General features: G+C 60.3%; 227 protein-coding genes, 3 tRNA genes, 1 other RNA gene and 1 pseudogene (2 of these 232 cut by a window edge). 103 read left to right on the top strand and 129 right to left on the bottom strand.

The annotated features are described in order from the left end of the window. Together AC1DM5_RS15850 and AC1DM5_RS15845 are read left to right on the top strand one after the other, a co-directional pair. Positions 1–220: the final stretch of a phosphotransferase gene (locus AC1DM5_RS15850; RefSeq protein ID WP_477820766.1), read on the top strand. The gene continues 656 nt to the left of window position 1, outside the view; the window shows 220 of its 876 coding nt (coding positions 657–876); its start codon lies beyond the left edge, outside the window; the stop codon is at positions 218–220. Then, the gene (locus AC1DM5_RS15845; RefSeq protein WP_477975226.1) at positions 221–2,671 is read left to right on the top strand and encodes a GcvT family protein; all 2,451 of its coding nucleotides are present in this window, start codon (positions 221–223) and stop codon (positions 2,669–2,671) included. A gap of 83 nt (positions 2,672–2,754) precedes the next feature. Here AC1DM5_RS15845 and AC1DM5_RS15840 read toward each other — a convergent pair whose 3' ends face one another. Both AC1DM5_RS15840 and uxaC read right to left on the bottom strand, forming a co-directional pair. Further along, positions 2,755–4,212, bottom strand: coding sequence for a mannitol dehydrogenase family protein (locus AC1DM5_RS15840; RefSeq protein WP_477820768.1), 1,458 nt, complete (start codon positions 4,210–4,212; stop codon positions 2,755–2,757). Continuing rightward, positions 4,209–5,624 carry a glucuronate isomerase gene (gene uxaC / locus AC1DM5_RS15835; protein WP_477820769.1) on the bottom strand — a complete coding sequence of 472 codons (1,416 nt, stop codon included), beginning with the start codon at positions 5,622–5,624 and terminating at the stop codon, positions 4,209–4,211. The genes AC1DM5_RS15840 and uxaC overlap by 4 nt, the downstream gene beginning before the upstream one ends. A gap of 170 nt (positions 5,625–5,794) precedes the next feature. On the opposite strand from uxaC, the gene AC1DM5_RS15830 reads away from it, so the two are divergent. From AC1DM5_RS15830 to AC1DM5_RS15820, 3 genes are all read left to right on the top strand, one after another. After that, positions 5,795–6,004 carry a SlyX family protein gene (locus AC1DM5_RS15830; protein ID WP_007814119.1) on the top strand — a complete coding sequence of 70 codons (210 nt, stop codon included), beginning with the start codon at positions 5,795–5,797 and terminating at the stop codon, positions 6,002–6,004. 123 nt (positions 6,005–6,127) lie between these two features. Beyond that, positions 6,128–6,754: a ribonuclease D gene (locus AC1DM5_RS15825; RefSeq protein WP_037100369.1), complete on the top strand. Its 627-nt coding sequence runs from the start codon at positions 6,128–6,130 to the stop codon at positions 6,752–6,754. Between the two features lie 226 nt (positions 6,755–6,980). Continuing rightward, positions 6,981–8,507: a hypothetical protein gene (locus tag AC1DM5_RS15820; RefSeq protein ID WP_477820770.1), complete on the top strand. Its 1,527-nt coding sequence runs from the start codon at positions 6,981–6,983 to the stop codon at positions 8,505–8,507. 141 nt (positions 8,508–8,648) lie between these two features. Here AC1DM5_RS15820 and rpsA read toward each other — a convergent pair whose 3' ends face one another. The 4 genes from rpsA to aroA all read right to left on the bottom strand — a co-directional run bounded on the left by rpsA (position 8,649) and on the right by aroA (position 13,174). Then, positions 8,649–10,352, bottom strand: coding sequence for a 30S ribosomal protein S1 (rpsA, locus tag AC1DM5_RS15815; RefSeq protein ID WP_477975224.1), 1,704 nt, complete (start codon positions 10,350–10,352; stop codon positions 8,649–8,651). Positions 10,353–10,529: 177 nt separating this feature from the next. Then, positions 10,530–11,174 carry a (d)CMP kinase gene (cmk, locus tag AC1DM5_RS15810; protein WP_477820772.1) on the bottom strand — a complete coding sequence of 215 codons (645 nt, stop codon included), beginning with the start codon at positions 11,172–11,174 and terminating at the stop codon, positions 10,530–10,532. 4 nt (positions 11,175–11,178) lie between these two features. After that, a complete protein-coding gene (locus tag AC1DM5_RS15805; RefSeq protein WP_477820773.1) occupies positions 11,179–11,820 on the bottom strand; it encodes an FMN-binding negative transcriptional regulator in 642 nt (213 codons plus the stop codon). A gap of 1 nt (position 11,821) precedes the next feature. After that, positions 11,822–13,174 (bottom strand): 3-phosphoshikimate 1-carboxyvinyltransferase, encoded by a 1,353-nt coding sequence (gene aroA, locus AC1DM5_RS15800; protein ID WP_477820774.1) that lies wholly within the window; start codon positions 13,172–13,174, stop codon positions 11,822–11,824. Positions 13,175–13,449: 275 nt separating this feature from the next. Here aroA and AC1DM5_RS15795 point away from each other — a divergent pair, with 275 nt between their 5' ends. The 3 genes from AC1DM5_RS15795 (at position 13,450) to AC1DM5_RS15785 (ending at position 14,930) form a co-directional block, all read left to right on the top strand. Continuing rightward, a complete protein-coding gene (locus AC1DM5_RS15795) occupies positions 13,450–13,830 on the top strand; it encodes a TIGR02300 family protein (protein ID WP_477820775.1) in 381 nt (126 codons plus the stop codon). Positions 13,831–13,978: 148 nt separating this feature from the next. Next, positions 13,979–14,054: transfer RNA gene (locus tag AC1DM5_RS15790), tRNA-Ala, on the top strand. Between the two features lie 153 nt (positions 14,055–14,207). Next, positions 14,208–14,930: a YoaK family protein gene (locus AC1DM5_RS15785; protein ID WP_477820776.1), complete on the top strand. Its 723-nt coding sequence runs from the start codon at positions 14,208–14,210 to the stop codon at positions 14,928–14,930. Positions 14,931–15,052: 122 nt separating this feature from the next. On the opposite strand, the gene AC1DM5_RS15780 is transcribed toward AC1DM5_RS15785, so the two are convergent. Beyond that, positions 15,053–15,562 (bottom strand): hypothetical protein, encoded by a 510-nt coding sequence (locus tag AC1DM5_RS15780; protein WP_051942168.1) that lies wholly within the window; start codon positions 15,560–15,562, stop codon positions 15,053–15,055. Positions 15,563–15,669: 107 nt separating this feature from the next. On the opposite strand from AC1DM5_RS15780, the gene AC1DM5_RS15775 reads away from it, so the two are divergent. Then, positions 15,670–16,272 carry a trimeric intracellular cation channel family protein gene (locus AC1DM5_RS15775; protein WP_477975244.1) on the top strand — a complete coding sequence of 201 codons (603 nt, stop codon included), beginning with the start codon at positions 15,670–15,672 and terminating at the stop codon, positions 16,270–16,272. A 3-nt stretch (positions 16,273–16,275) separates the two neighbouring features. Here AC1DM5_RS15775 and irrA read toward each other — a convergent pair whose 3' ends face one another. Then, positions 16,276–16,695 (bottom strand): iron response transcriptional regulator IrrA, encoded by a 420-nt coding sequence (gene irrA, locus AC1DM5_RS15770; RefSeq protein ID WP_477820777.1) that lies wholly within the window; start codon positions 16,693–16,695, stop codon positions 16,276–16,278. A gap of 303 nt (positions 16,696–16,998) precedes the next feature. On the opposite strand from irrA, the gene fabA reads away from it, so the two are divergent. From fabA to fabI, 3 genes are read left to right on the top strand one after another with little or no spacing between them, the layout of a single operon-like run. After that, positions 16,999–17,514, top strand: coding sequence for a 3-hydroxyacyl-[acyl-carrier-protein] dehydratase FabA (gene fabA / locus AC1DM5_RS15765; protein ID WP_007814145.1), 516 nt, complete (start codon positions 16,999–17,001; stop codon positions 17,512–17,514). Between the two features lie 46 nt (positions 17,515–17,560). After that, positions 17,561–18,793 carry a beta-ketoacyl-ACP synthase I gene (gene fabB, locus AC1DM5_RS15760; RefSeq protein ID WP_477820778.1) on the top strand — a complete coding sequence of 411 codons (1,233 nt, stop codon included), beginning with the start codon at positions 17,561–17,563 and terminating at the stop codon, positions 18,791–18,793. A gap of 5 nt (positions 18,794–18,798) precedes the next feature. Next, positions 18,799–19,605, top strand: a complete 807-nt coding sequence (gene fabI, locus AC1DM5_RS15755) for an enoyl-ACP reductase FabI (RefSeq protein ID WP_477975222.1) — start codon at positions 18,799–18,801, stop codon at positions 19,603–19,605. 47 nt (positions 19,606–19,652) lie between these two features. Here fabI and AC1DM5_RS15750 read toward each other — a convergent pair whose 3' ends face one another. From AC1DM5_RS15750 to rimP, 10 genes are all read right to left on the bottom strand, one after another. Continuing rightward, positions 19,653–20,669 (bottom strand): class I SAM-dependent methyltransferase, encoded by a 1,017-nt coding sequence (locus AC1DM5_RS15750; RefSeq protein WP_477820779.1) that lies wholly within the window; start codon positions 20,667–20,669, stop codon positions 19,653–19,655. Between the two features lie 131 nt (positions 20,670–20,800). Further along, the gene (gene pnp, locus AC1DM5_RS15745; RefSeq protein WP_113320483.1) at positions 20,801–22,951 is read right to left on the bottom strand and encodes a polyribonucleotide nucleotidyltransferase; all 2,151 of its coding nucleotides are present in this window, start codon (positions 22,949–22,951) and stop codon (positions 20,801–20,803) included. 333 nt (positions 22,952–23,284) lie between these two features. Then, entirely contained in the window at positions 23,285–23,554 is a 270-nt protein-coding gene (gene rpsO, locus AC1DM5_RS15740) for a 30S ribosomal protein S15 (protein ID WP_007817719.1), read from the bottom strand. Positions 23,555–23,704: 150 nt separating this feature from the next. Continuing rightward, the gene (locus tag AC1DM5_RS15735) at positions 23,705–24,556 is read right to left on the bottom strand and encodes an alpha/beta fold hydrolase (protein WP_477820780.1); all 852 of its coding nucleotides are present in this window, start codon (positions 24,554–24,556) and stop codon (positions 23,705–23,707) included. Positions 24,557–24,653: 97 nt separating this feature from the next. Further along, complete coding sequence (truB, locus tag AC1DM5_RS15730; RefSeq protein ID WP_477820781.1) at positions 24,654–25,586, bottom strand: tRNA pseudouridine(55) synthase TruB; 933 nt, start codon at positions 25,584–25,586, stop codon at positions 24,654–24,656. 12 nt (positions 25,587–25,598) lie between these two features. Continuing rightward, entirely contained in the window at positions 25,599–26,000 is a 402-nt protein-coding gene (gene rbfA / locus AC1DM5_RS15725; protein ID WP_477820782.1) for a 30S ribosome-binding factor RbfA, read from the bottom strand. Positions 26,001–26,075: 75 nt separating this feature from the next. Beyond that, positions 26,076–28,844, bottom strand: coding sequence for a translation initiation factor IF-2 (infB, locus tag AC1DM5_RS15720; RefSeq protein WP_477820783.1), 2,769 nt, complete (start codon positions 28,842–28,844; stop codon positions 26,076–26,078). Between the two features lie 102 nt (positions 28,845–28,946). Beyond that, entirely contained in the window at positions 28,947–29,633 is a 687-nt protein-coding gene (locus AC1DM5_RS15715; RefSeq protein ID WP_477820784.1) for an RNA-binding protein, read from the bottom strand. Beyond that, a complete protein-coding gene (nusA, locus tag AC1DM5_RS15710; protein WP_037100404.1) occupies positions 29,633–31,237 on the bottom strand; it encodes a transcription termination factor NusA in 1,605 nt (534 codons plus the stop codon). The genes AC1DM5_RS15715 and nusA overlap by 1 nt, the downstream gene beginning before the upstream one ends. Before the next feature lie 60 nt (positions 31,238–31,297). Continuing rightward, complete coding sequence (gene rimP / locus AC1DM5_RS15705) at positions 31,298–31,903, bottom strand: ribosome maturation factor RimP (protein WP_477820785.1); 606 nt, start codon at positions 31,901–31,903, stop codon at positions 31,298–31,300. A 245-nt stretch (positions 31,904–32,148) separates the two neighbouring features. Here rimP and AC1DM5_RS15700 point away from each other — a divergent pair, with 245 nt between their 5' ends. Next, entirely contained in the window at positions 32,149–33,780 is a 1,632-nt protein-coding gene (locus tag AC1DM5_RS15700; RefSeq protein ID WP_477820786.1) for an MFS transporter, read from the top strand. Between the two features lie 8 nt (positions 33,781–33,788). Then, positions 33,789–34,244 (top strand): N-acetyltransferase family protein, encoded by a 456-nt coding sequence (locus AC1DM5_RS15695; protein WP_477820787.1) that lies wholly within the window; start codon positions 33,789–33,791, stop codon positions 34,242–34,244. Positions 34,245–34,269: 25 nt separating this feature from the next. Here AC1DM5_RS15695 and AC1DM5_RS15690 read toward each other — a convergent pair whose 3' ends face one another. Continuing rightward, complete coding sequence (locus tag AC1DM5_RS15690) at positions 34,270–35,520, bottom strand: lytic murein transglycosylase (protein ID WP_477820788.1); 1,251 nt, start codon at positions 35,518–35,520, stop codon at positions 34,270–34,272. A gap of 8 nt (positions 35,521–35,528) precedes the next feature. Next, entirely contained in the window at positions 35,529–36,134 is a 606-nt protein-coding gene (recR, locus tag AC1DM5_RS15685) for a recombination mediator RecR (protein WP_007813850.1), read from the bottom strand. Between the two features lie 57 nt (positions 36,135–36,191). Here recR and AC1DM5_RS15680 point away from each other — a divergent pair, with 57 nt between their 5' ends. Beyond that, positions 36,192–36,809 carry an MOSC domain-containing protein gene (locus tag AC1DM5_RS15680; RefSeq protein WP_477820789.1) on the top strand — a complete coding sequence of 206 codons (618 nt, stop codon included), beginning with the start codon at positions 36,192–36,194 and terminating at the stop codon, positions 36,807–36,809. A 1-nt stretch (position 36,810) separates the two neighbouring features. Here the strand turns inward: AC1DM5_RS15680 and AC1DM5_RS15675 are convergent, their stop codons facing one another. The 4 genes from AC1DM5_RS15675 to ffs all read right to left on the bottom strand — a co-directional run bounded on the left by AC1DM5_RS15675 (position 36,811) and on the right by ffs (position 39,826). Continuing rightward, positions 36,811–37,422, bottom strand: a complete 612-nt coding sequence (locus AC1DM5_RS15675; RefSeq protein WP_477820856.1) for a LysE family translocator — start codon at positions 37,420–37,422, stop codon at positions 36,811–36,813. A gap of 52 nt (positions 37,423–37,474) precedes the next feature. Further along, a complete protein-coding gene (locus tag AC1DM5_RS15670; RefSeq protein WP_007813855.1) occupies positions 37,475–37,798 on the bottom strand; it encodes a YbaB/EbfC family nucleoid-associated protein in 324 nt (107 codons plus the stop codon). A gap of 19 nt (positions 37,799–37,817) precedes the next feature. After that, complete coding sequence (locus tag AC1DM5_RS15665) at positions 37,818–39,686, bottom strand: DNA polymerase III subunit gamma/tau (RefSeq protein ID WP_477975220.1); 1,869 nt, start codon at positions 39,684–39,686, stop codon at positions 37,818–37,820. Between the two features lie 43 nt (positions 39,687–39,729). Beyond that, an RNA gene (gene ffs, locus AC1DM5_RS15660) (signal recognition particle sRNA small type) lies at positions 39,730–39,826 on the bottom strand. Positions 39,827–39,915: 89 nt separating this feature from the next. Between ffs and AC1DM5_RS15655 the strand changes: the two genes are divergently transcribed. The 5 genes from AC1DM5_RS15655 to AC1DM5_RS15635 all read left to right on the top strand — a co-directional run bounded on the left by AC1DM5_RS15655 (position 39,916) and on the right by AC1DM5_RS15635 (position 42,834). Beyond that, on the top strand, positions 39,916–40,320 hold the full coding sequence (locus AC1DM5_RS15655) for an HIT domain-containing protein (protein WP_477820792.1): 405 nt from the start codon (positions 39,916–39,918) through the stop codon (positions 40,318–40,320). Between the two features lie 2 nt (positions 40,321–40,322). After that, on the top strand, positions 40,323–41,282 hold the full coding sequence (gene nudC, locus AC1DM5_RS15650; protein WP_477975218.1) for an NAD(+) diphosphatase: 960 nt from the start codon (positions 40,323–40,325) through the stop codon (positions 41,280–41,282). A 61-nt stretch (positions 41,283–41,343) separates the two neighbouring features. Next, positions 41,344–42,039 carry a helix-turn-helix transcriptional regulator gene (locus AC1DM5_RS15645; protein ID WP_477820857.1) on the top strand — a complete coding sequence of 232 codons (696 nt, stop codon included), beginning with the start codon at positions 41,344–41,346 and terminating at the stop codon, positions 42,037–42,039. Positions 42,040–42,109: 70 nt separating this feature from the next. Next, on the top strand, positions 42,110–42,331 hold the full coding sequence (locus AC1DM5_RS15640) for a hypothetical protein (protein WP_113320497.1): 222 nt from the start codon (positions 42,110–42,112) through the stop codon (positions 42,329–42,331). A gap of 134 nt (positions 42,332–42,465) precedes the next feature. Continuing rightward, entirely contained in the window at positions 42,466–42,834 is a 369-nt protein-coding gene (locus AC1DM5_RS15635; RefSeq protein ID WP_025669404.1) for a VOC family protein, read from the top strand. 56 nt (positions 42,835–42,890) lie between these two features. On the opposite strand, the gene AC1DM5_RS15630 is transcribed toward AC1DM5_RS15635, so the two are convergent. Both AC1DM5_RS15630 and AC1DM5_RS15625 read right to left on the bottom strand, forming a co-directional pair. After that, positions 42,891–43,745: a prephenate dehydratase gene (locus tag AC1DM5_RS15630; protein ID WP_310379885.1), complete on the bottom strand. Its 855-nt coding sequence runs from the start codon at positions 43,743–43,745 to the stop codon at positions 42,891–42,893. 12 nt (positions 43,746–43,757) lie between these two features. After that, the gene (locus AC1DM5_RS15625) at positions 43,758–44,513 is read right to left on the bottom strand and encodes a 3-deoxy-manno-octulosonate cytidylyltransferase (protein WP_477820794.1); all 756 of its coding nucleotides are present in this window, start codon (positions 44,511–44,513) and stop codon (positions 43,758–43,760) included. Positions 44,514–44,667: 154 nt separating this feature from the next. Between AC1DM5_RS15625 and AC1DM5_RS15620 the strand changes: the two genes are divergently transcribed. Continuing rightward, positions 44,668–45,240, top strand: a complete 573-nt coding sequence (locus tag AC1DM5_RS15620; RefSeq protein WP_439016999.1) for a c-type cytochrome — start codon at positions 44,668–44,670, stop codon at positions 45,238–45,240. A gap of 56 nt (positions 45,241–45,296) precedes the next feature. Here the strand turns inward: AC1DM5_RS15620 and AC1DM5_RS15615 are convergent, their stop codons facing one another. Then, positions 45,297–46,244: an AEC family transporter gene (locus AC1DM5_RS15615; protein ID WP_477820795.1), complete on the bottom strand. Its 948-nt coding sequence runs from the start codon at positions 46,242–46,244 to the stop codon at positions 45,297–45,299. Between the two features lie 404 nt (positions 46,245–46,648). Between AC1DM5_RS15615 and AC1DM5_RS15610 the strand changes: the two genes are divergently transcribed. Beyond that, the gene (locus tag AC1DM5_RS15610) at positions 46,649–47,641 is read left to right on the top strand and encodes an adenosine kinase (protein WP_477975216.1); all 993 of its coding nucleotides are present in this window, start codon (positions 46,649–46,651) and stop codon (positions 47,639–47,641) included. On the opposite strand, the gene AC1DM5_RS15605 is transcribed toward AC1DM5_RS15610, so the two are convergent. Further along, positions 47,634–48,173, bottom strand: coding sequence for an SH3 domain-containing protein (locus AC1DM5_RS15605; RefSeq protein ID WP_477820797.1), 540 nt, complete (start codon positions 48,171–48,173; stop codon positions 47,634–47,636). The two genes, AC1DM5_RS15610 and AC1DM5_RS15605, sit on opposite strands and share 8 nt — an antisense overlap. Before the next feature lie 177 nt (positions 48,174–48,350). On the opposite strand from AC1DM5_RS15605, the gene AC1DM5_RS15600 reads away from it, so the two are divergent. Continuing rightward, positions 48,351–49,352, top strand: a complete 1,002-nt coding sequence (locus tag AC1DM5_RS15600; RefSeq protein ID WP_477820798.1) for a 2-hydroxyacid dehydrogenase — start codon at positions 48,351–48,353, stop codon at positions 49,350–49,352. Between the two features lie 33 nt (positions 49,353–49,385). Here AC1DM5_RS15600 and AC1DM5_RS15595 read toward each other — a convergent pair whose 3' ends face one another. The 4 genes from AC1DM5_RS15595 to AC1DM5_RS15580 all read right to left on the bottom strand — a co-directional run bounded on the left by AC1DM5_RS15595 (position 49,386) and on the right by AC1DM5_RS15580 (position 52,125). Next, a complete protein-coding gene (locus tag AC1DM5_RS15595) occupies positions 49,386–49,859 on the bottom strand; it encodes a GNAT family N-acetyltransferase (RefSeq protein WP_477820799.1) in 474 nt (157 codons plus the stop codon). Beyond that, entirely contained in the window at positions 49,856–50,680 is an 825-nt protein-coding gene (locus AC1DM5_RS15590; protein WP_477820800.1) for a molybdopterin-synthase adenylyltransferase MoeB, read from the bottom strand. Before AC1DM5_RS15590 ends, AC1DM5_RS15595 begins: the two co-directional genes overlap by 4 nt. Continuing rightward, positions 50,677–51,801, bottom strand: a complete 1,125-nt coding sequence (recF, locus tag AC1DM5_RS15585; protein WP_477820801.1) for a DNA replication/repair protein RecF — start codon at positions 51,799–51,801, stop codon at positions 50,677–50,679. Before recF ends, AC1DM5_RS15590 begins: the two co-directional genes overlap by 4 nt. A 123-nt stretch (positions 51,802–51,924) precedes the next feature. Beyond that, the gene (locus tag AC1DM5_RS15580; RefSeq protein WP_477820802.1) at positions 51,925–52,125 is read right to left on the bottom strand and encodes a hypothetical protein; all 201 of its coding nucleotides are present in this window, start codon (positions 52,123–52,125) and stop codon (positions 51,925–51,927) included. A 277-nt stretch (positions 52,126–52,402) separates the two neighbouring features. On the opposite strand from AC1DM5_RS15580, the gene AC1DM5_RS15575 reads away from it, so the two are divergent. Then, entirely contained in the window at positions 52,403–52,768 is a 366-nt protein-coding gene (locus AC1DM5_RS15575) for a helix-turn-helix domain-containing protein (RefSeq protein ID WP_007813894.1), read from the top strand. 33 nt (positions 52,769–52,801) lie between these two features. Here the strand turns inward: AC1DM5_RS15575 and AC1DM5_RS15570 are convergent, their stop codons facing one another. The 4 genes from AC1DM5_RS15570 to AC1DM5_RS15555 all read right to left on the bottom strand — a co-directional run bounded on the left by AC1DM5_RS15570 (position 52,802) and on the right by AC1DM5_RS15555 (position 58,971). Then, on the bottom strand, positions 52,802–53,008 hold the full coding sequence (locus AC1DM5_RS15570) for a hypothetical protein (RefSeq protein WP_007813896.1): 207 nt from the start codon (positions 53,006–53,008) through the stop codon (positions 52,802–52,804). A 207-nt stretch (positions 53,009–53,215) separates the two neighbouring features. Further along, entirely contained in the window at positions 53,216–54,358 is a 1,143-nt protein-coding gene (gene dnaJ, locus AC1DM5_RS15565; RefSeq protein ID WP_477820803.1) for a molecular chaperone DnaJ, read from the bottom strand. Positions 54,359–54,439: 81 nt separating this feature from the next. Beyond that, on the bottom strand, positions 54,440–56,350 hold the full coding sequence (dnaK, locus tag AC1DM5_RS15560; RefSeq protein WP_477820804.1) for a molecular chaperone DnaK: 1,911 nt from the start codon (positions 56,348–56,350) through the stop codon (positions 54,440–54,442). Between the two features lie 314 nt (positions 56,351–56,664). After that, complete coding sequence (locus tag AC1DM5_RS15555) at positions 56,665–58,971, bottom strand: transglycosylase domain-containing protein (RefSeq protein ID WP_477820805.1); 2,307 nt, start codon at positions 58,969–58,971, stop codon at positions 56,665–56,667. Positions 58,972–59,228: 257 nt separating this feature from the next. Here AC1DM5_RS15555 and AC1DM5_RS15550 point away from each other — a divergent pair, with 257 nt between their 5' ends. Next, on the top strand, positions 59,229–59,411 hold the full coding sequence (locus AC1DM5_RS15550) for a hypothetical protein (protein WP_477820806.1): 183 nt from the start codon (positions 59,229–59,231) through the stop codon (positions 59,409–59,411). Positions 59,412–59,550: 139 nt separating this feature from the next. Here the strand turns inward: AC1DM5_RS15550 and AC1DM5_RS15545 are convergent, their stop codons facing one another. Continuing rightward, positions 59,551–59,850, bottom strand: a complete 300-nt coding sequence (locus AC1DM5_RS15545; RefSeq protein WP_477820807.1) for a hypothetical protein — start codon at positions 59,848–59,850, stop codon at positions 59,551–59,553. 135 nt (positions 59,851–59,985) lie between these two features. Continuing rightward, positions 59,986–61,374 (bottom strand): dipeptidase, encoded by a 1,389-nt coding sequence (locus tag AC1DM5_RS15540; RefSeq protein WP_477820808.1) that lies wholly within the window; start codon positions 61,372–61,374, stop codon positions 59,986–59,988. Positions 61,375–61,560: 186 nt separating this feature from the next. Between AC1DM5_RS15540 and AC1DM5_RS15535 the strand changes: the two are divergent. After that, positions 61,561–62,628 (top strand): annotated as a pseudogene (locus tag AC1DM5_RS15535) (MHYT domain-containing protein); the annotation flags it as partial. A 102-nt stretch (positions 62,629–62,730) separates the two neighbouring features. Here AC1DM5_RS15535 and AC1DM5_RS15530 read toward each other — a convergent pair. After that, positions 62,731–63,147: a MarR family winged helix-turn-helix transcriptional regulator gene (locus AC1DM5_RS15530; protein WP_007813909.1), complete on the bottom strand. Its 417-nt coding sequence runs from the start codon at positions 63,145–63,147 to the stop codon at positions 62,731–62,733. 424 nt (positions 63,148–63,571) lie between these two features. On the opposite strand from AC1DM5_RS15530, the gene polA reads away from it, so the two are divergent. Continuing rightward, complete coding sequence (gene polA, locus AC1DM5_RS15525) at positions 63,572–66,571, top strand: DNA polymerase I (RefSeq protein ID WP_477975214.1); 3,000 nt, start codon at positions 63,572–63,574, stop codon at positions 66,569–66,571. 274 nt (positions 66,572–66,845) lie between these two features. Then, on the top strand, positions 66,846–69,296 hold the full coding sequence (locus AC1DM5_RS15520; protein ID WP_477820810.1) for a DNA translocase FtsK: 2,451 nt from the start codon (positions 66,846–66,848) through the stop codon (positions 69,294–69,296). A 15-nt stretch (positions 69,297–69,311) separates the two neighbouring features. On the opposite strand, the gene AC1DM5_RS15515 is transcribed toward AC1DM5_RS15520, so the two are convergent. The 15 genes from AC1DM5_RS15515 to phnG form a co-directional block, all read right to left on the bottom strand. Then, the gene (locus tag AC1DM5_RS15515; protein ID WP_477820811.1) at positions 69,312–69,818 is read right to left on the bottom strand and encodes a GrpB family protein; all 507 of its coding nucleotides are present in this window, start codon (positions 69,816–69,818) and stop codon (positions 69,312–69,314) included. 18 nt (positions 69,819–69,836) lie between these two features. Beyond that, entirely contained in the window at positions 69,837–70,430 is a 594-nt protein-coding gene (gene phnN / locus AC1DM5_RS15510) for a phosphonate metabolism protein/1,5-bisphosphokinase (PRPP-forming) PhnN (protein ID WP_477820858.1), read from the bottom strand. A 2-nt stretch (positions 70,431–70,432) separates the two neighbouring features. Continuing rightward, positions 70,433–71,572, bottom strand: coding sequence for an alpha-D-ribose 1-methylphosphonate 5-triphosphate diphosphatase (locus AC1DM5_RS15505; RefSeq protein ID WP_477820812.1), 1,140 nt, complete (start codon positions 71,570–71,572; stop codon positions 70,433–70,435). A 13-nt stretch (positions 71,573–71,585) separates the two neighbouring features. Beyond that, on the bottom strand, positions 71,586–72,281 hold the full coding sequence (locus AC1DM5_RS15500; protein ID WP_477820813.1) for a DUF1045 domain-containing protein: 696 nt from the start codon (positions 72,279–72,281) through the stop codon (positions 71,586–71,588). A gap of 139 nt (positions 72,282–72,420) precedes the next feature. Beyond that, positions 72,421–73,767 (bottom strand): phosphonate ABC transporter, permease protein PhnE, encoded by a 1,347-nt coding sequence (gene phnE, locus AC1DM5_RS15495; RefSeq protein ID WP_477820814.1) that lies wholly within the window; start codon positions 73,765–73,767, stop codon positions 72,421–72,423. 7 nt (positions 73,768–73,774) lie between these two features. Further along, positions 73,775–74,740, bottom strand: a complete 966-nt coding sequence (gene phnE / locus AC1DM5_RS15490; protein WP_113320518.1) for a phosphonate ABC transporter, permease protein PhnE — start codon at positions 74,738–74,740, stop codon at positions 73,775–73,777. A gap of 67 nt (positions 74,741–74,807) precedes the next feature. Beyond that, complete coding sequence (gene phnD / locus AC1DM5_RS15485) at positions 74,808–75,716, bottom strand: phosphonate ABC transporter substrate-binding protein (RefSeq protein ID WP_477975212.1); 909 nt, start codon at positions 75,714–75,716, stop codon at positions 74,808–74,810. Between the two features lie 87 nt (positions 75,717–75,803). Further along, complete coding sequence (gene phnC, locus AC1DM5_RS15480) at positions 75,804–76,649, bottom strand: phosphonate ABC transporter ATP-binding protein (RefSeq protein ID WP_477820817.1); 846 nt, start codon at positions 76,647–76,649, stop codon at positions 75,804–75,806. 118 nt (positions 76,650–76,767) lie between these two features. After that, positions 76,768–77,385, bottom strand: a complete 618-nt coding sequence (locus AC1DM5_RS15475; RefSeq protein ID WP_477820818.1) for a DapH/DapD/GlmU-related protein — start codon at positions 77,383–77,385, stop codon at positions 76,768–76,770. Then, entirely contained in the window at positions 77,382–78,092 is a 711-nt protein-coding gene (gene phnL, locus AC1DM5_RS15470) for a phosphonate C-P lyase system protein PhnL (RefSeq protein WP_477820819.1), read from the bottom strand. Before phnL ends, AC1DM5_RS15475 begins: the two co-directional genes overlap by 4 nt. Positions 78,093–78,095: 3 nt before the next feature. Beyond that, positions 78,096–78,872, bottom strand: coding sequence for a phosphonate C-P lyase system protein PhnK (gene phnK, locus AC1DM5_RS15465; protein ID WP_477820820.1), 777 nt, complete (start codon positions 78,870–78,872; stop codon positions 78,096–78,098). Then, entirely contained in the window at positions 78,869–79,744 is an 876-nt protein-coding gene (locus AC1DM5_RS15460; RefSeq protein ID WP_477975210.1) for an alpha-D-ribose 1-methylphosphonate 5-phosphate C-P-lyase PhnJ, read from the bottom strand. Before AC1DM5_RS15460 ends, phnK begins: the two co-directional genes overlap by 4 nt. Further along, positions 79,741–80,847: a carbon-phosphorus lyase complex subunit gene (locus AC1DM5_RS15455; protein WP_477820822.1), complete on the bottom strand. Its 1,107-nt coding sequence runs from the start codon at positions 80,845–80,847 to the stop codon at positions 79,741–79,743. Before AC1DM5_RS15455 ends, AC1DM5_RS15460 begins: the two co-directional genes overlap by 4 nt. Positions 80,848–80,851: 4 nt before the next feature. Further along, positions 80,852–81,460, bottom strand: a complete 609-nt coding sequence (gene phnH, locus AC1DM5_RS15450) for a phosphonate C-P lyase system protein PhnH (protein ID WP_477820823.1) — start codon at positions 81,458–81,460, stop codon at positions 80,852–80,854. Further along, positions 81,460–81,936, bottom strand: coding sequence for a phosphonate C-P lyase system protein PhnG (phnG, locus tag AC1DM5_RS15445; RefSeq protein ID WP_477820824.1), 477 nt, complete (start codon positions 81,934–81,936; stop codon positions 81,460–81,462). Before phnG ends, phnH begins: the two co-directional genes overlap by 1 nt. A gap of 152 nt (positions 81,937–82,088) precedes the next feature. On the opposite strand from phnG, the gene phnF reads away from it, so the two are divergent. Next, the gene (gene phnF / locus AC1DM5_RS15440) at positions 82,089–82,826 is read left to right on the top strand and encodes a phosphonate metabolism transcriptional regulator PhnF (protein WP_477820825.1); all 738 of its coding nucleotides are present in this window, start codon (positions 82,089–82,091) and stop codon (positions 82,824–82,826) included. A gap of 57 nt (positions 82,827–82,883) precedes the next feature. Here the strand turns inward: phnF and AC1DM5_RS15435 are convergent, their stop codons facing one another. The 7 genes from AC1DM5_RS15435 to AC1DM5_RS15405 form a co-directional block, all read right to left on the bottom strand. After that, positions 82,884–83,519 (bottom strand): 2,3-bisphosphoglycerate-dependent phosphoglycerate mutase, encoded by a 636-nt coding sequence (locus AC1DM5_RS15435; protein ID WP_007813953.1) that lies wholly within the window; start codon positions 83,517–83,519, stop codon positions 82,884–82,886. Positions 83,520–83,541: 22 nt separating this feature from the next. Then, a complete protein-coding gene (gene dapB / locus AC1DM5_RS15430) occupies positions 83,542–84,366 on the bottom strand; it encodes a 4-hydroxy-tetrahydrodipicolinate reductase (protein ID WP_477820826.1) in 825 nt (274 codons plus the stop codon). An 18-nt stretch (positions 84,367–84,384) separates the two neighbouring features. After that, positions 84,385–86,172 (bottom strand): ABC transporter ATP-binding protein, encoded by a 1,788-nt coding sequence (locus AC1DM5_RS15425; protein ID WP_477820827.1) that lies wholly within the window; start codon positions 86,170–86,172, stop codon positions 84,385–84,387. A gap of 94 nt (positions 86,173–86,266) precedes the next feature. Beyond that, complete coding sequence (locus AC1DM5_RS15420; protein ID WP_477820828.1) at positions 86,267–87,283, bottom strand: glucokinase; 1,017 nt, start codon at positions 87,281–87,283, stop codon at positions 86,267–86,269. A gap of 29 nt (positions 87,284–87,312) precedes the next feature. Further along, the gene (locus tag AC1DM5_RS15415; RefSeq protein ID WP_037100501.1) at positions 87,313–87,693 is read right to left on the bottom strand and encodes a methylglyoxal synthase; all 381 of its coding nucleotides are present in this window, start codon (positions 87,691–87,693) and stop codon (positions 87,313–87,315) included. A 95-nt stretch (positions 87,694–87,788) separates the two neighbouring features. Further along, positions 87,789–88,856, bottom strand: a complete 1,068-nt coding sequence (mepA, locus tag AC1DM5_RS15410) for a penicillin-insensitive murein endopeptidase (protein ID WP_477820829.1) — start codon at positions 88,854–88,856, stop codon at positions 87,789–87,791. Between the two features lie 107 nt (positions 88,857–88,963). Beyond that, on the bottom strand, positions 88,964–89,536 hold the full coding sequence (locus AC1DM5_RS15405; protein WP_477820830.1) for a hydrolase: 573 nt from the start codon (positions 89,534–89,536) through the stop codon (positions 88,964–88,966). 41 nt (positions 89,537–89,577) lie between these two features. Between AC1DM5_RS15405 and AC1DM5_RS15400 the strand changes: the two genes are divergently transcribed. The 6 genes from AC1DM5_RS15400 (at position 89,578) to AC1DM5_RS15375 (ending at position 97,146) form a co-directional block, all read left to right on the top strand. Beyond that, complete coding sequence (locus tag AC1DM5_RS15400) at positions 89,578–90,207, top strand: TetR/AcrR family transcriptional regulator (RefSeq protein ID WP_477820831.1); 630 nt, start codon at positions 89,578–89,580, stop codon at positions 90,205–90,207. Positions 90,208–90,318: 111 nt separating this feature from the next. After that, the gene (locus AC1DM5_RS15395; protein WP_477820859.1) at positions 90,319–92,151 is read left to right on the top strand and encodes an extracellular solute-binding protein; all 1,833 of its coding nucleotides are present in this window, start codon (positions 90,319–90,321) and stop codon (positions 92,149–92,151) included. Positions 92,152–92,299: 148 nt separating this feature from the next. After that, the gene (locus AC1DM5_RS15390; protein ID WP_477975208.1) at positions 92,300–93,388 is read left to right on the top strand and encodes a microcin C ABC transporter permease YejB; all 1,089 of its coding nucleotides are present in this window, start codon (positions 92,300–92,302) and stop codon (positions 93,386–93,388) included. Further along, the gene (locus tag AC1DM5_RS15385) at positions 93,388–94,536 is read left to right on the top strand and encodes an ABC transporter permease (RefSeq protein ID WP_477820833.1); all 1,149 of its coding nucleotides are present in this window, start codon (positions 93,388–93,390) and stop codon (positions 94,534–94,536) included. Before AC1DM5_RS15390 ends, AC1DM5_RS15385 begins: the two co-directional genes overlap by 1 nt. Continuing rightward, on the top strand, positions 94,533–96,161 hold the full coding sequence (locus AC1DM5_RS15380) for an ABC transporter ATP-binding protein (protein ID WP_477820834.1): 1,629 nt from the start codon (positions 94,533–94,535) through the stop codon (positions 96,159–96,161). The genes AC1DM5_RS15385 and AC1DM5_RS15380 overlap by 4 nt, the downstream gene beginning before the upstream one ends. Before the next feature lie 25 nt (positions 96,162–96,186). Next, positions 96,187–97,146: a 2-hydroxyacid dehydrogenase gene (locus tag AC1DM5_RS15375; protein ID WP_477975206.1), complete on the top strand. Its 960-nt coding sequence runs from the start codon at positions 96,187–96,189 to the stop codon at positions 97,144–97,146. Positions 97,147–97,406: 260 nt separating this feature from the next. Here AC1DM5_RS15375 and AC1DM5_RS15370 read toward each other — a convergent pair whose 3' ends face one another. After that, entirely contained in the window at positions 97,407–98,288 is an 882-nt protein-coding gene (locus tag AC1DM5_RS15370; RefSeq protein ID WP_477820836.1) for an MBL fold metallo-hydrolase, read from the bottom strand. Positions 98,289–98,441: 153 nt separating this feature from the next. Beyond that, complete coding sequence (locus tag AC1DM5_RS15365) at positions 98,442–98,690, bottom strand: hypothetical protein (protein ID WP_477820837.1); 249 nt, start codon at positions 98,688–98,690, stop codon at positions 98,442–98,444. A gap of 188 nt (positions 98,691–98,878) precedes the next feature. On the opposite strand from AC1DM5_RS15365, the gene AC1DM5_RS15360 reads away from it, so the two are divergent. Beyond that, on the top strand, positions 98,879–99,166 hold the full coding sequence (locus AC1DM5_RS15360; protein ID WP_477820838.1) for a hypothetical protein: 288 nt from the start codon (positions 98,879–98,881) through the stop codon (positions 99,164–99,166). Between the two features lie 143 nt (positions 99,167–99,309). Beyond that, complete coding sequence (gene pncB / locus AC1DM5_RS15355) at positions 99,310–100,614, top strand: nicotinate phosphoribosyltransferase (protein WP_477820839.1); 1,305 nt, start codon at positions 99,310–99,312, stop codon at positions 100,612–100,614. Positions 100,615–100,914: 300 nt separating this feature from the next. Here the strand turns inward: pncB and AC1DM5_RS15350 are convergent, their stop codons facing one another. Next, positions 100,915–101,229, bottom strand: a complete 315-nt coding sequence (locus AC1DM5_RS15350) for an EthD family reductase (RefSeq protein ID WP_477820840.1) — start codon at positions 101,227–101,229, stop codon at positions 100,915–100,917. Positions 101,230–101,582: 353 nt separating this feature from the next. Further along, positions 101,583–102,074 (bottom strand): histidine kinase, encoded by a 492-nt coding sequence (locus AC1DM5_RS15345; RefSeq protein ID WP_477820841.1) that lies wholly within the window; start codon positions 102,072–102,074, stop codon positions 101,583–101,585. A 134-nt stretch (positions 102,075–102,208) separates the two neighbouring features. Here AC1DM5_RS15345 and AC1DM5_RS15340 point away from each other — a divergent pair, with 134 nt between their 5' ends. The 3 genes from AC1DM5_RS15340 (at position 102,209) to AC1DM5_RS15330 (ending at position 106,182) form a co-directional block, all read left to right on the top strand. Then, positions 102,209–102,637 carry a helix-turn-helix domain-containing protein gene (locus tag AC1DM5_RS15340; protein ID WP_477820842.1) on the top strand — a complete coding sequence of 143 codons (429 nt, stop codon included), beginning with the start codon at positions 102,209–102,211 and terminating at the stop codon, positions 102,635–102,637. Positions 102,638–102,651: 14 nt separating this feature from the next. Then, positions 102,652–105,351, top strand: a complete 2,700-nt coding sequence (locus tag AC1DM5_RS15335) for a CHC2 zinc finger domain-containing protein (protein ID WP_477975204.1) — start codon at positions 102,652–102,654, stop codon at positions 105,349–105,351. An 81-nt stretch (positions 105,352–105,432) separates the two neighbouring features. Beyond that, on the top strand, positions 105,433–106,182 hold the full coding sequence (locus AC1DM5_RS15330) for a DUF5131 family protein (protein WP_477820844.1): 750 nt from the start codon (positions 105,433–105,435) through the stop codon (positions 106,180–106,182). On the opposite strand, the gene tcmP is transcribed toward AC1DM5_RS15330, so the two are convergent. Both tcmP and AC1DM5_RS15320 read right to left on the bottom strand, forming a co-directional pair. Next, positions 106,179–107,327, bottom strand: a complete 1,149-nt coding sequence (gene tcmP / locus AC1DM5_RS15325) for a three-Cys-motif partner protein TcmP (RefSeq protein ID WP_477820845.1) — start codon at positions 107,325–107,327, stop codon at positions 106,179–106,181. The two genes, AC1DM5_RS15330 and tcmP, sit on opposite strands and share 4 nt — an antisense overlap. Positions 107,328–107,636: 309 nt before the next feature. Then, positions 107,637–107,843 (bottom strand): hypothetical protein, encoded by a 207-nt coding sequence (locus AC1DM5_RS15320; protein ID WP_477820846.1) that lies wholly within the window; start codon positions 107,841–107,843, stop codon positions 107,637–107,639. Between the two features lie 66 nt (positions 107,844–107,909). On the opposite strand from AC1DM5_RS15320, the gene AC1DM5_RS15315 reads away from it, so the two are divergent. Further along, the gene (locus AC1DM5_RS15315; RefSeq protein ID WP_477820847.1) at positions 107,910–108,242 is read left to right on the top strand and encodes a hypothetical protein; all 333 of its coding nucleotides are present in this window, start codon (positions 107,910–107,912) and stop codon (positions 108,240–108,242) included. A gap of 371 nt (positions 108,243–108,613) precedes the next feature. Here the strand turns inward: AC1DM5_RS15315 and AC1DM5_RS15310 are convergent, their stop codons facing one another. Continuing rightward, on the bottom strand, positions 108,614–110,659 hold the full coding sequence (locus tag AC1DM5_RS15310) for an acyltransferase family protein (protein WP_477820848.1): 2,046 nt from the start codon (positions 110,657–110,659) through the stop codon (positions 108,614–108,616). A gap of 40 nt (positions 110,660–110,699) precedes the next feature. Beyond that, a complete protein-coding gene (locus AC1DM5_RS15305; protein ID WP_477820849.1) occupies positions 110,700–111,095 on the bottom strand; it encodes a YkvA family protein in 396 nt (131 codons plus the stop codon). A gap of 409 nt (positions 111,096–111,504) precedes the next feature. Between AC1DM5_RS15305 and AC1DM5_RS15300 the strand changes: the two genes are divergently transcribed. Further along, positions 111,505–111,714 (top strand): hypothetical protein, encoded by a 210-nt coding sequence (locus tag AC1DM5_RS15300; RefSeq protein WP_477820850.1) that lies wholly within the window; start codon positions 111,505–111,507, stop codon positions 111,712–111,714. Positions 111,715–111,720: 6 nt separating this feature from the next. Here the strand turns inward: AC1DM5_RS15300 and AC1DM5_RS15295 are convergent. Beyond that, positions 111,721–111,810 (bottom strand) — tRNA-Ser (locus AC1DM5_RS15295). Positions 111,811–112,037: 227 nt separating this feature from the next. On the opposite strand from AC1DM5_RS15295, the gene AC1DM5_RS15290 reads away from it, so the two are divergent. The 9 genes from AC1DM5_RS15290 (at position 112,038) to deoA (ending at position 120,635) form a co-directional block, all read left to right on the top strand. Next, positions 112,038–112,355, top strand: coding sequence for a hypothetical protein (locus AC1DM5_RS15290; RefSeq protein ID WP_477820851.1), 318 nt, complete (start codon positions 112,038–112,040; stop codon positions 112,353–112,355). Positions 112,356–112,676: 321 nt separating this feature from the next. Further along, positions 112,677–113,669: a BMP family lipoprotein gene (locus AC1DM5_RS15285; RefSeq protein WP_477820852.1), complete on the top strand. Its 993-nt coding sequence runs from the start codon at positions 112,677–112,679 to the stop codon at positions 113,667–113,669. Positions 113,670–113,741: 72 nt separating this feature from the next. Beyond that, entirely contained in the window at positions 113,742–115,253 is a 1,512-nt protein-coding gene (locus AC1DM5_RS15280) for an ABC transporter ATP-binding protein (protein WP_477820853.1), read from the top strand. A gap of 7 nt (positions 115,254–115,260) precedes the next feature. Then, positions 115,261–116,364, top strand: a complete 1,104-nt coding sequence (locus AC1DM5_RS15275; protein ID WP_477820854.1) for an ABC transporter permease — start codon at positions 115,261–115,263, stop codon at positions 116,362–116,364. A gap of 10 nt (positions 116,365–116,374) precedes the next feature. Next, positions 116,375–117,346 carry an ABC transporter permease gene (locus tag AC1DM5_RS15270; RefSeq protein ID WP_477975202.1) on the top strand — a complete coding sequence of 324 codons (972 nt, stop codon included), beginning with the start codon at positions 116,375–116,377 and terminating at the stop codon, positions 117,344–117,346. 1 nt (position 117,347) lies between these two features. Then, positions 117,348–117,737, top strand: a complete 390-nt coding sequence (locus tag AC1DM5_RS15265; RefSeq protein WP_113181347.1) for a cytidine deaminase — start codon at positions 117,348–117,350, stop codon at positions 117,735–117,737. Beyond that, positions 117,734–118,528 (top strand): purine-nucleoside phosphorylase, encoded by a 795-nt coding sequence (locus tag AC1DM5_RS15260; protein ID WP_477821556.1) that lies wholly within the window; start codon positions 117,734–117,736, stop codon positions 118,526–118,528. The genes AC1DM5_RS15265 and AC1DM5_RS15260 overlap by 4 nt, the downstream gene beginning before the upstream one ends. Positions 118,529–118,549: 21 nt before the next feature. After that, positions 118,550–119,326, top strand: a complete 777-nt coding sequence (gene deoC / locus AC1DM5_RS15255; protein ID WP_477821557.1) for a deoxyribose-phosphate aldolase — start codon at positions 118,550–118,552, stop codon at positions 119,324–119,326. Between the two features lies 1 nt (position 119,327). Further along, the gene (deoA, locus tag AC1DM5_RS15250; RefSeq protein WP_477975200.1) at positions 119,328–120,635 is read left to right on the top strand and encodes a thymidine phosphorylase; all 1,308 of its coding nucleotides are present in this window, start codon (positions 119,328–119,330) and stop codon (positions 120,633–120,635) included. A 6-nt stretch (positions 120,636–120,641) separates the two neighbouring features. Here deoA and AC1DM5_RS15245 read toward each other — a convergent pair whose 3' ends face one another. The 7 genes from AC1DM5_RS15245 to AC1DM5_RS15215 form a co-directional block, all read right to left on the bottom strand. Beyond that, positions 120,642–121,208 (bottom strand): TIGR02281 family clan AA aspartic protease, encoded by a 567-nt coding sequence (locus AC1DM5_RS15245; protein ID WP_477975198.1) that lies wholly within the window; start codon positions 121,206–121,208, stop codon positions 120,642–120,644. A gap of 124 nt (positions 121,209–121,332) precedes the next feature. Beyond that, positions 121,333–121,962 (bottom strand): uracil phosphoribosyltransferase, encoded by a 630-nt coding sequence (gene upp / locus AC1DM5_RS15240; protein WP_183887651.1) that lies wholly within the window; start codon positions 121,960–121,962, stop codon positions 121,333–121,335. A gap of 108 nt (positions 121,963–122,070) precedes the next feature. Then, complete coding sequence (locus AC1DM5_RS15235; protein WP_477821560.1) at positions 122,071–123,039, bottom strand: adenosine deaminase; 969 nt, start codon at positions 123,037–123,039, stop codon at positions 122,071–122,073. Continuing rightward, a complete protein-coding gene (locus AC1DM5_RS15230; RefSeq protein WP_477821561.1) occupies positions 123,036–124,256 on the bottom strand; it encodes a phosphopentomutase in 1,221 nt (406 codons plus the stop codon). The genes AC1DM5_RS15235 and AC1DM5_RS15230 overlap by 4 nt, the downstream gene beginning before the upstream one ends. A gap of 200 nt (positions 124,257–124,456) precedes the next feature. Next, positions 124,457–125,041 carry a TadE/TadG family type IV pilus assembly protein gene (locus AC1DM5_RS15225; RefSeq protein WP_477821562.1) on the bottom strand — a complete coding sequence of 195 codons (585 nt, stop codon included), beginning with the start codon at positions 125,039–125,041 and terminating at the stop codon, positions 124,457–124,459. After that, positions 125,038–125,667, bottom strand: a complete 630-nt coding sequence (locus AC1DM5_RS15220) for a TadE/TadG family type IV pilus assembly protein (protein WP_477821563.1) — start codon at positions 125,665–125,667, stop codon at positions 125,038–125,040. Before AC1DM5_RS15220 ends, AC1DM5_RS15225 begins: the two co-directional genes overlap by 4 nt. Positions 125,668–125,780: 113 nt before the next feature. Then, positions 125,781–126,182, bottom strand: a complete 402-nt coding sequence (locus AC1DM5_RS15215) for a pilus assembly protein N-terminal domain-containing protein (RefSeq protein ID WP_477821564.1) — start codon at positions 126,180–126,182, stop codon at positions 125,781–125,783. A gap of 392 nt (positions 126,183–126,574) precedes the next feature. On the opposite strand from AC1DM5_RS15215, the gene AC1DM5_RS15210 reads away from it, so the two are divergent. The 11 genes from AC1DM5_RS15210 (at position 126,575) to AC1DM5_RS15160 (ending at position 136,436) form a co-directional block, all read left to right on the top strand. Then, positions 126,575–126,763 (top strand): Flp family type IVb pilin, encoded by a 189-nt coding sequence (locus tag AC1DM5_RS15210; RefSeq protein ID WP_113320563.1) that lies wholly within the window; start codon positions 126,575–126,577, stop codon positions 126,761–126,763. A 51-nt stretch (positions 126,764–126,814) separates the two neighbouring features. Next, the gene (locus tag AC1DM5_RS15205) at positions 126,815–127,003 is read left to right on the top strand and encodes a Flp family type IVb pilin (protein WP_007827289.1); all 189 of its coding nucleotides are present in this window, start codon (positions 126,815–126,817) and stop codon (positions 127,001–127,003) included. Positions 127,004–127,103: 100 nt separating this feature from the next. Then, positions 127,104–127,616 carry an A24 family peptidase gene (locus tag AC1DM5_RS15200; protein WP_477821565.1) on the top strand — a complete coding sequence of 171 codons (513 nt, stop codon included), beginning with the start codon at positions 127,104–127,106 and terminating at the stop codon, positions 127,614–127,616. A gap of 110 nt (positions 127,617–127,726) precedes the next feature. Next, on the top strand, positions 127,727–128,542 hold the full coding sequence (gene cpaB / locus AC1DM5_RS15195; RefSeq protein WP_477975196.1) for a Flp pilus assembly protein CpaB: 816 nt from the start codon (positions 127,727–127,729) through the stop codon (positions 128,540–128,542). 5 nt (positions 128,543–128,547) lie between these two features. After that, positions 128,548–130,059, top strand: a complete 1,512-nt coding sequence (locus tag AC1DM5_RS15190; RefSeq protein WP_477821567.1) for a type II and III secretion system protein family protein — start codon at positions 128,548–128,550, stop codon at positions 130,057–130,059. Next, positions 130,056–130,808 carry a CpaD family pilus assembly protein gene (locus AC1DM5_RS15185; protein WP_477821568.1) on the top strand — a complete coding sequence of 251 codons (753 nt, stop codon included), beginning with the start codon at positions 130,056–130,058 and terminating at the stop codon, positions 130,806–130,808. Before AC1DM5_RS15190 ends, AC1DM5_RS15185 begins: the two co-directional genes overlap by 4 nt. 17 nt (positions 130,809–130,825) lie before the next feature. After that, complete coding sequence (locus AC1DM5_RS15180; protein WP_477975194.1) at positions 130,826–132,103, top strand: CpaE/TadZ family protein; 1,278 nt, start codon at positions 130,826–130,828, stop codon at positions 132,101–132,103. A 23-nt stretch (positions 132,104–132,126) separates the two neighbouring features. Then, positions 132,127–133,611, top strand: coding sequence for a CpaF family protein (locus tag AC1DM5_RS15175; protein WP_477821570.1), 1,485 nt, complete (start codon positions 132,127–132,129; stop codon positions 133,609–133,611). 1 nt (position 133,612) lies between these two features. After that, positions 133,613–134,620 (top strand): type II secretion system F family protein, encoded by a 1,008-nt coding sequence (locus tag AC1DM5_RS15170; protein WP_477821571.1) that lies wholly within the window; start codon positions 133,613–133,615, stop codon positions 134,618–134,620. Positions 134,621–134,635: 15 nt separating this feature from the next. Then, a complete protein-coding gene (locus tag AC1DM5_RS15165) occupies positions 134,636–135,619 on the top strand; it encodes a type II secretion system F family protein (protein ID WP_477821572.1) in 984 nt (327 codons plus the stop codon). Between the two features lie 184 nt (positions 135,620–135,803). Continuing rightward, positions 135,804–136,436, top strand: coding sequence for a LysE family translocator (locus AC1DM5_RS15160; protein ID WP_037100579.1), 633 nt, complete (start codon positions 135,804–135,806; stop codon positions 136,434–136,436). Position 136,437: 1 nt separating this feature from the next. On the opposite strand, the gene AC1DM5_RS15155 is transcribed toward AC1DM5_RS15160, so the two are convergent. Next, a complete protein-coding gene (locus AC1DM5_RS15155) occupies positions 136,438–137,271 on the bottom strand; it encodes a tetratricopeptide repeat protein (RefSeq protein ID WP_477821573.1) in 834 nt (277 codons plus the stop codon). Positions 137,272–137,409: 138 nt separating this feature from the next. Here AC1DM5_RS15155 and AC1DM5_RS15150 point away from each other — a divergent pair, with 138 nt between their 5' ends. The 3 genes from AC1DM5_RS15150 (at position 137,410) to AC1DM5_RS15140 (ending at position 140,178) form a co-directional block, all read left to right on the top strand. Beyond that, positions 137,410–138,801 carry a leucyl aminopeptidase family protein gene (locus AC1DM5_RS15150; protein ID WP_310379737.1) on the top strand — a complete coding sequence of 464 codons (1,392 nt, stop codon included), beginning with the start codon at positions 137,410–137,412 and terminating at the stop codon, positions 138,799–138,801. Positions 138,802–138,934: 133 nt separating this feature from the next. Then, entirely contained in the window at positions 138,935–139,285 is a 351-nt protein-coding gene (locus tag AC1DM5_RS15145) for a MarR family transcriptional regulator (RefSeq protein WP_037100586.1), read from the top strand. Positions 139,286–139,323: 38 nt separating this feature from the next. Next, on the top strand, positions 139,324–140,178 hold the full coding sequence (locus tag AC1DM5_RS15140; protein ID WP_477821575.1) for a C40 family peptidase: 855 nt from the start codon (positions 139,324–139,326) through the stop codon (positions 140,176–140,178). Positions 140,179–140,193: 15 nt separating this feature from the next. On the opposite strand, the gene AC1DM5_RS15135 is transcribed toward AC1DM5_RS15140, so the two are convergent. From AC1DM5_RS15135 to AC1DM5_RS15080, 12 genes are all read right to left on the bottom strand, one after another. Beyond that, positions 140,194–141,582, bottom strand: a complete 1,389-nt coding sequence (locus tag AC1DM5_RS15135; RefSeq protein WP_477821641.1) for an amidase — start codon at positions 141,580–141,582, stop codon at positions 140,194–140,196. A 35-nt stretch (positions 141,583–141,617) separates the two neighbouring features. Continuing rightward, positions 141,618–142,481 (bottom strand): ABC transporter permease, encoded by an 864-nt coding sequence (locus AC1DM5_RS15130; protein WP_477821642.1) that lies wholly within the window; start codon positions 142,479–142,481, stop codon positions 141,618–141,620. Next, the gene (locus AC1DM5_RS15125; protein WP_477821576.1) at positions 142,481–143,428 is read right to left on the bottom strand and encodes an ABC transporter permease; all 948 of its coding nucleotides are present in this window, start codon (positions 143,426–143,428) and stop codon (positions 142,481–142,483) included. Before AC1DM5_RS15125 ends, AC1DM5_RS15130 begins: the two co-directional genes overlap by 1 nt. A 42-nt stretch (positions 143,429–143,470) precedes the next feature. Continuing rightward, positions 143,471–145,000 (bottom strand): ABC transporter substrate-binding protein, encoded by a 1,530-nt coding sequence (locus AC1DM5_RS15120; RefSeq protein WP_477975191.1) that lies wholly within the window; start codon positions 144,998–145,000, stop codon positions 143,471–143,473. 169 nt (positions 145,001–145,169) lie between these two features. Continuing rightward, the gene (locus AC1DM5_RS15115) at positions 145,170–146,090 is read right to left on the bottom strand and encodes a LysR family transcriptional regulator (RefSeq protein ID WP_477821578.1); all 921 of its coding nucleotides are present in this window, start codon (positions 146,088–146,090) and stop codon (positions 145,170–145,172) included. A gap of 43 nt (positions 146,091–146,133) precedes the next feature. Then, a complete protein-coding gene (locus tag AC1DM5_RS15110) occupies positions 146,134–147,129 on the bottom strand; it encodes a P1 family peptidase (protein ID WP_477821579.1) in 996 nt (331 codons plus the stop codon). A gap of 138 nt (positions 147,130–147,267) precedes the next feature. Continuing rightward, complete coding sequence (locus AC1DM5_RS15105) at positions 147,268–147,462, bottom strand: hypothetical protein (protein WP_025669973.1); 195 nt, start codon at positions 147,460–147,462, stop codon at positions 147,268–147,270. Between the two features lie 518 nt (positions 147,463–147,980). Next, on the bottom strand, positions 147,981–150,908 hold the full coding sequence (locus AC1DM5_RS15100) for an aminotransferase (protein ID WP_477821580.1): 2,928 nt from the start codon (positions 150,906–150,908) through the stop codon (positions 147,981–147,983). A 114-nt stretch (positions 150,909–151,022) separates the two neighbouring features. Continuing rightward, positions 151,023–151,907, bottom strand: coding sequence for a formyltetrahydrofolate deformylase (gene purU, locus AC1DM5_RS15095; RefSeq protein WP_477821581.1), 885 nt, complete (start codon positions 151,905–151,907; stop codon positions 151,023–151,025). A 214-nt stretch (positions 151,908–152,121) separates the two neighbouring features. Further along, positions 152,122–153,138 carry an acyltransferase family protein gene (locus tag AC1DM5_RS15090; protein ID WP_477821582.1) on the bottom strand — a complete coding sequence of 339 codons (1,017 nt, stop codon included), beginning with the start codon at positions 153,136–153,138 and terminating at the stop codon, positions 152,122–152,124. Between the two features lie 54 nt (positions 153,139–153,192). Beyond that, positions 153,193–154,464, bottom strand: coding sequence for a hypothetical protein (locus AC1DM5_RS15085; RefSeq protein ID WP_477975189.1), 1,272 nt, complete (start codon positions 154,462–154,464; stop codon positions 153,193–153,195). Position 154,465: 1 nt separating this feature from the next. Further along, the gene (locus tag AC1DM5_RS15080) at positions 154,466–155,521 is read right to left on the bottom strand and encodes a glycoside hydrolase family 5 protein (RefSeq protein WP_477821584.1); all 1,056 of its coding nucleotides are present in this window, start codon (positions 155,519–155,521) and stop codon (positions 154,466–154,468) included. Positions 155,522–155,651: 130 nt separating this feature from the next. Here AC1DM5_RS15080 and AC1DM5_RS15075 point away from each other — a divergent pair, with 130 nt between their 5' ends. Next, positions 155,652–157,274, top strand: a complete 1,623-nt coding sequence (locus AC1DM5_RS15075; RefSeq protein WP_477821585.1) for a GumC family protein — start codon at positions 155,652–155,654, stop codon at positions 157,272–157,274. A 70-nt stretch (positions 157,275–157,344) separates the two neighbouring features. Then, positions 157,345–157,671, top strand: a complete 327-nt coding sequence (locus tag AC1DM5_RS15070; protein ID WP_477821643.1) for a hypothetical protein — start codon at positions 157,345–157,347, stop codon at positions 157,669–157,671. A 121-nt stretch (positions 157,672–157,792) separates the two neighbouring features. Here the strand turns inward: AC1DM5_RS15070 and AC1DM5_RS15065 are convergent, their stop codons facing one another. Then, positions 157,793–158,617, bottom strand: coding sequence for a glycosyltransferase family 2 protein (locus tag AC1DM5_RS15065; RefSeq protein WP_477975187.1), 825 nt, complete (start codon positions 158,615–158,617; stop codon positions 157,793–157,795). A 285-nt stretch (positions 158,618–158,902) separates the two neighbouring features. Between AC1DM5_RS15065 and AC1DM5_RS15060 the strand changes: the two genes are divergently transcribed. The 9 genes from AC1DM5_RS15060 to AC1DM5_RS15020 all read left to right on the top strand — a co-directional run bounded on the left by AC1DM5_RS15060 (position 158,903) and on the right by AC1DM5_RS15020 (position 167,969). After that, complete coding sequence (locus AC1DM5_RS15060) at positions 158,903–159,694, top strand: NAD-dependent epimerase/dehydratase family protein (protein ID WP_477821587.1); 792 nt, start codon at positions 158,903–158,905, stop codon at positions 159,692–159,694. Beyond that, the gene (locus tag AC1DM5_RS15055) at positions 159,687–160,466 is read left to right on the top strand and encodes a glycosyltransferase family 2 protein (protein ID WP_310379704.1); all 780 of its coding nucleotides are present in this window, start codon (positions 159,687–159,689) and stop codon (positions 160,464–160,466) included. The genes AC1DM5_RS15060 and AC1DM5_RS15055 overlap by 8 nt, the downstream gene beginning before the upstream one ends. Continuing rightward, a complete protein-coding gene (locus AC1DM5_RS15050; RefSeq protein ID WP_477821588.1) occupies positions 160,466–161,659 on the top strand; it encodes a DegT/DnrJ/EryC1/StrS family aminotransferase in 1,194 nt (397 codons plus the stop codon). Before AC1DM5_RS15055 ends, AC1DM5_RS15050 begins: the two co-directional genes overlap by 1 nt. Positions 161,660–161,671: 12 nt before the next feature. Continuing rightward, the gene (gene gmd, locus AC1DM5_RS15045) at positions 161,672–162,748 is read left to right on the top strand and encodes a GDP-mannose 4,6-dehydratase (protein ID WP_477821589.1); all 1,077 of its coding nucleotides are present in this window, start codon (positions 161,672–161,674) and stop codon (positions 162,746–162,748) included. A gap of 3 nt (positions 162,749–162,751) precedes the next feature. Further along, positions 162,752–163,696 (top strand): GDP-L-fucose synthase family protein, encoded by a 945-nt coding sequence (locus AC1DM5_RS15040; protein WP_477821590.1) that lies wholly within the window; start codon positions 162,752–162,754, stop codon positions 163,694–163,696. Between the two features lie 204 nt (positions 163,697–163,900). Beyond that, positions 163,901–164,680, top strand: a complete 780-nt coding sequence (locus tag AC1DM5_RS15035; protein ID WP_477821591.1) for a hypothetical protein — start codon at positions 163,901–163,903, stop codon at positions 164,678–164,680. Positions 164,681–164,805: 125 nt separating this feature from the next. Continuing rightward, the gene (locus AC1DM5_RS15030) at positions 164,806–165,996 is read left to right on the top strand and encodes a class I SAM-dependent methyltransferase (protein ID WP_477821592.1); all 1,191 of its coding nucleotides are present in this window, start codon (positions 164,806–164,808) and stop codon (positions 165,994–165,996) included. A gap of 20 nt (positions 165,997–166,016) precedes the next feature. Further along, complete coding sequence (locus AC1DM5_RS15025; protein WP_477821593.1) at positions 166,017–167,102, top strand: NAD-dependent epimerase/dehydratase family protein; 1,086 nt, start codon at positions 166,017–166,019, stop codon at positions 167,100–167,102. 6 nt (positions 167,103–167,108) lie between these two features. Next, a complete protein-coding gene (locus tag AC1DM5_RS15020; protein ID WP_477821594.1) occupies positions 167,109–167,969 on the top strand; it encodes a Gfo/Idh/MocA family protein in 861 nt (286 codons plus the stop codon). Here the strand turns inward: AC1DM5_RS15020 and AC1DM5_RS15015 are convergent. Beyond that, positions 167,953–168,888 (bottom strand): hypothetical protein, encoded by a 936-nt coding sequence (locus AC1DM5_RS15015; protein WP_477975242.1) that lies wholly within the window; start codon positions 168,886–168,888, stop codon positions 167,953–167,955. The two genes, AC1DM5_RS15020 and AC1DM5_RS15015, sit on opposite strands and share 17 nt — an antisense overlap. A 707-nt stretch (positions 168,889–169,595) precedes the next feature. Here AC1DM5_RS15015 and AC1DM5_RS15010 point away from each other — a divergent pair. Further along, on the top strand, positions 169,596–169,730 hold the full coding sequence (locus AC1DM5_RS15010) for a hypothetical protein (RefSeq protein ID WP_477821596.1): 135 nt from the start codon (positions 169,596–169,598) through the stop codon (positions 169,728–169,730). A 42-nt stretch (positions 169,731–169,772) separates the two neighbouring features. Next, complete coding sequence (locus tag AC1DM5_RS15005; protein ID WP_477821597.1) at positions 169,773–170,024, top strand: hypothetical protein; 252 nt, start codon at positions 169,773–169,775, stop codon at positions 170,022–170,024. Positions 170,025–170,070: 46 nt separating this feature from the next. Here the strand turns inward: AC1DM5_RS15005 and AC1DM5_RS15000 are convergent. After that, positions 170,071–170,157 (bottom strand) — tRNA-Leu (locus AC1DM5_RS15000). A gap of 169 nt (positions 170,158–170,326) precedes the next feature. Here AC1DM5_RS15000 and AC1DM5_RS14995 point away from each other — a divergent pair. Next, on the top strand, positions 170,327–170,734 hold the full coding sequence (locus tag AC1DM5_RS14995) for a BA14K family protein (RefSeq protein ID WP_477821598.1): 408 nt from the start codon (positions 170,327–170,329) through the stop codon (positions 170,732–170,734). 3 nt (positions 170,735–170,737) lie between these two features. On the opposite strand, the gene AC1DM5_RS14990 is transcribed toward AC1DM5_RS14995, so the two are convergent. Beyond that, positions 170,738–171,031, bottom strand: coding sequence for an Rdx family protein (locus AC1DM5_RS14990; protein ID WP_007813273.1), 294 nt, complete (start codon positions 171,029–171,031; stop codon positions 170,738–170,740). A gap of 185 nt (positions 171,032–171,216) precedes the next feature. Between AC1DM5_RS14990 and AC1DM5_RS14985 the strand changes: the two genes are divergently transcribed. Then, the gene (locus tag AC1DM5_RS14985; protein ID WP_477821644.1) at positions 171,217–172,275 is read left to right on the top strand and encodes a glycoside hydrolase family 25 protein; all 1,059 of its coding nucleotides are present in this window, start codon (positions 171,217–171,219) and stop codon (positions 172,273–172,275) included. 67 nt (positions 172,276–172,342) lie between these two features. Here AC1DM5_RS14985 and lepA read toward each other — a convergent pair whose 3' ends face one another. Continuing rightward, on the bottom strand, positions 172,343–174,175 hold the full coding sequence (gene lepA / locus AC1DM5_RS14980) for a translation elongation factor 4 (protein ID WP_037100640.1): 1,833 nt from the start codon (positions 174,173–174,175) through the stop codon (positions 172,343–172,345). Positions 174,176–174,251: 76 nt separating this feature from the next. Continuing rightward, positions 174,252–174,950, bottom strand: coding sequence for a thiaminase II (tenA, locus tag AC1DM5_RS14975; RefSeq protein ID WP_477821599.1), 699 nt, complete (start codon positions 174,948–174,950; stop codon positions 174,252–174,254). 129 nt (positions 174,951–175,079) lie between these two features. On the opposite strand from tenA, the gene AC1DM5_RS14970 reads away from it, so the two are divergent. Beyond that, complete coding sequence (locus tag AC1DM5_RS14970) at positions 175,080–175,649, top strand: helix-turn-helix domain-containing protein (RefSeq protein WP_477821600.1); 570 nt, start codon at positions 175,080–175,082, stop codon at positions 175,647–175,649. A 29-nt stretch (positions 175,650–175,678) separates the two neighbouring features. After that, positions 175,679–176,197, top strand: a complete 519-nt coding sequence (locus AC1DM5_RS14965) for a GNAT family N-acetyltransferase (protein WP_477975185.1) — start codon at positions 175,679–175,681, stop codon at positions 176,195–176,197. Here the strand turns inward: AC1DM5_RS14965 and AC1DM5_RS14960 are convergent. Next, complete coding sequence (locus tag AC1DM5_RS14960) at positions 176,179–176,805, bottom strand: HAD-IA family hydrolase (protein ID WP_477821602.1); 627 nt, start codon at positions 176,803–176,805, stop codon at positions 176,179–176,181. The two genes, AC1DM5_RS14965 and AC1DM5_RS14960, sit on opposite strands and share 19 nt — an antisense overlap. Before the next feature lie 153 nt (positions 176,806–176,958). On the opposite strand from AC1DM5_RS14960, the gene AC1DM5_RS14955 reads away from it, so the two are divergent. From AC1DM5_RS14955 to AC1DM5_RS14945, 3 genes are all read left to right on the top strand, one after another. Then, positions 176,959–177,984 carry a histone deacetylase family protein gene (locus tag AC1DM5_RS14955; protein WP_477975183.1) on the top strand — a complete coding sequence of 342 codons (1,026 nt, stop codon included), beginning with the start codon at positions 176,959–176,961 and terminating at the stop codon, positions 177,982–177,984. 10 nt (positions 177,985–177,994) lie between these two features. Continuing rightward, positions 177,995–178,546 (top strand): recombination regulator RecX, encoded by a 552-nt coding sequence (recX, locus tag AC1DM5_RS14950; protein ID WP_477821604.1) that lies wholly within the window; start codon positions 177,995–177,997, stop codon positions 178,544–178,546. 93 nt (positions 178,547–178,639) lie between these two features. After that, the gene (locus AC1DM5_RS14945; protein WP_477821605.1) at positions 178,640–179,533 is read left to right on the top strand and encodes an EamA family transporter; all 894 of its coding nucleotides are present in this window, start codon (positions 178,640–178,642) and stop codon (positions 179,531–179,533) included. A gap of 4 nt (positions 179,534–179,537) precedes the next feature. On the opposite strand, the gene AC1DM5_RS14940 is transcribed toward AC1DM5_RS14945, so the two are convergent. After that, positions 179,538–180,005 (bottom strand): group III truncated hemoglobin, encoded by a 468-nt coding sequence (locus AC1DM5_RS14940; RefSeq protein WP_477821606.1) that lies wholly within the window; start codon positions 180,003–180,005, stop codon positions 179,538–179,540. A 172-nt stretch (positions 180,006–180,177) separates the two neighbouring features. Between AC1DM5_RS14940 and mbfA the strand changes: the two genes are divergently transcribed. Continuing rightward, positions 180,178–181,161, top strand: coding sequence for an iron exporter MbfA (gene mbfA / locus AC1DM5_RS14935; protein ID WP_113325689.1), 984 nt, complete (start codon positions 180,178–180,180; stop codon positions 181,159–181,161). Positions 181,162–181,243: 82 nt separating this feature from the next. On the opposite strand, the gene AC1DM5_RS14930 is transcribed toward mbfA, so the two are convergent. Both AC1DM5_RS14930 and AC1DM5_RS14925 read right to left on the bottom strand, forming a co-directional pair. After that, a complete protein-coding gene (locus AC1DM5_RS14930; RefSeq protein WP_477821607.1) occupies positions 181,244–181,843 on the bottom strand; it encodes a transglutaminase-like cysteine peptidase in 600 nt (199 codons plus the stop codon). A gap of 210 nt (positions 181,844–182,053) precedes the next feature. Next, positions 182,054–182,851 carry an alpha/beta hydrolase gene (locus AC1DM5_RS14925; protein ID WP_477821608.1) on the bottom strand — a complete coding sequence of 266 codons (798 nt, stop codon included), beginning with the start codon at positions 182,849–182,851 and terminating at the stop codon, positions 182,054–182,056. A gap of 180 nt (positions 182,852–183,031) precedes the next feature. On the opposite strand from AC1DM5_RS14925, the gene infC reads away from it, so the two are divergent. The 5 genes from infC to pheT all read left to right on the top strand — a co-directional run bounded on the left by infC (position 183,032) and on the right by pheT (position 188,184). Continuing rightward, positions 183,032–183,568: a translation initiation factor IF-3 gene (gene infC, locus AC1DM5_RS14920; RefSeq protein WP_113325702.1), complete on the top strand. Its 537-nt coding sequence runs from the start codon at positions 183,032–183,034 to the stop codon at positions 183,566–183,568. A gap of 298 nt (positions 183,569–183,866) precedes the next feature. Then, positions 183,867–184,070 carry a 50S ribosomal protein L35 gene (rpmI, locus tag AC1DM5_RS14915; RefSeq protein WP_007529267.1) on the top strand — a complete coding sequence of 68 codons (204 nt, stop codon included), beginning with the start codon at positions 183,867–183,869 and terminating at the stop codon, positions 184,068–184,070. A 39-nt stretch (positions 184,071–184,109) separates the two neighbouring features. Beyond that, the gene (gene rplT / locus AC1DM5_RS14910) at positions 184,110–184,514 is read left to right on the top strand and encodes a 50S ribosomal protein L20 (protein WP_007813309.1); all 405 of its coding nucleotides are present in this window, start codon (positions 184,110–184,112) and stop codon (positions 184,512–184,514) included. 148 nt (positions 184,515–184,662) lie between these two features. Next, a complete protein-coding gene (pheS, locus tag AC1DM5_RS14905; RefSeq protein ID WP_477821609.1) occupies positions 184,663–185,745 on the top strand; it encodes a phenylalanine--tRNA ligase subunit alpha in 1,083 nt (360 codons plus the stop codon). Positions 185,746–185,760: 15 nt separating this feature from the next. Then, on the top strand, positions 185,761–188,184 hold the full coding sequence (pheT, locus tag AC1DM5_RS14900) for a phenylalanine--tRNA ligase subunit beta (RefSeq protein WP_477821610.1): 2,424 nt from the start codon (positions 185,761–185,763) through the stop codon (positions 188,182–188,184). Positions 188,185–188,235: 51 nt separating this feature from the next. Here pheT and AC1DM5_RS14895 read toward each other — a convergent pair whose 3' ends face one another. Beyond that, positions 188,236–188,595 carry a nuclear transport factor 2 family protein gene (locus AC1DM5_RS14895; protein WP_477821611.1) on the bottom strand — a complete coding sequence of 120 codons (360 nt, stop codon included), beginning with the start codon at positions 188,593–188,595 and terminating at the stop codon, positions 188,236–188,238. 118 nt (positions 188,596–188,713) lie between these two features. Next, entirely contained in the window at positions 188,714–189,214 is a 501-nt protein-coding gene (locus tag AC1DM5_RS14890; RefSeq protein WP_477821612.1) for a YciE/YciF ferroxidase family protein, read from the bottom strand. A gap of 145 nt (positions 189,215–189,359) precedes the next feature. Here AC1DM5_RS14890 and AC1DM5_RS14885 point away from each other — a divergent pair, with 145 nt between their 5' ends. After that, positions 189,360–189,977 carry a hypothetical protein gene (locus tag AC1DM5_RS14885; RefSeq protein WP_477821613.1) on the top strand — a complete coding sequence of 206 codons (618 nt, stop codon included), beginning with the start codon at positions 189,360–189,362 and terminating at the stop codon, positions 189,975–189,977. Here AC1DM5_RS14885 and AC1DM5_RS14880 read toward each other — a convergent pair. Next, positions 189,967–190,410 (bottom strand): N-acetyltransferase family protein, encoded by a 444-nt coding sequence (locus tag AC1DM5_RS14880; RefSeq protein ID WP_477821614.1) that lies wholly within the window; start codon positions 190,408–190,410, stop codon positions 189,967–189,969. The two genes, AC1DM5_RS14885 and AC1DM5_RS14880, sit on opposite strands and share 11 nt — an antisense overlap. A gap of 14 nt (positions 190,411–190,424) precedes the next feature. Further along, entirely contained in the window at positions 190,425–191,372 is a 948-nt protein-coding gene (locus tag AC1DM5_RS14875; protein WP_477821615.1) for an aldo/keto reductase, read from the bottom strand. Between the two features lie 179 nt (positions 191,373–191,551). Here AC1DM5_RS14875 and AC1DM5_RS14870 point away from each other — a divergent pair, with 179 nt between their 5' ends. Beyond that, positions 191,552–192,538, top strand: coding sequence for a Gfo/Idh/MocA family protein (locus AC1DM5_RS14870; protein WP_477821616.1), 987 nt, complete (start codon positions 191,552–191,554; stop codon positions 192,536–192,538). Positions 192,539–192,540: 2 nt separating this feature from the next. Here AC1DM5_RS14870 and AC1DM5_RS14865 read toward each other — a convergent pair whose 3' ends face one another. After that, entirely contained in the window at positions 192,541–192,924 is a 384-nt protein-coding gene (locus tag AC1DM5_RS14865; protein ID WP_477821617.1) for a GtrA family protein, read from the bottom strand. Next, positions 192,921–193,916, bottom strand: coding sequence for a glycosyltransferase (locus AC1DM5_RS14860; RefSeq protein ID WP_477821618.1), 996 nt, complete (start codon positions 193,914–193,916; stop codon positions 192,921–192,923). Before AC1DM5_RS14860 ends, AC1DM5_RS14865 begins: the two co-directional genes overlap by 4 nt. A gap of 155 nt (positions 193,917–194,071) precedes the next feature. On the opposite strand from AC1DM5_RS14860, the gene AC1DM5_RS14855 reads away from it, so the two are divergent. Next, positions 194,072–195,919, top strand: a complete 1,848-nt coding sequence (locus AC1DM5_RS14855) for a hypothetical protein (protein WP_477821645.1) — start codon at positions 194,072–194,074, stop codon at positions 195,917–195,919. Positions 195,920–195,929: 10 nt separating this feature from the next. Here the strand turns inward: AC1DM5_RS14855 and AC1DM5_RS14850 are convergent, their stop codons facing one another. Then, positions 195,930–196,172, bottom strand: a complete 243-nt coding sequence (locus AC1DM5_RS14850) for a hypothetical protein (RefSeq protein WP_477821619.1) — start codon at positions 196,170–196,172, stop codon at positions 195,930–195,932. Positions 196,173–196,346: 174 nt separating this feature from the next. Further along, complete coding sequence (locus tag AC1DM5_RS14845; protein ID WP_477821620.1) at positions 196,347–196,604, bottom strand: hypothetical protein; 258 nt, start codon at positions 196,602–196,604, stop codon at positions 196,347–196,349. A gap of 145 nt (positions 196,605–196,749) precedes the next feature. On the opposite strand from AC1DM5_RS14845, the gene xseA reads away from it, so the two are divergent. Then, positions 196,750–198,330 carry an exodeoxyribonuclease VII large subunit gene (xseA, locus tag AC1DM5_RS14840; RefSeq protein WP_477821621.1) on the top strand — a complete coding sequence of 527 codons (1,581 nt, stop codon included), beginning with the start codon at positions 196,750–196,752 and terminating at the stop codon, positions 198,328–198,330. 2 nt (positions 198,331–198,332) lie between these two features. After that, entirely contained in the window at positions 198,333–198,923 is a 591-nt protein-coding gene (locus AC1DM5_RS14835; protein WP_477821622.1) for an NAD(P)H-dependent oxidoreductase, read from the top strand. Here the strand turns inward: AC1DM5_RS14835 and AC1DM5_RS14830 are convergent, their stop codons facing one another. Beyond that, positions 198,924–199,421 (bottom strand): MarR family winged helix-turn-helix transcriptional regulator, encoded by a 498-nt coding sequence (locus AC1DM5_RS14830; protein ID WP_477821623.1) that lies wholly within the window; start codon positions 199,419–199,421, stop codon positions 198,924–198,926. It abuts the gene before it with no gap. A gap of 81 nt (positions 199,422–199,502) precedes the next feature. Here AC1DM5_RS14830 and AC1DM5_RS14825 point away from each other — a divergent pair, with 81 nt between their 5' ends. After that, positions 199,503–200,426 carry an EamA family transporter gene (locus AC1DM5_RS14825; protein ID WP_477821624.1) on the top strand — a complete coding sequence of 308 codons (924 nt, stop codon included), beginning with the start codon at positions 199,503–199,505 and terminating at the stop codon, positions 200,424–200,426. On the opposite strand, the gene AC1DM5_RS14820 is transcribed toward AC1DM5_RS14825, so the two are convergent. Together AC1DM5_RS14820 and AC1DM5_RS14815 are read right to left on the bottom strand one after the other, a co-directional pair. Next, on the bottom strand, positions 200,374–201,627 hold the full coding sequence (locus AC1DM5_RS14820) for an aminopeptidase (RefSeq protein ID WP_477821625.1): 1,254 nt from the start codon (positions 201,625–201,627) through the stop codon (positions 200,374–200,376). The two genes, AC1DM5_RS14825 and AC1DM5_RS14820, sit on opposite strands and share 53 nt — an antisense overlap. Before the next feature lie 128 nt (positions 201,628–201,755). After that, a complete protein-coding gene (locus tag AC1DM5_RS14815; protein WP_477821626.1) occupies positions 201,756–202,439 on the bottom strand; it encodes a glutathione S-transferase family protein in 684 nt (227 codons plus the stop codon). 98 nt (positions 202,440–202,537) lie between these two features. Here AC1DM5_RS14815 and AC1DM5_RS14810 point away from each other — a divergent pair, with 98 nt between their 5' ends. After that, a complete protein-coding gene (locus AC1DM5_RS14810) occupies positions 202,538–202,981 on the top strand; it encodes a MarR family winged helix-turn-helix transcriptional regulator (RefSeq protein WP_477821627.1) in 444 nt (147 codons plus the stop codon). On the opposite strand, the gene ybaK is transcribed toward AC1DM5_RS14810, so the two are convergent. From ybaK to AC1DM5_RS14755, 11 genes are all read right to left on the bottom strand, one after another. Next, positions 202,982–203,455: a Cys-tRNA(Pro) deacylase gene (ybaK, locus tag AC1DM5_RS14805; RefSeq protein ID WP_477821628.1), complete on the bottom strand. Its 474-nt coding sequence runs from the start codon at positions 203,453–203,455 to the stop codon at positions 202,982–202,984. It lies immediately after the preceding gene. Positions 203,456–203,458: 3 nt separating this feature from the next. After that, positions 203,459–203,809: an ArsC family reductase gene (locus AC1DM5_RS14800; protein WP_477821629.1), complete on the bottom strand. Its 351-nt coding sequence runs from the start codon at positions 203,807–203,809 to the stop codon at positions 203,459–203,461. Between the two features lie 70 nt (positions 203,810–203,879). Further along, complete coding sequence (phnX, locus tag AC1DM5_RS14795) at positions 203,880–204,659, bottom strand: phosphonoacetaldehyde hydrolase (RefSeq protein ID WP_477821630.1); 780 nt, start codon at positions 204,657–204,659, stop codon at positions 203,880–203,882. Beyond that, on the bottom strand, positions 204,656–205,786 hold the full coding sequence (locus AC1DM5_RS14790) for a TIGR03364 family FAD-dependent oxidoreductase (protein WP_477821631.1): 1,131 nt from the start codon (positions 205,784–205,786) through the stop codon (positions 204,656–204,658). Before AC1DM5_RS14790 ends, phnX begins: the two co-directional genes overlap by 4 nt. Before the next feature lie 104 nt (positions 205,787–205,890). Then, complete coding sequence (locus AC1DM5_RS14785) at positions 205,891–206,952, bottom strand: succinylglutamate desuccinylase/aspartoacylase family protein (RefSeq protein ID WP_477821632.1); 1,062 nt, start codon at positions 206,950–206,952, stop codon at positions 205,891–205,893. Positions 206,953–207,022: 70 nt separating this feature from the next. Further along, positions 207,023–207,631 (bottom strand): 2'-5' RNA ligase family protein, encoded by a 609-nt coding sequence (locus AC1DM5_RS14780; RefSeq protein ID WP_477821633.1) that lies wholly within the window; start codon positions 207,629–207,631, stop codon positions 207,023–207,025. Positions 207,632–207,806: 175 nt separating this feature from the next. Further along, positions 207,807–208,526: an AAA family ATPase gene (locus AC1DM5_RS14775; protein ID WP_477975181.1), complete on the bottom strand. Its 720-nt coding sequence runs from the start codon at positions 208,524–208,526 to the stop codon at positions 207,807–207,809. A gap of 380 nt (positions 208,527–208,906) precedes the next feature. Further along, positions 208,907–210,469, bottom strand: coding sequence for a glutamine-hydrolyzing GMP synthase (gene guaA / locus AC1DM5_RS14770; protein ID WP_113182211.1), 1,563 nt, complete (start codon positions 210,467–210,469; stop codon positions 208,907–208,909). 193 nt (positions 210,470–210,662) lie between these two features. Continuing rightward, entirely contained in the window at positions 210,663–211,301 is a 639-nt protein-coding gene (locus AC1DM5_RS14765) for a 5'-methylthioadenosine/S-adenosylhomocysteine nucleosidase (protein WP_007813385.1), read from the bottom strand. Continuing rightward, positions 211,298–211,747, bottom strand: a complete 450-nt coding sequence (locus AC1DM5_RS14760) for a PaaI family thioesterase (protein WP_477821646.1) — start codon at positions 211,745–211,747, stop codon at positions 211,298–211,300. Before AC1DM5_RS14760 ends, AC1DM5_RS14765 begins: the two co-directional genes overlap by 4 nt. Before the next feature lie 153 nt (positions 211,748–211,900). Beyond that, positions 211,901–212,809, bottom strand: coding sequence for a LysR family transcriptional regulator (locus tag AC1DM5_RS14755; RefSeq protein ID WP_477821635.1), 909 nt, complete (start codon positions 212,807–212,809; stop codon positions 211,901–211,903). A gap of 116 nt (positions 212,810–212,925) precedes the next feature. Between AC1DM5_RS14755 and AC1DM5_RS14750 the strand changes: the two genes are divergently transcribed. From AC1DM5_RS14750 to AC1DM5_RS14735, 4 genes are all read left to right on the top strand, one after another. Continuing rightward, positions 212,926–213,726, top strand: a complete 801-nt coding sequence (locus AC1DM5_RS14750) for a type 1 glutamine amidotransferase domain-containing protein (RefSeq protein ID WP_477975179.1) — start codon at positions 212,926–212,928, stop codon at positions 213,724–213,726. Positions 213,727–213,797: 71 nt separating this feature from the next. Then, entirely contained in the window at positions 213,798–214,094 is a 297-nt protein-coding gene (locus tag AC1DM5_RS14745) for a putative quinol monooxygenase (protein ID WP_477821637.1), read from the top strand. Positions 214,095–214,134: 40 nt separating this feature from the next. Then, positions 214,135–215,142, top strand: coding sequence for an aldo/keto reductase (locus tag AC1DM5_RS14740; RefSeq protein WP_477821638.1), 1,008 nt, complete (start codon positions 214,135–214,137; stop codon positions 215,140–215,142). A 126-nt stretch (positions 215,143–215,268) separates the two neighbouring features. Further along, positions 215,269–216,351 (top strand): DUF2252 family protein, encoded by a 1,083-nt coding sequence (locus AC1DM5_RS14735; RefSeq protein WP_477821639.1) that lies wholly within the window; start codon positions 215,269–215,271, stop codon positions 216,349–216,351. On the opposite strand, the gene AC1DM5_RS14730 is transcribed toward AC1DM5_RS14735, so the two are convergent. The 4 genes from AC1DM5_RS14730 to AC1DM5_RS14715 are packed head-to-tail and all read right to left on the bottom strand — an operon-like array spanning position 216,330 to position 221,401. Beyond that, positions 216,330–217,430 (bottom strand): DUF1513 domain-containing protein, encoded by a 1,101-nt coding sequence (locus tag AC1DM5_RS14730; protein ID WP_477975177.1) that lies wholly within the window; start codon positions 217,428–217,430, stop codon positions 216,330–216,332. The two genes, AC1DM5_RS14735 and AC1DM5_RS14730, sit on opposite strands and share 22 nt — an antisense overlap. Positions 217,431–217,434: 4 nt before the next feature. Then, on the bottom strand, positions 217,435–218,538 hold the full coding sequence (locus AC1DM5_RS14725) for an imelysin family protein (protein ID WP_477819159.1): 1,104 nt from the start codon (positions 218,536–218,538) through the stop codon (positions 217,435–217,437). Then, positions 218,538–220,076 (bottom strand): di-heme oxidoreductase family protein, encoded by a 1,539-nt coding sequence (locus AC1DM5_RS14720; protein ID WP_477819158.1) that lies wholly within the window; start codon positions 220,074–220,076, stop codon positions 218,538–218,540. The genes AC1DM5_RS14725 and AC1DM5_RS14720 overlap by 1 nt, the downstream gene beginning before the upstream one ends. A 47-nt stretch (positions 220,077–220,123) precedes the next feature. Then, positions 220,124–221,401 (bottom strand): imelysin family protein, encoded by a 1,278-nt coding sequence (locus tag AC1DM5_RS14715; RefSeq protein WP_477819157.1) that lies wholly within the window; start codon positions 221,399–221,401, stop codon positions 220,124–220,126. A gap of 231 nt (positions 221,402–221,632) precedes the next feature. Here AC1DM5_RS14715 and AC1DM5_RS14710 point away from each other — a divergent pair, with 231 nt between their 5' ends. Then, a complete protein-coding gene (locus AC1DM5_RS14710; RefSeq protein ID WP_477975175.1) occupies positions 221,633–222,142 on the top strand; it encodes an HPP family protein in 510 nt (169 codons plus the stop codon). Positions 222,143–222,145: 3 nt separating this feature from the next. On the opposite strand, the gene AC1DM5_RS14705 is transcribed toward AC1DM5_RS14710, so the two are convergent. From AC1DM5_RS14705 to AC1DM5_RS14695, 3 genes are all read right to left on the bottom strand, one after another. Further along, positions 222,146–223,435: an RsmB/NOP family class I SAM-dependent RNA methyltransferase gene (locus tag AC1DM5_RS14705; protein ID WP_477975173.1), complete on the bottom strand. Its 1,290-nt coding sequence runs from the start codon at positions 223,433–223,435 to the stop codon at positions 222,146–222,148. Positions 223,436–223,602: 167 nt separating this feature from the next. Further along, on the bottom strand, positions 223,603–223,965 hold the full coding sequence (locus tag AC1DM5_RS14700; RefSeq protein WP_037070615.1) for a septal ring lytic transglycosylase RlpA family protein: 363 nt from the start codon (positions 223,963–223,965) through the stop codon (positions 223,603–223,605). Between the two features lie 409 nt (positions 223,966–224,374). After that, on the bottom strand, positions 224,375–224,432 hold the end of the coding sequence (locus AC1DM5_RS14695; RefSeq protein WP_477819155.1) for an SDR family oxidoreductase. Its footprint extends 812 nt past the window's final position; the window shows 58 of its 870 coding nt (coding positions 813–870); its start codon lies off the right edge, out of view — the gene reads right to left on this strand; its stop codon occupies positions 224,375–224,377.

Genomic DNA, 224,432 nt, shown 5'->3' with positions numbered 1-224,432 from the left:
GGCGGAGCGCCTCATGTTGGAAGCTTATTTCGACCGGCCGCTGACTGATGATCTCAACCGCCGCTACCGTGCCATGAAATGCGCCTCGCTGCTGCGCGAGACGCTCTGGAGCATGATCTCCGAAATCCATTCGACCATCGATTTCGACTACGCTGCCTATACCGCCGAAAATCTCGCCCGCTTCGAGCGCGCCTATTGGGCATTTGAACAGGATCATTGAATGACGAAGGAATTACCGAAGACGGCAAAGGCCGTGGTCATCGGCGGCGGCATCATCGGCTGCTCGACCGCCTATCATCTGGCCAAGCTCGGCTGGACCGATACGGTGCTCCTAGAGCGCAAGAAGCTGACGTCAGGCACGACATTCCACGCCGCCGGCCTCGTCGGCCAATTGCGCACCAGCGCCAACATCACCCAGCTTCTGGGATATTCCGTCGATCTCTACAAGAAGCTCGAAGCCGAGACAGGTCTCGGCACCGGCTGGAAGATGAATGGCGGCCTGCGGCTTGCCTGTAACGAGGAGCGCTGGACGGAGGTCAAGCGTCAGGCGACGACAGCCCAGTCCTTCGGCCTCGAAATGCATCTCCTGAACCCGCAGGAAGCTTTCGATCTCTGGCCGCTGATGACGACAGACGATCTCGTCGGCGCCGCCTATCTGCCGACGGATGGTCAGGCCAATCCCTCCGACATCACCCAGGCGCTGGCAAAAGGCGCCCGCATGGCCGGCGTCTCGATCTTCGAGGACACCGAAGTTCTCGATCTCGAAATCGACAGGGGCAGGATCCGCGCCGTCATCACCGGACAAGGCCGCATCGAATGTGAGCGGGTCGTGATCTGCGCCGGCCAATGGACCCGCAGTTTCGCCGCCCGCTTCGGCGTCAATGTCCCGCTCGTCTCCGTCGAGCATCAATATATCATCACCGAATCCTTCGGCGTGCCCTCCAATCTTCCGACCCTGCGCGATCCCGATCGCCTCACCTATTACAAGGAGGAGGTCGGTGGCATGGTCATGGGCGGCTACGAGCCGAACCCCATCGGCTGGGCTCTGGACGGCATTCCTGATGGTTTCCACTACACGCTGCTCGACAGCAATTTCGATCATTTCGAGCAGATCATGGAGCAGGCGCTCGGCCGTGTCCCGGCGCTGCAGAATGCCGGCATCAAACAGCTTCTGAACGGGCCGGAGAGTTTTACCCCCGATGGCAACTTCATTCTCGGTGAAGCGCCTGAGCTGAAGAATTTCTTCGTCGGCGCTGGCTTCAATGCCTTTGGTATTGCCTCTGCCGGCGGCGCCGGCATGGCGCTTGCCGAATGGGTGACGAAGGGTGAGCCGCCCTACGATCTCTGGCCGGTCGATATCCGCCGCTTCGGCCGCCCGCATTTCGATACGGACTGGGTCCGCACGAGAACGCTGGAGGCCTATGGCAAACACTACACGCTGGCCTTCCCCTTCGAGGAATACTCGAGCGGCCGCCCTTGCCGAAAGTCGCCGCTCTATGAACGGTTGAAGGCGCAGGGCGCGTGCTTCGGCGAAAAGCTCGGCTGGGAACGGCCGAACTGGTTTGCCGATCTCTTCGCCAATGAAGAGCCGAAGGATGTCTATACCTATGGCCGCCAGAACTGGTTTGATGCCGTTGGCCGCGAGCACAAGGCCGTGCGCGAGGCAGCGGTCATCTTCGATCAGACTTCTTTCGCCAAATTCGTGCTGAAGGGCAGGGATGCTGAGGCAGCATTGTCATGGATTGCCGCCAACGATGTGGCAAAGCCCGTCGGATCGCTGATTTACACGCAGATGCTGAATGACAAGGGCGGCATTGAATGCGACGTCACCTGCGCCCGCATCGCCGAAAACGAATATTACATCGTCACCGGCACCGGCTTTGCCACGCATGATTTCGACTGGATCTCGCGCAACATTCCGGATGGCCTTCACGCTGAGCTCGTCGATGTCACCTCCGCCTACACCGTGCTCTCGCTGATGGGGCCGAACTCCCGTGTCATCCTGGAAAAGGTCACGACCAGCGATGTCTCCAACGCTGCCTTCCCCTTCGGTCGCGTCAAGACCATCGGCATTGCCGGCTGCCCCGTGCGGGCTCTGCGTATCACCTATGTCGGCGAACTCGGCTATGAACTGCATGTGCCGATTGAATATGCGACGACCGTCTATGACGCGCTGATGGCGGCGGACGGGCAGTTCGGCCTCGTCAATGCCGGTTACCGCGCCATTGAAAGCTGCCGCCTGGAAAAGGGCTACCGCGCCTGGGGCTCCGATATCGGCCCCGACCACACGCCAGTTGAAGCCGGTCTCGGCTGGGCTGTGAAGATGCGGAAGAACACGCCCTTCAAGGGGCGCGAGGCGATTGAGCGCCAGCTCGAAGGCGGTGTGAAGAAGATGCTCGCCTGCTTCGTGCCTGACGATCCCGATATCGTTCTGCTCGGCCGCGAAACCATCTATCGTGACGGCAAGCGTGTCGGCTGGCTTTCCAGCGGCGGATACGGCTACACCATCGGCAGGCCGATCGGTTACGGCTATGTCCGTAACCCTGATGGTGTAACGGAGGATTTTGTCCTCTCCGGCAATTATGAACTGGATGTCGCCCGCGAGCGCGTGTCCTGCAAGGTTAGCCTGAAACCACTCTATGACCCCGAGATGCAGCGGATAAGGGCCTAGAACGGTTGTGACGGGAAGCAAATTCCGCGGATGTTTCCTCATCCCTGTGGCAGGTATAGGGATGAGGAAGTTTCGCTAACTCTTCAATATAGTGGCAGCCTGTTGTCCTGGATCAGGATCTCCAGCTTGTTCGCCACATCCTCCATCCATGCGGCATTCCCGGTAAGCGCCTTCGGGAACAAGCCCGGCAGGCCGAACAGAGCTGTCGAAACCGCTCCACCATTGCGTGGCACACCGTCGAGAAGTGCTGCAATCTCTCCCGCCCGCGGGTCACGCAATTCGTAGCGTTCTCCATTGCGATCGATGCCGATAGCGTAGCGCATCCAGGCGGCGACAGCGATTGCATAGGTCTCCGCCTTGCTGCCCTTGGCAAGCGCTTCCGTGGCTGGTTCCAGCAGGCGCTGCGGCAGTTTCTGCGTGCCGTCCATGGCGATCTGATAGGTGCGGTGGGCGATCGCCTTGTTTGCAAAGCGTGCTATCAATTCGTCCGCATAGGCGTCGAGATCGATGCCCGGAACAGAATCCAGCGTTGCTGCCGCCGCATTCATCTGCCGGCGCGCAAGTGCTGAAAGTCCTGCATCATCCATGACGTCGCGGATAAATTCATATCCTGCTATATAGCCGAGATAGGCGAGCAGAGAATGCGCTCCATTCAACATGCGCAGCTTCATCTTTTCATAGGCCGAGACTTCCTCGACCATCAGCGCGCCGTGAACCTTTTCCCAGGCCGGACGGCCGTTGACGAAATGGTCCTCGATCACCCATTGGGTAAAGGGTTCCGTTTCGATTGCCGCCATGTCCGTGCGGCCCGTCAGCCGCTTGGCATCGGCATAGGTCGCATCGGTGCTTGCCGGCGTGATGCGGTCGACCATCGTCGAAGGAAAGGGCACGTTCGCCTCGATCCAGCCGTGCAGCTCCGGATCAATGCGGGCAGTGAATTCCAGCACCAGACGCTTCAGCACCGCACCGTTGCTCGGCAGGTTGTCGCAGCTGAGCGGCGTAAAGGGTGTTATGCCCTTCTGCCGGCGCCGTGCCAGACCCTCGACGAGATAGCCGATGACGCCGCGCGGCGCATGCCGGTTGGCGAGGTCGGCGACGATATCGGGATGCTTGAGGTCGAGCCCTCCGGTTGCCGGATCGAAACCATAGGCCTTTTCCGTCACTGTCATGCTGACGATGCGGATATCAGGGTCTTCGAGCCGTGCCAGCAGGCCCGCCGGATCGCGCGGCGCCACATGCGCCTTTAGGATCGAGCCGATGACGTGAGCCGTCGTGCCCGAGGTGTCGCGGATCAGCACCGTATAGAGCCCGTTCTGGGCGGAGAGATTATCCGCGACATCGGGGGTGCGCAGGCTCGCCACCTCGATGCCCCAGTCACCGCCGGCAGCTGCCAGCGCGCCATCCGTGAAAGGCGCGAAATGCGCACGGAAGAAGGCGCCAGGGCCAAGATGCAGGATGCCGGCCTTCAGCGCATTCCGATCATAGGCAGGAAGCTTCGCCGTCGGCGCAAGGCCGGTCACGTTCTGCAGTTTGTCGCTCACAGCTTGTAGGCCTTCTTCGCATTGTCATAGGAAAGTTCGCGCGCGACGATCTCGGCTTCCTTCCTCGAAATCCGGTGCTCGACACTGAGCTGCGCCAGGAAACGGCAGATCTCGCGGCGCCAGACATCATGACGGGCGGGGATCGACAGCAGCGCACGCGTATCGTCATTGAAGCCGGCGAGATTGGCAAAGCCAGCCGTCTCCACCACTTGGTCGAGGTAACGGCGGATGCCAAGCGGGCTGTCGTGGAACCACCAGGGCGGGCCGATCATCAGGCAGGCCCAATGGCCGGCCATCGGCGCGAGCTCCCGGGCATAGGTCGTCTCGTCGAGCGTGAAGAGCAGGATGCGCAGGCCTGGTGCATGGCCGTATTTCGACAGCAGCGCGTTGAGGCCGCCAACCCAGTCGGTACGCGTCGGAATATCGGCGCCCATATTCGGTCCACGCGTCTCGAAAAGCTCGCGGTCGGTATTGCGGCGCGAGCCGGCATGGATCTGCATCACCATGCCGTCTTCGGCAGAAAGACCGGCCATTTCCGTCATCATCTGCCCGCGGAAAAGTTCCGCATCGGCGGCTGAAAGCGGTCCCTTCAGCGCCTTGTCGAGCAGTGCTTGCTTCTCGGCAAGCGGCAGATCGGCTGTAAAGGCGGTCGGCACGCCGTGGTCGGTCGCCGTCGCTCCGAACTGGCGGAAATAGGCGCGCCGCTTGCGATGTGCCTCGATGAGGCCATCCCATTTGGTGATGTCGCAGCCGGTGATCTCTCCGAACTTGATCAGATTGTCGCGGAAACCGACGGCATCGGGATCGGTGACGCTGTCGGGCCGGTAGGTCGTGCGTACTTTGCCGATCCATCCGTCCGCCGCCATCTTCTGGTGATGCGGCAGCGGATCGAGCGCACCTTCGGTCGTGGCAATTGTTTCGATACCGAAACGCTGATGCAATGCCCGCGGCCGGAACTCCGGAAGCTTGAGCTGCGCATTGATGTGGTCGTAGAGCGCATCGGCGTTGTCGGTCGTCAGCGGTTCGGTGCAGCCGAGCACTGCTGACATGGCATGATCGACCCAAAGGCTAGACGGTGTTCCGCGGAAAAGATGGTATTTGGCGGCGAAAGCACGCCAGATATCGCGGCCGCTCGAAACCGTCTTGCCATCGAGACGCGGTACACCGAGCTGGTCAAGCTTGGTGCCGGTGCTGTGTAACATACGGAAGAGATAATGATCGGGAATGACAAGGAGCGAAGAGGCGTCTTCGAAGGCCTTGTCGTCAGCGAACCAGGAGGGTTCGGTGTGCCCGTGCGGGCTGACAATCGGAAGAGCGCGCACCGTCTCATAGAGATCGCGCGCTATTGTCCGCGTTGCCGGATCGGCGGGAAAGAGCCGGTCCGGATGAAGAAAGCCATTGCCTACATCCATCAGTTTTCCTCCCTGATGGATAACGGCCTACCCCACATCATTAGACGCGGCAAGGGCTTTTGGTAACCAGACGGTCCACTTTCGGAATCGTTTTTATGGGGGCTCGAAACCATTGACGCCCCCGCCTATTTCGGCTTTGGAATGCCACCTGATATCAGGGGAGAAAACCGATGTCCGACGAGGCAGCCCGCATCACGAGACTCGAAGAAATGCTGGCCCATCAGGCTAAGACGATCGATGAGCTTTCCGATCAGCTTGCCGAACAATGGAAGGTCATGGAGCAGACCCGCGCCAAGCTCGACCGATTGACCGAGCGTTTCCTGAGTCTCGAGGAACAATCGCTGGAAGCGCCGGCGATCACCAAGCCGCCGCACTACTGAGCGACCATGCCGCCGAACCGTGCTTGGCGCCGCCCGAAGGCTGCCTGCAAGCAGGAAAGCGGTTTCGCGCTTTCGCCCTTTGCGATATAGCCCGGAAAGACAAAGCTGAACGAGAGACATCCCATGGCGGCCACCATCCGTTATCACCAGGGCGATATTTCCGCGGCGGATGCCGCCCGTTACACCGGCGCGATCGCGATCGATACCGAAACGCTGGGCCTCGTGCCGCGCCGGGACCGCCTTTGCGTCGTGCAGCTTTCGCCGGGTGACGGCTCTGCCGATGTGATCCGCATTGCGGCCGGCCAGAAGGAAGCGCCGAACCTTACCGCGTTGCTTGCCGATCCGTCGCGCCAGAAGATATTCCATTACGGCCGCTTCGATATCGCCGTACTCTTCCATACGTTCGGTGTCACCGCGACGCCAGTCTTCTGCACGAAGATCGCCTCGCGCCTCACGCGCACCTATACGGATCGCCACGGCCTGAAGGATAATCTGAAGGAGATGCTCGAAGTCGATATCTCCAAAGCCCAGCAATCTTCCGACTGGGCTGCCGAAACACTCTCGCAGGCGCAGCTCGAATATGCCGCCTCCGACGTGCTCTACCTGCATGCATTACGCGACAAACTGAACGAGCGCTTGATTCGTGACGGCCGCCTGGAGCATGCGACGGCCTGCTTCGAATTCCTGCCGACGCGCGCCAAGCTTGATCTTCTCGGCTGGGAAGAGGCGGATATCTTCGCCCATAGCTGACATCGGCCTTTTATCGGACATTCAGGCACGGCCGCAGACTGGGCGTCTGCGGCCGTTAGCTATTCGTTAAGATATTTTCAGTAACATTATTCTTAATTTTTATGCATTCGACGGCGCGAAATACGCCGATGCAGACAGGAGGATCTGCCGAGATGCAAGGGGCCGGATGAGCGCGGTCTCGTTGTACGACCTGCTTTCATAGCCACTTTGCGAAAGGAGCGTGCCTGTGTTGTCTCCCATTCGTTCGGCGTCCAATGCGAGCCTTTCTTCTCAGGGTCAGACGGCGGCGATCGTTGCCGGTGGCCTCGGTCGTTCGGTGGTCGCCCCCACCCCGGTGAATGCCGTTGAAGCAGCAGACCTCAATGCCGCGATTGCCGGCAAGCTGAATATTCTGCTCATTGCTGCGCGCCAGCGCATGATTGAAGCGCTTCTCGACATCATCAATGCTACGGGACGCACTATTGCGCTGCAGCGCGGTGAAGGTGAATCCGATCAGGCCTTTGCTACCCGTGTCGCTGATGCCATCCGTCGCATGCCCGACGCCGAGATCGATGCGGTCGAGCGCCAGCTTTCCGATGACGGACATAGCCTGCCGCTGAGAATGATCGCCGCAGCCCTCAAGGACCCGACCGGGCCGGAGGCCACCCGTGTCATCGCCTATCTCGAGATAGTCAGCTACAAGGACAGGGATCTCGCAGCCCGCGCCGTTGTCCGCTCTTATCGCCAGAACGATGCCGCACCGCTGCCCCGCACCGAGCCGCGGCCGGAAATCAAGCTTCAGGGAGAAAACCTGCCCGCGGCACGTCAGTCCGCAGCAAAACCGGCTGAAAATGCAGCGATGCCTGCTGCCGACGAAATCGTCCCGGCCGAAGCGGCCGTTGTCGTGACGATCGATTCAACCGTTGAGGACCAGCAGACTGGAAGCCAGCCCGCGACAGCGGCGCATGACGCTTCATCGCCGGCAACTACGCTGAGAGAGACAGAAGAAGTCCGGGTCGCACCAGCAGAACAGGAAGTGGTCGAGCCGGAAAAGGCCGAACCCGCTCTCGAGCAGCAGGCAATCTCCGCCAAGGCTGATCCGGTTATCCCGCGCAACTGGACCGGCATCGCCAGCTCCATGACCGAACAGGTTTCGCAGATGATCGCAACGATCATCCGCGAGCAGGAGGCAATCGTCCTGTTGACGGATGCGCCTGTCGAAGCCGCAGTCGAAATCGATGCTATGCTGGACGAGGCCGTCATCAGCGAGGCGACGGAGAGCCTTGTTCGCACAACCCCGGAAGATGTGGTCGAGCCTGCATCTACCCAGGCGGCCCAGGCTTCTCGCCCGTCCCAGGCCGAAATCACCGCAGTTGCCCAGACGGCGCGTCCCATCAGAGAAATCGCCGCACAGCCGCAGCCGGTTTCCATCCCGGTCGTCGAGACGCCTTCCTATGTTCCGCTTGCAGCCCGCATGCCGGAAGGGCTTCCCTACGCGCAAACGCCTTACCAGTTCGCCCGCGATGAATATAAGGCGACCAAGGCCGATGAACCCCCTCGTCGCCATCACGAAAACGGCAGCTCGCAGGATCAGCAGCAACAGCCGCAGGCGCAATCCGGTCAGGGCGGCGATGAACAGCAGGCCGGCGGAGAGGAAGCCCCGCGGGAGGAACGGCGCCAGCCGAAAATGTTTGATCCCGATCCGTCTACTGCTCCGGCAACGGTCGCCGACCCGGTCTATGCTCTCTACCAGCGCATGGTCGGCTGGGAATAGTCAGGAGCAATTCCAGCAAAAGTGCTCAACGATTTTGCGTCCGGAATTGCCTGGGTACAAAGAACTCCAGAAACCTCCCAAAACGAAAGAACCCGCCGGATCGCTCCGGCGGGCTCTTCATTTCAACGGATCGGCGAAGGACTATTCGCCGCCGCGGTTCTTCAGAGCCGCGCCAAGGATGTCGCCGAGCGAAGCGCCCGAGTCGGACGAACCGAACTGAGCAACGGCTTCCTTCTCTTCTGCGATTTCCAGAGCCTTGATGGACAGCATGATCTTGCGGTCCTTCTTGGAGAAGTTGGTCACGCGGGCGTCAACCGTCTGACCGACCGAGAAGCGCTCAGGACGCTGCTCGTCGCGGTCGCGAGCGAGGTCGGCGCGACGGATGAAGGAAGTGATGTCCTCGTGGTTGACGAGCTTCACTTCGATACCGCCGTCGTTGATCGCGATGACTTCGCAGGAAACAACTGCATTCTTGCGCAGGTCGCCGGAAGCTGCTGCTTCGCCGACTGCATCCTTGCCGAGCTGCTTGATGCCGAGCGAGATGCGTTCCTTCTCGACGTCGACGTCGAGAACGACTGCCTTGACAACGTCACCCTTGTTGAACTCCTCGATGACCTGTTCGCCCGGACGGTTCCAGTCGAGGTCGGAGAGGTGAACCATGCCGTCGACATCGCCGTCGAGGCCGATGAACAGGCCGAATTCGGTCTTGTTCTTGACTTCGCCTTCGACTTCAGTGCCGGCCGGATGGCTGCGGGCGAATGCTGCCCACGGGTTTTCCAGCGTCTGCTTGAGGCCGAGCGAAATACGGCGCTTGGACGGATCGACCTCGAGAACGACGACTTCGACTTCCTGGCTCGTGGACAGGATCTTGCCGGGGTGAACGTTCTTCTTGGTCCAGGACATTTCCGAGATGTGGATCAGGCCTTCGATGCCCGGCTCCAGCTCGACGAACGCACCGTAGTCGGTGATGTTCGTGACGGTACCGGAGATCTTCTTGCCTTCCGGATACTTGGCCTGGATGCCATCCCACGGATCGGACTCGAGCTGCTTCATGCCGAGCGAGATACGGTGGGTTTCCTGGTTGATGCGGATGATCTGAACCTTGACCTGCTGGCCGATGTTCAGGATTTCCGACGGATGGTTCACACGGCGCCATGCCATGTCGGTGACGTGCAGCAGGCCGTCGATGCCGCCGAGGTCAACGAACGCACCGTAWTCGGTGATGTTCTTGACGACGCCGTCRAYRACCTGGCCYTCTTCGAGGTTCTGAACGATTTCAGAACGCTGTTCGGCACGGGATTCTTCCAGAACCGTACGGCGCGAAACCACGATGTTGCCGCGGCGCTTGTCCATCTTGAGGATTTCGAAGGGCTGCGGGTTGTGCATGAGGGGCGTAACGTCGCGGATCGGACGGATGTCGACCTGAGAACGCGGCAGGAAGGCGATCGCACCGTCGAGGTCGACCGTGAAGCCACCCTTGACCTGGTTGAAGATGACGCCTTCGACGCGCTCGCCAGCTTCGAACTTGGCTTCGAGCTTGATCCAGCTTTCTTCGCGGCGAGCCTTCTCGCGCGACAGAACAGCTTCGCCAAGCGCGTTTTCGATGCGCTCGACGTATACTTCGACTTCGTCGCCGACCTTCAGCGAACCGTCCTTGGCACGTGCGCCGAATTCCTTGAGCGCGATGCGGCCTTCGACCTTCAGGCCAACGTCAACAACGGCGACATCCTTTTCGATGCCCGTGACGATACCCTTGGTAACATAGCCTTCAGCCAGATCGTTCTTGGCAAAGGACTCTTCGAGAAGGGCCGCGAAATCCTCGCGAGAGGGAGTAGCTACTGACATAAAATCTCCTGCGTGGCCTTCGATAGCTTCAAGGCTCACGTATGCGCCGGTTGGTTCGAGTTGAATGGGCCTGAACCCAGTCCGCCTTCTTTCAAGAAGGCAATCCGGCGCTTGGACGGAATTTCAGGCTTGCTTTCGCATGAGCGTCCCGCGCACGAAGCGCGGAAAACCGCTTGATTAGGCATTTCGGCTCAAGGCGGCGTCGATAAACGACTTAGCAGCTTGAAACGCGGCCTCTATACTCATTTCCGACGTGTCAAGCAAGTGCGCATCGACCGCCGGTTTCATCGGACTATCAGCCCTGTTCATGTCGCGATCATCGCGTCGCTTGACGTCTTCGAAAATCGCCTCGAAATCTGCTTCGCCGCCCTTGCTGATGATCTCGTCGTAGCGGCGTGTTGCGCGCACTTCCGGCGATGCCGTCACATAGAGCTTCACAGGTGCCGCGGGGCAGACGACAGTGCCGATATCGCGTCCGTCGAGAACTGTCCCCGGCAGCTTCTCGGAAAACCGCCGCTGCGCCTCGACCAGCGCCCGGCGAACCGCCGGCATCACGGCAATCTTCGAGGCGGCTTCGCCGATCTCATGTCTCGACAATATATCGCGATCCAGACCGGCGAGTTCAACCTCGCGCGCCATCTTTTCAGCGACCGTCTCGTCATCGAGCGGCAGCCCAGCATCGATGAGCGCCTTGGCCGTCGCCCGATAGGTGAGGCCGGTGTCGAGATGGTGAAAGCCGTACTGCTCCGCGATCCTGCGCGAAAGCGTGCCCTTGCCTGCCGCGGCAGGGCCGTCGATGGCGATGATGAAGCTGCCGGTCATGAAGTCATTCCGTGCCGAGGCCGCCGTAACGGCGCACCAGTTCCTGCATTTCGGCTTGCTCTGCCATCTCCTCGAGGCCCTTGGCAACACCCTCGCGGTCGGCGACCGGCCGGTTCTGGCTCACCTTCCACTTGCCCTCGATCGCGGCGATTTCGATTTCGACACCAATGATGCCCTTGAGCTGCGCACGGATGAAGTCCTCTGGCGCATCGCCGACCGACCATGGTTTCTCACGCGGGCCCTCATGCTCGCCGGTAATTGCATTGATCTGCGCAAGCAGCCAGCCAGCATCCTCGATCACCCGTGCCTGCCCGCGTGCCTGCACGATCGCATAGTTCCAGGTCGGCACCACTTTGCCGGTCTCGGCCTTGGTCTGGTACCAGGACGGTGTGACATAGGAATCCGCGCCCTGGAAGACGGCAAGCACCGGCGCGCCTGCGGCAATGTCCCGCCACTGCCCGTTCGCCCGCGCCAGATGCAGCCGCAGCGTTCCCTTCTCTGATGCGCCGGCGTCGAGATGGAAGGGCACGGAATTGGCGACCAGCCCGGAAGCCCCTGCCGTGATCAGCAGGCCAAGCGGATGCGCACGGATCAGCGCATGCTGCACATTGAGATCGTCTTCGCGGAAATGTGGTGGCTGGTACATGTCAGGCCTGTTCGATCTTCGCCCCGAGGCTCTCCATCAGATCCCTGAACTGCGGAAAGCTAGTTGCAATCATACTGCTGTCGTCAATACTGACAGGATGCTCCGAAGCCAGCCCCATGACAAGGAAGCTCATGGCGATACGATGGTCGAGATGCGTGATGACCTGCTCGCCGGCAGCATTGCCAAGCCCCATGCCATCCGGCCGGCCAGTAACGGAAAGCCAGTCCTTGCCTTCCTCGCATTCGACGCCGTTGAGCTTCAGCCCTTCCGTGACAGCTGAGAGCCGATCCGATTCCTTGACCCGCAGTTCCTGCAGGCCGTTCATCACCGTTCGGTCCTTGGCAAAGGCGGCGGCGACGGCAAGTACCGGATATTCATCGATCATCGACGGTGCCCGCTCTGTCGGAACGGTGACACCGGTCAATTCCGAATGGCGCACGCGCAGGTCCGCGACATCTTCGCCGCCCGCAAGCCGCGGATCGAGGATCTCGATATCGGCGCCCATCTCCTGCAGCGTCAGGATCAGTCCCGTCCGCGTCGGGTTCATCAGCACATTGGAAATGGTGACGTCCGAGCCCGGCACCAGCAAAGCCGCCACCAGCGGGAACGCGGCGGAGGAGGGGTCGCCAGGCACGTCGATGATCTGGCCGGTCAGCTTGCCGCGGCCTTGCAGCCGGATCGTCCGCGTGCCGTCCCTGTCGGTCTTGATCGAAAGTTCGGCGCCGAAACCAGCCAGCATCTTTTCGGTGTGATCACGCGTGATCGCCGGCTCGATAGCCGTCGTCACACCCGGTATGTTGAGGCCGGCCAGCAAGATCGCCGACTTCACCTGCGCCGAGGCGACGGGCAGGGTGTAGCGGATCGGGGCCGGCGTTTCCGGCCCGCGCAGCATGACAGGCAGGCGGTCGCCCTCCACGGCCTTGACCTGTACGCCGATGCGGCGCAACGGATCGAGCACGCGGCCCATCGGCCGCCGGGAAAGCGAGGCGTCGCCGGTAAAGACGGTGTCGAAATCGTAAACGCCTGCAAGGCCCATGGTCAGGCGCGCGCCGGTGCCGGAATTGCCGAAATCGAGCGAAACCTCCGGTGCAAGCAATGCGCCGTTGCCTGTTCCGTTAATGATCCACGCGTCGCCCTCCTTGCGGATCACGGCACCCATGGCCTGCATCACCTTGCCGGTATTGAGCACATCCTCGCCTTCGAGGAGCCCGGTAACGCGCGTTTGCCCCGATGCCAGCCCGCCGAGTATCAGCGCGCGATGCGAGATCGACTTGTCGCCGGGAATACGGACGGTTCCGGAAAGCCCGGAGGATTTGCGGGCGACGGCCGGCTTCGATGCGGAACCCTGCGACATGGGCTAATCCCTTGCAAAGGCAATATATTCGCGCCGCTCACAGCTCGGCGCCGGGATGTTTTTCCGGCGGGCCTTGCAGCAATCGCGGCTGGTTAGCACAAACTTGCCGAACGGTCATCCGGAATGGCGGTGAAAAGCCTGAAGTGCCCCGTGAAGTTTAGCTTTGACATGAGAAGCCGTAGCGATTATGGGGACCGGCTTATAAATTCCGAATAGAACGCCGGTTTGACGGCATTTGCCGAATTTCTCATTCGGCCATTCTCACGAGGCTTATAGTGGCGAAAGCGGAACTTGGTACCAAGCGCACTGATCCGGAAACCGGCAAGAAGTTCTACGATCTGAACCGGGATCCGATCGTCTCCCCTTATACCGGCAAATCCTATCCTTTGTCCTTCTTCCAAGAAACCTCGGCACTCGCCGAAGTTCAGGATGAGGACGAGGTTGCCGAAGTCGATACCGAAAACACCGAAGTCGAACTGGTTTCGCTCGAAGACGCCGATGACGCCGCTTCCGGCGACGATATCCCTGATATCGGCGACGACGAAGTCGAAGTCGAAGGCGATGACGACGATACCTTCCTCGAAGTTGATGAAGATGACGAGGATGACGACATGAGCGACATCATCGGCGTCACCGGTGACGACGACGAAGTCTGAGCGAACGAATACCGGCCCGGATGACAAAAATTTCCCGGGCCGGATTTTTTAGGCTTGCCATCTGCGAAAACCGCAAGTAATAAGCCGCCACTCCAGAGGGAACGCCTTCGGAGTATCCCAGGACCGGCGCAAGCCGGACCACCCTGATGGGGCTATAGCTCAGCTGGGAGAGCGCTTGCATGGCATGCAAGAGGTCAGCGGTTCGATCCCGCTTAGCTCCACCAAATCTCTCCGAATGCAGTTCAGTAAGCACTTCAGGTCAGCATAACTGACATTTGTCAAAAGCTGTCTGGTTGCCACTTTTGCTGACGGCTGAAATCAGGTTCTTATATCGTGCGTCGAGGCCAGCCGATTCGGCGCTTCCCGGACCCGAACCCATGACACGAGCAAGACGCCGCCGCATCATCAGAACCCGCAGGACTGCGACCGGACTGGCGCTGGTTGGCTCGATTTCCTTTCTTGCGGGAATGACGGATGCGACCGGCCTGCTTCTGACCGGCGACTTCGTATCCTTCATGACAGGCAATACGACACGGGCGGCATTGGCGCTGAGCAGCGGCGATGTCAGGCATGCCGCCGTGCTTGTGTCGGCCATCATCGTCTTCGTGCTCGGCAATGCCGCCGGCATAGTCGTCGCGCATCGCGCGGAACGGCGCATCTTCGTCGTGCTCTGCTGCGTCAGCCTCATGCTGGCGCTAGCCTCGATGATGACGCTGCAGGATCTGTTGATGGCGCGTTTCTATGTGATCGTTCTCGCAATGGGCATGGTGAACGCGGCGGTCGAGCATATAGAAGGGCTGCCGATCGGCCTGACCTATGTGACCGGTGCGCTGTCGCGCTTCGGCCGCGGCATAGGCCGCTGGATCATTGGCGACCGGCGCCTCGACTGGACCATCCAGATCGTGCCATGGGGCGGCATGGTGCTCGGTGCTATCAGCGGGGCCCTCATGACGCGTCTTGTGGGCGCGCAGGCGCTGTGGCTGGTCTCCGTCTTCGCGATGGCGCTGGCGATTGTCGCCCTGTTTATCCCCCGCCCACTGCAGCGTCGGTTCAATCAAACAATCGGAGCCTCCGGCCCGCATTCGGCGCGTGCCAGATAACCCCCGTCATCACCCAGCCGAGCCTGAACGCAGAGAAACTGGGGACCGCCCTTCGCGAATGGTACGGCCTCGCAGGCTACTACTTCGCCGGCCGCACCCCGGCGCTCTTTCCGAGCTGAGGCCTATTTCTTGGAGATGGTGACGAATTTCGTACCCCGCACGCGGGTGGTGACGACGCAAGGGTCGCCGCCGGTGCGATCGCAGAAGCGCGGGTTCATTTTCATGGCGAGCACCATATTGCCGAAACGCTGGACGAAGTCGTAGCCGTAGATCTGCGCGGTCGCGATCATGAAGTAGCCGCCTTCGGCCACCTGCAGATAAAAATTATAGGTGCAGCCGTCTTCGTTGCACTGCGGACCCTTCTGGCCGTCGCAGGTGAGTTCGCCCTCGTTGACGACCACGTCCATGAGGCCGTCATTATTGATATCCTGGCGGATGAGGAAACCGTCACCGAAGGATGATTCCGTGCATTGTGCCTGGAAATGCTTCTTCTCGTAGATTTCCGGGTCGGAGATCAGCGATTGCTGTGCGAAAGCCGCCACCGGCATGACCAGCAGCAGAACGATGTTCAGGAGTACGGGCAGCAGCTTCACGGCTTTCCTCTTATGGATAAAGGCTCTCTGGCCTTCCATTCTGTATGCGCCGCCTTGCGCCGCCCTTGCCGCAATGATTCAGTGTGCCTCGTTCCGCCGGTCTGGAGGCCTCGATGTCATTGCTCGTCTAGCTCGATTACGCCGGCATTGCCCTCTTTGCCGCAACCGGCGCGCTGGCCGCCTCGCGCAAGCAGCTCGACCTGATCGGCTTCCTGTTTTTCGCGATTGTGACGGGGACGGGCGGCGGTACAGTGCGCGATATCATTCTCGGCCGCGTGCCGGTCTTCTGGGTGTTGAACCCGTTCTATATCGTTATCTGCTGCATTGCGGGTGTCGTCGTCTTCTTTACCGCCCATCTCCTGGAATCGCGCTATCGCCTGCTGATCTGGCTCGATGCGGTCGGTCTTGCCGCCTATTGTGTGCTCGGCGCCGCCAAGGGGCTGGCCGCCACCGGTTCGCCGACGATCGCCATTGTCACCGGCGCCTTGACGGCGACCTTCGGCGGCATCCTGCGCGATCTCCTGGCAAACGAACCATCCGTGCTGCTGCGTCCGGAAATCTACGTGACGGCGGCCCTGGTAGGATCTGGCGTCTTTACCGGCGTCAATGCGCTTGGCGCCGAGCTCTATATCGCATCGGCCTGCGGGGTCGCGGCAGCATTCGCAGTACGCGGCGGCGCCCTGTGGTTCGGCTGGACATTCCCGACCTACAAGCACATGCCCGGCCGTCATCCTGACGATGTGATGTAAAAGTCAGCCTTGCTTCTGCCGTAGACGGATCACCACGTCGACATGGGCGATTTCCATGCCCTCGGGCGGCGACGGCAGATTGGCGATGGTCAGATTGCTGATCGGAATATCAAGCACCTCGTTTTCGCCTTCGATGAAAAAGTGATGGTGATCGGAGACATTGGTGTCGAAATAGGTCTTGGCACTCTCGACGGCGAGAACGCGGATCAGGCCGGCTTCTGTGAACTGATGCAGCGTGTTGTAGACCGTCGCGAGCGAAACCGGCACGCCAGCGGCAACCGCTTCCTCGTGCAGTTCCTCGACGGTCAAGTGCCGGTCGCCCTTGGCAAACAGGAGGTCGCCAAGCGCGACGCGCTGGCGGGTGGGACGCAGGCCTGCGCTACGCAGCCTGACCTCAATGGCGATCGGGGTTTCACCCGTCATTAACACCAACTCCGGTTATTCTGGCGAAAAGCAATCATGTTTGTTCAAAGCGATATAACTTTTGCGCAAAAGCCTTTCAATAGTTCAATGGGGACAAGAGCCTTCGAAAGGCCGCAAAAACGGGCTTTTGACGCAATTAGGTCTGGTCGCGGCCTTGGCCTTCCTGTATGCGACCACCAAATACTGGCTCAGGCCCGGTCCGGAACGAAGAAATGAAGCCGCCATGCTTGCGCTTCATTTTCTGGTGAACTTGGACTAAAGACACACATCCATCGCCAAGAACGCGGGGGGAAACAGAGATTTATGACGACCAGACAGTCCAGCTACTCGTATGAAGAACTTATCGCCTGCGCACATGGCGAGCTGTTCGGGCCTGGCAATGCGCAGCTGCCTTTGCCGCCTATGCTGATGGTTCATCGCATCACGGATATCTCTGAAACGGGCGGCGCCTTCGACAAGGGCTATCTTCGGGCCGAATACGATGTTCGCCCTGACGACTGGTATTTCCCCTGCCATTTCGAAGGCAACCCGATCATGCCCGGCTGCCTTGGCCTTGACGGCATGTGGCAGCTGACCGGCTTCTATCTGGGTTGGCTCGGTGAACAGGGCCGCGGCATGGCGCTCTCGACCGGCGAAGTGAAGTTCAAGGGCATGGTCCGCCCGCACACGAAGCTGATTGAATACGGTATCGACTTCAAGCGCGTCATGCGCGGCCGTCTGGTGCTCGGCACTGCCGATGGCTGGCTGAAGGCGGATGGCGAAACCATTTATCAGGCGACCGATCTTCGCGTCGGTCTCTCGAAAGACAAGACGGCCTGAAAACCGCATTTCGAGCGGCTCACGAAAACAACAAGGGTTTGATCAGATGAGACGGGTAGTTGTCACGGGTCTAGGTGTCGTGTCTTCGATCGGAAACGACGCGGCCGAAGTCACCGAATCCCTGCGCCAGGCAAAGTCCGGTATTTCCTTCTCCAGCGATTTCGCCGAACACGGCTTCAAGTGCCAGGTTTGGGGCAGCCCCAAGCTCGGCGCCGACAAGCTCGCCGAACTGGTCGACCGCCGCGCCATGCGCTTCCTGTCGCAAGGCGGCGCCTGGAATCATGTCGCCATGAAGCAGGCGATCGCCGATTCCGGCCTGGAAGACAAGGACTACAGCGAAAACGAGCGCGTCGGCATCATCATGGGTTCCGGCGGTCCGTCCACGCGCACGCTCATCGAAGCAGCCGAGATCACCGTCAAGAACAACAGCCCGAAGCGCATCGGCCCCTTCGCCGTGCCGAAGGCCATGTCGTCCACCGCGTCCGCAACGCTTGCCACCTGGTTCAAGATCCACGGTGTCAACTATTCGATCTCGTCTGCCTGCTCGACCTCCGCGCACTGCATCGGCAACGCCGTGGAAATGATCCAGTGGGGCAAGCAGGACATGATGTTCGCCGGCGGCCACGAAGACCTCGACTGGACCATGTCGAACCTCTTCGACGCCATGGGCGCCATGTCCTCCAAGTACAACGACATGCCGGATACCGCTTCCCGAGCCTACGACGTCAGCCGTGACGGCTTCGTCATCGCCGGCGGCGCTGGTGTGCTCGTCCTCGAGGAGCTGGAACATGCCAAGGCGCGCGGCGCCAAGATCTATGCCGAAATCATTGGCTACGGCGCAACCTCCGATGGCTATGACATGGTCGCTCCCTCGGGTGAGGGTGCTATCCGTTGCATGCGTCAGGCGCTGGCGACCGTGAAGGGTGATGTCGATTATATCAACACTCACGGCACCTCGACACCGGTCGGCGACAGCAAGGAAATCGGCGCCATCCGTGCGGTTTTCGGCGAGAAGCTGCCGCATATCCAGTCCACCAAGTCGCTGACGGGCCATTCGCTCGGTGCCGCCGGTGTGCAGGAATCGATCTATTCGCTGCTGATGATGCAGGAAGGTTTCATCGGCGAAAGCGCGCATATCAAGGAACTCGATCCGGAATTCGAAGGCGTGCCGATCGTCCGCAAGCGCATCGACAATGCCAAGATCGACATTGCCCTCTCCAATTCCTTCGGCTTCGGCGGCACCAACGCCACGCTCGTGTTCCAGCGCTACAACGGATAATAACAATGACCGGAATCATGCAGGGTAAGCGCGGCCTTATCATGGGCGTCGCAAACAACCATTCTATCGCCTGGGGAATTTCGAAGGCGCTCGCTGCCCAGGGCGCAGAACTGGCTTTCACTTTCCAGGGTGATGCGCTCGGCAAGCGCGTCAAGCCGCTTGCAGCCGAAGTCAATTCCGATTTTATTCTGCCCTGCGATGTTGAGGACATCGCTTCGGTCGACACGGTCATCGACACGATCAAAGAGCGCTGGGGCAAGCTGGATTTCATCGTCCATGCCATCGGCTTTTCCGACAAGAACGAGCTGAAGGGCCTCTACGCCGATACGACGCGCGAGAACTTCAGCCGCACCATGGTCATCTCCTGCTTCTCCTTCACGGAGATCGCCAAGCGCTGTGCGCCGTTGATGGAAGATGGCGGCACCATGCTGACGCTGACCTATAACGGCTCCACGCGCGTGATCCCGAACTACAACGTCATGGGCGTTGCCAAGGCTGCTCTGGAAGCTTCCGTGCGCTATCTGGCGGCCGATTACGGTCCGCGCGGCATCCGTGTCAACGCTATCTCGGCAGGCCCGATCCGCACGCTCGCCGGCGCAGGCATTTCCGATGCCCGCGCCATCCTGTCGTGGAACCAGCGCAATGCGCCGCTGCGCAAGACCGTCACCATCGATCACGTCGGCAGCTCCGCGCTGTACCTGCTTTCGGATCTCTCGATGGGCGTGACGGGCGAAATCCACTTCGTGGATGCCGGCTACAACATCACCTCCATGCCAGCACTGGAGACGCTGCGCAAGGCAGACGTCGAGTAAGGCCGGACAAGGCTTAAAAAGAAAAGGCGGCCATCGGCCGCCTTTTTTTATTTACGTGCCCACAACACTTTGAAGCGGGCATTGCGGCAGGTTTCGCCGCTATCCTTGAAATGCTCTGCAAGCACCGGCTCATAAGGCAAGCCGCGATTGGCCACCAGCATCAGCCGCCCGCCGCCGCGCAGCGAAGAGGCCGCCGTCTTGATCATTGCCTGTCCGAGTGAAGGCTCAGCCGCATGGCCCTCATGGAAGGGCGGGTTCATGATGACGAGATCGTATTTGTCCCGCACCTGCTCGCCCGCCAGATCGTGCCAGAAGAAGCGCACAGGCGCGTCCGGGCAGTTCTCCGCCAGATTGGCCTTGGCGGCCTCCAGGGCCTCGTGGTTGGCCTCGTAGAGGTCAAGGCGGGCAAGGTTAGGAGACTTCTGTGCAAGTTCGGCGGAGAGATAGCCCCAGCCGGCGCCGAAATCGGCCGCATCGCCGGTAAAATCGGTCGGCAGGCGCGAGGCGAGAAGCTGCGAACCGGCGTCGAGCCGGTCATGCGAGAACATGCCGGGCGAGGCAATGAAGCGGCCGTCGACGCGAACCGGCGACTTGCCGAACTTCGCAACGATCTCGCTGACATCGGCGGGCCGGCCGAACCAGAAGGCGACGCCATGATATTTCGGCATATGCTCGGTATCGAGGCCGAAACCTTCCACACGCTTGCGCAGCGGCTGGATGCCGTCTTCCTTGCCGCCGGCGACGACGATCAGCCCACCGGCCTTCACGCGGGAAAGGGCAGCGGCGATATTGGCTTCGTTTTCGCCCTTGTGCTTGGTGCAGAGCACTAGCGCTGCATCATAGTCTTCACCGTCGATCTCCGGCTTCGCCTCGATGCGCTGCGCCAGAAGCTGCCTGTAGAGCGGCTTGAAGCCCTGTACGGCCTCCAGGGACGCGGTAAAGCCCTCGGGCAGTGCAAAGCCTGCCTCTGCGCCAAGGAAGAGCACACGCTCGCCTTCGCCGGGCGGCGTGACGGTTTCGCTGGCAAAGGGGTGGAAAAGGGTCTTCAGCGTCTCGCGGCTCATGATCTGGTCCCGTCATCTGGAGCAATTCCAGGAAACTGCGCAGCGGTTTTCGTCCGCAATTGCGCAAAGGTCGAATACAAAAAGGGCGCGGAAACAGTCCCGCGCCCGGATATCAGCGGAGAAGGCGCGGCTTATTCGGCCGCTTCATCCTTCTTCTTGTCGCCCTTTTCGGCGGCCGGGATTTCCTGGCCGGTGGCCTGGTCGACAACCTTCATGGACAGGCGAACCTTGCCGCGCTCGTCGAAGCCGAGCAGCTTGACCCAGACCTTGTCACCTTCCTTGACGACATCCTGGGTCTTCGCGACGCGCTCGGAAGCGAGCTGCGAGATGTGGACGAGACCGTCACGGGCGCCAAAGAAGTTGACGAAGGCGCCGAAGTCGGCGGTCTTGACAACAGTGCCTTCGTAGATCTGGCCAATTTCAGGCTCGGCAACGATCGAGTGGATCCACTTGCGGGCTGCTTCGATTTCCTTGCCCGAGGAGGAGGCGATCTTGACGGTGCCGTCGTCCTCAATGTTGATCTTCGCGCCGGTCTTTTCGACGATTTCGCGGATGACCTTGCCGCCGGAGCCGATGACTTCGCGGATCTTGTCGACCGGAATGTTCATGACTTCGATGCGCGGAGCGAATTCGCCGAGCTGGCCACGGCTTTCGGTGATGGCCTTCGCCATTTCGCCGAGAATATGGGCGCGACCACCCTGGGCCTGGCCAAGAGCGACCTTCATGATCTCTTCGGTGATACCGGCGATCTTGATGTCCATCTGCAGCGAGGTGATGCCGTCGGCAGTACCTGCGACCTTGAAGTCCATGTCGCCGAGGTGATCTTCGTCACCGAGAATGTCGGAGAGGACGGCGAAGCGATCGCCTTCAAGGATCAGACCCATGGCGATACCGGCGACCGGCTTGGCGAGCGGTACACCTGCGTCCATCAGAGCGAGCGAGGTGCCGCAGACGGTGGCCATCGAGGACGAGCCATTCGACTCGGTGATCTCGGAGACGACGCGCAGCGTGTAGGGGAACTGTTCGGCCGACGGCAGCATCGGGCGAATTGCGCGCCATGCGAGCTTGCCATGACCGATTTCACGGCGACCCGGGGAGCCCATGCGGCCGGTTTCGCCAACCGAGTAGGGAGGGAAGTTGTAATGGAGCAGGAAGCGCTCCTTGTACATGCCCGTCAGGCTGTCGACATACTGCTCGTCTTCGCCGGTGCCGAGGGTGGCAACCACGATCGCCTGCGTTTCACCGCGGGTAAAGAGCGCCGAACCGTGCGTGCGCGGCAGAAGGCCGACTTCCGATACGATCGGACGAACGGTTTCGAGGTCGCGGCCGTCGATGCGGCTCTTGGTGTCGAGGATGTTCCAGCGGACGATCTTGGCCTGCAGGTGCTTGAAGATCGCGCCGACTTCTTCGGCAGTGTACTTGGCTTCGCCTTCTTCGGGGAGGAAGTGCGCCTTCACCTTCGCCTTGACGGCGTCGACGGCTGCGTAGCGGTCGGCCTTCTGGGTGATCTTGTAGGCTTCGCGAAGTTCACCTTCGGCAAGGCCGAGCATTTCGGATTCGAGAGCGGAATAGTCTTCCGGCTGGAAGTCACGCGGTTCCTTGGCGGCAACTTCGGCGAGCTTGATGATCGCGTCGAGAACCGGCTGGAAGCCCTTGTGGCCGAACATGACGGCGCCGAGCATGACGTCTTCCGGAAGCTCCTTGGCTTCGGATTCGACCATCAGGACGGCATCGTAGGTGCCGGCAACGACGAGGTCGAGGCTCGATTCATCCATCTCGTCGAGATGCGGGTTGAGGACGTATTCGCCATTGATGTAGCCGACGCGTGCGCCGCCGACCGGGCCCATGAAGGGAACGCCTGATAGCGTCAGCGCAGCAGAGGTCGCAACCATGGACAGGATGTCCGGGTTGTTCTCGAGGTCGTGCTGGATGACGGTGACGACGACCTGCGTGTCGTTCTTGTAGCCTTCCGGGAAGAGCGGGCGGATCGGGCGGTCGATCAGGCGGGAAACGAGGGTTTCGTTTTCGCTCGGGCGACCTTCGCGCTTGAAATAGCCGCCGGGGATCTTGCCGGCTGCATAGGTCTTTTCCTGATAGTTGACCGTCAGCGGGAAGAAGTCCTGGCCGGGCTTCGGCGCCTTGGCGGAAACGACGGTCGCGAGAACCACGGTTTCGCCGTAGGTGGCGAGTACAGCGCCGTCAGCTTGACGGGCGATCTTGCCGGTCTCGAGCTTGAGCGGGCGGCCTGCCCACTCGATTTCTACTTTATGTGTATCGAACATGTCTTGTCCTTCAATGCAGCCAACGCGCCGTCTCCGTGAGGAGCAGCACAGTGTCGACCGCAATCAGTGTGACGCATCACGGGCAAGACAACGGGAAGCTTCGAGCGGACGATTTCCTTCGGGAAATCGGGCCAAAGCTCTTGTGAAACTCTGGCCGAAAGCATCCGGCAATCCTGCCCCATGACAGGTCAACGGTTGGTCTGGCAGATCCGGCCCATCCGGAACTGCCGTCTTTCCATTCACACAGATAGCGCGCGCCTGGAAAATGTCATCGGGAGACGCACTCCCGAAAAAACATTCGGCGGGCGAAGTGCTTCGCCCGCCGAAAAATCATTAGCGGCGGATACCCAGGCCGTTGATCAGCTTGGTGTAGCGGCCTTCGTCCTTCTTCTTGAGATAGTCAAGAAGCGAGCGGCGGCTGGAAACGAGCGTCAGCAGACCACGGCGGGAATGGTTATCCTTCTTGTGGTCCTTGAAGTGTTCGGTCAGGTTGTTGATGCGCTCGGTGAGGATCGCAACCTGTACTTCCGGCGAACCAGTGTCGCCCTCGGTGGTCGCATATTCCTTGATCAGCGCAGCCTTGCGCTCGGCAGTGATCGACATCGGACAATCCTTTCGTTGAGAGGAGGTAAAGTCGCCAAAAGCCGGGATGTCGTCCAGCCTTGGCCGCGAATGCAATCGGGGATACCCTGATGCTGGCGCTGCCTATAAACCAAATAAGCAGCGTTGGAAAGAGGGGCACCCGTAGTGGTTTCAGCGGCCCGCCATGGCGTCCCGGATCATCGCGTCGTATCCTTTCGGATCCTGTAGCATGGCGAAATGGCTGGCATCCTTCAGGATGACGAGTTTTGCGCCTGGAATTTCCTTCGCCATCATCTCTGTATGATCGAGCTTTACCGCCTCGTCATGATCGCCGATGGCCAGCGTGACGGGTATCGTGATCTTTCCGAGATCCGCCGCCGTCCAGGCAGGCTGTGTCGCCCACATTTCCGAGATTTGTTTGACGAAGGCGTCGTATTCGTTCGGCGTCGGCGACAGCTTTTTGTAATATTCGCCGGCGACATTGATGTAGTCGTTGAAGGTCTTGTTGCTCAAGACGTCGGACTTCACGCCGTCGGTCGTGACATTTGCCGCCTGGGCGATGACGCGCGTGAGCTTCTCTGGATGTTTCATCGCCATGTCGATGCCGATGATGCCGCCGTCCGACCAGCCAACCAGCGTCACCTTGCCGATTTTCAGATAGTCGAGAAGCGCTGCATAATCCGATGTCATCAGATCATAGCCGAAGGGCTGCCGGCTGCGCGTGGAGCGCCCGTGCCCGCGGCTGTCGGCAACGATGACGAGGTGATCTCTAGCGAAATCGGCGACCTGATGGCCCCAGACATCGGCATTTCCAAGCCCGCCATGGATGAAGAGGATCGGGACGCCCTCGCCATATTCGGCGTAATACATCTTGATGTCGTTGACTTCAGCCATGCCGCTCGCCTTCGGCTCCGGCATGGGAGGAAAGGCCGGAAGCTCGGCCCAGCGCTCGGCGGATTGAGCGCTGGCAACGGTCAGAAACAGTGAAAAGAACGTCAGTATTGCAATCGTAATTCTGCGCATACTCTTCCCCTTTGACGGGCCTTCATGGCCCGCGGGAAAGCATATCGCATCGCGATCGTCTGACAATTGCCGCCATTGTTGCGGCGGGCCGACGACCTCAGCCGAAAACGCGCTTCGGTCGGAATTCGCCCTGCCCAATCTCGCCGATCGCGATCAGCCTGCCACGTGCCGTCGCATAGGCCTCGCTTTCGGCAACAGGCGCGTCGCGGCCGCGCACCAGGATAGGGTTGCCCATCTTCAGCCGGTGCGCCTGATCATCGCTGACAACAAGGTGCGGCAGGGTCGATAACGCCTCGCAGGTGTCGATCAGCAGGGCGTCGAGGGCGGCAAGGCGCTCATCCATGTCCTCGATCTCTTCGAGCGCAGTCAGCTTTGCAAGCGGCACCATCGTCTCTTCTGCAAAGGGCGCTACGAAAGTCCGGCGCAGGCCGGAAACATGACCGTAGCAGCCGAGTTCGCGGCCGAAATCGCGGGCAAGCGCCCGCACGTAGGTGCCCTTGCCGCATTCGACCTCGAAATGCGCCGTATTGGCATCCGGGCAAGCAAGAAGTGTCAGGCGATGGACTTCGACCTCGCGTGAGGGAATCTCGACCGCCTCGCCCTCGCGGGCGAGATCATAGGCGCGTTCGCCGGCGATTTTGATCGCGGAAAACTGCGGTGGCACCTGGCTGATCGTGCCGATATATTTCGGCAGGATCTCGCGGATTTGCTGTTCGCTCGGGCGCTTGTCGGAGCTCTGCGTAACCTCGCCCTCGAGGTCGTCGGTTGCCCGCTCTTCGCCCCAGCTCACCGTGAACTCATAGATCTTGCGGCCATCCATCACATAGGGGACGGTCTTGGTGGCATCGCCGAGCGCGATCGGCAGCATGCCTGAAGCAAGCGGGTCGAGCGTCCCGGCATGGCCGCATTTCTGCGCCTTGAAGAGCCATTTGATCTTGGAGACGGCTTCAGTCGAGCCGAAATCCACCGGCTTGTCGAGGATCAGCCAGCCGGAAATCGGGCGGCCCTTGGGTTTGCGTGGTCTGGACATCAGTCTCTTCTGTTATTCGTCATCGTTTTCGAGGTCGCGGCTCACCTCAGGTGAGCGCAACAGCTCGTCGATCTTCTTGTAATTGTCGAAGCTCGTATCGTCGCGGAAGCGAACTTCCGGCATATATTTCATCTGCCGGAGCTGCGGCCCGAGCCGGCCGCGAATGAACTTCGCATTACGGTTCAGCGCATCGATGACGACGCTATGGTCGGAAACGCCGAGCGGCGTCACATAGGCCGTCGCGATCTTCAGGTCGGGCGACATGCGCACTTCGGAGATCGAGATCACGGTCGCCTCTATGATGTCGTCACGCACTTCGCCGCGCTGCAGCACCTGGGTGATCGCTGCGCGAACCTGCTCGCCGACACGCAGCATGCGCTGCGAGGGTGCCGAGGTTGTGGGTCTTGTTGCCATTGTTCTTTATCCCAAATGGATCGGGCGCCGGACTGGATCATCCGGCGCCCGTTCAAGATTTCAATCGTCGCCCGATCAGAGCGTGCGCGTGATGTGCTCGACGCGGAAGCACTCGATGACGTCGCCGACACGCATGTCTTCGTAGTTCTCGAAGGCCATACCGCACTCCTGGCCCATCGGTACTTCAGAGACTTCGTCCTTGAAGCGCTTGAGGGTCTTGAGCTTGCCTTCGTGCACGACGACGTTGTCGCGGATGAGGCGGACACCCGCGCCACGCTCGACCTTGCCTTCTACGACGCGGCAACCCGCGACCTTGCCGACCTTGGTGATATTGAACACCTCCAGGATCTCGGCATTGCCGATGAAGGTCTCGCGACGTTCCGGCGAAAGAAGACCCGACATCGCTGCCTTCACGTCATCCACGAGGTCGTAGATGATGTTGTAGTAGCGGATCTCGATCCCCTCGCGCTCAGCGAACTGACGTGCCTGCGCATTCGCACGCACGTTGAAGCCGATGATGGCAGCGTTCGACGCTTCGGCAAGCGAGATGTCGGACTCGGTGATGCCGCCTGCGCCCGAATGAACGATGCGGGCACGAACCTCGTCGGTACCGAGCTTGTCCAATGCGCCGGCAATCGCTTCGATCGAGCCCTGCACGTCGCCCTTGATGACCAGCGGGAATTCCTTCACGCCGGTGCTCTGGAGCTGCGTCATCATCTGTTCCAGCGAACCGCGCTGTCCCGACAGGCGGGCAGCCGCCTTGTCGCGGGCGAGACGCTGACGATACTCCGAGATTTCGCGGGCGCGGCTTTCATTCTCGACGACGGCAAACTTGTCACCTGCCTGCGGCGTGCCGGAAAGACCGAGAACCTCGACCGGGGTCGCGGGACTGGCTTCCTTCACATGGTCGCCCTTATCGGTGACCAAGGCGCGCACGCGGCCCCAGACGTCACCGGCAACGATGATCTGACCCGGACGCAGTGTGCCCTTCTGGACAAGCACTGTCGCAACCGCACCACGACCGCGGTCGAGCTGGGCTTCGATGACAGTACCTTCAGCCGTCCTGTTCGGATTGGCCTTGAGGTCGAGAATTTCGGCCTGCAGCAGGATCGCTTCGAGCAACTTGTCGAGGTTCTTGCCGGTCTTGGCCGAAACTTCGACGTCGAGCACTTCACCGCCCATGGATTCTACGAAGACTTCGTGCTGCAGAAGCTGGTTGCGAACCTTCTGCGGATCGGCCTCGTGCTTGTCGACCTTGTTGATCGCCACGATGATCGGAACACCGGCCGCCTTGGCGTGGTTGATGGATTCGATCGTCTGCGGCATCACGCTATCGTCAGCCGCGACCACAAGGATCGCGATATCGGTAGCCTGCGCACCGCGGGCACGCATCGCCGTAAAGGCTGCGTGGCCGGGAGTATCGATGAAGGTGATCTTCTGGCCGTTCTGTTCCACCTGATAGGCGCCGATATGCTGCGTGATGCCACCGGCTTCGCCGGAGACCACGTTGGCATGGCGGATAGCGTCGAGCAGCGAGGTTTTGCCGTGGTCGACGTGGCCCATGATGGTGACGACAGGCGGGCGCGAAACCAGTTCGCCCTGCTCGTCGGACACATTGAAGATGCCGAGTTCGACGTCGGATTCGGATACGCGCCTGACCGTATGGCCGAATTCACCGGCAATGAGTTCAGCGAGGTCGGCGTCGATGACGTCACCTGGCTTCATCATCTGGCCTTCCTTCATCAGGTACTTGATGACGTCAACGGCACGTTCAGACATGCGCTGCGACAGTTCCTGAATGGTGATGGTTTCCGGCAGCTGGACCTCGCGAGTGATCTTCTCGCGCGTTTCCTGCATCTGGCTGCGGCGGAATTTTTCCTGCCGGCGGCGCATGGCCGAAAGCGAGCGCCCACGAGCGTTGCCGTCGTCATCGACGTTTGCGGTGGTAACAGTCAGCTTGCCGCGGCGACGATCTTCCTCGCTCTTCGGGCGGGTTGTCACCGGCTTTGCGGGCTCCGGACGAACCGGACGGCCGCGCACCGGACCACTGCGCGAAGCGGCGCCGCGGTCTTCCTCCTCAGTTTGCTCGCGGCGTCCACGCACACCTGCCGGTGCACCAGGTGCCGGCCGGGCAGTTGAGGGCGACGGAGCGGTTTCCGTACGGCGAGCGGCTGGCGCGGCTGCCGGTGCCGTCTGCTGCGGACGAGGAGTTTCAACACGTGCTTCCACTACAGGAGCGGCAGGTGGTTCGGCCAGGGCTGCTGCTGCGGCCTCCGCCTGGCGTACGGCCTCTTCTGCGGCGCGCAGCTTGGCTTCCTCCGCTTCGGCGGCCTGGCGCACGGCCTCTTCTGCGGCGCGGCGCTTTTCTTCCTCAGCGCGACGGATGGCGTCCTGCGCGTCACGGGCTTGCGCGTCGGCAAGCGCGCGGCGACGGGCGTCCATTTCCTCAGGCGAAAGGTGGTTCAGCACCACGGGACGTGGACGATCCTGCTGACGCTGCGGCTGGTAGGATTGCTGCGGACGCTGGTTTGTCTGTTGCGGGCGCTGGTTGTTCTGGCCACCAGGCTGTTGAATGCGCGGGGCCGGAGCCGACTGCTGCGGGCGCGCCTGCACAGGCGCTGGCGCCGGTTCAGGCGCGCGCACCGGAGCTACGGGAGCAGGTGTCATCGGCTTTTCGTCTTCAGGGCGCATCGGGCGCCGCTTGCGGGTCTCGACGACGACCGCCTTGGTGCGACCGCGACCCATATCCTGGCGAACGGTACCCTGGCTCATTCCTGATGGTTTCAGGGTGAGGGTTTTCTTCCCCGTTGCGCTGATTGTCTTGTCGTCGTTGCTGTCGGTCATTCGTTCCCGTTCCTTCGGACAGGGAACGATGAAGCCATCAGACCCTGTCAATCACATACAATCGATCAATGATATTGCGGCCGGCTTCCGCCGGTGACCGCATCATTGTTTTTGCTGGCCAGCGCCGCCCGGTGCCCGGGACTGACCGCCGTTACGGTACTGTTCGAGCATCTTTGCGCGCTTCACTACACCTTCACCCGCCTGCCCTGCAAGCACTGCGGCATGGATAAAAGCATTCTGGCCCATCACCCCTTCCATTTCGCTCTCCGAGAAGAGACGGAAGGAAGGTATTTCTTCCTCGGTTTCCATTCCGAGGTGCCAGGCCTTGCGAGCCTGGTCTATTTTTCTAACGCCATCGGCGGCGGCATCCGTCGAATGGAACACTGCAATCGCAGCCCCGCTGCGGATTGCGGCATCCACCTTGGCCGAGCCGGTGACGAGCTGGCCCGCCTTGCGTGCCATATTCATCATCTGCAGAAGCTGCTGCAGAAACAGCCGCTCCACGCGCTCGGCGAGGTCGTCGGCTGCCTTGACATCGGCCTTGAGGGCGCGGGCGAAGAGCTTCTTCGCCACCGCCCTCTCGACCAGCGACCGGTCGATCTTCACCCAGCAGCCGCGTCCCGGCAGCGTGCGCTTCAGATCCGGCACCACCGTCCCGTCAGGGGCGGCCACGAAGCGGATCAGCTCATCCGGCGATCCGCTTTCGCGTGTTGCGATGCACATGCGGCCGTTCACGTCGTAACCTGCAAGATCATCGTCCTCAGGAGGTGTGTCCGGCGTCAGTGTCATTATGCGTCCTGCTCGGTCGCATCGGCTTCGACAGCCTCAGCGTCCTTCGCAAGGTCTTCTTCAGTAATCCAGCCGGCGAGCAGGCGGGCCTGCACAACCATCTGTTCGGCTTCGACGCGCGAAATGTCGAACTTCGAGAACAGGCCCTCGAACTTCTTCGTTTCGCCGTTCTTGCGTTCGGTCCAGCCGACGAGATCGTCGGCTGCGCAGCCTGCGAAGTCCTCGATCGTCTTAATACCGTCCTCGCCGAGCGCCACCATCATCTGGGCGGTTATGCCGTCGATCTGGCGCAGCTCGTCGGCAACGCCGAGAGCCTTGCGCTTCTCGTCCATTTCCGCCTCGAGCTTCTCGAGGAATTCGCGGGCGCGGGTCTGGATTTCCTGCGCGGTGTCTTCGTCGAAACCGTCGATCGACGAGATTTCGTCGAGATCGACATAAGCCAGCTCCTCGACAGCGGCGAAGCCTTCCGAAGCCAGAACCTGGCCGACCATCTCGTCGACGTCGAGCGCGTCCATGAAGAGGTTGGTGCGCTCGTTGAATTCCTTCTGACGGCGCTCGGATTCTTCCGCTTCCGTCATGATGTCTATGTCCCAGCCCGTCAGCTGCGAAGCCAGACGGACGTTCTGGCCGCGGCGGCCGATGGCGAGCGAAAGCTGCTCATCCGGAACGACCACTTCGATGCGTTCCGCATCTTCGTCGAGAACGACCTTTGCGACTTCGGCCGGCTGCAGGGCATTGACGACGAAGGTCGCCGGGTCCTGCGACCAGGGAATGATGTCGATCTTCTCGCCCTGGAGCTCACCGACGACGGCCTGGACGCGCGAACCGCGCATACCGACGCAGGCGCCGACGGGATCGATCGAAGAGTCGTTCGAGATCACGGCGATCTTGGCGCGCGAACCCGGGTCGCGGGCAACCGACTTCACCTGGATGATGCCGTCGTAAATTTCCGGCACTTCCATGGTGAAGAGCTTCACCATGAACTGCGGATGCGTGCGCGACAGGAAGATTTGCGGTCCGCGCTGCTCGCGACGGACATCATATACGTATGCACGGACGCGATCGCCATAGCGAACATTCTCGCGCGGGATCATTTCGTCACGGCGGATGATGCCTTCACCGCGGCCGAGGTCGACGATGACATTGCCATATTCGACGCGCTTGACCGTTCCGTTGACGATTTCGCCGACACGATCCTTGAATTCGTCGAACTGGCGGTCACGCTCGGCTTCGCGCACCTTCTGCACGATAACCTGCTTGGCCGACTGTGCGGCGATGCGGCCGAAATCCATCGGCGGCAGCGGATCGGCGATGAAGTCGCCGATGGCGGCGTCCGGGTTGCGGTCGCGGGCCAGTTCCAGCGGGATCTGCGTGGAATAATCTTCGGCCTTCTCGACGACTTCGAGCAGGCGCTGCAGACGGATTTCGCCGGTCTTCGGGTTGATGTCGGCGCGGATATTGGATTCGGTGCCGTAACGGGAACGCGCCGCCTTCTGGATGGCATCGGCCATCGCGGCAAGCACGATCTCGCGGTCGATGACCTTTTCGCGCGCCACTGCATCTGCGATCTGCAGAAGTTCGAGCCGGTTTGCACTGACTGCCATTGTTCTGTCTCTCCGTCCTTGACTACCCGGGTTCCCGTCCCTGGAGCTTACGTTGATCGGTTATTCTTCGTCGTCCGCTTCGTTCTGGTTCGCAGCCTGCGCCTTTGCCAGCTTGTCGGCGCGCAGTGCATCGCGGATCAGATCGTCGGTCAGAATGAGTTTGGCATCGCTGAGCGCCGTGAAGGGAATGACGACCTTCTGCTCCTCGCCATAGGCAACCTGATCGCGTTCGATCGTAAACCCGTCGGCGTCCGCTTCGACGATCTTGCCGCGCAAGCGTTTGCGATTGCCGATCATGATCGACGTTTCGCACTTTACGAGATGGCCCTGCCAGCGAACGAAATCGGATTTCCGCACCAGAGGGCGGTCGATACCCGGCGAAGACACTTCCAGATGATACTCTTTATCGATCGGATCTTCCACATCGAGCACCGGAGAAATCGCCATGGAGACTTCTTCGCAGTCCTCGACGTTCATTGTGCCGTCGTTCCTCTCGGCCATCACCTGCATCGTCATGCCGTTCTGGTTGAGCATGCGAACACGAATGAGGCGGAAGCCGATGTCCACGAGTACGGGTTCGATAATGTCGGCAAGACGCTGGTCAAGCCCGGTCTCGGTAATCAGCCGCGGCTCATGTTGATTGTCTGCGTTTGTCAGATCCGACAAGCGGTGCGCTCCCTGCGATTTCTGGCATTCGGGGTGATCGCGCTAATAAAAAAGAGCGGGTCCTTGCGGCCCACTCTTCATCGAACGATCAAGAATTTGAGTGCCATATAGTCCCGTTTTTTGGAAATTGCAAGGTCGGCGCCGATTCCGCCTCCTCCACCCCTGCAAGTGCGAGCTAACCTATGGCGAGCACTCATCTTCCGCATATATTGCTATTGAGACACTACGATAAAAGCGGGGGAAACTTGGCCTATACGTCTTCGACATTTGCGCCTTTGCGCCATGAGACCTACCGCACCATCTGGTTTGCAAGCCTCGCCTCGAACTTCGGCGGCCTGATTCAGGCTGTCGGTGCCGCCTGGATGATGACGGTCATCACCTCGTCCGAGGACATGGTTGCGCTGGTCCAGACCTCGACGGCGCTGCCGATCATGCTGTTCTCGCTGATCTCGGGCGCTCTCGCCGACAATTATGACCGGCGCCGGATCATGCTGACGGCGCAATCCGCGATGCTCGTGGTTTCGATCGTGTTGACGGCCTGCGCCTTTCTCGGCTGGATTACACCCGCGCTGCTGCTCTTCTTTACGTTTCTCATCGGCTGCGGCACAGCGCTCAACAATCCCTCCTGGCAGGCCTCGGTTGGCGACATGGTGCCGCGCGCCGATTTGCCGGGCGCGGTTACGCTGAACAGCATGGGCTTCAACATTACCCGCAGTGTCGGTCCGGCGATCGGTGGCGCCATCGTGGCCGCTGCCGGTGCCGCTGCGGCCTTTGCAGTGAACGCGCTGAGCTACATTGCGCTCCTCTATGTGCTGTTCCGCTGGCGGCCGAGCACGCCTGCGTCGACGCTGCCGCGCGAAACACTTGGCAGCGCCATTTTTGCCGGCATGCGTTATGTCGCCATGTCGCCCAACCTCGAAAAGATCCTCCTCAGAGGGCTGGTATTCGGTATCGGCGCGAGTTCTATCCAGGCGCTGCTGCCGGTCGTCGCGCTCGATCTCGTCTCTGGCGGGCCGCTGACCTATGGCTTCATGCTCGGCGCTTTCGGCGTCGGCGCGATCGGTGGTGCCATCCTGAGCACCAGTCTGCGCGAGATGTTCTCCAGCGAGACGATCATCCGCTTGGCCTTTACAGGCTTTGCACTCAGCGCCGTGATCGCAGCTCTCAGCCCAAGTGCCGTGCTCACCTCGGCCGGGCTGCTTGTAGCCGGTGCCTGCTGGGTTTCGGCACTTTCTCTCTTCAACATCATCGTCCAGCTTTCGACGCCGCGCTGGGTGGTCGGCCGCGCTTTGTCGCTCTACCAGACCGTCACCTTCGGCGGCATTGCCGGCGGAAGCTGGCTCTGGGGTGTTGCCGCCGACCGGTATGGTCTTTCGAATGCACTGCTGATGTCGGCTGCGGTCCTGCTGTTTGGAGTCGTGATCGGCCTGCGCTTTTCCATGCCGGCTTTCGCCTCGCTCAATCTCGATCCGCTGAACCGCTTTATCGAGCCCGCGCTCGGTCTGGATATCACGCCGCGCAGCGGCCCGATCGTCATCCAGGTCGCTTACCAGATTGCCGATGGCGACTTGGCCGAATTCATGATGCTGATGGTCGAGCGCCGCCGCATCCGCATCCGTGATGGCGCCCGCAACTGGGCGCTGATGCGCGATCTCGAAAATCCTGGCCTCTGGACGGAAACCTATCATACGCCGACCTGGGTCGAATATATCAGGCACAACCAGCGCCGAACGCAGGCCGATGCCGAAAATACCGACCGGCTTCGCGCCCTGCACCGCGGCGAGGGCCTGCCGAACGTTCATCGCATGATCGAACGACAGGCTATCCCACCCGTCGATGACGTCTTCCACAAGGCACCGATCGATCTGCATCATTGAGGTCAGCCATGCACGTCTTCCGAAGCGCACGACAATCCGATCTCGCCGACATCATCCGGCTGCTCGCCGATGATGATCTCGGCAGCACACGGGAGGTCGTCTCGGATACCGTCGATATACGCTATCTCGCAGCCTTCGCCGCAATCGAGGCAGATCCCAACCAGTTGCTGGCTGTTGCGATCGACGAGACGGACCGGGTCGTCGGCTGCTTGCAGCTGAGCTTTCTTCCCGGCCTTTCGCGAACGGGCATGTGGCGGGGCCAGATCGAAAGCGTGCGCATTGCAAAGGGCCATCGTGGTTCCGGGTTCGGTTCGCAATTCATCGAATGGGCGATCGCCCGCTGCTCCGAGCGCGGTTGCGGTCTCGTGCAGCTCACATCCGACAAGACACGCTCGGATTCGATCCGGTTTTATGAAAGGCTCGGTTTCGTGACGAGCCATGAGGGGCTGAAGCGCAACCTGTAAACCATCCGCTTGGCGCGCACGCCTCTTACTTGAGCTTGCCCTTCATCGATGCCTCGGGAAAGCAAGTCGGTTTCATGCCGTTCTTTTCCTGCCACTGGCCGATCGCGCGGCGTGTCTTGTAGCCGGGCAATCCATCCGAACCGCCGACATCGTAACCCTGCCGTTCCAGTGCGCGCTGCATGGCGGCGACATCCGAGCGCAGCATCTTGCCGACATCGCCCCATTGTCCCTGGAAGGAACCGGAACCGGAGGCGATGCGGTCGGCAAGGTTGCCGATATAGAGGGCATAGAGGTCGGAGTTGTTGTATTCCTTGATGATATAGAAGTTCGGCGTGACGATGAATTCCGGCCCGTCACGCCCCGCTGGCACCAGCATCATGCCCTGCGCTTTCAACTCGCCGGATGGAAAACCCTTCCCGGAAATACGTTTGATGCCGAGCGACGCCCAGTGGGAGAGCGGCTTGGCAAGATCAGGCCCTTCCTGCGCGCAGGAGACGGCGTCGGGGATCGTCACTTCGAAGCCCCAGTCGCGGTCGCGCTGCCAGCCCTTTTTCACGAGGAAATTGGCGATCGAGGCGAGCGTGTCGGGAACCGAGGTCCAGATATTGCGGTGACCGTCGCCGTCGAAATCGACGGCATATTTCAGGTAGCTCGTCGGCATGAACTGCGGCTGACCGAGCGCGCCTGCCGACGATCCCTTGAAATCGGCAGGTGTTACGTCGCCGCCGTCGAGAATATGCAGCGCAGCGATCAGCTCCATGCGGAACATCTCCTTGCGCGTCGACATGAAGGCTTTGGTCGCCAGAACCTCGACGGCGGAATTCGGGATCTTCGCCGCGCCAAAACCGGTCTCGCGTCCCCAGATCGCCAGCACGATCGAGCCAGGCACGCCATAGGTCTTTTCAATGCGGCTGAGCGTCGAGGTATATTGTGAGGCAAAGCCGCGCCCGGTCATCGCGAGCCGCTTCAGCCGATCCTCGTTGAAATAGGGGCCCGGTGAGGAAAACTCGGCCTGAGTTTGCTTCTGCTCCTTCGGCGGCGGAAAGCCGGGAGGGGCAAGATCGGTCAGGGTCCAATCCAGTTCAACGCCTGAAAAGGCGGCGCGGAAGGTCTTCTCCGAAATGCCGTTCTTCTTCGCCTCCGGCCAGAGATCGGCCTGCACCCATTTTTCGAATTGGGCTTCGACATCGGCTTTCGAAGGTGCGGCGTAAGAGGGGATGGAGGAAAGCGCCAGCAGGGCGGCGCCTGTTAAAAGAAGCCGGCCGAAGAAGTTCATATATCCCCCTAAATTGCTGTGCGCGCTCGAAGCGCAGCCGTCAGCGTACCCTCGTCGAGATAGTCGAGCTCGCCCCCCACAGGCACGCCATGCGCCAGCCGCGTGATTTTCACATTGAGATCTGCGAGCTGGTCGGTGATGTAATGCGCCGTCGTTTGCCCTTCGACGGTCGCATTCACAGCGATGATGATTTCCTTGATGCCGCCCTCGCCGACGCGGTTGATCAGCCCGCGGATATTGAGATCGTCAGGGCCGACTCCATCAAGCGGCGAGAGCGTGCCGCCAAGCACATGATAGGCGGCGTTCAGTGCGCCCGCGCGCTCCAGCGCCCAGAGATCCGAGACATCCTCGACGACAATGATCACGGATTGGTCGCGCTGCGCATCGGTGCAGACCGTACAGGGATCGACCGTATCGACGTTGCCGCAGCGCGAGCAGATTTTCACCTTGTCATAGGCTTCGCCCATCGCATGTGACAGCGGACCGAGAAGCTGGTCCTTCTTCTTGATGAGATGCAGCGCTGCCCGCCGCGCCGAGCGCGGCCCGAGGCCTGGCACTTTCGCCAGAAGCTGGATCAGTTTTTCAATTTCGGGGCCGGTGACTCGCTTTGCCATACGCCGTTCTTAACTGATATGGAACGAAAACGGAATCACGGAAGAATCGCTGAAACCATGAAAATCCTCGCCGTCTGCCGCGGCTCCGCCGAAAGGCTGCCGGGCAAAAGCTACAAGACCGGTATCTTCAAACATGCCGTCACCGGCGGCGTCATGATTGATGCCGAAGGCCTCGTCGGCGATGCAATCTGCAACAGGAAACATCACGGTGGCGTCGATCAGGCCGTCTATCTGGAAGGTTCTGTCAGCCTCGACTGGTGGGCGAGCGAACTCGGCCACCCCGTCGAGCCCGGCACCTTCGGCGAGAATCTCGTCGTCGAAGGGCTTGATAACCGCGATGTCGCGGTCGGCGACCGCTTCATCGCCGGCGAACTGATCCTCGAAGTCACATCCTGCCGCAGCCCTTGCGCCACGTTCGCCACCAGGATGAATGATCCGAAATTCGTCAAGCGCTACACCAGGGCAGCACGCCCCGGCATCTATTGCCGCGTGATATCAAATGGAATCGTGGAAGCTGGAATGCCGGTCGAGTATAAGCCATTTCCGGGCGTTGCAGTCACAATGCCGGAAATGATGGAAACCTTCGGACGCCGGCTTTCAGCAACAGACCGCGAGCGCTATCTGGCGGCGCCTGTTCACTACAAGCTGCGAGCCGAACTGGAAGCACAGCCATAGCTCAGCGCATGGCGATGGTGACGGCAGCCCCCGCCATCGTTCCCGCGCTCACCCGGTTGGCGATCCGCACAGCACGCCGGCTCTTCAGGAAACCGCGCGCCTTTGCGGCGAGGAACATCCAGCTGAAATCGACGACAGCCAGAACGACGAACAGCGTGACGACGAGTTCGGCCCAGCCGGCAAGCGACACCGAGGGAATGTCGATAATCGACGGCAGAAGGGCCACGTAGAACATCATGATCTTCGGATTACCGAGTGCAATCGCCAGGCCGGTGAAAAACATCCGGCCGCGCGAACGCTCCTGCGGCAGCTCCTCTTCCTCGACATCGGCTTTGGCGAACCACATCCGCCAGGCGAGATAAAGAAGATAGAGCACGCCCAACCATTTAATGACGACGAAGACGTGGTAGAAACTTTCGGCGATCGCCGAGAGGCCGGCAGTGGCGCAGGTCAGCCAGATCGCATCCCCGGCCCACATGCCGAACAGGAAAGGCAGCACGTCGCGCGCGCCTTTCGAGATGACCCGGGCGACGAGCGCCGCAACGCTCGGACCGGGTGTCCCGGCTGCAATGAAAAGAGCGCCGGCGAAAACCAGCAGCGTCGTCAAGGTCATCATCTCCCGTCTCCTCTTCCGGGGCCAGTCATTACCGGACCAGTCGACGAAATCAGAAAGGCAGCTTGAAACCGGGCGGGATTGGCAGACCGGCCGTCAGCGCCTTGGTCTTTTCGGCAGCGATGGCCTCCGCCTTATCCTTGGCATCCTTGTGGGCGGCAACGATCAGGTCTTCGAGGATCTCGACATCGTCTTCCTTGAAGAGGGAAGGGTCGATCTTCAGGCTCTTCAATTCGCCCTTGCCGGAGATGATGACGGTGACGAGCCCGCCGCCTGCCTTGCCTTCTGCGGTCAGCTCGGCGATTTCCGCCTGCATCTGCTCCATCTTGGCCTGCATTTCCTTGACTTTGCCCATCATGCCCATGATGTCGCGCATCGTCTTCTCCTTCTTGAAACTAGAATTCTATGTCGTCGCCGGGCAGAATATCGCCCTCTTCGGATTCGGCGGCAGCAGGCGGGTTGACCTCCTCCGCCTCTTCCTCCGGTGTCGGCGCCCGCACCCGTACGTCGATGATCTTGGCACCCGGAAACTGGGCGAGAATTGCCGCGACGTCAGGGTCCTGACGCGCATCGCTGACGCGCTGCTCCTGCGCCTTAGCTTCCGCCTCCACCATCGTCGGCCCGCCTTCTTCGCGGCTGGTGCTGACGATCCAGTGGATACCTGTCCATTCCTTGAGCTTGACGGCAAGCTCGTTGAGCAATGTGCCAGGGGCACCCTCGGTGAGGTTCACGTCCAGACGGCCAGGCTCGATCCGTACGGGCCGCACGAAATTGCGCACCAATGCCTTGAGTTTGACATCGCGTTTTTCGGCAGCGAGATCGACGATATCGCTGATCGAACTGACCGGCACGAGCGGCTTCGGCGCTTCCGCCGGCTTCGTCTCGACGCGGCCGATACTCTGCGGCTCCAGATTGGGCACGGCGCGCAGCATGGCGGTTGGCCCCGAGGGCTGCGGCCGTGGGGCGGGCTCGGGAGCCCGTGCCGTTACATTCGTCTGGTAGGGCACACGCGTGCCGCCGCCATTGCCCGAAGGCACAGGCGAAGACGGGCGTGGCGCACCGTTTTCGTTGGAAAATTCCGCAAGCCGCCGCGCCGCATCCTCAGGTGCCGGCAGATGTGCTGCATGCGCGAGCCGGATCAGCACCATCTCGGCTGCACCCGCCGTGCGCGAAGAGTTTTCCGTCTCCGGAATGCCCTTCAGCAGCATCTGCCAGATGCGCGAGAGCGTGGTAACCGCGACACCTTGCGCAAATTCCGCAGCCTTGGTGCGCTCCACTTCGCTGAGCGAAGGGTCGTTCGCGGCATCGGGCACATATTTCAGTCGCGTCACCAGATGCGTGAAATCGGCGAGATCCGTCAGCACCACGACCGGGTTGGCGCCCGCCTCGTACTGGCTCTGGAATTCATTGAGCGCGCTTGCGACATCGCCACGCACGATATGCTGAAAGAGATCGACGATGCGGGCGCGGTCGGCAAGGCCGAGCATGCCGCGCACGGCTTCCGCCTGCACTACGCCGCCGCCATGGGCGATCGCCTGGTCCATCAGCGACAGGCCGTCACGCGCCGAGCCTTCCGCGGCGCGCGCGATCATCGCCAGCGCATCCGGTTCGGCCTCGATGCCTTCCTTGGCGGCGATGGTCGAAAACAGGCCGACGAGATCGGAGGCGCTGATGCGGCGGAGATCGAAACGCTGGCAGCGGGAGAGAACGGTGATCGGAACCTTGCGGATTTCCGTCGTCGCGAAGATGAACTTCACATGCTCCGGCGGCTCTTCGAGTGTCTTCAACAACCCGTTGAAGGCTTGCGTCGAAAGCATGTGCACTTCGTCGATGATATAGACCTTGAAGCGGGCAGAAACCGGCCGGTAGCGAACCTGCTCGATGATCTCTCTGATATCGTCGATGCCGGTATGCGAGGCGGCGTCCATCTCGATCACGTCGACATGGCGGCCTTCCATGATTGCCTGGCAATGTTCGCCCGACACGCGAAGGTCGATCGTCGGCTTGTCGATCTCAGCCGTCTTGTAGTTCAGCGCCCGCGCCAGAATGCGCGCCGTCGTCGTCTTGCCCACGCCGCGAACGCCGGTCAGCATATAGGCCTGCGCGATGCGGCCGGTCTCGAAGGCGTTGGTCAGCGTGCGGACCATCGGCTCCTGGCCGACCATCAGGTCCGTGAAATCCTTGGGGCGGTATTTGCGTGCCAGCACCCGGTATCCGGTGCCCGTCGAGGCGGCATCTTGTGATTGTCGCTCGGTGTCGCTCATCGCCCTGCTTGCGCCCGGAAGGCCGGGCTTCTTGGAAGAGAAGGTGGGAGGCTGGCACGATGACCCGTGCCGGGCTCGTTAGGGCTGCTTCCTTCCGGACCTGACCCGGTTGGCGAGTGGCTCGTCCACCACCAACCTCCCGGATGCACATATCGGCAAATTCCTCATCAAAAGCAAGCCAAGCTCCAAAAAAACTGCTAGTCCATTGGAAAACATGAGGAGAATGCCTTTGAGCGATTTCGTGCTCGACCCCAGGCTCGAAAATGACAGCACCAGTATCATGGTGACTGGCCTGTGCGACGTCAGGCTGTCGAAGGACGCTCGCTGGCCCTGGTTGATCCTGGTGCCGCGCCGGGCTGATATCACGGAGATCTTCGAATTGACGCCGCTCGATCAGGTGCTGCTGACCTTCGAGATCGAGCTCGTCTCGGCAGCGCTCAAGAAGGTCACCGGTGCTACAAAAATCAATGTCGGAGCTCTTGGCAATATCGTCCGCCAGCTTCATGTTCATGTCATTGCTCGTTCCGAAGGTGACGCGAACTGGCCGGGTCCCGTCTGGGGTTTCGGCAAAGCGGAGCCTTACGAGGACGCAACAAGAGACGATTTCATAGCAAAGCTGCGGGAAGCCCTTTAACCATGAGTCATTCGCTTTTCGATTCGGACCTGCCGCATCCGGAACCCAGCAATCTCACCGCCTTTGCCGCAAACGACCTGCACCGCGACAGCGAACATCGCGATGAAGCCTCAGTCGAAAAGGCGCTTGCCCGCGAAGGCACGCATATTTTCGCCTTCGCCAAGGACAAGCTGGTGCTCAAGCACGACGGCCAGGTGCTCGATCCGCTCTTTGCCCGCTACGAGCTGCAGGAACTGAAGCCGAACTGGGATGAGACGGTATTGCTTGGCTATAGAAGGACCGGCGAGCCGCGCCTGGCCGTGCCCGTCGGTATCGATGCCGAAAGCATGGCAAGCCAGTACAAGCCGGTCGACGGCCGCTCGCTCTTCCGCGACGAGCTTGTCGACGAAATGCTGCTCGGCGAGTTCTCGCAGGCCGCAAGCCTCATCCGCTGGAACAGCGACAACCAGTTTTGTGGTCGTTGCGGCTCGGTGATGGAAATCCGTATCGGCGGTTACAAGCGGGTCTGCACKGCCTGCGAGCAGATGATGTTYCCGCGYACCGATCCCGTTGTCATCATGCTGACGATCGAYGAGGAGCGTGATCTTTGCCTGCTCGGCCGCAGCCCGCATTTCGCGCCTGGCATGTATTCCTGTCTGGCAGGCTTTCTGGAGCCCGGCGAGACGATCGAAAATGCCGTTCGCCGTGAAACGCTGGAAGAATCCGGCATCAAGACCGGCCGGATCCGCTATCATGCCTCTCAGCCCTGGCCGATGCCGCATTCGCTGATGATCGGCTGTTATGCCGAGGCGAAGTCGCGAGATATCCACCGCGATGAGGCTGAGCTCGAGGATTGCCGCTGGTTCACCCGCGAAGAAACCATCGAAATGCTGGAGCGTCCTGGCGCCAACGGCAAGGCGCCGCCGCCGAAGGGTGCGATTGCCCATCGCCTGATGCGCGATTGGGTCGAGTGGAAACGCTGAACAAGAGGTCGGAGAGCACGGATGATCGTCAGCCGGCCCGGCCTGTCTGCATGAGGGCATAATAATGGTCGCCCGCTCAGAACGGCTGCTGACCCTGCTTCAGACGCTCCGGCGCTATCGGCGGCCGGTTACAGGCACCGTGTTGGCCGAAGAAACCGGTGTCAGCCTTCGCACGCTCTACCGCGATATCGCGAGCCTTCAGGCGCAAGGCGCCATGATCGAGGGCGAAGCCGGCATAGGCTATGTGCTGAAACCCGGCTTCATGCTGCCGCCGATGATGTTTTCCGAGGAAGAGCTGGAAGCACTGGTGCTTGGCTCCCGTTGGGTGGCACGCGCCGCCGAGCCGCGCCTGGCCAATGCCGGCGCTGATGCACTGGCGAAGATCGCCGCCGTGCTGCCGTCCGACATGCGCGATATGGTCGATTCGGCCACACTTTTTGTCGGCCGCAAACGGCAGGATGAGGACAAGGCGGATGTTTCGGCCATCCGCAAGGCCATCCGCCTGGAGCGTATCCTTGAACTGCATTATGGCGACGAACAGGGTCGCGTCTCCCGCCGCCGTGTCTGGCCTTTCGCGCTTGGCTATTTCGAACATGTGCGCATCATCATGGCCTGGTGCGAACTGCGCCAGGATTTCCGTCATTTCCGCACCGATCGTATCATCGATATGACGATCCATGACACGCGGTATCCGCGTCGTCGCACCGTTCTCCTGAAGGAATGGCGGGACACGCAGGATACTCCGATCGAGCACTAACGCTACTGCCATAAACTGTCAGCAGGAAGCGCTATTGTCAGTACCAGTCCAGCAGGAAGGAGTACTGATCATGGGAATGCCTCAAGTCGTTCAATATGCCGGCCGTCGTACTTCAGTCGGAGCCGGAAAAAACCTTCGTTCGCGTCTGGTGCGCCTGTTTGCTGATAGGTTCACAGGAGCTTCATCACGCCGTCCGCGCCTCGATCTCGAGACGATGCCGCAATGGCACAAGCGCGATCTCGGCATCATGGACGGACAGGACTGGCGCGTCGGCGACGATCTCTTCCGTTAAGGCCGCACGCCGGCCTCATTGATATTCCTCCCGGTAACGAGGTGGCGCTGTCGCAGCGCTGCAATCGGAAAGCTGCTGCCCTAAAATGGCAGCAGCTTTCGGCCGGGCATCTTTCAACCCAGTGGAGAATTGAAATGGCCAGCCCCAATCTTATTATCCTCTATGTCAAGGATCCCGCCGAAAGTGCCGCCTTCTATCGCAATATTCTGAGCCGCGAGCCGGCTGTGGAGGCGCCGAATTTCGTCGCATTTCCGCTCGATGGTGGCTTCACCCTCGGCCTCTGGCGCCGCAGCAGCGTCGAACCGCAACCCTCGGCCATCGGTAACCGCGGTGAGGTCGCCTTCATGGTCGATGGAGAAAATGCCGTCGCCAGGCACTACGAGGACTGGCGCGGCCGTGGCCTGCCCTTCGCTCAGGACCTGACCGAACTCGACTTCGGTCCGACCTTCGTCGTGCTGGATCCGGACGGGCATCGCTTGCGTGTTTGTGAGCCGGATAAATAAATCAAGGTATGCATAAAGCCTCTCCGGTCAGTTGCCGGAGAGGCTTTGGCTGATCCTTACAGAAGTCCCCGCATTGCATGGCCCTTGTAGACGCCGAGGATGCGCACCTTCTCGGAGAAGAAACGCAGCTCTTCCAGTGCTCGCCGCACATGCGCGTCGTTCGGGTGGCCCTCGATATCGGCGTAGAACTGCGTCGCCACGAACTTGCCGCCGAGCTGATAGCTTTCGAGCTTCGTCATGTTGATGTTGTTCGTCGCAAAACCGCCGAGCGCCTTGTAGAGCGCTGCCGGAATATTGCGGACGTTGAAGACGAAGGTGGTGACGATCTTTTCGTCACTGGCAGCGCGTTCTGCCCATTCCTCATCACGTGACAGCACGACGAAGCGTGTCACATTGTTTTCCGTATCCTCGACATTCTCGGCGATGATATCGAGGCCGTAGAGGTCGGCGGCAAGGCGCGGCGCGAGCGCCGCCATCGAGCGGTCGCCGGTTTCCTTGACGAGCTTGGCAGCCCCTGCCGTGTCGCCGGCGATCACAGGCTTCCAGCCATTGGCGCGCACGATCTTGCGGCACTGGCCGAGCGCATGGATATGGCTGTGCACAGTGCGGATTTCATCCTTCGTCACACCCGGCAGCACCATGAGCTGAAAGCGGATCGGCATGAAATATTCGCCGATAATGTGCAGCCGCGATTCCGGCAGCAGATGGTGGATGTCGGCGACGCGGCCCGCAATCGTGTTTTCGATCGGGATCATGCCGATATCTGCGTCACCATTGTCGACTGCCGTGAAGGCATCCTCGAAGGTCTGGCAGGGCAACGGCTCCATGGTCGGAAACATGTCGCGGCTCGCCATGTCGGAATTGGCGCCGAATTCGCCCTGGAAGGCGATCCTGTTGGTCTTGATGTTCATGAGGAAAATCCGTCAGTTGGCCTTTGCGGAGAGAATGCGCCGCGCCTTTTCGAGGTCGGCCGGAGTATCGACACCAAGCGGAACCGTGTCAACGATCTCGACATCGATGCGCATGCCCGCTTCGAGTGCCCGCAACTGCTCCAATGATTCGCGCTTTTCCAGCGTCGATGGGCCAAGCGAGACAAAACGCTCGAGTGCCGCGCGTCGGTAGGCATAGAGCCCGATATGGTGATAGAGCGGCCCTTTGCCGTAAGGCGCGGTCGTACGGGTGAAGTAAAGCGCACGCAGACGGCTGTCGGAGAGCGGTGAACCGACGACTTTCACAATGTGCGGCGCGGTCTTGTCTTCCTCGTTGTCGATTTCGGTCGTCAGCGTTCCAATATCGACGGCCTCGTTCTCGAGAGGGCGCAAAGCCGCACGCACGGTTTCCGGCTCGATCGTCGGCAGGTCGCCTTGGACGTTCACGACGATTTTGGCTTTCGCGTCTGGATCGACCTTGTTCAGCGCCTCGAAAATACGGTCAGAGCCAGACTGATGGTCTTGGCGTGTCATGACCACTTCAAAACCGGCGGCAGCGACTGTATCGAACACCTGCTGGTCGTCGACGGCAATAACCACCCGGCCGATCGCCGCTTCCTGTGCCCGTTTCGCCACCTGCACGATCATCGGCAGACCGCAAATATCGGCCAGCGGCTTGCCCGGAAGGCGGGTGGAAGCCATGCGCGCGGGGATCAGCACCAGCACGCCGTCTAATTTTGAATCAGTCATTGTTCGGGCCTTCTAATCCGGGCTGAAAAGTGGCAAAAAGTCTCACGCACAAGACCATTTAGACAGTTGCAACGAATAGCCAAAAGACATAGGTTCCGCGCAATTTCAAGATGGTCCGGTTTCTGGTCTGCCGGCTGCAAGGGGAGCATTGCAGATGAATTCATACGTCAATACGGCCGTGGGGGCGCTGCTAGGAACGATCTTCGTTCTGATGTCGGTCTCCATCGCGTCCGAGGGAATCTTCCATTCCGAGGCGCCGGAGAAGGAAGGTTTTACCATCGTCGCCGAGGAGGCACCCGCCGCCGGCGGTGAAGGCGCACCTGCTGCCGTTGCTGTTCCGATCGCGCAGCTTCTTGCCAGCGCCGACGCCAAGGCCGGCGAGACCGTATTCAAGAAGTGTCAGGCCTGTCATGACGGCACCAAAGGCGGACCGAACAAAGTCGGCCCGAATCTCTTTGGTGTCGTAGATCGCCCGATCGCCTCGCATGAAGGCTTCGCTTATTCTGCTGCCATGAAGGACTTCTCCAAGGGCAGCAGCGAACACTGGACCTTCGAAAACCTCAACAAGTTCCTGATGGCGCCGAAGAAGGATGTCCCGGGCACCGCCATGGGCTTTGCAGGTCTGCCGAAGGATCAGGACCGCGCCAACGTCATTCTCTATCTGCACACGCTGGCAGATTCACCGGCTCCGCTGCCGGATCCGAATGCTCCGACTGCAACGCAGTAAGAAGCGACGAATTTTTCGAGAAGAGGCCCGGTCACAAGCCGGGCTTTTTTGTTGCCTCAGGCGCCGAGAATATAGGCCCAGAAGGAAACGGTGATCGCGCCGAGCGCCGTGGTCACCGTGATCGTCGAGGCGGCAAGGCTGTGACCGACGCCGAAGCGGTTGGCGATCAGCCAGGCATTCACCCCGGTTGGCACCGATGAGGTCAGCACCAGAGCCGCCGCCCACTCGTTGTTGAGGCCGAAAAGATGGCTTGCTGCCCACACGCAGCCGGGCAGCAGCAGCAGCTTGAAGGCGGAGGTCACGCTGGCGATCCCGACATTGCCGGAGACGCCGTATTTCTGCAGCGCCATACCGAGCGAAATCAGCGCCGCCGGACCAGCCGTGCTGGCGATCTGCCCAACGACAGAGCTGACCGTTGCCGGCATGGTCAGGCCCGAGACGTGAACGACCGCGCCGGCCGCGATGCCGATGACCAGCGGATTGTGTAGCAGGTTCAGGCCGATCTGCTTCAGTACCAGGGTCATGCTGCGATCTCTCTTGCCGGAAATCTTGCGTTCGGCATGTTCCATCATGATCGTGCCGGCCACCATCATGATCGGCAGATGCACGGCAAGCAGGATGGAAAGGGCAACAAGCCCTTCGCTGCCCACGGTACGCTCGACCAGCGGCAGACCGATGAAGATGTTGTTGGCGAAGGCGGAAGACACGCCGGCAAGCACGCCGATCCGCTCATCGCGCCCGAAGAAACGTGTGGCAACGATGTGCCCGGCCGTCCATGTCACCGCCACACCGGCGAAATAGACGATCCAGAGCCGAAACGGCGACGCGCCATGGAAATCGGCCTCGGCGATGGTGCGGAAAAGCAGCAGGGGCACGGCGATCTTGAAGACGAACTCGCTTAAGGCATCGCCGACCTCAGCCGTCAGCAACCCTATACGGACAATCAGCCAGCCGATGAGAATGAGAAGGAAGATCGGAAGAACGTCGAAGATGATGGCTGACATWGACTGCTGCTCTGCGCGGGGATCGCCGAGGTCTAGCAGCTAATCGCCAGCTATGACAAATGCCAGGATATAATATCTTTCGCGGCGCAACAAAAAAAGCGGGCTTAGCCCGCTTTTCCGCATCCGATCTTGCCGGATAGCCGGTTGCGATACTGCCAGTTCATCCGTGGTCAGCGTCGCCCCGGTAAGATTGAAGGGATCATCCCTCCCATACCCGGCCATACGAGATACCTGCATGCCGGTCTTCCTGATGCTGTTTTTAGGCAGGCACGGTGACAGCGGCATGACGAATAAACTACAGTTTTGCGAAGACTTGGAAGGCTGTGTGCTGTTTATCCTTCCAATACCGGCAAATTTCGCTAAGACCGACTACCGGCTATCACAAATCCGGGACTTCCCATTTCATGACCAAATTCGATGTTCTGACAGTCGGCAACGCAATCGTCGATATTATCGCCCGTTGCGACGACCAGTTCCTCATTGACAACAAGATCACCAAGGCAGCGATGAACCTCATCGATGCTGATCGCGCCGGACTGCTCTACTCTCGCATGGGGCCGGCACTCGAAGCTTCCGGCGGCAGCGCCGGCAATACGGCTGCAGGCGTGGCAAGCCTCGGCGGCAAGGCCGCCTATTTCGGCAAGGTCGCAGAAGACCAGCTCGGCGAGATCTTCGCGCAWGATATCCGTGCTCAGGGCGTTCACTACCGGACTGAGGCCAAGGGCGAATTTCCGCCCACCGCACGCTCGATGATTTTCGTCACCGATGACGGCGAACGCTCGATGAACACCTATCTCGGCGCCTGCGTCGAACTCGGGCCTGAGGATGTCGAAGCGGATGTGGTGGCGCAAGCCAAGGTAACCTATTTCGAAGGTTATCTCTGGGATCCGCCACGTGCCAAGGAAGCGATCCTCGATTGCGCCCGCATCGCCCACGAGAACGGCCGCGAAATGTCGATGACGCTCTCCGACAGCTTCTGCGTCGATCGTTACCGCAGCGAATTCCTGGACCTGATGCGCTCGGGCAAGGTCGATATCGTCTTCGCCAACCGCCAGGAGATCCTGTCGCTTTACGAGACTGACGATTTTGAGGAAGCGCTGAACAAGATCGCCAAGGATTGCAAGATCGCTGCCGTAACCATGAGCGAGGACGGCGCCGTGATCCTGAAGGGCAACGAGCGCCACTACGTCGATGCGATCAAGATCGACGAAGTGGTCGATACGACCGGTGCCGGCGACCTCTTCGCCTCAGGCTTCCTCTACGGCTATACGCAAGGCCGTACGCTGGAAGATTGCGGCAAGCTCGGCTGCCTTGCCGCCGGCATCGTCATTCAGCAGATCGGCCCGCGGCCGATGAAGTCTCTGTCCGCAGTTGCCAGGGAGGCGGGCCTTATTTAAAGGCCTCGCCCGGATAGGCACCCCAGATTTCCGACTGCGCCACCCAGCCTTCGGCGCCGTCGGTTTTGGCGAAGCACCATTCGCCATTGCACTCGCCGATCGAGATCATCACGCCAGGCTCCAGCTTGGCAACGATGCTGGCGGATGGCTGTGACTCACGGCGCAGGTTGACATAGACGCCCTTGCCTTTGCCCTTCATCCACGGTGCCGCGATTGCGGCCCGCTGGCCTGACAGCAGCGACTGATTGACCCAGCCTTCCGTGCCGTCGGCATCGCGGATACGGCGCCAGTTGTCGTATTCCTGGATGATTTCGACCGGCAATCCCGTCTTCAGATACATCCAGGAAACCGCATAATCCGTTCCTGGCCCGATGCGCAGGTTCACGCGCTTGGACTTCAGCGTCACGAAGCGCGGCAGCGGCAGTCCGCTCGGCCCCTTGGCTGCCTGGGCTTGTGCAAATTCGATGGTGCCTGCCGATACGGCAAGGGCAACCGCCAGAACGAGGCAGGACTTCAGAACTGTGCGACGCATGCAAGCTTCCGTTGGCTCGAATTCGCAGCAGGCCGCGCCTGCTCGCTTTCCGGGATTCCCCGGCCGCCACACGAGTTTTGTTTGTCTTCGCGTGCGGGTCTGGTAGAAAATGCCCGGAACGGGAAAATGATCGCCCATCTTGGTTAAAGACCTCTAAACAAGGCACCGCAAGCCGCTATGACGACGAAGAAAAAACCGAAGGTCTACATAACCCGCAAGCTGCCTGATGTCGTCGAAACCCGCATGCGCGAACTTTTCGATGCCGAGTTGAATATCGACGATACGCCGCGATCCGTCCCCGAACTCGTCGAAGCCGTCAGGACCTGCGACGTGCTCGTGCCAACCGTGACCGACCGGATCGACGCAGCTCTCATTGAGCAGGCGGGGCCGCAGATGAAGCTGATCGCCAGCTTTTCAAACGGCACCGATCATATCGATGTCGAAGTCGCCGCCCGCAAAGGCATCACCGTCACCAACACGCCGAACGTGCTGACCGATGACACCGCCGACATGACCATGGCGCTGATCCTCGCCGTGCCGCGGCGGATCGGCGAAGGTGCGCGCGTGCTGACCGACAGGCCCGGTGAATGGGCCGGCTGGTCTCCGACATGGATGCTCGGGCGACGCATCCACGGAAAGCGAATCGGCATCGTCGGCATGGGCCGTATCGGCACGGCCGTTGCGCGACGCGCCAAGGCCTTCGGCCTGTCTATCCACTATCACAATCGCAAACGCGTCAATCCGGCGACCGAGGATGAGCTGGAAGCGACCTATTGGGAAAGCCTCGACCAGATGCTCGCCCGCGTCGACATCGTCTCGGTCAATTGCCCCTCGACGCCCGCAACCTTCCATCTCTTGTCAGCCCGGCGCCTGGCGCTGCTGCAGCCGACGGCCTATCTCGTCAACACTTCGCGCGGTGACGTGATCGACGAGGCTGCTCTCATCAAATGCCTGCGGGAAGGAAAGATCGCCGGCGCCGGGCTCGATGTTTTCGAGAACGAGCCCGTCGTCAATCCGAAGCTGGTAAAGCTTGCCAATGAGGGCAAGGTCGTGCTGCTGCCGCATATGAGCTCGGCGACGATAGAGGGACGTGTGGAGATGGGCGACAAGGTCATCATCAACATCCGCGCTTTCATCGATGGTCATCGCCCACCGAATCGGGTGCTGCCGGGCCGGTGACCGCCGGAGCGCTCCCATCTTTAGCCGGCCAGATTAGCTGGCGAGCGCTTTCTTCATCTCGATAAACGTCACGCGCGTAAAACCCGGATGGGATTTCTCTGCGGTTTTTTCAAAGCCCCAGGCAGCGAAGGTCGAGTGATTGCCGACGAGCTCTATCCGTGTCTCGAGGCTCAATGCCGGAAGGCCGAGATTAAGCGCCGTCTCTTCGGCGATATCAAGCAGTCGCCGGCCGACGCCCTTGCCTTGCGCGGATGGCAGAACCGCGAGTTTTCCGACATAGAGGCAATCTTTCTCCGGGCGCAGGAAAATGCAGCCGGCGAGCTGCCCCGCATTCTCCACGGCATAGGCGATTTCCGTCTTTGCCTTTTCCGCCAGCGATTCCATCGTCAGGCGAGTTGCGGAGGAGGGCGGATCGATGCGGCCTTCCATATAGGCGAAGGATGCGAGAATGAGATCGAGCAGCTCGCTCCAGCGGGCAAAGCTCTCATCGATGCGAAAAGGCGTCATGCGGTCCTGCTCTGCCTCGCGCGCCGACGTTTATAGCGGATCGTATCGAAACAGGCTGACAGGGCATCATAGAGCAGCAGGCGGCCAATCAGCGGTTCGCCGGCACCCGTAATGAGCTTGATTGCCTCCATGGCCATCATCGTGCCGATCACGCCCGTCAATGCGCCAATGATACCGGCCTCCGCGCAGGCGGGGATCAATCCGGCCGGCGGTGCTTCGGGAAAGAGATCACGATATCCAGGGTTCTGCGTGCCGTCTTCCGCAGCCTCATAGGGTTTCAGCACCGTCAGCGACCCGTCGAAGCGGCCGACGGCACCTGTCACAAGTGGGATACGCGCTTCTTCTGCTGCATCGGCGGCCATATAGCGCGTATCGAAATTATCCGAGCCGTCGATCAAGAGATCGAAGCCTGAGAGGTGCAAACGCGCCGTATCGGCGGAAAGGCGCTCAGTGAAGCGGATGACCTTGATATGCGGGTTCAGCCGAGCGATCGCAATGGCCGCGCTTTCCGTCTTCATTTCGCCGATCGTGCCGGAATCGTGGATCACCTGTCGCTGCAGGTTGGAGAGCGAAACACGGTCGTCATCGGCAATGCCGAGCGTACCGACGCCTGCGGCCGCCAGATATTGCAGGATCGGCGCGCCGAGCCCTCCGGCGCCGATGACAAGCACGCGCGCGGCCTTGAGCTTCTGTTGGCCCGCGCCGCCGATTTCCGGCAGCAGGATATGGCGATGATAACGTGCGATTTCGTCCGGGCTGAGGGGTTCCATAGGCGTGATGCTAACACGCCCCGAACCGCTGAGAGAAGCGCTATCGCTCATTCGAAAACCCTTCCATCGGCAACCGTGAAAAACTGTGCCCGCTCGGCAAGTGCGGCAAACATCGAGCGATCCGTTCCCGTCATGAAGGCCTGGCCGCCAAGCCCGTCTATGAGGTCGAACAATGCGGCGCGGCGTCCCTCGTCGAGATGGGCGGCAATCTCGTCCAGGAGCAGAACCGGCGCATGGCCAGTAAGGTTGCCGACGAGCCGCGCATGGGCAAGCACAAGGCCCACCAGCAGGGCTTTCTGCTCGCCGGTGGAGCAGCGCGCCGCTTCCATCTGCTTCTCACGATGACGCACGATGAGATCGGCGCGATGCGGCCCCTCCAGCGTGCGTCCGGCGCCGGCATCGCGGTAACGGTTGGCGGCGAGTGTTGCCGCATACTCATCTTCCAGATCGACCGAGGGTCGGGAGAACTGGCCATCCATGAAGCCCGAGAGCTGCAGCGACGCTGATGGGAAGGGGGAGGTCTCGCGGCTTTCCTCGATGAGCCGTGTCAGCAGGTCGAGCATTTCCTGCCGGGCGAGCGCCATGGCAATACCGAGGCTTGCCATCTGCTCCTCGATGCCGGAAAGCCAGGACGGGTCGAAGCGGCTCTCATCGAGCAGCTTGTTGCGGCTGCGCATGGCGCGCTCGAAATCGCTCGCCCGCCTGCCATGCTCAGGGTCGAGCGACAGCACCAGCCTGTCGAGGAACCGCCTGCGATCGGACGAGCCGCCGGTAAAGAGCCCGTCCATTGCCGGTGTCAGCCAGAGCACGCGCAGATGGTCCGTCAGCTCGTCAACCGTCTTGGCCGTGGTTCCGTTGATGCGCAGACGGCGTGCCGTCGTCTCGTCGCTGGCATCGATCCCCGTGCCGATCTCGACATCGCCTTCCATGCCTTCGAGCTCGGCAAAGATCGAAAATCCGCCCACAGCACCGACGCGGGTGATATCGCCATAGGCGGCGCGGCGCAATCCGCGTCCCGGCGACAGGAAGGAGACCGCCTCCATCAGATTGGTCTTGCCGGCGCCGTTGTCCCCGGTCAGCACCACGTGCCGCCCGTCGAGCGCAAGCGAGGCCGACGCATAATTGCGAAAGTCGGTCAGTTTCAGACGGGAAAGGGCAACCTTGTGCGGCATCGGATATCCGGAAACATCAAGGCTGACAGTGAGAGCCTTTCCTAGTCAGAATGAATCAATCTGACTAGGAAAGGCTCTAAGCCGAAGCGTCAGGGATATCAAGGCTGAGAGCCGTTTCGGCTGTCAATGCATGCGAGGGGTGGGCGCCTCGAGCTGTGCCTCGGCCTCCGCAATCGCCTTTTCGATCCAATAGAGGAGATCCGGCCGGTCTTCGATCGAGCCGCGCAACGATTTCAATGAATCGATCATCATCGTCAGTTTCTGGCGGCGCATATCGATGACGATACTGTCGGCATCAGATTTCCCGGTGGGAGCGGATGTCATGCAGTATTCGAAGCCTCTTGTCTGACCGGTATTATAGGGGTTCCGGCGCGAGTAACTATCGTCCCATGCAATGAAGTCAACTACAGGGTGTTCAATTTTTCGCGACATCGCCGCAAAGTCATCAAGCGAGGATTAGAAGTTGTAAATCAGCGAAGCGAATAGCTATTTAGGCGGCCTAATGCCCAAAAAAAGTCGGTTGAAAATTGCAACTTCAGGGTTGAGATATTCAGCTGACGCTATATGGTAAATAAAGGGTTTACCGGGAGAGAGTGCAGCAGTGCCAGATCCGATTGATATCATTGTCGGCAGCAACGTGAGACAGCTTCGCGCCCGCCGACGTGTTTCTCAACTGGAGCTTGGCGAAGCGCTTGGCCTTACATTCCAGCAGATACAGAAATACGAGAAGGGGACGAACCGCGTCTCTGCCAGCAAGCTGCATCAGATAGCGGTCTTCCTGGGGGTCGATATTTCCGAGCTATTCGAAGGTACGGGAATTTCCCAGTTTACCAACCGCGTCGAGCTGAGCCCTGAGGCCTATGAACTGGCGGTCAGTTTTGACAGGTTGAGCTCGATTGCGGGCAAGCAGGCGGTCAAGACAATCCTCAACCTCATGTGCGGTCAGGCAACCGAAAACGCCGCTTGATGCGTCGCACGTATCCTTGAAATCGACGGGATTTCAGTGAAGCTCGCGCTCGTGCAGCGCGACGAGCAAGGCATCCTGCGTCTGATGGCCGGCGTGATAAAGGTCGATCGCGATGCTGGCGATCGAAAGGCCCTGCTGGCTGCGAAGCTTGATGTTGCGTTCGGCACACCACGAATAGAGCGCACCTGCCAACGCATCGACATCTTCGGACAGACAATTTGAAAAGTTCGTTGCCGACATGGAGATACCCTCTGTTAGTCCCGGATTGCGGGCCAAAGACAGTATGGATTTCAGTAACTTGCAAGCGTCATCGGATCTGTGCGTTAACACAAGACATCTACGTTTCGATCTGCGTCCCGGCTTGAAACAGGTGTGTCGAATTGGAGCGCCCATGAAAAAAGCCGGAGGCGGAACCTCCGGCTTTTGTAACCTTGAAGGATATCGAGCTTAGCCTTCGAAGAATTCCTTCATCCGGGCAAAGAAGCCCGTCGATTCCGGATTGTTCTCCTTGGAGGAGAGCTGCTCGAATTCCTGCAGAAGCTCGCGCTGGCGCTTGGAAAGCTTTTGCGGCGTCTCGATCTGGATCTGGATGTAGAGATCGCCCGTCTGGCTGGAACGCAGCACCGGCATGCCCTTGCCCTTCAGGCGGAATTGCTTACCAGCCTGTGTGCCTTCGGGAACGGTGACGCGCGACTTGGTGCCGTCGAGTGTCGCCACATCGAAGGTACCGCCGAGCGCTGCCGTCGTCATGGAGATCGGCACGGCGCAATAGAGATCAGCTCCGTCGCGCTGATAGAACTCATTCGGCTTCACCGACAGGAAGATATAGAGATCGCCCGCCGGGCCGCCACGCGTACCGGCCTCGCCTTCGCCCTGCAGGCGAATGCGGGTGCCGTCCTCGATGCCGGCAGGGATGTTGACCGAGAGCGAACGCTCTTCGGTCACACGGCCCTGGCCGTGGCACTTCGGGCATGGATCGGGAATGATCTGGCCGCGGCCATGACAGGTCGGGCATGTGCGCTCGATCGAAAAGAAGCCCTGTGCGGCGCGGACACGGCCCGAGCCCTGACAGGTGCCGCAGGTTTTCGGCTGCGTGCCCGGTTTTGCGCCGGAACCGGAACAGACGTCGCAGGTAATCGACGTCGGAACGCGGATCTGTGCCGTCTTGCCGGAGAAGGCCTCTTCCAGCGAGATTTCCATATTGTAGCGAAGGTCGGCGCCGCGTTCGCGGCCACCCGAAGAGCGCTGCCGTCCGCGGCCGCCGCCCATCATCTCGCCGAAAATGTCCTCGAAAATGTCGGAGAAACCGCCACCGGCAAATCCGGCGCCGCCACCGAAGCCACCGGGACCACCCATGCCGCCATGTTCGAAGGCCGCATGGCCATAGCGGTCATAGGCCGCGCGCTTCTGCGGGTCCTTCAGAGTCTCGTAGGCTTCGTTGATTTCCTTGAACTTGCGTTCGGCGTCTTTGTCATCCGGGTTCTTGTCCGGATGGAATTTCATCGCCAGCTTGCGGAAGGCGCTTTTCAGCTCTTTTTCATCCGCCGTCTTGGCTACACCCAGAGTTTCGTAAAAGTCCGCTTTTGCCAATTTAAGCCCCGGAAATGGATTTCCGGCTGCCATGGTGAGCAGCCGGATGTCTATCGTCTAGCTAGGCCGCCAGTCCACCGATTAAGCGGACTTCTTGCGGTCGTCGTCCTTGACTTCTTCGTAGTCGGCATCGACGACATTGTCATCCTCAGCCGAAGCGTCGGCCGTGCCGCCTTCGGTCTGCTGGGCTTCATAGATCGCCTGGCCGAGCTTCATGGAAACTTCCATGAGGGTCTGGGTCTTGGCCTTGATGTCCTCGGCGTCGGCTTCAGTTGCTTCGGTCGCGGACTTCAGAGCGGCAATCGCATCGGAGATTGCAGTGCGGTCGGCTTCGGAAACCTTGTCACCATAATCCTTGAGCGACTTTTCCGTGGAGTGGATCAGGCTTTCGGCCTGGTTCTTGGCTTCCACACCTTCGCGGCGCTTCTTGTCTTCGGCAGCGTGCGATTCGGCATCCTTGACCATCTTTTCGATGTCGGCGTCGGAAAGACCACCGGAGGCCTGGATGCGGATCTGCTGTTCCTTACCAGTGCCCTTGTCCTTGGCCGAAACCTGCACGATGCCGTTCGCGTCGATGTCGAAGGTGACTTCGATCTGAGGAACGCCGCGCGGTGCCGGCGGCAGGCCAACGAGGTCGAACTGGCCGAGCAGCTTGTTGTCGGCAGCCATTTCACGCTCGCCCTGCGAGACGCGGATGGTGACGGCCTGCTGGTTGTCGTCGGCGGTCGAGAAGGTCTGGCTCTTCTTCGTCGGGATCGTCGTGTTGCGTTCGATCAGACGGGTGAAGACGCCGCCGAGCGTTTCGATGCCGAGAGACAGCGGGGTTACGTCGAGAAGCAGAACGTCCTTGACGTCGCCCTGGAGCACGCCGGCCTGGATGGCAGCGCCGAGAGCAACGACTTCATCCGGGTTGACGCCCTTGTGCGGTTCCTTGCCGAAGAGCTGCTTGACGACTTCCTGGACCTTCGGCATGCGGCTCATACCACCGACGAGAACGACTTCGTCGATTTCGGCAGCGGTGACGCCGGCATCCTTAAGGGCTGCCTTGCACGGAGCGATCGTGCGCTGAACGAGATCGTCGACCAGGCTTTCGAGCTTGGCGCGGGTCAGCTTCAGCGTCAGGTGCTTCGGGCCGGAAGCATCAGCCGTAATGAACGGCAGGTTGATTTCGGTCTGCTGCGAAGAGGACAGCTCGATCTTTGCCTTTTCAGCAGCTTCCTTGAGGCGCTGAAGGGCGAGCTTGTCGTTCTTCAGGTCGATACCGTTGTCCTTCTTGAACTCGGCAACGAGATATTCGACGAGACGCATGTCGAAGTCTTCACCGCCCAGGAACGTATCGCCGTTGGTGGACTTCACTTCGAAGACGCCGTCGCCGATCTCGAGGATCGAGATATCGAAAGTGCCGCCGCCAAGGTCGTAAACGGCAATCGTCTTGCCGTCCTTCTTGTCGAGGCCGTAGGCGAGAGCAGCAGCGGTCGGCTCGTTGATGATACGGAGCACTTCAAGACCAGCGATGCGGCCGGCATCCTTAGTTGCCTGGCGCTGTGCGTCGTTGAAGTAGGCCGGAACTGTGATGACGGCCTTTTCGACCTTTTCACCGAGGTAGGATTCGGCGGTTTCCTTCATCTTCTGAAGGATCATCGCGGAAATCTGTGCGGGCGAGTAGCCCTTGCCGTTGGCTTCGACCCAGGCGTCGCCATTGTCGCCCTTGACGATCGTGAAGGGAACGAGGTGCTTGTCCTTCTCGACGGTCGGATCTTCGTAGCGGCGGCCGATGAGGCGCTTTACGGCGAAGAGTGTATTCGTGGGGTTGGTGACCGCCTGGCGCTTGGCCGGCTGGCCGACGAGGCGTTCGCCATCATCGGAAAATGCCACCATGGAAGGGGTCGTACGCGCGCCTTCCGCGTTCTCGATGACCTTTGCGTCCTTGCCGTCCATGACCGCGACGCAGGAATTTGTCGTTCCAAGGTCGATACCAATTACTTTTGCCATGTCATTCTCTCCTTGAAGCAAGCTGTCGGAACCCCGGTAAGGCATTTCCCTGACAGCCCCTTACGGGATGGGTCTACTAAGATTACGCAATCGTGATTGCGGTGATGCGGCGTATATAAGGAGCGGTTTTCTGGACTGCAAGGCGAGAAATGGCCCGGAATCCAGCAAAACGAATGTGTTGCCTTCAATTTTTACAGTAGCCGGAAAAGGGTCTGCTTTGCACCCTCGAACCGTGCAAATCTTGCATGGCGAGCCTTGCGCGGGACGTGTTTCCGCAAGGCGTCTTATCCGGTCTCAATACTGTCTACTGTCCCCTATTGCCCCATGATGAGATCGAGCAGGGTCGTGCGACGTGGCTGCGCCCCTGATGTTGCCTGCGGCCCGCCGACGTCACCGGGCGGCACCATGTCGTCGTAACCGCCGGCGACATCGGCAGGCGGCACAGGTCCGCCATTCACCCGCATCGCCGCCTGCGGCTGTCCGGGCGCCGGCGGATAGCGGTTCAGGTCGGCATTGCCACCGAAGACACCGGAAATGATGCTGCCGACCGTAGAAGGCTGCTCAGGTGCCGGCTGCGCCTGCGCCATTGGCTGGCCGTTGGCGGGATCGGCGCCAGGGTCGGAGAATGTCTGGCCCATGCCGAAGAGCGGTGCCGGCGAAAGCCCCTTATGCGCGGCGACCATGAATTCCTTCCAGGCCTTGGCCGGGAGCCCGCCGCCGGTCACCTTCTTCATCGGCGTGCCGTCGTCATTGCCGAACCACACGCCCGTCGTCAGATTGCTGGTGAAGCCGACGAATAGCGCATCGCGCGAATTCTGCGTGGTACCGGTCTTGCCCGCTGCCTGCCAGCCGGGAAGTTTGGCGCTCGAGCCTGTGCCGCCGTTGATGACGCCCATCATCATCATGTTCATTTCGGCGACGATCTGCTCGGAAAGCACGCGCGGCGGATTGTCATAGGTATTCTCGTAGAGCACCTTGCCGTCGGTGGTGGTCACCCGACGGATCACATGCGGGGTCGCCTTGTAGCCACCGTTCATGAAGGCTGCATAGGAGGCCGTCAGCTCCATGAGTGACACTTCCGAGGTGCCGAGCGCGATTGAGGCATTGGGCTGCAGGTCTGATTCGATGCCGAGGCGGTGGGCGAGCTTGATCACCTGATCCGGCCCGTCATACATCACAAGCTGGGCGGCCACCGTATTGAGCGACTTTGCGAGCGCAGTGCGGAGCGTCACTTCGCCATTATATTTCTTCTCGTAATTCTCCGGCGTCCAGTTGCCGATGCGGATCGGCGCATCGTTAAAGACGGAGTCGGGCGTCAGGCCCTTTTCGAGCGCGGCGGCATAGACGAAAGGCTTGAAGGAGGAACCCGGCTGGCGCTTGGCCTTGACGGCGCGGTTGAACTGGCTCGTCGCATAATCCCTGCCGCCGACAAGCGCACGGATCGCGCCCGTACCGTCGATCGAGACGAGGGCGGCCTGCGACGCATCGAACTTGCCGCCTTCCTTGTCGAGCACATCGACCAGCGACTGCTCGGCCTTCTTTTCGAGGTTCTTGTCAATGGTCGTATCGACGATGACGTCTTCCTTCACGTCGCCGACCAGCCCCTGAAGCTCGTCCATCACCATATCGGCGACATATTGTCCGGCGCCCGACCAGTAGCTGCGGGCAGAAGCCGGCGTCTGCGACATCGCCGTCTTGATCTCGCCGTCGCTAATATAGCCCTGGTCGCGCATGGCCTGCAGCACGATCTGCGCGCGGGCATTTGCGGCGTCCGGATCACGGGCCGGCGAAAGGCGGGACGGCGCTTTCACAAGGCCTGCAAGGAGTGCTGCTTCGCCGAGGTTCACATCGCGCGCCGACTTGTTGAAATAGCGCCGGGCGGCTGCTTCCACGCCATAGGCATTCGAGCCGAAATAGACGCGGTTCAGATACATCGCAAGGATCTGGTCCTTGGTGTATTTCTGTTCCAGCCAGAAGGAGAGCAGTACCTCCTGCACCTTGCGCTCGAGAGTGCGCTCTGGCGAGAGGAACAGGTTCTTTGCAAGCTGCTGCGTCAGCGTCGAGCCGCCCTGGATCGGCTGGCCGGTCGCATTGTTGACGAAGGCGCGCGCGAGCCCGAACGGATCGACGCCGAAATGCGAATAGAAGCGCCGGTCTTCGATGGCGATGATCGCTTCTGGAATGTAGGGCGACATGTTGTCCAGCGACAACGCCTCGCCGCCGGTCGCACCGCGGTTGGCGATCGCGCTGCCGTCCACGGCGGTGATCTTGACGTTTGGCGGTCGTTCCGGGATTGCCCAGGTGCTGGCGCTCGGCATGCGCGAACCATAGTAGAATACGAGCCCGGCAACACCGATGCCGGCCCAGATGCCAAGCACGATGCACCAGTAGACGACCCTGCGCAGGAACGCGAACAGGCCACCGCCTTCACGCTCGCGCGGCTCGGGACGACGCTTTGCCGGTGCGCGGCGGGGAGCGGGCGATCGCGAGGGACGCTTGGAGCCGTGCCGCCCGTCGATGCGGTCGTCGGCATCGAGCGCGAATTCGTCATCCTCCTCACGGCTGCTGCGGCCGTTGAAGGACGGTTCGATCCTGTCGTCTGATCTGCGTCTGGCTACCATCGTGGAGCGGCTGAACCCTTGCTCTAAGACCGCGCCCCCAGGCAACGGTTTTATCCGATTGAATTGTAAATGCGGCGAATTAACGGGCTGTTAAGAACAATACCAATACGGCCAAGTACTCTCCCTGCCTGCATTTTCTCCGTCAGCCAGCCGTGACTTCCCCGCATGGCTGCCATTCATTGTGGGCGTCACAAAACTGACATATATCGCCGCGACTTCGCTTCTCCGAAGAAGCAGAGCGCAATATCAGGCAGAAAATGACGATCGATCCCGACAAGATGGACGAAGCTCGCCTCCGCGAAGTCTGGAGCGTGCATGCCTTTGCGCAGCATTATCGCCTCGACAGGGTGGAGGAGAGCAGGTTGAAGATGCTGCTTGGCCCTTATGCAGAGATGCGCGAACTGCTGGCGACCCAGCGTCGCACATCTTCCGGCTGGTGAGGGAACCAATAGGCTTCGCAGCAGTTTTATCGAGAGCGGGACATACCCCTCACGTCCCGCTCAGATCGGCCGTCTCCCCTCAACACGTGCCGATCGATATCAGGCCCGGCGTATCACCAGATACGTCGGGTCCTTTTCTTTAGGGGCGATAAGGCCGGCGATCGCGATAATAATAGTCCGGCCCGCGGCGCCGGCGGTCGCGATCACTGTAGAAGTCGCGATTGCGGTAATAACGATCCCAATAGGGGTCGACGCTGAAGGTGACGGCGATCAAGGTTTTCCGCGGGGTCTTGAAATGTGAAAGGCGGCTTCCGATATAAGGTTTCAGAAATCGCAGCCCGGAAATGTTGTACGCGTTATCTGTTGTATCGTTTCCGCGATCTGGTTGAACTAGCCGTTTACCGGCAGTAAACCTTTCGGGATCACTCTGGCTGTGCACTATCCGCTTCTCCTTTGACCACGGATGTACTGGCACTGAGATGAGGCGGATAACGGAAGGCCGGTTTGCCCCGGCCTTTTTGTTTGCAGATTTCGGATGGCGTGCCGCGCAGACCGCGGGCACGCCTTTTTTGTTTCAAGCCTTCAGTGCAGCAAGGATACGCACCCAGGAGCGGATGCCCTTGTGGTAGGAGGCGAGCTCGTACTTTTCGTTCGGCGAATGGATACGGTCGTCGGAAAGACCGAAGCCGACGAGCAGGGATTCCATGCCGAGCATTTTCTGAAAATCGCCGACGATCGGGATCGAGCCACCCATGCCGATGACAATGGCAGGCTTCGGCCATTCATCGGAAAGCGCGTTGCGCGCCTTGGTCAGAACAGGCGAGTCATAGGAAAGATGAATGGCCGGCGAGGCGCCATGCGGATGGAACTCGACCGAGCAATCGGCCGGGATCTTCGAGCGAACGTAGTTGCGGAAGCTTTCACGGATCGCCGCCGGATCCTGCGTGCCGACGAGGCGGAAGGAGACTTTCGCCGATGCCTTTGCGGCAATGACAGTCTTGAAGCCTTCACCGGTATAGCCGCCCCAGATGCCGTTGACCTCGGCCGTCGGGCGCGCCCAGGTGAGTTCCAGGACCGAGCGGCCCTTTTCGCCCGAGGGAATGGAGAGGCCAACTTCGCCGAGGAAGTTTTCCGCCGACTTGCCGAGCGCCTCCCAGGATGCCTTGATGTTGGCGGGCGTTTCCTCGACCCCGTTGTAGAAGCCCTCGAGTGTAATGCGGCCGGTCTCGTCATGCAGGCCGGCAAGCGCCTCCACGAGAATATGGATCGGGTTGGCAGCGGCACCGCCGAACAGGCCGGAATGCAGGTCGCGATCGGCGGCCGTTACCACGATTTCTTCACCGACAAGGCCGCGAAGAGCGGCCGCGATTGCCGGCGTATCGCGATCCCACATGCTCGTGTCGCAGACGAGGGCGTAATCGGCCCTGAGTTCGGCGGTATTGGCTTCGAGGAACGGCTTCAGCGACGGCGAGCCGGATTCTTCCTCGCCTTCGAAAAGAATGGTGACGCGGCAGGGAAGCGCGCCGTTGATCTCCTTATAGGCGCGGCAGGCCTCGACGAAGGTCATCAGCTGGCCCTTGTCGTCGGCAGTGCCGCGGCCGGTCAGGATCTTGCGGCCGTTGCCGGCATCCTTGACGGCGGGATCGAACGGGTCGTTTTCCCAGAGCTCGATCGGATCGACCGGCTGCACGTCATAGTGACCGTAGAACAGGACGTGGGGCGCATCAGCCGAGGCACCTTCGTGATGAGCGACCACCATAGGGTGGCCGGGCGTGTCGCGAACCGAGGCATCAAAGCCAAGCGTCTTGAGATAGGCTACCAGCCACTCGGCTGCCTTGCGGCATTCGGCCTTATAGGCCGGATCGGTCGAGATCGACTTGATGCGCAAGAGCTCGAACAGCTTTTCGAGGCTTGAATCGAGATTCTTGTCGGCACGCGCAAGGATGGGATTTAGTTCGGTCATTTCCGACTCCTTCTGAAATTCGGCCGGACGATAGACCCAATCGGCTGCGGTTTCGAGCGTCAAATTTCAAGATGTTATGTTGGCACCAAATGCTACAATAGATAAAGTAGTGACATTAAATGCAATTTACGGTTATTTAGCACAATCTAAATAAAATCGTGCAGAGGTCGACTTTCGAGGTGGCGGATGTTCTCGGTTATTGCCTGTATCAGGGATAATCATGACTGGCGGCTGGTCGTTGCCGCTGTGATCGTCTGCCTCGTTGGCAGCCTGACGACCATGCTCCTTCTTTTCCGTGCCCAGGAATGCGATGTCGGCCAGCGAAAGCTCTGGATCGGCACGTCAGCCTTTGCCTGCGGCGTGGGCGTATGGGCAACGCATTTCATCGCGATGCTCGCCTATGATGGCGGCATGCCGATCAGCTACGATCTGCGCCTCACTTTTCTCTCGGTATTCCTGTCGATTTTCGGCTCCTGGGTGGCCATACTGATCGCGTCGGAGGGCAGAACCGGCTATTCCCTTGCTTTTAGTGGCTTGCTGATGGCGCTTGGCATCACGGCCATGCATATGACTGGCATGCAGGCGATCGAGGCCCCGGCCGTCATCGTCTATGATGCCTTCACGTCGGTCGTTGCTTTCTGCTCCTGCGCGGTTCTGGCGACGGTAGCCTTCCTCGTCTTCTTCCAGTTGAAAGGCATGAAACGCTTCGCCGCCGCCTCCGGCGCCTTCGTGCTGGCGATCTGCACGCTGCATTTCATCTCGATGAGCAGCATTACGCTGGTGCCCGACCCAACGCGCGAGGTGCCGGCGATGGCGCTCCAGCCCGAGGTTCTTGCGGTGATCGTCATGGTTGTCGCAACCGGCCTCATCCTCATGGCCTTCGGCGCAGTCTTCCTGGAAAGCCATCTGACCGATCTTCGCGGCCTTGCCAACGTTTCGCAGGAGGGCCTCGTCATCCTGCGCGAAGGCAGGATCATCGACACCAATGAGCGCTTCCTGACCCTGTCCGGCTGGAAGCTTGCGGAACTCACTGGCAACATTCCCTCTGCCGTCCTGGCTCTCATCCATGTTGAGCAGGAGAGTGATCACCGGGAAATGCTGCTGATTGCCAAGGATGAGAGGGAGATCCGTGTCGAGGTTGTCACACGGCGGATCGTCTATCGCGGGCGCCATTGCGATGTTCTCGTCGTTCGCGACCTTACCCAGCACAGGCGCGCTGAAGAGATGAGCGAGCATCTTGCCCGTCATGATGTTTCGCCAGGCTCTGCAGGTCGCTGAGCTAGAGTGGGCGCAGATTGCCGGCTTGCCGAGGCCGGGTAATAAAGCTCAAGCGCAACCGCGCCGCCCCAGAGCGATTCAGAGTGCCTTGGCGTTGTTGATGAGGCGCCGGATATATTCGAGCATGAGCTCCCGCTCGAAGACTCGGAAGCCCTTGAACAGCGCAAGATCGGCCTCGCGCGCCGTGTCGATGGCCTCAGCCTCCATCGCCTTGGCTTTCTCGGAGAGGAAGATCAGTTGGGCGCGTTTGTCGGTCGGGTGCGGGCGCCGCTCGATCAGCCCGTCGCGCACCATGCGGGAGAGGGTGTTGGCCATCGTCGCTTGTTCGATATCGACGCGCTCCAGAAGCTGCTTCTGGGTGAGCCCGTCTTCGGCCCAAAGTTCCAGAAGTATGGGGAACTGGCCGGGAGAAAAGCCGAGTCCTGCCGCGCGCTGATGTAGCGAGCGGGCAAAACCCTTGGCCAGCTGGCTGGCAAGGTAGGCACCGGAATCCATTCGATTAAATCCCATGATTGTAAATTAGGCTCAAAATCGTGCAGTAGACAATGCAACAAATCGCATACGATCCATCAAAACATATGCGGCAAGCTCTTAAATTTTCGAGAGGTGAAGCGATTACCCGAAAAACAAAGCCGCCATGGCCTGGAGGATGGCCATGGCGGCTTGAAAATGGGGACAAAGGCCCGGAGAGGGGGATGAGGCCTTTGTCCAAGCCTGACGCGGCGGGGGACAAGCCGGCTATCAGACCCGCGGCGCGATCAAACGCCGGTAGGTGTGATTTGTGATTGAGAATGTGGTTTTTCAAGGGAAAGAGAAAAAACCGCCTATTACAAATTGGTAACAGTTTGGTGAGGCGGAATGCTTTTGCGCAATCAAGTTTATATGGACCTCGCAAAGCCGCCGCGCTATCCATGCTGCCATGAAAAAAGGCGATCATCTCTTCCTTATCGACGGTTCGGGGTTCATCTTCCGGGCCTTTCACGCATTGCCGCCGCTGACGCGCAAAACCGACGGCTTGCCGATCGGCGCCGTCTCCGGTTTCTGCAACATGCTGTGGAAGCTGCTGAGGGACGCGCGCGGCACGGAAGTCGCCGCAACACCGACCCACCTCGCCGTCATTTTCGACTATTCGTCGAAGACCTTCCGCAAGGATCTCTATGACGCCTACAAGGCGAACCGTTCAGCGCCACCCGAAGAGCTGGTGCCGCAGTTCGGCCTGATCCGCGAGGCGACGCGCGCCTTCAACCTGCCCTGCATCGAGACGGAGGGTTTCGAAGCCGACGATATCATCGCCACCTATGCCCGTAAGGCCGAAGCCGTCGGCGCCGATGTGACGATCGTCTCCTCCGACAAGGATCTGATGCAGCTCGTCAGCTCGAATGTCCACATGTACGACAGCATGAAGGACAAGCAGATCAGCATCCCCGATGTCATCGAGAAATGGGGTGTGCCGCCGGAAAAGATGATCGACCTGCAGGCCATGACCGGCGATTCCGTCGACAATGTCCCCGGCATTCCCGGCATCGGTCCGAAGACGGCCGCCCAGCTTCTGGCCGAATATGGCGATCTCGATACGCTTCTCGAGCGTGCTCATGAGATCAAGCAGGAAAAGCGTCGCCAGACGATCCTCGAAAACATCGACAAGGCAAAGCTGTCCCGCGAGCTGGTGCGCCTGCGCACCGATGTACCGCTGGAACTCGATCTCGACGCGCTCGTGCTGGAACCGCAGAACGGCCCCAAGCTGATCGGCTTCCTGAAGACCATGGAATTCACCACGCTGACGCGCCGTGTCGCGGAATTCTGTAGTTGCGACGCCAGCGAGATCGAACCTGCCTTTGTGAAGGTCGAATGGGGTGCTGAAGCGCATGGCCCGGATCTCGACGAGGTACAGCCGGAACCTGTGGCCGGTGTTGTGCCTGACGTCAGTGGCGAGGCCGTCGCGGTTCCATCGCGCGCAAAAGCGAAGATCGCGGTCGAAGGCACGTTTGCACCGGCAGATCTTGCGAAGGCGCGCGCCGAGGCTTTCGCAACCCTGCCGTTCGACCATTCTTCCTATGTGACGATCCGCGACCTTGCGACCCTCGATCGGTGGATCGCCGATGCGAAGGACACCGGCCTCGTCGCCTTCGATACGGAAACGACCTCGCTCGATGCCATGCAGGCCGAGCTCGTCGGCTTCTCTCTGGCGATTGCCGACAATGTCGCTGACCCGACCGGCACGCGCATTCGTGCCGCCTATGTGCCGATCAACCACAAGACGGGCTTCGGTGATCTGCTGGGAGGCGGGCTCGCCGAAAACCAGATTGCCATGCGCGATGCGCTGCCGCGCCTCAAGGCGCTGCTGGAGGACGAATCCGTCCTCAAGGTCGCGCAGAACCTGAAATACGATTACCTGCTGATGAAGCGCTACGGCGTCGAGACGAAGAGCTTCGACGACACGATGCTGCTATCCTATGTGCTCGATGCCGGCACCGGCGCGCACGGCATGGATCCACTCGCGGAGAAATTCCTCGGCCACACGCCGATCGCCTACAAGGATGTCGCCGGCTCCGGCAAGTCGAACGTCACCTTCGACCTCGTCGATATCGAGCGCGCGACACGCTACGCCGCCGAAGACGCGGACGTGACGCTGCGCCTCTGGATGGTGCTGAAGCCGCGCCTTGCCGCCACCCAGCTGACGCGTGTCTATGAGCGTCTGGAACGTCCGCTCGTGCCGGTGCTGGCGCGGATGGAAGCGCGCGGCATCACGGTCGACCGCCAGATCCTTTCGCGCCTCTCGGGCGAACTGGCCCAGGGGGCAGCCAGGTACGAGGATGAAATCTACCAGCTTGCCGGCGAGAGGTTCAATATCGGCTCTCCTAAGCAGCTCGGCGACATCCTGTTTGGCAAGATGGGTCTTGCCGGCGGCACCAAGACCAAGACCGGCCAGTGGTCGACCTCGGCAAGCGTGCTGGAAGACCTGGCGGCAGCAGGTTTCGAGCTGCCCCGCAAGATCGTCGACTGGCGCCAGCTCACCAAGCTGAAGTCCACCTATACGGATGCGCTTCCGGGTTACATCCATCCGGAAACGAAACGGGTGCACACCTCCTATTCGCTGGCATCGACGACAACAGGCCGTCTTTCCTCCTCGGAGCCGAACCTCCAGAACATTCCGGTGCGCACCGCCGAAGGCCGCAAGATCCGCACTGCCTTCATTTCGTCGCCCGGCCACAAGCTGATCTCCGCCGACTACAGCCAGATCGAGCTGCGCGTGCTCGCCCATGTCGCGGAAATCCCGCAGCTCGTGCGTGCCTTCGAAGACGGCATCGACATCCATGCCATGACCGCCTCCGAAATGTTCGGCGTGCCGGTCGAAGGCATGCCAAGCGAGGTGCGCCGCCGCGCCAAGGCCATCAACTTCGGCATCATCTACGGCATTTCCGCCTTCGGCCTTGCCAACCAGCTTTCCATCGAGCGCTCTGAAGCCGGCGACTACATCAAGAAATATTTCGAACGCTTCCCCGGCATCCGCGATTACATGGAAAGCCGCAAGCAGATGGCCCGTGACAAGGGCTATGTCGAGACGATCTTCGGCCGCCGAATCAATTATCCGGAAATCCGCTCGTCGAATCCTTCCGTCCGCGCCTTCAACGAACGCGCGGCCATCAATGCGCCGATCCAGGGCTCGGCCGCCGACGTCATCCGCCGCGCCATGATCAAGATCGAGCCGGCGCTCGCCGAGGCCGGCCTTGCCGATCGGGTCCGCATGCTCTTGCAGGTGCACGATGAATTGATCTTCGAGGTCGAAGACGAGGATGTCGAAAAGGCGATGCCAACAATCGTTTCGGTCATGGAAAACGCCACCTCGCCGGCGCTGGAGATGCGCGTGCCGCTTCGCGTCGACGCACGCGCCGCCACCAATTGGGACGAAGCGCACTAAGGCATGTCGCGCAAAAGTGCGCAGCGGTTTTGCGATAACGACATGCGAAAACAAAGGCCTGAAGCGCGGCAAGCGATCTGGAAGATCGCGACGTGCTTTAGGCGCTTTGTCTCATTCGGCCAAAGATTTTTCCTTTCTTACCAAGTCTCTGAAATTGATGATGTTTCATCTTTTTAGCCGTCCCTCAACGGGATGGCTGGAAGGAACTTATTAACCTTCATTTTCTATCCGGAAGGATGTCAGAAATTACCAGGCGTGAGTGAGTAGCTGTCGCATGCGTTTTCCCAGAACCAATTTGACGGACGCCGAAGAGTTTTCTTCGGGACTTGAAGCTGACCATCACGTGGAAAATGCCACTGTGGAATATGAGGGCGAAAAGCCGATTCCGCCGCTCTGGCAGAGCAATTTCTCGCTCGCACCGAATGTCCGCTTCACCCGCACGCCGGAAACGCTGATCAGCAAGCGCCGCGCCCCGGAAGAGCCTGTTCGCGAGGAGATCGTCGTCGTTGCTCCCCCCGCGCCGCAACCTGCGCCCCCATCGCAATCCCCGGCCGCACAGCAACCGACGCCGATGCGAGTGCCGATCACGGTCAACGTGCCCTTCGATATCTATCTTCCCGAAGTGGTCGAGCCGGTCATCGCCCAGCAGACGGAAGCGCAGCCGCAGCCGGTTGCCGCCGCACCCGTGGAAACCACGCTGCGCGCCGCATCGGAGCTTTCCTCGATCTCGGATTTTGCCTTCTGGGAAGTCATGGCTTTTGAGGAGACGGATGCCGAGCCGTCGCGTGCGCCAATGATCAACCTGTCGCAGGCCGAGCCCGAATCGATCACTGCGCGCTTCCGCATCATGGAATGGCGTCCCGGCCGGCATAATCCGGCACCGGTAACACCACGCGCCGCCCCGCCCGCTGCCGCTGCACCCGTCCGGGCGGCTCGTCCTCCGGCAGCCGCAGCACCCCTGAGTCGGCCGCCGGCTGCCCGCCCTCCGCTCGCCCACCCTCCGCTTGCTAGGACTCCTGTCGTCCAGTCACCCGTTGCTGAGCAGCCAGCCGCGCAATCGCCCGTTACCCAGGCCGCGCCGGTCATCCAGCCGACGCAGCCGCAGGCCGAACTGCCGCCGGTGTCGCGCGTCGAAATCGCGGCCGCTGCCCCGTCGCCGCTTCGTCCGGCCCGCATGATCGTCGAGAAGGTCGATGCATCGGGCTACGAATTCCCGCCGCGCGCCCTGTTGCAGGAGCCGCCGGAGCGGCTTGGCGAGATCATGTCGCAGGAAACGCTGGAGCAGAATGCCGGCCTCCTGGAAAGCGTGCTGGAGGATTTCGGCATCAAGGGCGAGATCATCCATGTCCGCCCCGGCCCGGTCGTCACGCTCTATGAATTCGAGCCGGCACCGGGCGTAAAATCGTCCCGCGTCATCGGCCTTGCCGATGATATCGCTCGCTCCATGTCGGCGCTGTCTGCCCGTGTGGCCGTCGTTCCCGGCCGCAACGTCATCGGCATCGAACTGCCGAATGCGACGCGCGAAACCGTTTATTTCCGCGAGATGATCGAGAGCGACGATTTCGACAAGAGCGGCTACAAGCTGGCGCTCGGCCTCGGCAAGACGATCGGCGGCGAGCCTGTCATCGCCGAACTCGCCAAGATGCCGCATCTGCTCGTTGCCGGTACCACCGGCTCCGGCAAATCCGTCGCCATCAACACGATGATCCTGTCGCTGCTCTACCGCATGACGCCGGAACAGTGCCGCCTCATCATGGTCGATCCCAAGATGCTGGAACTCTCCGTCTACGACGGCATTCCCCACCTGCTGACGCCAGTCGTTACCGATCCCAAGAAAGCTGTCATGGCGCTGAAATGGGCCGTGCGCGAGATGGAGGAGCGCTATCGCAAGATGTCGCGCCTCGGCGTGCGCAATATCGATGGCTACAACGGCCGCGTCTCCCAGGCCCGCGAAAAGGGCGAGACCATCCATATCATGGTCCAGGTCGGCTTCGACCGGCAGACCGGCGCGCCAATCGAGGAACAGCAGGAGCTGGACCTCGCGCCGATGCCCTATATCGTCGTCATCATCGACGAAATGGCCGACCTGATGATGGTCGCCGGCAAGGAGATCGAAGGCGCCGTGCAGCGTCTCGCCCAGATGGCGCGTGCTGCCGGCATCCATCTCATCATGGCGACGCAGCGTCCCTCGGTCGATGTCATCACCGGCACGATCAAGGCAAACTTCCCGACCCGCATCTCGTTCCAGGTCACCTCGAAGATCGACAGCCGCACGATCCTCGGCGAGCAGGGCGCCGAACAGCTGCTCGGCCAGGGCGACATGCTGCACATGCAGGGCGGCGGGCGCATTGCCCGTGTCCATGGTCCCTTCGTTTCCGATGCGGAAGTCGAAAAAGTCGTTGCACACCTAAAGACGCAGGGCCGCCCAGAATATCTCGATACGGTCACGGCAGGCGAGGACGAAGAGGGTGAGGATGAAGAGGACGGCGCAGTCTTCGACAAGAGCGCCGCAGGCGCTGAAGATGGCGACGAGCTTTACCAGCAGGCCGTCAAGGTCGTCATGCGCGACAAGAAGTGCTCGACTTCCTATATCCAGCGCCGCCTCGGCATCGGCTATAACAGAGCCGCCTCGCTGGTCGAGCGCATGGAGAAGGAAGGGCTGGTCGGCCCGGCAAACCATGTCGGCAAGCGTGAAATTGTCTCGGGGCGCAGCGACGGCGAATAATCGGATCGCGGCTGGTTATCCTTCCTCAGAGGCCAGCCGCAGCGTCTCGAGCACGAAGTCACGCTTGCCGCCGGTATAATAATCCCAATCGTCATTTGCCTCGCCCATGAGCTTCATCTTGAGGGCGGCATAGGCGTTCGCCCGTTCCGTGTGGGCGCGCAGATAGTCCCGAAAAGCGATCCGGTCTCGCAGCACGGCATTATCAGTCGTGCAGAGATAGAGCCGCGCGCCGTACGAGCCCTTGCCGCTGGTGAAAGTCCAGGTCTGCTGTCGATATTTGTCACCATGGAAGGTGTAGACGTCGAGCGATTGCACACGTTCGATCGCCTCGGGAAGCACATCCGCATTCGCAAAGGCGGCGTGCAGATCGATCTTCGGCTTGGCCGCCAGCCCGGGGACGGATGTGCTGCCGACATGATGAAAGACCGGGCCGAGATCGGCGAGAAACGGCTCAAGCTCACCGACGATCTGACGGAAGAGAGACGGCCATTCCGGGTCATAGTCGACGACACGAATGGCCATTCTCGTTTCCTGTCCCGTTCAGACGATTTCCTTCAGGAAGCCATCCAGGATGTCGATCATCTTGCGCTCGGCTTCTTCCAGCGAGTCGCTGTTGTCGAGCTCCACGACATCGTAATCGCCGCGCACCGTCAGCGGGCCGCGGGCGAGGCGGGCCATGATGTCCTCATGCGTCTCGCGGCCGCGCGCTTCCAGGCGGTTGGCCAGCACTTCCGGGCGGGCCGTCACATTGATGACCTTCAGCCGCGGAAAGGCGGCCTGGAAACGGTGCAGCGCCGAGCGTGAACCATTCGCAACGACTATGTGGCCCTTGGAAAGTGCTACGGAAACCTCCCCCGGAATGGCGTATTTGAGACCATGCGCCTCCCACCAGACGGCAAAGGCGCCGGCCTGCTCCATCGATGCGAATCCGGCATCCGAAACGGCAAGATGATCTTCTCCGCCGGCAGCGCCGTCACGAGTGATGATACGGCGGGCAAAGTGCACGTCTTCCCGGCGATCGAAATGCCGGGCCGCAAGGTTCATCAGCGTGTCCTTGCCAGCTCCGCTCGGACCGACGACGACGACCATGATGCCGCGCTCGGCACCGGCGCCCGGATGGGGTTCGTGTGACATCATCATGCGACACGGCGTCCTTCACGCCAGACGGAACGCGTCACCGGCACGCCGTGCGAACGGTGAACGCGGACGAGATCGGCACGCAGGCCGGTTTCGATGCGGCCGCGATCGTTGAGGCTGACGGTGCGCGCCGGCGTTGCCGTCACCATTGCAATTGCCTTCGACAACGTAATGCCCTCAACCTCGTCGGCAAGAATGAAGGGCGCATGCAGCAGGCTGAGCGGCACATAGTCGGACGAAAGCACGTCGAGAACGCCGAGCTGCGCCAGATCACGCGCGGCGATATTGCCGGAGTGCGATTTGCCGCGCACGATGTTCGGCGCGCCCATCAGAACGCTCATGCCGTTTTCATGCGACAGCCGGGCTGCGTCGACGCTGGTCGGGAATTCGGCCAGGCGCACGCCGTTTTCAATCGCCTCATCGACATGGGCGGATGTGGCGTCGTCATGGCTCGCAACTGTGATGCCGCGTTCGGCGCAGACCTTGGAGATCGCGTCGCGATTTGGCGTCGAATTGCGATCGGACTCGGCGATACGTCTGGCGCAGAAGCGGGCGAACTCCTCATCGGAAAGACCGCGCTTCTTCTGATAGTAAAAGATGTACTGGTCCATTGTCTGGAACTGGCGCTGGCCAGGCGCATGGTCCATCAGCGAGACGAGACGGACATAAGGGTCGTTTTCGAAATCGGCGAAGTGCTGCAGCACGTTGTCGGCTGAAACTTCGCAACGCAGATGGATGAGATGCTCGGCGCGCAGGCGCCCTTCCTTTTCGGCGGATTGGATGGCGTCGGCCATCTCGCGCATCTCGCCATGCTCGAAGCCGCCGTCTTCGTCAGCACCCATGCGCAGGCAGTCGAAGACCGTGGTGATGCCTGAGGTGACGATCTGCGCGTCATGGGCCTGGATGGCCGCCGTCTTGTTCCAGCGGATACCCGGACGCGGCGAATAGTGGCCTTCCAGATGGTCCGTGTGCAGCTCGACGAGGCCGGGAATGATGTAGTCACCCTCGAAATCTTCGCCGGCTACCGAGTTGCCTTCCGAAATATCGGCGATCTTGCCGTCGCGGATCAGAATAGAGCCCGAAAGAATATCGTCCTCGAGAACGATGCGGGCGTTTGAAAGAACGGTTTCTTTGCTCATGTCGGAAAATCTTTCAGCTTTTGGCGCCAGCAAGCGGCAGCCATGTGTGGACTTTGAAAGGCGCGCCGCGCGCCTCCTCGCTAAAGACGGCAAGGCCGGAAATGCGAAGCGGCCTGCCGGTGAAACCTGCGAAACGCTCCGTCAGGATCGCCTTCATCACTTCCGCGCGCTCTTCCGGCACCTGCCCGGTCAGCGTCATGTGGAAGCCGAAGTCATCCATGACATATGGATAGCCCCAGCGCATGAGATTATTACGCTGGCTCTCAGAGAGCCTTTCCGGTTTGCGCCTGATAATATCGGCCTCGGAAAGTGCCGCCCGGAATGGCTCGAAAGACTTTACCACCTTTGCCGCGAAATCCTGAAGCGGTTGGTGCAGCGAACCTGGCACAAGAGCAAAGAAGCGACCAAGCTGGCCAAGCACCAGCTCCGGGATTTCAAAGGCCGGCGTATTGGCGGCGAAATCTTCGACGACCGCCATTAGGTCCTTTTCGGTCACGGAGGAGGCAAGCTCGAAGGGTGCCTTGATCGTCGCATGGAAGCCATAGCGGCGCGGATCGGCCGTCAGTTCGAATTGTTCTCCAGCCGGCAGCGTCTCGTATTCGGGCGCAGGATAGGTCTCGTCGGTAAAGGCATCACGGCCGAGCCAGACGGAGGCCGCATCCGTCAGGGGATCATCCTTGGACGGCGAAAAATAGAGAGCGTAGCGCAAGGCTTTTATCCTGGAGATCGTCCGAACGGGGAGGGCAATGTGCAGTGATTTGGCGGCGAACCGCAAGCACGCTCCGGCTAAAAGATTTCCATGACAGAATGATGATGACGGCAGGGCCGTCATCATCTTTTACTTGGGCTCAGTGACCGGCCTGGGTGCCCATCAGGCGATGGCGCAGCGCGTTCGATGCGGCGTCGAACAGAAAGACGACGATCAGGATCAGGATGACCATGTAGGCGACGTTTTCCCAGTTGGAATTGGTGCGCATGGCCTCCCAGAGCTTGAGACCGATACCGCCGGCGCCGACGGCGCCAATGATCGTCGCGCCGCGTACGTTTGATTCCCACTGGTAGAGCGTCTGACCGACGATAACAGGAACGATCTGCGGCATGATGCCGTACCGATGAACGAGTACGGTCGAGGCGCCTGTCGATTTCACGCCTTCACGCGGCTTGTTGTCGATGTTCTCAAGGCCTTCCGAATAGAGCTTTCCGAGCGTGCCGGTCTCCGTGAGGAAGATGGCGCCGGAACCGGCGAGCGGACCCGGACCGAAGGCGCGGGTCAGGAAGAGGGCCCAGATCAGCATGTCGACCGAGCGCAGGAAATCAAAGGACCGTTTCAGAGCCTGATTGAGGAACCTGTTTGGCGTGATGTTACGCGCCGCCATGAAGGCGAGCGGGAAAGCCGCGAGCGAGCCGAGCAGCGTGCCGAGGAAGGCCATCACGATGGTCTGGAAGAGCTTGGTCCAGACGTCGCCATGCTGCCATTCGCTATTGTTCCAGATATTATCGAAGGCGAGTGACAGGTTCGACTGGTCGGGATGGATGCGGGGGCCGGAAACGATAAGGCTGATGACTTCGCTTGCCGGCTTGTCGAAGAAGGGCGACTGCGTGTCGAAGACAAAGTTCGCCCAGCCGATGAAGCGCTTGCGCACCTTCACGCGATCGACCGAGATGCTGACATCACCGGCAAAGCCAAGATCGGCGAGCACGTTATCGTCATAGACCGTCATCCAGTTCGGAACCGGACCGACGACCTTCGGCGCGCCACTGGTAACGTCGACCGGCACCGTGACGCCATGGGCCGTGATCACCGTCTGGCTCTTGCTGACGGTCACCGTGCGGCCGCTGCCGCTGACGAGAACCGTGATGCTGCCATCGGCATTGGCCTTCACCCAGTCCGGATGCGGATCGTCGCCAAGCGGCGAAAAGCGCGGGTAACGTGTCTGGATGGTGCCGTCATCCTCGAGACGGAATTCCGGCTGCACATCGTAGCTGATCCACTGGCTCATATAGATGCCGAAGCGTTCCCAATGGGCTTCGGCGATGACTTTCGGCAGGTCGAAGAACCAGACGGCGTAGCTGCCGTAGAGGATCGTCGCGAGAACGATCAGCAGGCCACCGAAACGCTGGCGAAAGGACCGGTGGAAATATTCCGGATAGCGCGTTTCGATCTCATGCATGCGGTTTGCGTCGATTACCGTCATGGCGGCCTCAATGTTGCAGGAGGAAGGCGTGTTCGCCGACGAGCCGGCGGCGCAGCCAGGCGGAGAACTGGTCGACCGCGACGATCGTCACGAAGAGCAGCAGCACCAGCGCCACAGTCTTGGCGCCGAAGCCGCGGGAAATGGAGAGCTTGAGCTCTTCACCGATACCGCCGCCGCCGACGGCGCCGATGATGGTGGATGCGCGCACGTTGATCTCGAGGCGCAGCAGTGCGTAGGACGCGTAGTTGGGCATGACCTGCGGCAGTGCGGCGAAACGGACGCGCTCTATCCAGTTCGCGCCGACGGCCCTCATGCCTTCGTCCGGTTTCATGTCGATATTCTCGGCGACTTCGTAGAAGAGCTTGCCGAGTGCGCCGATCGTATGGAGCGTGATCGCGATGATGGCGGCTACCGGACCGATCGACAGGATTGCCGAAAACAGGCCGGCAATGACGATCTCAGGAAAAGCGCGCAGAAATTCCATGAGGCGCTTGGTAAAGATGCGCAGCGGCCAGTTCTTCGTCAGATTGCGCGCTGCAAAGAAGCTGAGCGGAACTGCGAAGATGAAGGCGATGATGGTCGAGACGAGCGCGATATTGATCGTGATGATCATCAGCTCGAAATATTCGGGAATATAGAAATCGCCCCAGACGTAGACGCGGCCCTTGAAGAAGTTGAATTCTTCGCCGCCCTTGTCGTTCGGGCTCGCTATGTCGAAAAGCGCGCGCCAGACGTCGGCCCAGTCCTTCGGGATCAGCCAACTCAGGAAGTCGAAAAGGTGCGGAAGGCGGTCGAAGAAGTGACCGGCATTGCTTTCGTCGGCAAAACGCACGGAGCTTACGAAGGCCGCGAACAGGATGACCAGACCGAGGATGGTGTAGAAGCGCCGCCTGGCGATCATCTTGTCCCAAGCGGTGGCGATATCCTTCGTGCTCTGCATCGGCACATGCGGTTGTGTATCGGCAATAGTCATGAGCGCCTCGCCTGGTCACAAGAAAAAGGGCGGCCGTTGCCGGCCGCCCCGTACACGAATGGCGCAATTAGCCGCCGATGGCAGCCTTACGAACTTCTACAACGGCGTTGTAGAAGTCGTGCTTGACCGGGGAGTAGCCCTTGTAGTCGCCGCCTTCGATAGCTGCGAAGCACTTGTGGTCCTTCTCCGGCAGAGCCGTGAAGAAGGTGGTGAGCTTCTTCTGCCACTCTTCGCCGAGAGCGTTGCGAACGACGAGCGGGCCGTTCGGGATCAGCGGCGAACGCCATACTTCAACCAGCTTGTTCGGGTCGACGGCGCCCTTGTCGACTTCCTTGCGGAAGGTACCGGAGGTGTAGCCGTCCTTGAAATCGCCGATGCCCGAAGAGTCGTCAACAGCAACGTCGACCTTGCCATCGTAAGCAGCGAGAAGGTTGTTCTCGTGGCCGCCGTTGAACTGCGTGGAAGCGAAGAACTTGTCGTTCGGAGCGCCGGTATCCTTCGGGATCTGCGTCAGCGGAACGAGGTAGCCCGAGGTGGAGTCCGGATCGGCGTAGCCGAGCTTCTTGCCCTTGGCGTCCTTGATCGTCTTGATGCCGGAGGACTTCAGAGCGAGACCGATCGAGTAGTAACCCGTGGAGCCATCCTTCTGCTGCGTCGTCAGGATCGGCGTAACAGCCTTGGCGTCCTTGATGTAAACAGCTGCGTAGCCGGAAGCGCCGAGTTCAGCGAAGTCGAGCGTGCCGCCGAGGAGACCCTGGATAACGCCGTCATAGTCAGCAGCCGGGAAGAGCGAAACCTTCTCGAAGCCGAATTCCTGCTTCAGGTGGTCTGCAAGGCAGGCGTAGTTGCGCAGGCGGTCGGTTTCGTTTTCGCCGCCGAGAATGCCGATGCGGAATTCCTTGAGGTCAGCGGCATTGGCAGCGCCGGCTGCGAGCGACAGGATCGCCGTCGCCGCAAAAAGTGCTTTCTTCAACATGGGTTCTCTCCTGAATGACCGGGGCTCGGTCGTTTTGTTAAGAAGAAATGTGCCCTTGACGCGGGCATTCGATCGCGGCCGTCCCTCTCACAGACCGGCCAGCGCCAGCGGTTGGTTGCCGGCGGATTGGTTTTCGGCTCCTTCCGGAGCCATGTTGATTGCCGTCGACGTCATCGTTTCGTCGATGCCCGCGCCATCCTTGTCCGTGCCGTAAATTTCCTTCACGGCCTCGGTGGTCAGTTCGGAAGGCTTTCCGTCGAAAACGACGCGGCCGCCCGCCATGCCGACGATGCGTTCGCAGTAGTTGCGGGCCGTATCGAGCGTGTGCAGGTTGGTGACGACGGTGATGCCTTCGCGCTCGTTGATGTCGCGCAGAGCGTCCATGACGATCTTGGCGTTCAGCGGGTCGAGCGAAGCGATCGGCTCGTCGGCCAGAACCATCTTCGGGTTCTGCATCAGCGCGCGGGCGATCGCCACGCGCTGTTGCTGGCCGCCCGAAAGCGTGCCGGCGGCCTGCAGCGCCGTCTGCTCGATGCCGAGGCGCTCGAGCGCCGCGATGGCCTGGATGCGCTCTTCACGGCTGAAGATGTTGAGCAGGCTAAGGACCGTCGAGCGGTGGTTCAGGCGGCCGAGCATGACGTTGGTCAGTACGTCGAGACGCGCTACGAGATTGAACTGCTGGAAGATCATCGCGCAGTCGCGCTGCCAGTTGCGCAGTGCCTGGCCACGAAGGCCGGAAACCTCGACACCACCGAAATGGATGGTGCCGGAGGAGGGCTCCTGCAGGCGGTTGATCATGCGCAGGAGGGTGGACTTGCCGGCGCCCGAACGGCCGATGATGCCGACCATCTGGCCCTGCGGAATGTCCAACGTTACGGAATCAACAGCGAGCTTCTTTCCGAACCGGCGTGTGACATTCTTCAGTTCGAACATCATGCTCTTCCTTCGCATTACAGCCTTGCGTCAGGGATCGCATTAGTCTCGCTTCATGAACCTCGCATGTCAGTTTTGTGTAAGTCCTGTCACAATTCCCCACACCGCAAAATTGGGCTCAACCACCGTAGCGCGAAAGGAAGTCTTCGGCCCCGAGCGCCCGGAAATCCGCTAGTGCTTCGCGCAGCCGGTCGTGTTCCCAGTCCCACCAGGCAAGCCTGTCCATGCGCTCGCCAACCTCTTTCGGAAAGCGTTCGCGGATGAGCTTGGCTGGCACGCCGCCGACGATCGTGTAGGGAGCGACATCCTTCGAGACGACGGCGCCGGCACCGATGACGGCCCCGTTACCCACAGTCACGCCGGGCAGGATCGTCGCCCCGTGTCCGATCCACACATCGTTGCCGATCACGACGCGATTGGAGCGGCGCCACTCGAAGAATTCGCTCTCCATGTCGGCATCCGGCCAGTAATCGACAGCGCGGTAGGTGAAGTGATGCAGCGTTGCGCGCCAGGTCGGATGGTTGGTGGCGTTGATGCGCACCGCTGCAGCGATATTGACGAACTTGCCGATCGTCGCGCACCAGATCGAGCCGTCCTGCATGATGTAGGAATAGTCGCCGAACTCCACCTCGCTGATGCGGCAGCGTTCGGAGACCTCAGTGTAGCGGCCGAAGGTCGAATTGGAAACGGAGGCTGTCTCGTGGAAATAGGGCTCGGTGCCCAGCTTGCGGCTCATGCTGCGATCGCCTTTCGCGGGGAGAATTGCTGAACGTCGAGAATGCGGTCGGCGACGGCCTCGCGCACTTCCTCGTCGTGGAAGATACCGAGGAGGGCGACACCCGCCTTCTTCTTCTCCTCGATCATGCTCACGACGACGGCGCGGTTCTTCGCGTCGAGCGAGGCGGTCGGCTCGTCGAGCAGCAGGATCGTGTGATCGGTGATGAAGCCGCGGGCGATGTTGACGCGCTGCTGCTCGCCGCCGGAAAAGGTGGAGGGCGGCAGCTGCCAGAGCGCTTCCGGCAGGTTGAGCTTTTCAAGCAGGTTTGCTGCCTTTTCCCTGGCGCTGTCGGCCGCCTCGCCGCGTGCGACGAGCGGTTCGGCGACGACATCAAGCGCAGCAACACGCGGCACCGTGCGCAGGAACTGGCTGACATAGCCGAGCGTCTGGCGCCGCACGTCGATGATGGTGCGCGGGTCGCCGGCGGCGAGATCGACGATCTTGCCCTTGTGGTTGATGAGGATCTGCCCGGTATCGACGGCATAATTGCCGTAGATCATCTTGAGCAGCGAGCTTTTGCCGATGCCCGAGGGACCGCCGAGCACGACGCATTCGCCCGATGCCACTGAGAAGGAGACATCGGAGACGACCGGCAGCTTGAGGCCGTCGCGCAGGTGCATGATGAAGCTCTTGGCGACTTCTGAAACGACGAGAGGCGTTGCCATGATTTAAACCTGCAGGATCGAGGAAACGAGGAGCTGGGTATAGGGCTCGCGCGGGTCGTCCAGCACGCGGTCGGTCAGACCCTGCTCGATGACGAGGCCGTCCTTCATCACCATCATGCGATGCGACAGAAGGCGGGCGACGGCGAGATCGTGGGTGACGATGATGGCCGAGAGGCCGAGATCGTTGACGAGGCCGCGCACCAGGTCGAGCAGGCGCGCCTGCACCGAGACGTCGAGGCCGCCGGTCGGCTCGTCCATGAAGACGAGGCGCGGGCCGGTGACGAGATTGCGGGCGATCTGCAGGCGCTGGCGCATGCCGCCGGAAAAGGCGCGGGGCTGGTCGTCGATGCGGTCTGCATCGATTTCGACGCGCTCCAGCCAGTCGATGGCGGTCGAGCGAATCTTGCCGTAGTGCCGGTCGCCGATCGCCATCAGGCGTTCGCCGACATTGGCGCCGGCAGATACCGTCATGCGCAGCCCGTCGGCCGGGTTCTGGTGCACGAAGCCCCAGTCCGTGCGCATCAGGAAGCGACGCTCGGCCTCGTTCATGTGGTAGAGGTCGCGGTAATTGCCGTCGCGCATGTGATACTCGACGCTGCCGGTGGTCGGCATCAGCCGGGTGGAGATGCAGTTGAGCAGCGTCGTCTTGCCCGAGCCGGATTCGCCGACGATGGCGAGCACTTCGCCCGGCCACAGCTCGAAGGAGACGTTCTTGCAGCCGATGCGGTTGCCGTAGAATTTCGAGAGGTCGTTGACTTTGAGAAGCGGTATTTCGGTCATTCTGCAGCCTCCCGGGCCAGCATTTCGCCGGCATGTCCGTGTGCCCGGCGGTCTTCGCAATGATCGGTGTCGGAGCAGACGAACATGCGCCCGCCCTTGTCGTCGAGGATCACCTCGTCGAGATAGACTTCCTCTGCGCCACAAAGCGCACAGGGCTTGCCGAAGCGCTGGATTTCGAACGGATGATCTTCGAAATCGAGGCTGACGACCTGGGTGTAGGGCGGCACGGCATAGATGCGCTTCTCGCGGCCGGCGCCGAAAAGCTGCAGCGCGTCCGACATATGCATTTTCGGATTATCGAATTTCGGCGTCGGCGACGGGTCCATCACGTAGCGGCCGGCGACCTTGACCGGATAGTCGTAGGTCGTGGCGATGCGGCCGTTACGGGCGATGTCTTCGTAGAGCTTCACATGCATGAGGYCGTATTCTTCCAGCGCATGCATCTTGCGTGTTTCGGTCTCGCGCGGTTCGAGGAAGCGCAGCGGTTCCGGCGTCGGCACCTGATAGACGAGAACCTGGCCGGGCCCGAGCTTTTCCTCGGGGATGCGGTGGCGCGTCTGGATGATCGTCGCGTCCTTTGTATGGGTGGTCACGGCGACATCGGCGACCTTCTGGAAGAAGGCGCGGATGGAGACGGCATTCGTCGTGTCGTCCGCACCCTGGTCGATGACCTTGAGAACATCGTCAGGGCCGATGATCGAGGCCGTCACCTGCACGCCGCCCGTTCCCCAGCCGTAGGGCATCGGCATTTCGCGCGAGGCGAAGGGAACCTGATAGCCGGGAATGGCGATCGCCTTCAGGATGGCGCGGCGGATCATGCGCTTGGTCTGTTCGTCGAGATAGGCGAAATTATAGGTGGCGAGATCACTCATTCGGCGGCCTCCTTTTGGGTCTCGCCGCTGTTGCGGGCGGCTTCGAAATCGCGGCGCATGCGGCGGACGAGGTCGAGTTCGGCCTGGAAGTCCACGTAATGCGGAAGCTTCAGGTGCTCGACGAAGCCGGTCGCCTGCACGTTGTCGGAATGGGAAATGACGAATTCCTCGTCCTGCGCCGGCGCGGTGATATCCTCGCCGAGCTCTTCGGCGCGCAATGCACGGTCGACGAGAGACATAGCCATCGCCTTGCGCTCGCTCTGTCCGAAGACCAGCCCGTAGCCGCGGGTGAACTGCGGCGGCGCCTTGGCCGAACCCTTGAACTGGTTGACCATCTGGCATTCGGTAAGCTGGATCGGCCCGAGCGAGACGGCAAAGCCGAGTTCGGCCACGTCGAATTCTACCTCGACCTCACCGATGCGGATCTCGCCGGTGAAGGGGTGGTTGCGGCCATAGCCGCGCTGGGTGGAATAGCCAAGTGCCAGCAGGAAGCCTTCGTCGCCGCGGGCAAGCGCCTGCAGGCGAAGATCCCTCGTCATCGGGAATTCCATCGGCTCGCGCGTCAGGTCGCCCGTCTCGTGGTCCTCGGGAAGCTCGCCGTCATTCTCGATCAGCCCTTCTTGGGCGAGGATTTCGGAAACGCGCATGACGCGGCCGGTTTCGGCTTCGCGCTGTGCCGGCTCTTCAACGGCCTCATCCGAAAGCAGCGAGGGATCGAGCAGGCGGTGCGTATAATCGAAGGTAGGCCCAAGCAGCTGGCCGCCCGGAAGATCCTTGTAGGTGGCGGAGATGCGGCGCTCGATCTGCATATTGGCGGTGTCGAGCGGCTTGGAATAGCCGAAGCGCGGCAGCGTCGTGCGATAGGCGCGCAACAGGAAGATCGCCTCGATCATGTCGCCGCGCGACTGGCGCACGGCAAGTGCGGCAAGCGTGCGGTCGTAGAGCGAGGCTTCGGCCATGACGCGATCGACGGCGAGAGCAAGCTGTTCGACGATCTGCTCGATGCCGATCGCCGGCACGGAACGGTCGCCGCGCCGGCGATCGGCGAGCAGGCGGTGGGCATTGGCGATGGCGGCCTCGCCACCCTTGACGGCAACATACATGAGCTCAGATCTCCGTTGCTGTGATCTTGGTGGTGCGCGGCAGGCAGAGGAAACGCTTGCCTGCCGTCAGCACGATGTCGATGCCGCGCGGGAAGAGGGCGCGGTTCTCAGTCCACAGGCGCAGGAACGTTTCCGGCAGGCCGACAGGCGCGATCTCGGTCACGCTCTGGATGCCCGGACCCATCAGCGCCAGGCGGCGCCCGCCTTCGAGGTCGGCAAGCTCGATCACCACCGTTGTCGAACGGTCGGGATATTCCTGCGTGCCGGCGGCAAACAGGCCGAAGGTGGAAAGCATCGTACCGGCCTCGACGAAGGCGAAGCGCGCCTCGGCCTTCTCGGCCGTCAGCGGTGCGCCGGTGTGGAAGCCAAGCCATTCCGGGATCGCCGACCTGGCAAGTCCGGACGAAAGCCAGACGGGCGTGTCGTGGTCGCAGAGCGTCAAGCCGATCGCGCCGGCGGCAATGCCGAGCGGTGCGGGCGCCGTCACATCGGCTGCTACGCTCTGGATCGTGCCGGGCCGGGCCATGCCGTCCATCAGCATCTTGAATACGCTCTGGGCCTCGAATACCGGCTCGGCAAAGCCGCCGGTCAGAACATCGGTCTTGGCGCTCATCAGTTGTCTCCCCGCACCATGGTGAAGAAATCGACGCGGGTCGCAGCCGTCTCCTCGGCCTTGCGATTTGCCTCGTCGGCGATCCGCTTTGCGACCGGCGACAGCAGTCTATCCTCGACGAAACCCTTGGTAGCCTCCTCCTGCCAGAGGGCATCGAAGATCGCCGAAAGGCGGGCCTTCTCTCTGTCAGTACCGAGCGCCTGCGCATGGCCGACAGAGCCGGAGGCAAGGCGCACCGTCGCGCGCGTCACCGTGACTTCGCCGAGATTGAAGGGCGAACCGCCGCCGCCGATGCGGCCGCGAACCATGACGAGGCCCGTTTCCGGGCCGCGCACCGGCTGGGCGACGGGCTTTTCGGCAAGCGCATCCCACGCCGCCAGCAATTCCTGTGTTTCAGCGCGGGCCAGCAGGTCGACGGTGCGTTTGCGCCCGTTGTCTGTCTGCGCCGCAGCGTCTGTCTTCTCTGCTGCCGTCATCGTTTTTTCCTCTAAATGTCTATTGATATAGACAACCATACAAGCTATACCTATCCCTAAATCGGCGAGGTGACAAGCGTGTGACACGACACGTCCAAAATTGGCCGAGCCTGAAGATGAATTCGGGTCGAAGATGAGCTGGCAGGGGTGTAATGGCAGGCATGAAGCAGGTGCAACGGCAGACGGGCGTGGCGCTCTGGCGGCAGATCGCCGACAGGATCCGCGAGGCGATCAGCAGCGGAGCCTATGACGAAACGGGCATGGTGCCGCCTGAGACCGTTCTGGCGCTTCAGTTCGGCGTCAACAGGCATACCGTCCGCAGCGCGCTTGCAGCACTTGCCCAGGAAGGCATCGTACGCGCGGTGCAGGGCCGCGGCACGCTGATCGAGCGCAAGGAGCGCCTGAATTTTCCGATCAGCCGCCGCACCCGCTTTACCGATGGTCTGGGCGATCAGGCGCGCGAGACGCACTCGCTCCTGCTCGGCCATGCGGAAGAGGCAGCCAACGCCGAAGTGGCCCGCTGGCTTCGCATCGAACCGGGCACGCCGGTCATTCGGCTGGAAACGGTGCGGGATGCGGACAGGCGGCCTGTCGCACGCGGCACGAGCTGGTTTCCGGCCGCGCGGTTTCCCGGCCTCGTCGAGATCTATCGCCAGACCGAGTCCGTCACCAAGACTTTCGCCGCACTCGGCCTCTCGGACTATGTGCGCGCCACGACCGAGATCACCGCCGCCCACGCAGATTCCGGCGACATTGCCGATCTGGAGCTGACGCCGGGCGCCGTGCTGCTGATCACCAAGGCGATGAATACCGATCTGGACGGCGTGCCGGTCCAATATTCGATCAGCCGTTTCGCGGCAGACCGCGTCCAGTTCACCATCGAGAACTGAAAACGAAAAAGGCCGGGCGCGAGCCCGGCCTCAAACCTTATCGATGCCTGATTGTGATCAGTGCGCGCCGGACATGTCGCCGAGCACTTCCTTGGAAGCGACGGTCGAATCTGCTTTCAGTTTGTAGACCATGGGCACGCCGGTCGCGAGATTCAGCGAAAGAACCTGCTCGCGGGTGAGGCGGTCGAGAACCATGACGAGCGAACGCAGCGAATTGCCGTGCGCGGCAACCAGCACCTTTTCGCCGCGCAGGACGCGCGGAAGAATTTCCGTGAGGTAGTAAGGCCAGACGCGGGCGCCGGTGTCGCGCAGGCTTTCGCCGCCCGGAGGCGGAACGTCATAGGAGCGGCGCCAGACATGCACCTGCTCTTCGCCCCACTTGGCACGGGCATCGTCCTTGTTGAGGCCGGAGAGATCGCCGTAGTCGCGCTCGTTGAGTGCCTGATCGCGGATCGTCTCGAGATCAGGCTGACCGACCTTGTCGAGGACAAGCTTCAGCGTGTGCTGCGCGCGCACCAGTGCGGAGGTGAAGGCGATATCGAACTTGATGCCGTAGTCGGCAAGCGCCTGGCCGCCGGTCGTGGCTTCCTGGATGCCGAGCTCGGTCAGGTCGGGATCCTTCCAGCCGGTGAAGAGATTCTTGAGATTCCAGTCGCTCTGGCCGTGGCGAACGAGGACGAGGGTACCGCTCATGAAAAATGCCTCCGAGAAATGGTCAATGGGAAGAAAGCCCGAGAACGTCGAGCATGGAATAGAGCCCCGGTTTCTTGTCGCGTGCCCAAAGGGCTGCCTTGATGGCGCCGCGCGCAAAAATCGAACGGTCGGTTGCGCTATGCGAAAGCGTGACGGTCTCGCCTTCGCCGGCAAAGAGCACGGAATGCTCGCCGATGACTGAGCCGCCGCGAAGCGTCGCAAAGCCGATCGTGCCGGCTTCCCGCGACCCGGTATGGCCGTCGCGCACACGCACGGATTTCGCGGCAAGATCGATATTGCGGCCCTTTGCGGCTGCCTCGCCGAGCAGCAATGCGGTTCCGGAGGGCGCGTCGACCTTGCGCTTGTGGTGCATTTCGAGAATTTCGATATCCCAGTCGGCAGGATCGAGCGCCTGAGCCGCCTGCTGCACGAAAACGCTGAGCAGATTGACCCCGAGACTCATATTGCCCGACTGGACGATGCGGGCATGGCGCGAGGCGGCCGCAATCCTTGCGTTGTGCTCATCGGAGCAGCCGGTCGTGCCGACGACATGAACGATGCGCGCCTGCGCCGCCAGTCCGGCAAATTCCACGCTGGTGGCGGGCGACGTGAAGTCCAGCACGCCCTCGGCATGCAGGAACGCTGCCAGGGGATCATCGCCGATGATGACACCATTGGCCCCGAGACCGGCGACTTCACCGGCATCCTTGCCGACGAAAGGCGAGCCCGGCCGCGCGACCACTGCATGCAATGCAACGCCGTCGATGGAATGGATGAGACGAATGAGCGTCTGTCCCATGCGCCCCGCCGCTCCGACCACTACCAGTTTCATCGCAGCGTCGCTCATGTCAGTCCGTCATCCCGATCAGTATGAATCAGAAGCCGAAGGCCTCTGCAGATTGTTGAGGCGAGCGTAAAGTCCGTCGCTGACCTTCGCAAGCGTCTCGTGATTGCCTTCTTCGACGACGCGGCCCTGCTGCATCACGATGATCTTGTCGGCGCGCACCACGGTCGAAAGCCGGTGGGCGATGACGACAACGGTGCGGCCGGTCATGGCTTCGTCGAGTGCCTTCTGCACGGCTGCTTCCGATTCCGTATCGAGCGCCGAGGTTGCCTCGTCAAGAAGCAGGATCGGCGCGTTGCGCACCAAAGCGCGGGCGATCGACAGCCGCTGGCGCTGGCCGCCGGACAATGTCACGCCGTTTTCGCCGACGGGCGTATCGTAGCCCTGTGACTGCGCGACGATGAAGTCATGCGCATAGGCAAGCCGCGCTGCCTTCTCGATATCCTCATCCGTGGCTTCCGGACGGCCGTAACGGATATTGTCGCGGATCGTGCCTTCGAAGAGGTAGGGCTGCTGCGAGACATAAGCGAGCTGCTGGCGCAGCGACCGCTTGGTGATATGGGCGATATCCTGTCCGTCGATCAGGATCTCGCCTCCCTTCGGATCGTAGAAGCGAGGAATGAGGCTGATAACGGTGGATTTACCGGCACCCGAGGGGCCGACGAGCGCCGTCGTCTTGCCGCCCTCGGCCGTCAGCGTCACGCCGTCAAGCACGCTTTCATTGCCATAGGCGAAGGAGACATTGCGGAACTCGATCTTCGCTTCGGTGACAACAAGCGGCTTGGCATCCGGCAGATCGCGCTGGCGCGTTTCCATGTCGAGCAACTCGTAGATCATCCGGGCGTTGACGATGGCGCGCTCCATCTGCACCTGCAGGCGGGCAAGGCGCCGGGCCGGATCGTAAGCGAGCAGCAGCGCAGTGACGAAGGAGAAGAAGGCGCCCGGTGGCACGCCCTGATAGATCGAGCGATAGGCGGCATAGGCAAGGACGCTGGCGACCGCAAAGCCGGCAAAACTTTCCGTCAGCGGCGAGGTGCGCTCGGAAAGCCGCGCGATGCGGTTTGCCCGGCCTTCGGCAGCGCCGATCAGCTTGTTGACCTTGTTTTCCAGCGCCTCTTCCATCGTGAAGGCCTTCACGATGGAAATGCCCTGGATCGTCTCCTGCATGGCGCCGAGAACGTGGCTGTTGAGATCGACCGCTTCGCGGGTGGCCGAGCGCAGCCGCTTGGAAACGTAACGCAGCGCATAGAGCAGCGGCGGCGCCAGAATGAAGACTGCAAGGCTCAGCAGCGGATCCTGAACGACCATGACGCCGATCAGCGAAACGAAAGTGAGGAGGTCACGCACGGTCGACGTTATTGTAAGGTTCAATACGTCGCGGATCCCGGTAACGTTCTGGCTGACCTGAGCGGCGATATGGGCGGAGCGAGACTCGTTGAAGTAGCCAACGGATAGCGTCATCAGGTGCGAATAGATCCGTCGCTGATAGCGCGCAACGATATCGTTGCCGATCCTTGAAAGGGCAACGCCTTGCCCGTAGCTCGCAAAACCGCGCAGCATGAAAGCGATGAAGATCGAAAGACAGATAATCCAGACGACGTCGGCGCGGCGGTTGGCGAAGGCCTCGTCAATGATCGCCCGCATGATCCAGGCCGTGAACGCCGTCGAAAGCGCTATGATGACAAGGCAGGAGATTGCGAAGACATAGCCCCAGAGATGGTCCCGGCCGTTTTCCGCAATGATGCGTTTCAGGATGCCGGTCACGGTATCGCTGTTGACGTGTGGCTTTCTGCTGTCGGCGGCGTCCAAAAATAGGCTTCCTGTCTCAGAGCTGCATGCCGCAGGCGCGGCACACATATGCGCGGGCTCTATAAAGAGTTGAAGGAGCTTTGGCTAGACAGGCTCAAGCCCGCCAGCGCCGACCGTCCGTCGAGACGCCGAAATTCCCTGGCATGCGTGCATAGGAAGAAAGCCCGGCAAGGGCCGCCAGCGGATGCGTCACGACATAGGTCGGGATCGTGCGCAGTAGGGCCGAATGCGGCGCCTTGTCTTCGAACGCGGCCCGGAATTCCGGCTTTTTCAATGCCGGGAGGATCTTCTGCGAGATGCCGCCGGAGAGATAAACGCCGCCGCGGGCCATGAAGACGAGCGCCATGTCGCCCGCTACGCGGCCGAGATAGGTGGCAAACAGCGAAACGGTTTCGACCGCGACCTTGTCGCTGCCGACGAGTGCATGCGACGTGATGTCCGCCGGATCGTTCATTGTTGGCACGACGCCGTCGGCCGCGCAGATCGCGCGGTAGAGGTTCACGATGCCGCGGCCGCACAGGATCTGCTCGGCCGAAATGCGGCCCTCGATGGTTTCGACATGCGGGAAGATCTCATAGTCGCGTTTGCTGCGCGGCCCGAGGTCGACATGCCCGCCTTCGCCTGGAACCGGAATCCACGTCGACTGGGTATGGACCAGACCACCGACGCCGAGGCCGGTGCCGGGTCCGAGAACGACGCGGGACGCAATCATATCGCCTGCAGCGTCGCCGATACGCTCGCGATTGTCGTCGGAAAGTGCCGCGATCGCCAGCGCCTGTGCCTCAAAATCGTTGACGACGAGCACATCGACGAGGCCGAGGCCCTCGATCATCCGCTTCGGCCGCACCACCCAGGGGCAGTTGGTCAGCGGGATTTCATCGGCCTTGATCGGGCCGGCAACGGCAAGGATCGCGGCGCGCGGCTGCACGGAGGTCTTATCGAGCACACCCTTCTGGATCGCCTCGTCGATCGTCTCGTAATCCGCGGTGCGCACATTGGGAAACTGCTTCGGCTCCGCATAGGCATCCGTCAGGATGGAGAAGCGGGCATTCGTGCCACCGATGTCGCCGATCAGGATCGGAAAGGGCAAGGGAGTAGAGGATGCAGTCATGGCCGGTTCCGTGCTGTAGGCCCGAGGGATCAGGCGTTAAGGGTAGGGAGAAGCTTTTCGGCTGTCGACTCGTTCAGTGCCATCGGAATGTCGTAGACGATCGCAAGCCGCATCAGCGCCTTGACGTCGACATCATGCGGCATCGGCGTCAGCGGGTCCACGAAGAAGATCAGGGCGCTGACCTCGCCGGTGGAAATCAGTGCGCCGATCTGCTGGTCGCCGCCGAGCGGGCCGCTTTTCAGCCGGGTCACGTGAAGGTCCGGAGCGGCGTCGAGCACGCGCCCGCCCGTCGTGCCGGTGGCGACGATTTTCCATTGGGCGAGGAGATCCCTGTTACGGCGGGCAAACGCCGCCATGTCGTCCTTCTTCTGGTCATGCGCAATCAATGCAAGGCATTTGCCGCCGGCCATGAACGAGTTCTCCACGCGAGTAATTCAATCGATTTGACCGCTTCTACACCAGGCGTTTGTGATTTGAAAGACAGCCGCCCGCCAGCCTGTTTGGCCTATTGCACGACCGGCTTGTCGTTCGGAACCGGGCCGACGGAAGGAAGCGCGCTGCCGGTATCGACCGCCGGTGCGGCAGCAGGGGCTGCCGTCAGTGCACTCGCCGCGGAGGGGCCGCCATAGGTCCCGGCTTCCGTAGAGGCGATGGACGGGGCATCGACAACGGCAGAGCATGCCTTCGGCAGGTCAGAGACCATGACCTCACGCGGCGGCTTCGGCGGCTTTGCACTGGGCTTCGGCGCCGCCCACGGCTCCTTGGTGAACCACCAGGCAAGCGACTTGTCGCAGCCGTCACCGGCAGCCACCGGTGCCTGCCCTGTACAGCCCTTGGCGCCCGGCGGGCATTTGATGCGGATATGGAAATGCGAATCATGCCCGTATTCCGGCCGCAGTTTGCCGAGATTGGTGCGGTCGCCCGTCCAGGTGTCGCACATCTTCTTCTTGATTGCCGGATTGACGAAGATGCGCTCGACCTGCGGATAGCTTGCTGCCAGCATCAAGAGTGCTGCCCGCTGCTCGTTCCACACTTTCGGGTCGACGGTCAGAAACTTGTCTTTCTGCAACATGGTGGTGAAGGGCAGGTCTTCCCGCTCTTCGTTGCTCAAGCGCTGCGAGGGCATGGGCGTCAGCCAGACATCGGCATCGAGGCCGATCTGGTGCGAGGCATGGCCGTTGAACATCGGCCCGCCGCGCGGCTGGGCGATATCGCCGACGAGGATACCGGGCCAGCCGATCTTGGCACGCGCATCCTGCGAGAATTTTTCCAGAAGCGAGATCATCGCCGGATTGCCCCAGCGCCGGTTGCGCGACAGCCGCATCGCCTGCCAGGTCGGCCCGTCAGCCGGCAGCGCCTCCGCACCGGTCATGCAGCCCTTGGCGTAGAAACCGATCGGCTGCGCCGGCCCCTGCGTCGGCAATTTCACGGCGCCGAAAATCGCCTTGGCACTGCCGGGGCTCGGCGTCTTCTGCTGTGCACCGACATCGCCGGCGACAAGGCTTGCGCCCATTGCCCCGGCGAGTGTTAGTTTGCCGAAAATCCTGAAAGCCCGAACCAGGTCGAAAGCCATACCATTCCCTTGCTGCGCCAAAGTGATTTGCAATCGAATCTATCGTGAAAAGCAATTTTGGTGAATCGATGTTTTGGCAGGCGGCGCGGGGACGGATCGCCGCAGCATCAGGCGTTGGCAAGAACCTCGGCCGTTTTGCGCACGCGCGACAGGCGCGGCAGGATGCGCTCGCAGGCAAGCGAATGCATTTCGGCGGTGAAGGTGCTCATCGCATCCTCGACGGCGAGGACAGCGTAATTATGGGCAAATGCATCGCGGATCGTCGCCTCGACGCCGAAATTCGTGGCGATACCCGTCAGGATCACGGTCCTGATGCCGCGGCGGCGCAGTTGGAGATCCATCGCCGTGCCGTAAAAAGCGCTCCACTGATGCTTGACGATATGGACATCGACATCGAGCGCAGCGATTTCCACTGGTGCCGCAAGTGCCGTCGCCGGAAGGCCGCCTTCGGGGAAAACCGCCGGCTCGTCCACCGGCTGGTTGACAGCATCGGCATAGTCCGGGGAGAATCCGACGGTAACGAGGATCACCGTCCCGCCTTCGGATTTCAGCTTGGTGGCGATTGCGGCGGTATTCTCGATCACCTGCCGGGCGGGATGGGGCGCGAGCTGCCGGCCGACGATGAAGCCTTGCAGGTCGATGGAAATGAGTGCGGTGGTCTTGGGATCATAAAGGGACATGGGAAATCTCCGAGGAAAGGAAACATGAGGGCATCCTCACAATGACAAATACGAGGATAGCCTCACAAAAATCAAGCCCCGAACCGCAAGCCCGTGTGCCGAAACGCCAGCGCGGCCATGAGCGCGTTGCGATCCTGCTGGAAGCGGCAGCCAGGGTCTTTCTCGCAAAAGGCTATGACGCCGCAACCATGACGGAGATTGCCGCTGCCGCAAATTCTTCGATCGGTTCGCTCTATCAGTTCTTCCCGACCAAGCCTCTGCTTGCCGAGGCGCTGCATATCGATCGCCTGCAGCATTTGAATAGCGGGCTCGCCGAACTCGCCGAGAAGACCAGGGGGAAGAGTGCTGCCGAAATCGGCGATGCGATCTTTACGCGGCTCGGCCGGTTCATCGAGGATCATCCGGAATTTCCGGTTCTCGCAGCGCGGCGCGACGTACCCAAGGAGCGCAAGGCGAAATCACGTGCGGAGCTTCGTGCCAGCATCACCGCACTCCTGAAGAATGCTGAACCGTCGGTCGAACGCGATGTCGATCTCCTGGGCGCCCTCGTCCTGGAGCTTCTGCGCATCGTCGTCGCGGCCGCCAACGACCCCGATGGCTCGGGCGATCCGCGCCTGGTCGGGGAGCTGCGTCGCATGCTCCGCAAGCGCCTCGAGGAAGTGACGCCCTGACCTCCATTGGTAAGGTCAAAATTTCGCGAGCCCGGTAAAAAACAAACTCTTTCCTGTTTTTCGCCTGCATTTCTCGTATTGTCGGCGAAACTAATAACAGGGGAAGAGTGAATAGTGGCTTCGTGGTTGAAAATCGGTGTGCTGGTAGCATTGGCGGGTGCGCTCGCACCTATGACTGTATTGGCTCAGGACCAGCAGTTTAAAATCGGCAGTTCGGTCATCAGCGAGATGAAGTACAAGCCGGGCTTTACCCGCTTCGACTACGTCAATCCCGATGCCCCGAAAGGCGGCGACCTGCGCCTGTCTTCAAGCGGCACTTTCGACACTTTCAATCCTTTGCTGGCAAAAGGCCAGACAGCGGTAGGTTTGTCGCTTGTTTACGACACCCTGCTGAAGCCAGCTGATGACGAACTCCTCGTCTCCTATGGACTGCTTGCTGAGGGCCTTTCTTATCCGCCCGACGTTTCGAGCGCGACCTTTCGCCTTCGCAAGGAAGCGAAATGGGCTGATGGCCAGCCAGTCACGCCCGAAGACGTCGTTTTCAGCTTCGACAAGACCAAGGAGCTGAACCCGCTTGCCGGGAACTACTACCATCATGTGGTCAAGGCTGAGAAGACGGGCGAGCGGGACGTTACATTCACCTTCGATGAAAAGAACAATCGCGAGCTGCCGAACATTCTCGGCCAGTTGATGATCGTGCCGAAACACTGGTGGGAGGCACCGGGACCGGATGGCAAACCGCGAGACATTTCGAAGACGACGCTTGAGCCGGTCATGGGTTCGGGGCCATACAAGATTGCCGCCTTCTCGGCTGGTGCGACGATCCGCTACGAGTTGCGGGACGACTATTGGGGCAAGGACCTCAATGTGAACGTCGGTCAGAACAATTTCCGCAACATTCTCTACACCTATTATGGCGATCGGGACGTCGAGTTCGAAGCGTTCCGTGCCGGCAACAGCGATTACTGGCAGGAGACTTTTGCTGCACGTTGGGCAACTGGATATGATTTCCCCGCCGTGAAGGAAGGACGCATCAAGAAGGAAGATGTCACCAATCCCCTGCGTTCCACCGGCATCATGCAGGCGCTGGTGCCCAATATGCGGCGCGACATCTTCAAGGACGAGCGGGTGCGCGAGGCATTGAATTACGGCTTCGATTTCGAGGAACTGAACCGCACGGTCGCCTTCAACAGCTACAAGCGCATCGATAGCTACTTCTGGAACACCGATCTTGCCTCATCCGGCCTTCCGCAAGGCAGGGAGCTGGAAATTCTTCAGAGCTTGAAGGATCAGGTTCCCGCGGACATCTTCACGACCCCCTACAGCAATCCCGTTGGCGGGGATCCGCAGAAAAGCCGCGACAACCTTCGCAAGGCGATCTCTCTTCTGAAAGATGCCGGCTGGGAGCTGAAGGGCAATCGGATGGTCAATGCCAAGAGCGGTCAGCCGATGAGTTTCGAGATATTGTTGTCGAGCCCCTTGCTTGAGCGCTGGGCGGTACCCTATGCCACCAATCTGAAGAAGATCGGTATCGATGCGCGGATCCGCACGGTCGATGCCGCGCAATATACCAACCGTGCGCGCAGCTTCGATTTCGATATGATCTGGAATGTCTGGGCCGAAACCGTGAACCCCGGTAACGAGCAGGCCGATTTCTGGGGATCGGGTTCCGCCAACCAGCAAGGTTCGCGCAACTATGCCGGCATCGCCAATCCGGCCGTCGATGCGCTTGTTCGCATGATCATCTTTGCCCCCAACAGAGATGAACAGGTTGCGGCCATCAAGGCTATGGACCGTGTGCTGCTCGCCCATCACTATGTCATTCCGCTGTTCTACCGCGACACCTATTCGATTGCTTACTGGAATACGGTGACGCGTCCGGCAGAGTTTCCGGCATACAGCCTTGGCTTTCCCGATGCCTGGTGGTCCACCTCGGCGAAATGAGCAGACTTGCAATGCGAGGAGGCCTGCGCTCCAAATGGCATCGGCGAATCATGAAAGCCGGCACAAGCCGGCAAAGGAAGGCTGTCAGATTGAACGGCAATAGACTGGACGGCGTGCAGGCGAAGATAGTCCCGGAGGCCCGAGACTGATGGGAGCCTATATTCTTCGCCGCCTGCTTCTGATGATCCCGACGATCATCGGCATCATGGCGATTTCCTTCATCGTCGTTCAATTCGCGCCCGGCGGCCCCGTCGAGCAAGTGATCTCCCAGTTGACTGGCCAGGCCGACAGTGCCGATCAACGCCTCTCCGGCGGCGGTGATCTCATGGTCGGTGGAGGAGACGATGCCGGCTCGAAATATCGCGGTGCGCAGGGCCTCGATCCAGAACTGATCGCCAAGCTTGAAAAGCAGTTCGGCTTTGACAAACCACCGCTGACTCGCTTCGGCGAAATGATGTGGAACTACATCCGCTTCGATTTCGGCGAGAGCTTCTTCCGCAATACGACCGTGCTCAATCTGATTATCGAGAAACTGCCGGTCTCGATCTCGCTCGGCATCTGGATCCTGATCTTTTCCTACGCCATCTCCATTCCGCTCGGCATCCGCAAGGCGGTCAAGGACGGCTCTTCCTTCGATGTCTGGACATCAGGCGTCATCATCGTCGGTTACGCCGTGCCGAGCTTCCTGTTCGGCATCCTGCTGATCGTGCTGTTCGCCGGCGGCTCCTTCTATGACTGGTTCCCGCTGCGCGGCCTGGTATCCGATAATTTCGACCAGCTTGCCTGGTGGCAGAAGCCGCTCGATTATTTCTGGCACCTGACGCTGCCGCTGATCTCGCTGTCGCTGGCATCCTTTGCCACGACGACGCTGCTGACCAAGAATTCCTTCATCGACGAGATCAAGAAGCAATATGTCATCACCGCGCGCGCCAAGGGGCTCAACGAACGGCAGGTGCTCTATGGCCACGTCTTCCGCAATGCCATGCTGATCATCATCGCGAGCTTTCCTGCAGCCTTCATCTCCGCCTTTTTCACCGGTTCACTGCTGATCGAGAACATTTTCTCTCTCGATGGTCTTGGCCGCCTCGGCTACCTCTCGGTCGTCAACCGCGATTATCCGATCGTCTTTGCAACGCTCTACATCTTCTCGCTGCTTGGTCTCTTCGTCGGCCTGATCTCGGACCTCATCTATACCTGGATCGATCCGCGCATCGATTTCGAGCGGAGGGACGTCTGATGGATGCCGCCGCAAATCCGACGACATCGACACCTGTCCGCCCGCCCCGCAAAGGCCTGCTGTCGCCGACCAATATTCGCCGCTGGCAGAACTTCAAGGCCAATGGCCGCGGTTACTGGTCGCTCTGGCTGTTCCTGATCCTCTTCGTGCTCAGCCTCTTTGCCGAATTCATCGCCAACGACAGGCCGATCATCGCCTCATACAAGGGCGAGATCCTTTTCCCCGTCGTCATCGATTATCCCGAAGAAAAGTTCGGCGGCTTCCTGGCCGAGACGGACTATCGCTCCTCCGTCATCTCAGATGAGATCAATGCGAATGGCTGGATGATCTGGCCGCCGATCCGTTACTCCTATCAGTCGGTCAATTCCAATATCCCGCATTCGGCCCCGACCGCGCCTTTCTGGCTGATGTCGCCGCAGGAGCGCTGCTCGGCCTATCCGCAGGGAGTCGATGATCCCGGCTGCAGGCTCGGCAATCTCAACTGGCTCGGCACGGACGATCAAGCCCGCGACGTCTTTGCCCGCGTCATCTATGGCTTCCGCATTTCCGTTCTCTTCGGCCTGGTGCTCACCATCTGCTCGGCCGTCATCGGTGTGACGGCCGGTGCCGTCCAAGGTTATTTCGGCGGCTGGACGGACCTGTTTTTCCAGCGTTTCATCGAGATCTGGTCCTCGATGCCGGTGCTCTACATTTTGCTGATCATCGCCGCCATCCTGCCGCCCGGTTTCTTCGTGCTGCTCGGCATCATGCTGCTTTTCTCCTGGGTGAGCTTCGTCGGCGTGGTGCGCGCCGAATTCCTGCGCGCCCGCAATTTCGAATATGTCCGGGCCGCTCGCGCCCTCGGCGTCAACAACCGCACCATCATGTGGCGGCATATGCTGCCGAACGCGATGGTGGCGACCCTGACCTTCGTGCCCTTCATCCTCTCGGGCTCGATCACCACGCTGACCTCGCTCGATTTCCTCGGCTTCGGCATGCCGCCGGGCTCCCCCTCGCTCGGCGAACTGATCGCCCAGGGCAAGGCCAATCTTCAGGCGCCATGGCTCGGGCTGACGGCCTTCTTCACCATGTCGATCATGCTGTCGCTGCTGATCTTCATCGGCGAGGCGGTGCGCGATGCCTTCGATCCGAGAAAGACGTTCCAATGAGTGAAGCGCTGCTCTCCGTCCGCGATCTCTCCGTCGCCTTCCATCAGGGCGGCGAAACCTCGCTTGCCGTCGATCGCATTTCCTTCGATATCGAGAAGGGCGAGGTTGTCGCACTGGTCGGTGAATCCGGTTCCGGCAAGTCGGTGTCGGCAAACTCGATCCTGCGGCTTCTGCCCTATCCCTCGGCAAGCCATCCGAATGGCGAGATCTTCTTCAAGGGCAAGGATCTGCTGAAGGCCTCCGATCGCGAATTGCGCGAAGTTCGCGGCAACGACATCACCATGATCTTCCAGGAGCCGATGACCTCGCTCAATCCGCTCCATACGATCGAAAAGCAGATTGCCGAAATCCTCGCGCTCCATCAGGGCATGACCGGGCAGGCGGCGCGCACCCGCGTGCTGGAACTCCTGAACCAGGTCGGCATTCGCGAGCCGGAAAAACGGCTGAAAGCCTATCCGCATGAACTTTCGGGCGGCCAGCGTCAGCGTGTGATGATCGCCATGGCGCTTGCCAATCGGCCCGAATTGCTGATCGCCGACGAACCGACCACCGCGCTCGACGTCACGGTCCAGGCGCAGATCCTCGAACTCCTTCGCAAGCTGAAGGGCGAGCACGGCATGTCCATGCTCTTCATCACCCACGATCTCGGCATCGTGCGTAAATTCGCCGACCGCGTCTGCGTCATGACCAAGGGCAAGATCGTCGAGACCGGACCGGTGGAAGAGGTCTTTACCGATCCGAAGCACGATTACACGCGCCACTTGCTCGCCTCCGAACCGCGCGGCGAACCGCCGGTGACCGACCCCTCCAAGCCTGTTGTCATGGAAGGCAATGACATCAAGGTCTGGTTCCCGATCAAGGCCGGTTTCATGCGCAAGGTCGTCGATCACGTGAAGGCCGTCGATGGCATCGATCTGACGCTGCGCGCCGGCCAGACGCTCGGCGTCGTCGGCGAATCSGGYTCGGGCAAGACCACGCTGGGGCTGGCGCTGACGCGCCTTATCTCCTCGAAGGGCCGGATTTCCTTCGTCGGAAAAGATATAGCGAGCTATTCATTCACGGATATGCGGCCGTTGCGCAACCAGCTTCAGGTCGTCTTCCAGGATCCCTATGGCTCGCTGAGCCCGCGCATGTCCGTCGGCGATATCGTTGCCGAAGGGTTGAAAGTGCACGAGCGCTCGCTCTCCGCCGAAGAGCGCGACCAGCGCGTCTGCTGGGCGCTTGAAGAAGTCGGCCTCGATCCGCTCACCCGCTGGCGCTTCCCGCATGAATTTTCCGGCGGCCAGCGCCAGCGTATCGCGATCGCCCGTGCCATGGTGCTGAAGCCGCGTTTCGTCATGCTCGATGAGCCGACCTCGGCGCTCGACATGAGCGTGCAGGCGCAGGTGGTGGATCTGCTGCGCGACCTGCAGAAGAAGCACGAACTTGCCTATCTCTTCATCAGCCACGACCTGAAGGTGGTCAAGGCGCTCGCCAATGATGTCATCGTCATGCGCTTCGGCAAGGTGGTGGAGCAGGGGGCGTCAGCGGATATCTTCCGTGCGCCGAAGGATGACTATACCAAGGCGCTGATGGCCGCCGCCTTCAATATCGAGGCGGTGCCGACGCCGGCAATTCAGCAGTAAAAGACGGGCAGCAGCAAAGAAGATCATGTCAGCAAGACCTCCCATTCTCGTCGATCTCAAGTTCGATCCTGAAACCGTTGCCCGCATCCTGAAGACCGACTTTGCCGATCGCGGCAGCATCAATTCGGCCGATCCCGAGAGCAAGGGCCTTGACCTGACCGGCGTGGACTACGCGCTGCTCTGGAAGCCGGATGCCGATATCTTTCAGCGCGCGCCGAACCTGAAGGTGCTCTTTTCCGGCGGCGCCGGGGTCGATAGCATCCTGTCCATTCCCGATCTGCCTGACATCCCGATCGTTCGCTTCGTCGATCGCAGCCTGACGACACGCATGAGCGAATGGGTGGTCATGCAGTGCCTCATGCATCTGCGCCTGCAGCGCGAGCACGACCGGGACCAGCGCGACCGGGTCTGGGGCAAGCTCGTCCCGCCGGAAGCCGCCGAAATCACCGTCGGTGTCATGGGCCTCGGTATTCTCGGCCAGGATGCCGTCGCCAAGCTGCGCTTTATGGGCTTCAACGTGATCGGCTGGTCGCGGTCGAAGAAAGAGGTTGAAGGCATCGAGACCTTCGACGGCCCGGAGCTCGATACCTTCCTGTCGAAGACCGATATCGTCGTCGGCCTGCTGCCGCTGACGCCTGACACCACGGGCCTCTACAACAAGGTCTTCTTCGCCAGGCTTCGCCAGGGCGGCGCGCTCGGCAAACCTGTTTTCATCAATGCAGGTCGCGGCAAGAGCCAGGTCCAGGCCGATATCGCTGCGGCGATTGAAAGCGGGGTGCTCGGTGGCGCCTCGCTCGATGTCTTCGAGGTCGAGCCGCTGCCGGCGGATGATCCGCTCTGGCATCTGGAGACTGTCTTCATCACGCCGCATGACGCCGCGATCTCGGAAGAGAACGCGCTCTTCCGTCATGTCGAAACCCAGATCGCCCGCTTCGAACGCGGCGAGCCGCTACAGTACGTCGTCGATCGCAAGGCGGGGTACTAGAGCGCGTCGCGCAAAAGTGCGGAACTATGTGGCAAGCGCCACCAATGCCTGTGTCCGGCCCAAAGCGGATTTGCGCGACCTCTGTCGCAGGCCGGTTAACGTCCCCATTTGCCGTAACGTACTTCCGCGCTGAAACGTAATGATGTCCCCTCTGAAGGTCGCCGGCCCACCCGATCTGTAAGAGGCTTCCAATGTCTTCCATTCGAACCGCTTCTGTCGATTGCTGCCCTCCAGAACGGAGCAGTCACGGACCGTCGTATTCAAATAAAGTTGACGCCTTCCTGATGCGCAACTATCGCGGCATCCAAATTCGATATGTGGCAGCGCCTATAGAAGGTCCGAGTTTCGTCCGGCATGGAGGCAGGGAGCACAACGAAATTCTCAAGCCCCAGGCTCGGCCATTCCACCAATAACTGATCGGCCGGACCTGGCGTTGGCAGTTGAGCGACTTCGTCCCGCAATTTCTGGAAGTAGGCGAGGTTTCTCCCGACAACAGCGGGGTCGTCTGTCTGGCCATGTGCCACAATGAGGTGCTTCGGGTTCAGGTCTCGGATTTTCTTCAACGACAAGCAAAGGCTACGAAGGTCATCCGGCGCTCGGCTCCAGACCTCAGGAATAGGATTCTCGACAGCGTCCACGGCCAGGCAAACGCGCAACTCTGGTATCCAAACAGCAACATGATCGGGCGTATGTCCAGGCGTGTGCAGAAGTTCCAGAGTCAAATCCCCACCATGAAGCACCATGCTCTCACCTGAGAACGTCAAGGTCGGCGGTAGGATTTCAACTTCCTGGAAGCGTGGTTCGAGCGCACTCTTTTCCCTTAGTGTTTGCAGGGCCGAAGGGTCGCGCAGTCGCTCCATGGCCTTGTCATGGGCGATAATCGGGACGCCATCTATGGCACGGTTTCCCCAAAAATGGTCCCAGTCCATGTGTGAGTTGACGACGAAAAGAGGACGATCTCCACTGACATCAGCCAGAAGTTCCATTGCGCGTCGGCACAGGGCTGGCGTTGCCAGTGTATCAACCAGTACGTTGAAACGTTCTGTGCGCACGAATACACAATCAACCTCGTCACCTGCGCGAATAACGACAATGCGCTCGTCAAGCCCAGGATAAGTTGTCAACTCAACATCAAAATCCATCGTCGTCCTTCGTCCGTCTTCTGGTCCCGAATAACCACCACCTTATTAGAAGCTTCACTGGGATGTGCAATGTCCGCTTCTGGCGCGAAGCAGACAATGACCCCTAGGGCTCTCGGGCCTGAACGTGTACGACCCTCGCGCTCGATGACCTGATCACGGCAGGCGCAAGTCCAAACCGAGCTTGCTGCTAAGGACGAAGGCGACGAGCCCTACGCCGAGTAGCGCCAGCGCGAAGACTGCGGCCATCGTGCCGCCCGTGCGCAGTACCGCTCGCCTCTCCGCTATCTCCGCTCGATCGTAATGCCACTTGATGGCGAAGAACATGGCCGTTCCGAAAGCGATAAGCTTGAACGTAACGAAGACTACAGGGACCCAATCCATATCAAGGACTCTCATGTGCATCAGCTACGCGCCTTATGATCTCATCTTAGGCAAACGCATACTTCCTATTATGCAATGCAGATATGTAATGGGCGGCTTTGCGATAACGGCATGCTCCAGAAAGCCCTTTGGAACCATCCCGCACCGCTCCTCGTTTCCTGACAGGATCTCCGCGAGCCTTGCCCGCGGAATACCGCAAGGAGACGACCATGGCTCATATGGGAACGCGGTGGGAAAGGTCCGATCGCAAGCTTCATGCCGAAGAACGGATTTCGCCTGCCAAGGCCAGGCAGGGCCGTACGGGTTATCGCATCCTGACCGTGCTGGCGGCGGCGCTGGTGCTGGCCTTCCTCGTCTGGATCCCCGTCGCAATCTGGGGTCAGAAGGAAGCCACTGACATCGCCCCGCTGCAGCCGGGTCAGGAGATGCAGTCGCAGCTTCCGGCAGCTCCCGCACAGAACGCCACCCCGGCCCAGCCCGTAAGTCCAGCGCAGTAACGGGTCTGGCGAGGGCGACACGTTGCCTGTTGTTTTTTCTGGACTTTGCCGATCGATTTTTCGATAAGAAAGCGCACGAGCCGGTCGTGCGCTGGCCGTCACAAGGCCGCACCTGACCGGATTGACGGACAGGCAGGAGTTTCATGGCCAGGACCGATATCGCAAGGCGCGTCTACAATCACACCTGGAAACTCGATCCGATCGTGCGCAGTCTGATCGATACGGATTTCTACAAGCTTCTGATGCTGCAGATGATCTGGAAGCTTTATCCCGATGTCGATGCCTCTTTCACGCTCATCAACCGCACCAAGCGCGTGCGCCTCGCAGAACAGATCGACGAGGGCGAACTGCGCGAGCAGCTCGATCACGCGCGCACGCTCAAGCTCGCCAAGAAGGAAATGATCTGGCTTGCCGGTAACAGCTTCTATGGCCGCGCCCAGATCTTCGAGCCGGAATTCCTCGCATGGCTCTCCAATTTCCAGCTGCCGGAATACGAGCTTTCCAAGAAGGACGGGCAATATGTGCTCGATTTCCATGGGTCGTGGAAGGAAACGACCATGTGGGAAATCCCGGCCCTTGCCATCGTCAACGAGATGCGTTCCCGCGCCGCGATGAAGGCCATGGGCCCCTTCACGCTTGACGTGCTCTATGCCCGCGCCAAGGCCAAGATGTGGGCCAAGGTGGAAAAGCTGCGCGAACTGCCCGGCCTGCGCATTTCCGATTTCGGCACCCGCCGCCGCCACAGCTTCCTCTGGCAGCGCTGGTGCGTGGAAGCGCTGAAGGAAGGCATCGGCCCGGCCTTTACCGGCACCAGTAATGTATTGCTGGCTATGGATTCCGATCTCGAAGCCGTCGGCACCAATGCGCATGAACTGCCGATGGTGGCGGCCGCCCTTGCCGAGACCGACGAGCAGCTCAAGAACGCGCCCTATAAAGTGCTGCGCGACTGGAACAAGCTCTATGGCGGCAACCTGCTGATCGTCCTGCCGGACGCCTTCGGAACGGCCGCCTTCCTGCGCGATGCACCGGAATGGGTGGCCGACTGGACCGGCTTCCGCCCGGACAGCGCCCCGCCGGTCGAAGGCGGCGAAAAGATCATCGACTGGTGGAAGAAGATGGGCCGCGACCCGCGCCAGAAGCTCCTGATCTTCTCCGATGGCCTCGATGTCGATGCGATCATCGACACCTACAAGCATTTCGAAGGCCGCGTGCGTATGAGCTTCGGCTGGGGCACGAACCTGACGAATGACTTCGCCGGCTGCGCGCCGAATGACAGTTCCGACTTCCTGCCGATTTCCATCGTCTGCAAGGTGAGTGACGCCAATGGCCGCCCGGCGGTGAAGCTCTCGGACAATCCGCAGAAGGCGACCGGCGAACCGGCCGAAGTCGAGCGCTATCTGAAATTCTTCGGCGCCGAGGACCGCACCGATCAGGCTGTGCTGGTCTAAAGCATGTCGCGCAAAAGTGTGCAGCGGTTTTGCGATAACGACATGCGTAAAACAAAGACCTAAAGCGCGGCGAGCGGATCTGAAAGATCGCGACGCGCTTTAGGTCACCGGCTCATAAAGCACATCCAGATTTTGGCTGAAGCGAGTTTGACGAGAGCAAGGTAGTTTTCGCTTCGACGGCAACCACATGTTCCCGATCGTCGACCGGTTCGGCACCGGCTACGTCACCATGGATCAGGTGCGCCAGCACTCCGCCGATCCCGGAAAGTTCAACGGCTACGCCTGACGCGCCGAAGCCCCCTACGCTCCAACGATTTCGCTGAACTGCACGATGGGCGCGATGTCCGTATAGTTGGCGACATCAGCGACGATCTCCGCGCGGTGGGGACCGAACGCCTCCAGGAATGTCGCCAGGGTCGGCGAGTAGATGTGGCACGCCGCGACGAACTCCGGCGCGCTTCCAGGTTCGCCACCCGCAAGGCCCTTTTCGACCTCATAGCGCAGGCAGGCATCGCCGAGCCGTTCCTGGATCAGCGGCATGTGGCGGGTGCGGTAGTAGTCGTGATCGAACTTCGAGCCGCCATTGGCCGGATAGTAGACGCTCATCTTGATCATGATCGGGCTCCTGCCTGAACGCCTCTCCGAGCGTCCGAGGGGGCCTTTATAGCTCACCGACTGGTAAAGCGCATCCAGATTTTGGCTGAAGCCCATCAGCAGCTCCCTTCAAGAAGCTTGAATCAGAACCTTGCAGCTGCCGCCAGCAGTTTATGAGTGCATGACCTAAAGCATGTCGCGCAAAAGTGTGCAGCGGTTTTGCGATAACGACATGCGTAAAAACAAAGACCTAAAGCGCGGCGAGCGGATCTGAAAGATCGCGACGCGCTTTAGAGCGCAGACCGCGGCGCACTTGTTCCCGCATGAAAAAGGCGCCGCCTTGCCGGCAGCGCCTCGCATCGCGTCGGACAAGATCAGCCGGCCGGCTTCAGCGAGCTGATGATGGCGATCAGTTCGTCGTCATGGGCGTCCTGCTTGCCCTTGGTGCCCCAATAGGTGATCAGCAGCAGCTTGCCTTCAGCAGGCGAAAGCACGGCGACGCCGATATTGACCGGCCCTTCCTTGTCCGCGCCATCCCAGTCGAAGGTCTTCATCTTCATGCCGTTGATCTCGGCTTCGGACTCCTTCTGGGTCTTCTCCTCGATGGTCACGCCGTTCTTCTGCAGGAAGGCGAAGGCTTCGTCGATGATCTTGTCGCTGGTCTTCTCATCGGCAACGTCGATCGAAAGATAGATCGCCGAATCGGCCGACGAAGCGTCTATGCCGGTCTCCGTTTCCTTCGGCCCCCAGTTGTCGGGAATGGTGACGGTCGCGACCGGATCGTCGCTTGGAAATTCCAGCGTTTCCGCCTGGGCCATCACAGGCAGGAATGCCGCAAAGGCTGCAGCAATGATGAGTTTCTTCATGGTAGGTCCCCGGATGGTCGCGTCCCGGCGGGCAGCAGCCCTTGCCACCCCTCTCGCTCCGGATCGCGCCACACCCTTTTGTTATCGGCTTTTGCTTTGCCAAGCCTTACCGGGCGCGGGCCTGAAAGCACGCAATGTTTAAAGGCGCGGTCCATTTTTGGTGTCTTCAGGAAATGGACGATGCTGGCGAAGCGCGGAGCCACATCCCCAATGAGGCCATGTCAGGCAGCGAGCGGAGAGGCCCGAAAGCGCAAGGCTGCCTGGAAGCCATCAAGCGCTCAGTTGCTATTTCTCTCCCTCAACTTTCCGCCTCTACGAATCCGGTCAGACACAACCTGACCTGGAGAGAAACCGTGGAAGCCATCCCGAAAATCCCGCTTAGTTTCAAGGAAGTCACCGAGGTCACCGGCCTTAGTCGCCCCACCCTCTACCGGCAGATGAGGGCCGGCGAGCTTGGCTTTGTGAAGGTCGGAAGGCGCACGCTGTTTCGCCCCGCGGATCTGCAGGCTTTCATCGAGAGCCACATCAAGGCGCCGGCCGAAACCGCCAACCGCACCGTCTGAAACGAGACAATGCCATGCTCCGAATACCTGAATACACGCCATCGAAGATGGACGTGAACGATATCGCATGTCTGCGCCGCGACGTGTCGCTTGCCTTGACCGTCTCGCAACACGGCTACAAGCTCGATCGCAACGGGCAGGAGCTTGAAACCTGCTGCCCTTTCCATGCGGAAGACACCCCGTCCTTCACGATCTTCACAGGCAATGACGGTATCGAGCGCTTCCATTGCTTCGGCTGCGGCAGGAAGGGCGATGTGCTTGATTTCGTGCGCGAGGTGAAGGGCGGCGATCTGCCCGAAGCCATCCGCATTCTCGGCGGCGGTGTCAGCAGCCGGCCGAACCTTCGGCCGAAAACGGTCAAGGCGCGCGATCCCTATGAGGGCGTAACGCCGATCCGGCCGCCGGCGGATCTGTTGCGGGCCGGCCAGCGCGTGCGGCTCTACAATCCCAAGCGCAAGGGCGAGCGCTCCGAATGGGGCTCATTCGCGCCCTCGATGGTCTTTCCCTATCGCAATGCCGACGGCTCTCTATCAGGCTATGTGCTGCGCCATGATCTCGCCGATGGGGCTAAGGAAACGCCGATGGTGATGTTTGTCCGTCTGCCGGACGGGACCGAAACATGGTGCCGCTTCCCGTTCCCGAAGCCCCGGCCGATCTATGGTTTGCATATCGGCAACCGGCCAGATATCGGCGAGGGAAAAGTGCTTGTTGTCGAGGGCGAGAAGTGCCGCGACAGGCTGCATGAATCGAGCGGGCGTGCGGTCGTTTCCTGGGCGGGCGGGACGCAGGGCGTCAAGCACACCGACTGGTCGCCGCTATCAGGCCGCGACGTGCTCATCTGGCCGGATTTCGATCCCCCGGGCATGGCGGCGGCAAATGAAATCGCCGCGCAGCTGACGAGCCTCGGCGCCCGTATCCGGCTCGTTGGCTTTGCCGATATCGGTGCCGCAAGCGAGCTTGAGACCTATCGCGTCGAAGACTGGCGGGCGGGCCTCTATCCCGGTCGCGGCTGGGATTGCGCCGATGCGCTGGACGATGGATGGACGCAAGCCGAGATCGATGCCTTCATGCAGGCCACGGTGCGCCCCTTTGCGCTGCCGGCTGCACAGGACGAAAAGCCTGTAACGGTCGAGGGTAGGGGCCGCGCGTCGCGGCGGAAAGCAGTCGTCCGTGACATGCCGCCACCGGCCAGAGAGGGAGACGACCGGCCGAGGCTCATCTTCCACGAAGCCGACCTTTCGGAAGCGGTGACGAGTGCCTGCCGCCTGGTGGTCGATGCCGGCGCACGGCTCTACGCCCGCGACACGGCTCTGTTTCAGGCCGTCCGCGTTGCGGGGAAGGAAAAGACGGTGCTGGTTCTTGCCGATGAGAATGCGATCATCGACATCCTGACGAAACACGTGCTTTGGCTAAAGCCCGACGAGAGAAAAAAGCTCGGCTACAGGGATATATCCTGCCCGGCGCTGGTCGCGAGATCCGTCATTGCGCGACACGGCGATTGGCCTTTCCCGCAGATCAGGGCGATCGTTTCCCTGCCGACGATGCGCAGCGATGGCACCATCATCGATGCACAGGGCTTCGACCAGCAATCGGGCATCCTGTTTGAATCGGACAAGACATGGCCCGCAATACCCGAATGCCCTGACAGGGCTGCGGCACTGGCGGCGCTGGACACTATCAGGAAGCTCATTTCGAGCTTCCCCTTCGTGGGCGGCGTCGATGAATCGGCAGCGCTCGCCATGATCCTGACGGCGGTCATCCGCCCCAGCCTCAAAACCGCACCGCTATTTGGCGTGAATGCGACGGCGCCCGGCACAGGCAAATCCAAGCTGGTGGATGTTGCGGCCATTCTCGCGACCGGCCGGGTCGCAGCGGTCAACTCCTATGCGGGCGACGATAACGAGCTGCGCAAAGTCCTGGAGTCGCGGCTCCTGCAGGGCGACAGTTTCATCAATCTCGACAACCTGTCGGTGGCGCTTCGCTCGGATCACCTTTGCCAGGTTCTGTCCCAGGAGGAGGTCAATGTTCGCCCGCTCGGCAAAACCCTCGCGCTGGACTCGACAACGGCGGTCATGTTCTGCGCGACCGGCAACGGCTTGCGCTTTGCCGGCGACCTGACGCGGCGCGTGGTGCTGATCAATCTCGATGCCGGCGTCGAGCGGCCGGAAGAGCGCGTCTTCGAGAGCGACGTCATCGAGGACGCACGCCGGCAGCGGGTGGAGATCGTGACCGCCGCCCTGACCGTGTTGCGGGCCTTCGTCGTGAACCAGGCAGACAAGGTCTCGCCGGCGCTCGGTTCCTTCGAGCAATGGTCCAACCTCGTCCGCTCCGCGCTCGTCTGGCTGGGATTGCCCGACCCGCTCGGCAATGCGGCCAAGATCAGGGACAACGACCCGGAGAAGGAAAGAACGTCGGCAATCATCGCGGCCCTGCCGGCCGGCAAGCCCTGGGCGGCGGCAGATATTGCCAGGATGGTGGACGAAGGCGCCTTCGATCCGATCGGCAACCGCCAGCATGAGGGGCTGATTGATGCTCTTGGCGAATTCATCGAGCGTGGCAAGCTGAATACGACGCGGTTCAGCGGGTTCCTGCGCAAGCACTGCGGGCGGATCGTCAACGGGCAGATGATCGTCATTGCGGGGAAAAACCGCGTGAACGCGGTGCTTTGGAAGGTCGAAGCAAAGCTGGAAAAGTGGAGAGATAGTGCAACCTAGGATGCTTGAACTCGGATTTCCACGCTTAATTAACTCTCTCTTGAGAGATTATCTTAACCATAAATTCAAGCTGGCTTAGTCATGGCGGAAACATCTATCGAGTGGACTGATGCAACGTGGAACCCGGTGGCGGGTTGCAGCATAATGAGCGCTGGCTGCACGAATTGCTATGCGATGCGCATGGCTGCCCGCCTCGAAGCGATGGGTCTGGAAAAGTACAAGGGACTTATCCGTAAAAGCGGCGGCCGAGCCAAGTGGACAGGAGCAATTTACCTGGACGAGAAAGCTCTCTCAGTGCCGGCGTCATGGTCCAAGCCCCGAAATGTTTTCGTCAATTCCATGTCGGACCTTTTTCATCCAGATGTTCCGGTCGATTTCGTTCGCAGAGTGTGGTCTGCAATGGCCGAGACGCGTCGCCATACATATCAGATCTTGACCAAGCGCCCCGACCGGATGGCTGCAATCCTCAGCAACGGATTTGACGTGCTGCCGAACGTTTGGCTTGGCGCTAGTGTGGAAGATGGCCGTGTGATTCATCGGCTCGACGAACTGCGGCAAGTTCCGTCCGCCGTCCGTTTCGTATCCTTTGAGCCACTTATAGGCTCCGTTTCGGCAGGGAGTCTAAATGGTATCCAGTGGGCAATTGTCGGGGGAGAATCCGGCCCTCACGCAAGACCGATGGATGCAGCCTGGATTGATGAAATCTTCGATATGTGCACCGACGCGGATACAGCGTTCTTCTTCAAACAGTGGGGTGGACAGAATAAGAAGAAAACCGGCCGTTCATATCGAGGCCGTACATGGGACAATATGCCGTCCATCGCAGCCTAAACAGGTTCAATCTTATCAGTCTCTTCCGGCGTGCGTCGTCTCGACCCATTTAGACGCCATGTTTCTTTGATTTCTCCGGCTTTCCCTAACTCGGCACAAATCTGTTTGGCATCCGTCTTTCTCAGCATGTATCGATCTAACATAGGCGGCCAGATTGCAGAAAACGGCTTCGGACACTGTGGCAATTGGTGACGGAGCCAATCTTTGGCTTGGCTCCTGATATTGGCTATTTGCGAGTCCATGGAAAGCTCCGCCATAGATGCCATCTCTTCCGGAGGAAAAAGCCCGAACTGCTTAGTTTTTGTCTCCTGAATTACCTGGCGGGCGACAGCTCTTCGCATTCCATGATCCTTCAGTGCCGCGTATTCGACATCACGGTACGCTGCCAGTCCCTCTGGGCTTCTGGTGCCATATACGATGTGGAAGTGCGTGCGGTCCGATATTTTCTCAATCGGAGTGCTCAAGACGTGAGCGAATTTCCCTGCATTCCAAAACTGCTCACGAAAGAGAGCCATCAAAGCCTCCTCTCGTGGCAATGATGTATCGAGGCGCGCTTTCCAGTCGGCCCCAAGGATACCGTCGAATGATGCAAGGGTCACAGGATCGGACGATGCGGTGAATCTATTTACGAAATCGAACATGAAATTGAGTAGCACTTCACCGGGAGAGTGCTCGAAAATTGGCTTTACCTTTTGGAACTCGTAGCCGGTCCACCCTGTCGGATCGATGAAAGTGAGAGCAAATGAATTTGCCATCATTCTCTGAATTTGAGGGATGGCGTTCTCGAACTTCCCCTTGAATGTCTCGATAACGAAGTCGTCCGCCGGGTTGTGATGTACTCCGACGGCGGATTGCAGTTGTGCAAATGCAGTTGGATTCTCTTCGACGAAAAAGCACTTGATGCACGGCCTTTTGCCTGTCGAGCGGACTTTTGCTTGGACATCCTTCAGGACTTGAATTGCGATCATAAACGAGGAATCAGCGTGGTCGGAAGTTCTCGTCTCCCAAGGCCCTGAAAACCCATCGATGTAGGCAAGAGTTGACCAGCCTCCATGCAAAGTTTTGAACGCAAGTGTCTGTAAATACTTTTTCAGAATGAAATGTTTAGTTTCGGTTTGCTCGCGGCCTTGATAAACGCTTGTCATGTGAAAACATTTTCCAGCTGGTTGCTATTTCAACCTAAGCCAGATTCGCGATTCGGTCAGTACATCCGTAGGTAATGGGGCCGCTTTTCCCAAAATTTTAGCAGCAGCTTCGGTCTTCTGATGCCAGCCGGCGCTGCATGATTGTATTATGGACGAGATGCATAGGATGCATAACTTGCATAGGACTTTCCATTCGTCGTGTGGGAAATGTCAGATCGTGACATGACAGGCATTGAATCTGACATTTCCTATAGAGCAGTTGAAAACTGCCCCTGCATCACCTGCGTCCTATGCGGCCAGCGAAGATATCTACTTCGACAGCCAGCTTTCGAAATAGTGGCGGACAGCCGCACCTGCGCCGAAATGATCGGTTGTATCCAACCTCGCAACTGCGCCTCGCACGACATCCGCCATAACGGATGCAGGCAAGATGCCGGACTTGACCATGCTTTGAAACAGTTCCTCCACCAGGATGATCGTCCCGATCGCTTCGTCTTCAGCCTTGAAATTCGCCATCGCTGGTCTCCCTCTGCGTCGTTGGCAATGAAAATGTAGAGCAACCTATCTTGTTAGGATCGCGTTGTGGAGCAGCCCGCGAATTTCGTCGCGCTACTGAACTTGGCCGGACGGAGGTGCAACGTCTCGAAGAGAGTTGGGTATCCGAGCCTCTACGCCTCGCGCTCGATCGTCGGCAGCTTGCTCGGCCCGACCTACGAGCTTGCTTCGGATGCCACGAGCCTTGCGGGCCTCGCCGTCGCCAATGCGAAGGGCGCAGTCACAGGCAATGCGCCCGGCATGACCGAAGGCGATGTTGCAACGGTTCGCAGGCTGACGCCCTTTGCGAGCCTGCCTTACTGGCGGTGGTTGATTGATGGGGTGTTGGTGCCAGAGGCGAAAGAGGCGGTTCGCCGCTGATTGATGTTACCTGGCATCGTCACTGACAGGCCGCCGAAGGTTGCCCTTACCAGCCCTGAAAGCGGCCATGTCGGCCTCATACTTGCGCTCACGCCGCTGCTTGCGCCAATACGCCCAGACCTCCAGCACAATAAAGCGAAGCAGTTCTCGACCGAAGACCAACATAAGACCTTGCAAGACACACTCCAAGGCGTCGCCCGCTTATTCGGGGCGGGCTATACTGACAACTATTTAAGTTATGCACGCGTGCATTGTGAGGGCTGCTTCCGAAAAAAAGCAGATCAGAACATAGAGGGTTCCGGAATTGAAGGTGTTCGACTGAGGGCAGAAGGAGCGCTATGAACGCTGCGGCCGCCGGCCCGCTGCAATCTTCAAATGTTTTGCGCCATCTTGAACACTGGCGCGAAAAGATAAAAGAGGCTCTTGGCGGCTGATGCGGTGATGTGGTCGGCATCCATGTAAAGCGGCACGCCGCTTCGCGAGGCGTGGCAATGATCGTTGTTGCAAAAGGCCGGCAGCGGATCGACGACAATTGCACCATATTTATCGGCATATTTCTCCAGCATCGAGCGGGCGAGCGCCTGCCGTTCGGCGACGTAGGACAGGGGTGGGGCGATATCCGTCGAGGTGCCGTCGAGCTTGGCCTTGGCAAGAGCTTCGGGCACGAAATGCCCCATCTCGGGCACGTCCATAACCAGCACGACCGTGACGCCTTCCTGCTTCAGCTCGGCGAGAGTCTTATCCAGGGCCGTGGCAATCGGCGTCGAGTAATCGGCCACAGACGGGGGGATTGAAGGATCGAAATAGTCCCCCTGGTTCGGTAGTTCGGAATTGTGAACGTATTTCGGCCAATAGGCGAGCATGAACACGAGCGGAATATGCTCCCGCTTGATGAGGTCGCGTACTGAATCGTTGAAGGCCGTGCAGCGTCGCGTATCGTTTTTGCCCGCAAGCGCAACGTCGGTCAACGGAGGGCATGACGCATGGGCAGCGAACCTGCCGCCAAAACCCGCGGCAGCGGCGGCGGCATCGATGCCCGGCGCCATCGCGGCAGCGTGCGAGTCGCCCCACACCAGAAAGTCGGGGCCAACATCATTCGGATCGCCCAGGCCGCAGACCTTGCCGGCTTCGATGTCGGCGTCTGACGGGCCTTTGTGATCCGACTCGGTAAAGCAACCGTCCATATAGAAGTGGCTTCGGTCATATGTGGCCGCATAGATCGACCGAACGTCGGCCGGCAATCGGCCCGGTGCGCCACCACTCATGACCAGAAGCAGCCCGGCGCCGGCCGTAAGCCCGATCAGCGCGGCCGCCATTGCCGGCAGCTGCTTGCCGGTGAGCAGCCCCCAATTTCCACGAAACGGCTTTTCGATGAACCGCCAGGAGGCGACCGCAACAAGCATCGATGCCAGGACCACGACGCACCGCAGCAGCGGCGTCAGCTCGTGACCCGCGAAATAGCGGGTGAAGACGATAATCGGCCAATGCCAGAGATAGAGCGAATAGGAAATCAGCCCGACAAAAACCAGCGGACGCAGCGAAAGAAGCCGGCCGACGAAGCCGCTGCCTGCACGCGCGTGGATGATGAAGGCGGCGCCCAGGCATGGCAGCAATGCGGCATAGCCCGGAAAGGGCGTTTTCTCGGTAAAGGTGAGAACCGCAATGCCGATCAGGACAAGGCCGATCGCCGCCAATGCCTGCCGGCCCGTCTCGCTTTTCACCTCGGGGATGGCCTTGAGGCCGATGATGACGCCGATCAGAAGTTCCCAGACGCGATATTGCGAAAGGAAGAAGCCCGCTGTCGGATCGCGATACAACACACCGATGCCGGCGGCGAAGGATGTGGCGAGGGCGACAAGCGCGAAAGGAACCATCCGCCGCGGCGCGACCTTCTGCAGCAGGATCATGACGAGGGGAAAGGCGATATAGAATTGCTCTTCGACCGCAAGCGACCACGTATGCAGCAGCGGCTTCATCTGCGCGCCGATATCGAAATAGCCCACCTCTTTTGCAAACTGAATGTTCGACATGAAGAGGGCGGCGGCTGTCATGCTCCCGGCGAAATATGAAAGCTCCAGAGGCATGAGGGCGAACCAGGCGACGACGGCGCAAGTCGCCATCATCGCAAAGAGGGCCGGGAAGATACGACGGATGCGCCGCTGATAGAAATTCAGGAGGCTGAACTCGCCTTTCGCCATCTCGCCGGCAATCAACGACGACATCAGATAGCCGGAAATGACGAAAAAGACATCGACGCCGACGAATCCACCGCTGATGCCGGGAATTCCAGCGTGGAAAAGAACGACCGGCAGGATGGCAAGGGCGCGTAGTCCGTCGATATCAGATCGGTATGCCAGGTGCGCTCCATTGTGTGGCGCGCTTGGAACGGGATTTTTTCCCTTTGTAAACAACGTCACAGACCTTCGCACTTGCGTATCCGGTAAACAACGGATGGAGCTATCCGTGAGAATTGAGGTATTTCGAGGCCCATAGAGCCAGCAGAACCGCGACCCCTAGCCAGATCGCTATGATCGCTATCAAACCCGCCCTGCTCACAGGACGCTCTTTCCGGCTTGCGGCAAGTGTCCTTAATTCCAACATCAGGGGCGCGGGAATAAGCCGGACAGCCCAGATCACACCGAGCGGCACGATGATCAGATCATCGAGATATCCGAGTATCGGGATGAAGTCGGGAATGAGATCGATGGGCGACAGCGCATAAGCCGCCACCGCGCCGGCCACGAGTTTTGCAGATATGGGCGTGCGTTCGTCGCCGGCAGCCAACCAAAGCGCAATGACGTCGCGTTTAACGGCCCGCGCCCATTGCTTCAAATGCTCAAGCCATTTGTTCATTGCGCGTCAGCAATGCCCCCGGGATGCCGTTTGTTCAATTGGTACTCCGGGGCGTCAGGCGAAACACTCATCCAAATCTGCATAGGATGATTGGATCGTTTCTACCGAAGCGCGGAAATTGTCAGTCCTTCATATCAAGGCAATGTAATTGACATTTTCAAGGAAGGGGACGGGAAGAGCAAGCCTTCCTAGGCATCCTATGCACCGTATTCAGCCTCAACTGTTCTCATGGATTCTCGCTGTGATCAGTGACACGACGGCGAAAGGCTGCAGACGTGGTGAAAGTCCCCCTCTACCAAGAAAATCAGGATCGGGCTGCATTGCGGCCCGAATATACCGAAACGCTAGTCGGTGGTGCGACGGCCGATGCCTTCGGCTCGGCAAAGGGCTGCAGTCCGTTGCCGGCGGCATGGATGTCGCGGCCGAAGCGGTACAGCGCCTGCAGCAGATAAGAGGCTTGCCGGCAAAAGGCATTACTCAATTGTTGAAAGGGTGGGCGGCAAGCACGCGACGGCGCCCGCTGCATCGCGAATGTCGAATTCTTGCTGTTGAGATCGCCGCTAGGATTGTCACTTTGGCAATCGGCAAAAACATCAATAAATACAATAATTTAGTTTAAAACCAATGGCGGACAAGGTGGGATTCGAACCCACGGTACGCTTTCACGTACACACGCGTTCCAGGCGTGCGCCTTAAACCACTCGGCCACCTGTCCTTATTGGGTGTTCGCATCCGCAGAGGATGCAAATCGTCGGAACGGCGCGATATATACCGATGATTTTTTGAGGATCAACCCAAATCTAACAGTTTTTTGACTTCTTCCGATAAAACTGCGCGCATGCCGTCCATTGCGCCGTGCTCGCTCCCAGCCTATCTCTAGGTTTGGGTGGAGAATGGCGCGGCTCGCCGGACATCAGGGCATTACCGTCGTCGGAGGATTTGATGCGTTTCTTGTTGCGTCTTGCCAGCCTGTTTGCGCTGGCAGTTGCGGTCATTGCCGGAACCATCGATTCGATCCAGTCCGTTGCATCCTCGCAAGTGATCATGACCCCGATGTCGGATGCCTGGCAGGATGTCAGCCCCTCGACGCTTACCGCGCTCCAGTCCTCCGTTTCCTATTACGTCCATCCGCGTTTCTACGCTTTCATCTTCCAGTGGCTCATGCTGCAGCCGGCCTTTGCCGTGCTTCTGGTACTGTCGCTCATCCTGTGGATGATCGGCTACAAGAAGCCGCCGGTGGCAGGCCGTTTTACCGCCTGACAAACAGGGGCTGGAGGGTGTGGATGAGCGCAATCGGCAGCTACCAGAACGGGAAGATAATGATGCCGATGACGCCACGGCATTGGTTAGAAAATCCGCATTTTAGCGGTCGATTTGCCCAGAATTCAGGACCTGTGGACTGATTTTCGGCAATAATGGCAAATCTTTACCAACCGAAAAATTTCTCGTGAATTTTTTGTGGAGCCATGCAAGGATGCACGCAGCCAGGCCTCCGGGGGGAGGTCGGTGGTTCCGCAGACATGCCTGAAAAAGGCTTGCGGGAGGACCCCAGACAAATAGCAACAACAGGGCTGCAAACTCATGAAAAAATCCCTTCTCACCCTCCTTGCCGTGGCAGCGATGTCGACGACGGCGCTTGCCGCCGACATTAAGCCGGCTCTCGTTTACGGCACCGGCGGGAAGTTCGATAAGTCCTTCAACGAAGCTGCCTTTAACGGCGCTGAAAAGTTCAAGAAGGAAACCGGCATCGCCTACCGCGATTTCGAGCCGACCGGCGACACCCAGGGCGAGCAGGCCATCCGCAACTTCGCAAGCCGCGGCTTCAACCCGGTTGTTGCCGTTTCCTTCGCCTGGACCTCGGCTGTCGAGAAGGTTGCCGCTGAATTCCCGGATACCAAGTTCATCATCGTCGACTCCGTCGTCGACAAGCCGAACGTCCGTTCCGTCCTCTACAAGGAAGAAGAAGGCTCCTATCTCGTCGGCGTTCTCGCCGGCATGGCGTCCAAGACCGGCAAGGTCGGTTTCGTCGGCGGCATGGACATTCCGCTGATCCGCAAGTTCGAATGCGGCTATGAGCAGGGCGCACGCGCCGCCAAGGCCAATGTCGAAGTCTTCCAGAACATGACCGGCACGACCGGTGCTGCCTGGAACGACCCGGTTCGCGGCGGCGAGCTCGCCAAGAACCAGATCGACCAGGGTGCTGACGTCGTTTACGCAGCAGCGGGTGCAACCGGTCTCGGCGTTCTGCAGACGGCAGCCGACAACAAGAAGCTGTCGATCGGCGTCGATTCCAACCAGAACCACCTGCATCCGGGTTCCGTTCTGACCTCGATGGTCAAGCGCGTCGATCTCGCCGTCTACAACGCCTATAACGACACCAAGAACGACAAGTTCACGGCTGGCGTCCAGTCTCTCGGCGTCAAGGAAGACGGCGTTGCCGCCGCGATGGATGAGAATAACAAGTCGCTGATCACGCCGGAAATGCAGGCCGCCGTCGACAAGGCCAGGGCCGACATCATTGCTGGCACCGTCAAGGTCCACGATTACACCACGGACAATGCCTGCCCGAAGTGAGTCGTAACTGAGATCGGGCGTATGGCGGACAAGGATTTTCGCCATACGCCCTTTTCTTATTTGGAGCCTGCTGTGACAGACCAGCCTGCTATCGAACTTGTCGGCATCGACAAGAAATTCGGCGCCGTTCACGCCAACAAGGACATCAACCTGACCGTCGCCAAGGGCTCGATCCATGGCATTATCGGGGAAAACGGCGCTGGCAAATCGACCCTGATGTCCATCATCTATGGTTTTTACCAGGCCGACAGCGGCGAGATCCGCGTCAACGGCCAGCCCATCACCATCAGGGACAGCCAGGCGGCCATCGCTGCCGGCATCGGCATGGTGCACCAGCATTTCATGCTGGTCGACAATTTCACCGTCCTCGAAAACATCATGCTCGGTGCCGAAGGCGGCGCGCTGCTGGCGAAGGGCGTTGCTTCTGCCCGCGCCGAACTCAAGCGGCTGGAAACTGAATACGGCCTGGAAGTCAACCCGGATGCGCTGATCGAGCAGCTCCCGGTCGGCCTGCAGCAGCGTGTGGAAATCCTGAAAGCCATGTATCGCGGCGCCGAGATCCTGATCCTCGATGAGCCGACGGGTGTGCTGACGCCGGCCGAGGCCGATCACCTGTTCCGCATCCTCGGCGTGCTGCGCGACGAGGGCAAGACCGTTGTCCTCATCACCCACAAGCTGCGCGAAATCATGGCGATCACCGATACCGTCTCCGTCATGCGCCGCGGCGAGATGGTCGCCACCCGCAAGACCAGCGAGACCACGGTGGAAGAGCTTGCCGAACTCATGGTCGGCCGCCGTGTGCTGCTGCGCGTCCAGAAGGGCGAGGCAAAGCCTGCCGATGTCGTGCTGTCCGTCCGCAACCTGACGGTCAAGGACAACAGAGGCGTGACGATGGTCGACAATGTCTCCTTCGATGTCCGCGCCGGCGAGATCGTCGGCATTGCCGGTGTCGCCGGCAACGGCCAGTCGGAACTGCTGGAAGCGATTGCCGGTATCCGCAAGCCCGCCTCCGGCGAAATCCTGCTCGACGGCCAGACCATCGACAAGGCCGATCCGGCCCGCCTGCGTGAGCTCGGCCTCGCCCATATTCCCGAAGACCGCCACCACATGGGGCTGGTCCTGAAATTCGAGGAATATGAAAATGCCGTGCTCGGCTATCATCGCCGGCCGGATTACAGCCGCGGCCCGCTGCTCGATCTTGACGCCATCCGCAAGGATGCCATGGAGAAGATCGAGAAATACGATATTCGCCCGCCGAACCCGCGTCTGAAGACGGCGAATTTTTCCGGCGGCAACCAGCAGAAGATCGTCGTCGCCCGCGAGATCGAGCGCGATCCGAAGATGCTGATCATCGGCCAGCCGACCCGCGGCGTCGATATCGGCGCCATCGAATTCATCCATCGCCGGATCATCGAGATGCGCGATGCGGGCAAGGCCATCCTGCTCGTATCAGTCGAACTCGACGAAATCCGCGCCCTTTCAGACCGTATCCTTGTCATGTTCGCCGGCCACGTCGTCGGCGAGAAGACGCCCGATGCCGGTGAACAGACCCTCGGCCTGATGATGGCCGGCATTGCCGCGTGAGGCCTCGATGAGCACTGCTTCCGTAACATTACCGAGATGGATCAATTACGGTCTGATCCCTCTTTTGAACCTGGTCGTTGCTTTCCTGATCTCCGGCTTCGTCATCTGGCTGATCGGTGAAAGCCCGCTGGCCGCGCTATCGCTGCTCATCGAGGGCGTCTTCGGCAGCGGCGAAGGCATTGGCTTCACGCTGTTTTACGCCACAAGCTTCATCTTCACCGGCCTTTCGGTTGCGGTCGCCATCCATGCCGGCCTCTTCAATATCGGCTCGGAAGGCCAGGCCTATATCGGCGGCCTCGGCTGTGCGCTGGTGGCGCTGGCGCTCGACAAATACGTGCCCTGGTATGTGACGATGCCGATCGCCGTCATCGGCGCCGGCCTTTTCGGGGCCGCCTGGGCCTTCATCCCCGCCTTCCTGCAGGCCAAGCGCGGCAGCCATATCGTCATCACGACGATCATGTTCAACTTCATCGCAGCCACGCTCATGGTCTATCTGCTGGTGCATGTACTGATCGTGCCGGGCAAGATGGCGCCTGAAACCCGCACCTTCCTCGAAGGCGGACAGCTTCCGAAGCTCGGCTGGATCATGACCATGTTCGGAGCCAAGCTCGGTGCAGCGCCGTTCAATGTCTCCTTCATTATTGCCCTGGTTGCCGCCTGGTTCGTCTGGGTGCTGATCTGGCGCAGCAAGCTGGGCTTTGAGATGCGCACGCTGGGCGTCAGTCCGACCGCCGCTGTCTATGCCGGCGTTCCCTATGCCCGCACTGTCATCATCGCCATGCTGCTTTCGGGTGCGCTTGCCGGCATGATGGCGCTGAACCCGGTCATGGGCTCGTCTGCGCGCTTGCAGGTGGAATTCGTCGGCGGCGCCGGTTTCGTCGGCATCGCCGTATCGCTGATGGGACGAAACCATCCGCTCGGCATCATCTTCTCCGCGATCCTGTTTGGCGCTCTTTACCGAGGCGGTGACTGGATCTCCTTCGAAATGCCGAACATCACCCGCGAAATGATCCTCGTCATCCAGGGTCTGGTGATCCTGTTTGCCGGTGCCCTGGAATATATGTTCCGACCGGCGATCGCGAGCATCTACCAGCAGTTCAAGCGAGCCTGAGGAGCGAACGATGGATTATTATGAAATCTTCATCAGCGTTCTGAGCTCGACGATCCGGCTTTCCATTCCGCTGATCTTTACCGCACTTGCCGGCTTGTTTTCCGAGCGCGCCGGCATTTTCGATATCGGCCTGGAAGGCAAGATGCTGGGCTCGGCATTTGCTGCTGCCTGCGTCGCCTATCTCACCGGTTCGGCCTGGGCCGGCCTCGGCGCCGGCGTGGTCTGCTCGGTCGCGTTGAGCCTCGTGCACGGTTTTGCCTCGATTACCAATCGCGGCAACCAGATCGTTTCGGGTGTCGCCATCAATTTCTTCATCGCCGGTATCACCATCGTGCTTGGCCAGGCCTGGTTCGGGCAGGGCGGCCGCACGCCGCAGCTGCCGCCGGAGGCGCGTTTCGCACCGATCACGCTTCCGGGCGCGGATGCCATCCGTGACGTGCCGGTCATCGGACCGCTTTATGCCGGCGTGATCTCCGGCAACAATATCCTGACCTACCTTGCCTTCCTCGCCGTGCCCTTCTCCTGGTGGGTGCTCTATCGCACGCGTTTTGGCCTGCGCCTTCGCGCCGTCGGTGAAAATCCGGGTGCCGTGGATACGGCAGGCATCTCGGTCTCCTGGCTGCGCTATCGCGCCGTTATGTGCGCCGGTATCCTCTGCGGCTTTGCCGGCACCTATCTGGCGATCGCCCAGTCCGCCGCCTTCATCAAGGACATGTCTGCCGGCAGGGGCTATATCGCGCTTGCCGCTCTCGTCTTCGCCAAGTGGAGGCCGGTGCCTGTCATGTTCGCCTGCCTGCTCTTCGGCTTCCTCGATGCGCTGGCGAATTTCATGCAGGGCAAACAGGTGCCGCTGATTGGCGAAGTACCGGTACAGGTTTTCCAGGCTCTGCCCTATATCCTCACCTGCGTTCTGCTCGCCGGCTTCATCGGCGTTGCAATTCCGCCGAAGGCCGGCGGTGTGCCCTACACGAAGGAGCGTTGATATGTCTCACGACCTGTTCGAAGCTGCTCGCGGCGCCATGGCCTTCGCGCATGCTCCTTATTCCAAGTTTCCCGTCGGCGCGGCAATCCGCGCCGAGGATGGCAAAGTCTATACCGGCGCCAATATCGAGAACCTCTCCTTCCCGCAGGGCTGGTGCGCCGAGCCGACGGCAATCAGTGCCATGATCATGGGTGGTGCCAAGAAGATCGTCGAAATGGCCGTCATCGCCGAAAAACTGCCGCTCTGCCCGCCTTGCGGCGGCTGCCGGCAGAAGATCTCGGAATTCGCCTCGAAGGACACGAAGATCTATCTCTGCGACGAAGCCGGCGTGAAGAAGACCATGACCATGGAAGAGCTTCTTCCCTTCAGTTTTGAGACGGAACTCGGATGATCGCGACCATCGATCTGCTCGCGGCTCTGCTCGGCGGGCTCAAACCGCGCTACGGCATCGTGCTCGGCTCCGGCCTCGGCTCTCTGGTCAGTGAGCTCACCGATGTCGTGCGTATTCCCTATAAGGATCTGCCGGGTTTTCCGGTCAGCGCCGTCTCCGGCCATGCCGGAGAGGTCGTCGCCGGCCATCTCGGCTCGGTGCCGGTCATCATGCTCTCCGGCCGTGTCCACTACTATGAAAAGGGCGATGCCAACGCCATGCGCCTGCCGATCGAGGTCCTGCAGGCGCTCGGCGTCGAGGTCTTGATCCTCACCAATTCGGCGGGTTCGCTGAAAGAGGACATACCGCCCGGCTCCGTCATGCAGATTGCCGATCACATCAATTATTCCGGCATGAATCCGCTGATCGGGCAAGAGAGCGATCATCGTTTCGTCGGCATGACCAATGCTTATGATGCCGAGCTTTCGGCTGCGATGCAGAAGGCCGCCAAGACGCTTGATATCCCGCTCGCAAGCGGCGTCTACATGTGGTTCTCGGGCCCAAGCTTCGAGACGCCGGCCGAAATCCGTATGGCCCGCATTCTCGGTGCCGATGCAGTCGGCATGTCGACCGTGCCGGAGGTCATCATCGCAAGAATGCTGGGGCTGAGGGTTGCCGCCGCCTCCGTAATCACCAACTATGGGGCTGGCATGACCGGAAACGAGCTCAGCCACGAGGAAACCAAGGACATGGCGCCGGTTGGCGGTGCCCGTCTCGCCGCTATACTCAAAGAAATGATTGCCGGGAGCTGATTGCCGGTGGAGGAAGCGAAAATGAATAGCTATTCCAGCCGGGAAACGGCCGCTGTTGCCCTTTCCCTTCTCGATCTCACCAATCTGAAGGACGATTGCACGCAGGAGCAGATCGACACACTCTGCGCCCGCGCGCAGACGCCCTATGGCAACAGTGCTGCAATCTGCATCTGGCCGCGTTTCGTCGCCCATGCCCGCATCGTGCTCGGCAAGGGCCATCCGGTCCGCATCGCGACCGTCGTCAATTTCCCCTCCGGCGATATGGAAATCGCCGATGTTGCCGCCGAAACGCGTGAGGCGATCGCCGACGGCGCCGATGAGATCGATCTTGTCATCCCCTATCGCAAGCTGATGGCAGGCAACGAAAAAGCCGTCACCGACATGGTTACGGCCGTGCGCGCCGAATGCGTTGCGCCTGTCCTGTTGAAGGTCATCATCGAGACCGGCGAGCTGAAGGATGCCGCCCTCATCCGCCGCGCCTCGGAACTGGCGATCGAAGCCGGCGCCGATTTCATCAAGACCTCTACCGGCAAGGTCTCGGTCAACGCTACGCTGGAAGCAGCCGATATCATGATCCGCGCTATCAGAGAGAGCGGCCGCAAGGTGGGCTTCAAGCCCGCTGGTGGCATATCGACCGTTGCGGATGCTGCCCTTTATCTGAGCCTTGCGGAAACCATCATGACGCCGGATTGGGCGATGCCCTCCACCTTCCGTTTCGGCGCCTCCGGCCTGCTCGACAATATCCTGGCAGTGCTCAGTGGCACGGAGCCGAAGCCGGCGGCAGCCTCGAGCTATTGAGATGATCCCGCAGGAGATCATCCGCCAGAAGCGCAACGGCGCCGAACTGCCGACCGATGATATCGACGCCTTTATTGCAGCGCTGGCTGCCGGCAATCTGTCGGAAGGCCAGATCGGCGCCTTTGCCATGGCGGTCTGGTTCAGGGGCATGTCGCGCACCGAAACCGTTGCGCTGACGCTTGCCATGGCGCGCTCCGGCGACATGCTCTCCTGGGAAGGCATCGATCGGCCAGTCGCGGATAAGCATTCGACCGGCGGAGTGGGCGACAACGTCTCGCTGATGCTTGCCCCGATTGCTGCCGCCTGCGGTCTGGCCGTGCCGATGATTTCCGGCCGCGGCCTCGGCCACACCGGCGGAACGCTGGACAAGCTCGAATCCATTCCAGGCTATACGATCAATCCGGCTGCCACTCTCTTCCGCAAAGTGGTGAAAGAGGTTGGCTGCGCCATCATCGGCCCGACGGGTGCCTTGGCGCCGGCCGATGGCCGGCTCTACGCCGTGCGCGATGTGACGGCGACCGTCGATTCCATCCCGCTGATAACAGCCTCGATCCTGTCCAAGAAGCTTGCCGCCGGCCTTCAGACATTGGTGCTCGACGTCAAGACCGGCAACGGCGCCTTCATGGCCGATCCGGAGCAGGCGATCGTGCTGGCGCATTCGCTGGTCGAAGTCGCAAATGGCGCGGGTGTGAAGACATCTGCGCTGATCACGGACATGAACCAGCCGCTTGCCGATAGCGCCGGCAATGCCGTGGAAGTGCGCAACTGCCTTGATTTCCTGGCAGGCCGAAAGGCCGGTACCCGTCTTGAAACCGTGGTGCTTGCCTTTGCCGCCGAGATGCTCGTGCAGTCGGGTGTTGCGGGCTCGCTTATGGAGGCGGAGAGCAAAGCGCAGGATGCTCTCTCTTCCGGCAAGGCTGCGGAGATCTTCGCGCGCATGGTGCATATGCTCGGCGGCCCGGCCGATCTTCTGGAACGGCCGGATGCCTATCTGCGTAAAGCGCCCATCGAGCGGCCTGTTCCGGCATCGCGCACCGGCTGGCTCGCGGCCTGCGACGCCCGCGATTTGGGCGTGAGCGTGATCGACCTTGGCGGCGGGCGACGCCATCCGGCTGACAGGATCGACCATAGCGTCGGCTTCACCGGTCTGCTGCCGCTTGGAACGCGTGTGAATGAGGGCGATCCGATAGCGCTCGTTCACGCTGCCGACGACGCTTCGGCCGAAAGAGCCGTCGTCGCACTTGCCGCAAACTATCGCATCGCAGACGAGAAGCCGGAGCTTCCCGCTGTCATCGCCGGCCGTATCTGATGGGAATTACTGCTTGAGGCTGAGGGAGCCGTCGGCGACGGAGTAGGAGGCAAGCTTCTGCAGGAAGCTCATGCCGACCAGTGTGCCGCTCAGCGCCTCGTCTTTCAGCACGAAGGCTTCGACGCTGCGAACGCGAATGCCGCCGATTTCCACGCGGTCGAGCATCACATGCGCCGCCTTGGTCTGCCCGTTCGCCGTATTGACCGCATAGYGGAAATCAAGCTGGTTGCCGGTAAAGCCGAGCCTGCGGGCGAGGCTTTCGTTCAGCGCGACATAGGTGGCGCCGGTATCGATCAGCCCCTGCACCGGCTTGCCGTTGATCCTGAAATTGCCGGTATAATGACCCTGCGCATCGGCCTGCAGGCGGATCATGCCGCCATCGGCAATCGCGGCCGACGCATCAGGCGCACTCTCTTCGGTCGAGACGAAATTTGCGGAGATCGTATTGCCGGGCTGCGTCGTGCGGGTGAGCAGAGAAGGCACCTGTGTCGCCAGCGCAGCCGCGATGCTGGCAAATATGACGGTACGCATGAGCATGAAACAGAAATCCTTCCTGTATAAACCCCGCCTCATGCGGGACCTCACGCTTCAAGCAGCTAAGCCATAAGTGCTGAAAAGTTGCTAACGGCGACATAAAAAAGGCCCGGAACGAACCACCGGGCCTTGGAAGCTTTCGAATTGGTAAAGGAAGCTGAAACTATTTGGTACCGTACATCCGGTCGCCGGCATCGCCGAGACCGGGCACGATATAGCCCTTCTCGTTCAGATGGCTGTCGATCGCCGCCGTGAAGACCGGAACGTCGGGGTGGGCGGTACGGAAGTTCTTGATACCCTCCGGAGCGGCCAGCAGGCAGAGGAAGCGGATATTGTGCGCTCCGCGCTCCTTCAGCTTGTCGATTGCCGCAATTGAGGAGTTGCCGGTCGCAAGCATCGGATCGACGACGATGATCAGGCGCTCGGCGACATCCTCGGGCGCCTTGAAGTAATATTCGACCGGCTGCAGCGTTTCATGGTCGCGATAGACGCCGATATGGGAAACGCGGGCGGAGGGCACGAGATCGAGCATGCCTTCCAGAAGACCGTTGCCGGCGCGCAGGATGGAGGCGAAAACCAGCTTCTTGCCTTCGAGGATCGGCGACTGCATCTGCTGGATCGGCGTTTCGATCGTCTCCATCGTCAGCTCCAGATCGCGCGTCACCTCATAGCAGAGCAGTGTCGAGATTTCGCGCAACAGCCGGCGGAAGCTGCCTGTCGAGGTTTCCTTGCGCCGCATGATGGTGAGTTTGTGCTGCACGAGCGGGTGATCGATGACTGTGACGCCGTCCATAGGGAAACCTTCCAATTCTTTGTTCTTATCGGCTGTTTCTTCCATGGAAATCGCCTCCACTGCAAGAGCGGAGGCTGATTTGCCTGGAGCATTAACAATCGTGCCCCCTCAAAAGCGGGCAAGCAACGCCTTGCGTGTCTCATCATCGACGAAGGCAGCCTCGATGGCAGTGCGCGTCATCGCATTAATTTCGGCGTCGCTGAAGCCGAAGGTTTCCGAGGCAAGCTCGTATTCCCGCTTGAGCGATGTGTGGAAGAAGGGGGGATCATCAGAGCTGATCGTCACATTCACGCCGGCATCCCGCAGTTGACGGAGCGGGTGCGAGACGAAATCCGGGAAAACCTTGAGCGCGATATTCGAGCCGGGGCAGACCTCCAGTACCGTGCCGAGGTCTGCAAGCCGCTTGACGAGTTCGGCATCCTCGATTGCCCGCACACCGTGGCCGATGCGCGAAGGGCGCACCTCATCCAATGCGTCCGAAACGCTGAAGGCGCCGCAAACTTCACCGGCATGGATGGTAAGGCCGAGCCCTGCATCGCGGGCGATGTCGAAGGCGCGCGCATAATCGGCAACGCGGCCCATCCGCTCCTCGCCGGCGAGATTGAAGCCGGTGATCAGCGGATTATTGGCCTTCGCCGCATATTCCGCAGCGCCGATCACACTTTCCGGACCGAAATGCCGTTCCCCGGTCACGATCAGCCGCGCCTCAATGCCGCTTTTTGCCTTCGCCCGGCGGATGCCTTCACAAACACCTGATATATAGGCGTCCGCACCGAGGCCGATGCGCTTGCCGTGGTCGGGTGAAACGATGAGCTCGCTGTAGATCGTACCGATGCCGGCAAGCTCTTCCAGATAGGTTTCCGTCAGCAGCGCATAGTCGTCCTCGGTCTTGTAGACCTCGGAAACCTTGTCGTAACATTCCAGAAAGCTCGCGAAATCATGCCAGACATAAGCGCCATCCTGCAGATGGGCGCTGATGTCGATGCCGTATTTGCGCGCCTGAGCCTCGGTCAGATCAGGGGGAGCAGCACCCTCCAGATGGCAGTGCAGCTCGACCTTCCTCAAATGCGATGTCACAGAAAACTCCTCCCATACTGTCCCGAGGGAATGCCGAGATGCCGCGCAACGCTTTCGCCGATATCGGCATAGGTCCGGCGCACCCCGACCGAACGTGACCTGATGCCGGGACCGTAGGCGATAACAGGCACGCGCTCGCGCGTATGGTCGGTGCCGCGCCAGGTCGGGTCGCAGCCGTGATCGGCGGTCAGGATCACGAGGTCGCCGGCCCGCAGCTTCCGGTGAACTTCAGTAAGGCGCTCGTCGAAAGCTTCAAGGGCAGCTGCATAACCCGGCACGTCGCGGCGATGGCCGTACAGCATGTCGAAATCGACAAAATTGGTGAAGACAAGATCACCATCCTCCGCTTCGTCTATCGCAGCAAGGGAAGCATCCATCAGGGCATCGTTACCATTCGCCTTGATGACCCGTGAAACGCCATGATGGGCGAAGATATCGCCGATCTTGCCGATGGCGTGCACATTGCGGCCATGCTGGACGAGTCGGTCGAGCAGCGTCGGTTCGGGTGGCGGCACCGAGAAGTCGCGACGGTTGCCCGTTCTTTGGAAGGTCGCGGCGCTCTGGCCAATGAAGGGGCGGGCGATGACGCGGCCAATATTATAGGGATCGAGAAGGCTGCGGGCGATCTGGCAGAAGTTGAGCAGGCGGTCGAGGCCGAAATACACCTCATGAGCCGCCACCTGAAACACGGAATCCGAGGAAGTGTAGCAGATCGGTTTGCCGCTGCGCTTATGCTCTTCACCGTAACGGGCGATGATCTCGGTTCCCGAGGCATGGCAGTTGCCGAGAATGCCGGGCACATCCGCTGCGCGGCAGAGCGCGTCAATCAGTTCCTGCGGAAAGGCATCGCCCTCGCTCGGAAAATAGCCCCAGTCGAAGGTAACAGGCGTTCCGGCGATTTCCCAATGACCTGATGGCGTGTCCTTGCCGCGCGAAGTTTCGTTGGCAGCGCCATAGATGCCGTAGATCTTGTCCGGCAGCGGCATGCCGGCCGGAAACTGGCCGGAGGCCGCCCGCGCAATATGCAGCAGCCCGAGCGCCGACATGTTCGGGAGTGCGAGGGGGCCGGAACGCAGACCGGCTCGGTCGGCAGCACCTGCCGCGCAGAACTCGGCGATATGGCCGAGCGTATCGGCGCCTTCATCGCCATAGGCTGCCGCATCCGGTGCTCCGCCGACACCGAAGGAATCCAGAACGAAGAGAAAGGCACGCGCCATTTTTCACCCGTATTATCTGCTGTCGTCAGCGTGTAGCTGGAACGATCTGACTGGCGCCCAGCCATATAATGACGGGAACCGCTTGGCAAATTTGGGGTGTGGAACGCTCGCGCAAAAGTGCACAACGGTTTTGCGATGGCGACATGCATCAAACAAGGACCTAGAGCGTGGCGGACGGATCCGAAGGATCGCGATACGCTTTAGCAGTCGCCGCAGGGAATATTGTCGTTTTGCCGCTGGCGATAGAAATAGCTGCGGCTGATCGTGATGGTACGCGCTCCCGCCGGCATGAAGCTGGGGGCAAAGACGAGTAGCGTATAGGGCGTGCTGAGCTCGGTGCGGATGAGGAAGCTGTTTGCCTTCTTCATTTCCGTCGGCACATCGGAAACCGCGCTGTTCTTGGCATAGGGTGCTGCGCCACTCGGGGTCCAGGACCAAAGAACCGTGGGATTGGCGCTGCCGTCGATCTGGATTGCCGTGACTTTCAATGAGAGACCGGAACTGCCGTAAGGCGCGAAGATCGCCGGGGCGGCTTTGGCGATATCTGTGAGCGAGCTTTTGGTGACGCTCTGCTGCTGGGTAATGATATCGGCGATCGAGCCGGCGGCACGTGTCGTGCGCTTGCTGACGTTGAGCCCGAGCGTGATCTCGAATGCGCCGAGATAGAGCATGATCAGAACCGGGAAGATGATTGCAAACTCGATGGCGCCCATGCCCTTCCGGTCGCGTACAAAGCGCCGCGCCGTCGAAGCCAGCCATATCAGGGGTCCGCGGGGTGCCGTCATGGATATTGCTCGTTCTGGAAGGCCGCCGTGGCGACGATCAGATATTCGCTCGGCATGGAACTGCCGACTGGGCGAAGGCCGGTGACATAAGGACGGACGAGATCGACGGTGATGGACCAGCGGTAATAGGCGCGCACCATGTTGATCGAGCCGGGGCCGCCGGGCGTGAACTTGAAATCCGACGTCTTGAGATCGGAATATTTATCAGAAGACACTCTCGGGATCGTCGTCGGAATGGACGCAAAGTTCGTGAAGCTCTGTACATCCAAATATAGCTTGCTAGGTGTCGCCGCCTCCGTCGCCGAGCAGCGGATGATGATCGAGATCTCGTCGCAGAAGGCCTGCCGGAACTGTGTCTGTGTCTTATAGGTCGTACGGGTGGAATCGAATGTGATCTGCCCCGTCCGCATCTGACGGCTCATCGTATCGACGGCGCTCGAGACGAGTTGTTCCGCCGCAAAGGCGATGAAGGTTTCCAGGATGGCGAATATGATGATGAAATAGGGAATGGCCAGCAACGCGAATTCGATCGCGGCGGAGCCGTCACGCGAGCGGGCCAAGGCGCGAAGTCTGGATAAACGGAGGGACGCACGCACCTTGCCCGTCTCCTGCTCACGGATCGCCATAGTCTGGCCTCGAAAATGTTCTTCGGGCGCCACACTAAGGCGCGTTCGTTGATATTCCGTTTCAGGCCGGAGCAACTATTTTAACGAATAGGCGTGAGCTGGGCGTATATCGATCAGTTTCCGGCGGCGGCTTCACCTTGCTGCGAATGCTGCTCGCAATTGGGCGTGCAGGAAAGAACCGAGCGCTCCGTCTGGCGATAGACGCGCACTGTATTGCCTTCATCGATGGAGACGAGAATGCGTTCGTCCAGAATGGCGTTGCCGTCGGTATCGAGCAGTACGATGTTGGTCGTGCCGAAGGCGCGGCCCGTCAAGACGATTGTTTTGGAGTCGGCGACAGTTGCATCGGCAACCTTGGAATTGCCGACGATGACCTTACTGACCGGCCGGTCGAGCTTCAGGACGCGCGCATGATCCATATAGACGCGCAGCATGTCTTCCTGGGCGGAGGCCGCGGATGCCGTGAGAGCCGCAATCACCCAGGCAAAGAAAACGGTCTTGCCGTTCGATGGCATTTTGGCCCTCTTTCACGATCGTAATGCTAATTGCAGATAGAATGGAAAAAAATGGTGAACGAAGCTTTAAGCTCTCCATGCCATGTTCATGAGTGAAACGCCCTGGATTGTTTCGGTACGCTTCGATGAGGCATGAAATCGACGGGCAGCAGAAATTCGTGCCATTTCTGGATGCTTGAAAGCTATTGTTCCACTTTGCTTCCGGAAATTCCTTAGAAATGCAAGCAATGCGGTAAGGAATTACTTACCCTGACTGGGCCGGTTGTCTCGTTTACGCCTTGTTAACGCATTTCATTAAGTCGATGGAAACAGCCATTCGCTAGGTTGCGGCCATCCGATCAACGGCAACAGTTGGCGGACGTGCTGAACATCAACTGGAGTTAGGAGTAACCATGACCAAGCTTTTTAGCCGTTTTCTGAAGGATGAATCCGGCGCGACCGCAATCGAATACGGCCTGATCGCCGCCCTCATTTCCGTAGCCCTCGTTGCTGGCGCCACCACGCTCGGCACCAAGCTCAACGCCACGTTCGCTGGACTTGGCACAAAGCTGTCCGATGCTACGGCGAAGACGGCCCCTTAATAGCTGCGGCGTAGCTCTGGTTCAGAGCATCAACTGGAGTTAGGAGTGACCATGATCAAGCTTTTTAGCCGTTTTTTGAAAGATGAATCCGGCGCGACCGCAATCGAATACGGCCTGATCGCCGCCCTCATTTCCGTAGCCCTCGTTGCTGGCGCCACCACGCTCGGCACCAAGCTCAATGACACGTTCGGCGAGCTCGGTCTAAAGCTGACTAATGCCACGACGAAGACCACTCCGTAATAACTGGAGCGTAGCTCTGGTTCACTGCGATAAGGCTCACGAGCGAACCGCCGTGAGCCTGTTTGTCTTGGGCAGATGAGAACTTGGGGCAGGTGAGAAAATGATCGTAGCCGCAATACTTCTGGTTTTCCCGCTCTGCCTTGCTTTTGCGGCCATATCCGATCTGTTGACAATGACGATCCCGAACAGGGTATCGTTGATCCTGATAATTTCATTCGTAGTGCTGGCGCCTTTGAGCGGCCTGGCTCTTCCTGCGATCGGAATGCACGCACTTGGCGCCGCCATCGTGTTCGGCATTTGCTTTGCCCTGTTTGCGCTCAATGTGATGGGCGGTGGAGACGCCAAACTCTTGAGTGCGGCGGCGATCTGGTTCGGTTACGATCCCGAACTACTGTCTTTTCTAGTTTATGTCAGTGTCATCGGCGGCTTGGTGACGTCCGCAATCCTGTTGATCCGCTCGCAGGCAAATACGATATTGGCCATTGGGCTCCCTGTTCCCAATTCGCTCCTGCTAGCGAAGAAGATTCCCTATGGTATCGCCATCGCGATCGGCGGCTTCCTGGCCTTCCCGTCTTCGCCGCTCTTTCTTGCCGCGCTGGAAAGCCTGAAATAACGGCATTTTAATCGGCCGTTAACTTAGAATGTAAGTGTTCCATTAACCATAATTATACCAATTCCTGAGCATTCTGCGGGGCGAACGCGTTGTGCCCCAAGGAATGATCAATGAAACCGGCCCGCCTTATTATCCTAGCTGTCGCCGTGGTGGCAGCCGGCCTCGCCGGTCTTCTTGCGATGAACATGGCCGGTAGCGGCGGTGTCGTGACGAAGGTCCAATCCGTTATCGAGAAGGAGCCGACCGTTAACGTGTTGGTCTCCAGTGCCAATCTTCCCGTTGGCGCGCGGCTGGATGACAAAGCCGTTCACTGGATGGCCTGGCCTCAGAATGGCGTTGTCCAGGGCTTCATTACCGAGACCGATCGGCCGGACGCGATCAAGGATCTGCAGGGCGCTGTCGTGCGCCTCCCGGTCTTCGAAGGAGAGCCGATCCGTCCGGAAAAGGTCGCAGATTCCAATAGCCGCATCCTGTCCTCGTTGCTGCCAGCCGGCAAGCGCGCTGTCGCGACCGAAATCTCCGTCGCGACCGGCGCCGGCGGCTTCATCCTCCCCAATGACCGCGTCGATGTCATCATGGTGCGCAAGGGGCAGGGCACGGACAAATACATAACCGAAACCGTGCTGAGCAATGTCCGCGTTCTCGCCATCGACCAGCAGATCGAGGAGAAGGAAGACGGCACCAAGGCCGCGGTCGGCACGACAGCAACCCTGGAGCTGACCCCCGACCAGACCAAGGTTCTGGCCGTCGCCCAGCAGATGGCCGATCGCCTTTCGCTTGCCCTGCGTTCCGTCGCCGACGCGCAGGAGCAGGACACCAGCGCCGCGGACTATCTGCTGAGCGGCGATAACGGCAGCGCAATCATTCAGGTCATCAAGTCCGGCTCCATCGTCACGGATGCCACCAGCTCAGTGAAGCCGGAGTAAGGGAAATGCAGATGGGCAACTCAAAACAGCGCACCAGGCTTTTCCTGACCGGCTGCCTTTCACTGGCAATGGCGGTGACGGGCGTTACGCCGCTTTCCTTTCATGCGCCCTTCGACGTGACGCAGGCCAACGCCGGCTCGGAAAGCATCATCCGCATTTCGCAAAGCGGTCCCGGCGCACATCGCCGTCTGAAGCTCGGCCTCAACAAGGCTGTTGTCGTTGACCTCCCGGAAGACGCACATGACATTCTCGTCTCCGATCCCAGCATGGCCGATGCCGTGACCCGTACGTCGCGGCGCATCTATCTTTTTGGCAAGAAGGTCGGGCAGACCAACATCTTCGTTTTTGGCGCCAGCGGCGAGGAGGTCGTCAGCCTCGATATCGAGATCGAACGCGACGTTTCCGGTCTTGAGGCCAATCTGCGCCGCTTCATTCCCGACTCCGCCATCAAAGTCGAGATCGTTTCCGACAATATCGTGCTGACGGGTACTGTTCGCACGCCGCAGGATGCAACCCAGGCAGCATCGCTCGCCGAAGCATTCCTGAAGGGCGGCGAGGCCACGACGCGCACGGAAACTGCTTCGGGCACCGGCGGCGACAGTGCGGTTGCGCTCTTTGCCGAAAACCGCCAGGTCTCCCAGGTCGTTAACCTCCTGCAGATCCAGGGCGAAGACCAGGTCACGCTCAAGGTCACGATCGCCGAGGTTCGCCGCGAAATCCTGAAACAGCTTGGCTTCGACAATCTCGTCACCAATTCCTCGGGCATGACGGTCGCCCAGCTCGGCAGCCCCTCGGCGGATACGGCCACATCCGTCGTCGGTGGGGGCCTCGCAGCACTCTTCAAGAACTCGATCGGCAAGTACGATATTTCGACCTACCTGAATGCGTTGGAACAGGGCAAGGTCGTTCGCACGCTGGCCGAACCCACGTTGACGGCGATCTCCGGTCAGGCCGCGACTTTCAATTCCGGCGGTCAGGTTCTTTATTCAACGACGGACAACCAAGGCAACGTCACGGTCGTTCCCTATAACTACGGTATCAATCTGGCTTTCAAACCGGTGGTCCTTTCTTCCGGCCGCATCAGCCTGCAGATCAAGACCAATGTCTCGGAGCCGGCGCCGTCGGTATCGGGTACCGCGCCCACCTATCAGCGCCGCTCGGCAGAGACCTCGGTCGAACTCCCCTCGGGCGGCTCGATCGCTCTTGCAGGCCTCATTCGGGACAACATCTCCCAGACGATGAACGGCACACCTGGCGTCTCGAAGATCCCACTTCTCGGCACGCTCTTCCGCCAGAAGGGATTTGAGCGCCAGGAAACGGAGCTGGTCATCATCGCAACGCCCTATCTGGTGCGTCCAGTGGCGCGCAACCAGCTCAATCGTCCGGATGACAATTTCAGCCCGGAAAACGATGCCTCCGCCTTCTTCATGAACCGCGTCAACAAGGTTTACGGCAGCCGTCAGGCGCCGGTTGCCGATGCACAATTCCACGGTTCCATCGGGTTTATCTACAAATGAACGGGGCAGGGTCTGGACCGATGAAAAAGAACAGAGATCAGGCGATGGCTCCTTCGAATACGAAACAGTCCCGAGGCGCAAAACCACTGCTCGTGGCTGCTTCACTCGCCGTTACCATCCTTTCCGGCTGTGCCGGCCCGCGCGACCAACTGACGACCGGCGGCATTCCCGATGACTACCGGGAGCGCCATCCCATCGTCGTTACGGAAGCCGAGCAGACGGTAGACATTCCCGTAGCCTCTACCGATCGCCGCCTGACGATTGCCCAGCGTGAGCTGATCCGCGGCTTTGCAACCAACTATGTGTCGCGCGCCTCCGGCCCGGTCTATATCCTGTCTCCGGAAGGTTCACCGAATGCGGGAGCGGCCCGCGCCCTGCGCAGCCAGGTCCGGGCCGAACTCGCCTCGCGCGGTATCGCCAGCAACAAGATCATCAATACCTCCTATGCGGCAACCGGCCTCCTCGATGCTGCACCGCTGCGGCTGAGCTTTACCGGCACGACGGCGGTAACGACCCAGTGCGGCCAATGGCCGAAGGATATCACGGCCGACTTCACGAACCAGAATTACTACAATTTCGGCTGTGCTTCGCAGAACAACCTCGCCGCCCAGGTCGCCAATCCGGAAGATTTCGTCGCGCCCCGCGGCATGACCCCGATCGACGCAGAGCGGCGCAATCAGGCGATCCAGGAATACCGGACGACGACGTCCACGATCGAGGACGTCGATTCCGGCCAGACCGGTTTCTAATCAGGCGGGATAAAACGATGAGCACCGTCGACTACGAGATCAAGAATACCAGCGAGCTCCGCCATGCCGAAGAGGCAATGCGCATGGGCGAGCTGGAAAACATGYGGCCGCTGCCGCGCATCTCCGTTCATGCCTTCTGCGAAAGCGAAGGACTGCAGCGGGTGATGGAGCGCTGCGCCAATGACCGGCGCATGTCGAAAGTCAGTCTGCGCATCACCAGTGGCGGCACGGCTGCTGCTGCAAACATGTTCTCAGGCGCACCGACGCCGAACCTGATCATCATCGAGACCAGAGCGAACTCCGCCGGCCTGCTCGCCGAACTGGCTCCGCTCGCTGCCGTCTGCGATCCCTCGACCAAGGTCATCATCGTCGGCTACTACAACGATATCGGCCTCTACCGCGATCTGATCCGCAACGGCATTTCCGAATATATGGTTCAACCTGTCGCCATGCCCGATATCATGGGCGCAATGGCGACGATCTTCGTCGATCCGGAAGCCGAGCCGCTTGGCCGCAGCATTGCCTTTATCGGCGCCAAGGGTGGCGTCGGCGCATCGACCGTCGCCCATAATTGCGCCTTCGGCATCTCGAACCTGTTCTCGACCGAAACGATCCTGGCCGATCTCGACCTGCCCTATGGCACGGCGAACATCGATTTCGATCAGGATCCGGCCCAGGGCATTGCCGAGGCCGTCTTTGCGCCGGAGCGGCTTGACGAGGTTTTCCTCGATCGCCTGCTGACCAAGTGCTCGGAGCATCTTTCACTGCTGGCCGCCCCCTCGCTTCTCGACCGTGCCTATGATTTCGAGGGCCAGGCCTTCCAGCCGGTGATGGATGTGCTGCAGCGCAGCGCGCCCGTTACGGTGCTCGACGTTCCCCATGCCTGGTCGGACTGGACCCGTACGGTACTCTCAAGCGCCGACGAAGTGGTTATCTGCGCGGTTCCCGATCTCGCCAACCTGCGCAACACCAAGAACATGCTTGATGCGCTCCGCAAGATACGCCCGAACGACAAGGTGCCGCATCTCATTCTCAATCAGGTCGGCATGCCGAAGCGGCCGGAAATCTCGGTTTCCGATTTCTGCGAGCCGCTGGAGGTCGAACCGATTGCCATCATTCCCTTCGATATCGGCCTCTTCGGAAACGCCGCCAACAGTGGCCGGATGATTTCGGAGGTCGATCCGAAATCTCCGACGGCGGAGACTTTTTCGCAGATCTCGCACATCGTCACGGGTCGCGTGGCAATCAAGAAATCCAGGAAGGGCGGCCTTCTCGGCCTTCTGAAGCGTAAGTGAACGAGTAGAATTGGATCGGATCAATGTTCGGAAAACGCGGAAATGAAGGTTTCGGAAAGGCCGGTGCCGGCGGTGTCGCCGCTCCGCCGCCGCCGATGCCGGCTGCCGCCCCGGCAGCCCCATCCGGTCCCGCGGTGCTCGTCGAGCCGTCGCGCGAGCCTGTCCGCCAGCAGGTGGCGCCGCCGCCGATGCAGACGCCGCAGCGCAAGCGCCCCGCCCGCACGGACGAATATTACGATACCAAGGCGCAGGTCTTTTCCGCGCTGATCGATACGATCGACCTCTCGCAGCTTTCCAAGCTGGACGGCGAAAGCGCGCGCGAGGAAATCCGCGATATCGTCAACGATATCATCACCATCAAGAATTTCGCGATGTCGATCTCCGAGCAGGAGGAACTGCTTGAGGATATCTGCAATGACGTGCTGGGCTACGGTCCGCTGGAGCCGCTGCTGGCGCGCGACGACATTGCCGATATCATGGTCAACGGTGCGGGCCAGACCTTCATCGAAGTCGGCGGCAAGACGATCGAATCCGAAATCCGCTTCCGCGACAATTCGCAGCTTCTGTCGATCTGCCAGCGCATCGTCAGCCAGGTCGGCCGCCGTGTCGATGAATCGAGCCCGATCTGCGACGCGCGCCTGCCTGACGGCTCGCGTGTCAACGTCATTGCGCCACCGCTTTCCATCGATGGCCCGGCACTCACCATCCGTAAATTCAAGAAGGACAAGCTGACGCTTGATCAGCTGGTGCGCTTCGGTGCGATCACGCCGGAAGGCGCGACCATTCTGCAGATCATCGGCCGCGTCCGCTGCAACATCATCATCTCCGGCGGTACGGGTTCCGGCAAGACCACGCTTCTGAACTGCCTGACGAACTACATCGACCGCGACGAGCGCATTATCACCTGCGAGGATACTGCCGAACTGCAGCTCCAGCAGCCGCATGTGGTACGTCTGGAAACTCGCCCGCCGAACATCGAAGGCGAGGGCGAAATCACCATGCGCGACCTCGTCAAGAACTGCCTGCGTATGCGTCCTGAACGCATCATCGTCGGCGAAGTGCGCGGACCGGAAGTATTCGACCTCCTGCAGGCCATGAACACCGGCCACGATGGCTCCATGGGCACGATCCACGCCAACAACCCACGCGAATGCCTGAGCCGTATGGAATCGATGATCGCCATGGGCGGCTTCACCCTGCCGGCAAAGACCGTGCGCGAGATCATCTCCTCCTCGATTGACGTCATCATCCAGGCGCAGCGCCTGCGCGATGGTTCGCGTCGCATCACCCAGATCACCGAGGTGGTCGGCATGGAAGGTGACGTCATCATCACTCAGGACCTGATGCGCTACGAGATCGAAGGTGAGGACGCGAGCGGCCGGTTGATTGGCCGCCATATGTCTGCCGGTATCGGCAAGCCGCATTTCTGGGATCGTGCCCGCTATTACAACGAAGAAAAACGCCTCGCCGCCGCGCTCGACGAGATGGAATCGAAATCGAAGGACTGAGATGTTCGGCATCGATCCAACAGTGCTGGCAATTGTCGTTCTCGCAGCCGTTGCGGCGGCTGCGGTGAGCTATGCTGTATTGTTCTCACGTATCGAGAGCGACAAGAAATCGGCAAGCCGCATCAACCGCGTCAAATCGGCCGAACTCGATCGCACCAAGGTCAAGGCCGCCCGCGACCGTGTGCAGGAACTGTCGAAGCGCCGCAAATCGGTGCAGGACAACCTGAAGGATCTCGAAAAGCGGCAGCACGAAAAGACCAAGAAGACACTGTCGCTGAAATCCCGCCTGGTGCAGGCGGGACTGCCGATCACGCCCGTCCGTTTCTATCTTTTCAGCGCGCTCTTCGCATTTGTGCTGCTGGTCGTGCTTTTCATCGTCGGCGCATCGACACCGATCATGCTTGGCGTGCCCGTGGTCGCAGGGCTTGGTCTGCCGCGCTGGGTGGTGGGCTTCCTCGTCTCGCGCCGCCAGAACAAGTTCCTCGATGAATTTCCGAATGCGCTCGACGTCATCGTCCGCTCCATCCGCTCCGGCCTCCCGCTGAACGATGCGATCCGCCTCGTTGCGACCGAGGGGGTCGAGCCCGTAAAGGGCGAATTCCGCCGTATCGTCGAATCGCAGCAGGTGGGCCTCAGCGTGCCCGAAGCCTGCGCCCGCATGACCAATCAGATGCCGTTGCAGGAAGTCAATTTCTTCGCGATCGTCATCGCCATCCAGTCGCAGGCCGGCGGCAACCTGTCGGAAGCGATCGGCAATCTCTCCAAGGTGTTGCGCGACCGCAAGAAGATGAAGGCCAAGGTCAAGGCGCTGTCGATGGAAGCCAAGGCATCTGCCGTCATCATCGGCGCCCTTCCATTCATCGTTGCCACGCTCGTCTACCTGACGTCGCCGCAATACATGATGATCCTGTTCACCGATCCGCGCGGCCACTTCATCATGGGCTTTTCGGCGGTCTGGATGTCGATCGGCATCTTCGTGATGCGCAATATGATCAACTTCGATATCTAGCGGGAGCAAAGCAGCATGTCGCAGGAACTCGCCGCAACATTGACCGATCCCGCCATGATCGTGGCGGTGCTCGTCGCCATCGCCGTCTTCGCCACCTTCTACACGCTTGCCGTTCCCTTTTTCGAGCGTGGCGATCTCAACAAGCGCATGAAGGCCGTCTCGACCGAGCGCGAGCAGATCCGCGCCCGCGAGCGCGCCCGTCTGAATGCCGACGTCGGCGGCAAGGCCACGCTCAGAAGCCAGAACAACCGGCCCGTCCGTCAGATCGTCGAGCGTTTCAACCTGCGCAAGGCACTTGTCGACGACAACACGATGAACAAGCTGCGCGCCGCTGGTTTTCGCTCGGAAAACGCGTTGAACACCTTCCTCGTCGCGCGCTTTCTTCTGCCGTTTCTCTTCCTGGCGGTTGCCGTTTTCTGGATGTTCGGCCTCGGCAACCTTGCCGACAAGGGCCTGCCGATACGGGTCTTCATCGTCATCGGCATCGCCTATATCGGCTTCTATGCACCGAACATCTATATCTCCAACCGGATGGGCAAGCGTCAGCTATCCATCAAGCGTGCTTGGCCGGACGCGCTGGACATGATGCTGATTTGCGTGGAATCGGGCATTTCCATCGAAGCGGCCATGCGCCGTGTCTCCGAAGAGCTCGGCGAACAGTCGCCGCCGCTTGCCGAAGAAATGGTGCTGACGACCGCCGAGCTCTCCTTCCTGCCGGATCGCCGCGCCGCGCTCGAGAATCTCGCAACCCGCACCCAGATCGATCTCGTTCGTTCGGTCACCCAGGCGCTGATGCAGGCGGACCGTTACGGCACGCCGGTTGCGACAGCGCTGCGCGTGCTTGCGCAGGAAGGTCGCGACGAACGTATGAACGAGGCGGAAAAGAAGGCTGCTGCCCTGCCGCCGAAGCTGACCGTTCCGATGATCCTCTTCTTTCTGCCGGTGCTGATCGCCGTCATCCTTGGTCCTGCCGGCATCCAGGTTGCCGACAGGTTCTGACGTTTGTCGCCGTCAAGAGATCCGAAGACCCTGCTTTTCCGCGTGACTGCGAAACGGATGGCGATCATTGCTAAGCGCGGAACTTCGCGCCGCCCGCCTCGGTAACCCTTGATCGCGTGAGCAATTCCGGCAACACTATACAGCAGTTTTTGCGTTCGGAATTGCGTGAAAATGGAGTTTTGCCATGTCCTCTCTGGGCATCTTTATCAGCATCATCAGCGCTTTGATGATCGGCGCCATGAGTCCCGGTCCGAGTTTCGTCGTCGTCTCGCGGATTGCGATTTCCCGTTCCCGTTTTGACGGGCTTGCCGCTGCACTCGGCATGGGCATCGGCGGCGTGACCTTCGCTATCCTTGCGCTTGCCGGCTTGACGGCGCTGCTTTCACAATTCGAATGGCTCTATCTGGTGTTGAAGATCGCTGGCGGGGCCTATCTGCTCTATATCGCCTTCGCGATCTGGAAGGGAGCGAGCGAGCCGCTGGTATTGTCGGGCGATGTCGCCGGCAAAAGCGTGCCGGCACGCAGTTTTACGGCTGCTCTGCTGACGCAGTTGAGCAATCCGAAGACGATCGTTGTCTACGCCAGCATCTTTGCAGCACTGCTGCCCAAAACCGTGCCGGCGGAGCTTTTGCTGGCGCTGCCGGTGGGCGTCTTCCTGGTGGAGGCGGGATGGTATGCGATTGTGGCATTTGCCTTCTCGGCCCATCATCCGCGAAAGCTCTATATCGCCGCCAAGGTCTGGATCGACAGGGCGGCAGGCGCTGTCATGGCCGGCCTCGGCCTGCGTCTCATCCTCTCGGGGCTGAGCAGCAAATAGGTCAGTTGGTGTTGGCGGCAGCAGGCGACGTCGTGTCTTTTGCTGCGAGCTTCTGCCAGGAATTCTGCTGGGAAAGCATGCCGCGCAGATAAGCGACATTCGCATCGGCCTGCTGCGGCGAAAGCTCGCGCCGCGCAATCTGCTCTGCCTCGGGGAATCTGCCCTGCAGGCCGACGACGAGGGCAAGGTTCTGGCGCACGCGGCTGTCGGCGGAAGGCTGGCCTGCCGCCGAGCGAAGATAGGTTTCCGCCGTGCGCAGATCGCCCGTCAGAAGATAGGACATGCCGAGGTTGGAAAGGATCGACGGCTCATTTGGCTGAATATCGAGCGCATCGCGGTAGCGCTGGCGCGCGTCGCTTGACTTGCCCATCTGGTCGAGGATCGCGCCTTCCGCCGAGATCAGCCGCCAGTCGGGCCGATCGGGTGTCTGTGCCCTGCCGATCGTGTCCAGCGCCTGCTGAAGCTGCCCCGCGGCGGCCTGCGCCTTGCCGTAGGCGGCGAGCACGTTGCGATCACCGGGATTGGCAATGGCAACCTGCTGCATGACGGCAAGCGCTTGCGCGTCGCGTCCGTTCATCCGCAGCAGATTGGCATAGTTTACGCCGTTGACGGGATCGCGCGGGTTCTTCTCATAGGCCTGGCCGACGCGGTCGGTGGCGGCCCGCAATTCGTTGGCATCCATCTGCTCGACTGGCCTGTCGAGTTTCGGGATCGAACCGGTCGTCATCCGATCCTTTGATGTCGTCGAGCAGCCGCCGAGGGCGAGCATGGCGAGAAGAGCCACGGTTCCCTGAAAAACACGCTTCTTAAAAGGGGTAGAGGCCGAGAAGGGCATTGCGCGTTCCTGAATAAATCGGCGCCTGACCTCGAAGCGGAACAGGGAAAGGTTTGACGCAATCTTCGCTCCAGCAATAGTCTGTTAACCCTAACAGACCGTTAAGAAATGATTCTGCCCCGCCGCTTAAGGACAATCATGGCCCCCTTCCAGTTCATCGAAAGACCCACGCCTTTCAACACCAAGGGTGGGTCGACGCTGCCCATCTTCGCTGTCACGCCCGCCCATATCGAAACCGGCACGATCGATCCGATCGCGCTCGATTGGGCCGGCAAGGCCGGCTACAAGGCGGAAAGCGGCTCGGTGCTGCTGATCCCCACCGCCGAGGGTCACCTCGGCGGCGCACTCTTCGGCCTCGGCAGCAATCCGTCGGAACAGCCTTTTATAACCGGCAAGCTGGCCCGCGCACTTCCGGCCGGCGACTGGCACATCGAGACCGCACCGCTGACGGCCAACCGCCTGGCGCTCGGCTTCGGCCTCGGCAGCTACCGCTTCGACCGCTACAAGTCTGAAAAATCCCCGGCTGCAACGCTGATGATCCCGCGCGATGCAGACGGCAATGAGATCAAGCGCCAGCTCGCCGGCGTCTTCCTCGCCCGCGACCTCATCAACACGCCGACCAACGACATGGGTCCGGAACAGCTCGAAGCCGCCTTCCGTGGCTTGGCCCAGCACTACAAGGCGGAGATGTCGGTCATCATCGGTGACGACCTGCTCAAGGAAAACTTCCCGCTGGTCCACACTGTCGGCCGCGCCAGCGCCGACGCGCCGCGCCTGCTGGAGCTGCGCTGGGGCAAGAAGGGCCACCGCAAAGTTACTCTGGTCGGCAAGGGCGTCTGCTTCGATACAGGCGGTCTCGACATCAAGCCGGCTTCCTCCATGCTACTGATGAAGAAGGACATGGGCGGTGCGGCAAACGTCATGGGCCTGGCGCTCATGATCATGGATGCCAAGCTGAAGGTGGATTTGCGCGTCATCATCCCGGTCGTCGAGAATTCCATCTCGTCGAATGCCTTCCGCCCCGGCGACATCTACAAGAGCCGCAAGGGCCTGACGGTCCAGATCGACAATACCGATGCCGAAGGTCGCCTGATTCTGGCCGATGCGCTCGCCTATGCCGACGAGGAAGAACCCGATCTGCTGATCGACATGGCGACCCTGACGGGTGCTGCTCGCGTTGCCCTCGGCCCCGATCTGCCACCCTTCTTCACCGATGATGCGATCCTCGCTCACGACTTGACGGAAGCAAGCCTCGAGACGGACGATCCGCTCTGGCGGCTGCCGCTCTACGCCGGCTACGAGAAGGACATCCGCACCAAGTTCGCCGATATCACCAATGCTCCGGCGGGCGGCATGGCCGGTGCGATCACCGCAGCACTCTTCCTGAAGCGCTTCGTTAGCAAAGCAAAGAGCTGGGCGCATTTCGATATCTACGGCTGGGCGCCGAACGAGCGCGCGCATTCGCCTGGAGGCGGCGAGGCGCAGGCCATCCGCGCGCTCTACCATCACATCCGCCACAGCGTCCGCTGAGCCGCCAAGGCCTTCGCTGAGCTAATCGTTAAAATTTTATTCACCTTGCGAGGCGGCATTTTGTGCCGCCTCTTGCTTGCACGCTGTAACTGCCGGAAAATGAAACGTTAGCGTAACGATTTCCGGAGGGGCCGTGCCGATTGAACTGACCGCCTCGCAGGCTCTTGGCCTCTGGCACAGTGTGGCGCTCAACCAGGTCCGTCACGACAACAGAGATTTGACGTTGCGCCAGATGGCGATCCTGCTGCATATCTATCTGGTGCCGCCGCCGCATACCGTGCGCGGACTGGCTGCGACGCTGAACGTGACGAAGCCGGTCATCACCCGGGCGCTGGATACGATGGGGGAAATGGGCCTCGTCGATCGCGTCCGCGACGATGCCGACCGGCGCAACGTCATCATCAAGCGCACCGTTGGTGGTGCGCTTTATCTCGAAAAGCTCGGCGACCTCGTGCGCGAGCAGGGCCGCAAGCTTCCGGTCTGAATGGCCCCGGACTGAAAGGCCCATCTGAAAGGAATGCCATGACGATGCTCGACCGCCGCCTTCACGCCTATCGCCCGGATCTCGCGGAAGCCGGCCTTGAAGGCAAGGTCGAGGCAGAGCGCTTCGTGAGCGGCACGACGGCCCGTGTCTGCGTCCCGGTCGTTGCCTTGCGGCCCCAGCCGGACTTTGCCCGCGGCATCGATACGGAACTGCTCTATGGCGAGGATGTCACGATATTCGATCGCGCCGACGGCTGGTGCTGGGTCAAAGCCGCATCCGACGGCTATGTCGGCTACCTGCCCGAGGACGCAATTGCAGACGCAGCTACGGCCCCGACTCACATCGTCGTTCCGCAGCGCACCTTCCTCTACCCCGAACCGGAATTGCGTAAACCCTATAAGTCAGTGCTCTCCATGGGTAGCCGCGTCCATATTGCCGGCGAAGCGGAAGCGCGCGGCAATAGCTATCTGGTCCTCGATGACGGCACTGCGATCTTCTCGAAGCACCTGCAGCCGCTGGGTGCCTTGGACGGCCAGGATTATGTCGATATCGCCGCCCGCTTTCTGGAAACGCCCTATCTCTGGGGCGGCCGTTCAGGTCTTGGCATCGATTGCTCCGGTCTCGTCCAGCTTGCGCTGCAGATGACCGGCAGAAGCGCGCCGCGGGATACCGACATGCAGGCGGCTGATCTCGGCGAGCCGATCAAGCGCTCGGATGTGCGCCGCGGCGATCTGGTCTTCTGGAAGGGGCATGTTGCGATTTTCGAAGATCCCGAAACCATCATCCATGCCAACGGCCATACGATGACCGTTGCACGCGAAAATTTCGAGGCCGCCGTCGAGCGCATCGGCTGGCTCTACGAGCAGCCGACCGGCTACCGCCGTCCGTTCTGACGCTACCTGCAATCGTCAGGCCGCTGGCGGCTTTGGCCAGTTTTTCACACCACCCGTCCAGTTTTCGAAGGCTTTCGAAAGCCTGAGCACCCGCATGTCATCGAAGCGCGGCCCGACGATCTGCAGGCCGATCGGCATGCCCTTCGAGAAGCCGCAATTGATGGACGACGCCGGCTGCTCCGACATGTTCCATGGCACCGTGAAGGCGATATGTTCGAAGGGCAGCTTCGGATCGTTGGTCGGAGAGGGCCATTCGGCCGGATAGGAGACGATCGGATTGGTCGGTGACAACACCGCATCGACCTCGGTGAAAAGCCGGCCGCAGGTCTTTCGCATCTCGATCGTCTGATTGAAACCCTTGACGGCATCCATGCCGCTGACATCGGCACCGCCCTTCGCCCATTCGTAGATATAGGGCAGAATACTCTCGCGGCGTTCCTCGCTGAGCCCGGCAATGTCGCCCCAGAAACGCGAGCGCCAGAAGGTGTCGAGCCCATCCAGCATGGCGCGCGTCAGCACCGGTCCAGATGGAACGATCGTTGCCCCGGCCTTCTCGAAGAGTTTTGCGGCTGCTTCGACCGCTATCCTCACATCTTCATCGACGGCAAGACCGCAGCCGGCATCGAGCATCAGCCCGATTCGCATTCCGCTGAGATCGATATCGAGATCCATCCAGTCGAAATCATTCGGCGGCAGGCTGGTCCCGTCGCGCCAGTCGGGGCGGGAAAGGGTCGCCATCGAATAGGCGGCATCCTCCACGGTGCGGGTCATCGGCCCCGCGCACCGCCCGACATAATAGGGATCGACCGGAATGCGCCCATGGCTCGGCTTGAAGCCGAAGACGCCCGTCCAGCCCGCCGGCAGGCGCACGGAGCCGCCAATATCGGTGCCGATATGCAGCGGCCCGTAGCCGGCAGCGGTTGCCGCCGAGGCGCCAGCGCTCGAACCGCCGGGATTTTGTGTGATGTCCCAGGGATTGCGGCTCAAATGATGAAAGCTGGAAAGGCCCGACGAGAGCATGCCGTAGTCGGGGCAGGTCGTCTTGGCGAAGATGATTGCGCCGTCCTCCCGCAGGCGAGCCGCCGCCGGGGCATCCGCTTCCGCGGGCTTCAGTTCGATCGCTTTCGTGCCGAGCGGTACCGGCTGGTCCTTGGTGGCGATCAGCTCTTTCAGCGTGACCGGGATGCCGTCTAGCGGACCGAGTGTTCCACCCTTCATCCAGCGTTCGCTCGATGCCTTCGCCTGCTCGCGCGCCGCCTGCGGATCATAGAGATAAAGCGCTGCGATCGAAGGTTCCCAGGCCTCGATATGTCTTTCGAGGGCAATCCAGTATTCGAGCGGCGAGAGGCTTTTGTCCGTGAAGCGCCGCCTGAGTTCGCGGATGGTGAAATCGGTATCTAGCATGGTCTGGTCTTTCGGGCGTTTGTCTTGGGAGGACATCAGCGGCTCGCTTCTCGCGGGTCGAAAAGGTCGCGCAGTCCGTCACCCAGCATGTTGAAGCCGAAGACGGTGAGCGCGATCGCAAGGCCGGGCAGGATCGCCAGCCAGGGGGCCAGCGAAAGGAAGGTCTGGGCATCGGCCAGCATGCGCCCCCAGGTCGGTGCCGGCGGCGCCATGCCGAGGCCGAGGAAGGAAAGGCCGGCTTCCGTCAGGATCGCGAGACCGAGCTGGATCGCCGCATGCACGATGATCTGGCTTATGATGTTCGGCAGCACATGTCGGACCGAGATCGCGAAGCGGCTGTTGCCGATCGCCTGCGCCGCCAGCACATAATCGCGACTCCAGGCCTGCAAGGAAGTGGCGAGCGTCACGCGGGCGAAAACAGGTACCATGAAGACCGCGATTGCCGTGATGGCGGTAAAGCGCCCCGGTCCCAGAAAGGCGCCGAGGATCATAGCGGACAGGATCGGTGGCAGCGCAAAGACCACATCACAGGCGCGCATCATCAGCGTCTCGTAAGGGCCGCGGATCGCAGCCGCGGAAATGCCGGCGATTGAGCCAAGCGTGCCGCCGATCGCGACCGCGCTGACTGCGATGGAGAGCGAATTCCAGCATCCGACCATCAGCATGGAGAGCACATCGCGGCCGAACTGGTCCGTGCCGAGCAGGCCGAAGGCAAGCGGCGGCTGCAGCTTGTGAATGATCTGCATCTTTGTCGGAGGCAGCGGCGTCCAGACAAGCGACAGCAGGGCTATCGCGGCCAGAAAGCCAACGATCACGGCTCCGACGATCAGGTTCTTTCGTCGGCTAAGTTTGAAGATTCGGCGTCGCGGAAGGACGGCGGAAGAGACGATGGGTGCCATCATGCCGCCTTTCGCATGCGCGGATCGATCACGAGATAGGAGAGATCGACGATGAAATTCATGACGATGACGAGGCCTGCGAAGAACAGCACGACATCCTGCATCACGACGATATCGCGCTGCGACAGCGCCTGAAAGGCAAGCCGCCCTAGCCCCGGCAGGTTGAACACGTTTTCGACCAGCACCGCGCCGGCGACGAGAAAGGTGAATTGCAGCCCGAGGATGGTCAGGATCGGCACCAGCGCATTCGGCACGATATGCCGCCAGAGCACGGTGCTGCCCGATAGCCCCTTGGCAACGGCGGTGCGAGCGAAATCCTCATGCATTGTGTCGAGCACGGCGGAGCGCGTCACGCGCGTCAGCACGCCGGCCTGCGGCAGAGCCAGGGCCACGGCTGGCATAACCAGCGCCTGCAACGCTGGCAGAAACCCGGCGTCCCATCCCGGAAAACCGCCTGCCGGCATGAGACCGAGCGTGGTGGAAAACAGGATGATGAGCAGCAGTGCCACCCAGAAGGCCGGCACCGCGATACTGACCTGCGAGAAGACCGTGGCAACTGCATCGACGATGCCGCCGCGCCGCGCCGCCGCCAGCACGCCGAGCGGCAAGGCAATCAGCACCGAGAGCGCAATGGCGATCAGCGCGAGCGGCAGCGTCACGGCCAGCCGCTCGACGATCAGACCGGCGACCGGTACACCATAGGTATAGGATTGGCCGAGATTGCCGGAGAAGACACCGGCAAGCCATTGGCCGTAACGAAACAGAAGCGGCTGGTCGAGGCCGAGCTCGTGGCGCAACGCTGCCAGTGTCTCCGGGCTCGCCGAGGTGCCGAGCATGATCGAGGCGGGATCACCAGGCAGCAGATCCATGACGGCGAAGATCACCAGCGATACGACGAGAAGGGTGATGACGAGGCCGGTGAGGCGGCGGGAAAGCAGTGCGATCATATCGTCTTCATCACCCTGTCAGCCGCCGCCCGCATCCGATGTTTACTCTTCCCAGGAAACGTTGCTGAGAACGTTGGAGGGGATCGGCTCGTTCTCCCACAGGCCCTTCAGCTTCTTGTCCCAGACGCCGAGCTTGGGCATGACGAAGAGGTAGAGCGCCGGCACGTCCTCGGCGAGGATCTTCTGCGCTTCGCCGTAGATCTTGGCCTGTTCGGCCGGATCGGTGGTCTCCTGCACCTTCTTCATGAGATCGTTGAAGACGGGGTTCTTGTAGTTGAAGTAATAGGGATCGCGCGAATAGATATCGATGTCCATCGGCTCGGCATGGGCGACGATGGTCATGTCGTAATCGCGGCTGGTCATCACATCCTTCACCCACTTCGCCGGGAATTCCGTGGGCTCGATGTTAACAGTCACGCCGATCTCGGCAAACATCGCCTGCATCACCTGCGCGCTGCGTGGAGCATAGGCCATCTGCGGCGATTTGATCGTGAAGGTGAAACCGTTGGGATAACCGGCCTCCGCAAGCAGTGCCTTCGCCTTTTCGACATTGTAAGGCAGCACGCCTGTCATATCCTGATAGCCCGGATCGTTCGGCGTATAATGGCTGCCGATCGCTGTGCCGAGGCCGGACCAAGCACCATCGATGACGGTCTGCCGGTCGATCGCCATCATCAAGGCCTGACGCACGCGCTTGTCGTCGAAAGGCTTGCGGGCATTGTTCATACCGGCCACGACCTTGAGTTCGGTATTGCCGACCTTGGTCGCCAGGCGCGTGTCGCCATCGAAGGAGCTCATCAGCTCCGGCGCGGCAAATTCCGGAAAGGCGTCGAGGTCGCCGGATTTCAGGGCTGCCGCCTGCGCCTGCGGATCGTTGATGAAGCGGAAGGTCACCTTGTCGAGCTTGGCCGCACCATCCTTGTTCCAGTAATCGGCATTCTTGACCATTTCCACGTGGTCGCCCTTGGCCCAGGTGGAGAATTTGAACGGCCCGGTGCCGACAGGCGTCGTCTTGTCGTCCGCTGCAGACTTCGGTCCGACCATGACGGAGGCCGGCCAGCCGAGCCAGTAGATCAGGCTGCCGGTCGGGCTGGAAAGATGCAGCACCAGCGTTTCTGCATCCGGCGTATCGATGGAGGCAATCGAGGCGAAGAAGCGCTTCTGCGGATTGACGGAATCCTTGCCGCGGGCGCGGTCGAGAGCAAACTTGGCGGCAGCCGAATCGAAGGCCTCGCCGTCGTGGAATTTCACGCCGCTCTGCAGCTTGAACGTATAGGTCAGGCCATCAGGGGAAATTTCCCAGCTCTTGGCGAGCTGCGGCTGCACCTTACCGGTCTCGTCGATGCTGACCAGCCCTTCGAAAATGTTCTGCCAGGTCACCTGGCCGATGGCGACAGGTGCAGCGATCGTCGGGTCGAGTCCAGCAGGCTCGACGCTCATGCCGAGATTGAGTGTGGTCTTGGCGGCTTCGGCGGGCGTCAGCGCCAGCATCATGATGCCGGCAGAAAGCGCAACGCCCATGGAAAGACGCCGCATGAGACGCGCCGACGGCGCGAGCGAAACCTTGATCATCCTGTTCCCCTGTTTGGTTCCGCTGCTTGGCGGATCCCTTTTGCGAGTAGAGTGACACCACAGAAGTGCACACACAATGACGATTTTGTGTGCTCAGTGTAGCCGAAAAAGCTACACAGGAATTCTTGCCCTGATGCAAGTCCGCGAGTTCTACTCTTTGCTGTCGGTCTTATTCTTTGCCGGTAGTTTGGCGGTTCGATCGCTCGCGCATGAAGCGTTCGATGAAATCGAGAAGCTTGGTTGCGGCAAAGGAAAGCTGTCGATCGGGCGCCACGCAGAGATCGACATGCGTCCGGATGCCGGTCTTGCCGGCAAGGGGAATGGCGCAGAGCTGCCCGGCCTCGATTTCGCGGCGAACGGTCAGCGCCGGCAGCAGCGTCACCGCTGCGTTGCTCAACACCAGTTCCTTGAGCATCTCCAGCGAACTTGTCACAAAAATCGGATCGAGGCTGAGCCCGTCCTTCTCGAAGAGCGCGTCGAAGGCCTGGCGGAAGCCGAAAGATTGGTCGGGCAGCGCCAGCGCGTAATCGGCCAATTCCTTCAGGGGAATATCCGGACGCGCCGCCGCCGGATGGCTCGGCGAGGTGATGAGGTCGTAGGCGATTTCCGAGCGCAGCCGCACCTTCGTGCCGGACATAGGCGGCGCAAACAGTGTCACCGCAATATCGGCCTCTGCACTGTTGACGGCTTCGATGGCGGCCCGCGCGCTGGTGATCGTCACGGCAAAGCGCAGCTTGGGATATTTCAGGCTGAATTCGGCCAGCGCAGGCGCAAGCAGATTAGCGACGGTCGCGCCGTTCGCGTAAATGTTGACACGGCCGCGCTGCAGGCCCTTCAGGTCCTCGATCAACTGCTGCACATGGTCGAGCTCGCGCAGCGTGCGGCCTGCACGGGCCGCCAGCAACTCGCCGGCAGCCGTCAGCTTCACACCGCGGGCGCTGCGTTCGACCAGGGGTGCGCCGAAGTGGTATTCGAGGTTCTCGATCTGCCGGCTGATCGCGGTCGGCGCGACATTCAGGTTTTCGGCCGCCTGGCGCATGGAGTTGGTTCGCACCAACTCGTCGAAATACATCAGCGCCCGAATCTGCATTCACCCGTTCTCCGCCGTCAGGCATTTTTCATAGTTTAAGCAGTTAGCGTCCGGCCGGATAGCGGTCGCGCCATGCCATCAGCGCGCCCGGCACTGGAAGCGCCGCCGCCTCGTAGACGCCGCGCGCGATCGCCCGCGCCATGACGATCCCGGCCAGATGGCACAATTCCATCAGGCTTGCCATGTCATTGCGCTCGTGTTTGCCGGTGGAAGCCGCAAAAATCGTATCGCCATCGAGCGGCAGGTGGGCGGGTAGCACCGCGCGGGCCAGCCCGTCATGGGCGGCGATGGAAAGCCGGTGCGCCTCCGCCTTGATTAGAGATGCATCTGTGACGATGGCGCCGATCGTCGTGGCCGTCGTCTTCACGCCCTTCAGCCGCAGGCTGTGGTCCATCAGGCTGGGCAAGCCGAGCCCGCCGAATTCTGCATTCTGTTCGAAAGGGGCGGCCCAGAAATGCGGGCCTTCGCCGATCGTCGCCGTACCGACGGCATTGACGGCGACGATGGCCGCGATGCGATACCCGGCGCTGCTGACCGCACTTGCCGAGCCGAGCCCGCCCTTGAAGGTCGCGGTCGTTGCCCCCGTGCCGGCACCAACAGTGCCGAGATCGAACGCCCCCTTGCGGGCGGCTTTCACGGCCTCATAGCCCATCTCGCGATAGGGCGAATGCAGACCCCAGTCCTTGTCGCCGCCATTCAGCAGATCCATCAGGATCGCCTGCGGCACGATCGGAATGCGAACCGGGCCAACCTGAAATCCACGCCCCATCTCCCGCAAGCCTGCCTGCACGCCGCCTGCCGCGTCGAGACCGAAGGCCGATCCGCCGGACAGCACGAAGGCGTCGACGGCATCGACGACCATGGAAGGGTCGAGCAGCGCTGTGTCGCGTCCGCCCGGCGCACCGCCGAGTACGCTGCCGGAAGCGACTGCCGCTTCATCGAAGACAATGGCCGTGACGCCGGAACCAAGCGAGAGGTCGGTTGCGTGGCCGACGGAGACGCCTTCAATATCGGTGAGGAGGTTGAGAAGATCGGACAAGCGCTGGCTCCTGTCTTGAAGGGAAGCGCGCCGATAGGAAGTCAAATGCGTTTAAAAGACAAGACTGGCAAAAAACAAGACCGGCCCGTTTTGCCGGGCCGGTCGGAAATCCTCTGAGTATTAAAGCCGCGTTCTGCGTCAGGCATGAAGGGGCTTCGGGTGACGGCGGGTCATCAGATCGTGAATGGCCAGCTTCACCTCGGCGGGCGAGCTGAAATGCTGCTCGTCGAGGTCATGGACATGGAACTTGACAGCAATGAACTTCAACCGGTCATCGTCCGGAATGACGATCCCGACCGGGATGCCTGCATATTCGATAACTTCTTTTTTCATGCGTAGAACTCCTGCCGCGCGGATGCGCTGGCTATGGCGAATTGACTTGTCTGTTACCGTTGAAAGGGGACGAACGTCACATTCGACAGTTCGGGCGGGAGAGGGCGCCCGGACGGTCATTGCCAAGCACAGATCGCCCAAGGACTCTGGCGAGAATTGCGAAATCGATCATGTCTCGTTCCTTGTTTTGGCGTTGCACTTGCGTGGTCCCGGTAGAGCCCGGGGCCGGTGAAAGACCATCTCTTTAATCTACTAACTTAGTAGAGAATAGCCGATGGCCTATAAGAAACATATTCCGAAACGTGTCAAAATATCGGCGATCCGAAAAATTTCATTCCATCACACGTCGATTTGCAGAAAGAAATCTATCACGTCTTCGTGCAACCCATGTGACGGTCCGAGCAGCTCGTAATCGCCGAAGCAGACATAGGAGGCCGATCTGATTCCGGCAATGGGCGTTTGGTTAAAATTTGGAAAGCCTTGAAAAGACCGAATTGGTAAACGGCTGGAACCCTCGTCTACCAGCCTTCCCGAAGCACCTTTTCCAGCATATCGGCGAAGAAATCGGCGCTTTGTTCGGTGAGGCAGAGCGGCGGCTTGATCTTCAACACATTCAGGTGATCACCCGTCGGCTGCATGATGACGCCGAGTTCTAAGAGCCGGTCGCAGATCGCCACCGTCTCTTCGGTCGCCGGCTCCAGCGTCGTTCTGTCGCGCACGAATTCGAGGCCGAGATAGAGGCCCATGCCATGCACGGCGCCGACGATTGGATAGCTGTCGATGAGTGCTGCCAGCCGCGCCTTCAGATGGTCGCCCGCCTCCCGGGCATTGTCCTGCAGGCGCTCCTCGGCCATGACATCGAGAACCGTCATGCCGGCAACGCAACTGACTGGGCTGCCGCCGGCAGAGGAGAAGAAATAGCCTTCCTTCTCCAGCGAAGCGGCGATCTCCTTCGTCGTGATGACCGCGCCGAGCGGATGGCCATCACCCATGCCCTTGGCGATGGTGATGATGTCGGGCACCACGCCTTGCTGCTCGAAGCCCCAGAAATAATGGCCGAGCCGCCCGTAGCCCACCTGTACCTCGTCGGCGATACAGAGGCCGCCGCGCTCCCGCACCTGCCGGTAGACCTCCGTGAGATAGCCGTCGGGCAGTGGAATACCGCCGGCATTGCCATAGACCGATTCGGCGATGAAGCCGGCCAGCCCCTCGCCCTTGGCATCGATGGCCTCCAGCACCGGTGTGACGGTACCGAGATAGTCCGCCGTCGACTCCGGCCCGCGGAACTGGCCGCGATAGGTGTTGGGCGAGACGACAGCGTGAACCCAGTCCGGCCTTGTCGTCAGCGCCTGCGGATTGTCGGCGATAGAGGTGGAGACCGCGTCGCTTGCCACCGACCAACCGTGATAACCCTCCAGCAGGCAGACCATGTTGCATCGGCCGCTATGCGCCCAGGCAAGCCGCAGCGCCAGGTCGTTGGCTTCCGAGCCGCTGTTGACCAGGAACACGGCATCCATGCCGTCGGGCGCCAGCGAGGCAAGGCTCTCGGAGAATTCCGCGACGGCGGAATAGTGGAAGCGCGAATTGGTGTTCAGCATCAGCCATTGCTGGCCGATCGCTTCCGCCATGCGCGGATGACCATGGCCGAGGATCGTGACATTGTTGACCATGTCGAGATAGACGCGACCCTCGATATCGAAGAGATGCTCCTTCCAGCCGCGCTCGATCTGCGGCGGGTGCGCGTAATAATTCTTCTGCGGACTGGCGAAATGCGCCTGCCGCAGCTCCAGAAGTGCTGTCGTTTCGGGTTTTGGCGCATCGGCACCCGGCCCGAGAAGCACCGAAGGCGAGGGGCAGAGCGCGGACCACGCCTCGGCTTGCTGCGGTGTCGAAAAGAGTGGCGGCTCGAAGCCGGCGATGCTGCAAAGCTGCAGGCGCAATCCGCCGAGCGCGGACGTCTCGCCGGAGACCGTGCCGAGCCCCTGACCGGCGGCGACCTCGCTGCCGTCCTCGACTGAAAGTTCGATTCCGTCGATATGCAGCTTCATATCGGCGCCTGTGAGGACCAGATGCTGGTCGTACCAGGTGATCCGACCGGCAAAGGGCGCGGCAACGATACTGCCCGCCGCAAGGCAGATATCCATATGCAGGGCATAGGTCGCCTGGGCTTTTGCGCGGTGCAGGCCGGCGCGGGACAGGCGATATTCGCCGTAACGCGTGGCCGCAGTTCCCGTTTCCGCCGCCGCGCGGGCAAGAAGCCGCCAATCCATGTCGGTCGCCAGCCAGTTGCCATCAGAAAAATGCGGGCTCTGCACGCCGAGATCGACATAGGCGATGGATGCAGGATCGATCTCCGGCAAGAGCGGCTGCCAATCTGCCGTATCGACATCGGCAATATCGAGACCGGCCGCTCTCAGGATAGCCGCTTCCATCAGTTCGAACGGTACGGACATCGCCGTATCGAAGATGCGCCGTTCGCCCTCCAGATTTCCTCTGACATAGTCATTGTCAGGATCGATCGCGATCTGCTGCTCGCTGCTGGCGACGAGGATGACGGCGCGCGCCACGATGAGCGGCCAGAGTGCCTTCAGCTCGTCCTCCATCAACGGGTAAATCTCGTGATAGGCTTTCACCGCCAGCAGGATGTAAAAGGGATCGCCATCTGCCTGGTGCAGCAGAGAGGCGCAGGTCACGGCAAGATCGCCGACCAGCCAGCCGCGGATGATGTCGCCGAAATCGATCACGCCGTCGGGAACAGGCCGCCCATGCAGATCGGGGCGGCTGACGACATTATCACCCGTCACGTCGTGATGAACCGCCTGAAGCCGCAGTGACGGTGCAAGCGGCTGGATGCGGCGCACAGCCATGACCATCGTCTTGGCGATCCTGTCGCGCGCGGCGCTGTCGGTGATGGAGGAAAGCAGTTGCACGGCCACGGGCCCGGCGCGTCGCAGGTCCCATTGCAGGCTGCGGTCGAGCCCGGGATGGGTAAAATCGGCAAGCGCCTCAGCCAGCCGCGCGCAGAGCGCGCCGAGCGCCGCGACCGAGCCCGGCGCCAGATAGGCACGGTGCGTCAGGCTTTCGCCTTCGAGATATTCCAGCAAACGGACCTGATAATTCTGCTCCCTTACGCTGACCGCAACGATCTCCTGTCCTTCGGTGGACGCCATCACGTTGGGAACACGCGGCGCATCCGCCTTGGCGCGCAAATGATGGATCGCCGCATTCTGCGCTTCGAGCTCTTCTGTCTCGTAGGCGGCATGGCAGATCTTCAGCACATAGCGGCCGTCTTCCGTGTCGAGCCGATAATTGCGGTCCTGTTGGCTGCCAAGTTCGGACAGCGTGCCTGAAAGCCCGTAATGGGAAAGAAGGATATCTGCGGCTTCGGAAGCGGTAACATCGGGGCGCGGCAGCGCCATGCGGTCAACAAGCGCTTCGTCGGTCATGGCACCCCTCCGCGGCATGATTCGATTACCTAATGAAACAGATAATCAAGCACTTGCCGACAAGCAACGGAAGATTGCGCCAGCCGCGGATTTAGGGGAAGTGCGTTGTTTGCCTCAACCCATGCGTTCGGAGGCGTAGCTTCCGGGGCTGGCGGGGAAGACGATCGTGCGGTTGCCATTGAGGAAGACGCGGCGGTGGATATGCGCATGGATGGCGCGCGCCAGCACCTGGCTTTCGACATCGCGGCCGATCGAGACATAATCGTCGGCGCTCTGCGCATGGGTGATGCGCGCCGTGTCCTGCTCGATGATCGGGCCTTCGTCGAGATCGGCCGTCACGTAATGCGCCGTCGCACCGATCAGCTTCACGCCACGCTCATAGGCCTGCTTGTAAGGGTTGGCACCCTTGAAGCTCGGCAGGAAGGAGTGGTGGATATTGATGATGCGGCCTGACATCTTCTTGCACATGGCATCGGAGAGAACCTGCATGTAGCGGGCAAGCACGATAAGTTCGGTGCCGGTCTGCTCGACGATGTCGAGGATCTGGGCTTCGGCCTGCGGCTTGTTTTCCTTCGTCACCTTGATGTGGTGGAAGGGAATGTCGTGGTTGACCACAACCTTCTGGTATTCGAAATGGTTGGAGACGACGCCGACGATGTCGATCGGCAGCGCACCGATCTTCCAGCGATAGAGCAGGTCGTTGAGACAGTGGCCGAAGCGGGAGACCATCAGAAGCACCTTCAGGCGCTCGCTCCCGTCATGTACGTCAGCCTCCATGCCGAATTTCTCGTAGATCGGTTTGAAGCCTTCGCGGATCTCGGCAAGCGTCACACCCTCTTCGGAAATGAAGCTGACGCGCATGAAGAACTTGCCGGTATCGAGGTCGTCGAACTGCGAACTATCGATGATGTTGCAACCCTTTTCGGCGAGATAGGTCGAAATCGCCGCCACGACGCCGCGCGTCGATTTGCAGGTTACCGTCAATACGTAGTCCGTCATGTCCTCTTCCCTCTCTTCAGCCGCCGGGCCGTGCTTAGATCAAAGCTGTGGCCGCGAACAGGCCGGCAAGCTTTCATTTCTGCAATAAATTGCAAGCCGAACTTTCATGCCTGCGGCATTTGCTTTCATGGCCGCAAGCTTATGACAGGCAGCGCGGGATTCCGTTCTGCCTGCGCCGTCGAAAAGCCCGTCCTCGCCCTCTGATAGTTTGAGGTCAGACGGCCGGCCGGCTGGCAACCCGGACTTTTCTGCGCGGCGTGATGATTTCGTGAATGATCGCCCCCACGATGGAAGAGAGCACGAGGCAGAGGATCACGAAGATGACAGGCTGCTGAAGCGCGCCGATCGGGAAACGGTTGGCGATGATCCGGAGGAAAGCCAGCGTGAAGGCATGCGTGATGTAGATCTCGTATGAGGCGTCGCCGAGATAGTTGAGCCAGTGGACAAAGGGAAGTTTCGAAAAGTCGATGGAAACAGCGCTATAGACGATGAAGATTGCCGGTATGCCCCAGCCATAATAACGGTCCTCGGGCCGCACCAGATCCTCGTTGATGAAGAGGAAGGCGATGCCGACAGCAAGCAAAACCCAGGCCCAGCGCTGCGGCAGCAGAAGCTTCTGGCCATAGAGCCAGCCGAGCGCCACGCCGCCCAGGAATTCCAGGATGATGGGTTGGCCGTAGAATTTGGTGGCTGTCGTTTCCGGTAGCAGGTGGCAGACGATCAAAATGGCTGCAAAGGCACCGAACAGAGCAGGCAGCCGATAGTCTTCGCGGATCGGCAACAGCAGCGCGAAGACGAAATAGAAGAACATCTCATAATTCAGCGTCCAGCCGGGCACGATGACGGGCGCGATCATCGTCGGGTCGACCGGATTGATCCACGGCAGGAACAGCATCGAGGCCATGAGATGCGGCAGATCGAAAGCGGTAGACTTGAGAAGCGACGGTGCGATAAGCGCGACAGTCGCCGAAAATAGCGTTGCCAGCCAGTAGAGCGGCACAATCCTCTTGGTGCGCTTGCGGGCGAAATCGACTGGCGTCATGTTTCGTCCGCTTGTCGTCAGCCACATCACGAAGCCGCTGAGCGCGAAGAAGATATCGACACCCGTTTCGCCATAGATGAACGAGGTCGCGTCGATGGCGGGATTGACCTTGGCAAGCTGCAGGATCGCATGGAAATAGACGACCATCAGCGCCGCGATGGCACGCAGATATTGCAGCTGGACAAGCATCTGGTGTCTTGCTCCCACAGGCTCTGCGGATCGCCCTTCAGGCAAGCCGCTTCGTCAACTCAGTACATTTGCCGGACGACCCTGCCGGATACGTGGCGTGTCGCGGAAACGCATGAACCCGATGACAAGCCAGACGAGGCCGGCGATCTTCATCGAGAAGATTGCCGTTCCCCCGATCATCATATTCAGAAAAATGAAAAGAGAAAGTGAATGGGCGCAGCGCCTTTGTGCCGGGCTCGTGCCCGCGGGAAACAGGCAGACGAAGAGCCAGAAGGCGATGACGCCGAAGATCGTTGCGCCATAGACGAGATAGACATAGCCGCTATCGGCGAATTCGGCGACTTTATCGACGGAAAGCCCGAGGATCGCCAGCGGATCGAGATCCATCAGTTTCTTCATCGTCAGATTGATGCGCCCGGTGAAATTGTCGCCGATCGCATTGGGGTCCTTCATGTAGACAAGAAAGCCGGCGCAAACGATGAGCGGCATCAGCGCCAGATTGAAAGCCTTGGGGATTCTGGGAAAGACGAAATAGCCGCCGATACAGCAGATGCAGAAGATGAGCATCGTGCGGGTATCGTTGGTCGTGAGGATCAGCAGCGCTGTCGCAATGGCCAGCGCCCGGTCGATCCGCGTCAGCCGGTCCCACATCGAAATAAGGTAGATCGCGATCACGCCACAGAAATTGGCAAGCGACACCTGCTCCAGAAAGATCGAGGACGAACGGTGATCGATGATGCCGAATGAGAATCGGCCGGGAAAGCCGAGTGCATTCTGGAACAGACCCGTCGTGTTGAAGCTGAGAGGCTTCAGCCCGCGCGTGTTGGCGAAATAGTCCGAGGGATGCACGATACTGACATAGAAGGGCACGCTGATGATCTCGAAGATCAGGAAAAGCAGTACCATGAAACAGGCCACACGGAAGATCAGCTTCAGCGTCCGCTCATTGCACCAGCCTCCAAGCCCCGTAAAGCAGAAGATGATCAGGACGTTGCGGAAATGATCGATAAAGGCCATGCGGTTGATCGCGCTGACATAGACAGTCACGATCAGCGTGAAGAGCATGAACAGGAAGGCCGGAAGGTCTTCCTCATAGATCCCTTTGTGCAGGATGTAGATGATTGCGCTCGCCATGATCAGGCCTTCGCTGGCCGCCACGTGCGTCATCGAAAGTGGCATGACGTTGTGGTTTATGAAGGCCAGGATGCCATTGTAGAGAACCGAGAGCAGCCCGAGGATCAGAACAGGGTAATCGAGACGCGAAGCCGGGCTGGCCGCACCAGCAACCGTTTCGAATCTCGTGCTCGTCTCTCCGACTGATGCCATGTCACTTCCTCGCGGGCTTTACCGCTGCGCAGACGGGCGCATGTTTGGGAACTATTTGCTCAAGCAGACGCATTTGCGGGCGCTCAGGCGTGTCACGCGGCTGTACGTTGAAAGGTTCGTTGGCCGGCCACCATTCGCCAGCCGCCCAGTAGGAGAAGCCGATCCACGCATCGCTGTTGTCGGACATGGTGGTGAACATGGTCTTCAGGCCATCGAGGCAATCCGCATTTGCAGACGCGCCAAATTCGCCCAGGAATCCGCGTTTGCCGTTCTTCTTCAGCCAGGCGGTCACATTGCTGACGGCATCGGTCGCGGCCTTTGCGCCCTCGCAGGTCTCGTGCGTGCCCGAAGAATCCGCGTCGAGATACTGATGGAATTCATAGGCGTAGAAATCGAGCGGATCACGCACGCCGAGCATGACAGTTCCGTTCGCGCCGCCGATCACATCGGTTTCCCAGCTTGCAGCTCCGCTCCAGGCTGTACCGGGAACGAGGATGAGATTGCGCGCGCCGACCGCTCGAATGCCGCGGATCGCGGCGTTGGCGGCTTTCAGCCAATCGGTCGCGGGAACGTCATGCGGCTCGTTCATCAGCCCGAAGAGAACGCCCTCCTGATTGGCAAATTCGACGGAAAGCCGAGCCCAGAAATCGGCAAAGGCTGCATTCGTTGCGGGCGGCTTGCCGACCTGATCCTTGTCATAGTAGCCGAAATTATGCGGATCGAGCAGCACGCTCATCTTGTGCTTGCGAACCAGCGCTACCGTATCCTTCAAGCGCTGTAATTCATCATCGTCGAGCCGCGTGCCGAGCGTCGGCTGCAGCCGCTCCCAGCGGAAGGGCAGGCGGATGATCGTCATTCCCTTCTTGGCGAAATAGCTGATCGTTTCTTCGGTCGGGTAGGTGTAGTTCGTGCCGTAGACGCCGCCGCGCTCGCCATATTCGGCGCCGGAGAGATTGACGCCATAATAGCAAAGTGGCGCGTCAGCGGCATGGGCGGTGGACGAAATGGTCATGACGGCGGCAACCAGCAGCCTGTGCAGCAGTCTTTTCCGTTTCATGGCTATCCTCGCGGGTCGCGGCAGGTCGCCACGTCGGCTTCAATGCCGGCATCTTAACGGTCCGTTAGCTAAGAATTTCTAAAGTCGCTCTGTCTCGGCCATCCTTTCCTGCCGGGCGGATGCGGTGTTTATGAATCAGTATGACGGGAACAGGGTGAGCCGCCTGCCTGCCTGGCGCAGTTATGAGTCGTCTCAGCCTGCGCCTGAAGGCACCCGTGCGCGCAGCCCGATCATCCGGCCGACCGATTTCGTTCCGCCTCCACCGGCTCCCGAGCCCGGTCCTCTTCCGGTTCGCCCGGCAGTGTCGGAAAGCCGCCCCGCTGAGCCGCCGCACCGCGATATTCCCGCCGTCCCCGAACCCCCGTCAGCGCCTGAACCCGTGGTCGAGCAGGCACCTGATGTCGCCGGACCATTGCTGGATATCAGATCCGCGGTTGCTGCCATCTGGAGCAGGCGCCTGATTATTGCCGGTCTCTGCCTCGTCGGTGCCGCCGCCGGCGCGGTGATCGCGCCTCGTATTCAGCAGAAATTCACCGCCGTTGCCGCCCTCTATTTCGATCCGCGTCAGATCGGTCTTGCCGACAGCGGCTCGCAGAACGCGGCCCCGTCGCCGGAAATGATTTCGACGCTGATCGATAGCCAGGTTCAGCTGCTGACCTCGGGCAACGTATTGCGTCGCGTAGCCGACGCTATGAAGCTCGATCAGGATCCGGAATTCACCGGCGGCAGGACGGATGGCGCCGCCATCATCGGCGCTCTTCAGAAGGCCCTGCTGATCACGCGTGAGAATAATACCTACGTGGTCTCGCTTGCCGCGACGACGCATGATCCTGAGAAATCCGCAAAGCTCGCAAACCAGGTCGTCACCTCCTTCATGCAGGAGGAAAGCAGTGCATCGACTGGCCTTTATGAGACCACCTCCTCAGCGCTCGGCGGTCGCCTCGACGATTTGCGCCAGAAGGTGCAGGAGGCCGAACAGGCGGTCGAAACCTTCCGCGCCGACAACGACATGGCGGCGACCGAGGGCAACCTGATTTCCGACCAGCGCCTTTCGTCCCTGAATACGCTGCTCGTCACTGCCCAGGAAAAGACTATCCAGGCCAAGGCCCGCGCCGATGCCGCTGCAAATCTGCGGGTCGAAGACATCGTCGCCGGCAGCCAGACGGACGGCGCCACCGGCACATCGCCGCTCGTCAGCCTACGGCAGCAATATTCCGCCCAGGCCGCTGTCGTCGGCAGCCTGCAGAGCCAGATGGGTTCGCGCCATCCGCGCCTTCAGGCCGCGCGCTCTTCGCTCGAAAGTATCGGGGTAGAAATCAGGGGCGAGTTGCAGCGGGTCGCGACCTCGGCAAGAACCGAATACGAACAGGCCAAGAAGGCCGAAGACGATATCGCCAAGGAATTGGCGGTGCAGAAAGCCCTGCAAGCCACGACATCGGACAAGCAAGTGCAGCTGAACGAACTGCAGCGCAAGGCGACTGCCGCCCGTGAGCTTTACGAGGCCGTGCTGAAACGCTCCGGTGAGACCAGCGAAGAGCAGAACCTCAACCAGAGCAATATCCGCGTCGTCTCGCCAGCCGAAGTTCCTGTTAAGGCAGATGGGCCGAGCAAGAAAATCATCATGGTCGCAGGCATGATCGGTGGGATGCTTGCAGGCTTTGCTGTCGGCGCAGGTTTTGCAATCCTCGCCGGCCTCTTCTCTCATCCCGTCATCAGGAGCTATTTCCGCAAGCCTGCTCGCGCTTCCGCTTGATGGCGACGTCCAATCTTCCTACATCCTGAACATGGGCACCGAACAAAAGATGCCCATGAAAGAGGTTGTGATGCGGTTCGCTGCGGTTCTCCTGCTGTCGCTTGTTGCCGGTGCTTCGGCTGCGCCCGCCTTTGCCATCGATTGGCAGAATTCCGGCAAGCAGGCCGTGCAACCGCTCTATCCCTATAAGGATCTTCCGGGCGTGAAGGCGCAGCCGGACGAGAAGGTGGAGGAGTCGTACGACTGCCACACCGAGACGGTGCAGATCCGCCGCCGCCATGATCAGATCTTCCGCTCCGGCGGCATGCCGACACTGATGTATGTCTGTGAACGCGACGGTGTGATTTCCATGGACAGCCGCGTGCCGCTGCGCGGACACTACCAGCCGGTGCGGTGAAAGCCGGGGTAAGCCTCTACGATGTGATTGTGCTCGCAGAGCCGGAAGGCGGGAAAGGCGTGATCATCGTTCAATGACTTGACGGGTGATTGCCAGCCAATCTTTTTACCGCATCAAATCTTTAACCAGCGGGCCGAAATGCCAATTGCGGCACTTCGCCACCAAGGATGCGGTCAGCAAAAGACAGATTGGAGAGACCGTAGCGTTGATACAGCTCATGATCCTGATTGGCCCGGAACTCCGCCTGATCAGATGGTGAAGAGAGATATTTTCCAATCAGAAGCGGCAAGCGGATGGTTTTCAGATTTTTTTGCTGGAACACATTCCAGAACAGCGCATCGCCGACCGACTGGATTAGAGACCCGTCGCCAAAATAGCTCGGATAATACTTCCCGACCGCCTGCGGGCTCCAGAGCGTTGCCGGACCGAAAGTACCGCGCTCGCCGGTACCCGACCCCAGTCTCAGGCGTTCACGCGGTCTCGGAGGCCAGTCCGGCGCAAATTCGGATGCGGTCAGTATCGGCGCTTTGAAAAACTCATCAAGATGGGAATTATCAAAGCATACCAGCCATTCACCCGCCACCAGAGTGGCAGAAGAAGCGCAGGCGGCTCCCACCAGGAGTTCGACGGCATTTGTGGCCAGGCGGTCGTCCATATTGAGATTCATCACGAACAGTGAATTGCTCAAGGCCACTGCCGCCGACCAGGCCTCATAGATCGAGAGCGGCTGAGAAAAGACATAGCAGTCTGCATCCACCCATTCAGGCGGCGTATCACCATTGTCGAAGATATAGACGATGCGCACTCCGACGCTTTGCTGGCGCAGGTTGACGTAGTGCGACTTAAGCAGTTCGAACTTGTTGTTTTGACGGTGCCATACCGCACAGAACACGGTGACCAGCGCCGTCTCATTATCACTCTGCGTCCTTGCTTTAATAAAGTGCATGTCGGGCAATTCCTTTCGCGCAAGGTTCGCGCATGGCAGAGGCGGCATTGGTGTTAACCACGAAGGAGATGGCATGAGCCGGGCATTCGCGTCAATTGCCGTGGTTAGAAATCCTGGGGGCCGCCATCCGGTCATCTGAAATCGGCATTTTAACGTGTTCGTTATGTCGCGAAGAACGCGCGGCGACGGGAAATAAGGAAATTGGATGCAGCAAAAGCGCGACCTGACCTCTGCCAGCCGAAGGGTCTCGGCAGGGTGCTGCGCGGTCCATCGAGGGGGGCGTCCATGCGTGTCCTGATAACCGGGGCGGGCGGCATCCTGGGTGGGCATGTTATCAGGCATTTCGCTCAGTTTGCGCCAAGCGCAGATGTGATCGCCAACAAGGCGGACCTGACGAATCTGGAGGCGACCCGAGCGGCAATCGCTGCCCTGCAGCCGATCGATAAGGTTGTTCATCTGGCGGCCCTGGTGCCGGTGGCATCAGTTAAGGCAGACCCGGCCCGCGCCTATGCCGTGAATGTCGGCGGCACGATCAATCTTCTCTCGGCGCTCGAGGGACACCCGGCCACGTTCCTCTACTGCTCATCGAGCCATATCTATGCGCCGTCCCATCTGCCGATAACCGAGGACGCCGAAAAGGCGCCACCCTCTTTCTACGGACGGACAAAATGGGTGGCCGAGAGCGTTGCGTCCGACATTTGCGAGGCATCCGGCCGCACCTTTTGTGCGGCGCGTGTTTTCTCGATTCATGACCCAGCGCAAACCGGTTCGTTCCTTCGACCATCCATCGAGCGTCGGCTGGCAGAAGAGGACCTGAGCCAACCCTTCACGCTTCCGGGCGGCGACAGTGTCAGGGATTTTCTGCCGGCGGAAGATGCCGCAGAACTTGTCGTACGCCTTGCCCTTTCTTCCGCAACGGGGCCGGTCAATGTCGGCTCCGGGCGTGGCACAACCATTCGCGATTTCGTGCAGAGTTTCAGCCCCCGGCCCCTCGATATCAGGGCGACCGGCGGCTCCGACACCCTCGTCGCCGATATCTCAAGGCTTAGACAATTACTAGGAGACTCTGATGTCTGAGACTGTTTCCATTGTCATTCCGACCTTTAACAGAGCCGGAATGTTGCCTGTCGCTATCGACAGCGCCTTGAACCAAACGAAAGCGTGCGAGGTTATCGTCGTCGACCACGGCTCCACCGACGATACGCCGAAAGTTGCCGAGGCTTACGGTGACCGCATCCTCTACATCCGCCGCGAGCGCGATTTCGGGCCGCATTTCTGCTGGCTGGAAGGCGCGCTGCACGCCAGCGGTGAATTCGTTCACCTGCAATATGACGACGACTGGATCGCGCCGACCTTCATCGAGGCGTGCCTTGCGGTCATCACGCCGGAAACCGGCTTCGCCTTCAGCGGAGCCGACGTGACGGATGGTCCTGGCCTGCCCATCAAGCTTCGCCAGTTTATGGACTGGCTGCCCGCAACCGGCACCTATCCGGTCGATGCCATCGAAAGACAGATTCTCGGCTCGCTGATCTCGCCCGGCGCGGCGCTCTACCGCCGACAGATCCTCATCGATGCACTTTATCCGGGTCGGTTGCCGCTTCAGATAAACGAATATCGAGGCGTCGGCCCGGATGCCTTCGTCTCATTGCTTTCGATGCTGCGCTATCCAGCGGTCGGCTACGTCCGTGAACCGCTCGCTTTCTTCCGTTTTCACGAGGGGTCTATCACCATCGACGCCTTTGCATCCGGCGAGAAGACCGCACGGTTGCGCGCCGCTTATGCAGAAGTAACCCGCCACTATCTCGAAATGAAAGTGATGCGCGCTGTGCGTATCAGGGAGGCATCGTAATGACTGTAGGGCGTCCAATCCGCTTAGTTACTCAAGATCGTCCAATCCGCCTTGCAGAGGAAACCATCGATCAGGGTGAACTCGAGGCCCTCTCCGAGTGGATGCTTGCAGGCAACCGCCTGACCAAGGCTGAGCAGACGCTCGCCTTCGAGCAGGAATTCGCTGCTTGGATGGACTGCCGCCACGCGGTTTATGTCAACTCCGGGTCGTCGGCGAACCTGTTGATGATCGCCGCGCTCAAGGAAGCAGGCCGCCTGCGCAATAACAAGGCGATCGCCGCCGGCGTCAGCTGGGTCACCACGGTTTCACCGCTGCTCCAACTCGGCTTCGATGTGCGCCTCTGCGATTGCGATTCGAAGTCGCTGGGCATCGACCTCAACCATCTGGAAGACCTTTGCCGCACGGATCCGCCGGCACTGCTGATCATCGTCCACGTTCTCGGCCACGCCGGCGACATGGACGCCATCAGGGACATCTGCCAGCGTTACGACGTCATCCTGCTGGAAGATTCCTGCGAGGCGCTCGGCTCGACCTACAAGGGTCGCAAGCTGGGCACGATCGGCGCGGCGGGCAGCTTCTCCTTCTACTATGGCCACCACATCTCGACGATCGAGGGCGGTATGGTCGTCACCGACGACGCCGACCTGCACCAATTGATGCTTTCTCTGCGCTCACAYGGCTGGAGCCGCGATCTCAAGCCAGAACTGCGTCAATCGCTGGCAGAAGAGAACGGTGTCGACGAGTTCAAGAACCTCTACACCTTCTACCACGCCGGCTATAACCTGCGCTCCACGGACCTTCAGGCATTCCTTGGCCGGTCGCAGCTCAAGAAGCTTGACCAGATCGTCGAACGCCGCCGCATCAATTTCGACCTCTACCGCAAGGCATTGCCGGACTTCTTCTCCCAGTCGGGTGATACCGAGGTTCTGTCGTCCTTCGCCTACGGCACCTTCATCGAGAACCGGCTGGAGACCTACAAGCACATCAATGCGCTCGACATCGAATGCCGGCCGTTGATCTGCGGCAACATTGCACGCCATCCCTTCTGGCTCCGCGACCATCCGCGGCTTGACCTTCCGAACGCCGACAAGGTGCATGACTACGGCATCTATCTGCCGAACCACCATAATCTGAATGAAGCGGACATTGCGCGCGTGGCCGACGCCTTCGCCTCTGTTGCCCGCCCCTGCTAAGAGCGAAGACAAATGACGAATACGGCTCCAAAGCGCGCGCTGATAACAGGCGTAACCGGGCAGGATGGCTCCTATCTTGCGGAACTCCTGCTTTCCAAAGGTTATGACGTACACGGCATCAAGCGCAGGTCATCGAGTTTCAACTCGGCGCGCGTCGATCACCTTTATGAAGACGTGCATGAGGTCGATCGCCGCTTCACGATGCACTATGGCGACATGACCGATTCCACCAACCTGATCCGCTTGATTCAGGAGGTGCAGCCGGACGAGATCTATAACCTGGCCGCTCAGTCTCACGTCCATGTGAGCTTCGAGACGCCTGAATATACGGCTAACGCTGATGGCATGGGTACGCTGCGCATCCTGGAAGCTCTACGCATCCTGCGTATGGACAAGACGCGTTTCTATCAAGCCTCGACCTCCGAACTCTATGGTAAGGTGGTGGAAACGCCGCAGAAGGAAACAACCCCCTTCTACCCGCGTTCGCCCTATGGTGTTGCCAAACTTTACGCATACTGGATCACGGTCAACTACCGCGAATCCTATGGAATGCACGCCTCGAACGGCATTCTCTTCAACCATGAAAGCCCGCGCCGCGGCGAAACCTTCGTGACGCGCAAGATCACCCGTGCCGTCGCGGCCATTGCCGCTGGCGACCAGGATCGCCTCTATCTCGGCAATCTGGATTCCATGCGTGACTGGGGCCATGCCCGTGACTATGTCGAGGGCATGTGGCGGATATTGCAGCAGGATAAGCCGGATGACTACGTGCTGGCGACTGGGCGTACCGTCAGCGTCCGCGAATTCGTGGATACGGCTTTCCGGGTCGCAGGCATCGATATAGAGTGGCGAGGCCAGGGCGTTGACGAGCGTGGTTACGTCCGCGGCACCGATCGCTGCCTGATCAAAGTCGATCCGCGCTATTTCCGCCCGACGGAGGTCGATCTGCTGCTCGGTGACCCCACCAAGGCCGAAAAAGAACTTGGATGGCGCGCCACGACGACGCTTGAGGAAATGATCGTGGAGATGGTCAATTCCGATATTCGCGAACATGCGGCAAACTCGGTTCATCAGCGCGACAAGGACTGACGGATGAACCCTGTTTTTCAGATTGAGGGAAAACGGATCTGGGTCGCCGGTCATCGCGGCATGGCCGGCTCGGCCCTGGTCCGGGTGCTCTCGCAGCTGAATTGCGAGGTGCTGACCGCACCTCGCAGTGAGGTCGATCTCACCGATCAGGCCGCGACGCGGCGTTGGGTGATGGACAACAAGCCGGATGTCGTCATCGTGGCGGCAGCACGGGTGGGCGGCATTGCCGCCAACAGCGCCTCGCCGGTCGCCTTTCTCTATGACAACCTCATGATTGAGGCCAACATCATCGAAGCAGCCGCGCGCGCCGACGTGAGCAAGCTTCTGCTGCTCGGCTCCACCTGCATCTATCCGCGAGACGCCGAACAGCCGATCCGCGAGGAAGCGCTGCTTACCGGTCCGCTCGAAAAGACCAACGAATGGTATGCCATTGCCAAGATTGCCGGCATCAAGCTTTGCCAGGCTTATCGCCAGGAGCAGGGACGCGATTTCATATCGGCTCAGCCCACCAATCTCTACGGTCCCGGCGACAATTACGACCTGGAAACAAGCCATGTGCTGCCAGCCCTGATCCGCAAGGCCCATGAGGCCAAGGTGAATGGTGCGGAATCCCTGACGATCTGGGGCAGCGGTACTCCGTTGCGGGAATTCCTGCACGTGGATGATCTTGCCGAGGCCGTGGTCTTCCTGCTGCGCAACTATTCCGGCCCGATTCCGATCAATATCGGTTCGGGTGAGGAATTGTCGATCGCTGAGCTTGCGCGCCTCGTCGGCGAGACGATCGGCTTCGATGGTCCGCTGACCTTCGATAAGACGCGGCCAGACGGGACGCCGCGCAAGCTCGCGGATCTCCACCGTCTGCATGAACTTGGCTGGAACAACGCACGTCCGCTCGCGACCGGCCTCAAGCAAACCTATCAAAGTTTTCTGGACGCACGCGACAATTGATGCCGCGGAAACAGAAAACTGCAGCAAGCCATGAGTAAAAGAAACAGTCGAGTTACCTAGGACAACACCCGGGAAAGCTTCAACACCATGAAAATATGCCTCCTAGTCACGACTTATAAGCGCAATGTCCAGTTGGTGCGTGTGCTTTCCCAAATCGCGGATCTGCGCAGCAGATATACCGGCCCCGTCCTATTCGAGACAGCGGTGACGGACTCCGAACTCGACAACGCCGCCAGACACATTCTCGAGCCGCTTTGTGATCTCTATGTAACCAACAAGGGGTCCGGCTTCGACGACAACCTGTTTCACTTTTACGCCGACCATGCTCGGAACTACGACTTCATCTTCAGCATAGGCGATGCCGACGTTTTCAGCTGCGGTCAGGTGAATCCGCTCGATCTGCTGGAACTCGCTGCCAGGCAGGAGCACGATGCCGTTCTGTTCAATCATTGCGAATACAAATCGGCAGACATGCTCGCGACCGAGCTGACATATACGCTGTCGCCGTCATTCTATACCAATCCCAAGCTGATGGACGAGCCGGAAACGTTTCGCCGGCACTTCCTCGGCCACATTCCCCGACATGTCGGCCTTCTTTACCGGAGCAGCTTCATCATCGAAAATCCCGGGAAGCTTGCTGCCTTCCGAAACACGCTGCATCTCTATGCCGTGCCTTTCCTGCTGGCGCTCGAGAAGAACAGGGCGATATTCTTCGACTATCCCTTGAATTACTTCGCCGCGGATATGACCTCCGACGGCGCCTCCAAGGATTGGACGAACGTATTCATGGGCCTGTATCGCTTCCTTCTTGCCGCGAAAGCCATCCTGTCGCCGGCAAGTTTCGCAATCACGAAGCAGGGCTTCATGGCCAACTATCTCAATGACCGTTCCTGGCTGCGCGGATCTCTGTCCCACAGTGTTCCGAGCGAGGCGCAAATATTGCGAGAGTTGGATGGGGCGCTCGAAAGCTTCCCACAAGCTTAAATCTCTAGAAACATAGCTATCGGAAGGCGTGATGGCCTGGCGTCGATAAGCTCGAACGCGGCTGCCGGAACGCAGTGGGATGCGCACGCTCCCCACGATGGCGCAGCGAACAGTAAGGATTCCCAATGTCGAAGTGTTGTTCTCTGTGTCACGGGCAGATTTTGAACAAATTTCTGGATTTGGGGCGCCAGCCCCTCGCGAACAAATATCCAAAGCCGAGTGATTTTCAGGAGGAGAAGTTCTTCCCGCTCGAGGTGTTCTTTTGCGAGACCTGCAAGAATGTTCAACTTGGCGAGATGGTCCCGCGATCCCTCATGTTCGAGGATTACTATTACCTGAGTTCGGTCAATGGGGGCCTGGTCCGCCATTTCGAAGCTCTCGCCGAGGAGCTGAAGGAGGCGAAATTCGTCGTCGATGTGGGCTCCAACGATGGCGTGTTGCTGCGTCCACTCAAAGGTCTCGGAGTTCGGGCACTGGGGGTCGAACCTTCGGTCAATGTCTCCAAGCTCGCCAATGACGAGGGGCTGGAAACGCTCTGCGCCTTCTTCGAGGAAACCTCTGCACGCCAGGTGCTGGACAGCCACGGCCCGGCGGATGTGATCGTCGCCAGCAGCGTCTTCACGCATCTCGACGCACCGGCTCAGTTCATCCGCGCAGCGGACATCCTGCTGGCCAAAGACGGCAAGCTGGTGATCGAAGTCGAGTATATCCTTAACATGATCAGCCAGGTGCAGTTCGAGCGATTCTACCTCGACCGGATCTTCTACTACTCGATCTCGTCGATGAAGGAGCTGTTCCGCAAGCACGGCATGGTGATCACCGGGGTTGAGCCTGTGGCCCAGCACGGCGGCTCCCTTCGTTTCACATTGATGCGCGACGCGGCCGGCACCGAGGCCCCGGAGTTGGGGGAGCTGATTGCGACCGAGCTGAAGGTGCTGAACACTGTGGCACTGACAGATTTTGGCCAGCGCTGCCGCGATCTGACCGACAAGCTGGTCGCCGGCCTGAAGCGCTGGCGGGAAGAGGGCGTCAAGGTGGCAGGCTACGGCGCGCCTGCCCGGCTTTCGACCATCACCAACTTTGGTAGCATCGACAGCGAACTGCTGCCGTTCACGATTGATGACAGCCCGCTGAAACAGGGGCGCACCTCGCCCGGCGCGCATATTCCGGTTGTGGCTGCCTCTGAACTTGAGACCTATCAGCCAGAAGTGCTGGTGGTCTTCGCCTACGAATACATCGACGACATTCGGAAAAAGACTGGCAATGCGTATGACTACTACATGCCAATTCCGCTTGTTGAGCTCAAAGCTTCCTGATCACTGGAATGGGGAAAGAAATGTCGAAAGAAATTCAACGTATTGTCGAGCGCCTCGGTGCTGATGCCCATCGGTTTTCCGGAAAGACTGTCCTGCTGGCAGGGGGTGCGGGTTTCCTTGGGAAGCACTTCCTCAAGGTGTTTCAGAAGCTGAATAACGATGTGCTGGACAAGCCCTGTTCGGTCATCTCGGTGGATAACTACATCACCGGCACCAAGAACCTTGATGAAAGCATCGTGCGCGATCCCAACATCATGCAGGTCTGGGCCGACGTGACCCATCCGCTGCCCGTGCGCGAAGATATCGACTTCATCATCCAGGCTGCGGGCATCGCCTCACCTGTTTTCTACATGCGCTATCCGCTCGAGACCATCGAGAGCGCGGTGCATGGCACCCGCAACCTCCTTGATCTGGCCTCACGCAACAAGGGCCTCGAGGGCTTCCTGTTCTTCAGCTCCTCCGAGATCTACGGCGATCCCGACCCCCGCGCGGTGCCGATCAAGGAAGACTACCACGGCAACGTTTCGACCGTTGGGCCGCGCGCCTGCTACGACGAATCCAAACGCCTGGGCGAGACGCTCTGCGCGATCTTTAACGAGCACCACGGCGTGCCGACAAAAATCGTGCGCCCGTTCAACGTCTTTGGTCCCGGCATGGGCCACAACGACCGTCGCGTGATCCCGATGTTCACCTATCAGGCGCTCAATGGCCGTACGATCCCGGTTCATGGCACCGGCCTGCAAACGCGCACCTTCTGCTACATCACCGACGCCATTTACGGCTTCCTGATGACGCTGCTCGAGGGCAAGCGCGGTGAAGCCTACAACATCGGCAACCCGGACAACGAAATCTCGATGATCAAGCTGGCGGAGATGTATCCCAAGCTGCTGCCGGGCGCCTCCTTCACCAGAATCGACTATCCGGACACCTATCCGGCGGGAGAACCCAACCGCCGCTGCCCGGATATCAGCAAGGCGCGGGAAACCTTTGGCTATACCTCCGAGGTGGATGTCGAGGATGGTCTGGCGCGCTTCATCGAATGGGCTCGCCATCAGCAGAGCTATATCGATTTCGAGCCCGAAGCGGTGCTCAAAAAGGCCGGATAACCATACGTGGTGACACTGGGTCTCATCGGGCGGGGTGCCTGGGCGCGCATCATTGGCGCCACTCTGGACAGCCTGCCCGAAGTGCGCTGGGTGCCGCTGACGGGTCCCGGTGCTTCTATTGACGGCGTCATCATCGCCAACAGAAGCAAAGACCACGTGTCCTCGGCCATCCCCTTCGTAGAGGCGGGGGTGCCGTGCTTTATTGAAAAACCTCTGGCCACATGCCTTGAGGACTTCTTGCGCCTCAAGGCGGCGGCTGGTGCAGCGGGCGGCCACGTCTTTGCGGGCCACCTGCACCGGTTCAACTCGGCCGCAGAGGCCTTTTGTGCGGCCTTGCCAGAGATCGGCCCGATCCAATCGGCAGCTGCGCTCTGCGCCAATGGCAAACCGCGCGACGATACGTCCGTGATCTGGGATTGGTTGCCACATCCGCTCTCGCTGGCAGTACGGATCTTCGGCACTCCGGCAGAGCGCGCGACGGCCCGGTCGCTTGAAGGCGGAGCGCGCTCACTTCGCGTGGCTGCACAGTTGTCCTACGAAGGGCGACCTTTCGACCTTGAGGCCAGCTGGCTATCGCCTGATCCAGCCTTTCGGATCACGGCCACGGGCACCAAGGGACGCCTCACCTTTGATGACAAAGCCGCGCAGAAAGTCACGTTAATCCGCGACGGAAACAGTGTCGCCCTTACCTCTGATCCAGAGCTGCCTCTAACCCGCGAACTGCGCGCCTTTGTCGAGTTGATCCGTGGCGTGCGCGACAACCCTTCCCCGCTTGACGGGGCAGAGGAAGTGCTGCGCAGCCTGGATGCCATCGAACGCTCCGCAGCAGCAGAGGGCGCCCCGGTCGCGATCAATTGGCCGGATTGAGGTGTCCGTAGATCTGCGCGAGGATTTCCTGAACGCGCGTGTCCAGATGGCCGGTTGCCATGGCCGCCTCGTGACGCGCGAGCACACCGGCCTCGCCCTGCATGCGGAAATGTGCATTCGCCGCCTCAACGATGGCCTGCGGGGCCTCCACATCGCTCGGCTCGAAGTAGAACAGATGCTCCTGCAAAGGGGCCAGGGCTGGAAGGTCTCTCAGGCTGGCCGGGAGGATCGGCACCCCCCCGGTGATCAGCGCATCAAAGACACGGATCGGCAGATCGCCGCGGGTCGGGATGATCCAATGGCTCATATGGGCCGCCCATTCGTCCAACCGGTCTAACTCTGTGCGGTCATGATACGTCCGCCCTGCTGGACCGACGTGTTTGAAATGCGTGTTCAGCGTCTGGAGCAGGGCATTGCGCTCGGGGAATTGCGGATAGAGTATATGCCGCCCAAGGGGTTCCGGATCACGCGTGGCGGCCAGGAGGCGATCGCGATGTTCGCTCAGATAGGCGCGTGACCACTGGATGACCGCTGCACTTACGGGGCTTCCCATCGCCTTGGTCACCTGCGCGTAAGTCTCATTGTTGTGCGGATGGCACGGCACGTAAAAGTCGGACAGAGCCGCAAAATTCAGGGACGCCGCAACGTCATGATGATTGTCGAAATCCCAGATACAGACATGGGCACGCGGCTCGTTGACAAACATGCCCACATACTTCTGCCCAGCCTGAGCGATATCGTTGTTGTTCAGTATGTAGATAGTGTCGGGCTCGAACTGTTCGATGGCCTTCAGGTTCACCAACGAGATCTGGTCAGTCTTCTCGGCCTTGCTGAAGATCCCCTCGCTCAACCGAACGCGCGTTTGCGGGCGCAGTTTCATGCCCTCAGAAAAGGCCTTTCGGCGGACTTCCTTCTGCACGTTCAACTGTTCAATCTGCTCGTTTACGGATGTCATGTCAGGTTGATTTCGCTCTAGTTTATCTGGAAATTTTTTTAACACTTTATGGTTAAATGTTCCTAAAATGTCGGTGAATTAGTCCGGCCAGCGGGACGCTTTTCTCTCCAAGGGGGTGGGCTTTGACCCGCTCCCCTGAAAAGTCCGCGGTTGACGTTAGCCTGTTCCTCGAACGAGGAGACAGACAATGCGGAAGAGCCGATTCAGAGCAAATCATAGTTATCCTGAAAGAACACCAGGCCGGGATGGGAGCCAAGGAGCTGTGTCGCAAGCATGGCATGAGCGACCGTACGTTCATCATGTCATTGGTCATCGGTGGTCTTTCCGTCAGGTCGGTCTTCAACAACCCGACCCTATCGGAAAACACTGATGGCCGCCCGCAAACCCAATTACCCGCTACAGCTCTATGAAAAGCGCGCGGGCAATCGGCTTTGCTACCTCCCGCCACCTACCCCACCTGCTGGGATACGATCTTCTCGTCGATGCGGCACTGGATATGTGGCTTACGGCCGGGCGCATTTTGTCAGATATGGCGGAGCGCCCCGATGAGTATTTCCTCGTTTCCGGCCGGAAGTTTACGCTCCGGGAGCTTGTGACGGTGATCGAAGAGGAAAAGCGGCAGAACGCTGAACATCTCCTGGGGCGCAAGATCCTACAATCAAGGGGAGATCATGGACCCCTACACCGATGGTCCGGTTCTTCCCGGCTGGTCGCCCAAGGTGACTTGGAAGAAGGCGTTCGCGATCTGCTTCAGCCCTCTCGTTGGTGAGTTGGAAGCAAATGATGACGATGCCGAGCGACAGTGACGTTCACCCGGATTGAAGCGCTCAAAGAATCCGGTCGATCTTATGCTGGATATGCAGATTGGGCATCAAACCAGCCGTATGCGCGGCGCGATACGCGTTGCGCGCAGCATCGAACGTCACGCCCCACATGATGGCGCTGAGAAGAAACGCGATTATGTAAACTTGAATGCGCATGAGCCTATCAGAGTGCGGCATATCGGCATTTATGTGGCAGTGCCAAGCATTGCTCGAGATCAATTATTGTCGGTCAATAAAGACCCAGAAAACGAACACCAAAACGGTGAGCACAGATAACAGGAAGAACCTGTATCTGTTTGATCTCATTAAAGATCAATGGGAATGGTGCCCAGAAGAGGACTCGAACCTCCACACCCTTTCGGGTACCAGCACCTGAAGCTGGCGCGTCTACCAATTCCGCCATCTGGGCGACGGAGAGCCATGTACGGGGGTCGCTCTTTGCTGTCAACAGGGTTTTTGAAGTTTTCCTGACAGTCTGTGAAAAAGCTTCACGAAGCTGTGGTCGCACCCCACGGCTCAGTGAATGGCATGGCCTGTTTCTTTACCCTATATAAGGGGATATTGGAAAGGAACGCGCCATGTTCGACCTTCGCCCCGCTCTTCTCGCCGGTTTTCTTGCCGCAGTGCCGTTGGCCGGGGCCAATGCAGCCTCGCCGTCGCTTGGGCCTATCAATACGCAGTCGACGATCTGCGATTATCGTGGCTGCTTCGGCTTCGGTCCGCAGCAGTGGCATCGCCCGGCCTATGTGCAGCCGAACTATCGCCCGCCGAATGCCGCCGGTCCGAAATATTATCAGCCGCCCGGCACCTTGCCGCCAAGGCTGACCTATGATCCGCCGCAGGCACCACGCGTGCAGCCTTCGGCAGATAATCAGGCCCGCCATCAGCAATGGTGCCGGAACGAATACCGGTCCTACAATCCGCGCACCGATCGCTTCCTGACCTATGAAGGCATCTACAAGACCTGCAACTCGCCCTATAATTGAGCGTCAGCTCTCCAGCGAAGCGCGGTCGGTATGGCCGAGGTCGCGGTCGGGCTCGATGATGTCGCGCACGCGCTGCTTGAGTTCCTTCGGCCCCGGAAAACCGCCGTCGCGCTTGCGCTCCCAGATCAGATCGCCATTGACGCGGATTTCAAAATTGCCGCCGGTGCCCGGAATGAGCGCCACCTCGCCAAGGCTGTCCGTAAAAGTCTGCAGCAGTTCCTGCGCCATCCAGGCGGCGCGTAGCAGCCAGTTGCACTGGGTGCAGTAGAGGATCGTCACACGGGCTTTCTCGGTCATGGGAATCTCCTTTTATCTGAGGGATCTAGACGCTCGCAAAAGGCGCTGCAATGTGCCCGCTGCCGAATCGGCGGACCGAAAGTTCGGATTCAGTCTTTTTTGATAATTTTCCGTTAGCTATTCCGGATTGGTGACTTCGCAGAATGGCTGAAGCGCCCTGGTTCTTGTTTTGCGTAACGGTGCTCATGCGTTCCACGGCTATCCCAGCGATCCTTCTTGCCTGCCTCGCTCTGGCGGGCTGCTCGTCGGCTTCCGGTCCGGAAAGTCTTTCAGCCGGCGTCACATCGAAGTCTTCGAAGGAAATCACGGCTTCCGTCACCCCGCCGACGGCATCTGTGCCGCAGGCCACAGTCGCCGCGGTCGATGCAGACGATGCAGACGATGCCACTCCGCAGGCAAGCCTTGCCTGGGAAGCTCCCGTGCCGGAGTCCCGCGCCTTCTCGGCAGTGACGCCTTCAGCCACATCGCAGCCGGGTATGCCGGTTCCGAGCGAACGCCCTGTCGAATTCGCCATGGCGGCAGCGCCTGCGATCGAGCCGCCGACGCGTGGCCGCTCGCGCGTCTATGGCTACGGTTTCCGCGATGCCAAGCCAATCAACTTCGGCAAGATCTCTCCACGTAAACTCGCCGTCCACGGCGTCGACGTCTCGCGCTGGCAGGGGGATATCGATTGGGAAACGCTGCGAACCCGCGGCGCGAACTTCGCCTTCATCAAGGCGACCGATGGCGGCGATCATCTCGACCCGATGTTCAAGACCAACTGGCGGCGCGCCAAGGAGGCTGGCATCAAGCGCAGTGCCTATCACTTCTTCTACTGGTGCCGCACGGCTGGTGAACAGGCCGACTGGTTCATCCGCAATGTGCCGCGCGATCCTGATGCGCTGCCGCCGGTCGTTGATGTGGAATGGAACGGCGAATCGAGCTGCAAGGTGAAGCTCTCCCGCGCCCGTGTGCTTGAAAAAATGCAGGTCTTCATGGAGAAGATCGAGCGGCACTATGGCAAGCGCCCGATCATCTACACGGCCCCGGATTTCTACGCGGACAATCTCGAAGGCGCCTTCCAGAACTATCATTTCTGGCTGCGAGCAGTCGCCGAGCATCCTTCGAAGGTCTATCCGAACCGCAAATGGCTCTTCTGGCAATATTCCGGTTCGGGCCTGTCACACGGCGTCGAAGGCCGCATCGACCTCAATGTCTTCCGCGGCAGCGAGGAAGAATGGCACCGCTGGGTGGCTGGGCTTTAAAACGCAAAAGGCTGGCTCAATGGCCAGCCTTTCGTTCATATTTTGGGCTGAATCCGGATAGCTTAACCTACTCGTCGCCCATCTTGAGCGCCGCAATAAACGCTTCCTGCGGGATTTCCACCTTGCCGAACTGGCGCATGCGCTTCTTGCCGGCCTTCTGCTTGTCGAGCAGCTTGCGCTTGCGGGTAGCGTCGCCGCCGTAGCATTTCGCAGTCACGTCCTTGCGCAGCGCCGAGATCGTCTCGCGGGCAATCACGTTGCCGCCGATCGCCGCCTGGATCGGGATCTTGAACATGTGCTTCGGGATCAGCTCCTTGAGCTTCTCGCACATGTCGCGGCCGCGCTTTTCGGCGGCTGTCCGGTGCACCATCATCGACAGCGCGTCAACCGGCTCGCCGTTGACGAGGATTGACATCTTCACGAGGTTGCCCTCGCGGTGGTCGGTGAGCGTATAGTCGAAGGAGGCATAGCCCTTCGAGATCGATTTCAGCCGGTCGTAGAAATCGAAAACGACTTCGTTGAGCGGCAGGTCATAGGTCAGCATCGCGCGCGTGCCGACATAGGTGAGCTCGATCTGGATGCCGCGCCGGTCCTGGCAGAGCTTCAAGATGCCGCCGAGATAATCGTCGGGCGTGAGAATCGTCGCGCGGATCCATGGCTCGTGGATTTCCGAGATCTTGACGACATCGGGCATGTCAGCCGGGTTGTGCAGCTCGCGCTCCGTGCCGTCGGTCATGTACATCTTGTAGACGACGGATGGTGCGGTTGCGATGAGGTCGAGATCGAACTCGCGCTCCAGCCGCTCCTGGATGATTTCGAGATGCAGCAGGCCAAGGAAGCCGCAGCGGAAACCGAAGCCGAGGGCGGCGGACGATTCCATTTCGAAGGAGAAGGAAGCGTCGTTGAGGCGAAGCTTGCCCATGGCGGCGCGCAGATCTTCGAAATCGGCCGCATCGACCGGGAAGAGGCCGCAGAACACCACCGGCTGCGCCGGCTTGAAGCCCGGCAGCGCTTCGGCTGTTGGCCGCTTGTCCTCGGTGATCGTATCGCCGACGCGGGTATCGGCCACTTCCTTGATCGAGGCGGTAATGAAGCCGATCTCGCCGGGGCCGAGGCTGTCGACATTGACCATCTTCGGTGTCAGCACGCCGACGCGCTCCACCTGGTATTTCGCATCCGTGCCCATCATTCGCACGGTCTGGCCCTTGGTCAGCACACCGTCGATGACGCGCACCAGAACCATGACGCCGAGATAGGTATCGTACCAGCTGTCGACGAGCAGTGCTTTCAGCGGCGCCTTTTCGCCGCCCGGGCTCTTCGGCGCCGGCAGCTTGTGGACGATCGCTTCCAGCACATCGGGAATGCCGAGGCCGGTCTTGGCAGAGATCAGCACGGCTTCCGACGCATCGATGCCGATCACTTCTTCGATTTGTTCCTTGATACGGTCGGGTTCGGCCGCCGGCAGGTCGATCTTGTTGAGAACGGTGACGATCTCGTGGTTGTTGTCGATCGCCTGATAGACGTTGGCGAGCGTCTGGGCTTCGACGCCCTGCGACGCGTCGACGACGAGCAGCGAACCTTCGCAGGCCGACAGCGAGCGCGAGACTTCATAGGCGAAGTCGACGTGGCCGGGCGTGTCGATGAGATTGAGAATATATTTCTCGCCGTTATTCGCCTGGTAGTGCAGGCGCACGGTCTGTGCCTTGATGGTGATACCGCGCTCGCGCTCGATATCCATGTTGTCGAGCACCTGCTCGGACATTTCGCGCTCGGCAAGGCCGCCGGTCGTCTGGATGAGGCGGTCAGCAAGCGTCGATTTGCCGTGGTCGATGTGGGCCACGATCGAGAAGTTGCGGATATGGGATAGCGGAGTCGTCGAATTGGTGCTCATGCGCGCCATATAGCAGTGCGCACATCGCCCGCAAAGCGGTAATTATACCGGGGTTTACCCTATTTTACAGGCTTTGGGGCGTGGCTCAGACCGGCCAAGTCTCCAGCCGCCAGGCCGAATCCCAGAACATCCATTCATATTGGGAGGCACGGACGAAAACCTCCATCATCTGCTGGCGCTCTGCCGGCGAGGCGGCGCGGGCGGCAATATCCGTCAGCGCGATCACTTCGCGGGCGCCAGCGGCGAACTGCGGATCGCCATAGGTATTGATCCAGGCCTGGAACACATTGCCCTCGATCGCCGGCCTGCTCTTGATGCCTTCGCCGACATGCCAATAGATCCAGAAGCAGGGCAGGATCGCCGAAAGCGCAACCGCGTAGGAGCTGTGATAGGCCGTCGCCAGCAGGAAATTCGTATAAGCGAAGCAGGATGGTGAGGGTTCGGCGGCCGTCACATCCGCGCTCGAAATCCCGAACTGCGTCAGGAAGCCGGCATGCAGGCCCTGCTCGACGGTGATCGCTTTCTGAGCCGACCCGAGAAAGCGCAGCACCTGCGCATTGTCGGGCGCCTTGGCCGCGACGATGGCAAGGCAGCGGGCATAATGCTTCAGGTAGATCGCATCCTGCAGGATGTAGTGGCGGAAAACCTCCGGCGGCAGCGTGCCATCCGAAAGCCGTTCCAGAAGTGGCAATCGCTCGATCTCGGCCATGATGGGCTTGATTCTGTCCCAGGCGGCAGCCGTGAAGCTCTCCCCCGTCTCAGTGCCTTGCGCAATACCGTCCATCTTGCTCTCCGCTCTTGAATGCCGCTGCCATATATCGACGCCGCCATGGTGAAAGCAAGGCTGCTCGCGAGGACTTGATTCCATCATTGGATCATGTATTTCTCTTATAGTGGAATCACGGATTGACAAATGGAACAGGAATTCGAGCAGGCAATCGGTATCCGTATTCGCGCGCTGCGGACGGAAAAGGGGCTGACACTGGATGATCTCGCCACTGCTTCCGGCGTGAGCCGCGCGATGATCTCCCGCATCGAGCGCGCAGAAGCGAGCCCGACGGCTTCGCTGTTGGCGAGGGTCTGCGCCGCGCTCGGCCTGTCGCTTTCAGAGTTTTTTGCCGATGAAGGGCAGGAAGCGTCGCCGCTCTCGCGTCGTCAGGACCAACGGATCTGGCGCGATCCGGAAACCGGCTATATGCGCCGCGCCGTCTCGCCGCCAGGCACAGCCTCGGATGTCGATATCGTCGATGTCGAATTTCCGGCTGGCGCACGGGTCAGCTTCCCGCCGCATACCGCCAGCCGCGGCATGACGCAGCATGTCTGGCTCTTCGACGGCGAGTTGGAAATGACTGTTGGTGAGACCGTCCATCGCCTCAAGCCCGGCGACTGTCTCTTCATGCCGGTCGGCGACGGCCATGTCTTTCACAATCCGGGTCACGCGCCGGCACGCTATTGCGTCGTGCTGGACCGTGGCGACCACTAAATCACGTGCTCATTTATCAGGGGACCATCATGCCGACCATCCGCCTTTTCTCCGCCGCCGAGGCACACGCGGCGATTCCCGACCTCTGCGAGGTGCTTGCCGATTGCGTCAATGGCGGCGCCTCGGTCGGCTTCATGCAGCCCTATACACCTGCGGACGCCGAACCCTACTGGCGTAGTGTCGCCGAAGCCGTTGCCGATGGCGCCACTCTGCTCTTTGGCGCCGAAGTGGATGGCAAAATTGTCGGCACCGTGCAGGTCGGCGCTGCGCAGATGCCGAACCAGCCGCACCGCGGCGATCTGAAGAAGCTGCTCGTTCACCRCTCCGCTCGCGGCCATGGCCTGGCGCGCCTGCTGATGGACATKGCCGAACGCGAAGCGGCCCGTCGCGGCAAGACGATTCTCGTCCTCGACACGGCAACCGGCAGCGATGCTGAAGCCATCTACCCGCGTCTCGGCTGGGAGCGCGTCGGCGTCATTCCCGATTATGCGCTCTGGCCTGAAGGTGGCCTGTGCGCCACTACCTTCTTTTACAAGCGCGTGGCCTGATCGCGTTGTGTAAAGGCGTCTATCGCGTCGGCCAATCTTGAAGCCGGCGTCCAATGCAGGGCCTTCCAGCCGAAATCCTTGGCCGCCACGATATTCTCCTCGACATCGTCGATGAAGCCGATGTCATCAGGGGCAGCGCCGACGTCTTGCGTCGCAAGCCGGAAGAAATCGCTGAAAGGCTTTCGCGCGCCAAGTGCGGCAGAGTAGAACATGCCGTCGAAAAGCGCGCCGAGCCCCAGCACGTCACGCAAGTAAGCGGCGCGCTGATGCTCCTGGTTGGTGGCGAGATAAAGAAGCGTGCCTTTGTCCTTTAGGCGGGCGAGATCGTCGAGCAACTGCCGGTCGAGACGGGAGTCGTTTTCGAACCAGTAGTCGAGCAGGGTCTGGGCGTTAAGATGCGGTGCGATCCGGCCGAGAACCTCCGTCAGGCGGGGCTCGATCGGCTCCTGGCCGGTGACGATGCCGACCCAGTAAGGCTTGAAGAATTCCTGTTGAAGCAACGGCGCAGACAGGCCGAGGTCGCGCTCGAGATAAGTGAAGAGCGGCAGACCGTCCGCCGGCCGTCCGTGAACCAGCACGCCATCGACATCGACCATCAGGATTTTCATTGGGCTTAATCTCTTGAGGAAAAGGGACGCGTTCTGAAATCGGCTTGAACGTGGCGTCATCTGCAGTGGCGATCAAGGCGTGTTCAGCGCTTTTTTCTTTAGACGGGCCTGTGTAAGGCTTGAGTCTGACAGACTGATTTGCGGAGGACACTCGTGCGCGTCATCTATTCCGAAGACCACAAGCTGCGTGATGCGAAGACGGAGCTGCATGATGGCCAGCTCGTGACGCCTTTCGAGGCGCCGTTCCGGGCGGAATGGATTCTCGCCGCAGTGAGGGAGGCGGGCTTTTCGGATGTCGTCGCCCCCGAACCGCACGATCTCGAAACGGCGCGCAAGGTGCATGATCCGGCCTATCTGGAATTCCTGGCGACAGTGTGGGGTCGCTGGGTGGCGGCAGGATATAAGGGCGAGGCGATCGCCAATTCCTTCCCCGTCCGCCGCACCAGCCAGCGCGTGCCCGAAAACATCGTCGGCGCGATCGGCCATTACGCCAATGCCGCCGACACGTCCATCACCAAGGGCTCTTATGAGGCAGCTGTTGCCTCCATGCGCTGCGCGATGACAGGCGCGGACTGGCTGAATGCCGGCAACCGCTTCGCCTTCGCGCTCTGCCGCCCGCCGGGCCATCACGCGGGCATCGATCTCTTCGGCGGCTATTGCTTCATCAATAATTCCGGCGTCGCGGCCCAGCGTCTGCTGGATCATGGCGCCAAGAAGGTTGCCGTGCTTGATGTCGATTTCCATCACGGCAACGGCACGCAGGATCTCTTCTATCGTCGCGGTGATGTCTTCACCGCCTCACTGCATGGAGATCCCCTCCACGCCTTTCCCTATTTCCTCGGTCATGCCGATGAAGCGGGCGAAGGGCAGGGCGAGGGCGCCAACCGCAATTACCCGATGGCGCCCGGCACCAGTTTCGATGTCTGGTCGTCAGCCCTTGCCGATGCGCTTTCCCGCATCAAGGCCTTCGGTGCCGAAGCTATCATCGTGGCGCTCGGCGTCGATACGTTCGAGCGCGATCCGATCTCCTTCTTCAAGCTGAAATCGGAGGACTTCATTCGCATGGGCGAGATGATCTCAGCGGCCGGCCTGCCAGTCGTCACCTGCATGGAGGGCGGCTACGGTGTGCCGGAGATTAGCCTCAATGTCGCCAATGTGCTCAAGGGTCTGGAAGCCTGATCTCCTCCTGATGACCGACGAGACCGTCCCATCCGATATTCCGACGCCCCGCATGCTGAGCTGGGCACGCAACTCGACCATCTATCGCCTCGAGCGGCGCATGATGACGGAAAAGCAGCTCTTTGACGCCATCACCCGCAAGGCGAAGGAGAAATTCGAGGACATCAACGCAGCACAGCTCAAGGCTGTCGCCGATTTCGCCGTCAAATTTGCCTATGACAACAAGGCGATCGACGATAACGCTTATGCTGAAATCAGCACGCGTTCCGCCGTGCGCAATGGCAAGTCGAAGCGCGCTATCGCCCAGAAGCTTGCGGTTAAGGGCGTCTCCAACGACAAGGTGGAGGCAGCACTTGAAGAGGCCGACGATCTCTATGCCGCGGCGATATTCGCCCGCAAACGCGCCTTCGGCCCGTTCCGCCGCGTCGAGCTTGATGAAAAACGAAAGGCAAAGGAGCTCTCCGCCTTCGCCCGTAACGGATTCAGCTTCGAGATCGGCAAGAGGGTCTTCGGCATGAGCTTCGAAGACGCCGAAGAGGTGATCCTCTCAGGCCGCCTCTGATATCGCATCAAGCCTTTTGCTGCCCCGATCAGAAGTTTGAATTTGTCGCTCATGCCCTGCTCTCATATGAAGAGCGCGCAATCGGAGATATCAATGGAAGAAAGAACGAGCGCCGGAACGGGCACGCTGACGGCGAAGACGCCTGCTGCATTTGGCGGTGTGGCTGCCGGCGGCTTGATGTGCCTCATGTCCATGTCCTCCATCCAGTTCGGCGCGGCGCTGTCCTCCTCCGCCATCGCCACCTATGGGCCGGTCGGTGCCACCTGGCTGCGCCTCGCTTTCGCTGCCATCTTTCTGGCAATCGCGGTGCGCCCGCGCATCTTCAGCTACAGCCGCGCCCAATGGACAAGCGCCCTGGTCCTCGGCACGACGACGGCGCTGATGACGATGAGTTTTTTCTCGTCGATCGAGCGCATTCCGCTCGGTCTCGCCGTCGCGATCGATTTTCTTGGGCCGCTTTCCGTCGCGACCATTGGCTACGGATTGAGCCGGCGCCTCATCTGGCCGCTCATTGCTGCTTTCGGCGTCCTGGCTCTCGCTCATGACGGTGAAGGTTGGGTTGGGGATCCCCTCGGTGTTCTCTTTGCATTTGGTGCGGGAACCGGTTGGGCGATCTATATCGTGCTCACGAAGAAGATCGGCGCAAGCTTCAAGGGGCTGGAAGGGCTTTCCATGTCGCTCATGGTTGCCGCGGTGGTCGCAACGCCCTTCGGCTTTGCCGGCGCCGTGCCGAAGCTTGATGGTTACGGCCTGATCGAAATGGCGGGCCTTGCCATTCTGGTGCCACTGCTGCCTTACACACTGGAGCTGATTGCGCTGCGGCGGATGCCGACGGCCTCCTTCGGCATCCTCATGAGCCTGGAACCCGCCATTGCAGCCCTCGCAGGCTTCGTCATTCTGGCGCAGCCGATGACGCTTCTGCAGATGGCCGGAACGGCTTTGGTCGTCGCCGCAAGCGCTGGCGCGACCTTTTCGGCAAGGCAGTAAAGCGTCAGCCGATCTTCTTCGCGGGATCGTCGAGCGCCGGATTGTAGAAGAGTGACAGCGTCAGGCTCTTTGCGATCCGCTCCGCAGTCGCCATGAACCACTCTTTGGCTTCCGGGGTCGGCGCCACATCGTCGAGCGTTTGCGAAAACAGCGAAAGCCATTTCGGGAAAAGTTCCGGCGTCATGTTTGCGACGCCGAGATGCGCCTGCACCGGCTTGCCGCCATAGGCGCCGCTGCGGAAGGCGACGGACGACCAGAAGCTTTTCATCTTCTGCATATGTTCAGGCCAGCGGCCGGAAAGCCGCGCATCAAAGACTGGTCCGAGCTCGGGATGCTTGAGCACCCGCCCGTAGAAAGTCTCCACCAGCTTCGAAATGAAGGCCTCGTCCACGCCGATCACCTTCATCTCGGCCTCGGCCTTTTCACGGATCGCGGCGAAATGCGCGGCCCGTCCCTGTATCTCGTTATTCATCTTTAACCCCGGTGCCGCGTGCTGCAGCAGCTTCCATATAGGTTGACGTGCTGCCTCAGCAAAGCGCGATCGGCAGATCGCGGCATTCTGTCAATCCCGCCGGGCTTTGATCTTGACCCACGCGGTTTGCCTCTTTAGATTTAGAATAATTCTAAATTACTGGAGATTCCTTATGTTGGCCCGTTTTTTCAGATCACCGAAACGTTCCTTCCGCTCTCTCTCCGAGCAGGAAATTCTGGCGCTCGCCATCGCCTCGGAAGAAGATGATGCCCGCATCTATCTCGCTTACGCGGAGCATTTGCGACAGGAGTTTCCAGCCTCTGCCAAGGTGTTTGAAGATATGGCGGAGGTGGAGGACACGCACCGTAAGTCGCTGATTGAAATTCACCGTCAGCGCTTCGGTGAACGTATCCCCCTGATCCGCCGCGAGCATGTAGAGGGCTTTTACGAGCGCAAACCGGACTGGCTGCGTGCCAACCTCTCTCTCGATGCCATCAGGCAGGAAGCCGAGGCGATGGAGGAGCAGGCCTACCGCTTCTATGTCGAGGCGATCAAGCAGACCTCCGATGCCTCCACCCGTCAGTTGCTTGGCGATCTCGCTCTCGCCGAGCAGGGCCATGAGGACATCGCCCGCATGCTGGGCGACAAGCACACGCCTGACGATGTAAAAAAGGAGGAGGATGAGACCGCGCGCCGCCAGTTCGTCCTGACCTATGTGCAGCCGGGCCTTGCCGGTCTGATGGATGGTTCGGTCTCGACGCTGGCGCCGATCTTTGCTGCGGCCTTTGCCACGCAGGATACCTGGCAGACCTTCCTCGTCGGCCTGTCGGCCTCGGTCGGCGCCGGCATTTCGATGGGCTTCACGGAAGCCGCCCATGACGATGGCAAGATCTCCGGCCGCGGCTCGCCGATCAAGCGCGGACTTGCCTGCGGTATAATGACAGCGCTCGGCGGTCTCGGCCACGCACTGCCCTACCTGATCCCGGACTTCTGGACCGCGACGATTACCGCCGCCATCATCGTCTTCTTCGAGCTCTGGGCGATCGCCTTCATCCAGAACAAATATATGGAGACGCCGTTCCTGCGCGCCGCCTTCCAGGTGGTCGTCGGCGGCAGCCTCGTGCTCGCAGCCGGTATTTTCATCGGGAACGCGTGACCACAGACAGCGGTTCAAGCATAGCTCAGAAATGAAAAAGGCCGGCTTTCGCCGGCCTTTCCCACAGTCCCCTCAAAATTAATTATTTCAGAGCGCCGACCAGAACGTCGCGGCCATTCTCGATGGTGACCCAGCGACCGGCATTGAAGCTCGACTGGCGCTTGATGAAGCTATAGGGCGTCGCAAACCACGGCTTGACGTCGGAAGCCAGGTTGTCGAGCACGAAATCGCCTTCGGCAGTACGCAACGTCAGCACCGCATGACCTTCACCATCAGGCTTGCGGACGACTGTCATCAGCAGATCAGCAGGCGAGAAGCCGCGCTGGATGAGGATACGGCGCTTCAGAAGCGCGAAGTCCTCGCAGTCGCCAGCCGTGGTCGGATAGGCCCAGACCTCATCCTTGCCGTAGATCTCCTTGTCGGTCATCGGCGTGATGGTGCGGTTGACGGTCGCGTTGACCGAACGGACCGTGGCCCACTTGGCGCCGGTCATGGCGACCGGACCGGTATTGCGGTTGGCACCGCATTCGCTGCGGTGCGTCTGACAGAAGTCGTAATGACCGACCGGCTGCGATGTCGCATTGCCGGTCACCATGGAGGCATTTTTGCTAGGAGCCGGAATAGCGGCCGGCGCCATTGCAAACACGGCCATCATGGCCACGAGGAAACCCTTGATCCGCACGCCCTACTTCCCTGCATCGCCCTTCATTTATTAACAAACAGTTAACGGAGAGGGCCGAAAGGAGTCAATCGTTACTTCTTGGGAGGGCCTTGCAACTCGTAGACATGGTTAAAATGCGACATAACCTTAGGGATAGCTGAGCATAACTTATTCAACCAAAGTCTTCTATTCGGGCAGTTGCATATTCTTTGGTGGACGACTGGCTTCAGTCTATCGGATGAGGCCTTTGACGGCGCTGCGCAGCCGCTCGATGTCCTGGGGGCGCGACAGCCTGTGGTCGCCGTCGCGGATGAAGGTCAGCACCACGTCGTCTGCCGGAAGATGCTCAACGAGTTTCATCGCATGCAGATAGGGCACGTCAGCATCTTTCATGCCCTGCAGGATATGGATCGGGCAGCCTGTTTCGATCATGCCGGTCAGCACCCGGTTATGGCGGCCGTCCTCGATGAGGGCGCGCGTGTAGATGTTGGGCTCCGGGCTATACTGCGAGCGTTCCTCGAAATAGCCGCGCTCCTCCAGCGAGGCGCGTTCCTTCTTCTTGAGGTGCGGCTCGATCAGATCAGAGGTGAAGTCCGGCGCCGGCGCTATCAACACCATGCCTTCGAGCTTCGGACCGCCGCCTTTAGCAAGCTCCTGCGCCACTCTGAGTGCGATCCAGCCGCCCATCGAAGAGCCGATGAGGATCATCCGTTTGGGAGCGGTATCGCGGATCACCGCGAGCGCCTCCTCCAGCCAGCGCGAGATCGTGCCGTCGGTGAAGGTGCCGCTGGAAAGCCCGTGGCCGGAATAGTCGAGACGGATACAGGCGGCACCCAGCTCCTCCGCCAGCCGGTCGATTTCGACGGCCTTGCTGCCGCTCATGTCGGATCGGTAGCCGGATAGCCAGACGAGGGCGGGAAGGTCGGCGTCTGTCCGCGCCGGCCGTAGCAGCATGGCGATCTGCCGCGCGTCCTCGCCTTCACCGACTGTCAGGAACTTCGGCTGAAGAATGGGCATCTCGTCGGACATCGGGCAGAACTCCTATTATTTTGGTCTATAAAACAGATTCTTGACAGGCTGACAGCAGGTGATTTTTCCGCTATAGGGTGTTATTGAATCCGTTGCAGTGATGGCGTGACCCGTTTGTGCCCCCTTTCGAACTGGGACACGAAGCTGCAACGTTCCGAACAACGCGAGGAGAATACGACCATTCGCAGACCCTTTAAAACCGACGCGCCCGTAAAGGATGGACCGCGTTCGAACCGTGAAATCCGCATTCCCAAAGTTCAGCTGATTGGGGCGAACGGTGAGAATCTGGGCGTCGTGCCTACCGACCAGGCCTTGAGAATGGCGGAAGAAGCCGGCCTCGACCTCGTCGAAATTTCTCCCAATGTCGAGCCGCCGGTGTGCAAGATCCTCGATCTGGGCAAGCTGAAATATGCCAACCAGAAGAAGGCCGCCGAAGCGCGCAAGAAGCAGAAGGTGGTTGAAGTCAAAGAAATCAAGATGCGTCCGAACATCGACACCCATGACTATGAGGTGAAGATGAAGGCGATGGGTCGCTTCTTTGACGAAGGTGACAAGGTGAAGGTAACGCTGAAGTTCCGCGGCCGCGAAATGGCCCACCAGGAACTCGGCATGAAGCTTCTCCAGCAGGTCAAGGCCGACACGCTTGAGATTGCCAAGGTCGAAGCCGAGCCCAAGCTCGAAGGCCGCCAGATGATGATGGTGCTGGCGCCGAAGTAACCGGTGCCGCATCCTTTCGCTCAAAGCCGTCCAACAGGGCGGCTTTTGTGTTTCTTGCGGGTGCAAGAATCATCATCCGCCCCGTTGCACTTTCATGACGCTGCGGTTATAAGCGCGCGTCCGAACTGACCGGCAGGGCATGCCGTGGCAGTTTCGAATGCTTGCGGGCAGGTTTCGTCACTGGCCCCGCAGATCAACAACAAACGCTCCCACGCCTTTGGCGAAGACCGTAACAGGGCTTTCGCAGAAGGGCTTCTTTGATGAAGCGGGTGAGGAGCTCTCAGAACGGAGTAGCAAAATGCCCAAGATGAAGACGAAGTCTGCTGCCAAGAAGCGGTTCAAGATCACCGCCACCGGCAAGGTCAAGGCGGCTGCCGCTGGCAAGCGCCATGGCATGATCAAGCGCACGAACAAGTTCATTCGCGATGCACGCGGCACCATGGTTCTGGCAGAACCCGATGGCCGCAAGGTTGTGAAGAACTATCTGCCGAACGGTCTCTGAGACTATTCCGGTAACGCGTTAGATTAAGGAGATCATGAAATGGCACGTGTAAAAAGAGGCGTCACCGCCCACGCCAAGCACAAGAAGGTTCTGAAGCAGGCCAAGGGTTTCTACGGCCGCCGCAAGAACACCATCCGTACCGCCAAGGCTGCCGTTGACCGCGCCAAGCAGTACGCATACCGCGACCGCAAGGTTAACAAGCGCAACTTCCGCGCCCTCTGGATCCAGCGTATCAACGCTGCCGTCCGCGAATTCGGCCTGACCTACGGCCGCTTCATCGACGGCCTGAACAAGGCTGGCATCGAAGTCGACCGCAAGGTTCTCTCCGACATGGCAATCCACGAGCCGGAAGCATTCGGTGCCCTGGTTGCTGCCGCCAAGAAGGCCCTTGAGTACCTCAAGGAAACCGGCACGGCTAATGAGTTTGAAGGCGCGGTTCGTTAACCAGCGCTTCCCAAGCTTGACGCTTTTTTGAATTTTGGGAAACCCGCGCTGGTTTGGGCTAGCGCGGGTTTTTCTTTCTTTGTACTGCTTGCGCGGCCTTGCCGCGCCCGCCTTTCGAACGCCGCCTGATCTGGACGGAAAGAAGACAATGTCAGATATCGACCAGCTTAAATCCTCTTTGCTTGCCGAAATTGCCGCCGCCAATGACGAGCCTGCGCTCGAAACCGTTCGTGTTTCCGCGCTCGGCAAGAAGGGCTCGATTTCTGAGCTCCTGAAGACGCTCGGCGCCATGACGCCGGAAGAGCGACAGACCCGCGGCGCAGCAATCAATGCACTGAAGAACGAAGTAACCGACGCCCTTGCCGACCGCAAATCGGTGCTGAAGGAAGCCGCGATCAATGCCCGCCTGAAGGCTGAAACGGTCGACGTCAGCCTGCCGGTGCGCTCCTCGCCGGCCGAACGCGGCCGCATCCATCCGATCAGCCAGATCGTCGATGAGATCACCGCAATCTTCGGCGACATGGGTTTCTCGATTGCCGAAGGCCCCGATATCGAGACCGACTACTACAATTTCACGGCTCTGAATTTCCCCGAGGGACACCCGGCCCGCGAGATGCACGACACCTTCTTCTTCAATCCGGATGAAAAGGGCGAGCGCAAGGTTCTGCGCACGCACACCTCGCCGGTGCAGATCCGCACGATGGAATCGCAGGATCCGCCGATCCGCATCATCATTCCCGGCAAGACCTACCGCCAGGATTCCGACGCCACGCATTCGCCGATGTTCCATCAGGTCGAAGGTCTCGTCATCGACAAGAAGGCCAATGTCGCCAATATCCGCTGGGTGCTGGAAGAATTCTGCAAGACCTTCTTCGAGGTGGACAGCGTGACGATGCGTTTCCGCCCGTCCTTCTTCCCCTTCACCGAGCCCTCCTTCGAGGTTGATATCCAGTGCGACCGCTCCGGCCCGATCGTCAAGTTCGGTGAGGGCACGGATTGGATGGAGATCCTCGGCTGCGGCATGGTCCACCCAAACGTGCTGCGTTACGGCGGCCTCGATCCGGACGAATATCAAGGCTTTGCCTGGGGCATGGGCCTCGACCGCATCGCCATGCTGAAATACGGCATGCCCGACCTGCGCGACTTCTTCAATGCCGACGTCCGCTGGATGAACCACTACGGCTTCCGCCCGCTCGACATGCCGACGCTGTTCGGCGGCCTGAGCGTTTAAGGAAGGATTGGACCTATGAAATTCACACTTTCCTGGCTTAGGGATCATCTGGAAACGGATGCCACGCTCGATGAGATCTGCACCCGCCTGACTGAGATCGGGCTGGAAGTGGAAGATGTTGATGACAAGGCGGCCTTCAAGCCCTTCGTCATTGCCAAGGTTATCTCCGCCGAAAAGCATCCGCAGGCCGACCGCCTGAAGGTGCTGATGGTCGATATCGGTCAGGGCGCTCCGGTGCAGGTCGTCTGCGGCGCGCCGAATGCGCGCGCAGGCCTGGTCGGCGCCTTTGCCGCTCCTGGCACCTATGTTCCCGGCATCGACGTGACGCTGTCGGTCGGCAATATCCGCGGTGTCGAAAGCCGCGGCATGATGTGTTCGGAAAAGGAGTTGCAGATCTCCGACAATCACGACGGCATCATCGACCTGCCCGATGATGCGCCCGTCGGCACGAGCTACGCCGCCTATTCCCACCTTGACGACCCGGTCATTGAGATCAACTTGACGCCGAACCGTCCGGACTGCACCTCGATCTATGGCATCGCCCGCGACCTCGCAGCCTCCGGCCTCGGCACGCTGAAGACGCGGCCCACGCCGTCCTTCACTGTTGAAGGCGAAACGCCGGTCAAGCTGACGCTCGATCTCGATGATGCGAAGCTCTGCCCGGGCTTCGGCCTCAGGCTCGTGCGCGGCGTGAAGAATGGCCCGAGCCCGCGCTGGATGCAGCAGCGGCTGCTCGCCATCGGCCTGCGCCCGATCAATGCGCTCGTCGATATCACGAACTACATGACCTTCGATCAGGGCCGACCGATGCACGTCTTTGATGCCGCCAAGGTCAAGGGCAACCTGACTGTGCGCCGCGCCAAGGAAGGCGAAACCGTGCTGGCGCTCGACCAGCGCGAATATAAGCTCGGTCCGAACAATGTCGTCATCGCCGACGAGAACGGTATTGAATCGATCGGCGGCATCATGGGCGGCGAACATTCCGGCTGCGACGAAAACACCGTTGACGTGCTGATCGAATCCGCTCTCTGGGATCCGATGAACATCGCCAAGTCCGGCCGTGCGCTCGGCATCATCACCGATGCCCGCTATCGCTTCGAACGCGGCGTCGATCCGGAATACATGGTTCCCGGCCTCGAGCGCACGACGGAACTGGTGCTGGAGCTTTGCGGCGGCAGCCCGGCCAAGGCCGAGATCGTCGGCTACAAGGGTTACGAGCCGAAGGTCGTCGACTTCCCCTATTCGGAGGTCAAGCGGTTGACCGGCCTCGAGGTCTCGACGGACGAAAGCAACACGATCCTGACCCGTCTCGGCTTCAAGGTTTCCGGTTCCGGCGAACGCGTCTCCGTGGTGGTTCCCTCCTGGCGCCCGGATGTGGACGGCAAGGCCGATCTCGTCGAAGAGGTCATGCGCATCCACGGCGTCGACAACATCAAGCCGGCGCCGCTTGAAAGTCATGCTGCTGTCAACGGCCGCATCCTGACGACGCTGCAGATCCGCACCCGCTTCGCCAAACGCGCGCTCGCCTCGCGCGGCATGCTGGAAGCCGTCACCTGGTCCTTCATCCCTGAAGATCAGGCAAAGCTCTTCGGCGGCGGTTCTGCGGCCCTCAAGCTTGCCAATCCGATTGCCGCGGAAATGTCGGATATGCGCCCCTCGCTGCTGCCGGGCCTGCTGACGGCTGCCCAGCGCAACGCCGACAAGGGCTATGGCGATGTGGCGATCTTCGAAGTCTCTGGCACCTACGAAAACGACACGCCGGAAGGCCAGCGGCGCGTCGCCGGCGGCATCCGCCGCGGTACGGCCTCGCTTTCCGGCGCCGGCCGCATGTGGTCGAATGCGGCAAAGGGCGGCGGCAAGCCGGTCGATGTCTTCGATGCCAAGGCCGATGCGCTCGCCGTCATCGAAGCCTGCGGCCTGCCGACGGCCAATATCCAGATCGAGCAGGGTGGTCCGGAATGGTACCATCCCGGCCGCTCCGGCACGATCAAGATGGGTCCGAAGGTGATCCTCGGCTATTTCGGCGAGTTCCATCCGACCACGCTTGAAAAGCTTGACGTTTCCGGCGCTCTCTGCGGCTTCGAAGTCTATCTCGACGCCATGGCCGAGCCGAAGAAAAAGGCGACCCGCACCAAGCCGGCGCTCGAACTTTCGCCTTTCCAGGCCGTCAAGCGCGACTTCGCATTCGTCGTTGACAAGACGGTGGAAGCCGGCGCCATCATCAAGGCTGCCACCGGCGTCGACCGCAAGCTTATCACTGGCGTCAACGTCTTCGATATTTTCGAAGGTGCCTCGGTTGGCGAGGGTAAGAAATCTGTTGCGATCGAGGTCCAGATCCAGCCGGCCGAGCGCACGCTGACGGATGAGGATTTCGAGGCGCTGACGCAGAAGATCGTCGCCAGTGTCGCCAAGTTCACCGGCGGCGTCCTGAGAAGCTGACCCGGCTAACAGAAAATTTGAGAAGACCGGCGGCGCAAGCTGCCGGTCTTTTTATATGTGAAGATGGTAGAGCTTGCTGACGATCATCCAGCGTCCGTCGATCTTCAACAGTGACAGATAATCGGTGAAGCGCATGCCGGCAAAATCGTCGGTCACCTTCACAGTCGCCGCATCGCCGGAAATATCGATGCTGCCGATGTCCATATAAGGCTGAGTGCCGGGGGGTGCGGCCCCTTCCTCAAGGATCGCGGCGATGAATTCGTCGCGCGAGAGCCATTCCACCGCATTCTGATAGTGCCCGATGATCGAGCTTTTCGGGTGAAAGGCTTTCTTCAGGGCTGCTTCATTGGCGAAGGCCATGCCCTCGACATAGAGATGAACCGTTGCTTCGATTGCCTGCCTGTCGGCCATATCGACACCTCGCCTCACATTCTGAAGGAAATGATAGCGGGGTCGTCGGCGAAGGCAAGGCTGGGAGAAGGAAAGCAGCCGGCGCCGGCCGCTCTCCTTGCCGATATGAGGACAAGTATCAGGCTGCGCGAGATGCCTTCTGGTTTGCGGCAGTCGTTGCAAGCTTCGTCAGAAGCTGGTCGGTCTTGCCTTCTTCCTGCAGCGTCTGGTCGAGAAGCGTGACGGCTTCCTTGAAGCCCAGCGTCTGCGCCCAGGTCTTCAGCGTCCCGTAACGAGCGATTTCATAATGCTCGACGGCCTGCGCCGAGGAGATCAGGCCTGCATCGATCGCGGCAGTGCCTTTGAACTCTTCGATGATTTCCTCGCCTTCGGCAATGATGCCCTGGATCGCCTCACAGGTCTTGCCCTGGGCGCGCTTGCCGATGATTTCGAAGACCTGCTGCAGCCGCTCGACATGGCCTTCGGTTTCTTCGCGATGCTTCTCGAAACCCGCCTTCAGTTCCTGGGACTGGGCAGCACGCGCCATCTTCGGCAGGGCGCGCAATATCTGCCGTTCGGCGAAATAGATATCCTTGAGCGTATCGTAAAACAGATCTTCCAGCGTCTTTTCCTTGGCCATTGTTTCGTTCCTTCGTTGGGGGATTTGCGCCCTTTCGGCGACACTCTTAGAAGCGAATACCGCGCTAATTGTTCCCGGCGCATTTCGGGTGGAACGGCTGCATTTTCCGGGCAATGATGTCGGGAGCAATCGGGGAGGACCGCGCATGAAGAAACCGGGATCGATGAAAGGGCTTGAGGATCTCGGTCGGGTGCGCCTGTCGAAGAACTTCTTCTTTCGCGATTTTCTCCATTCCGAGATCGCCGATTTCTATCGAATCCCGAATATCCCCGAGGATCCCGACATGGCGATCGAGACGGGCAGGTGCCTTTGCGAGGAACTTCTGGAACCATTGGAAGCGACCTTTGGACGTCTGCATATCCGCTCCGGCTACCGTTCGCCTGCGGTCAACCGCTTCGGCAATGAGAACAAGCTAAACTGCTCGACCAATGCCGCCACCGCCGCCCATCATATCTGGGACATGCGCGATTTCGACGGCTGTATGGGAGCGGCCGTCTGCATCGCCGTTCCCTGGGTGGGCGATCGTTATAGTGACGAAAGCGATTGGCAGAGGCTCGCCTGGTGGATCCATGACCACCTACCCTATGCCTCGCTCTGCTTTTTCCCGAAACTATGGGCCTTCAATATCCAGTGGCATGAGCGGCCGAAGCGGGTGATCCAGAGTTATGTGCGCCCGCGCGGCATCCTGACCAAGCCGGGCATGGCCAACTGGGAAGGTAATCATTCCGAATGGTATGAGGGCTTTCCGCAACTCAAAAATTGATGCGGTAGCGGATGTGGCCGTCACTCTTGACGTAGGTGTCGTAGAGCGCGCGGGCCGTCTTGTTCTGCTCGCTCGTATGCCAGTAGAGCCGCGACCAGCTGTTCTTCTTGCAGAGGGCCACGAGGTCGTCCATCAGCGCCCGGCCGACGCCCTTGCCGCGCACATTTTCTGATACGAACAGGTCTTCGAGATAGCAGTCCTTGCCGCGGATCCATGTGCCTTCATGTGTCAGGCAGAGTGTAAAGCCCACGACTTCGCCGTCGAGTTCCGCCACCCGCATGAAGATTGCCGACGCCGGATCGAAGACCCGGCGCCAGGTGGAATCGGTAATATCGGCATCGACGGTGACCTCGTAGAAAGCGAGATAGTCCGCCCAGAGCGCACGCCAGCGTGCTTCGTCCTCAGGCCTCGCATCGCGGATTGTCACGGTCATGCCATCACCTCGTTTCAGGCACCGGCCTCGTCGAGCAGCGCCATTGCCTCGTCGGAGAGCTTGAGCGTTGCTGATTTCACCAGGCTTTCAAGCTGCGAAAGGCTCGTAGCACTGGCGATTGGCGCCGTCACGCCCTTCTTGCGCAACAGCCAGGCGAGAGAGATTTCCGCCGGCTTGGCACCCGTCTCGGCCGAAACCTTGTCGAGTGCCGCAAGGATGCGCATGCCCTTGTCGTTGAGATACTGGGCAACGCGTCCCTCGCGGGCACGGCCCTCCGTATCCGCCTTGCTGCGGTACTTGCCGGACAGGAACCCGGCTGCGAGGCTGAAATAGGTGATGACGCCGATATCTTCCTTCACGCAGAGATCGGCAAGCGGACCCTCGAAGCTCGAACGCTCATAGAGGTTATATTCCGGCTGCAGCGCTTGATAGCGTGGCAGGCCTGCCTTGTCGGCGGCGTCGAATGAGGCCTGCAGCAGGCTCGCATCATAATTCGAGCAGCCGACGGAGCGGATCTTGCCTTGTTTGAGAAGCTTGGCATAGGCGCCAAGCGATTCCTCCTGCGGCGTATCGGTATCCGGCCAGTGCGACAGATAGAGGTCGATATAGTCGGTCTGCAGCCGGCGCAACGAGTCTTCGACTGCCTTCAAAATGTAATCGGCTTTCAGAGTCTTGCCTTGGCCCATGTCCGAGCCGACCTTGGTGATGATCACGGCCTTCTCGCGGGAAATCTTCCCCTTCTTCAGCCACTTGCCGATGATCTCTTCCGAGTCGCCGCCCTTATTGCCCGGCACCCAGGCGGAATAGACGTCGGCGGTGTCGATAGTGTTGAGACCGGCGTCGAAAAAGTTATCCAGAATGTCGAAGGACGTTTTCTCATCGGCCGTCCAGCCGAATACATTGCCGCCGAAAACGATCGGCGAGACCGAAAGACCTGTTTTTCCAAGCCGGCGCATTTCCATGGCGCTCTCCTAAAATGCTGAAGTGATTGAAATCTGAGGAAACGGCAGAACTCCGTCCATCGGTAACCTAGCGCGGAGTGTCCTGGAAGGAAACCAAACTTCCGTGATCGGCCGTCGCGCCATTGCGCCGCAAGAGAGGGCTGAATAAGGTGCGCCGATCGATTTCAGGAGGACCTTTCATGTTGCGTTTCGGTATACTTTCAACGGCCAAAATCGGCAGGGACAATGTCGTTCCCGCCATTCAGGACGCGGAAAATTGCGTTATTACCGCCGTTGCCAGCCGTGATTTTGCGCGCGCGCGCGACATGGCAGATCGCTTCTCCGTGCCGCATGCCTTCGGCTCCTACGAGGAGATGCTGGCGTCCGACGTGATCGATGCCGTCTATATTCCGCTGCCGACCGCTCAGCATATCGAATGGTCGATCAAGGCCGCTGATGCCGGCAAACATGTACTCTGCGAAAAGCCGATTGCGCTGAAGGCCTCCGAGATCGACGATCTCATCGCCGCCCGCAACCGCAACAAGGTCATCATCAGCGAAGCGTTCATGGTCACCTATTCGCCGGTCTGGCGGAAGGTTCGCTCGCTTCTCCAGGATGGTGCGATCGGCGAGCTTCGGCATGTGCAGGGCGCCTTCACCTACTACAACCGCGACCCCGGCAACATGCGCAACATCCCGGCGCTTGGTGGCGGCGGCCTGCCTGACATCGGCGTCTATCCCGTCATCAGCACCCGCTTCTCCACCGGCAAAGAGCCGTCCTGGGTCCAGGCGATCACCGAGCGCGATGCCGAGTTCGGCACCGATATCTATTCCAGCGTGAAGGCCGATTTCGGCGATTTCGAGCTGAGCTTCTATATTTCCACCCAGATGGCCGGCCGCCAGATCATGGTCTTCCACGGCACCGACGGCTATATCGAGGTCAAGTCGCCCTTCAACGCCAATCGTTGGGGGCCTGAAGAGATCGAAGTGACCAATCGCGGTCATAACGAATCCCGGATCATCCGCTTCCAGGACAGCCGCCAGTACAAGTGCCAGGCGGAAGCTTTTGCCCGCGCTGCGGCAGGCGAAAAGGAAGAGATCGTCACGCTGGAAGATTCCAAGCTCAATCAGAAGGTCATCGACGCCATCTACCGCGCCAGCGAGCAGGATGGTTGGGAAGCCGTTTAATCTTACTCGGCTTTGCCGCGGAAGACGAAGCGGGAATAGCCGAAGAAGCTTAAGAACATCGACGCTGCGGTCGCGAGCACCATCGCGACAAGCGGCTGCAGTGCCGGCAACGATAGAAGCAGAGCCGAATAGAGCCCATAATTGACGAGGGCGGCCGTCACGCCGACCGAGCCGTAGCGGAAGCCTTCTGCCGCCAGCGACCGGCCTGACCGGTCGAACGTGAAAGTCCGGTTGAAGGCCCATGTCGTCGCCATCGCGAGCGCAATGGCAAACAGCCGGGCAATGAAGGGACCGAGTGGCGTCACGTGCAGAAGCAGCGCAAGCACGCCCGCATCGACGATAAAGCCTAGCCCACCGGCGATCGCGAAACGAACGAGCTTCTTCATGCGGCATCCGCTTTCTTGCCATCAAGCGTTATGGCTGATGTTTTATCCTTTACCGAAACCGGTGCTGCAAGGCTCATATAATGGATGCGCAACTGCTCAGCCCGCGATCGCGCAACGGAATCGAGGATCACACCGGCAGTAAACAGCATGATGGAGATCATCGCCAGTGCCGTCGAAAGCACCCAGGTCGGCATGCGGCTGACGAGGCCGGTCGCAAAATATTCCGCCAGCACCGGCCCCATGAAGCCGAGACTTGCCAGCATGAAGAGGGCGCTGATCGTGCCGAAGAAAGCGAAGGGTCGCGTTTCCTTCATCAGCATGGCAAACATCCAGAGAATCTTGCCGCCGTCGCGGAAGGTCGAGAGCTTCGAATGCGAGCCTTCCGGGCGCCTGCCGTAATGCAATTCCAGTTCACTGACAGGCAATTTCAGGCGTGACGCATGCACCGACATTTCCGTCTCGATCTCGAAGCCGCCGGAAACCGCGGGGAAACTTTTGACGAAACGGCGTGAGAAGGCTCGGTAGCCGGAGAAGATATCGGTGAAGTCAGGCCCGAAGATCGCGCGATAGAGGATGTTGAACAGCCGGTTGCCGAGGGCATGTCCCTGCCGGCCGGCATCGTCATGCACGCCGCGCCGCGTGCCGACAACCATATCGGCCCGTTCGGTCAGCAGCGTCCGCACCAGCTCTTCGGCATCCTCAGGCGCATAGGTCCCGTCACCGTCGGCGATGATGTAGATGTCGGCATCGATATCGGCGAACATGCGCCGCACCACATGGCCCTTGCCTTGGCGCCGCTCGCGCACGACATGCGCGCCGGCGAGCATGGCATACAACGCTGTGCCATCGGTGGAATTATTGTCGTAGACATGGATATGCGCATCGGGCAGTGCCGCCCGGAAACCCCTGACGACAGCCCCGATCGTCGCCGCTTCGTTGTAGCAGGGAAGCAGAACGGCAATATCAGGACTTTCGCTGAGCGATCGCGCCATTGGGTTACACTCGTTACAAAGAAACCGCGGCGAATTTACGCCATGCAGCGTTAACAAGCCCCTATAAGAAACGAAGCTGTCACGTCCTGTGGTTTACACTTTCTTGACAAGCCGAGGCTAAGGTTTGCCCATCACGCAACGACCTGGCTATCATGATGAACGCAGTGCAGCCGATCGCCAAGGCGCAATCCGCATCAGCCAGGACTGGATTCGTCGGCAGTATCCGGCAGATGCTGACGCGTCTCTTGCCATCCGCCCTCATCTACACCGTTATCCTGATCGGCATTATCACCGTCATGAAATATGCCGGCGGCCCGGTCGATTATGTCGGGCCTGATAATGACGATGGCATGCGCCTCGTGGAAGTCCGCGATTTCCTGAACGGGCAGGGCTGGTTCGATCTGATGCAGTATCGGCTTGGCCTCAGCGAAGGCACGCTCATGCACTGGTCGCGGCTGATCGACCTGCCGATCGCCGCCCTGATCCGTTTCTTCGGCCTCTTCCTCGGTCATGATGCCGCGGAAGCTGCTGCACTCGTGGTCTGGCCCCTGTCGCTCGTTTTTCCTGCCATGCTTGCCATGGGCCTTGCCGGCCGGCGTGTCGGCGGCCTTGCCGGCATGCACCTGTCTTTCTGCTTTGCCGGCATGGCGATCTATATCGGCAATCGCTTTGCGCCCGGCGCCATCGATCATCACAATGCCCAGCTCGGGCTTGTCGCGACCATGGTGGCGATGCTCTTCGATGAAAAACAGCGCGCCTGGAACTATACCGTCGCCGGCGTGTCAGCCGCATTGGCGATCGCAATCGGCGCGGAAACCACGCCGTTCGTTGCCATCTATTGCCTGGTCGTGGCATTGCTCTGGGTCTGGGAAGGCGAGCCGTTCGCTGCCGCCACCAAGGCTTTCGGCCTCAGCCTCGCTGTTGCGATCAGCATCCTCTTCTTCGCGACGGTGCCGCCGCAGCACTATTCGATGGTGACTTGCGACAATCTCTCGCTCGGCTTCTACAGCCTGGCGACGATCGGCGGCGGCCTGCTGCTCGCCTCCGCGGTCTTTGCCAGCCGTCTTGGCCGCGGCTTGCGTTTCGCCGTGCTTGCGGCGGTCGGCGCCGCCGTTTTCGGTTCGGCTATGGTCATTGCGCCTGAATGCCTGCGCAATCCGCTTGCCGATCTCGATCCCATGCTGGTCGAGCTCTGGCTGCGCAATGTCTCGGAAGCGCAATCCATTCTCGCGCTCAGCCGGACAGATCCCTTTTCCATCGGCGCATTCTATGCGCCTGGCCTGCTTGCGATCGCCGTCTGCATTTTCCGCTCCGTGCGGGGCGATCGCGTGCAGGTCCATCTCGTCCTTCTGGCGCTCTTGAGCGTCAGCTGGGCCGTCGCGCTGGTCCAGGTCCGGGGCGCCGTCTTCTCAAACCTCCTGTCTATCCTGCCGCTTGCCTTGCTGATCATCGACGTGCGCCGCATGTCGAACGGTGACAGCGAAAATGCCGCGGCTGCCCTCATCTATATCGTGACGGTTCTGGCAAGCGTGCCGGCGGTATGGGCCGTTGGCGGTGCGCTTGTCGAAATGCAGGTCAACAAGACAAAGAATACGGAGGAGGCAGAGAGCCCTTCATGTTCCTCCAGGCAGGCGCTCGCGCCGCTTGGCGGCCTGCCTGCCGGTCTCGTCTCGGCGTCGTCGGAAATGGGTGTGCCGATCCTGCGCTACACCGCCAACCGTGTTTTGTCGGCGCCCTATCATCGCAACCAGGGCGGCATGCTGACAGAGATGCATATCGGTCTGGCCGAGCCGCAGGAAGCAGAGGCATTTCTGAAGGGAGCGGGCGTCACTGTGCTTGCCTTCTGCCCGGATGATCTGCAGACAAGTGAAATCGCTAAATTGAAGCCCGACGGGCTTTATGCGCAGCTTGGCAAGGGCAATATCCCTGCGTATCTCGACCCGCTGCCGAAAGCTGCGAGCAGCGGCGTCCAGTTCTTCCGTTACCGGCCGGCGTCGAACTAACGTCCTATCTTCAGGAGTGGACGAGCACAGCCCGCAGGCGATCGGTGGTAAAGAGGCCGCCGAGATAAAGCAGCAGGCCGGCATTGTAACCGATGATCGTGTAGAAAAGCGCCAGGAATGAAACCGCACCGCCCGAGACAACAGCGGCGATGGCAAAGGTTACGGCGATCAGCATGGCGACGATTGCAATGACGCCGGCTGAGCGCATCAGGCCAGCGGTGAGGCCCAGGGTGGTTGCTGTCAGGATGATCATGTCGTCACCTCTTCTTCAGGTCGTTTGCGAGGAGCCTAGGGGCCCTCCGCTAACAAAAGTTTATTGGCCACCCTTAATGAAAGCTGCAATTGCAGCCATGGTTACGGATGCGTTCACCTGACGGCATTTCCTCCGGCTTGCGCCGGGCATGTGTTTCGATACAAGTCAACTCTGTTACAGGCTGAAAAGTTCCGTTACTTTCTCATTTACGTAAACGGAACTCCCCCGCAACAGCAACGACGTAGAACGAAGCAGCATCACGCTGACAATTCGATCGCGCCTGATCGACTGGTTGTTCGGAAAGAGGGCGAGCCGATACCTATAACGGTTGAGCATAGCGACGATGAAAGAAGCGATCGCTCCCGCGCCTTCCATCGGCGGGGAATATTCACTGTCACCAGCATGCTCATTTTTCGGGTCGGTGTTCGCCACTCCCTACGAACGTGAATGATACTAAGATTTTTTTTGGAGTAGCGATATCCCTATTTCTTGGGTCTCCCACCGATTTTTGAATAAAAATTCGCCCTTCTCCTACCCCGACCTTTCCGTTTAGGGGCGATCAAAATAGAAAAGGGGGATGAGCAATGTCTTTGACGGCGATTCGCCTACCAACCTTGCGGAATATTCGGTCTCGGAGCTCTCCGGTTCCATCAAGCGGACCGTCGAGACAGCCTTCGATCAGGTGCGTGTGCGCGGCGAGATTTCAGGTTACCGCGGCCCGCATTCCTCGGGCCATGCTTACTTCTCGCTGAAGGACGACCGCGCGCGTATCGATGCAGTCATCTGGAAAGGCACTTTTTCACGCCTGAAGTTCCGCCCGGAAGAGGGCATGGAGGTGATCGCGACGGGCAAGGTCACGACCTTCCCAGGCTCTTCCAAATACCAGATTGTCATCGAGACGCTGGAGCCTGCCGGCGCCGGCGCATTGATGGCGCTGATCGAGGAGCGTAAGCGCAGGCTTGGCGCCGAGGGCCTTTTTGATCCCTCGCGCAAGAAGCGCCTGCCTTTCATGCCTAAGGTGATCGGCGTCGTGACCTCGCCGACGGGCGCCGTCATCCGCGACATCCTGCATCGCATCTCCGATCGTTTCCCCATCCATGTCATCGTCTGGCCGGTCAAGGTGCAGGGCGAAGGCTCCGGCGAGGAGGTGGCAAACGCCATCAACGGCTTCAACGCCATGGAGCCTGGCGGTGATATCCCGCGCCCTGACGTGCTGATCGTCGCCCGCGGCGGCGGCAGCCTCGAAGATCTCTGGAGCTTCAACGACGAAATTGTCGTGCGAGCCGCAGCCGATAGCCGGATTCCGTTGATCTCCGCCGTCGGCCACGAGACCGATTGGACGCTGATCGATTACGCCGCCGATATCCGCGCGCCGACACCGACCGGTGCTGCGGAAATGGCTGTGCCCGTCAAGGCCGAGCTTGAGGCCCAGGTTGCAGGTCTCACTGCCCGCCTGCAGGGCTGCATGAGCCGCCAGATGGATCAGCGCCGCCAGTCGGTCCGTGCTCTGATGCGTGCCTTGCCGTCGCTCGATCAGCTTCTGGCGCTGCCCCGCCGCCGCTTTGATGAGGCGGCCACTGGCCTTGGCCGTGGGCTGGAGCTCAACACCATCAACAAGCGCCGGGGTTTCGAGCGTGTCGCCTCGCATCTGCGGCCGGACGTGCTGTCCAACCGCATCACAGAGCGTCGGCAGCTTCTGAACGAACGTATGGCCCGGGCCGAACGCACCGTCGAGCGCCTGCTCGACCGCTCGAAGTCCCGCATCGAACGTGCGGAGGCGATCCTCGCCTCGCTTCCGGCCCGGCTGAAGACACAGACCGACCGCGGTCGTGAGCGCCTCGGCAATTTGTCGCGTCATGCCGATACGGCAATCCGTCATCAGCTGACGCGTGCCCGCGCCGAGCTTTCCGCGCAGGACCGCGTTCTTCAGTCTCTTTCCTACAAGAATGTGCTGAAGCGCGGCTATGCCGTCATCCGCGATGAGGATAACAGGCCGGTTTCGCAGGCATCAGCACTCTCTGCCGGCATGGGCATCGCCATTGAGTTCGCCGACGGCCGCGTCGGCGCCGTGACGACGGAAGGCGGCGCTGCGCCATCAGGAGCCAGGAAGCGCACGGTCAGGGCCGGCGAGCCGCCGAAGCAGGGAAGCCTGTTCTAGCAATGCACATTCTGCTGGTTCTCGCCCATCCGCTACCGGAGAGCTTTGCCGCTTCTGTGTCGCGGACCGCTCGCGAGGCACTCGAGGCCTCGGGCCATACTGTCGATCTTCTGGATCTCTACGCAGAGGATTTTGACCCGCGGCTGTCCAGGGCAGAGCGGGGCGGCTATTTCGATGTACCCTACGATACGTCCGCCGTCGCCGGTATCGTTGCACGGCTGGAGGCGGCTGACGGTCTCGTTCTGGTTTTTCCGCAGTGGTGGTTCAACTTCCCGGCCATATTGAAGGGTTTCATCGATCGCGTCTTTGCGCCGGGCGTCGCCTTCACCCATGATGCAGCCGGCGGCCGTATCGTGCCGCAGCTCACCAATATCAAGCTGCTCTACGCGCTGACGACAACTGGTTCGCCCTGGTGGCTGGTGCATGTCTACATGGGCAATCCCGTCCGTCGCCTGCTGAAGCGCGGCATCGCCAATTTCTGCGCCAAGCGGTTGAAGTTCCGGATGCTCAGCCTGCACGACATGGACCGCGCGACAGATGCCAAGCGCAAGGCGTATCTGCAGCGCGTCCGCAAGGCGCTCGCCGCCGTCTGACTATTCGAAATCAGACAGGAATTTTTTGAGCAACCGGTCGAGCTCGGCTTTGTCGTCGGCCGTCAGGTTGCGCGTCAGCCGTTGCTGGTTGGCGACATGCGCGCCGACCGCTTCTTCCACTGTTGCCAATCCCTTCTCGGTCAGCGCAATCAGCACGCTGCGCCGGTCTTCGGGGTTAAACAGGCGCTCCACGAAGCCGGCCTTTTCCAGCTGGTCGATCCGGTTTGTCATCGTGCCGGAACTCACCATCGTCATGCTGAGCAGCTCTCCGGGCGACAGCCGGTAGGGCGCACCGGAGCGGCGAAGCGTGGCCAGCACATCGAAGGCGGAGGAGGAGAGGCCGTGCTTGAGCAGAACCGCTTCCACTTCGCGGCCGATATGCGTCGTCAGCCGCTTCAGCCGGCCGAAGATCCCCATGGGTTCGACATCCAGCTCCGGCCGCTCGCGCCGCCATTGCGCCAGGATCCTGTCGACGTGATCTGATTTCTCCTTGTCCATGCTGCATCGATATCAGCAGGTATCTTGACGTCAAGATAAAACACGCTATCCTGAATTTATCTTGAAGTAGAGATTCTTGAAATGAAGACAAATACCCGATACACCGCCGATGTGTTGATGACTGCGATTGCGCCCGCCATATGGGGCAGCACCTATTTCGTCACCACATCCTTCCTGCCGCAGGGCTACCCGCTGACGGTCGCGATGTTGCGGGCGCTGCCGGCAGGGCTGCTTCTGCTGCTGATTGTCCGGAAACTGCCGACGGGCATCTGGTGGGGCCGCGCCTTCATTCTTGGCGCACTGAACTTCTCGTTCTTCTGGGCGATGCTCTTCGTTTCGGCCTATCGCCTGCCGGGCGGCGTGGCCGCAACGGTCGGCGCCGTACAGCCGCTGATCGTCATTGCGCTCTCGCGTCTCTTTCTCGGCAAGCCGATCCGCTTCATTGCCGTTATTGCCGGCTTGATCGGCATGGCGGGTGTGGCACTTCTGGTGCTGACCCCGAAGGCGGCTCTCGATCCCGTTGGTGTTACCGCAGGTCTCTCCGGCGCGGTCTCCATGGCCTTCGGCACGGTGCTGACCCGCCATTGGCAGCCGCCCGTCTCCAGCCTCACCTTTACGTCCTGGCAATTGACCGCAGGCGGCATTCTGCTCGTGCCAGTGGCCATCCTCCTGGAACCGGCGCTTCCTGTGCCGACGACAGCCAACATCCTCGGCATTGCCTATCTTGGCCTCGTCGGTGCTGCCTTCACCTATCTGTTGTGGTTCCGCGGCCTCTCGCGCATAGAGCCATCGGCCGCAGCGTCGCTCGGCTTCCTGAGCCCCGTTGTCGCGACCCTGCTCGGTTGGCTGGCGCTAGGCCAGAGCCTGACACCAGCCCAGCTTTCAGGCTTTGCCATGGTGCTGGTCAGCGTCTGGCTCAGCCAGCGCAGCCTGATGCCGAAGGCGGGCGTTGTTACGCCCACTCGCCCTGTCGCATTACCGGCACCCGCGAGCCATCAGGCTTGATACCGTCAATATCGACCTTGTCGGATCCGATCATCCAGTCGATATGGATCAGGCTGGAATTGCCACCCTGCGCCTTGATCTGCTCCTGGCTCAGCGAAGCACCGTCGAGGAAGCATTTCGAATAGCACTGGCCGAGTGCGATATGGCAGGAGGCATTCTCGTCGAACAGTGTGTTGTAGAAGAGGATGCCGCTTGCCGAGATCGGCGAGGAATGCGGCACCAGCGCCACTTCACCCAGCCGGCGCGCGCCTTCATCCGTATCGAGTACCTTGTTCAACACTTCCTCGCCGCGCGAGGCCTTGGCCTCGATGATACGGCCGCCTTCGAAGCGGACCCGGATATTGTCGATCAGCGTGCCCTGATGTGAGAGCGGTTTGGTGCTGGACACGTGGCCTTCCACGCGCAGCGCATGCGGCGTGGTGAAGACTTCCTCGGTCGGGATATTCGGATTGCAGGTAATGCCGTTCTTCGCCGTCGAGGCGCCGCCATGCCATTCATGGCCGTCTGCGAGGCCGACGGTCAGATCCGTGCCCGGCCCGGTGAAATGCAGCGAGGCGAAACGCTCTCCGTTCAGCCAGGACGAGCGCTTGCGCAGATTGGCATTGTGCTCGGACCAGGCGGCGATTGGATCAGGCACATCGACGCGCGACGCCGCAAAGATCGCCTTGGCGAGTTTGGCAACGGCGATCGCTTCCGGATCGTCGGGGAAGACGACCTTCGCCCAGGAAGGGTTGGGGTAGGAGACGATGTTCCAGTTGATGTCGAAGTTGGAGATCTTCTCCAGCGCCGGCTTGTAGGCCGTGGAATTGGCGCGATTGGCGCGGCCGACCTTGCTGGGATCCTGCTCCGAGAGCAACATCGGATTGTCGCCAGCAATAGCGAGGCGGGCGGCACCCTTTTCGTAGGCTTTCGCCATGCCGTCATAAAGCCAGCCGGAAGCCCGGTCGAAGCTTTCGTCGCTGCCGTACTGGTAGCGGGCAAGCGTCGTCTCCTCGTCGGAATAGAAGGTCGAAACCAAGCCAGCGCCCGAGAGATAGGCGTGTTTGGTGATCAGTCGCACCAGCGGCAGCGCCACGACGGGTGCGGTAATGACGAGATCTTGCCCTTGCTGAAGCTGCAGGCCAATCTTGATGGCGACTTCCGCAAGTTTCTCGAGTTTGCCGGGATCGACGGAGCTGTGGCTCTGGGGCATAAACGTCATGGGTCAACCTGCCTTCTGATATCTGCGACGGGAGGTGAAAGACTTAGACCCCTTTACGGCGAAAATGAAGCGCGCCGCATCCGATTTGAAGGCGGCCGGATGCGTGTCCGGCCGCTTGCGCTTGCGCCTCAAGCGGCGGCGGGCAGCCTGAGCAGGATCGAGTTACGCTTCTCGAGGAATTCCATCAGGCGCTGCGGATAGTCTTCCCCAACGGAAGCCCGGACGCTTGCCCGCTCGGACAGCGCCTTGCGCCAGCGCTTGACCCGCTCGAGCCCGTCGAAGATGGGGCTGTCGCCGAGCGTATCGAACAGATCGAAGTACCGAAAGATCGGCCCAAAGACCGCGTCGACGAGGCTGAAGTTAGCCCCGGCGAAATAGGGTCCCTCCGACAGCGCCCCCTCGATCGTCGCGAATTTGGCGACAAGCGCCTTGTGCTTGACCTCCAGTTGCGCAGCATCCTGCGCCGTCTCATAACCCCAGAGATCGGAAAGCACGGAAGAGCCGAATTCCATCCATCCGCGGTGGCGAGCGCGGGTCAGCGCGTCGGTGGGATGCAGGGCAGCACCCGCCTGCGTTTCCTCCAGATATTCGCAGATGACGCTGCTTTCGAATAACACCTCTTCGCGGCCATCGTCCTCTTGTATCCGGAGCAAGGGCACCTTGCCGAGCGGTGAGATTTTCAGGAACCAATCCGGCTTGTTGGCAAGATCGATGTTGATGCGCTCGAATGGCACGCCCTTTTCGAGGAGCGCGATCGCTGCGCGGTGCACGTAGGGGCAGAGGTGATGACTGATGAGGGTGAGCCTGCTCATGAAAGTCTCCTAGTGGCAAAGGATCGGCCGGTTTAATATGCATGCAGATGCATCTAATAACGCTTGCGATGAGATTCAAGATAGATGTAGTTGCATTTATGTCTGAGAATATGAAGAAGCCGAGCGAAGCCGTCGTCTCAGCCTGGACGCGCCTGATGCGCGCCCGCGAGCGGCTGCTTGGCGTGATCGAAGCCGATCTGAAGGCGGCCGGCATGCCGCCGCTTGCCTGGTACGATGTGCTTTGGGAATTGGCGCGCTCACAATCAGGCAGGCTGCGCCCCTACGCGATCGAGGAGCGGACATTGTTGGCGCAGTACAATCTCTCCCGCTTGATCGACCGGCTTGAAAGAGAGGGCCTGGTCGCTCGCGAGGTCTTCGCACAGGATGGGCGCGGCCGCTGGGTGGTGATCACTGATGCCGGCCGGCAGCTTCGGGAGCGCATGTGGACCGTCTATGGCAACGCGATCGAAACTCATATCGGCTGCAAACTTGCCGAAGGCGAGGCGAAGACGATTGCCGGCCTGCTGGACCGCTTCCTTTGATCAGGCGATCAGCGGTGCGGCGGTGGCCTTCAGTGCCTTCAACGCCTCCTTCGGATCGAGCCGCACCTGCAGCCCGCGCTGCCCGCCATTGATATAGACGAGCGGTTCGGCGAGGGCGGCTTCCTCGATCGCCGTCGGCACGATCTTTTTCTGCCCGAACGGGCTAATGCCGCCGACATGGTACCCCGTCAGCCGCTCGGCGTCGGCCGGCTTCATCATATTGGCCGATTTGCCATGGAAGGCGCTCGCGAGCTTCTTCATACTGACCTCGCGGTCAGAGGGCACGACCACACAGACCGGCTTTCCGTCCACCTCAGCCATCAGGGTCTTCAACACGCGATGCGGCTCCTCGCCCAGCGCTTCGGCCGCCTGCAGCCCGACGCGCTCGGCGTTTGGATCATAGTCATAGGTATGAACCGTAAAGGTGACGCCGGCCTGCGTGAGAACCTGGGTGGCGCGGGTGGTCTTGGACATGGCTCAGCCCTCGAATGTCCGCGCGTAAATCTCCGGCTTGAAGCCGACCAGCAGTTTGCCGCCGGTTTCCAGTACCGGCCGCTTGATCATCGATGGTTGGTCGAGCATCAGGGCGATCGCTTTTTCACGGTCGAGATTTTCGCGCGCGGCGTCAGGCAGGTTGCGGAAGGTCGTGCCGGCGCGGTTCAGCACCGTCTCCCAGCCTGCCTCGTCGATCCATCGTTCTAGATGCGCCCGGTCGATGCCGACGGCCTTGTAATCGTGAAAGTCGTAGGCGACCCCGTGTTCGTCCAGCCAGCTACGGGCCTTCTTCATCGTGTCACAGTTCTTGATGCCGTAGATGGTGATGGCCATGCCGGTTCGATCTCCCTGTTTTCCAGGGGAGATATCACGCTGGATGAAAGCTGCAAACGCCGCCTGGCCTTTATCCCTCGAGCTCTTCGATAAGGGCCGGCAGGTCGGCCACGGTCTCGATGACGTAGTCGGCGCCGGCAGCAATCAGCTTCTCGCCGATCCGCCTGTGCAATTCGGCTCGCGCCCCCGGCGAAAGTGCATCCACCTCTTCAGGCGTCAGACCTGCCTCGTTGCCGGAGAGCGTCACGCCAACGGTAACGCAGCCCGCGGCGGCACCCTCGGCAATGCCGGGTTCGGTATCATCCACTTTCAGGACGACAGAGGCCGGATAGACCATCAGGTCGAGGAAGCATTTATACATGCCGATCGGCGTCGGTCGGCCAAGCGGCAGATCGTCGGCACAGATCAGATTGTCGGGTGCGTAACCCTGTTCAGCGGCAAGCGGGAGCACACGCTCCATGATCGAGCGCGTATAGCCTGTCGTCGAGCCGATCTTCATCTGCCGCTCGCGCAGGTATTCGATCGTCTTGATCGCGCCGGGCACCAGCGCGCAGTAATCGGTCACGACAGCTTCGTTCAGCGGCACGAAGAGTTCGTAAACGCGGTCGATGGCCGCCTCGTCCGGAAGCGCGCCTTGTGCCGCCTGCCAGCGGGCGGCAATATGCGGCTCGGCCAGCATCGCGGCGATATGCGCACGCTTCGGGAGCCCCATCGGCTTGCGTGCGTCGGCGATCGTCACCTCGACGCCGAATTTGTTGAAGGTGTCTACAAAGGCGCCCATCGGTGCGAAGGAGCCGAAATCGATGACTGTGCCGGCCCAGTCGAAGACCACTGCCTTGAATTGCGTCATGCTGCGCTCCAGTAAAGATCTTCGACGGTTTCTTCGCCGATGCCGAAGGCGGTCGAGGCACCACAGCCTGCCGTCACCACGACGATGCGCAGCGCATCGGAAGGCTTGTCGGTGAACCGCCAGCGGTCCGGGGCGGAGGCGTAGGTGCCGATCCAGCGCTCGGTAATGAAGCGGCCCGGCAGATTGAGCACGGCATCCATCTCGTCGAGGGTCAGCCGGTCAACCCGCTCCAGCCCAAAGGGATCGGGCGTTTCGGAGTAATGGTGGCTGTCGCCGACGATCAGCGATCCGTCTTCCGACTGTGTAACGATCAGGTGGATGCCGTTTTCCCGCTCCGGCTTGAATTCGCGGTCAAGCCGCGCCTTCAGGGCAGTCGCCTCAGGCAATTCGGCATAACCGAGATAACGCCCGAGACCGAGATCAGACATGACGGCGGTGTTGAGCGAGACCCGTTGCGCCGGCACGACACGCATCATCTGCAGCTTGCAGCGTGTGACGTTATATGCAGCGATCCGATCCGCAAACAGGCTCTTGAAATCGTCGCCGGGGCAAACAACCACCGTCTCCGCCTCGATCAGGCCGGTTGACGTCTCGATCCGCGGCGGCTCGACGGCGCTCACTGCTGTCGAGCGGCGGAACTCGATGCCATATTTGACTTCGAGATAGCGGGCGAGCAGCGGAATGGCCGTGCGGGATTCGACCCGCAGTTCATGTGGGCTATAGAGTGTGAAGCGCCCCGCCTCCGGCCGCAGTGCCGGCACAAGCCGCCGCGCCTCCTCGATCGTCAGCCTTTCGCAGCCTTCGCCCATCTCTGTGCGCAGGAAGGCGTCGATCACGGCTTCGGATTCGTCGAGCCTTGCGGCAAGGAGCAGCCCGCGCTGCAGGACGTCGATGCCGGCGTTGTCGACAATCTCGGCCCAGATATTGCGTGCCTGGCGTGCCTTGTCCCAGCAGTCGCCGGCCTGCTGGCCGGTCACCGTCACAAAGCCGAAATTGCGCACCGAGGCGCCATTTGCCTGTGCGTCGCGGTCGATAACGACGACCCGTTTGCCGCGCTTTGCCGCCGCCAGCGCATGCGCCAGCCCGACAATTCCCGCGCCGACGATCGCAATGTCGTAATGCGGCATGAAAGCTCCTTCGCAACATGTCTGCAACGGCTTGGCGGATTTTCTTGAAGCCTGTGTGACAGTTGCGCGGAGCCTTACATCCGCGTGTGGAAAAGAACGCTGGTTCAGTCTTCCAGCGTGCCGGCCTTTCGCGTTGCCTTGCTCGGCTTGTCGGCGGCAATCTTCATCAGGTCGCCGCGCCGGCGCACTAGCCGGTCGGAAGTGCGGGTCAACAGCAGCCCGTCCTGCGGTGCCCGGATATCGATATCGCCCTCGGCAAAACCGGGCCGGGTGACGATCGTCGCCAGAAGCTCTCCTTCCGAGACACGCTCGCCGATATTGCGGTGGAAGAGCACGGTACCGCCGTGCGGCGCACGCAGGATCTCGACGTTGTCGAGCGGCACGGCTGGTCCGGAGAAGGTCTTGTCTCCGGCTGCCCCGCCGTTGACGACACCGCGCCCGATCAGGAATTGCAGCAGGCCTTCGGCATCTTTCTCGGCCATATCGGGATAGACGTCGCGGCGGCCGCGCAGTTCCACCGTCACCGAAAGCTTGCCCGGAAGCTTGGCCTTGCGCTCGCCCGGCACCTCATATTTCCAGGCAAAACCGACTGCTTCCTCGAAGGCGGAGCTTTCGCCATCCGAAAGCAGCACCGCTTCCATGTCGAGCGCATTGGCAAGGTCCGCTGCTTCCGGCCAGAAGGCTTCGTCGATATAGGCATATTGCAGAGATTCATCATCGCAATGCAGATCGAGCACCAGATCGGCTCCGAGCGCCATATGAAACAGCTCTCGCTTCAATCGATCTGTAGCCGGATAATCATCAAGACCGTCAAGCAACTCCTCCCGGTCGCGAACCGAGATCAGCGGAAAGTCCCGATTGAAATTGGTCCGCGATCCCAAATCGAACCGACCCTGCAGCTCGCCGAAATGCGATTGCGCCGCACCAATCGGATTTGCCTGCGGCACGAGCGTGATATCGCCGGCGATCCGTCTTTCCCTTTCTGCTTGCCTGAGTTGAAGGCAGAGAAAATGCGCAAGCGCGGTTCCCGGCAGTTCATTGGAATGCAATGCGGCCTGGATATAGACCTTGGGCGCCGCCGGATCGCTTCCCTTGAAACGCATGACCGGCAACCGCCATTCGATGCCGGGTGTATCGCCCGGGATGATGATCTCTGAAAGGTCCACTATCTTGCTCCGCATGTGCATATTGAGTGGGGAGTTTTATGCGAATCCCCACCCGCGGTGCAAGCGCAGCTCAGCCGAGCAAAGGCCACCGGTTGATGACGTGATGCTCGCTCTTCCCGTAGATGCTGTGGATCAACAGGAACTCCTGGACTGTCCAGCGCACGGGTCGGTCAAGCTTTTCAGGCAGAACGGTCTTGCGATCATAGAGCATCGTCATGTGCGGCGTCAGATGTCCGCCGACATTATAGGGTAGTCCGGCCTCGTAGAGACCTTCTTGAATTTGGTTGCGAAGATCCAGCAGGCCTTCGTTTTCTTGCCTGCCGCAGATGACGAAGGCTTGCGGCTGGCCGGGATGCTTGAAGCTCATGGCTTCGTCGAGCACAATTTCGAACGGCTGGGCACGCACTGCCGCGGCGACTTGTTCAGCGCCGAACACGATATCATCCGGGAGCCGACGGTAGGCGCCGATGCCGTTCAGCGTGACATGAAGCACCGCGTTGGGCCGCGAGGGTCCGGTCAGAGCATGTCTATTGCGATACACTTGCGCGATGTCCAGCGCCTCGGATGCAGCTTCGATGGCTGGGCGAAGCGCGAAGAAAATCCTGTCGTGAAATTCCCCGCCAAGATTGGATTTCTTCTGGGGGCCTGCGCTATTCGGATCGAGTGGAAAATGAGGCATTTGAACTACGGACTACATCGCCCGCCTCCTTGTTTCGACAAGGAGGAGCATACCAGGATTGGCATTTTAGTCAAGAACAAAACATGAACAAATAGCTTTGTGAGGATATTTAAAACAGAAACGGCTACCTTTGCGGCAGCCGTTTGCTGGCGTCAATCAAGCGCTGAGGAATGCGTTACGCGGCGTTCTTGAGGACCTCAGCCGCCTTTTTGGAAGGCTTGGCGCGGGCTGCTTTCGGCGGTGCGAGACGAAGAACATCGTCTGYCAGCAAGCGGGCGTTGTCTTGCGCCTTGTCGAGATTGCTGACACGGGCAGGATCCATCGTATAGAGGCTGCCGCCGGAAACGAACATGTCGCGATAGGCGGCGCGCTCGATCAGCGCCGTGTCGATGACATTGACCTGCTGCTTTGCGAGCAGACCCTTGACCGCCAGCAATGCACGCGTGGTGATGATCGAACTGATGCGCGTCAGCACGACCGAATGCGGGATGCGGATATCATGCTGGGCAGCAAGCTGCTTCATGATCTCAAGCACCTGCGCGCCGCCGACCGCGTCCATGGCGCAGCCCTGCACCGGAACCATCACATGATCGGAAAAACCGATGGCCTTCGCCATCAGCGGGCTCAGACCGGCCGGCAAGTCGATGATGATATAACCGCCGCGCTTCTTGAGGTCCTTGATCTGCTGTTCGATCGTATCTTCGCTGACACCGGAGATGACGGCGAATTCGGCTGCGTCACCGGTCAGACGGTGCCAGCGGCTGGCCCACTGCTGGGGATCGGCATCCAGAACGGAAACGCGATGGCCACGGCGAGCCAGTTCTGTGGCAAGAACGAGAGCGACCGTCGTCTTGCCGGCCCCTCCTTTCGTATTGGCAAACGTAATAATTGGCATCGATTACCTCGGGTTGATGAGTTGGCGGCGGTCATCCCTGGGAGAGACGCGTCTCGGGCTTTAAGGAACAGCGACTTTCACAGTGATGAGATGAAAAGGTCAAACAGCAACCTTGCGTGGCGCTGTTTAGCCATGCCGTTTGAGGTTGATTTTTTCTGGGTGCAATCAGTGAGGAGCGGGCGATAGCGCAGCCGCGCCCGAGATAACCAGCACGCAGCCCTATAAAAATTGGCGGCGGCTTCTCACAAATAAATTGAAGGCTTTAGCTATGGCGGGATTTAGACGCTGAAACACCCGTTATTCAGGTGACTTAGCCTATCGTTCAGACATGTCCCGGGCGCCAAGGCAAGAACGGGAGCCCGTGTCGGGCTCCCAGATCGTCATTCCCACTCGATGGTGCCGGGCGGCTTGCTTGTTACATCATAAACGACACGGTTGATGCCGCGGACTTCGTTGATGATGCGGGTCGCGGCACGGCCGAGGAATTCCATGTCGTAGTGGTAGAAATCCGCCGTCATGCCGTCGACCGAGGTGACGGCGCGAAGCGCACAGACGAATTCGTAGGTGCGGCCGTCGCCCATGACGCCGACGGTCTGGACGGGCAGCAGCACGGCAAAGGCCTGCCAGATCGCATCATAGAGGCCAGCCTTGCGGATCTCGTCGAGATAGATTGCATCGGCTTCGCGCAGGATCTCGAGCTTCTCGCGCGTGATGCCGCCCGGGCAGCGGATGGCGAGGCCCGGACCCGGGAAGGGGTGGCGGCCGATGAAACTGTCGGGCAGGCCGAGTTCCTTGCCGAGCGCGCGCACCTCATCCTTGAAGAGTTCGCGCAGCGGCTCGACCAGTTGCATCTTCATGCGCTCCGGCAGACCGCCGACATTGTGGTGCGACTTGATGGTGACCGACGGGCCGCCGGTGAAGGAAACGGACTCGATCACATCCGGATAGAGTGTGCCCTGGCCGAGGAAATCGGCGCCGCCGAGCTTCTTTGCCTCGTCCTCGAATGTCTCGATGAACAGGCGTCCGATGATCTTGCGCTTGGTTTCCGGGTCGGAAACGCCTTCGAGCTCGCCGATGAAGCGGTCGGAGGCGTCGACGTGGATCAGGTGCAGGTTGTAATGCTCGCGGAACATGGCGACCACGCCTGCGGCCTCGTCCTTGCGCATCAGGCCATGGTCGACGAGGATGCAGGTTAGCTGGTCGCCAACCGCCTCGTGAATGAGCAGAGCCGCGACTGAGGAGTCGACGCCGCCCGAAAGGGCGCAGATGACCCGCTTGTCGCCGACTTGGCGGCGAATGTCCTCGACCGCCTTCTGACGGTACGCCGACATGGTCCAGTCGCCCTGGATACCGGCGATGTTGTGGATGAAGTTCGCGATCAGCTTGGCGCCATCGGGCGTATGCACGACCTCCGGATGGAACTGCACGCCGTAATATTTGCGCTTCTCGTCGGCGATGAAGGCGTAAGGCGCGTTGGATGATGTCGCCACGACTTTGAAACCGTCGGGCAGCTTCGTCACGCGGTCGCCATGGCTCATCCAGACCTGATGGCGCGAACCCTTGGACCAGAGGTCTTCGAAGAGGACGCAGTCCTCGTCGACCTCCAGGAAGGCGCGGCCGAATTCGCGGTGATGACCGCTTTCCACCAAGCCGCCGAGCTGCATGCACATCGTCTGCTGGCCGTAGCAGATGCCGAACACCGGAAGGCCGCTGTCGAAGATGATCTGCGGTGCCCTCGGCGATCCTTCATCGACCGTCGAAGCCGGGCTGCCGGACAGGATCACGGCTTTCGGCTGGAGGCGCTTGAAGCCTTCTTCGGCGGACTGGAAGGGAACGATCTCGCAATAGACGCCGGCTTCACGCACGCGTCGTGCGATGAGCTGGGTCACCTGGCTGCCGAAATCGACGATGAGAACGCTGTCGGGATGTGCTGTCTGGGTCATGGCGAGCCTTTAATGAAAAGCGCCTCTTCTTGCAATGCGGGAATTCGGCCGCAGCCGGGTTTTATTGTCCCGATTGTCCCTGTTTTCAGCTCCTGAAGCGTGTCGCGATCTTTCAGATTCGCTGTCATGCTTCAGGCTTTTGTCTTCGCATGTCGTTGTCGAAAAACCGCTACACACTTTTGCGCGACCTGCTTCAGAACCAGAAAACGCCATCCTCCAGGGCGGTGAAAAGGCTGTCCACGGCATAGGAAAGCTTGCGGTCGACGATATGCAGATATTCGGTCCAGCCGGAAATATGCTGCAGCTCGACCGCACCGTCGGAAATGCCGCGAAGGCCGATCAGCGGCAGTTTGTAGCCCTGGCAGGCGCGCAGCACCGCATAGGTTTCCATGTCGACCATGTCGGCTGCGATATTGGCATAGGCGGCACCGGAAACGACATTGCCGCCGGTCGAAAGGGTGGCTTCGGGAATGCCGGGAATGCGCAGCGGCAGGTCGAGGTCCGCCGGCAGGTCGAGGAAGGGAGTCTTGCCCTTTTCGAAGCCGAGCGGCGAGGCATCCATGTCGCGGTAGGAAACGGAGGTGACCTGATAGACTTCGGTCTGCTGCAGGCGTGCCGAACCGGCCGAGCCGAGCGAAACCACAAGATCGGGCAGGTCGTCGGATGCATCGAGACGGGAGAGCGACTTGGTGATCGCGATTGCTGCCTCGACCGGGCCGACGCCGGTCATCAGCGGTTCGATGCGCGAGCGCAGGAACGGGCCGTATTCGGCCTCCGCGGCCATGACGAACAGGATGGACTTGCCTGCGACCGACTTCAGTTCGAATTTCATCCCGTAATTCCCTCTCTTCCGCGAATGACCATCATCGTCCCGGTCATGGACGCGATGAGCTTGGCAGGCCCGTCGCTGATCGCATAACCTCGCCCATCGGCGACGATGATGTTGGAGCCGGGCTTGGTGATCTCGCCCCTGAAGAGGAAGCGTTCGCCACGCCCCGGCGACATGAGATTGACCTTGAACTCGATCGTGAGGATCGAGGCTTCGGCATCGATAACACTATAGGCCGCAAAACCGCAGGCCGAATCGAGCGCTGCGGAAATGATGCCCGCGTGCAAAATGCCGTGCTGCTGTGTCAGTTTGACGTCGAAGGGAAGCTCGATTTCCACCATGCCGTGCTCGACACGCGTCAACTCAGCGCCAATGGTGTTCATGGCCGCCTGGCGGGAAAAACTCTGGCTGATCCGCTCGCGGAAATCGCCCCTGTCGGTGTCGTTCATCATGGTCCCTCTTGCGATCGCGAAAGTGGCATGGCCGGCCGGATTCGACAAGGTTTCTATCCGGCTGACGACGGTTTTGTCTTTCGATACAAGTTTTCGATCACGCGGCGCCGAACTGTGTTGCTTGCGGGAACAAGGAATTATTCGTCCCAATTACTTCGCGTCCAGGGCTTCGTTGACGATGTCGCTGATCAGTGTCCGTAGCCAGCGATGCGCGGGATCGTTGCGGTAGCGGACATGCCAGGCCATTTCGATCGGAAATGTGCCGAGATCGACAGGCGCCGGCAGGACTTTCAGACGAGGATCTGCCGCGAGGCGCTGGCAGATCCTGTTCGGCAGTGTCGCGCAATAATCCGTCACTGCAATCATTTCCGGCACCGCCAGAAAATGGGTAACGGAGACTGCGACCTCGCGCTTGATCCCCTGTTGTTCCAGTGCTGTAAACAGGCCGACGCGCAGCCGTCCGGGCGGAAGTACGTTGACGTGCCGCATATGCTCATACTGCTCCCGGGAAATGCCGTCCCCGATCTCGGGGTGATCGGCACGCACCACGCAGGCAAGGCCCTCGTCCATCAGATGCTGCACGACCAGATTGTCAGGCGGATCGATGATGCGGCCGAACACCATTGCCGTGGTGCCGGACATCACACCTGTCTCGCCGAGATCTGTGCCGAAGGGCGTGAGGCGAAGCCGGATGCCCGGCGCAACCTCGCGAAGCCGCGCGACGATCGCCGGCACCAGCACGAACTCCACATAGCTGTTCGGCGCAATCGTCATCAGCCGCTCGGCCTGCCTTGGATCAAAATCCTGCTGGCCGAGGATGGCGTCATCGATCTTTGCCAATGCCGCGGCAATGACCGGCGCCAGCTCCAACGCCATCGGAGTCGGCTGAATGCCGTAGCGCTCACGGATGAAGAGCTGGTCCTGCATCATTTCGCGCAGACGGGCCAATGCATTGGAGAGCGCCGGCTGCGTAATTCCCAGCCGATCGGCGGCGCGGGTGACGCTGCGCTCCTCCATCAGCGTGATGAAGACGGGTAGCAGATTGAGGTCATATCGCATGACTTATAATGTCACATGAATATCTGAAATCATAGAAATAAACTTCTGGAATATGTCGTCCCGGAGCATGATTAGGCCATCCAAAAGGACGCCAACCACGGCAAACGGAGATGACAATGAGCAAGGCAAAAGTACTTCTGATCGGCTCCAACGCTACCCGCATCGAAATCCAGGGCGGCCGCACGGGAGCCACCGGCCAGTATCTCAACGAGACTGTCGTGCCGGCACTGGCAATCGTCGAGGCTGGCTACGAAATCGTTCTGGCAACGCCTGATGGCACCAAGCCCCATATCGACGAGGCCTCGGACACGCCGGATCATTTTGGCGGCGACAAGGTTGCCTACGAACGCGCCAAGACCTTCTATGCAAATGACCCTGCAATGAATGAGGTTCGCACGCTGCGTTCTATCGTTGAGGAGGGTCTCGACAATTACGCCGGTGTCTTCGTGCCGGGCGGTCAGGCGCCGGTAGTTGATCTGATGCAGGATCCGGATATGGGTGAAATCCTGCGCCATTTCCATGAGCGCTCCAAGCCGACCGCATTTCTCTGCCACGGCCCGATAGCTGTCGCAGCCGCCATGCCGCATGCCCGCGAGTTTCGTGCCGCCCTGATTGCCGGAGTGCCTGCCAAGGCCGCGGAATGGGCCAAAGACTGGCTATACGCCGGATACAAGATGACTGTCTTTTCCAACAGCGAAGAAAAGGTCGTCGAGGACTACATCCTGCATGCCAAGCTCTATTTCAACGTGGTCGACGCGCTGCAGACCGCCGGCGGCAAGGTCATCACGACAGCGGCCGACTTCGAGCCGCATGTAGTTGAAGACCGTGAACTTATAACCGGCCAGAATCCGCGCTCGGACCGTGYGCTCGCAGGAAAATTCGTGGCAGCGCTCGATCGTTCGCTGGCCATGGCATGATCTCAAGAGATTCGCGGGGTGCGACCATTCCGCATCCCGCGGGAACCCGATCTGAAGAAGGAAAAGCAATCATGTCCAATCCCATAAAGATCGTGGCGATCCTGACAGCCCGACCAGGCAAGGCCGATGAATTGAAGGCGCTTCTCGCCGGGATGATCGGCCCCAGCAGGGCAGAACCCGGTAATATGTGCTGGGATATCTGGCAGGATCAGGCCAATGCTGACATCTTCATCTTGGATGAGCTTTATGCGGACAACGCCGCCGTGGCCGCCCATCGCGAGACGCCGCATTTCCGGGATTATTTCGCTGTCATCAACGATCTCGCCGAACGCAGGGCCCTGGTGCTCGATCCCGTACAGATTGCCTGACAGGCCAGCGAACGTTCACAACTATCTCGAGGACTAAACAATGGCACTCAAAGACATTCTCCCGGGCAAGCTCGGCTTCGGCGCCGCTCCGCTCGGCAACATGTTCCGCGATATTCCGGAGCAGGAAGCATTGGCAACCGTGGAAGCCGCCTGGAACGATGGTATCCGCTATTTCGACAACGCGCCCTTCTATGGCGCAGGGCTTGCCGAGCTCCGCATGGGTGAGGCGCTCGCCGGTAAACCCAGGGATCAATATGCGATCAGCACCAAGGTTGGGCGTGTGATCCTTGACGAGATCGAAGACATCAGCACCCGCGATCTCGGCGAGAAGGGCGAAGTCTTCAAATACGGCCGACCCAACAAGATCGTCAATGATTACTCGGAAGATGCGACCTTGCTGTCAATCGAGGACAGCCTGAAACGCTTGAAGACCGACCATATCGAAATCGCCTGGGTCCACGATGTGGCACAGGATTTTTACGGTGACGAGTGGCTGGCTATCTTCGAAAGCGCGCGCAAGGGCGCCTTCAAGGCACTGGATCGTCTGCGCGACGAAGGGGTCATCAAGGCCTGGGGTCTTGGCGTCAATCGTGTGGAACCGATTGAACTGCTGCTGGCTCTGCAGGAGCCGCGGCCGGATGGTTTTCTGCTGGCCGGTCGCTACACGCTGCTCGATCATGATCGGGCGCTGCAACGCGTGATGCCGATGGTTGCCGAACGTGGTCTCGGCATCGTCGTCGGCGGCCCCTACAGTTCCGGCGCTTTGGTCGGCGGTCCGAACTTCGAATATGCGCCCGCCACACCGGCGAGCCTCGACAAGGTCGCGCGTATCAAGTCAATTGCCGATCGTTACGGCATCAGCATGAAGGCGGCGGGGCTGCAATTCTCTCTCGCTAATCCTGCAGTCGCCGCCGTCATCCCCGGCGCAAGCAAACCGGACCGCATAGCCGAAGATCGGGCCGCACTCGGCGAACTGGTCCCTGGTGATTTCTGGCGGGAACTGCGCAAGGCGGATCTCGTAAACGCCGAAGCTCCGCTTCCCGTATGATCACATTGGTCGGCGCGGTTCATCTCAGCATGGTGAGCCGCGTTGCGTCCGTTTTGGGATCATCCCAAAACCTCTTCTGAATAAGGCTCCGCAGGATTATGATCAATCAAACCTGAGGGCGAGCCGATGAAGAGATTTTCTCAATCTATGAGCGATTACGAGGCGTGGCTGGCACACGAGCTGCAGGGCGAGCTCGTACAGGAGGGTATCGACGAGAAACACAGGAAGATGCGCGAGGAGGCATTCTCCTTCTTGCGCGCTACCTACTGGCGCTGGGCGGAGATCATCTACGCCGTCAGGCCGGAGCTTGCCGACATGCCGCAAGTGCTGTCGATCGGCGATACGCATCTGGAGAACTTCGGCACCTGGCGGGATATCGAGGGGCGGCTAGTGTGGGGTGCCAATGATTTCGACGATGCAGCGCTCATGCCCTACGGGCTGGATCTCGTGCGGCTGGTGGCAAGCGCCATTCTGGCTCAGCCAGGCGCCGGGGTTTCCGGCAAGGCGATCGCCGAGCTCATTCTCGCCGGATATGCGCGCGGCCTTGAGCACGCGAATCCCATCATCCTGGAGCGTGATCATCCCTGGTTGCGCGACAAGCTGCTGCTTTCGGAGGATGAGCGGAAGGAGTTCTGGAAGAAATGGGACAAGCATAAACCCGATGAAAAGCCGGCTCCCGGCCGCTTCGTTGATGCGCTGAGGAATGCCCTGCCGAGGGGTGCAGGAAGTTTTACGCCCCTACCAGTCAAGAAGAAGGGAACGGGCAGCCTCGGGCGGCCACGTTTTGTCGCCTATGTGAAGGAGTGGCGCGGTGGGCCTGTGCTGCGTGAAGCCAAGGCGCTTGTGCCCTCGGCCTGGTCGCTGGCAAGATCAGGAGATCACGTCATCAGAACCGGTGTCATCGCCGCCGGGCGGATGCGCAGCCCAGATCCTCATTTCGCAGTGTCGGGCCGTATTCTTGTTCGCCGGCTTTCGCCGAACAGCCGCAAGATCGAGATCGAGACCGATGCGAAGACGCTCCTGGACGGCGCCATGCTGGAACTGATGGGCTTCGAGATCGCCAACTGCCATTCAGATGACGCGGCAAGTGCTGCGGCAATTCGCAATGACCTGCGCTCCCGTGGCGAGGATTGGCTCTACGAGGCTGCGCGGGCAGCCGCCGAAGTCACTGAAAAGGAATGGAAAGACTATCGCATCAGTGCCGGCTGAGCGATCCGCACGATATGCTGATCCCAGGCGACATCGCTATGAGCCGACAGGAAATCGCCATCATAGGAGGAAACGGCAAAGCCGCCGGGAGCAGGCGCAATGCCTGCGGCATCGCGAACGCTGTCCTCACGCAGCACCTTGCCCGTTTTCGCATCGATGGTGACGGACGCGCCGCCGATCGGCGAGGTGACGCCGACCAGACCTTCCTTTCGGTTGACTGCGATCGCCCCGACATAATTGGCAAGTCGTCGCGTCGTCTCCGTGGGCAAGTCGATGAAAACAAGATCCTCGCCCTTGGCGAAATGGCCGACGAGCGGCGGCAGGTCCTTCCGATGGCCTTCATATTGGCAGGCGAACCAGATGCGGCCACTGGCATCGACATCGACATGGCGCGTGGAGACCGACGACCATTGCGGTGGCAGCGTATGTTTTTCGATCAGCGCGCCGGTCGCCGCATCGATGAGCGCCAGCGACGGCTGCATATTGCCGAGATTGAGCTTGGTGCGGCCGAAATCCGGATGTGTCTCGATGCCGCCATTGGCGACGATGAGCATGCGACCGCCATCGGAAATCGTCATGTCGTGCGGGCCGACACCATAGGTCTCATATTCGCCGATACGGACAAAGCGGTTCGTCGCATCATAGAGGCCGATCATGCCCCTACCATTGTCGAAGTCGTTCTCGCTGGCATAGAGCAGCCGGCCATCCGGGGAAAAAGCGCCGTGGCCGTAGAAATGCCGGCCCTCCAGCGACGTGATGACGATAGGTTCGCCCTTGTTCCAGGGATCGAAGATCATCGCGAACGTGCCCGGCCGGCGGGCGAAGGCGACGGTGCGCCCGGTTGCGCTGCTATGGGCCATGCCATGGGCGCGGGCGGGCAGCGGCACCTGATCGACGATCTCCCCGCGCTCGGTGACCGTCGCCACGGCAAAGGAGCCGTTGGCGGCGCGGATACCGGAGGCGTACACAGCATCGGCGCGGGTGAGCGCCAGCAGCGCTTCAGGTTTCAGCGCAGCCAGAAAGCCGATACCGGAGGCCTTGATGAAACCGCGTCGGTCGATGGCGGCGCTGCGCCACATCGGCTCAGTCTCCGTCCGAGAAGGAGAAGCCGGCCGAAAGACCGATTGCCGCTCCATACTGATCGCTGATCGTGGTGATGAGATCGCGGCTTTCGGTCAGCAACGTATCGAGCTTGGCCCTTTCCGCATCGCTGACCGCGACTTCGATATCCGGGTTTAGCTTCGAGACGCCGTCGATGATCGTCTTCAGCTTGGTGTCGATTGAATCGGCAACCGCCTTCTTCTCCGGCGGCAGCAGTTCGGCCATGCCGGCCTTCTGCCAGAGCGTACGGATGCCCTCGAGATTGGCGGCCATCGATTTCCAGGTGTTCTTCGAACGCCAGTAGATCGCCATGCGCGGGCGAGCGGGCGAATCCTTGCCCTTGTAGAACTGTTCCAGCCGCTGGTCGCGGACATTCTCGGCGCCGTGGACAAGGATGCCGAGCAGCGCGGTGACGGCTTCCTTGTTGTCCGTGAAATCGTCGCTCTGCGGGCCGGGATGTTTCCAGCTCGCTTGCACACCATCAGGCTTTTCCCAGGCGGCGACCACCTCGCCGGCCTCGCGCTGGATATTACCGGCGACGGCCTGGCCGTAGAGGCAGCGGAAGCCGCCCTTCTGCTTGATGAGGTCGTCGGAGCCGTTGCCATAGAGCACATATTCGAGTGCGGTCAGGCCCTGCAGGGCCACACTCTTGCCGGCAATGGCATCGACGGTCGCGTCCTTCGGATCGGCCTTGGCGATCAGCGCCTGAACCTGCTTGAGGCCGACGCCCTTGCGATCGGGATAGAAGAGGATGTGTTCGAAGAGATTGTCTTGGATGACCGGGCCGGTCTGCACGATCTCAATCGTCGACCAGTAACGGATCACATCGTCGAATGCTGACTTGGCGCGGTCGAGCGTCTGCTGCGTCCCGGAGGCGCAGAGATCGTTCATGGCCGTCGTCAGGCGCGCGGATGATTGCTGCATATTGCGATAGCCGGGGCGGATGACCTCGTCGACAGCGCGCTGCATGACTGAAGGCACAGCATCCTCGTTGAGGCCCGAAGCGGGCGGTGCGGCGCTCTGGGCGGCAGCCGATGTGGCAAGGCCGGTCAAAGCGAGGCAAAGCAGGGTGTGCCAGGGGCGCATCAAAGTGACTCCAGGAATGTAATCAGGGCCTCTCTATCGTCTTTTGACAGCGAGGAGAATGCGCTACGGGCTTTTTCAGCTTCGCCGCCATGCCAGAGAATTGCTTCGGTGAGATTTCTGGCGCGGCCGTCATGCAGGAAGAAGCTGTGTCCGCTGACAGTCCGGGTCAGTCCTATACCCCATAGCGGCGGCGTGCGCCATTCACGTCCGCTGGCCAGTCCTACTTGTTGTCCGTCGGCCAGGCCATCGCCCATGTCGTGCAGCAGGAAATCGGAATAGGGCCAGATGAGCTGGAAGGATTGGGCCTTCTCAGCCGTATCGCGGCGGGTGACGAACTTCGGCACGTGGCAGGAAATACAGCCGGATTCGTAGAAAAGCTGTTTGCCGCGCAGGGTCCCGGCAAAACTTGCCTTGCGGCGCGCCGGCACGGCGAGGTTCTCGGAATAGAAAGTAACGAGATCGAGCACCGGGCCAGGCGCCTCCTCATTGCCGAGCCGTTTTTGCACGCCATCAGGCATGGCGAGGCACTTTGTCTCAGCCGCGGTGCAGTCGCCATCAGCGTTCGGCGCATCCGGCGTCGAGATGCCGATATCGGTGGAGAAGGCATCCGCACTCTGGTCGCGCACTGTGGCATTTTGCGCTTTCCAACCGAAACGGCCGAGTGCGATCTGACCGGTGCGATGATCGCGCACGATCGCGGCCCTACCGGAAATACCATCATGATCGAGATCATCAGGATCGGCATGGGCCAGAATATCTGCCTCGGGAATTGCTTCGATCAGCCCGAGGCCGATCATCGGTGGGGCGATGCGCGCCGAGATCGTTGTCGCCGGGTCGAGTGGGCCGTAGGCGAGGTCTTTGACGGAATAGGCCGGCTTGCGCAGCTTCACCGTTTCGCCGCCGGCAAGCGTGATCGTCTCTTCGGTGTAGGTGACCGCGACCTTGCCCTCGGCTGCAAGTCCTGGAACGGCGAGATCCTGAAGCTGGTGGCCGTAAACAGGATCGGGGAAATTGACGACATCGGCGTCGGCGATCGCTTTTTCTTCCTCAGATGTCTTTGCCGCACGGGCCACGCGAAGGACCATCGAGGTAGCGCTCGAACCGCCCTCCGGTGGTTTGCCGCGGCCGTCATTGGCGTGACAACTCATGCAGGAGCGGGCATTGAAGAGCGGCCCAAGCCCATCGGATGCCTGCGTCGAGGAGGGCGCGGAAACCCAGAGCTTGCGGAAGAGCGCATTGCCGAGCCGAAAATTCTGCTCTTCCTCGAAAGGGATATTGGCCGAGATGTGCGAGAAACTGTCTTCGGTAATCGGATCGATAGAGGTCGCCGCACCCGCCTGCATCGCCTCGTAGGGTTCGGCCTTGGTGAAATCGCCGGTCGGCCGCGTGACATCGACGACGCGCTTCAAATCCACATCGGAAAGATCCGTACGTCCAGTCGGAAGATCGAAGGCGCCAGCTATGGCGACGGGAAGCCCGGCAAGCGAAGCGCAGAAAGCTGCGCTGATAAAAAGACGTCTGGCCGGGTTATGCGACATTTCAAGGGTCCGGGCCACTCCGGTTTCGGAGCGGCCCGCCTTTTTGCTTATTTGAAGACAGCGTTAGGATTATCCAGGCTGTCGGAACCTTCAAGCTCGACGGTGCCGAGGTCAAGTGCGGCAATAACGCGCTGGACCGACTTCGTCTGGTCGATGAGACCGTCGATGGCGGCTTGAACGACGGCGTTGCCTTCCTTGTTGCCCTCGCCGATCATCTGGTCGTACTTCTCGACCGTCTCGCCGCGCTTGGCCATGGCGTGCATGGCATCCAGCGTCTTGTTGAGCTTGCCGGTCATCTCGGCGTCGAGAGCCTTATCCTTGGCGGCGACGAGGTCGTGCAGTGACGGGCCGGTCATCTTGGTGCCGTCGACGCGGGTATATTCGCCCGAATAGGCAGCGGCGATGCCGATCGCGTCGTTCAGATGCGAATTGTAGGTGTTGTCCGAGAAGCAATCATGTTCTTCTTCCGGATCGTGCAGCAGCAGGCCAAGCTTCATGCGCTCGCCGGCGAGCTCACCATAGGAGAGCGAACCCATACCCGTCAGGATGGCGACGAGGCCGGCCTTCGGATCGGCTTCGACATGCTTTGCGGCTTCTCCGTCGGGCGCCCAGTCATCGGTGATTTCCTGCAGGTCGGAAACAAGCAGCGTGGAGGCGGACTTCAGATATTCGGCGCGGCGGTCGCAATTGCCGTGCGTGCAATTCTTCGGATCATAGTCGCTCGCAGGACGCTCGCCGGCGCCTGGTCCCGTGCCGTGCAGATCCTGGCCCCAGAGCAGGAACTCGATGGCGTGGTAGCCAGTCGCGACGTTGGCTTCGATACCGCCGGCTTCGGCGAGCGTACCGGAGAGGAATTCCGGCGTCAGCTTGGAGGCGTCGACATCCTTGCCGTCAATCTTGATCGTCTTGTTGGCGATGACGTTTGCGACATAGAGGGAGTTCTCGTCGCTTTCCGTACCATAGGAGGGATCAACGTAATCGATCAGGCCTTCGTCGAGCGGCCATGCGTTGACCTTGCCTTCCCAGTCGTCGACAACAGGGTTGCCGAAACGGTAGACTTCCGTCTGCTGATAGGGAACGCGTGCCTTGATCCAGGCATCCCTGGCGGCTTTCAGCGTCGCATCATCAGGCGACTTCAGAAACGCGTCGATGGCCGCGTCGAGCGCCTTGGCTGTTGTCAGCGAATCTTCATATTTGGCATGCGCGACTTCGGCGTAATGCTTCACGACAGCGGCTGCGTCGGCTGCCGCATACGCGGGAAGGGCGAGCAGGGCGGCGGGGGCAATCGCCAGCGCAGCTGCTCGGAACGTGCGGTTGAGCTTCATAATCCTCTCCTGTGACGGATTTCCGTCTGAATCCGGCATTCGTCTCTTCGCCCAAAAGCAAACTGGTGTCAAACACTCTAGTTTGGAATGGTTTTAAGGATGGATTTCCGCGAGCGGCCTGTCTATTTGAAAAGCATTTGCTTGAAAATTCAGCAAGACGCGCGCTATTAATCGCGCACTCTGCTTAATCCTTCATCCGATCCTCCTGAACACCTCATCCGACCGGCCTTCATGCGTCATCACATCAGGCATTTCATTCATCGCCACGAGCCGAAGGGCGCGTTCCATGCGCATCTGAAGTCCGGAATTGGTGCCGTCATCGGCATGGTTTCGGTCGGCATCCTTGCTGTTACGACAGGCATTCCGCTGCTGATTGCGCCCTTCGGCGCAACGGCGGTTCTGATCTTTGGGYAGCCGAAGAGCCCGCTCGCCCAGCCGGCAAATGTCATTGGTGGTTACGTTCTTGCTGCGGCGGTCGGCGCCGCAGCCGCTTTCTTCTTTCCGGGTCTCTGGTGGGTCGCGGCAATCGCCGTCGGTATCGCAATCGCAGGCATGCTGGCGCTGAGGGTCACGCATCCGCCGGCAGGCGCCGTGCCGCTTGTTGCTCTCGGCTCGCATCTCGGCGGATTGACGCTCTTTGCAGTCGTCCTGTTCGGCGGCGTCCTGCTGGTCGCGATCGCCGTCGTGCATCACTTCATCCCACCGCGGCATCAATATCCGCTGCGGGCGCCGTCGCCGTAAGGCTCAGCCTTTTCTTTTGAGGCGGCAGAAGAAGAAGCCGTCCGTATCCGTCGAGGCCGGCGTCAGTGTGATCGTCTTGCCGTCGGAAGAGCGTGGGCGCGTCCCATCCTCGCCGAACAGGCTGTCCCAGGCGGGCAGGGCGCTAATGATCTCGAAGTCGCTGTTGTCGGTGGCAAAGCGCCGTACCTGTTCTTCGTTCTCCTGCGGCAGCACCGAGCAGGTAACGTAGATCAGTTCGCCGCCGGGGCGCACGAAGCTGCTCGCCTGCGTCAGCGCGTCCTGCTGCTGGGCAGTGCGCTCGTCGAGATTCTTGGCCGTCAGTCGCCATTTCGTATCCGGGCGCCGGCGCCACGTGCCTGTGCCGGTGCAGGGCGCGTCGACCAGCACCTTATCGCAGCGGTCGCGCAGGCTGGTCAGGCCTCTGATATCGTCATGGACCTGAACGTTGCGTGTGCCGGCGCGCTTCAGCCGCTCGATGATCGGCGCAAGCCGCTTGCGGTCGGCATCATAGGCATGGACCTGGCCTTTGTTGTGCATTGCAGCCGCCATGGCGAGCGTCTTGCCGCCGCCTCCGGCGCAATAATCCAGCACCTGCTCGCCATCCCCAGGCAAAACCAGATCCGCAACGATCTGCGATCCCTCGTCCTGAACTTCGAACCAGCCTTTCTGGAACGAAAGCTCGGCCGTGACGTTCGGAAGACGCGAGGCACCTTCGCCGGCGGCAATCCGGATGCCGTAGCGTGCGATCTTCGCCTCGTTCGCACCGGCGCGTTCCAGCGCCTTGACGGCCTTTTCGCGGGTGGCCTTCAGGATATTGGCGCGCAGATCAAGCGTCGGGCGTCCGGCAAGCGCCTGCGCCTCGGAAAGCCATTCGCTGCCGAAAGCCTGTTCGAAGGAGGATTGCACCCATTCTGGAATATCGCCCTGAATATGCGGGGCTGCGTCTGAAAGAGAGCGGCTCGTAAAGGCCGCGAGTGCGTCGGCCGAAAGCGGCGTCGGCGCGAACTTGTCGTCGGCAAGTTCGGCGGCCAGCTTTTCTGGCGTAAAACCCCATTGGCGGAACATGACGGCATGGGCAATGGCAACGGCGCTGYCGTCGTCCATCAGATAGGCATGGGACAGTCGCATGCGCAGCGCGTCGTAGACAATGTTGCCGATCGCCGCCCTGTCGCCAGAACCGGCGAAACGGTGAGCGAGGCCCCAGTCCTTCAGCGCATCGGCGACAGGCCTTTTACGGGCATCGATATCAGCCAGAACCGAAATCGCCCCTTCGAGGCGGCCGCCCAAACGCATTCAAACTTCTCCTGTTGCCTTGGCTAGTGAACGATCCGCGAGGAAAGAGCCTCAGCAAGCCTGATGGCGGGGCAGATTGTTTACAAGTCTCAACCGCGTGGTTACCCGCGATTGACGGCAAGAGCAAGCGCCGCATCCGGCGCAGGGATTTTGCGGAGGACGTAGCCTCAGCTCATGACTTCGTAGCAAACCTTCGCAGTACCTGTAGAGACCATGCCGATATTCTGGGCAGCAGCGCGTGACAGGTCGAGTACGCGACCGCGGATGAACGGACCACGATCATTGATGCGAACGACGACGCTGCGGCCGTTGTTGCGGTTGGTGACCTTCACCTTGGTGCCGAATGCCAGAGAGCGATGTGCGGCAGTATAGATGGCCGGGTTCATGCGTTCCCCGGAAGCAGTTTTGGAGCGAAGTGCGTACCACGAAGCACCGCCACATCCGTTAGCAGCAAATCCTTCGGCCGGGAGGATGAAAGAGCAGGCTGCAATGGCTGCGGTAGTGATTAGAGAACGGCAGATTTTCTTCAAAACGGATTGTCCCTCAACTATTGAACTTGCGCCTTCACAGGCGGTGGGGCTTCAATCCGGGGAAAAGTGGCGAAAAAGTGCCGATCGCGATCACGGAACGTTACGGTCTGTAATATTTGTGATTCCGGTAACATTGCGGTAGCAGGACACCGCTTTGATGAGTTGTGGAAAAAACCTAATGAAATCAGCTAAAATCCGAACGATTTTTTCGGGAAAACGGTAAACATTTGATGGCCGCCGGAAATCACAAAAAATTTTTGCTCAGACCGCCATATTTGCTGCCACATTTGCGCAAATTTAGAGGCCGTTAACCATAATGCGGAGCGAAATTTAATTCGTTAAAATAAGAAAGTAGGAAATTTCTACTCTTTTTGAATTATAGCCCTCTCACCCGAATGGGAGGGTGTCGTCAGCCCCGCCACCCCTCATTTTGCCAGAGCTGGGCGAGCGACATCGGATAGTTCGGG

The sequence above is a fragment of the Rhizobium sp. 01T437 genome (genome assembly GCF_056398505.1).
Note: the sequence above shows the minus strand (reverse complement) of the source record. Positions and strands in the feature narration are given on the sequence as shown.

Coding starts and splice junctions, on each gene's coding strand:
- AC1DM5_RS15290 (WP_477820851.1), top strand. CDS start 112,038: ATGCGTTTCTTGTTGCGTCTTGCCAGCCTGTTTGCGCTGGCAGTTGCG.
- AC1DM5_RS15360 (WP_477820838.1), top strand. CDS start 98,879: ATGGCTCATATGGGAACGCGGTGGGAAAGGTCCGATCGCAAGCTTCAT.
- AC1DM5_RS15830 (WP_007814119.1), top strand. CDS start 5,795: ATGTCCGACGAGGCAGCCCGCATCACGAGACTCGAAGAAATGCTGGCC.
- AC1DM5_RS14860 (WP_477821618.1), bottom strand. CDS start 193,916: ATGGCGCGATCGCTCAGCGAAAGTCCTGATATTGCCGTTCTGCTTCCC.
- AC1DM5_RS14720 (WP_477819158.1), bottom strand. CDS start 220,076: ATGTCGCATAACCCGGCCAGACGTCTTTTTATCAGCGCAGCTTTCTGC.
- AC1DM5_RS15125 (WP_477821576.1), bottom strand. CDS start 143,428: ATGATCGCACTGCTTTCCCGCCGCCTCACCGGCCTCGTCATCACCCTT.
- AC1DM5_RS15320 (WP_477820846.1), bottom strand. CDS start 107,843: ATGGCGAATTTCAAGGCTGAAGACGAAGCGATCGGGACGATCATCCTG.
- AC1DM5_RS15225 (WP_477821562.1), bottom strand. CDS start 125,041: ATGACGGCACCCCGCGGACCCCTGATATGGCTGGCTTCGACGGCGCGG.
- AC1DM5_RS15010 (WP_477821596.1), top strand. CDS start 169,596: ATGGACCCCTACACCGATGGTCCGGTTCTTCCCGGCTGGTCGCCCAAG.
- phnE (WP_477820814.1), bottom strand. CDS start 73,767: ATGACGGTAATCGACGCAAACCGCATGCATGAGATCGAAACGCGCTAT.
- xseA (WP_477821621.1), top strand. CDS start 196,750: ATGAGCAATGTCTTTGACGGCGATTCGCCTACCAACCTTGCGGAATAT.
- AC1DM5_RS15215 (WP_477821564.1), bottom strand. CDS start 126,182: ATGCCATCGAACGGCAAGACCGTTTTCTTTGCCTGGGTGATTGCGGCT.
- AC1DM5_RS14760 (WP_477821646.1), bottom strand. CDS start 211,747: ATGAACGACACCGACAGGGGCGATTTCCGCGAGCGGATCAGCCAGAGT.
- AC1DM5_RS15330 (WP_477820844.1), top strand. CDS start 105,433: ATGGCGGAAACATCTATCGAGTGGACTGATGCAACGTGGAACCCGGTG.
- rplT (WP_007813309.1), top strand. CDS start 184,110: ATGGCACGTGTAAAAAGAGGCGTCACCGCCCACGCCAAGCACAAGAAG.
- AC1DM5_RS15285 (WP_477820852.1), top strand. CDS start 112,677: ATGAAAAAATCCCTTCTCACCCTCCTTGCCGTGGCAGCGATGTCGACG.
- AC1DM5_RS14940 (WP_477821606.1), bottom strand. CDS start 180,005: ATGAATAACGAGATACAGGGACGGGCCGCGCATTTCGCCGCGATCCGT.
- phnX (WP_477821630.1), bottom strand. CDS start 204,659: ATGACGCAATTCAAGGCAGTGGTCTTCGACTGGGCCGGCACAGTCATC.
- AC1DM5_RS15265 (WP_113181347.1), top strand. CDS start 117,348: ATGTCTCACGACCTGTTCGAAGCTGCTCGCGGCGCCATGGCCTTCGCG.
- AC1DM5_RS15070 (WP_477821643.1), top strand. CDS start 157,345: ATGCGGTTCGCTGCGGTTCTCCTGCTGTCGCTTGTTGCCGGTGCTTCG.
- AC1DM5_RS15105 (WP_025669973.1), bottom strand. CDS start 147,462: ATGAAAAAAGAAGTTATCGAATATGCAGGCATCCCGGTCGGGATCGTC.
- AC1DM5_RS15165 (WP_477821572.1), top strand. CDS start 134,636: ATGTCGCAGGAACTCGCCGCAACATTGACCGATCCCGCCATGATCGTG.
- AC1DM5_RS15175 (WP_477821570.1), top strand. CDS start 132,127: ATGTTCGGAAAACGCGGAAATGAAGGTTTCGGAAAGGCCGGTGCCGGC.
- AC1DM5_RS15190 (WP_477821567.1), top strand. CDS start 128,548: ATGCAGATGGGCAACTCAAAACAGCGCACCAGGCTTTTCCTGACCGGC.
- AC1DM5_RS14995 (WP_477821598.1), top strand. CDS start 170,327: ATGTTCGACCTTCGCCCCGCTCTTCTCGCCGGTTTTCTTGCCGCAGTG.
- AC1DM5_RS15715 (WP_477820784.1), bottom strand. CDS start 29,633: ATGACACTGACGCCGGACACACCTCCTGAGGACGATGATCTTGCAGGT.
- mbfA (WP_113325689.1), top strand. CDS start 180,178: ATGTTGGCCCGTTTTTTCAGATCACCGAAACGTTCCTTCCGCTCTCTC.
- AC1DM5_RS15630 (WP_310379885.1), bottom strand. CDS start 43,745: ATGAACATCAAGACCAACAGGATCGCCTTCCAGGGCGAATTCGGCGCC.
- AC1DM5_RS15530 (WP_007813909.1), bottom strand. CDS start 63,147: ATGGATTCCGGTGCCTACCTTGCCAGCCAGCTGGCCAAGGGTTTTGCC.
- phnE (WP_113320518.1), bottom strand. CDS start 74,740: ATGACTATTGCCGATACACAACCGCATGTGCCGATGCAGAGCACGAAG.
- AC1DM5_RS14850 (WP_477821619.1), bottom strand. CDS start 196,172: ATGATCATCCTGACAGCAACCACCCTGGGCCTCACCGCTGGCCTGATG.
- AC1DM5_RS15030 (WP_477821592.1), top strand. CDS start 164,806: ATGTCGAAGTGTTGTTCTCTGTGTCACGGGCAGATTTTGAACAAATTT.
- phnC (WP_477820817.1), bottom strand. CDS start 76,649: ATGTTCGAACTGAAGAATGTCACACGCCGGTTCGGAAAGAAGCTCGCT.
- gmd (WP_477821589.1), top strand. CDS start 161,672: ATGACGAATACGGCTCCAAAGCGCGCGCTGATAACAGGCGTAACCGGG.
- AC1DM5_RS15435 (WP_007813953.1), bottom strand. CDS start 83,519: ATGAGCGGTACCCTCGTCCTCGTTCGCCACGGCCAGAGCGACTGGAAT.
- fabB (WP_477820778.1), top strand. CDS start 17,561: ATGAGACGGGTAGTTGTCACGGGTCTAGGTGTCGTGTCTTCGATCGGA.
- AC1DM5_RS15750 (WP_477820779.1), bottom strand. CDS start 20,669: ATGAGCCGCGAGACGCTGAAGACCCTTTTCCACCCCTTTGCCAGCGAA.
- AC1DM5_RS15690 (WP_477820788.1), bottom strand. CDS start 35,520: ATGAACTTCTTCGGCCGGCTTCTTTTAACAGGCGCCGCCCTGCTGGCG.
- infB (WP_477820783.1), bottom strand. CDS start 28,844: ATGACCGACAGCAACGACGACAAGACAATCAGCGCAACGGGGAAGAAA.
- AC1DM5_RS15620 (WP_439016999.1), top strand. CDS start 44,668: ATGAATTCATACGTCAATACGGCCGTGGGGGCGCTGCTAGGAACGATC.
- AC1DM5_RS15230 (WP_477821561.1), bottom strand. CDS start 124,256: ATGGCGCGTGCCTTTCTCTTCGTTCTGGATTCCTTCGGTGTCGGCGGA.
- AC1DM5_RS15590 (WP_477820800.1), bottom strand. CDS start 50,680: ATGAGCGATAGCGCTTCTCTCAGCGGTTCGGGGCGTGTTAGCATCACG.
- AC1DM5_RS15140 (WP_477821575.1), top strand. CDS start 139,324: ATGACGATGCTCGACCGCCGCCTTCACGCCTATCGCCCGGATCTCGCG.
- AC1DM5_RS15695 (WP_477820787.1), top strand. CDS start 33,789: ATGCACGTCTTCCGAAGCGCACGACAATCCGATCTCGCCGACATCATC.
- AC1DM5_RS15675 (WP_477820856.1), bottom strand. CDS start 37,422: ATGACCTTGACGACGCTGCTGGTTTTCGCCGGCGCTCTTTTCATTGCA.
- phnD (WP_477975212.1), bottom strand. CDS start 75,716: ATGTTGAAGAAAGCACTTTTTGCGGCGACGGCGATCCTGTCGCTCGCA.
- recF (WP_477820801.1), bottom strand. CDS start 51,801: ATGCCGCACAAGGTTGCCCTTTCCCGTCTGAAACTGACCGACTTTCGC.
- AC1DM5_RS15385 (WP_477820833.1), top strand. CDS start 93,388: ATGGATGCCGCCGCAAATCCGACGACATCGACACCTGTCCGCCCGCCC.
- AC1DM5_RS15275 (WP_477820854.1), top strand. CDS start 115,261: ATGAGCACTGCTTCCGTAACATTACCGAGATGGATCAATTACGGTCTG.
- uxaC (WP_477820769.1), bottom strand. CDS start 5,624: ATGGATGTAGGCAATGGCTTTCTTCATCCGGACCGGCTCTTTCCCGCC.
- AC1DM5_RS15100 (WP_477821580.1), bottom strand. CDS start 150,908: ATGACCGACGAAGCGCTTGTTGACCGCATGGCGCTGCCGCGCCCCGAT.
- AC1DM5_RS14755 (WP_477821635.1), bottom strand. CDS start 212,809: ATGCGATATGACCTCAATCTGCTACCCGTCTTCATCACGCTGATGGAG.
- fabA (WP_007814145.1), top strand. CDS start 16,999: ATGACGACCAGACAGTCCAGCTACTCGTATGAAGAACTTATCGCCTGC.
- AC1DM5_RS15625 (WP_477820794.1), bottom strand. CDS start 44,513: ATGACTGATTCAAAATTAGACGGCGTGCTGGTGCTGATCCCCGCGCGC.
- AC1DM5_RS15205 (WP_007827289.1), top strand. CDS start 126,815: ATGATCAAGCTTTTTAGCCGTTTTTTGAAAGATGAATCCGGCGCGACC.
- AC1DM5_RS15130 (WP_477821642.1), bottom strand. CDS start 142,481: ATGGCACCCATCGTCTCTTCCGCCGTCCTTCCGCGACGCCGAATCTTC.
- deoA (WP_477975200.1), top strand. CDS start 119,328: ATGATCCCGCAGGAGATCATCCGCCAGAAGCGCAACGGCGCCGAACTG.
- AC1DM5_RS15780 (WP_051942168.1), bottom strand. CDS start 15,562: ATGGAAGGCCAGAGAGCCTTTATCCATAAGAGGAAAGCCGTGAAGCTG.
- AC1DM5_RS15120 (WP_477975191.1), bottom strand. CDS start 145,000: ATGATCAAGGTTTCGCTCGCGCCGTCGGCGCGTCTCATGCGGCGTCTT.
- deoC (WP_477821557.1), top strand. CDS start 118,550: ATGAATAGCTATTCCAGCCGGGAAACGGCCGCTGTTGCCCTTTCCCTT.
- AC1DM5_RS15025 (WP_477821593.1), top strand. CDS start 166,017: ATGTCGAAAGAAATTCAACGTATTGTCGAGCGCCTCGGTGCTGATGCC.
- pheT (WP_477821610.1), top strand. CDS start 185,761: ATGAAATTCACACTTTCCTGGCTTAGGGATCATCTGGAAACGGATGCC.
- AC1DM5_RS15420 (WP_477820828.1), bottom strand. CDS start 87,283: ATGACTGCATCCTCTACTCCCTTGCCCTTTCCGATCCTGATCGGCGAC.
- rbfA (WP_477820782.1), bottom strand. CDS start 26,000: ATGGCAACAAGACCCACAACCTCGGCACCCTCGCAGCGCATGCTGCGT.
- AC1DM5_RS15635 (WP_025669404.1), top strand. CDS start 42,466: ATGGCCAGCCCCAATCTTATTATCCTCTATGTCAAGGATCCCGCCGAA.
- AC1DM5_RS15570 (WP_007813896.1), bottom strand. CDS start 53,008: ATGTCGGCAACGAACTTTTCAAATTGTCTGTCCGAAGATGTCGATGCG.
- irrA (WP_477820777.1), bottom strand. CDS start 16,695: ATGACGGGTGAAACCCCGATCGCCATTGAGGTCAGGCTGCGTAGCGCA.
- AC1DM5_RS15270 (WP_477975202.1), top strand. CDS start 116,375: ATGGATTATTATGAAATCTTCATCAGCGTTCTGAGCTCGACGATCCGG.
- rpmI (WP_007529267.1), top strand. CDS start 183,867: ATGCCCAAGATGAAGACGAAGTCTGCTGCCAAGAAGCGGTTCAAGATC.
- AC1DM5_RS15505 (WP_477820812.1), bottom strand. CDS start 71,572: ATGAGCAAAGAAACCGTTCTTTCAAACGCCCGCATCGTTCTCGAGGAC.
- purU (WP_477821581.1), bottom strand. CDS start 151,907: ATGACGGACTACGTATTGACGGTAACCTGCAAATCGACGCGCGGCGTC.
- AC1DM5_RS14865 (WP_477821617.1), bottom strand. CDS start 192,924: ATGAAGAAGCTCGTTCGTTTCGCGATCGCCGGTGGGCTAGGCTTTATC.
- nusA (WP_037100404.1), bottom strand. CDS start 31,237: ATGGCAGTCAGTGCAAACCGGCTCGAACTTCTGCAGATCGCAGATGCA.
- AC1DM5_RS15550 (WP_477820806.1), top strand. CDS start 59,229: ATGACGATCGATCCCGACAAGATGGACGAAGCTCGCCTCCGCGAAGTC.
- AC1DM5_RS15200 (WP_477821565.1), top strand. CDS start 127,104: ATGATCGTAGCCGCAATACTTCTGGTTTTCCCGCTCTGCCTTGCTTTT.
- AC1DM5_RS15785 (WP_477820776.1), top strand. CDS start 14,208: ATGACACGAGCAAGACGCCGCCGCATCATCAGAACCCGCAGGACTGCG.
- guaA (WP_113182211.1), bottom strand. CDS start 210,469: ATGACCCAGACAGCACATCCCGACAGCGTTCTCATCGTCGATTTCGGC.
- pheS (WP_477821609.1), top strand. CDS start 184,663: ATGTCAGATATCGACCAGCTTAAATCCTCTTTGCTTGCCGAAATTGCC.
- AC1DM5_RS15735 (WP_477820780.1), bottom strand. CDS start 24,556: ATGCGCAGAATTACGATTGCAATACTGACGTTCTTTTCACTGTTTCTG.
- AC1DM5_RS14745 (WP_477821637.1), top strand. CDS start 213,798: ATGTCCAATCCCATAAAGATCGTGGCGATCCTGACAGCCCGACCAGGC.
- AC1DM5_RS15455 (WP_477820822.1), bottom strand. CDS start 80,847: ATGTATGTTGCCGTCAAGGGTGGCGAGGCCGCCATCGCCAATGCCCAC.
- AC1DM5_RS14740 (WP_477821638.1), top strand. CDS start 214,135: ATGGCACTCAAAGACATTCTCCCGGGCAAGCTCGGCTTCGGCGCCGCT.
- AC1DM5_RS15260 (WP_477821556.1), top strand. CDS start 117,734: ATGATCGCGACCATCGATCTGCTCGCGGCTCTGCTCGGCGGGCTCAAA.
- AC1DM5_RS15150 (WP_310379737.1), top strand. CDS start 137,410: ATGGCCCCCTTCCAGTTCATCGAAAGACCCACGCCTTTCAACACCAAG.
- mepA (WP_477820829.1), bottom strand. CDS start 88,856: ATGGCTTTCGACCTGGTTCGGGCTTTCAGGATTTTCGGCAAACTAACA.
- truB (WP_477820781.1), bottom strand. CDS start 25,586: ATGTCCAGACCACGCAAACCCAAGGGCCGCCCGATTTCCGGCTGGCTG.
- AC1DM5_RS15135 (WP_477821641.1), bottom strand. CDS start 141,582: ATGCTAGATACCGATTTCACCATCCGCGAACTCAGGCGGCGCTTCACG.
- fabI (WP_477975222.1), top strand. CDS start 18,799: ATGACCGGAATCATGCAGGGTAAGCGCGGCCTTATCATGGGCGTCGCA.
- AC1DM5_RS15345 (WP_477820841.1), bottom strand. CDS start 102,074: ATGAAGAAACTCATCATTGCTGCAGCCTTTGCGGCATTCCTGCCTGTG.
- cmk (WP_477820772.1), bottom strand. CDS start 11,174: ATGACCGGCAGCTTCATCATCGCCATCGACGGCCCTGCCGCGGCAGGC.
- AC1DM5_RS15540 (WP_477820808.1), bottom strand. CDS start 61,374: ATGACCGAACTAAATCCCATCCTTGCGCGTGCCGACAAGAATCTCGAT.
- AC1DM5_RS14715 (WP_477819157.1), bottom strand. CDS start 221,401: ATGAAGCTCAACCGCACGTTCCGAGCAGCTGCGCTGGCGATTGCCCCC.
- AC1DM5_RS15155 (WP_477821573.1), bottom strand. CDS start 137,271: ATGCCCTTCTCGGCCTCTACCCCTTTTAAGAAGCGTGTTTTTCAGGGA.
- AC1DM5_RS14880 (WP_477821614.1), bottom strand. CDS start 190,410: ATGACCGTGACAATCCGCGATGCGAGGCCTGAGGACGAAGCACGCTGG.
- AC1DM5_RS14835 (WP_477821622.1), top strand. CDS start 198,333: ATGCACATTCTGCTGGTTCTCGCCCATCCGCTACCGGAGAGCTTTGCC.
- AC1DM5_RS15170 (WP_477821571.1), top strand. CDS start 133,613: ATGTTCGGCATCGATCCAACAGTGCTGGCAATTGTCGTTCTCGCAGCC.
- AC1DM5_RS15595 (WP_477820799.1), bottom strand. CDS start 49,859: ATGACGCCTTTTCGCATCGATGAGAGCTTTGCCCGCTGGAGCGAGCTG.
- AC1DM5_RS15615 (WP_477820795.1), bottom strand. CDS start 46,244: ATGTCAGCCATCATCTTCGACGTTCTTCCGATCTTCCTTCTCATTCTC.
- cpaB (WP_477975196.1), top strand. CDS start 127,727: ATGAAACCGGCCCGCCTTATTATCCTAGCTGTCGCCGTGGTGGCAGCC.
- AC1DM5_RS14825 (WP_477821624.1), top strand. CDS start 199,503: ATGAAGACAAATACCCGATACACCGCCGATGTGTTGATGACTGCGATT.
- AC1DM5_RS14730 (WP_477975177.1), bottom strand. CDS start 217,430: ATGTGGCGCAGCGCCGCCATCGACCGACGCGGTTTCATCAAGGCCTCC.
- AC1DM5_RS14765 (WP_007813385.1), bottom strand. CDS start 211,301: ATGAAATTCGAACTGAAGTCGGTCGCAGGCAAGTCCATCCTGTTCGTC.
- AC1DM5_RS15375 (WP_477975206.1), top strand. CDS start 96,187: ATGTCAGCAAGACCTCCCATTCTCGTCGATCTCAAGTTCGATCCTGAA.
- AC1DM5_RS14815 (WP_477821626.1), bottom strand. CDS start 202,439: ATGAGCAGGCTCACCCTCATCAGTCATCACCTCTGCCCCTACGTGCAC.
- recR (WP_007813850.1), bottom strand. CDS start 36,134: ATGGCAAAGCGAGTCACCGGCCCCGAAATTGAAAAACTGATCCAGCTT.
- AC1DM5_RS15405 (WP_477820830.1), bottom strand. CDS start 89,536: ATGTCCCTTTATGATCCCAAGACCACCGCACTCATTTCCATCGACCTG.
- AC1DM5_RS15665 (WP_477975220.1), bottom strand. CDS start 39,686: ATGAGCGACACCGAGCGACAATCACAAGATGCCGCCTCGACGGGCACC.
- AC1DM5_RS15090 (WP_477821582.1), bottom strand. CDS start 153,138: ATGCTTGTCCAGCTGCAATATCTGCGTGCCATCGCGGCGCTGATGGTC.
- AC1DM5_RS15670 (WP_007813855.1), bottom strand. CDS start 37,798: ATGCGCGACATCATGGGCATGATGGGCAAAGTCAAGGAAATGCAGGCC.
- AC1DM5_RS14885 (WP_477821613.1), top strand. CDS start 189,360: ATGAAGAAACCGGGATCGATGAAAGGGCTTGAGGATCTCGGTCGGGTG.
- AC1DM5_RS15085 (WP_477975189.1), bottom strand. CDS start 154,464: ATGGCATCAGTCGGAGAGACGAGCACGAGATTCGAAACGGTTGCTGGT.
- AC1DM5_RS14985 (WP_477821644.1), top strand. CDS start 171,217: ATGCGTTCCACGGCTATCCCAGCGATCCTTCTTGCCTGCCTCGCTCTG.
- AC1DM5_RS14945 (WP_477821605.1), top strand. CDS start 178,640: ATGGAAGAAAGAACGAGCGCCGGAACGGGCACGCTGACGGCGAAGACG.
- AC1DM5_RS15580 (WP_477820802.1), bottom strand. CDS start 52,125: ATGACATCCGCTCCCACCGGGAAATCTGATGCCGACAGTATCGTCATC.
- AC1DM5_RS14830 (WP_477821623.1), bottom strand. CDS start 199,421: ATGGACAAGGAGAAATCAGATCACGTCGACAGGATCCTGGCGCAATGG.
- AC1DM5_RS14890 (WP_477821612.1), bottom strand. CDS start 189,214: ATGGCCAAGGAAAAGACGCTGGAAGATCTGTTTTACGATACGCTCAAG.
- dnaK (WP_477820804.1), bottom strand. CDS start 56,350: ATGGCAAAAGTAATTGGTATCGACCTTGGAACGACAAATTCCTGCGTC.
- AC1DM5_RS14810 (WP_477821627.1), top strand. CDS start 202,538: ATGTCTGAGAATATGAAGAAGCCGAGCGAAGCCGTCGTCTCAGCCTGG.
- AC1DM5_RS15600 (WP_477820798.1), top strand. CDS start 48,351: ATGACGACGAAGAAAAAACCGAAGGTCTACATAACCCGCAAGCTGCCT.
- upp (WP_183887651.1), bottom strand. CDS start 121,962: ATGGACGGCGTCACAGTCATCGATCACCCGCTCGTGCAGCACAAACTC.
- phnG (WP_477820824.1), bottom strand. CDS start 81,936: ATGACGGCAGCAGAGAAGACAGACGCTGCGGCGCAGACAGACAACGGG.
- AC1DM5_RS14820 (WP_477821625.1), bottom strand. CDS start 201,627: ATGACGTTTATGCCCCAGAGCCACAGCTCCGTCGATCCCGGCAAACTC.
- AC1DM5_RS15400 (WP_477820831.1), top strand. CDS start 89,578: ATGACAAATACGAGGATAGCCTCACAAAAATCAAGCCCCGAACCGCAA.
- AC1DM5_RS15640 (WP_113320497.1), top strand. CDS start 42,110: ATGGGAATGCCTCAAGTCGTTCAATATGCCGGCCGTCGTACTTCAGTC.
- AC1DM5_RS15055 (WP_310379704.1), top strand. CDS start 159,687: ATGTCTGAGACTGTTTCCATTGTCATTCCGACCTTTAACAGAGCCGGA.
- AC1DM5_RS15065 (WP_477975187.1), bottom strand. CDS start 158,617: ATGCACTTTATTAAAGCAAGGACGCAGAGTGATAATGAGACGGCGCTG.
- AC1DM5_RS15335 (WP_477975204.1), top strand. CDS start 102,652: ATGCTCCGAATACCTGAATACACGCCATCGAAGATGGACGTGAACGAT.
- AC1DM5_RS15060 (WP_477821587.1), top strand. CDS start 158,903: ATGCGTGTCCTGATAACCGGGGCGGGCGGCATCCTGGGTGGGCATGTT.
- AC1DM5_RS15370 (WP_477820836.1), bottom strand. CDS start 98,288: ATGGATTTTGATGTTGAGTTGACAACTTATCCTGGGCTTGACGAGCGC.
- phnF (WP_477820825.1), top strand. CDS start 82,089: ATGGCAGGCATGAAGCAGGTGCAACGGCAGACGGGCGTGGCGCTCTGG.
- AC1DM5_RS15415 (WP_037100501.1), bottom strand. CDS start 87,693: ATGGCCGGCGGCAAATGCCTTGCATTGATTGCGCATGACCAGAAGAAG.
- AC1DM5_RS15605 (WP_477820797.1), bottom strand. CDS start 48,173: ATGCGTCGCACAGTTCTGAAGTCCTGCCTCGTTCTGGCGGTTGCCCTT.
- phnK (WP_477820820.1), bottom strand. CDS start 78,872: ATGACCGAAATACCGCTTCTCAAAGTCAACGACCTCTCGAAATTCTAC.
- AC1DM5_RS14895 (WP_477821611.1), bottom strand. CDS start 188,595: ATGGCCGACAGGCAGGCAATCGAAGCAACGGTTCATCTCTATGTCGAG.
- AC1DM5_RS15300 (WP_477820850.1), top strand. CDS start 111,505: ATGGATGTCGCGGCCGAAGCGGTACAGCGCCTGCAGCAGATAAGAGGC.
- AC1DM5_RS14870 (WP_477821616.1), top strand. CDS start 191,552: ATGTTGCGTTTCGGTATACTTTCAACGGCCAAAATCGGCAGGGACAAT.
- AC1DM5_RS15040 (WP_477821590.1), top strand. CDS start 162,752: ATGAACCCTGTTTTTCAGATTGAGGGAAAACGGATCTGGGTCGCCGGT.
- AC1DM5_RS14875 (WP_477821615.1), bottom strand. CDS start 191,372: ATGGAAATGCGCCGGCTTGGAAAAACAGGTCTTTCGGTCTCGCCGATC.
- AC1DM5_RS15075 (WP_477821585.1), top strand. CDS start 155,652: ATGAATCAGTATGACGGGAACAGGGTGAGCCGCCTGCCTGCCTGGCGC.
- rpsO (WP_007817719.1), bottom strand. CDS start 23,554: ATGTCGATCACTGCCGAGCGCAAGGCTGCGCTGATCAAGGAATATGCG.
- AC1DM5_RS15555 (WP_477820805.1), bottom strand. CDS start 58,971: ATGGTAGCCAGACGCAGATCAGACGACAGGATCGAACCGTCCTTCAAC.
- AC1DM5_RS14725 (WP_477819159.1), bottom strand. CDS start 218,538: ATGCGCCCCTGGCACACCCTGCTTTGCCTCGCTTTGACCGGCCTTGCC.
- AC1DM5_RS15005 (WP_477821597.1), top strand. CDS start 169,773: ATGCTGGATATGCAGATTGGGCATCAAACCAGCCGTATGCGCGGCGCG.
- lepA (WP_037100640.1), bottom strand. CDS start 174,175: ATGGCGCGCATGAGCACCAATTCGACGACTCCGCTATCCCATATCCGC.
- AC1DM5_RS15080 (WP_477821584.1), bottom strand. CDS start 155,521: ATGAAACGGAAAAGACTGCTGCACAGGCTGCTGGTTGCCGCCGTCATG.
- AC1DM5_RS14855 (WP_477821645.1), top strand. CDS start 194,072: ATGAACGCAGTGCAGCCGATCGCCAAGGCGCAATCCGCATCAGCCAGG.
- AC1DM5_RS15680 (WP_477820789.1), top strand. CDS start 36,192: ATGAAAATCCTCGCCGTCTGCCGCGGCTCCGCCGAAAGGCTGCCGGGC.
- AC1DM5_RS14990 (WP_007813273.1), bottom strand. CDS start 171,031: ATGACCGAGAAAGCCCGTGTGACGATCCTCTACTGCACCCAGTGCAAC.
- phnH (WP_477820823.1), bottom strand. CDS start 81,460: ATGAGCGCCAAGACCGATGTTCTGACCGGCGGCTTTGCCGAGCCGGTA.
- AC1DM5_RS14780 (WP_477821633.1), bottom strand. CDS start 207,631: ATGCCTCATTTTCCACTCGATCCGAATAGCGCAGGCCCCCAGAAGAAA.
- AC1DM5_RS15825 (WP_037100369.1), top strand. CDS start 6,128: ATGGCGGCCACCATCCGTTATCACCAGGGCGATATTTCCGCGGCGGAT.
- AC1DM5_RS15305 (WP_477820849.1), bottom strand. CDS start 111,095: ATGAACAAATGGCTTGAGCATTTGAAGCAATGGGCGCGGGCCGTTAAA.
- AC1DM5_RS15390 (WP_477975208.1), top strand. CDS start 92,300: ATGGGAGCCTATATTCTTCGCCGCCTGCTTCTGATGATCCCGACGATC.
- dapB (WP_477820826.1), bottom strand. CDS start 84,366: ATGAGCGACGCTGCGATGAAACTGGTAGTGGTCGGAGCGGCGGGGCGC.
- ybaK (WP_477821628.1), bottom strand. CDS start 203,455: ATGTCCAAGACCACCCGCGCCACCCAGGTTCTCACGCAGGCCGGCGTC.
- aroA (WP_477820774.1), bottom strand. CDS start 13,174: ATGTCGCAGGGTTCCGCATCGAAGCCGGCCGTCGCCCGCAAATCCTCC.
- AC1DM5_RS14925 (WP_477821608.1), bottom strand. CDS start 182,851: ATGTCCGACGAGATGCCCATTCTTCAGCCGAAGTTCCTGACAGTCGGT.
- phnL (WP_477820819.1), bottom strand. CDS start 78,092: ATGGCAACGCCTCTCGTCGTTTCAGAAGTCGCCAAGAGCTTCATCATG.
- pnp (WP_113320483.1), bottom strand. CDS start 22,951: ATGTTCGATACACATAAAGTAGAAATCGAGTGGGCAGGCCGCCCGCTC.
- polA (WP_477975214.1), top strand. CDS start 63,572: ATGAAAAAAGGCGATCATCTCTTCCTTATCGACGGTTCGGGGTTCATC.
- AC1DM5_RS15515 (WP_477820811.1), bottom strand. CDS start 69,818: ATGGCCATTCGTGTCGTCGACTATGACCCGGAATGGCCGTCTCTCTTC.
- recX (WP_477821604.1), top strand. CDS start 177,995: ATGACCGACGAGACCGTCCCATCCGATATTCCGACGCCCCGCATGCTG.
- AC1DM5_RS15350 (WP_477820840.1), bottom strand. CDS start 101,229: ATGATCAAGATGAGCGTCTACTATCCGGCCAATGGCGGCTCGAAGTTC.
- tenA (WP_477821599.1), bottom strand. CDS start 174,950: ATGGACGGTATTGCGCAAGGCACTGAGACGGGGGAGAGCTTCACGGCT.
- AC1DM5_RS14960 (WP_477821602.1), bottom strand. CDS start 176,805: ATGAAAATCCTGATGGTCGATGTCGATGGCGTGCTGGTTCACGGACGG.
- AC1DM5_RS15210 (WP_113320563.1), top strand. CDS start 126,575: ATGACCAAGCTTTTTAGCCGTTTTCTGAAGGATGAATCCGGCGCGACC.
- AC1DM5_RS15805 (WP_477820773.1), bottom strand. CDS start 11,820: ATGTACCAGCCACCACATTTCCGCGAAGACGATCTCAATGTGCAGCAT.
- AC1DM5_RS15520 (WP_477820810.1), top strand. CDS start 66,846: ATGCGTTTTCCCAGAACCAATTTGACGGACGCCGAAGAGTTTTCTTCG.
- AC1DM5_RS14800 (WP_477821629.1), bottom strand. CDS start 203,809: ATGGCCATCACCATCTACGGCATCAAGAACTGTGACACGATGAAGAAG.
- AC1DM5_RS15845 (WP_477975226.1), top strand. CDS start 221: ATGACGAAGGAATTACCGAAGACGGCAAAGGCCGTGGTCATCGGCGGC.
- AC1DM5_RS15340 (WP_477820842.1), top strand. CDS start 102,209: ATGTTTAAAGGCGCGGTCCATTTTTGGTGTCTTCAGGAAATGGACGAT.
- phnN (WP_477820858.1), bottom strand. CDS start 70,430: ATGTCACACGAACCCCATCCGGGCGCCGGTGCCGAGCGCGGCATCATG.
- AC1DM5_RS15185 (WP_477821568.1), top strand. CDS start 130,056: ATGAACGGGGCAGGGTCTGGACCGATGAAAAAGAACAGAGATCAGGCG.
- AC1DM5_RS15220 (WP_477821563.1), bottom strand. CDS start 125,667: ATGGCGATCCGTGAGCAGGAGACGGGCAAGGTGCGTGCGTCCCTCCGT.
- tcmP (WP_477820845.1), bottom strand. CDS start 107,327: ATGACAAGCGTTTATCAAGGCCGCGAGCAAACCGAAACTAAACATTTC.
- AC1DM5_RS15160 (WP_037100579.1), top strand. CDS start 135,804: ATGTCCTCTCTGGGCATCTTTATCAGCATCATCAGCGCTTTGATGATC.
- AC1DM5_RS14735 (WP_477821639.1), top strand. CDS start 215,269: ATGAAGAGATTTTCTCAATCTATGAGCGATTACGAGGCGTGGCTGGCA.
- AC1DM5_RS15365 (WP_477820837.1), bottom strand. CDS start 98,690: ATGCACATGAGAGTCCTTGATATGGATTGGGTCCCTGTAGTCTTCGTT.
- AC1DM5_RS14970 (WP_477821600.1), top strand. CDS start 175,080: ATGGAACAGGAATTCGAGCAGGCAATCGGTATCCGTATTCGCGCGCTG.
- AC1DM5_RS14790 (WP_477821631.1), bottom strand. CDS start 205,786: ATGCCGCATTACGACATTGCGATCGTCGGCGCGGGAATTGTCGGGCTG.
- AC1DM5_RS15475 (WP_477820818.1), bottom strand. CDS start 77,385: ATGAGCCGCAAGCTGGGCACCGAGCCCTATTTCCACGAGACAGCCTCC.
- pncB (WP_477820839.1), top strand. CDS start 99,310: ATGGCCAGGACCGATATCGCAAGGCGCGTCTACAATCACACCTGGAAA.
- AC1DM5_RS15115 (WP_477821578.1), bottom strand. CDS start 146,090: ATGCAGATTCGGGCGCTGATGTATTTCGACGAGTTGGTGCGAACCAAC.